The following is a 230,686-nucleotide window of genomic DNA, read 5'->3' as shown; positions in this document are numbered from 1 at the left end:
CTTCAACCTGCTCGAGGGCAGCTTCGAGGTGCTGCTCGCCAACGCGCGGCACATCAAGGCCGTCCCGGGCCGGAAGACCGACGTCAAGGACTGCGAGTGGATCGCCGACCTGCTCGCGCACGGACTCATCCGGGCGAGCTTCATCCCGCCCGCCCCGATCCGGGAGCTGCGGGACATCACACGGCATCGCAAGAGCCTGATCCGTGACAAGGCCACCCTGGCCAACCGCGTGGGCAAGCTGCTGGAGACCGCCAACATCAAGCTGAGCAACGTCGTCTCCGACGTGCTTGGCGTGTCCGGCCGCGCGATGCTCGCGGCGCTCATCGCCGGCGAGCGCGATCCGAAGAAGCTTGCGGCGCTCGCCCGGGGCCGGCTCATCCCCAAGGCCGAGCAGCTTGCCGAGGCGCTGCGCGGTGGATTCTCGAGCCATCACGCGTTCTTGCTGGAGCAGCTCTTGAAGCAGATCGACCATCTCGCCGAGCTGATCGCCGCATGCGACGCCAGGGTCGTCGACCTGTGCCAAGCGCACCGCGAGCCGCTGCAACGGCTCCGGACCATCCCCGGCGTCGCGCAGCGGACGGCCGAGGTCCTGCTGTCGGAGATCGGGCTCGACATGACGCGCTTCCCGACCGCGGGTCACCTCGCCTCCTGGGCGCGGATGTGCCCAGGCAACAACGAGAGCGCGGGGAAACGACGCAGTGGCGCGACCGGCACCGGCAACAACTGGCTGCGCACCACGCTGCTGGAGTCGGCGTGGGCTGCCTCACGATCACGCAAGACGTACCTCGGCGCGCAGTACCGCCGGATCGCGCGCCGCCGTGGGCCCAAACGAGCGGCGACCGCGGTGGCGCACAGCATCCTGGTCATCGCGTTTTACGTTCTGCGCGACGGCGTGGAGTACCGGGATCTCGGGCCAGACTATTTCGACCGCGCCAATGCGGCCAAGCTCACCAAGTACCACCTCCGGCGCCTGGCCGAGCTGGGGTACGAGCTGCCCCAGCCTCGTGCCCAGCCCGGAGCGTAGGCTTTCTAGGTAAAGCGGCGGCCTTCTTCGCGAAGGAAAACGAGTGAGGTTCGAGTTCATCGACGCGGAGAAGGCGCACTACCCGGTGCTGGTACTGTGCGCGGTGCTGCTCGTCTCGCGCAGCGGCTACTACGGGTGGGCCAAGCGCTCGGAGTCCGCGCGGGCCAAGTCCGACGCTCAACTGAGCGCACAGATCAGGGCCGTGCACCACAAGAGCCGTGGCCGCTACGGCAGTCCGCGCATCCACGCGGAACTTCGTGCTCGCGGCATGCGTGTCGGCAAGAAACGGGTCGAGCGGCTGATGCGAGCTCAACGACTCGCGGCTCGGAGGAAGCGGCGCTTCCGCCGCACCACCAACTCGCGGCACAACGGCCCGATCGCCCCGAATGTGATCGAGCGGCAATTCGATGCTCGAGCGCCCAACCAGGTCTGGGTGACGGACGTGACGTACATTCCCACCGGCGAGGGCTGGCTGTACTTGGCCGTGATCCTGGACCTGTTCTCGCGCCGCGTGGTCGGCTGGGCCGCGAGCGCGTTCAACGATCGCGCCCTGGCGCTCACCGCGCTCGCGTTCGCCTTGGGAACGCGGCGGCCGGCGCCTGGGCTGGTGCACCACTCGGATCGTGGCAGCCCCTACGCCAGCGACGACTACCGGCTCGTGCTCGGGACCCACGGGCTCATCCCGAGCATGAGCCGCGCCGGCGACTGCTGGGACAACGCCGTGGCCGAGAGCTTCTTCGCGACGCTGAAGGCGGAGCTGGTCGAGCACGAGCGCTACCCGACGCGAGCGGCCGCCATCGCATCGATCGGAGACTACATCGAGAACTTCTACAACCTGAAACGACGGCACTCACGGCTCGCCTACATGAGCCCGATCGAGTTCGAATTGAAGACCTACGTGACCGCGCGCGCGGCATAGTGAGACTGTCCGCGGAACCGGGGGAGGACCAGATCACCACCGTGTCCTCCGCATCGCTGCGGTAGTCCTCGTGCACACGCCACAGGCGCTCCCAGTACCGAGCAGGCGTTCCCGTGAAGACCTCCAGCTGCCGCGCGAGGCCGGGCGTGATGGGGAGGTCGCTGTTCAGCAGCCGCTCCACGTCCCTTGGCGCGAGCCCCGTGTTCTCGGCCAGCCTTCTCTGCCACGCAGGGATCGTCGCACAGAACGCTTCCAGGACCCTCCCAGGCCACGGGACGGGGCGCGCTCGGACGCCCGTCATCGCTGCGATCAGCGCATCGACGTGGCAGTCCAGCAGGCGCTTGTGTCGCCCCAGCTCCTGCTCGGCCTTTTCCTTCGCATCGATGAGGGCGGATTCGTCTTCCTCGTGGCTCCGCTCGCCAGCCTCGCGCAGCCCGCGTTCGCGGCCCAGCGCTTCGCGCGCCGTGACCGCGAAGCCGATGGCAACACAGGCCATCATCGCCAGACCTATCGGCGAGATGAGCCACATCGCGCTCAGAATGTCCTCCACAGTATCCATCGTGGTTCGCCTCCTGGACGTGACCGTTCTTGTCTGGACGCAAGGCAGATCTCGGCCTTGTGCTGAAGACAGCACCGGCGTCACCGCCTGCTAGCTAGCTGTCGATCGACAGCCGATGAGTCAGCGAATCTGCCTGAGTAGCGCTTCGCGCTCCCTGGCAAGCCGCCCTCGAGGGAATTCTCGCGCGTGAGCCTCGAGCAACTGGCGCGCCTCGACGTCGCCAAGGGCGGTGTGGGTCTCGATCGCCATTCGGGCCTCCTCGATCAGGCTCCGCTCGCGCTGGTTTACGGTGGGGCGCACGGCACTCCCGCGCGTCGTGGCCCGAGGGACGGTCGTCGCCGCCGGAGCGGGCGCGCTACCCGCCGTCGCCCCAGGGCGGGCGCTCCCTTGTAGTGTCGCCGTCGAGCCCTCGTGCGCGGCGGCGTCCGCACCGGCTCGTGCGGCGCGTACCACGTCGCCCTGTGCGGCGGGCGCCGTGCCAGGCGTGCCCACCGCGGCCGCCTGCGTCCACGATTCCGGGCTGGGCAGGCGCGGCACCCCGGAGAAGAGAGCACCAGTCAGCACGACGAACGCGCCCTGGACGAGGATCCTCAGGCCCAGACGGCGCAGCGAGGCCCTCCAGGACCTGCGACCGTGAAACCCGAAGGCGAGCGGCACGCAGGCTTCCCCGTCCCGCCCCTGCGAACGCTCTTGCGCCGTCCACCGTTGCCTCTGCGCCTTCAGCTCCTCTCGCGCCCGTCGGTGTTGCGTCTTCACCGCCTCCACGTGGAGCCCGAGCTCGGCGGCGATCTCGACGAGCGGCGTCCCCTCGAGATCGTGCCTGATCAACAGGTCTCGGTACTTGGGGTCAACCCGGGCGACCAGCTGCCGCGCGCGCGCTTCCCGCTCCCGCAACCGGAGCAAGTCTTCCGGCGTCGGACACGCACCGGGGAATTCCCGCTCGTCGAAGGACGTGAGGACCTCACCCCGGCGGCGCGAGTCTCGGACGTGGTTGCGCGCCTGGTTCAGGGCAATCGTGACATGGTAGGCCAGCGGATCCCGACGCGGCTCGATCCGCTCGTCCGCTTCCAGGCACCGCAGCAACGCCTCTTGCGCGACGTCCTCCGCATGGCGTGCCGGGACTCCGTGACGCCTGACCAGGCGCCGGAAGAGCTCGAAGCAGCCGGAGAGGCTCGATGGCTTGCCCACACCGGTAGCACACCTGAGCGGCCCCCTCGGGGTCAGCAAAGTGAACGGATCCGATCACTTCAGTGGGACAATGTGGCATACTGCGCCACATCTGATCCGATTTGGCCACGTAGCTGCTGGCGTACCGCGTGGACGAAAACCTTCCGCCGTCCAGTCGCGCATTCTCGCCTTAACGGCTGTTTCTCGGCGAATATGTGCCGGTTGACGCCGAACGACCGGCGTAAGTACCGTCCCTCCATGCGACGCGGTCTGCACCTGCTGTTCGCCTTGCTGACGCTTGGCACTTCGACGGGCCTGGTTAATCCGGCTGGCGCGGAAAAACGTTCCTCGACCCTGAGAAGAAGCGACAGGCTGACGGTGCAGAACTACGTTCGCCGTGCTCAGAAGGCTCGCGCTGCGAAGCAGTGGACCGTGGCGGTTGATGCCTACAAGGCGGCTCTCGACGCGGCAACCACGGCGCCCGTCTCTGCGGCAGAGAGCGCGGAGATTGCCGGGGAGCTCGGGCTGTGTGAGCTTGAGCTGCACAACTACCGCGATGCGGCAGAGCACCTGACCCAGAGCCTTGAGCGGCGCGAGCTGCTGCCGGTCCGGCACCAGCAACGGTTCGAGGCTGGACTAACGAAGGCAGCATTTTATGTGGGAACGCTCCTGATATCCGTCGATCCACCGGATGCCGCGGTGGACATCGATGGTAAGACGATCGACCGGACCGCGCGGACCTACAAGCTGTTCGTCACTCCTGGCCAACACATGGTGCGGGGCCGGGCGCCCGGCCGTACGGAAGCGTTGCACTCATTCACTGCCGTCGCCGGACAGGAGTACAAGATTTCGATGCAGTTGCCATCCGCGGCGGTGAGCAGCCCCAAGGAGAGCGCACCGGCATCGCCGAAGACCGTGATCGCTTCGCCTGCCACCCGCACGCAGAATCCCGGACCGTGGGCTTCCTGGCCAGGCACGCTGCGCATCACCGGGATGGCCGTTGCGACCGCGGGTGTGTCGGTGGGCACCATCCTCATCATGCATGCGGGTAAGCTCAATGACGACCTGAGCGCCCGGCGCGACCGGCTCTTGAGCGAGCCGGCCTCGGGCTCGTCGATGTGCTGGCAAGCGCCTCAGAACTCGCCGTGTGGCGAGCTGCGGCGCCTACGCGACGCGCGCAACCTGTCCGGCCGCGCGGGAGTGGCCACGGTCATCGCAGGTGGTGTGATCGGTGCGGTGACCGCCGCGTCCTTCTTCACGGACTTCTCCTTCCTGGGGTTCACGCCGGCTCGGGAGCGGGTCCATGTCTCGCCCGTGGCGAACGGGAACGAAATCGGCGCACAAATTGAGGGGATGTGGTGAGCACACCGGGACCCGCGGGGAGGAATTCGCTGGTACGCCGAGGCGCTGTGACGTCGGTCGTCGCTGTCGCAGTCTGCGCATGGGGAGCTAGCACGCTGACAGCTTGCACCTCCTACTCTGATGATTGCTGGGAAATGCTAGCGTGTCCTTCCAATCCGGAACCTCCGCCCGACCCGTGCGAGGGAGAGCCCGGCACGGCGCCAGCGCTCGATCAATGCGGGGTGTTCGTCAGCGAGCAGGGAGACGACAAGAACCCCGGCACGAAAAGTGCGCCGGTCAAGACCTTGGAACACGCTGTCGGGCTCGCCGCTAGCGGACGAGGCGGCGGCGAGGCGCCGACCCGGCGCGTGTACGCCTGCGGCGGGACTTTCGAGGAGGCGATCACGCTACCCTCTGGGGTCGACCTCTGGGGCGGGCGTCGGTGCGACGGCGGGGATTGGTCGTATCAGGGGTCATTCGGCGGGCCAGATCACCCCACGATCATCGCTCCGCTGGGGGGGATCCCGCTGCGGGTCCTCGGTGCGGAGGAGACGGCGCTCGCGGGCGACAACGCGACGTCGGTGATCGCTGGCGTGCGCGTCGTCGCGGCGGACGCCTCGGCGCCCGATGGTAAGTCGTCGATCGCGGTGATTCTGAGCACAGGGGCCAGGGCGATCGTGCAGGACAGCGTCATCGTCGCGGGCGATGGCAAGGACGGGGAGCCAGGCCAGGACGCGCCGAGCTTCCGCGCGAAGGACGGCCTCGTAGGTAACAACGGCGAGAACGCATGTACCGTGGACGCCGCCGTAGGCGCCCCTCCGGTGGTCACCGTGTGCGACGACGGCGTCGAGTCGACGGGCGGCTACGGCGGCGACGGCGGGCTTGACGCCGGCGGCGATGGCACTTCGGGGCAGCCGGAGCCGGCGGAGAATCCGGAAGGCAAAGGCCTTGGAGGAGTCGGCGCGGACCTCACGATGTGCAGCGACGGGAAATTGGGCGCAGACGGAGCCGACGCCGGTCGCGCGGGTGGGGCGGTTGGCGAAGGCCACCTCGGCATCAGCGGATGGCTTGGCATACGGGGCGAGGACGGGCAGCAAGGCGGCACCGGCCAGGCGGGCGGCGGCGGTGGCGGTAGCAAGTCGCGTGGCCACATGGTCGCTTGCCGGGCAGGGCTGCCCCAGGGGGGCGCCGCCGGCGGCTCGGGAGGGAGCGGCGGCTGTGGCGGTCGGGGCGGCTATGGCGGCGGCTATGGCGGGGCGAGCATCGGAATCGTTGCGCTCGACGGCACGGATCTGACGATCGGGGCCAGCGACGTGATCACGGGCAAAGGCGGCCGTGGCGGCGTGGGTGGGAGGGGCCAACTGGGCGGCATAGGCAAGCCTGGTGGCCAAGGGGGCTTAGGTTCTGGTGGTGGGATTTGGCCTGCGTGCAGCGGCGGCGCTGGAGGCAACGGTGGTCGCGGAGGCGATGCCGGCGGCGGGCTCGGAGGCGCATCTGTTGGCATCGCCTACGTCGTGCCCAACTTCGCCATTCGACCCGGGACCACCATTGTTCCCGGACCCGCCGGGAATGGTGGCCTCGCGGGGAACGCCGGCCCGGAGGACGATGTGGGCGAAGGGGCGGACGGCCCGTGGGGGGAGCTCTATCGTTTCGGTGCGGCGAGCGAGCCGCCCCATTGACTCGCGCTTCGCGAGACGCTGCCAGCGAGGGATGCCGATGCGCCTGAATTCCGCGATCCTCTTGGTCTCTCTTCTGCCGCTCGCCGCGGCCGGTTGCGGCACGGCGCCCGGGGCGAACGACCCTGACGGCGCGCCGCCGTGCGATGGTGCATCGACGTGTGCAGGTGATCCGATCCCCGAGTCGGTCTGCCTGGAGCATCTCGCGGCGGGGCGGGCGATGGACGGCTGCGGCGTGTTCGTCAACGATCCGGTTCTCGGCGGTGACGACGCGAACCCGGGCACGAAGGACAGGCCGGTTACTTCCCTGCCGCGTGGCATCGAGCTGGCGCGCACCGAGCGCGGTCGGGTGTTCCTCACCCGCAATGCTTTCGTGGAGCCCATCATGCTGCCCTCCGGAGTGGATATCTATGGAGGCTTCGACTTCTTGGAATGGGAACGGCTGCGGGAGGTTGAAGAGCCGGTGTACGGCATGGCCAAGCTCACTGCACCGGTTGGGCAAATCCCGCTGACCCTGGAGCCGGCACGGGCCGGCGACACGGGGGCTGCGGACGGGGTCTCGATCATCGATCACGTGTTCGTCCGCAGCCCGATGCATATCGGGATGCTCGTTCGGTCCGGCGCCGCGGTGGAGATCATCGGAAGCTGGATCGAAGCAGGCTATGCATCGGGGGGCGGCGATGGGGAGAAATGGCCCTGGCCGAATCAGGCAGCGAGGGGTCCTGACGGGCAGTATGGGGGAGACGCGTGCTCCGCAGCGACGGTCCCGGGTGGGGCTCGGGCGGTGAACTCCTGCGAGGGAGGGATCCCGAGCATCGGTGGCCGTGGGGGAGACGGGCTTCCGGACGGGGCGAGCGCCGGCGAGGACGGGCAACCAGTCTCGCTGGCACAGCCGACGTACGGACGGGGGGGAGACGGGGACGTGCCAGGCGTCCATTGCGAACGAGGTCAGGTGGCGCTCCACGGCGATCCGGGCGCCGTCGGCGCATCGGGCAAGGGCCGCGGGCGGATCGATGAGACCGGATGGCACGGCGACAGGGCCGGCGACGGAGGCAGGGGGACGCCGGGCCAGGGCGGCGGCGGAGGCGGCGGCCGCAGGGGCGGGCTAGCCGTGTGCGGCGTGGCCTCCAAGGGGGGCGCCGGCGGCGGCTCCGGAGGTGCCGGCGGATGCGGCGGTCGAGGCGGCCAAGGAGGCGAGAACGGCCAGCCGAGCATCGGGATCGTGGCGCTCCACGCCACGGTGACGGTGCGCGACAGCACCATCACCAGCTACGATGGGGGCCCAGGCGGCGACGGCGGGGAGCCGGAGCACGGCGGCAAAGGCGGCCGAGGCGCGTCAGGAGGCGCCGTGGGGGACGGCACGTGGTCCTGCGGCGGCAGCGACGGCGGCCTCGGAGGCGACGGCGGCTACGGTGGCCCCGGGCGCGGCGGCGACTCGATCGGCATCGCCTACCTCGACGAGGAGCGGCTCACGCTGGAGGGGGTCACCTTCGAGCTGGGGCTGCCGGGCCCAGGCGGCAACAGTTGGGAATGGTCTGGCAACGTGATCACAGGGGAGGACGGCATCGCCGTCGAGACGCTTCGCTTCCCTGAATAGGAGCAGCGCCCATCGCATCCGGTGGCATCGCCCAGATGCGCCCGCCCGCCGATCCGCTGTCACTACGGGAAGGAGTGTCGGAATGTCAGAATATAGTCGCTCTTAGATTGGGCTGTTCTCCCCCTGCTCCTAAAATGCCGATGTTCCAACAGGTCACCGTCCGGCGCAAAAGTGAACCAGGTGCTGAGTGAGATGTCAGTGTCCGCGAACCGGGTCGGACCATCCCTGGTCGGCAGGCGCTTGCTATCGTACATTCGACGAAGCACTTCGCCTGAATACATCTGCCGCTGAACAATGAGCAATTCTGGGAAGCCGAGGCTAATTATGGGAGCGACGAGCAGGCCGGCAATGGCTCCGATGAGGGCACCCACCACGCCGCCGCCTACAGTGCCCACAAGGACGCCGTTGATAAAAAACGCCACGGAGCCCCCGGTCGCAGCGCCAATCAGGGCGCCCAGGCCAACTCCTCCAGCCGTGGTGGCCGCACTCGTTAGTGCAGGTCCGCGAACCAAATTGACGTCGGCGACACTCGCCTTTCGTTCGAACTCTTTGAGTCGTTTCCTCGCGCGCCGCGCGAATAGATCTACCTCAAGGCCGATCAAACTGACGATCATCACATCAGGAAGCAGTCCGTCAACTAGCGTGATGCCGATTTTCTTTACTTCTCCTGAGTCGACGTCGTTGTGTCCCCAGCGAATCGGCGGCAGCAGATTGGGTGCTCGCGAGTGCACGCTTGTGGTACGGACGATGGAGAGCCGGATCTCGTCGCTGCCTCTCCGCCTGCCTACCGGACGGCCCGACTCACGGACACAAACTAGCTCGTCAAGGATCAGCTTGTAGGGTCGGCGAGGCAGCGAATAGCCGGCGCTTGAGACGGCTGCAGCAGGCGGAGTTTTGCCAGCGATGACTTTTCCGTTTCTGAATAGTTGATAGCGTATTTCGGGATGGTGAGGGTCAACCGATTCATCGCCAATCGGATACGAAAGCTCCCCGGTTTCGCGGCCCAGCTCCGACCATTTTTCGTAAATGGTCCCGAATAATACTACGTAAGCTCCCCCTCTCGGATGCCAGTAGATGTACCCCCTCTCGTATCGTCGCCGCCGCCCGGCTCCGTCTTGGTTGCTTGTCTCGGGTTCGATGGGATTGCCCAATGGTCCATTTGTCCCGCCGGTTAGTTCGTACTTTCTATCAATTGCAGTCATTGGGCCCTCCTGGTCGAATTCTGCTACTGAGCGGCGCTAGCGTGCTTATGCTGAGTATTGCGGGTATGCGGCATGGTTCTACGTTCGTGCGCATGCGCGAGTAAGCGTGAGCGCGGTGGTGTGTCTCCTCTCGCGAGCCGCCACCGTTGCATCGACGCTTGATGCTCCTTTGACTTTGAACCTGCTGCTGTCGAGCTCGACGTCAATTACGATGCCGGCCTGGATCTCTGCCCCGCATTTCGTGAAGTTACACGCAGGTGTGCTCATGGATCATGCGAATGCCGATCTAGTCGGTGAACTGCATAAACTTGAACAACCTGGAGCCATCCCAGGCAGCGTGCATTCACCGCGCGTCATCTTTCCGCCTTTTCCGTTGGCGCGGCTACCGAGAACCGGACCAGCCCAATTGCATGGGTCGTCTCGACGCCCTCGCCCCGCTGCCGCACGATCCCACTGCTCCCACGATGCGATCGCCTCTCCGGGGCGGGCTATATTCGCCTCGAGATGCAACCACGCCTTATAGCCACCGCCCAGAGAGGCAAGCCTCCAGCCAGCGTCTCCTCCCCGGGAGTGCGGGGGGCTGCTGGCTCTCCGGGCGGCCTCGCGGGAGGCTCCGACGGCTGGTGAGCCTCCCCGTCAAGTTCGAGCGCCTCGTCGCCTTGGTCCGTCGCTGCCCCGCCCGTCAGATCATGATCCACGTCGCGCCCTCGCTGACCAGCCGGATCGTCGCGTCGGGGGACCCGTCCCGTGCGACCTGCTGACCGGCGCTCGCGAGGACCTTGACGGCCTCCTCGCCCGCGATCTCCGTGGTGACGACCTCGGCGCCGTCGAGGCTGGGCGCCGAGGAAACTTGAAGAGATATCAGCGCGCGTGGAGGAGATCTGGGTCTCGCAGCTCGCCGGGCGACTACTCGTCGCGCCGCACGAAGTGCCGCTCGATAGCATCGAGCACCTGGATGGCGCCGCGCGCCTCGGCGACGGCCTCGCGCTCGGCGTGGGTCCTCGCCTCCATCTGGGCGGCGAGCACGGATGCCCAGAGCCGGTCGCGCTCCCACGGGCTGACGGCGTGGGCCTCAAGGGCGCAAGCCCGCTCGGCAAGGTAGGTCAGGTCCTCCTCGGTGAGGACACGGCGCGTCTCGCGGTCGTTCATCGGAGCCTCCGCGGCCGCACGGCGAGGGCTTCGCGAGCGGCTTCGCGAGCGAGGCGGAGCCTTGACGCCGCCGTGCCCGGAGGCATCCCGCGGTCCTTCGCGTACTGGACGAGCGAGTCCGGGCAGTCGAGGGCTAGCAGGATCTCGCGCTGCCAGTCCTTGAGCTCGGCCAGAGCCTCCAGCATCTCACGGGCCGCAACCTGTGCTTCCAAGCTCGGACCGATCGGCTCGGGGAGCCTTCCGAGCGGCTGCTCGGTGAGCACCGCCCGCCGCACCCACGCGCTACCGAGGTAGTGCCCCGTCTTGCGCCACGCGATGCCGTAGAGCCACTTCCGGAGCGCCTTGCGAGCGTCCTCCGTAGGGTCGGGCCGGTACATGCCGCGCCGGACCGACTGCCAGGCGCCGACGAGGATGCCCTGTTCCACGTCAGCGCGGTCCCGCGCTGGCACGCCGCTGGCGACGAGCACGGCCACGATGAGCGAGCGCTCGGCCATGATCGTCCGGATGCTCGGACCGGCCTCGGGATGCCGCCCCGCACCTCGCTCGTGCTCGGCGCGCGTGCTGCGGCGGGTTTCGGTGCTGGACCGCCGTGCTCGGCGGCGAAGGAAGCGATCGGGCTGAGACTTAGGACTGTCGACGGACGGATCGATCTGTTGGCCCTCTTCGGGCCGCGGGCGTAGCTTCGCCATGTCGGACCTCGTTCCTCGGGGTTCCGGCCACGCTCCCCGGTCGGTTGCCGCCGACGCGGGGAGCACTTTTTGTGGTCCTTGCAGGCTACGCACAGGCCCAGCAGGTCGTCAACGAAATACAGACCAGCAGTCTGTTAATTCCGGCGCGCAGCGCGGCTACGCACACCCGGTGCAGAGCCCGAGCGTCGAGACGATCATGGGGTACGTCGGAGCCAACGTCCGACGACTTCGGATGAAGCGCGGCATGACCCAGGAGGGCCTCGCGGAAGCGGTGGACCTTCACTTGACCTTCATCCAGAGAATCGAGGCCGGCCGCGCTAACCTGACACTCACGACGGTCGTGGCGCTCGCAAGCGCCCTCGAGGTTGCGCCCGCCAGGTTGCTGCGTCCCGCTAAACTTCCTGAGGTCAAACGCGGTCGTCCGCGGAAGGCGCCGAAGTGACAGGCGCCTTCCCATCACGGTCCTTGCTGGTACCCCCGAGCTTCGCTCTCCGCTGCGGACGGGAAGAGCCCTGCAACGGCGGCGCCGTTGGCAGTGCACGACTGCCCCGAGATGCCGCGGTCGCTCCTCTCGCTCGGTTGAGTTCGGCGAACGGTGCCGCCCCGTTCCTGTCAGGTCAGTGTGTGCGTCCGTTCTGTCAGCCGGCGTCGCGATCGAGGCGGGAGTGGGCGCCAACCTCATGCGGCGCTGCCAGCGACCGCAGCCGATGCCTCGGAGGCGCCGGGCGAAGCGGTCGCTCCATCGCCTTCAGCGCGCGCCAGGCCGCCAAGGTCCACGGTACCTCGCGGCGGAGCGCCTCGCACGCGGCGCGGTAGCGGCGCTCGCGCTCCTCGACGTCCCTCAGCCCGGGGCCGGCGACCCATCGGACCAGGTAGTACGGCCCGCCGAGGGCATCGAGAGTGCCCCCCCAGGTGTCGCCAAGCGCAGCAATCCGCCGGTAATCGCTCCTGAGGGAGCGGCTGAGCGGGGCCCGTACGCGCGGATCCGACCGTACCCAGGCGACCGCCACAGAGTACATTTTGTCTCGACGGCTGGGCATAAGCAGAGCCAAGTATAGCACAGCGATTTTCTTCGGGAAGCAGCCGCGGACCAGGACGTGTACTCCACGGTAGAGTACACGTCCCGTGGAGTACAAAACGCGGGAGGCCTCCGCAGGACCGCTAAACTTCGCATCGGTTGTTCGGACACCGAACGTTACCGAAGGAGGTTGTTTATGGCCGGTACTCTTGCGCTCCCGGTGGATGCCGCCCTTTCAAGCGCGTCCAAAGCGGATCTCGTCGTCGCCCTGGAAGAGGCGCAGGCGAACGAGGCCCTTCCGCTCGCCATCGAAGCGCCGCTCACCAACGTCGTGGCGGGCGGCGTGTCGTACGCCGACGCGCGCCACAACGACGGCGACACGGTCAAGGTCGCGGTGGCCGCGGTGAGCGGCCTCGGCGCCGTGCTCGCGGGCGATGCCAACCCGAGCTTGCGTTCGCTCTGCCGTGCGGCGGCGATCGGGTCCACGAACGCGATCAGCGCGAACGCGGGCCGTTCGCTCGGTCTGAAGCACAAGGCTGAAGCTGAACGCCAGCGCGCCCAGCAGCGTGCGGCGACGGCGGAAGACCCGAAGCGCGGACGTAGCGGCGACAAGGCGTAGTCGTGAGCGGTAAGGCGCGCAGCTCGTCGTCCGTCGTCACGCAGCAGTCGTTGAACGTCGACGTTCACCTCCTGACGGGCGAGCTCGCGCAAGCGTACAGCCGCGGCGCGTCGGATGCGCGCGCGCAGATCGACGCGCTTGAGCGGACGGTTCAGGCGCGCGAGGCGGCGATCAAGGAGAGGGACGAGAGGATCGCCGCACTCTACGACCGACTGGAGTCGGCCAACGAGCTTCTCACGAAGTCGGCAGCGACGAACGCCTCGCTCGCCATCGTACAGGGGCAGAAGGAGATCGCGATCGAGCGGCTCAAGGCGGCTCGGGACCGCGAAGTCGAGATGTACAAGGTACTCCAGGTGCCGCTTGAACGGGTCGCCTCGATGCTCCCGGGAGGGACCGCCGATCCGAAGCTCGCGCCCGTCAAGCGGGCGCTCGACAAGGTGCTGGAAGACGAAGAGCTGTGTGCGCGCCTCCAGGCGCGCGTGGGGACAGAGGACTGGCTCGCGGTGATCGACTGGGCCGCGGGCCTCGGAGGCACGCCATGAGAGATCGGGATCTGGAAGAGACGTACGAGGCGATTGGCGTGAGGTTCGACGACGCGGTGGAAGGCATCGCGGAGGCTCTCGACGACGAGGATGACGACGAGGTGGAAGGGCTCCTCCTGGCCGACGAGGACGAGGTCGGGGCGTACATCCAGAAAAAAGGGGGCATCAGCAGGGAAGCGGCGCAGGCCGTCGCCCGGAAGCTCGCGAAGACCAACGCGGCGCTCGAGAAGGCGTACGCGACGGTGGGCGCGTCCCGGCTCGTGGCGGCCGAGCAGCGGCCGAACAGTTCGGTCACGCTCTACGCGACGGACCGCGGTACGCCGTGCCAAGGGGGACAGGTCTACGACCTCCGGCCGCGGGTCAACGGCGCACGTGCGGCGACGCAGTTCAAGTTCACGAAGACGATGACGTTCTTCGGCGTGCGCACCGACCCTGTCGACTGCGCGCAGCGCTTCTGCATCGTGGGCGGCTCGCTCGGCTTCAGCGACGACCGGGCGAAGGCCTACCCGCAGGACATCTCGCTGACGCAGTTCCGCACGGAGCTCGTGACCAAGGACACACCCCTTGCGTCGCTGATCGGCAAGGCCTTCGGCGACGACACGGAGTTCACCTGCTCCGTCTATCTCGACGCGCCGCCCAACGCGCCGGCGGTGCCGTTCTACGGGATCACGCTGCTCTACTTCGAGCGGCAATGTGCGACGGGTCGGATCTTCCTGCCCGGCGTGGGAGAGCTCGACTTTCGGGGGCTCACGCGCGAGCTGCTCAACGCAGCGAAGCGCCGCCGGGCGCTCGCGCCGAAGGCGCGGACGCGATTCAAGCTGTTCAAGTGAGGGGCTGAGGGGCGCGAACGGAGGGCAACAGCGATGCTGCAACAGGACGAGCACGACGAGGATACCGCGCCCTTGCCGGATGACGTGAGCGGAGGGACAGCAGCGGACGCGAACGAACGCGCCCTCAGGCTGGAGGAGGTCCGGCGCGCCGCGGGCATTCGGCCCACGGTCTCTATCCCGCGTGACCCGCAGGCGATCGCCGAGGTCCTGGCGGCGCTCGTCCGCGCGGACATCCGGCGCGGCATCAAGGTCTCGCTCAAGGGTCTGCGGTATGTGCCCGACCAGGGCGGCGACTACTTCGCGGCGCCGGAGGAGGTGCGGCACAAAGGCGGAGACGACTGCGACGGGCTGACGCGCGCTGCTGGTGGGCATCGTGGCCGCTGGGTAGGGTGCGTCCGCGCGCCCAACGGCCGCGGCTTTCACGTCTTCCTCATCGACGACGCGGGCCGAGTCGACGACCCGAGCGTGACGGGCGGCATGCCGAAGCCGCCGGCGACGGCGTACGAGGGCGCGGCGCGAGCCCAGATCCGGCCGCCGGGCGCGGAGCGCCTCAAGGCGGCGCTGCGTCGCGTCGCCGGCCGAGGTGGTGACGCCGCGCGCCTGGCCCTGCGCAGCGCCGACGTGCCGGTGGCGGCGCTCGCACGCAGCGAGCAAGAGGCCCTCCGCCGGGAGGTGCTCGCGGACGTCGAGCGCGTGTCGGCAACGCTCCCGGCTGCCGAGGCGGAGGAGCTGCGGCAGGCGGCGCTGGACGAGCTCGCCGCTGCCGAGCGGAGCGAGGGCGCAGTGGCGGGCACGGGCGACGAGGGCGACGTCGAGCTCGAGCAGACCGGCAGCGTCACGCCGCCTGATGAGGCCGAGGAAGTGGGCCTGTGGGACGACGTCGTGCGCGCGGTGGGTGCCGTCGCGTCGGTCGTGGTGGGGGCGGTCGCGACGCCCGCGGCCGGTGCTGGCGTGGCGGTCGCCACAGGCGCTGTTGCAGTGGCGGTCGGAGAGGCCGAGAAGACGGCCAAGAAGGCCAAGCGCCCTCATCCGCAAGACCCGAAGCGGAGCGACGCGGCGGCGGTGCACGCGGCCGCGCAGCAGGCGATGAAGGCGGCGCCGCCGGCCTCGGAGCAGGCCAAGGCGCACGCGGCACTCGCCGCGGTGTCGAGTCCCGACCCGAAGGTGCAGCACGCGGTCCGGCGTCGGCTCGCGACCCCCGCAGCCAAGGATCCGGCTCCGGCGGATCGCGCTCGGCTGCTCGCGGCGGCCGTGGCGCTGCGCAAGCTCAACTACCGGCTGCCGCTGGAGGACATGCGTCCGGGGGCAGCTCCGACGGCACCGGCGCCGCCTGCACCGACGTCGCCGACGCGGGCCGCGCCTCAGGAGAGCTCTCCCGCGCCCGAGCGCGCGCCGCGGCGTCGCGTCCGGGCCGAGCGCGAGGAGCGGGCGTTCGACGAGGAGTTCGACCTGTTCGACTTCGAGGGGTGGGACGAAGACGTCGAGGGGCTCGCCGAGCGCGTCGGCTGCCCGGGTACGTGCGCGGTCAGGTGAGCCATGGGCCCGCTCGTCATCGAAGACGCCGCGCTGGACCGGAGCCCGCTCTTCGTCGCGTCGTGGTGCGTCCCCGTGCGCGTTTGGGTACGGGCGAGGAGGACGGGCCGAGGCGACGCCTACGACGGCCAGGGGCATGCACTGCACTGTCGGTGGGTGCTCCCGCGCACGGGGTCGCTCGCAGTCAGGGCGAACGCGGCGCCTGCAGAGCGGGTCGAGCTGTGGAGCGACTGCGGCGCTTACTACCTCCGCACCGGCGGGGATCTGTTTCTTAAGGGTGGAGCTGGTCGATGGGAAGTCGAGGTGTGGTCGGCAGAAGACGAGGCAGGCGCGTCTGAGCCGCAGGCCTTCTGGCTGACGCACTTTTACGAGAAGGATCAGGAGGTGCACTTCCCGCCGTTCGCCAGCCGGTTTCGGCTGATCACCGGCGAGATGACCGTCGGTGACTACGCTCTGACGCCGAACGTGATTTACCCCGTCGGCCTCGCACCGGAATCCGAGATCGAAGCGCAGGGATACTGGCAGTCTGGGACGATGCTTTGAGGCGGTCGAAGAGACGACCGAAAGAGGGTGATTCCATGATGTGTCCTGTGTGCAGTGGTCCGCAGACGTTCGTGAACGGGCACCGCGTGTGTGCGAGCTGCGGCTCGGTGGAGGAAACGAACAGGCAAGGCGCGAGCAACAACCCTGCGGAGGTGCAGGAGGCAGCCAAGCCGTCTCCTGGAGAGCAGGAGGCCCGCGAGCCGCAGACGATCGGGGATGTGGGCAAGGAGAAGGGGCGCGAGGAGCGCGCCCGTGCGCCCGAGGCGCCGGCGTTCTGTGCAGGGCTGCCGGCGGTTCACCTCGATCCTGAGGCCGCGGCCTTGGTCGCGGATCTCGAGCAGTTCGGGCGAGAGGTGGCGCCGCGGGTACGCGAGCTCTGGACGCGGGTACGGGCGCTGTGGAACCGCTGACGATCCTCGCCGGCCTGGGCTACGTGGCCACCGCGGGGCTCCCCGCGGGGCTGGCGTACGTCCGGCACCGGGCGCGGCGCGCTCTCGGCGCAGGCACGCCGGACGAAGCGGCCGGCGAGGATACGCCCGTCGCGCCGGCCTTCGCCGGGCTCGTGAGCGCAACGCCCGCGGTGCGCAGGACGCTCGTGGAGGTCGCCTCCGAGCTCGACCTGGCGCCGGCTGCGCTGGCGACCGTGATCGAGCTCGAGAGCGGCTGGGATCCCGGAGCGCCGCGCAAAGCCATGGGGACGCCGCGCGGGGGGCTGAACCAGGTGACGGTGGGCGCGAAGCTGCCGGGACTCGACACGCCCGAGCGCGTGTGGGCTGTGCGCACGTGGAGCGCCGAGCGGCAGCTGCGCGAGCTCGTGCGTCCCTTCTTTGCGCGCCTTGCGGGGCGCTCACTGGGGTGGACCGCGTTCGACCTGTACAAGCGCAACTTCCTGCCCGCCGCTGCCCGCCTGCCGCTCGACGCGCAGATCGCGGTGCGGGACAGCAAAGAGTCCGTGGTGCCTGGCGCGACCCTGACCAAGGGCGCTGTCTACGCCGCAAATCCCGGCTTCGACTGCGAGAAGAAAGGCCACTTCACGTGGGCCGACGTTGAGCGCGTCGTGCGCGAGGTCGAGGGCCGCGCCAAGGGTAAGTGGGTCACGATCGGGGGGCAGCTGGTCGACGCTCCGCCGCCCGCAGCGCAGACGACGCGCCCCGCGCCCCAGGCCGCCGGGTCGTCAGCGGCACCGCCGGCGCAGGTAGCCCCGGCGCTGCGGGTCCTCGTGCGCCAGCTCAACGAGCGGTGGCCTGGCCGGAGCCGTGCGAGCGACGGCCTCCTGGGCGACGCCGCGCACCAGGCGAGGAAGAGCGACCACAACGAGGGCAACGCCCTCGACGTGACGCACGACCCCGAGCGCGGCCCCGACCTCGACGCGCTCGCCGAGCGACTGCTCGCTGACCCGCGCGTCACGTACGTGATCTGGAACAAGCGCATCGCGAACCGCCAGATCCAGGGTGGCGCGTGGCGTCCGTACGACGGGACGAACCCGCACACGCGGCACCTCCATGTCTCGGTTCGTGCCGAGGCCCGGAACGATGAGCACCCGTGGTCGCTGCCCGATCAGGGCGCCGCGGTGGCCGGAGCGCCGGGCGTCCCGCCGCTGCCCGGCGTGGTGAAGGGGTGGAACGACGGGCTCGTGGACAACGTGTACTGGTCCGAGTTGGAGGTTGGCCCGTATCGACTCCGCGTGGCGACCGATGCCCTGAGCGTGCGAGGCGTGCGGCTGCCGGTCGCGTTCCGCGAGGCGCTCGAGCTCTGTCGGATCTCGCACTACCTCCCGCCGACGCGCGTGATCTGCGACGCCCGCTGGCGGGCCGCGGCGCGCCGGGTGGTGCTCGCGCCGCTCGCCCCCCCTGGCCTACCTGCGCTGCTCGATCGCTACCCGATGCTCGAGGCGCAGGCGCGCGAGTGGAGCAAGCGGATCGGGCCGAAGTCCGCCGCGCTGCTCGACGGCCCCTGGAAGGAGTGGACCCTCGAGCCGGGGCTCAGGGAGCGCCAGGCGGTGAGCTACGGCCTGCGGCGAGGTGACGGCGCCGTGTGGCAGCTGCCGGGCCGCGTGCACGACGACGCGCACAAGGACTGGTCGCAGCTGTGGGCGCCGGTGCACCGCAAAGCGACGCGGGACGGCGAGGAGGTCGACTTGGTGGACGAGCTCGCGCGGGGCTCGGAACTGCTTCTCGGCGGCGCGTTGCCGCCGTGGCTTCTGGAGGTGCTTCGATGAGCGAAGACGACGACATTGACGTTGGCGCGTGGTGGGTCTCGCAGAAGGCGAAGGAGACCTACGCCGAGCTGCGACGGCGCTGGGACGCGCTCCTCGCCTGGGGCGTGGGGGACAAGCTCCCGAACGTGCGCCGCCAGCTCGACGTGTGGCGGGAGTTCTCGGCGAAGTGGGAGGCCGGCGACGAGGACACGAGCGCGCTGTCGGCCATGTCGGCCGACCTCCAGGTGGCCGAGAGCTACGCGCGCGAGAAGGGCTACGCGGGCGGCGGGCCGCAGGTGCGCCCCCCGGACATCGAGGAGGCGACGGGGCTGCTGAAAAGCGCCGCGGCGGTCGACCGCGCCGCAACGGCCGTGGGGCTGCCGGCGTCGGTCATCGGTGCGAACACCCTCCCCGAGATGGCGCAGGGGGCGGTCCGGGCCTTCCAGGGGCTGCCGCGAGCCGTGCAGCTCGGCGCCGGGGCGGCAGCCGGCGGGCTCGTCCTCTACGGGGTGCACCGGCTGGCCGAGTCCACGCGGAGCAAGCGGAGGCCGCGGTGACGCGCTTCGCACCGCTGTCTCCGCCGCGGGCGCCGCGCGAGGCGCGGGCGATCGAGACCTGGGCACGTCGCTTCCGGGGCCTGGGCGTCTCGCCCGCGACGGCGCACAAGCTCGCGCGCCACCGGGTCGCGCTCGCCGTGGGCGGGGTCGCGTTCGCGACGGGCGTGATCGGGGCGGTCATCGCGACGCGCCGGGGTCAGGACGCGCCGCGCGCAGCCGAGCCGTTCGGCCGGACGAGCTCTGTCCGCGTACGGCCGCGCCCGGTCGCTGTCGCATGGCTCGGCCCCGTGAGCGCGGCTCAGGTCTCGAGCGCCGAGCTCGCGGGCGTGCCCGTGGTGCACCGGACGTGTACGGGCGACGGGTCGCCTTCGTGCAGCCAGATCGCGGACAGCTGGCTCGATGGCGACGGGAGGCGCCTTCCGGGCTGCCGGCGTGCGCTCGGGCTGCCGGCGGGGCCGCTCGTGCTCGCGGCCTTCTCGGCCGGGGGGCACATCGTCAAGCGCCTGCTCGCCGACCCGCGCGACCGGGCCGAGGTCGCGGCCGTGGTGCTCGCGGACGCGACCTACACGACGGAGTGGACCGACCGCGCGCAGGCGCTCGCGGCGCCGATCGGGTCGCTCGTCGACTACGCGGCCGAGGCGGCAGGCGGCGGCCGGCTGTTCGTCGCCTCGGCGAGTAGCGCGCCGAACAAGCAGCACCCGACCGGGGCGCAGACCCTGGCCGCGGTCGCGCGCGAGCTCGGGAGCCGGGTGCACGCCGAGGAGGGCACCCTGGCGGGCCTGCCCGCGCCCGAGCGCTGCTGGGAGGGCGGCGGGGTGCACCTGCTCGACTACGGCGCCCGCTACAGCCACGCGGCGCACGCCACCGAGCTCGCGCCGAAGGTGTGGGCCGCCCTCGTGCGGCCCTGGTTCGAAGGGGTCAGCTGAGCCGAGGAGGCGTCATGAGGGACCAGCTATCGATGTTCGACGTAGGTGGCGGCAAGAAACGCCGCCGCAAGGGCAAAGGCAAGGGAGGGCGCGGGCGCACGATCGTGGTGCAGGCCGAGGTGAACGAGCTCCCGGCGCGACCGTTCCGCTTGCCGCCAGGACGCCCGACGCCGCTGCTCCTGCCGGCGGGCACGCCTGGGGCGCCGGGCCTTGGGCTGGTGCGCGTGGGGAGTAGGCCGCTTGCCGGGCGGCCGGAGGCGCCGAGGCGCACGACCGAGCGACCGACGACCAAGACCGTGCGGCCGAGGCGCGCGCCCAAGCGAAGCTCGCGGCGGAAGAGGACCGCCGCGCCGAAGGCGACCACGCGGAGGCCTACCGATGTCACGCCGGTGGCGCGCGTCTCGCGGGGGCCCACACGGACTGCACGTGCGGCCGCTGCGACGCCGAGGCCGGCGAAGAAGCGCGCCCCGCAGCAGACGCGCGCGGCGGCTCCCAAGCGTGGGAGGCGCCTGGGGCGCGGCGTCGCGTACGTCTGCCGCCCGGCGAAGGCGGAGTCCGGCCTGGAGCGCGAGGTGCGGGAGATGAAGCGCCTCCTCACGGCGAGGAAGCCCAAGAAGGCGCGGAAGAAGCGCGCAACGTCGCGCCGCAGGAGGTGACCGATGGCCCCGGTTAGAATGCGGCTGATGTTCGACGCGCTGATCCCTCCGACGCGGCTGGACCGGGTGCTCAGGGCTGCGTCGAGGAGGATCAAGGAGCGGGTGCGGGTGCACAAGAAGCCGCAGAAGCCGCGGAAGCGGAAAGCAGACCGGAAGCAGCGGGCACCGGCGCGGCGCCGTAGGGCGGGTGCCAACCTGCCAGGTGTCTCGCGTGCAGCCCGACAAGCGAGCGGCGCCGACCACCCTGCGATCGCCCACACGGCGCCGGGATGCGCTACACTTCTAGTGTGGACTCGCGCCTCGATCGCTTCCGGACGTACTTCGAGCGCCTCGACCCCGAGTCGAGGCCGTCGACCCTGCTCAGCGAAGACCGGTACGCCGAGCCGCCCGGGCGAGCGACGGGAGAACAGCTCGCGTCGAGACTGCAGCTGGCACCATGGTCGAACCATCTGGTCACCGGACCTATCGGTACGGGGAAGACGACCCAGCTGCACCGGGCCGCCAAGACTCTCAACGCGGGGGGAGACACAAAAGCCGTCTACATCGACGTGAGCCAGCACCACGACCTAGATCGGAATCTCGCTGGCGTAATGGTCGTCCTCGCGGGCCTAGCACTCGCGAAGGCTGTTGGCAAGAACCCGGACGATGATGTGCGGGCCGCACACGAGAGCTTTCGGCGCTGGGCTCACGGGCATCGCGAGTTCATCCCTTACGATCCCCGCGACGACGAGGACGACTACGGGCCCGACGAAGAGCCTGGACACTGGGAACACCATCCGGGCGTCATCGCTCCACCGCTCCCTCCGCTAACGCTAGACAGCAAAGAGAGGGTCAATGCGCTTAAGACGCTGAAGAAAGCTCTTCCAGACGGCGTTAGTCACTTTGTCGTCCTGTTTGACTCCCTCGATCGCCTTGACGATGTTGAGGCGTTTCGGCGGGCCGTCACCGACGACATCCGAGCGCTGAAGCAGGCTGGAATCGGCGTCGTCGTCGTGAGCCCGATGCGCCTACTCTATGGATCCAACCGACCGATCATCGATATTTTTGACCAGGTCCACATCGTTCCCGCGTTGGACGTCACGCAACCGAAGGAGCGCGACTTCCTCCTTCGTGTACTCGCGAAACGAACCGACGAGAGCGTTGTCGGTCCCGAGGTGAGAGAACAGCTCATCGATGTGTCCGGCGGTCTCTTGCGCGACCTACTCCAGCTCACACGGAGCTCGGTCGAGGAGGCATTCGTCGTAGGAGCCGACGCGGTCGCGCCAGACCACGTCGCGCGTGCTGTCGACGAGTTCGGCCGCACCATGATCTTCGGGCTCCGGATGAACGAGATCGACACCCTTGATGGACTGCGTCGCTTCCGCGCCTTCGTGCCCACCAGTGACGACGACATCGCGCTACTCGCGAGCCGGAGAGTCATCGAGTATCACGGCATCGTGAAGCGTTACGCCGTTCATCCCGCGATCGAACCGCTGCTCGCGTCGCTCCGGAGGATAAAGTGAACGTGGGTCTGTCCGAGGCTTCGCCGGCGACCTTCGCACAACGGGCGATTGTCCCGAAGAAAAGGCGCATGGCCGCGCTAGTCGCGCCTCTTGATGAGCTTGATCAGGTCACGGCGGAGGTGCGCACCACGCTCACCGCCCTCTCTATTAGCGTCGCGGATGCGGAGCTCGATCACGCGCTAAACTCGCGGTCGGCGGTGGGTAGTCGGAACGAAGCGGTGCTCGTCGCGACCACGTCGGAGGACGAGGGCCTATGGCGCGCCGTAGATCGCCACCGATCACGGCTCGATGACGGCGCGACGACGCTGTTTGTCCTATCAGAGGGAGCCGCGACGATTCTGCTGCACACCGCTCCGAACCTCATGAGCTGGATCGGTCCGATGTGGGCGGCCGAGCGGCGCGTCGATCCTCGCCTTAAAACGGCGATTGATGCGGCTCGCGCAGGCCGCTACTCGGAGCTCTATGAGCCGGTTGACGGGAGGGAGGCGAGGGACATCGACGAAGCGACGAGCGACGTCCTCGCCGCCCTTGGCGACCCCCGTGTCGACGATCGAGCGTGGCGGCGCCTCGGGTTCATGGGACGCGCGGCGCTCATCGAGGTGATGCCGACAATTTCAGCGCACTGGCGGCCTGGTCTCGCGTCGGCTAATGCCGTCTGCGCGGCGCTGGACGCCTGGCTCTCGTCTGCGTCGGCGCCTGCAGGCGTCAAGAGACTTCCGGCCGCACCGCTCGCGCCGCAAGCACTCGGCGAATCGATGGGAGTCGTCGAGAGCGCGGCGAACCTCCTGAATCGTGTGCAGGCGCGAGCCGCGATGTCGGAGATCCTCGACTTGATCTTTCAAGGGTACGCCGTTTTCCCCGGAAGCGAGGGCCGGCGCGCCCTCTTCGACTGGTGGCTCGACGACGTCGTACCCGCGGCGGCGGCGCTCCGCACTCCGCCGCGCTTCAATCGCCACGTGAAATCAGGCTCACCCCGCAGCTGATGCCGGTGGGGTTCGCATCCGCATTTGTCCGCGGCGTCTTACGCCTCGGTGGACGCCTTTCAGGCCTTGAGCACGCGTCGTTCGTAGGGCTGCGCGCGAAGGCGGGCGACGTTCGAACGGTGTGCATCGGTAAGCCGGTCCGTAAGGGCAATGTCGCAGCGCTGAAATACATCTCGCTCGCCCCAAAAAAGCCGATCGAAGTCGAAGCGACGAGCCGCGCGAAGAGCCCTTCGCCGTTGCCGCTGCCGCGCTCGCAAGGCGGTTTTTTCGAGCCTGCGATCGATCCTAGAGCACCGATCAGGTTGATTTTGTGACAATCCCCGGCGCTTCGATGGAAGGCTCGACCGTCTCGCCGGGCCATGATCTCGTCCGCGGCCGGAGGTTCACGGATGGAACGATGGTCGCCGCCGGTGGAGCTGTCGCGGCAGGAGCAGTCGCTGATGAAGCGGCTGACACGCGTGAGAGCCCTGTTCGGCTTTCTCAGGCTGCACCGGCACGAGCTGTTTGATGAGACGTTCCAGGAGCAGCTGGAGGGCATGTACCGGATGACGGGGGCAGGCGAGCCGCCGCATCCGCCGGCGCTGATGTGCATGGTCACGCTGCTCCAGGGCTACGTCGGCGCATCCGATGCCGAGGCGGTGGAGCTGTCCGTCGTCGACCTGCGCTGGCAGATGGTGCTCGGCTGTCTGGGTGCGGCCACGCCTCCGTTCTCGCAGGGCGCGCTGCAGGCGTTCCGGGAGCGGATGGTAGCGCACGAGATGGACCGAGTGCTGCTGGAGCGGACCGTGGCGCTCGTTCGGTCCGGCGCGATGACGGAGGGCGAGAGGCGTGCGGTGTCCAAAGCGCTGCGCGTGGCCATCGACAGCCGCCCTTTAGCGGGGGCCGGGCGGGTTGAGGACACGATCAACCTGCTCGGCCATGCTGCGCGCAGCATCGTCGGCGTCGTGTCGAAGATCACCGGGCGTCCTGCCGAGGAGATCTGCCGCAAGGCGGGCATCCCGCTGCTTCTGGCGCCCAGCATCAAGGCCGGGCTCGACCTCGACTGGAGCGACCCGAAGCAGAAAGCGGCGGCGGTCCAGATCCTGGAGCGGCAGGTCTCGTCGCTGCAGCAGTGGGTGGACCGGCATCTGGACGACGTCGTCGAGCAGCCACTTCGCACCTATCTTGATGCGCTCACACAGGTTCGAAACCAGGACCTGGAAACAGCCGAGGATGGCACGATTCGCATCCGGCAAGGCGTTGCGCCCGACCGCCGTGTCTCCATTGAGGATGTCGAGATGCGCCACGGCCGCAAAAGCCGCTCGAAGCGGTTCGACGGCTACAAGGAACACATCGCACGCGACCTTGACCTTCCCGTCATCGTCGCCTGCGCCGTCACACCAGCGAATCGGCCTGAAGAAGAGGGCGCCGCGCCGCTCGCCGAGGACGTCCAGCATCAGGGGCTACGTCTGGTCGAGCTTCACATCGATCGCGCCTACGTGAACAGCCCGGTCGTTGACGACGTGCTCCGCGCGGGCGGCCAGGTGTTCTCGAAACCTTGGGGCCAGCGGGCTCGCAGCCCCGGTTTGTTCAGCAAGCGCGACTTCAAGATCGACCTGCGCGCCAAGACGATCACGTGTCCGGCAGGACAGGTCGAGGTATTCGAACCGGGCGACACGGTCGAGTTTGATCCTGAGGAGTGCGGCGCGTGCCCTCTGCGAGCTAAGTGCACCCAGGCCGCTTCCGGACGAGGTCGGACGGTATCGATCGCCAAGGACGAAGCCCTGCAGCGCAAGTTCCGGAAGCTGCAGCAGACCGGGCCGGGGCGCGAGGTGCTCCGGCAGCGGACAGCTGTGGAGCATGCGCTCGCCCACATCGCAGCGCGGAAAGGACACAGCGCGCGCTACATCGGCGCCAGGAGAAACCTGTTCGACCTCCGCCGCGCAGCGGCGATCCAAAACCTCGAAGCGGCCCAGCGGCTGATGCAGGAGGCGGCGTAAACCATTGGAATTAGATGGTTTTCAACATGTTCGGCGCTCTAGCACGAAGCGGTCGATGGATACCGATGCCGAGTACAAGGCATTGTCAGAGCTCGCGCGACAACTCGATGCAGTACCGATGCTGCAGAGAGTGGGCGTGGTATACCTCTTCACCGAACTTCAGCCGTGCGCTAGCTGCGGGAGCGTAATCGCGCAATTCCAGGAACGGTTTCCGCTGGTGTCGATTATCGTGCAATTTGACCATCCGTTCCCGTAGCTCCAAGAGCAACTTGTTCTCTAGAGCGGTTTTCTGTCGGATTTGGTACAAACCTGTCCCCTCGGGTTCATTGAGCATCCGTGCCGGGCAGACTGCGGGAGCTACGATCGGACGGAGCACGGCGCCGCGGCGTCCCGCCGCGCGCGGATGAGATGTGCACGGTGGTGTGGTGCAACCCGAGCTGGCCGGCGATGGTGCCGATGGGCCACTTCTCGCCGTGGTAGAGGCGCAGGAGCTCCGCCTCCTTCTCTTTGGTGATCACCGCCCCCTCCCGTCACGGCGCAGGCCCTCGTGGGACGCGGGGAGCGCGTCGGTGAACAGCTGGCCGAGCACGTCGCTCGCGCAGGGCCTAGGGCGGGAGCCGCGCTCCGCAGAGCGAGCAGCGGCCGACATCTTGGATTCGATCGTCATCGTTGTCCTTTCGGCCGGAGGAGATCTCCGGCGCGACCTGGGCCGTCGACGCGGCCGCGGCTTCCGTCACCATGTGATGCGTCACTTTCTGCGCGGAGAACTTGTCCCGCTGCCGGTCGCGGTACCGAGCCTGACGAGCGGCTTGGAGGCGGCGAGCGCGAGGCCGGGTGCGGTAGGCGGCGGCGGCGCGGCGGAGCGACTCACGACGCCGGAGCGGGCGGCAGTCGATGCAGAGGTGCTGGCCGCGGTCGCAGCGCCGGCAGAGTCGAAGCTGGACGCGGCAGCGGGTGCAGAGGGCGAGGCGGTAGGCGGACGAAGGCAACGGGCTCCATGCCGCCGCTTTCGTACGCGTTCTGCGGACCCCATCCTGTCTTCGAGCCTCTGCGCCGCTTAGAAACCGGCGCTGGAGGTGTCGATGGACGAGAGCACACGCACCTGGCGCGACCGCGTGGCGCGCTGGCACAAGAGCGGGCACTCCGCCCGCGTGTTCGCGGAGCAGGAGGGGGTCAACGCCGGCACGCTGTACTCCTGGAGCCGCCGGCTGGGCATGAAGCGGAGCGAGTACCGGCAGCGCTCGGAGAAGGCGGCGCTGCCCGCGCTGCTGCCCGTGGTCGTCGCCCCGGCAGGAGCCAGGACGCCCTCGTCGAGCGCGGCGCTGGAGATCGTCTTTCCGGATGGTGCGGTCATCCGAGTCCCGCCGTCGTTTGACGAGGACACGCTGGCACGCGTTGTTCGTGCGCTCGGGGGGGCACGATGATCCCGGGCCGCGTCGCAATCTACGTGGCCACCGAGCCGCTCGACTTGCGCCGGTCCTTCGATGGTCTTGCTGCCGTCGTGCGCGAGGTGCTGCGGCAGGACCCGCTCTCCGGAGCGTTGTTCCTCTTTTTCAACCGGGCAGCCGACCGTGTGAAGGCCCTGTGGTGGGACCGCAGCGGATACTGCCTTCTCTACAAAAGGCTGGAGCGCGGGACGTTTCGCGCTCCGCGTGCGGTCACGCCGGGAGCCACGAGCGTCGTCATCGACGCGGCGGAGCTGGCGAAGATCCTCGAAGGCATCGCCCTTCCACCTTCGAAGCTGCGGCGAGAGGTTCGCCTCGCCGCGGCTTCATCGCCTCCGGCCCCCTGATCGGACACGACAGCCTCGCGCTCTCACGCGCAGCGCCCATCGCCGCATTCCCGCCAGAGCCCATCATTTTCCTGCAACAACCCCTTCAAAAAGCGGCGATCCACAAGGTATCACCGCGTCGTGAGCATGTCGGTCGAAGAGCAGATCCACGAGCTGAAGGACAAGCTCGCGCGCGCCGCCCACGAGCGGGACGAGTACCGTAAGCTCTACGAGCTCGCCAGTATCGAGCTGGAGCGGCTTCGCCGACACATCTTCGGCCAGAAGGCCGAGCACGTCGACCCCGGGCAGATGCAGCTCGCCTTCGACGCGATCCTACAGATGCTCGCGGGCGCAGGTGCGCCGCCCGACGCGGGCCCAGCCAGCTCGCCGCAGGGCGGTGGCGCAGCACCAAGCGGCTCATCCGGAGGCGGCGACAAGGGGCGCATCGTCCGCCCGCACGGACGGCAAAAGCTGCCCGAGCATCTGCCGGTCGAGCGCATCGAGCTGTTGCCGCCGGAGGTGCAGGATGAGCGCGCAACCGCACTTGTCCGCATCGGCGAGGAGGTGTCGGAGACGCTGGAGTGGCGGCCCGCGAGCTTCGTACGGCTGCAGATCGTCAGGCCGAAGTTCGCGGTCAAGGGCGAGCCCGAGCAAGGCATCACCATCGCAGACGTTCCCGACAGCCCTATCCCACGCTGTCTCGCCGGCCCGGGCTTGCTCGCCCACGTGCTCGTGAGCAAGTACGCCGACCACCTGCCGCTTCACCGGCTGGAGAAGATGTTCGAGCGGTGGGGCCTTCACCTCTCGCGCTCGACGCTGTGCGGCTGGGTCGCCTCGTGCGCCGACAAGCTCAAGCTCATCGTCGCGGCCATGGCCGACGACGCCCTGAGCGCGCATTGCATCGCCATCGATGCCACGGGCGTGCTCGTTCAGGCGAAGGACAAGTGCCGGCGGGGCCACTTCTGGGTCCTGGTGGCGGACCGAGATCACGTCCTGTTCCGCTTCACGCCGCACCACAATCAGGGTGGTCCCAAAGCGTTCCTGCGCGGCTACAAGGGCTATGTCCAGGCGGACGCATCGAATGTGTACGATTTGCTCTTCCGCACCGAGCAGGTGACCGAGGTCGGTTGCTGGGCTCATTGCCGCAGGCACTTCTTCGAGGCGATGAGCTCCGACCGGGAGCGGGCGACGACGGCCATCGGCTTCATTCACCAGCTCTACACCATCGACAAGGCGACCAAGGAACAGCCTCCGAGCCGTCGAACGGAGCAGCGTCGGAAGGCCGCCGAGCCCGTGCTCGATGCGTTCCGCGGGTGGCTGCAGGCGCAGGACCTGCTCGTGCTGCCGAAGAGCCCCATCGCCATCGCCGTCGGCTACGCGCTCAACCAGTGGGCCGCGCTCACCCGCTTCCTCGACGATGGTCGGCTCCGTCTGGACAACAACCGGAGCGAGCTCGAGCTTCGCAGAGAGGCCGTCGGCAGAAAGAACTGGATTTTCGTCGGCAGCAACGACGGCGCCGAGTGGAACGCCACCATCGTCTCGCTCATCGCCTCCTGTGCGCTGCACGGCATCGAGCCCTGGGCTTACTTGCGCGACGTGCTCATCCTGCTGCCCACTTGGCCGCCCGAGCGTTTCATTGAGCTCGCTCCCAAGTCCTGGAAGCAGACCCTCGAGCACGCCGATGCTCGGCAGCGGCTCGCGGCCAGTCCGTGGCCCCGCGCGCCGGCTGCGACGCCCAGCTGATCGCGGCTCCCCCTCGTCGGCCACCGCCGCCTCCTTGCCGGCCGCCGGGCGTGCTGCTCGCCGGCCTGGGCGTGCTGGCGCGACCTCGTCGACGACGCTCGCCCTGTCGGCGCGTGGCGTCCGGCACCTTCTCGGCAACGCCGGCTCCGGAGCAGCATCGGCCGCTCTCGGCTTCGTCGTGCGCCGGCGGACGACCACGCTGGCCGCGGCGCCGGGGGCCATCGGGCCTTCCGCTCGCTGCCGGTCACCGCCACGCTTTTCCGTAGGCCGCTCTCGCTCTCGCATCGCACCGCGAATCTACGGCGCCTGCCCGCACCCCGCGAGAATGGGGTCTACAGCACGGATACCCGCTTTCTGGACCTGGAGCCCGGCTTGTGGTGAAGGAGGGGGACTCCGAAGGCGGAGCTCCAGAAGGCTCGAGGGTGGCAGCCCTCGGGCCTTCAACTTTTCGGCGGGCGCAACGTCTACGCCGCGGAGGCGAACGCGGCCCAGATCGGCGCGGGGGTCGGCGGTGAACGGTGAACGCCGGCGATCACGTGGCCGCGGTCTTCACCGATCGGACGCGGGACGCGAGGATCACTGACAGTTGTAGAGCAAGCAATATCCGCTGCGGTCCCACCACAGGGCCTTGCAGCGGTCGGCTGCCCGGTTGAAAAAGAGGAACAGCGCTCCGGAGAGGGGATCCTGCCGCAGCACCTCGCGCACGACGGCGGCGAGACCATCAAAGGACCGACGCAGATCGAGCGGCTCGGTGGCGACGTAGATCGAGACACGACCCGGGATCATCGCATGCCCCCGAGCGCACGAACGACGCGCGCCAGCGTGTCCTCGTCGAACGTAGGTGGTACGCGCACGACCGCACCGTCCGGAAGGACGATCTCCAGCGCCGCGCCCGGCGAGGGCGCCGTCGCGCCCGATGCGGCGACCACCACCGGGAGCAACGCGGGCACCGTCGCCTTCTCCGAGCTCTGCCGGTACGCGCTCCGCTTCATCCCCAGTCGGCGGCTCCAGGAGTACAGCGTACCGGCGTTGACCCCCTCCTGCTCCGCGAACACCCGGGCGGAGTGCCCGCTCTTGTGCCAGCGCGCCACGCGGTCGCGCCAGATGCGTGTGCTCTCGTCCATCCACACCTCCGGCGCGGATCTCTACGCAGCGCAGGCGCTCCTGGACAGCATGCTGGTCGCCGAACGGATACTCCGCCAGGTCGAGCTCGCGGAGCCCGGCGTCCCACAGGTCGAGCTCGCGGAGCTTGCCGTCCGCCAGGTCCAGCTCGCGGAACTCGGGCTCGGCTTGGTCGAACTCGCGGAGCTTGGCGCCGGCCAAGTCGAGCCTACGGAGGTCGGCGGGGGCAGCAGCGTTGCCGTCAGCCCCCCCGTTCGGTAGTATGGCGAGCCGATGGTGAATCATAGTGAACGCACCTCCGATGTGATGCTGTGGCTGCGCGCTGACGGCGACGGCGTAGGCGACCGGCTAGAGCTTGCGCTGCTGGACAACGAAGCGGTGCAGGCGTCCCAGCTGAGCCACCTCCTTCAAGAGGCCGTGGAGGAGCTAGCTCGCACGATTCGTTCATGGCAAGGGGCAGAGGTTCTCTTCGCTGCGGGTGACGAGGTGCTTGCGTGTGTGCCACGGGACTCGCTTGGCGATCGCCTGCTCGAGGACCTCAGAACGTCCTTCAAAGTTCGGACCGGCTGTAGCCTGAGCGTAGGCGTCGGCTCGGATCCGCGTTCGGCCACGTTGGCACTCCGTCGCGCGAAACTCCTTGGGAAGGATCGCGTCAGCTTTGAGGAAGCACGGTGAGAGCTCCTGGCAAGGCCAAAACACTGGTCGTCTTTGTTACATCGGACAGGGCAGATCCTTACGTCAATTGCATAACTTACGCAGTTGAGCGTCTTCGCATCGGACGAATTGAAATGGTCCGAATTGCCGAACACGGCTACGTAGGGGAGATTGGAGACGCTGGGTACCTTTCTGATGTCTTGCGCCGTGTTACGGGACAGCTTCGCTCCCTAAGAGACGGGCACTACCTAAAGCACAACGACAGAAGTGGTCAGGAGGTGCAAAGTTTGCTTGTTGCCGACACGAGAAAGTCGTACGATAGGGCGTTTGGTGTTGTCGAGACGGCTACTGCTGCGGCCACGATAAAGCTGTCGGATCTTCGCGAGGAGTTGCGTGCTCGAGCGAAGGCGGGCTGCGTGTTTGACGTTACTGCGCTGAAGAATAATCTGCTGGTGGACGTCGTGCTGACGCTCGTGGCTCTGCATAGTAGCGAAATCTACTCGTTTGAGCTGAGAAAGAGGCCTGTTTACGATCAGCAGGATCTCTATCACGCGCTCTCGGGTGACGACTATACGTACCGGAACTTGACCGAGAGCGATCCTGTGTCGGCGGCCGTTCAGAGAATTCGTAGATGGACGATTGGTGGGCAATTCTACCTGGTCCTTGTAGTTGTGGTGCTACTTGTTGCTGTCGCTTCCGGCTTTGTCGTGGACTCGCCCGAGACGGCGGCGGTGATCAGTAAAGTGGCCGACGTTGTGAGTATATTGGCGCTCTTAATCCCGATCGTCAGGCAATACGGAGACTGACCGCCCTTGCCGGAAGCATCGCCTCATCGTGTTCGAGACCGCGGAGCTCGGCGCCCCCAGGGTCGAGGCCGCGGAGCGCGGCGTCCCCTCAGGGCCGAGCTTGCGGAGCGCGGCGTCCCCCAGGGTCGAGCTCGGGACGTCAGCATCCCCAAGCGGCTGGCATGCGTCCTGCCCTACCGCGCAGGCCGTCGGGAGGGCTGCCCCCCGCGTACGCGTTACCATCGGACCAGTCCGCGAGAACCCATTCCATCAGTCCCTCGACGCTCGCGCCTGAGCGTCCGACCCGTTTAGGACCGACCACTGGACGACCGGACGTCGCCCCCGCCACTCTCGGCGCTGGACCGGTTCCGCCGCTGCTATCCATTCTCGATGTCCCCCGGCTCGATCGTCTTCTTCCTGAGAGCCCGGATGAGCTTCTGCAGCCCGGCCTGGAACTTCGCCTCGTCCTCGTTTGCTCCTTCGAAGTCTGCCACGACGCGGTCGCGCACGGCCTGGGCGACGTCTGCGTTCTTCGGCTTCCAACCGGTGAACACGTAGTCGTCAAGCCGGATCGGGATCAGGTACGAGGCGCCGCCATCCCGCGCCTCACGGGTGAGGATCTCCTCAAGCTCGTTCAGCACGCCCTTGCGGTCGAGCGAATCCTTCGAGCAGATGAGGATCACGCGGTCGTGCTCGTTCACGCCCTCTCGCATCATGCGGTGGAGTTTCTCTCCTGGCTCCGCGTGCTCGGGGAAGAAGAACGTCGTGACCCCGTTGCGGTGTAGTGCCTCGTAGAGCTTGCGCGCAAAACGTTCGTCCGGTGCACCGTAGCTAATAAAGGTGGATTGTAGCATCTTGAACACGTCCGTCTTGAGCGAGAGGGCACAGTCAACCATGTACTCGACGAAGACCTCCGGCATTCCCGTTCTGGTTAGGAATTCTTTGAGGTTCGGCGCGCGGAGAGAGCGAAGGATGGCCTTGTGATCGACGTAACTTGGACCACTATGACCGGCTGGTGGGTCGGCAGTGCATAGCGCGGTGAGATCGACATTCAGCAGCAACGTGCCATGTAGGCGCGCGTGCCGAAGGTCCGCTCCTCGGAGGTCTGCCCCCTGTAGATTTGCGTCCTCGAGGTTCGTGCCGAGGAATTTCGCGCCCCGGAGGTTCGCGCCCTGGAGGTTCGCGCTCTGGAGCTGCGCGCTAGACAGATCCGCGTCCTGGAAATTCGCGCGCTGTAGGCGCGCATACCGAAGGTCCGCTCCTTGAAGGTTCGCTCCCTGAAGGTTCGCGTCCCACAGTCCGATGCCCAGAAGCAACGCGCCCCGGAGGTCCGCGCCGTGAAGGCTGGAGTGATTGAGGGCCGCCCTGCAGAGGTTCGCGCGCGATAGGTTCGCGCCCTGGAGGTTTGCCTTCTGGAAGTTGAGGTCCTCGAGCCGCTTACCTTGGAGGTTCGCGCCCTGGAAGTGCGCCTCTTGGAGGTCCCCCTCCTGGAGGTTTGCGGGGTAGAAAAACCTTTCACCTGCCTCGTAGCGCAAGAGTAGCTGCTCCACGCTCGCGACCGGCGGCCCCAACGTTATGCTGCGCTGCGTCCCCACAGCGCGCCAGGATCGCCGAACGCCTGGCCCTTGTCCACAGCGCAGAGATCGTCGCGCCGGGCCGCTGAGTATGCTCGTCGAGGCCCGAGCACCGCGAAATAGATCGAGCGCGCCCGAGGTTCGGACCCTGCTCGGGACGAGCACAGGGCACCGGGAGATCGCCCCTGCCGCCACGGGCGGGCGTAGGCGCGCTCAGCAGTAACGTCCGCGTAGGCGCCGCTACCCCTTCCCGACGTCCGCGCCCTCGACGGTCTTCTTCCTGAGAGCCCGGATGAGCTTCTGCAGGCCGGCCTGGAACTTCGCGTCGTCCGTCTCGGCCCCCTCGAAGTCGGCCACCACGCGGTCGCGCACGGCCTGGGCGACGTCCGCGTTCGGCGGCTTCCAGCCGGTGAACACGTAGTCGTCGAGCCGGATCGGGATGAGGTACGAGGCGCCCCCGTCTCGCGCCTCTCGGGTGAGGATCTCCTCGAGCTCGTTCAGCACGCCCTTGCGGTCGAGCGAGCTGCGGGAGCAGATGAGGATCACGCGGTCGTACTCGTTCACGCCCTTCCGCATCGTGCGGTGGAGCTTCTCCCCGGGTTCCGCGTGCTCGGGGAAGAAGAAGGTCGTTACCCCATTGCGATGCAGAGCTTCGTAGAGCTTCCGTGCAAAGGGTTCGTCCGGTGCGCCGTAACTGATGAAGGTGGATTGAAGTATCTTGAACATGTCCGTCTTTATAGCGAGGGCACAGGCTACATCGTATTCAACAAAGACCTCCGGCATGCCAGTGCGGACCAGGAAGTCCTTGAGATTCGGTACGCGGATAGAGCGGAGGATGCTTTTATAGTCGACATGGCTCGGGCCTTCATGGCGAACTGATGGGGCGGCAGCAGATAGCTGAGTGAGGTCCACGTCCAGTAACAGCGTGTCGAAAAGGATCGCATCGCAAAACTTCGCCGTGCTGAGGATTGCGCTCGTGAAGATCGCGCCGGAGAGGTCCGCGTCGGAGAGATTCGCCTCGGTGAGGTTCGCCTCGGTGAGGTTCCCTTTGAAGACGATCGCGCCGGTGAGCTTCGCGCCGGAGAGGTCCGCGTCGGAGAAATTCGCCTCGGTGAGGTTCGCGTCGGTGAGGTTCGCCTCAGTGAGGTTCGCCTCAGTGAGGTTCGCGCCGCGGAGTTTCGCGCTGGTGAGGTTCGCGCCGCGAAGGTCCGCACCGCAGACGTTCGCGCCGCGGAGGTTCGCGCTGGTGAGATTCGCGCCGGTGAGGTGCGCGCCGTGGAGGTTCGCGCCGGAGAGGTCCACACCGGAGAGGTCCGCCCTGGTGAGGTTCGCGCTCGTGAGATTCGCGCCGCGGAGGTTCGCGCCGGAGAGGGCCATGCCGGAGAGGTCCGCGCCGGAGAGGTCCGCGCCGAAGAGGTCCACGCCCGGAAACGCCCATTCTCCCGCTGCCTGGCGCGTGAACAGATCCTGCACGCTTACCAGCCGCTTACCCCCGCCGTTGGTGCGCCGAGTTCCCACGGCTTGCCAAGATCGCAGCACGCCCGGCCCTCCGTCCACTATCGCGGAGGTCGTCGCGCCGGGCTGCTGGAGCGATGCCCGCGCCCCTCGCGCTCAAGGCGGCGTCAGCCGGAGCGCAGGGGCGCGCTTGGGGATCGCGGCCAGACGAGATCGGCCACGCCCGGACTCCGCCCCCGGCGAGAGCGCGTCCAGCAGCCCCGAGGAAAGGCCGCTCTCCTGCCGGACGACCAGAGCCGTCGGCGCCCTCGCCAGACTCAGGACGGCGGCCCTGCGAGGCGGGACGGGGCGTCGCCTCCGCGGCCGGGGAGCCGGGGCGCGCCCCGCCGGCCGAGGGGTGGTCGGAAAACCCCCTGGAGCCGACCGGCCCGGAACCGGGCACCGAAATGTCCGATCGGACAGCGAGCTGGCCGCAGATGGTCGGAAAACCCCCTGGGGCCGAACCCATCCAGGAATGCTGCAACCGTGCAGCCTGGTTGCGTAGGTGGTCGGAAAACCTCCTGGATCATGATCTATGATCCAGGAGGTTTCCCGACCACGCTGGGCAGCGGGCGGCCGATGTCGGCGGCGAGCTTCCGGAGCTCGGCCACGAGCGCGCCCGGGGCGCCGCGCTTGCCGGTCAGGTAGTCGGTCAGGGTGGCCCGCCCGATGTCGAGTGCCTTGGCCGCGGAGTTCCGGCCGCCGGCCTCCTGGACCAGGCGGCGCAGCTCCTCGACGGAAACGCCGCGCTCGTTCGTCGGCCGGCCTCCGGCATCCTCGACGATGGTGAAGTCCTGCCAGCCGCTCGGAACCACCGACCCCACGTGGAGGGCCCGCGCTGGGCGCGTCCGGTGGACCGTCCGGAGACGGCCGTGCGCCTGCTCCAGCTCCGCCGCGCAGAGCGCCTCGTATCGAGCGTCCCAGTCCGGCAGCCCCAGGAACTCGGCCTCCCACCGGGCATCCGTGAGCTGCGGCCACGGATCCCCGAGCGTCACGAGCGCGTCGTGGTCGCGCCAGTGATCGAGCCCCTCGATCGCGCCGTAGTGCCCGAGGTCGGGCGACTCCGGCAACCGGGCCAGCTCCGCCCCGAGTGCATCGCGAAGCGCATCGAGCTCGGGGCGGCTCTGCCCTGCCTCGACCCACCGCTGCGACACGTCCTGCCCGAGGGCGGCCCGCAACACGAGCTCCACGAGCCGCAGGGTCACGAGCGCGACGCGGCGGGTGGACTCGTCCCGCAGAACCCAACGGACAACGGCGCGGACGGCACGCACCAGGCTTGCCCCGCCCTCGATGCGACCACGTGGAGCCCAGGCGTTCCGGGTGGCGCGCGTGCGCAGCATCTCGCGGCGGACGGGAGCACCATCCTGTGCATGCGCTTCGGTGACTGGCGGCCTGTACCCGACAACGTGCTCGTAGATCGGGAGGTGCAGCCGAGCGTTCGCATCCGCGATCACGACGGCGCCGGACCGGCGGAGCGCCTCGAGGAGCTGGACGTCGGGCAGCGTCAGGACGAGCACGCGGCGGTCGCGGCGCTGCTCCAGGCGTGCGATCACCTGCTTCGGTTCGGATGTCAGGCCGAGCCAGACCAGGCGGAGCACGCGCGACGCTGCCCCGATCTGCTGGGCGAGGGCCAGGCTCCGTCGAGCCGCGAAGACATGCGCCCGTCGCACAGGCGGAGCGGTGCCCCGGTGACCCTCGTCGAACGCCGCGCGCGCCGCTTCTAACGCGTCCGTCGCTCCGGTCGCCTCGTAGGCGTCGGTCAACAGGTCCTGGTCGACGCGCTCGACAGCGCGCGCGAGCGGCCCGGGCTGGTCCAGGGGCCCCGCGTCGATCCACGCCGCAACGGCGCGCAGCGAGACGCGCATCGCCGCTGCATAGCGCGCCTCGAAGGCGCCGAGCCCGCGCTCGGCCGCGAAGAACTCCTCGACCGTGAGGACCTCATGGACGAGCACCGCGGGTGGTTCGTCGATGACGAGCTCGCCGGTTGCCCCGGCGGCCGCCGAGAGCTGCCCGAGCAACGCATGGGGACCGACGATCACCCGGGCATCGTCCGGTCCCTCGACGCCGCCGCGGGCACGGCACGCCGAGGCGAACTCGCAGGGCTCACGCCCCCGTCCCTCGCAGAGCTCCCAGGGGATCGACTGACCACCGCGGGCGAGCGCAACGCCCTGGTCGTGGAAGCGGCACTCCGGGCTGCCGTCCTCACGCCGGACGGAGAGCGGCCCGAAGAGGCGCCGGACTGCGACGCCTCGCGCCTGGAGCCGGCCCGCGACCTCGATGGCGAGCCGCTGCGTCGGGACGGAGATCGCCGTCTTGCTGTGCGCCGGGGCGCGCTTGCCCTGCACAGCCTGGGACGCGTAGGCCTTTCTGGCGCGCTCGCAGGCGACGACGATCGCCGCCTCGGTCTTGCCGGTGCCGCAGCCGGCCACGACGACCGAAAGCCCGTCGGGCGCTTTCTGGAAGGCACCCTCGAGCCGCCGGCGTGCCTCGTCGGCCGGGACGATTTCGCGCCGCAGTCCGACCGGCGACGAGCTCGCTCGCAGGAGCGCCCGCGCAGCGGGAGGCAAAGCGCGCAGCACGTCGGCCTGCGTGCGCCCAGCGCAATGCCCGTGCGAGCAATGCCACCATCCGAGCGGCCGGCCCGGGCCTGGTCCGAAGAGCACGGTGCTGGAATCGAAGTCCCGCCCGACGGTGTGCTCCGTGCGCCAGGGGCAGAGCACGGCGCGCTTGCCGGCGCCCAGAGATGGCCCAAGCCACCCCGTCGCCTCGAAGGCGCGTGCGAGCGGCGAGCCGTCGACGTCGCCGGACGGGCCGAGGGCACCGGTGCTCCGCCGACGACCCCGGGCGCGGGTCCAGTCCGGCGCGGGGGGCGCAACCGGGCGCATGCGCTCCAGGTGCACGATCGGCGAGCGGTAGTCGCGTTTCCCGCGCCGCACGTGCGGCAGGCGAAAGTGCCGTGTCCAGTCGCGGCAGGCCGGGTCGGGATGAAGCCCAAGGCGTTCGAGCTGCCCGAGCCACGCGGCGAGGACGCCCTCGGCTTGGTCGATCGGGACGGGGCGCGCCAGAGGCTGGACGATCCGGCGGCCGTGCGCCGTGTAGTAGACCCCCGCAGTTTCGAGCCGTTCGTCCTGCTCCGCGGCGAGCGCGAGGAGCTCCGGCGTCCACTCGCAGTGTCCCGGGTTGTCCACGTCGGCGAGGAGCGCCTCGAGCGCTAGCGTGAAGCCAAGCCGGCGAACGAAGTCCAAGCCGGCCTTGTTCACCCGGGGCTGCCTGACGAGCGGTGCACCGTGCTCGTCGCGGAGCACGTAAGGGACGAGATGCGCGTCGGTGTTGTACGTCTCCACGAGCGCGTTACCGAGGTCCATGACGCGGTAGGCCGCCTCGACGCCGACGCTTCCGTTGCGGTGCTCGCGGCAGTTGGCGGCGCTTCCCCGAGGCGCCCGCCAGTCGTCGGCGTCGCACTCGACGCCGTACGCGTGCCGCGTGGGGGCGACCGCGACGAGGGGCACTCAGACCCCCTGAGCGGGCGCGGAGAGCTCCAGGCGTGTCGAGCAGGCCCCGCCGCTTGAGCGCCTACGAAGCCCGCACCATGCACAGGGCGCCACGGCGGTGCCGCACCGGAGCCAACGAGCACCAACCTCGCCGGCGGGGCTCCACGTGACGATCTCGGCGCAGCGTGCCGGCCCCGCGGGCGGCTCGAGTTCTGCCAGCGCCAGTCCGCACAGCGGGCAGGCGATGGCGATCCGGCTCATGGTCGCTGCCTTCGCGCCGCGATCGCTGCGTCGACCAGCTCCACGGCGCACTCGACGGCGGCCTCGAGATCGTCCTCGCGCTCCGGTCCGTGGACGAGGACGTAGACCGCGCCGGCCCGAGCGAGCGCCGCCGCGCGCCGTTGCTGCGCCGCCGAAGGGCGCCCGCGTGCCGCCTTGGCCTCGACCTCCAGATGCAGACCATCCGGGGCGACGTAGCCCACGAGATCGCCCGTCCCAGCGGCCGCGCCGCGCATGACCCGGCGACCACGCGGCCCATCGATGACCGCGGTGCCCGAGTTCATCCGGCGCACGCGCGTCAGGCGCTCGGGGGCGTTGAGCGCGATCTCCAGGGCGCGCTGAAAGATGCCCTCAGGGATCATCTCCCCTCCCGGCCCGCAACACCTTCTGTCGCGCGAGCGCGCACAGATCGCACATGCCGCCGAATGTGAAGCGGCAAAGCCGTTTCCCCGTCGTCGGGCTCGTCATGCCACAAAGCACGCAGCACCCCTTGAGATCATGCCCTATCTGATCGCCGCACACGTCGCAGCAGTGGGGCTTCCGGACCCATCGGATCCGGTCTCCCTGGACCAGCTCGATGCGCGTTGCGATCTCGAAGCGGAGCTGGTCGAGCAGGTCGGCTCGACCGGCTGGCCCCTTCACATGAAGGCCGTCGCCGTCGCGCTCGAAGGCCACACCGGCAGCGATGAACTCAAGCCCAGTCACAGCTCCCAGGTCTCCAGAGGGCCGTGCGCCGGAAGCAGCGACGAGTGAGCAACGTGCACGTCCGCGACAACGGGCTGCCGGCGCCTCGCCGTGCGCCGTTCCTCGCTACGTGCCTTCTCCTCCGGCGTGAGCTTCGGAATCTTTGAGCCTTTCGGAGCGCGGTCGAGACCGGTCGTCCTCCGCCATTGGTAGAGGATCCAGCCGTGCTCACGCAGTGGCTCTCCGTTTGCGTCACGCTCCCTGTTCTCGACGCGCCACTTCTCCACCAGAGCGCTCCATTCCTTCAGGCGCTTGATCTCCGCGTGCGTGAGCTCTGCCAGCGCACGCCCATTCACCGCGCCGCCGGCGACGAGCAGCTCGAGCTCGCCGTTCTTCTCCTTGGGCGTCTCCTTGCCCAGCTCGGCAGCAGGCCATGTGTATCCGCAACCGGGGCACGTGCGCTGCGCGCTCGGCACGAGCGCGTAGCACGTCGGACATTCCTTCCGCGGCGGTAGCGTGACGGTGGTCTTGTCGCGCTTCCTGCGGCCCTCGAGCGTGTACTCGCGCGGCTCTTGGGGTGCCCCGAACTCCGTCACGCAGCCCGCGTGATCGAGCAGCACGAAGGGCGGCGAGCCGGGGTGAGGGCGCGCGCCGCGTCCGGCCTGCTGGAGGTAGAGCCCTTCCGATAGCGTCGGGCGCGCAAGGATGATCGTCTTGACCTGGGGCACGTCCGTGCCCTCGGTGAACACGTTGCAGTTGCAGAGGACTCGGACCCGACCGTCCCGGAGCGCCGCGGTTGCGTCGTCGCGCTCGCTGGTCTCCGTGTTGCCGTCAACGTGCCGCGCGGCGATGCCGGCCTCGATGAACCGCGCGGCGAGCGTGCGGGAGTGCTCCACGTTGACCGCGAAGCAGAACGCCGGCGCGTCGTTCCCCCGGCGCACGTAGTGGTCCACGATGTCGCCGATCAGCTCCGATCTGTTGACGGCGCGCGCGAGCTCGTCGGCGTTGTAGTCGCCCCTCGTGCGCTTCACGCCCTTCAGGTTCGCCTTGAGCTTGGAGCCCCAGCACGAGGGGGCCACGAGGAAGCCTTGCTCGACGAGCTCCGCGAACGTCGCAGCAACGATGAGGTCGTCGTATGCATCCCCGAGCCCCTTTCCGTCGGCGCGAAACGGCGTCGCCGTTAGCCCGAGATGCCAGGCCGCTGGGTAGGCCCGCTGCACGTCGACGTAGCTCTTCGCGAGCGCGCGGTGGGCCTCGTCCACGATGATCACCTCGGCCTCGGGGCGCGCGTGGTTCCGGAAGGTGTCGATCGAGGCGACCTTGACAGGCGCCTGCGGGCGCCGTCGCGCCCACAGACGCCACAGCGCATCGTCGGAGAGCGCCTCCGGCCTCGGCGCGATGCTGTCGACGCAGCGCCCTTCGACGCCTGCCATCACGATGCCGACGAGCTCGGGCGGGATCCCGAGGCGCACGAGCTTTGCGAACGTCTGCTTGATGAGCTCGCGGCGGTGGGCGAAGAAGATTACCCGCCGCCCCATCTTCAACAGGCGCAGGATCAACGCGGCCGAGATGAGGGTCTTTCCCCCGCCGGTCGGAAGCACGAGCAGCACGCGCAGCACAGCGCGTAGCCATCGCCCGAAAACATCGTCAATCGCCTTCGTCTGGTAGGGCCGCAGCGTGATCACAGCCGCCCCCGTGCCCGCTCGATACGTTCGAAGTCGTCGAACGTGAGCGGCTCGGTCGATGACTCCGGGATCCCTCGCTTGGCTCGGTACCGAGCGCGAGCTTGCTCCTTCTTCTGTTCGCAAGGCGGGCAGCGATACGTTGCCTTCCAGCGGGCGCCGCAGTCGGCGCACTGGCCGTTGTGGCGCCGCTGTGCGCGGAGCTCTTGTCGTTTCATCGCGTCTCCTGAGCCGCCCTGATGGCGGCGAAGAAGTTCATCGACAGCTCGATGGAACCCTCGCGGCGGCGCCGGTCGACGTCGCGCCGGCGCTCATGCCGCGGGCCGAGAGCGGCTGTTCGTCGGGAAGTTGATAACGTTCAGCGTCGAGGCGCACAACTTTCGAAAACTGGCGCACACGACGAGAGCACGAGAAGAGAGCCCGTAAAATGGCCGGTGTCTTTCTCTTCGCGCTCGTAATCCTCGGTCAATGAAGTTCCTAGGTGGCCGGGCCGTCACGGTCGATCGATTGACCGACCCTGCGCAAAGAACTAAACCGCACCAAGCTCGTGAGGGCGCGCGGCTCTGCGCCCCGAGAAAGGAGAAGGACGGATGGAATCCAACGAGGCTTGGCCGCCGAAGCTCGCCGCCGCGCTGGTGTCGGCACGACGTGACGTGCGCGCCCTACCCAAGGATGGGACCAACGACCATCACAAGTACGACTACACGAGAGCAGAGACCATCATCGACGAGGGGCGACTGGTCTTGAACCGTGCGGGCCTGGTCTTCTCCCAAACGGCAGCGACCCTGGACGCAACAGCGGGTACCGATGGGAGGCAGGTGCCGATCTACCGGTGCACGTACGTGCTCTGCCACGAGAGCGGCGAGTCGAGGTCGTGGGTGCGCGAGTGGCCGATCGTGGAAGCCAAGGGGAGGCCGCTCGACAAGGCGGGCGGCGGCGCGCTGACGACGGCGTACTCGTACGCGATCCGCGATCTGCTCGGCCTGCCTCGCGATGACGAGCTCGCCGCGATGGATCGGCGCGACGACCGCGACCACGATCCCGACCGTACCGCGGACCGCGACGATGGCGATGCGAAGCGCTCCGACTCACGCGAGCCCTCACGGGCACAGGAGCAACACGAGAGCGACGACCCGTACAGCGACATTCTCGAGGCGATTCGGGGTGGCGCCCGCGGGGCCGAGCTCGAACGTCAGATCGCCGCAGCGCAGCTTCCCGAGGACAGCCGCAGGTCGCTCCGTTTCGTGCTGCGCGCCTACGAGGCAAGAGACACCTCCGAATTCGGCCGTGTTGGCGCGGACATCCGGGCCAGCGACATACCACGGCCCTGGATCGAGCAGACCCTCGCGGTCATCCGCCCGGCCTGGGATGCTCTTCAACGGAAGGCAGCGGCGTGAGGCGGCACCGCATCACGGCCAGCCGGATCGCGCTCGCGCGGCGCTGCTCCTGGTGGGCGCGCCCCGATGTAGACCTGCCCGAAGGCGAGTCTAGCCCCGCGACCGACCTCGGCACGGCGCTGCACGCCCTGGCGGAGCAGGAGAGCGCGGCGGCTGCGGGCGATGACGACCTCGACGAGGCAGCCGTCGAGGGGCGTTTCCGCCAGCTCGTCTGCGGCGAAGCGGAGGAGCAGGCCGGCGCCGGCCTCGCGCCGACGGAGCGGGCCGCGCTGGGCGAACTCGCCGCGGCATGGCGCGCCTGGTGGGGAGCCTGGCCGCACAGCGGCGCGCCGGCGGAGCGCGAGCGCGCCCTCGCGCTCGATGTGGCAACCGGCGCGGCCCGGCCCCTCGTCGGTGCCGCTCACCGCGACTACGCGGACGCCACGCCGGACGAGGTACCAGGAACCCTGGACCTCCAGGTCGACGCCCTGGAGCAACCGATCGTCGTCGACTACAAGACGGGCCGGGGCCCTCACGAAGTCGACGACCACGTCGACCAGCTCACGCACGGCGCGGCGTGCGTTGCGCGCATCACGGGCGCGCAGCGGGTCATCGTGGCGATCGCCTGGGTGACCCCCGAAGGCGTCCGCTGGTCGGAGCGCAAGCTCGACGCCTTCGACGTCGCGGTCTTCGTCGAGGAGCTGCGCCGCATGATCGCAGGCCTCCCGAAGGCACGGCCGCGCCCGGGGCTCCACTGCGACGCCCTCTACTGCCCGGCGCGCTCCGTCTGCCCGGCCACGCGGGCACTGCTCCTCGAGGCGCAGGTGCCGCTCGAGGCGCGCCGGCGCCTGCCCCTGGTCGGGCCCGTGAAGACTGAGGAGCAGGCGTTCGCGATCCTGGTTGCTGCGCCGCTCCTGCAGTCGTGGATCGGGGAGCGGATCAAGGCGGCGAAGACCTTCGCGGACGAGCACGACGGAGTGCGAGATCCGGGTTCGGGCAAGGTCTACAAGGGTCGCCCGCAGAAACGCGAGACGCCGCGACTCGACGTGCAGGGCGCGTTCGAGGCGCTGCGCGGCGTGCTTCCGCCTGAGGTCGTCCACGCGGCGGTCAAGACGACCAGCAAGACGAGCTTCGACGCGCTCGGGAAGGCGCTGCGCGCGGCGAAGGTCCAGGGCGCCAAGGACCTGGAGCAGCAGGTGCGCGAGGCGCTCCGAAGAGCGGGAGCGCTGAAGGTGACCGAGTTCAAACAGTACGAGTGGAAGAAGGAGAGCGCCACATGAGCGACGGGATGAACAAGGTGTTCCTGCTGGGCAACCTGGGAGAGGACTCGGAGCTTCGCTTTACCCAGGGTGGACAGGCCGTGCTGAACTTTCGGATGGCGACTACGGAATCGTGGGCCGACAAGGACGGCGAGCGCAAGGAGCGCACGGAATGGCATAGCGTCGTGGTCTGGGGAAAGCGCGCGGAGGCGCTTGAAAGATACCTTCTCAAGGGCTCCAAGGTGCTCGTCGAGGGAAAGCTCCGCACCTCCAGCTACGAGGACAAGGAAGGGGTCCAGCGGTACAAGACCGAGATCCACGCCGACGAGCTCAAGCTGTGCGGCGGGCCCCGCGTCGAGCGGCGCGACAATGAGGGGGCTGATAGGCGCCCGCGTGACGATCGCGATGGCGGCGGCAAGGCCAGGGGGCGCGACGGCCACGAGGGCCGCCGCGAGCGGGACGTCGACCGTCGACGGGACGACCGCGACCGCGGCCGAGGGAGGGGCGACGACGGCCGAGAGCGCTCCGTGGGGCGGCCGGTTGATGACCTTCCCTACTAAGGTGGCCACGCGTCTTCCCCGGGCGCCGCGGACGCACCACGACGAGATCCTGCTGCTCGTGGTGGGGCTCGGCGCGGGCGTGCGGAGGACGCCTAGCACACGCCGCGCCGACCGCGGCGCCGCCCTCGGCGTCGCTGCCGCGGGCGGCGCCGAGGGGGCGCTCAGAGATACAAAATCGCCCCCTTCGCTCCCCGCGTTTTCAGCCCTTCTGCAGCGCCTCCCAGAACACCTAACCCCGCGACACGACATCGGTTTGCCTCACGAGCGTACAAAGGTATCTCGTGCAGAGATACCTTTGTCTCCGAGATACCTTTTCGGGCCCCTTCCGGCGGCGTCGGTCACGGTTGCTCGCAAACCCAACATTGACGGAGGTACGGCATGGCACGAGCGGATCTCGCCCGTGTATCGGCGCCCCTTGTTCTTCGTAAGGCAGAAAACATCACGCGCGCGGTCGAGAGGAAGTTGCCGGAGGCGCCCGCCGCTGGATCGTCTAGCCCCAGGGGGCTCGACCAGTCCGCGACTGCGACAGCAACGGCGACGCTCGCGATCCCGCTGGACGGGCTCACGATCACTGCGCCGCCTCCGGAGATGCTCTCGCAGAAGAACGTCGAGGCGGTCACCGGCATCCCGGCGCGCATCTTCCTCGACACGATCCGCGCGCCAGGCTTCCCCCTGCCGGTCACGAAGCTCGGCAAGCTGCGCTTGGTCGAGCGTGAGGCGTTCGTTGCCTACTTGCGGACCCTGGCCGGTGAGCCGGAGTTACGCCGTAACGCCGAGGCGGATGAGCGCACGCGGGTTGCGGCAGTGCTGGCCGCTGCCGGCCTTGAATCTGTCCCGCGTGCACGTACCGACCCCGCGAGCGCTCATGCCGAAAGCTCGAGCCGTGGTAGGCTGCCGCCGAAGCAGAGCGGGCCCGCTCGGCGCTAGCAACGCCGGGCGAGCCCTTGATCGACCCCCGCGCGAACGGAGACCGATCCATGACCGACGTACCCCAGCGGCGGGCGCGCGCCAAGCGCTCGCCGGCCCTCCCTTCGTCGTCCCTTCCCGCATCCACATCGACCGACCGGCGTACGCGAGCGAGCCGCTCCGGCGGGCGTCCCTCCCTGCCGGCGGAACCTGCCGCGCCCGACGCGGGTCTGCCGGGCTCGGCCAGCTCGACGGAGCGCCCGAAGCCGGCCGCCCGCGCAGGCGGCAGGTCCGCAGGAGAGAAGCGCGCCAATGGCTCCGGCTCCGTCCGGCTGCGCGGCAAGACGTGGACTGCACGCCTCAGCCTCGGCGAGGCCGGTCGCCCTACGTTCACCCTGCCGACGTGCCGCACAGAGCAAGAAGCCAACGCGCGGCTGCAGGTGCTGTCCGAGCTTGCGGGGCGACTACTCGCCGCCGGGCAGATCGTGCTCGGCGTGCCGCTGCTGGAGCAGGCTGCCGCGCGCGAGGGAAACGCCCTCCGGGACGTCCGGCTCGCCATCGAGCAGCTCTGCAGGGGCGAAGCACGTGCCCGCGCGTCCGGGGAAACCACCTTCGCAGAGTTCGCCGAGTTAGTCGTTTCTGGAGGGCTCGCCGAACAGTACCCGCTGCATGTGAAACCGCTTCGACATCCGGAACAATACCGGCATAAACTGAATCATGTTCTGGGAGTGCTCGGCCCGGTCCCTCTCGCTCGTTTGACACTCGATCACGCGGACCGCGCGATCTCCATGCTGCCGGGGCATCTTGAAGCTTCTTCGCGTCAAGGCATCGCAAAGGTCATTCACCGCATACTTGCGCTCGCGACCTATCCGGCGCGTATCATCGCCAACAATCCATTGCCACGCGGTTGGATCCCCAAGGCGGACGACAATAAGGCCAAGAGCTCCCTCTACCCCGACGAGGATAGACGCCTCATGGCGGCGACGGAGATCCCGTTGTGCTATCGGATTTACTATGGCTTTCTGATCCGTGAGGGAATGCGGGCAGACGAGGCTGGCAGGCTGGAGCCGTCCGACCTCGATCTCGAGCGGGGCGCTGTCGTGCTCGATGAGAACAAGACGGATGATCCACGCGCTTGGGCGCTCTCACCCGACGTTGTGCGCGCGCTTCGGGCCTACTTCGCTATGTGTCCACCGAAGCAGCGTGTCTTCAGTGGGCCGAGCGGCCCTCTGCCGGGGCGCAGCGGAGCGCACAATTTCCGAAACCACTTGCGCCGTGCCGGCATCAATCGGCCGGAGCTGTTCGAGACCACGCATTCGAGGCTGAACATACGGCTGCACGACACCCGTGCTACATTCATCACGATCAAGCTCGCGAACGGCCGCACCGAGACGTGGATCTCCGATCGGACCGGGCACAAGTCGAGCCGTCAAATCCACCACTACAAGCGCGCTGCGCGCAAGGTCGCTGAGCTCGGCTTGGGGGACTTCGCTCCTCTGGATGAGGCGATCCCCGAGCTGGCCGGCAAGGCCACCTCTGCAGGGGGAGGAGCTCCCGTGTCTGTGGAAGTTGAGGCGTGCTCGCCGAGCGAGGACGTGTACCTCGTCTCCGCGCCGCCCGCCCAGGCGCCGGACGCGATCGATGACGCCGCCGGCTCGTCCGCCGCGGGCGACGCGGCGGCTACAGGCGGCTCGTTGGGCCCGCGTTGGGCCAAGGCCGAGCCCCGCGCGGCGGAAAATCAGACGGAACTTGTTGGATTTGCTGAGCTTTCGCCTGGACCCTTCTCGCTGCCGGAGAAATCCTGGCGGGATTCCTGACCCGCGGCGCTAGCTAGACCGGCTCACCGAGCTCGCCATCGGGGGCGCTCGCAGGGTCAGCGTCGGCTGGCTCCGCCGCGCCAGCGGGCGCCGCGGCGCCCGCGAGCGCCTGGACGACGGCATTCAAGGCGAGCTGCATCTGCCCGGGGTCGACCTGCTCGGCGGATTGCGCCTCGAGCCAGCGGCGGAACAGGCGGGCCTCGCCCGGAGGGAAGAAGGCCGTGGGCGGCACCTCGGCGTGGTAGCGCCGGAACGCGGCGCTGAACTCCGCAGCGTCGCGGTCGAACCACGCCTCGGCCTCGGGCGATCCACGCAGGAGCCGCTCGAAGCGGAGCCGCGCCACGAGCAGCGCCGACATCCGCACGCCGTCCTCGTCCGCGCCGATCAGCGCCCGCCGGAGCGCGGGCGGGAGCGCCGGATCTCGCGCCGCGGCGCGCAGCGCGGCCACGGGATCCTCGGCGGTCATCGCGCGGGCCACGAGCTCCTCGTAGCGCGCGTGCGCCTGCGCCCCGGTCCGCCGCGCCGGCGCGCGCTCCCCTGCCCTCCCGCCGGCCGCGCGCCCCGCCGCGCTGCCGCGGGCCGCGCTGCCGTGACCCGCGCGCTCCCCTGCCCTCCCGCCGGCCGCGCGCCCCGTCACCTGCGCCTCCCGCGCCCGCCGAGCACGCGCCGCGCGCGGCGCAGCTCCTCCCGCACGGCGGCCGCGTCGGCCGCGCCCTGCACCGTGCCCTCCATGCGCTCCAGCGTCACCCCGCGCAGGTTCGGACACCGCGGCGCGACCTCTTCCAGGAGGCGCCACACCGGCTCCGGCACGGCATCGTCGTGGCCGTCGAGCCGCATCACCCGGCCGGAAGGCAGCCAGCCCGGATCGCTCGGGCCGCCGCCGGACAGGTGAATCTCGATCACCCGCGCAAGCTCGATCCGGGCCACGTACTCCGCCGGATCGAAGCCGAAGTTCTGCGCCATGGTGTAGACGTTGTGCAGATCGAGCAGCAGGTGCGTCCGCGGCGCCCTCAGGATGCGCCCGAGGAAGCGCGGCTCATCCAGCGGATCGCCGAGCACGAAGTAGCTGACGCTGTTCTCGACGCCGACGTCCTCCACGACGGCCTGCATCTCCCGGAGCGCGCGGCGGGCGACGGCCGCGCTGTGCGCGCTCATCGGCAGCGGGAGCGGCAGCCCGGCCGAGAGCCCGGCCGGCGCGCTGACCCCGAGATGATCGGTGTACCAGCGGAAGCGGAAGATCGCGTGATCGCGCCGGAGGGCCGCGCGCCAGCGGGCGCGCCGCCCCGTGTCCGCGGCCGAAGCGCCGCCGATCGAGAAGCCCACGCCGTGCGCGACGAACGGCCGATCCGACCGGCGCGCGAGCTCGGCGAAGCGGCGGTGAAAGCCGTTCTCCTGGAGATCGGCCTCGGCGGCGTCCGGCGCGCGCCAGAGCGTCTCGGGCGCCACCTCGTAGTAGTCGGCGTCGCGCAGGATCACCTCGCCGAGCAGATCGAGGAACGCCGCGTCGGGCTGGAGCGTGAGGCCGACCGGGATCAACGCGGGGATGCCCCTCGCCGCTCGACCGCGAAGAAGTAGAGGAAACGCCTGGACTTGGAGGGCACATGCCCCATGCCGCAGGCCATGAGCCCGGTCTCGTCGACCCCCTCGACCTCGGTCCCGCATCCGCTGGCGACCGCCCAGTGCGCGCCCGCCGGCGGCGCCTTCACGAGCCGCGCCCGCACGCTCGCGGCCCGGGTCTCGAGGTTCTCCGCGCCGGCGCCGAGGCCCTTGCGGAGCAGCGCCCCGAGCGCGCCGATCCGCCGCGCCGCCGTCGTGTCGTCGCGCTTCAGCAGCTCCTCCCGGTTCCCGGTCATGAGGCGCATCCCGTCGTAGCTCGGGAGCGCGACGTCGAGCTGCGTCGCGGCGACGGGCACCTTGTCGGTCCTGACCACCACGAGGAGCGGCTCCCCGTCGCCGGCGCTCGGCACGAGCTTCTTCAGATCGGCCATGGTCGCGCAGACGACCTCGACGCCGGCGAGCGGGGCGAGATCCCTGTCCGCGCCGAAGTTGAGCAGCTCGCCGAACGCGTGGCCGCGCTCCCACTTGGCACCGTCGTCGGCAGGGATGACGAAGACGAGCAGCGCTCGTTTCGACTGCCGGGCGCGGCGGAACGCGGCCGAGACCTGGACCAGCGACCCCGCGGCGGCCGCCGGCTTGCCCGTCTCGTCGCACGCGGCGCCGTCGCCGAACGCCTCGCGGAGGAACGCGGGCCACGCGGTGGCCGCGAGCCCCGCTGCAGTCGCTCCCAGCAAATGCCTGCGCTTCATGGTCACTCCTCGCCGGCGCCCGCGCCGGCACGCTCGATCAACTCGCTCTCAGGCTCGGCGCGCCGCGAGGGCTCGGGCGCGAGCGGCGCGAACTCCGCCAGGTCCGGGTGGAGCAGCCGCTCCCGATCCCGGCCCAGCACGATCGGCGCCGCCCCGGGGGACCGCAGCATCACGCGATCGCCCGCGGCCGAGTACGCGCCGGTCGCGATCACCGCGCCGGTGCAGCGGTCCTCGATCGTGAAGCCGCCGGAGGCGTCCAAGAGGAGCGTCCGCAGCCCCGCGGCGTAGAGGCCGACCAGCTCCGCCTCCGCGCTGCCAGGCTCCTGCGTCCCGGCCGCGCGGCCGGCGGCGGCCGCGGCCGGCGCGGCGAGCGCGTCGAGGGCATCCTGCGAGGCCGAGGGCGTGAACGCCGCGCGATCGCGCCGCGTGTCGGGCAGGGCCTCGATCACGCCCGCGGGCGGCTCGAGGAAGGAGCCGCGCTCGAGCAGGTCCGGCGCGGCGAGCGTCCACAGGCCGTCGCGCCGCGCGGTGATCTCCCCGTCGACGAGGGCCGCGAGCGCCGCCGCGGCCGCTTCGCTGGCGCGCACGGTCAGGCGGTCGTCGCGCGCCTCCTCGCCCACCGCGAGCCAGCGGACCTCGCCGCCTCCGCCGCGCACGTGCGCGAGCATGCCCCCGCGCAGCTCGAGCACCTCCGCGCCCCCCGGGCCGCGCAGCAGGGCCGGCTCCGCGGCGTCGAGGGCGACCGGCAGGACCGGCGCGCCGCGCCAGCCGTCGCTCTCCACGGTCCAGCGAGCGCGCGCCGCGGGATCGAGCAGCACGTACGCGGTGCCGTCCGGGGCATCGATCGGCCGGGCGCACCCGGCGGAGAGCGGCGCCGGGCCAAGAAGGGACAACACGAGGAAGAGACCTCGACGTCGGGGCATCGGGCGGAACCTCCGGCGAGCTGAGACGCGCCACGGCAGCGAAAGTTCCATCGCGCTTATGGACATCATCGTCGGATCGAACACGCGCGCGGCGGCGCGGACGCCGGGCCGCCGGCGGCGCTGCTGGACCGGGCCGGCCTCTTCACCTCGACGCGGGGCACCGGTATAACGAGGAGGCCATGAGCGCCGATTCGTCAGGCCTGAAGCGGCCCAGGTACCCGATGCCGGATTCCATCAAGAACGCGCTGGACGAGCGTGGCTTGATGGAGGCTTACAAGCAGCGCCCTGCCTACCAGCAGAACGACTATATCGGGTGGATCAACCAGGCCAAGCGCCAGGAGACCAAGGAAAAGCGGCTTCTCCAGATGCTGGATGAGCTCCAAGCGGGCGGCGTTTACATGAACATGAAGCACCCAGCCTCGGAAAAGGGGTGAGATGCTGGCCTACGTGTTCTGGCACTGGAAGCAGCCACAGACCGCCGCGAAGGACTACGAGCGCCGGCAGCGCGCCTTTCATGCGGCGCTCGCCGCGGCGCCGTCGCCAGGTTTTCTCCGGTCGTTCAGCGTCGGGCTCTCCGGGGCTCCCTGGGCGGCCGGCGGCGGCGACGCCTACGAGGACTGGTACCTCGTGCAAGATTTCGGTGCGCTCGGCGCATTGAACGAGGCCGCGGTCTCGGCCAGCCGCTCGGCGCCGCACGACGCCGCCGCCGCCGTGGCCAGCGGCGGGGCCGGGGGGCTGTACCGCCTGCGGGGCGGAGCGGCGCTGCGCGCGCCCGGCTACGCCCACTGGTTCGGCAAGCCCGACGGCATGTCCTACGGTGAGCTCTTCGCCCAGCTCGCGCCGGTCCTGGACCAGTCGGGCGCCGGCCTGTGGATGCGCCAGATGGTGCTCGGGCCTGGCCGGGAGCTCTGCGTGCACGCGAGGGCCCCCGTGTCCCTGCCCGCTCCGTTCGATGCGCTCGTCGTCCCGCTCCGGCCGGCGTGGCCGGCGCTCGACGACGGGGACACGGAGCCGGCGCGCTGAGGCGCGCCTCGCAGGAAGGCGCCGGCCGGACGGCGCCCACGTTCCGTGTACAATGCGCGCAATGAACCGCTTCCTCATACTCAGCATGTTGCCCCTGGCCGTCGCGTGTGCCCCCGAGCCTCGGGAATTCACGCCGGATAGCTCCTCTGCCACGAGCGCGGGGACCTCCGGCGGGGGAGGGAGCGGCGGGGTCGACCTGCCCGGCTGCGACGAGGGCGAGGTCTCCTGCTCCGGTCTCTGCGTGGACTTGCGCTCCGATCCGGAGCACTGCGGCGCTTGCGACCATTACTGCCTCGGAGAGGCGTGCGCGCAGGGGCGCTGCGAGCCGCTCCTCCTGGCGTCGGGCGGGACCGAGCCGGTGGACATCGCGGTCGACGACACAAACGCTTACTGGGCCGATGCCGTCACTCGCCAGATGATGATGGTGCCGGCCGGCGGCGGCAATGCCTCCGTCTTCATCGAGGGAGATCCCCCCTTCTCCCCCCGGAGCGTCGCGCTCCACGACGGTATGGTGTATTTCACCGACTCCGGCACCGAGCTCGTCATGAAGGCGTCGATCGAGGGCGATTTCGAGATCCTCGCCGATGGGCAGACGTATCCCATGGACATCGCGGCCGACGCCGCGAACGTCTACTGGACGAGCGCCGACCAGGGCACCGTCATGAAGGTGCCGGTCCAGGGCGGCGACGCCGTCGCGCTCGCGACAGCGCAAGAGTCGCCCCTCGGCATCGCGGTGGACGCGACCCACGTCTACTGGGTGAACGAAGGGGGCACCGTGATGAAGGTGCCGATCGAGGGCGGCGACGTCGTCACGCTGGCAGAAGGGCAGACGAAGCCCAAGGACATCGCCGTGGACGCCGCCTTCGTCTACTGGACCAACGACGGAGGCACCGTCATGAAGGCCACGCTCGATGGCGGCGGCCCCTTCACGCTCGCGGAGGGGCAGCGCAACCCGCGGAAGCTCGCGATCGACGCCGAGAGCGTCTACTGGACGAACGATGATGGGACCGTGAAGAAGGTGCCTGTCGGAGGCGGCGACATCACGACGCTCGCGACAGGGCAAGATCATCCGCTCGGCATCGCGGTGGACGCCACGAGCGTCTACTGGACGAACAGCGCCGCCGGCACGGTGATGAAGCTCCCGAAATGAGCCCCGCGGGCCGTCAGGAGCCTGCTTTTGCCGAGGCCGCTTGCCACGCGGGCCGTTCGGGCGCGACGATCCGGCTCTCCATGAAACGCGCCGCCCTCCTGCTGCCGATCGCCCTCCTGGCCGCGTGCGCCGGCGCTCCGGCCCCCCAGCGCGGCCCCGTCGCGACGTTGCCTCCGGCGCCGCCCCCGGCGCGCGCCGCGCCCGCCGTTGCTGCGGCGCAGCCCGCGACCGCGCCGGAGGGGCTCTCCTCCGTGCTGCGGATCGCCGACCCGCAGCGGACCTGGAACCACCTCACGCGGTTTCTGGCGAGCACGCCGCTCGGCCCGCTCCTGTGGAGCGCGCGCTCGATGAGGCCCGAGATGCTGCTCGAGCAGGCGCTGGGTCCGGCGCTCGCCGGGGTGCTCGATCTGGGCAGGCCGATCGACGTCGCCTGGTTCGGCATCACGGAGGCGGAGTCGCGCGTCGTGGTCTCCCTGCCGGTCGCGGAGCAGGAGGTGCCCCGGCTGCACGAGCGCTTCGTGCTCAAGGAGCACCGGGGCATGCTGCGCGTCGAGCGCGCGCGCGACGCCGACCCCGACGAGGAGACGCCGCCCCGGATCTGCGCCTTCGAGCCAGGCGCGCGCCGGGGCAGCGCGCGCCTGCTCTGCGCCGAGGACGCGAAGGACATCGACGCGGTCGCGCCTTACCTCGTGGAGGTCGTGGGCCCGCAGCCGATCGACGCCGACGCGCGGATCGAGGTCCTGGAGTGGGCGATCCGCGAGCTGATGAAGAGCGAGGACGGCGCCGGCGGCGACGGCAACACCGGGGCGCTGGGGCGGGAGCTCGGCGACGCGTTCATGCGCGAGCTCGAGAGCATGAGCATGGACCTCCGGTGGGGCCACGCGGAGGTCGACGTCGGCGTCAGCCTGCGCTTCGCGAGCCGGCGCTCGCCGTTCACGCTGGCCTTCGCGCCGGCCGTGGCGCCGGACGCCGCGCCCCCGCCGGCCTTCCTGCGCCTGCCGAGCGACACGGCCGTCGCCTTCTACACCCAGGGCGCGTCGCGCGCGGAGCTCGCCCCGCTGCGCGAGGCCCTCTTCCGGGCGCTGCGCGACGACTGGGTGGACGACGGCTACGACGCGGCGGTGCTCGACCGGCTGCTCCAGCGCCTCGACGCGCTGGCGCTCACGGGCGGCTCCTTGGTGATGGGCGCGGGCGGGGATCGCGCGGCGGCGGAGCGGGCGATCGCGGCGTACCAGAGCGGCAAGGGCGCGGCGCGCTCGCAGAAGGCCGCGCGCCGCGCGCTGCAGCCCTGGATCCTGATCGCGGTCGAAGAGCCGGCCCAGACCTGGATCCCGGGGATGAAGGAGCTGCTCCTGCTCGGCGAGGAGCTGGACAGGCTCAAGGCGAGCGCGAAGGCAGCGGGCGGCGCGGAGGGCCGCGCGAGCAAGGACGAGGACAAGGAGCGCACCACCTCCGTGATCGTCCGAGCGCCCGCCACGCTGCCCGCGGGGACGCTGCACGTCGAGCTGCGCTCGACGCCGCTCACGAAGGACGCCCCGCCCGCGCGCGCCCCGCACACGACCCACCTTTACGTCGTGCCCGCCGGCCAGCGGACGTGGTTCGGGATCGGCGATGACGACGCCGCCGTGGTGGCCCGGCTGCGCGCCGCGACCGACACGGGGCGCGACGAACGCACGCTCGGCGCGGCGCCGGGCCTCGAGGCGCTGCGACAGCCCGGGACGCTGGCCGGCGGGCTGTTCTCGCTGGCGGGCCTCACCTTGCTGGGGGCGACCGGCGACACGAAGGAGGCGCTGGACGAAGCCGCCAAGGATCTCGCCGGGCTCGCGACGCTGCCGGCGCGCGGCGAGGTCGCGATCCCGGTCGCGGTCACCTCCGAGGTGCTCGGCTCCGGCGCGGCCCGCGTCACCGCCCGCGTGCGGCTGCCCGTGGCGGCGATCCAGGACGTGATCGCGCTCGGCTCGCGCTGACGCCGAGCCACCTCCGGCGAAGCCCGGGCAGCGCTCGACGCAGGCTCACCTCGAGATGTCGATCGTGGGCGTCTGGTCTGTCGTCCAGGTCGTCTCGCTCGGGAAATAGGCCGTGTCGTCGTTGCCATTCCTGGTCGTGTGGATCTGGTACCGGCGATTCGCTCCGCAGTTGAAGAGCGCCCCGTAAACGATCGATTTCGTCTGACCGGCGCCGACCACCTCGGACGAGTTCTTCGCGAGCTTGTCCCACGTGCCGCCGGACACCTTCACCTTGCTCTCGTCCCAGTTGACCGTGAACGCCTGGCTGCCGGAGTTGTGCACGCGCACCGTGATCTGGCACCCGGCCACGGCGTCGTTCGGCACGCCCACGGCGACCGCGGCGCCGATGGGCACCACGGCGGCGGCGGCGATCGAGATCCGGCGGACGAGCACACGTCGATCGAGCTTCATAGCGAGTCCTCCTCGGGTTATGCGGCCTTCGATTCACCGCGACGGCGCGCTCTCGCAGGCACGCTCAGCAACCGGCAGGCCAGGCGAGAGATCGCGCCGATCCCCGGAGATCGAGCCCGCTCGCGGCCGCGCGCCTCCTGCCTCGGAGGCGCCGAGACGCCCGCGCTCCGCGCGGTCGGCTCGCCGATGCGCCCGCTCCGCGGATCTCTGCGCGGTGACACACTGTCACAGGGGTGTCCGGTGACACCCTGTGACAGGAGACGCTACGCCCGCTTCGGCGGGATCGGGTACATCGCGGCGAGGTCGTCGTTCCGCCGGAACCCGAGCGCCTCCCGGTGCACGCGCAGCTCCCAGAGCGCCTGCGCGGCCACCTCCCGCTGCCGGTTGTAGGCCGCGATCATCGCCGCCCGCTCCCGCGCATCGGCGCCCTGGCCGCGGGCGAGCGCATCGAGCGCCTTACCGTGCAGCTCGAGCTCGAGCAACGCGACGTTGATCTTGTCCTCGGATCGCCCGAGCGCCGAGGCCATCTCCCTGAGGATCTCGCCGGCGAGATCCGACGGGGCGGCCGCGGGCAGGCGCTGCCGGAGGCGGTCGAGGTACGGGCTCTTGTGCCCCTGGTCCTTGAGCTGATCGACGAGCTTCTTCCACGCGGGCTCGGACATGCTCCTTCAGCGTAGCAGCGCCCCGGGATCGCACCGCCTCGCCGCGGGCGCGCGGCGTCGCCGGGGCCGGCCGAGCTTGCCCGGCCCGCGCCCTCGGCCGCGCGCGCGGCCCGGCGCGCCGCGCGGTCAGCCCCACCCCTCCAGCACGATCTTCCCCACGGTCTGCCCCGACTCCAGGCGCGCGTGCGCGGCGCGCAGGTTCGCCGCGTCGATCCGGCCGAGGTGCTCGCGGCGCGTCGAGCGGAGGCGCTTCGCGTCCACCCACGCCGCCACGCGCGTGAGGATCTCCCGCTGCGCGACCATATCCGGGGTCCCGTGGAGCGACCGCGTGAACATCAGCTCCCACGAGAAGCTCGCGCTCTTCGACATGAGCTTGCCGAGGTCGACCGGCCCCGACGTCTCGACGATGCCCACGATGCGCCCGAGCGGCGCCACGACGTCGGCCATCGTGTCCCACCACGCCTCGGTGCTCTGCGTGTTGAAGATCAGCTCCACGCTCGGCATGCCCGCGGCCTCGAGCTGCGGGCGGAGCGGCGCGCGGTGGTCGACGAGGACGTCGGCGCCGAGGAGCGCCGCCCACGCCCGGCTCTCCTCGCGCGACGCGGTGGCGACGACGCGCAGCCCGGCGGCCTTCGCGAGCTGCACCACCATCGAGCCCACGCCGCCGGCGCCGCCGATGACGAGCACCGTACGCCCGGCGTCGCGGCCGTCGGGCTCGACGCCGAGGCGCTCGAACAGCCCCTCCCACGCGGTCAGCGCGGTGAGCGGCAGCGCCGCCGCGTCGGCGAACCCGAGCGTCCGCGGCATCGGCCCGGCGATGCGCTCGTCGACGAGGTGCACCTCGGCGTTGCTGCCGGGCCGCGCGATGCTCCCCGCGTAGTACACGCGGTCCCCCGGGCGGAAGGCGGTGACCTCCGCGCCGACCGCCTCGACGACGCCGGCGGCGTCCCAGCCGAGCACGCGCGGCGCGTCCTCGACCCGGGGCTTCGGCGAGCGGACCTTCACGTCGACCGGGTTCACGGCGACCGCGCGCACCCGCACGCGCAGGTCGCGCGGCCCCGGCTCCGGCTCCGGAAGCTCGACGTCGAGCAGGCTCTCGGGGTGATCGATCGGGAGGTAACGGTGGAGTCCTACGGCGCGCATGGCGTTCTCCTCTCCGGGGCCGGCAGAAGGCCCCGTCGCGCGTCGAAAGGTGCACCCGGCGTCCGCAGCGCACAATCGGCCCGCGAAGACGAAGATCTGTGAATGCGGTTCATCAATGACGCCGACGCGACGGCCGAGCTCACCCCGTCGCCAGGCCGTCCGCGGCCGTCAGCGCGCCCGGAGCGCCTCGTCGAGATCGGTCCAGAGATCGTCGAGCGACTCGAGGCCGATCGAGAGCCGGAGCAGGTTCGGGGGCGCCAGCGTCCGCGGGCCCTCCACGGTCGCCCGGTGCTCGATCAGGCTCTCGACGCCGCCGAGGGAGGTCGCGCGGAGAAAGACCTTCGCGCGGCCGGCGACGCGGAGCGCGTCCTCGGCGCCGCCGCGCACGAGGATGGAGAGCATCGACCCGAAGCCGCCCTGCATCTGCCGCGCTGCCGCCGCGTGACCAGGGTGGGACTCGAGCCCTGGGTACAGCACCCGCTCGACGCCGGCGTGGGCCGCGAGGCGGCGGGCGAGCGCGTGGGCGGTGGCGCTCGCCCGGCCGACGCGCACGAAGAGCGTCCGCATGCCCCGGAGGAGGAGCCACGCCTCGAACGGGCCGGGGACCGCGCCCTGCACGTGGCGGAGGTGGCGGACGCGCTGCCACGCCTCGTCGTCGCGCGCGGCCACGAGCGCGCCCGCGAGGACGTCGCTGTGGCCGTTGAGCGCCTTGGTGGCGGCGTGCATCACGAGGTCGGCGCCGAGGGCGAGCGGCTGCGTGTGGACGGGCGTGGCGACGGTCGAGTCGACGGCGAGCAGCGCGCCGCGCGCGCGGGCGATGTCGGCCGCGGCCGCGATGTCGACGACGTCCCAGGTGGGGTTCGCGGGCGTCTCGATCCAGACGAGGGACGTCGGGCCGCGCTGCACGGCACCGCGGAGCGCGTCGAGGTCGGTCGCGTCGACGAGCTCGAGATCGACGTTCCACGTCGCGCACCACTCGGTCATCCAGAGGCGGAGGCCGTGGTACATCGCGCGCGAGGCGACGAGGCGCGCGCCCGGCCGCACGAGCGCCTGCACGGCCGTGGTCGCGGCGGCCATGCCCGACGCGAACAGGCGCGCGTCGGCGCCGCGCTCGAGGGCGGCGAGCAGCTCCTCGGGCGCGCGGTACGTCGGGTTGTCGTCGCGCGTGTACTCGTGGGCGGCGGGCAGGCGATAGCCCTCGTCGCGCGCGTACGTCGTGCTCGCGTGGAGCGGCGGCACGACCGCGCCGGTCGTGTCGTCGATGAAGTGGCGCGCCTGCGCGGCGAGCGTCTCGGGAGAGGCCATGGGCCGGAGGATAGCGCGGCGGCCGGCGCTCGCGCCCGCCCCGGTCGATGGCCTCGTGGCTCATCGCCGCGGCGGCGAGGGACTGCGAGGAGATTCGACTCAATCCACGCGGACGACGGCGACCTGCGCGATCGTGCCCGGGGGCTCGACGTCGACCGTGACGAAGTGTCGCCCGATGCCGTCGAGCCGCTCGGGGATCGCGCCGCCGCCGCCCGAGATGTACGCCGGGATCCCCGCGTTCTCGAACGCATAGAACGAGTGGATGTGGCCGTAGAACGTGAGATCCACGCGCCCGTCCGCGAGCATCGTGAGCAGCTTGTTCGCCTCGGCGCGGCTCGCGAACGCGCCGTTGCGCGAGCCCACGGGGTCGAGGGGCGCGAGGTGCATCGTGACCACGTGCAAGCGCTCCCGCCCCTCGGCGAGCCAGCCGTCGAGCCACCCGTACGCGAGCGGATCGATCGTCGCGCTCGCCGAGTCGAGCATCGTGAACTGCACGCCCCGGAACGCGAAGCTGAAGTTCCCCCGGCCGAACCACTCGTGATACAGGTCGTCCCGCGTGCCGAGCTCGTGGTTGCCGAGCGTCGCATAGCACGGGAAACGGAGCGTCTTCATCTCGCGCTGGAACCGCTCGAGCTGCTCGGTCGAGCCGCGCGAGGTGAGATCGCCGCTGATGAGCGCGAAGCGGACGCCCTCCGCCTCGTTCATCTTCGCGTAGATGTCCTGAACGCTGTCGATCTTCTCCTGGACATCGGCGAACACCGCGAACCGCCACGGCTCGAGCCGCGCCTCGTCCGGCGGGCGCAGCGAGAGCGCCGCCTCGGCGCCGGGCGGCAGGGAGAGGCGGAAGGTGCGCTGGGTCGGGAACGGCGCCTCGACGAGCTCCACCGGCACGCGCTCGTCGCCGACGCGGGCCGAGAGCTCGGCGTCGGCGAGCATGTTCTCGATCGTGATCGTCCACGGCCCGCCCGCCTCGTCGGTGAGGCGGATCGAGAGCGCGGGCGCGCTCGCCCAGAGCGAGAGCGCGCCGGGCTCGAGGCGGCGGACCGCCGCGAGCCCCTCGTCCACGGCGACGCGCGCCTGGCCCCGGGAGGCCTTCCCCACCTCCAGGTCGCGGCGCGCGCGGCCCTCGGCGACGTCGAGGCAAGACAGGGTGAGCGGCGCGGTGAGGGCGAGCAGCGCGAGGAGAGCGAGTCTCGGGATCATGGCGAGCCTCCAGGGCGGAAGAGCAGCGACAGGCGCCCGACGTACGCGGAGCCGGCCTCCACGTCGGCGAGCAGGCCCCAGCGCGGCGAGGCGTAGAGCCGGCCCTCGAGGCCGAGGTGGCCCGGGACGCCGCTGCCGAGGCCGGGGATCTTCGCGCCGCCGGCATACCCGTCGTGCCGGTGGTCGTAAACCACCTTGGCCTCGCCGCGCGGATATCCGGCGTGCCCGAGGTACATGCCGAAGGCGAAGTGGGGAATCAAGAGCTCGTTCCCCTCGAACGGGCGTCGGCCGTAGCGGTAGCCCTCGACCGCGATCCCCCACCCCATCTCCGCGAACGAGCCCCGCAGCGTGCGCCCGATGTGGGCGAGATCGAGCCGGCCCTGGAGGGTGACCTCGCCGGTGGTGATCGAGAAGTCGTCGGAGGTGAAGCGATGATGGGTGATCGCGCCCTCGAGCTCGAGGAACGAGCCGTCGGCCGCGCGCGGGCTGTCCGGCGTGCGGGGGCCGAGGAAGCGGTATGCGGCCTCGGCGCGGAGGCGCGCGTTGTCGTCGTTCAGGGAAAACCAGCCTGAGCCCGAGAGGCGGAGCGAGCTCAGGCGCAGATCCATGCCCGGCACGAGGAACGTGCGGTAGGCGAACGTGGGGTCGTACACGTAGGCCATGCCGAGCTGCGTCTCGACCCAGGGCAGCGACCGAGGAGGGCTGCCGGTGCCGCCCTCCGGGGCGAGCACGCCATAGAGGTCCGCGAGGAGGGAGATCCCGAACAGGCCTGCGCCCGTCACGGTGGTGAGCACGATGGGGGCGATGACGCGCCGCGAGGCGCCGGAGACCGCGGCGCCCGCGAGGCCGCCCACGGCGAGCCCGGCGCCCGCGCCCTCGATCCCCAGGAGGATCCAGCCCGTGCGCGCCTCGCCCAGGAGGAAGTGCCCGGTGCCGTGCGCGACGACCCCGGGGACCACCGCGCCGGCCGCGGCGAGGGCGCGCCGCCCGGTGGAGACGCCCTCCTTTGGCGGCGCGGCGGACGCAGGCGCTGCGCTCGATGCGGCGGACGCAGGCGCTGCGCTCGATGCGGCGGACGCAGGCGCTGCGCTCGGCGCGGGCATGGCCGGGGAGCCCGGCGCGCCCTTGCCCTCCCCGGCCTGGGCCGGCGCGGCGACGAGGAGGAGCAGCAGGGCGAGGAGGTGGCCTGTCGTACGCGGGGTCCTCAGCATCGAGCTCTGCGCGGCGGACACCTACCGTGACACGGTCTCGCGGGCTTTGCACGCGTCGAGCGACCGTCTTGCTGGTGCTGGGCCTCGCCGGGCTCCCGCGCGAGCGCGACCTGCGCGGCGCGGCTGCTCCTGGTGAAGGGAAAGCTCGAGCAGGGAGAGGTGATTCACGTGTTCGCGCTCGAGCTCGAGCTGGAGCGGTTCAGCCTGCCAGCGGACGAGGAGCTGCCGGTGCCAGGTCCTTGCGGATCGCCTTGCCCTTGAACGTCAGTCCATCGGGCACCCGGAGGACGGTGCTCAGTGACACCAGCCCGCCCGCGGCGCTATCGCGGCGGGCATTCCTTTCCGGCTCCTCACGGCCGCGCGCTTTTCACCACGACCAGGGCAGCAGGCTCGTGTAGTTCGACATAATGGCTTGGCACGTCGGCCAACTGCGGTATGAGGCCGCGGAAGTCTTGATAGATCGCGCTGGCGCCGTGCCGCAGCAGGGTCGGATCGCCGCCGATGCCGACGCACAGGGCGCCGCTCTGGACCGCCGCCTTAACCCCGCTCTCGGAATCCTCGAACACCAGACATTCTACGATCGGTACCTCCAGCCGCCTGGCCGCCAGCAAGTAGCTGTCCGGGTGCGGCTTACCGAGCGCCACGTCGTCACGGCTGATCACGGTGGCAAAGGCGCTCCTCAGATCGTGCTGTCGTAATACGTAGCCGATCCGTGCCGGCCAGCTGCTCGTCACCAGCGCGAGCGGCACCCGGGCATGGCGCAAGGCGTCCAGCAGCTCGGCGACGCCCGGCACCAGAGCACAAGGGGCGGTTTCCTCCTCCGCGTCGACACGTTGCTTGATCGCCTGGCGCTCGGCCTCGGAGACCCTGCCAAACAGCGCGTCTAGCGTGTAACTGCCCGGTCGCCCGTGGATGTGCGCCTGTATGCAGGCCTCGGTCAGGGTAATGCCGTAAGCGCGCGCCACGCTGGTCCAAGCGCGTTCGATCACCTGACGAGATTGGATCAACACGCCGTCCATGTCAAAAAGGACGGCGGAGAACTGCGCGCGCGTCATCCTTTGCTCCTGTTCGCTGGTTGGCCAAATAGGCTGTGACGGTGCCGCCGAGAGCGATCAGCGCCATACATAGATAGGCCCGGCTCGGGCTGATGTCGAACAGCCAGCCGGCGAGCGGGGTTACGATGCCCATTGGCAACGCCACTGCTAGAGAGTAGTAGAGTCCTTGAATTAGCGTGCGCACGCCCTCGGGAGAGTGGTCGCGAAGATAGCGCATCAGCGCAGAGTGATAAGCGGCAAAGCTGGCGGCGTGAAGCAGCTGACCCGCCAGGATTGACACCAGTCCGCCGCCCAGCGCGGCGAGCAGCCAGCGTAGCACGGCGCACAGCCCGGACAGCACGATCACTTGCAGCGGGGCGATGCTCCGCATCACCCGCGCCGACAGGGCGAAATAGCTAATTTCGGCTATCACTGCCACTGCCCAGAACGCGCCGATCAGCGGAGGGGAGTAGCCAGCGGCGCTCCACATATTGGATGCTGTCGAGAAGTACAGGCAGTGACTGAGCTGGATCAGGCCTGCGGCGGCCAAGGCTAGCAGCAGCGGCGCGTTGCGCAGCTGCCGCCAGTCAGGGGCTGGCCGCTTGGCGACCGGACACACCGACCCACTCACGCGGCGTTGTGCGGCTACGCTGAAACAGGTCTTCGCGGTCAGCAGCATGCAGGCCGCCACCAGGCCGGGCACCAGGCCTTGGCCAAAGCGCTCGAGCAAGCTGCCTGCACCGATGCTCGCCAGCACGAATGCCATCGAGCCCGCGGCGCGGATAAGGCCGTAGTCGTGAAGCGCCTGCTTGTCGAGCTCCAGTAAATATGATTCACCCAGCGGCAGCACCGCTGTCCACAGTCCCCCGTAAAGGATGGTGAGCAGCAGATATAGGCCGACATGGTGCGGCAGATAAAATAGCAGCATGCACAGCGTCGCCAGCAGCGCCGCTGCCGCCGCGAGGCGCATCTGGCCAAAGCGCCAGTCGGCGAGGTAGGCGAGCGAGAAGCCGACCAGGACCTGCGGCCAGTAGGCGGCGGCGATGAACAGACCGATATCGCTGTTGCGATAACCGAGCGACCTGAGCCATGTCGGCCAGAAAGGATAGAGAATGCCTTCTGCCGCGAAGTAGTACAGGTAGATTCGGTACATCGGGTGGGGTCGATGGCGGGCGGACGGATGGCGGTGGCACCCGCCCGCGCCGCTGAGGGCCTATTCGAAATACTGCCTGGCGAAGCGGTTGCGGCCTCTCTTCCACACCAGGATCTGCTCGTTCATCACCACGAAGTCGACCATGCCAGCTCGCAGCGCATCAAACGCGTCGCGAGCGCTGCTGATAATCGGCTCCTCATGCTTGTTGAACGAGGTGTTGATCAGCGCCAGCTGGGCCGTACGGGCATGCCAGGCGGCGAGCAACCGGTGCATGAACGGGTCGCTCTGCGGGTAGACGATTTGCGGACGGGCGGTGCCGTCGATGTGCACCGCTGCCGGGCAGGCTCGGCAGAACTCAGGGTGGCACTCGTAGGTCATGGTCATGAAGTCGGCCGCTACCTGGTCGGGCTTCCAGCCGATATAGCTTTGGGCGGCATGCTCGACGGCGCTGACCGGTGCGAACGGCATGAACTCGGTGCGGTGCATCCGAGCGTTCAGCCAGTCGTTCACGCTCTTGTCGGCGGCGTGATAGATGATACTCCGGTTGCAGAGCGCGCGCGGCCCGAACTCCATCCGCCCCTTGACCATGCCGAGCACCTGGTCATGGGCCAGCGCCTCGACGAGGCTGGAGATGATGTTGTCGGGGCGGTGATAGCTCAGCTCCGGATAATCGCCCGACAGCAGAGCCAGGGCGGCTCGCGTGTCGCCGGAATCGGGGCCCAGCGCCATCGACGGGGTGGAGAATCGGCTACCGCGCTTGAGGTAGGCAGCGCCGACCGCGGCCGCCAGTGCCAGGCCGCCATCACCCATGCACGGCAGCACGTAGACATTCTCAACTCCGCGAATTTCACGCAGGCGTTGGTTGATCTTGACATTGCCAAACACTCCGCCAGCGAGGCACAGGTTTTCATCCCCGTCGCAATCGAGGTGATGACGAACCGTATCGACCAGCAGGTTTTCGGTATGACGCTGCGCCGCAGCCGCGATGTCCTCCGGCTTTTCCTGGGCCAGCAGCGCTCTGAGCCGGTCGCTATAGCCGTCGTAGGATGGCTGATACAATTCGCCGCAGCGGGCGCGGATCCTGCCGTCCGCGAAGTCGATCATCTGTTGCATCAATGGCAGCAGCTTCTCCGGGTCGCCGTGGGCGGCCAGTCCGGTGATCTTGCCCTCGTGGCGGTTCGGCGTGTAGCCGAGCAGCCGGGTGATGCGGCCATAGAAGTAACCCAGGCTGTCGATGCTGGTTTCGCGCTGTAGCACCGTACTGCCGTTTGGGCCGTAGCGGCTGACGGTCAGCGACTGGTAATCGCCACGGCCGTCGCAGGTGAGCACGAGCGCCCGCTCGAACGGTGAGCACACAAAGGCGCCCAGAGCATGGCACTCGTGATGGTCGAGGTAGATCGCCTTGTCGCGCAAGCCGCGCTCAGCCAAGAAGGTATCGAACTCCAGGCGCTTGGCCTTGTCGTTGTAGATCTCGTCGGTGATGCGCCGGCGGACATGCACCAACCCGGCCGGATTCTGGGTGGCCTCTTCGACGATGCGGTCGAAGTACAGCGGCAGGTGCTTATCGGCGTTGAAGCCGGCATTCCAGCCGTATGCAATGTAGTCTACCTGCTCCAGGCGGAGCCCGGCAGCGCCCAGCACATAGGCGATCGAGCGCGCCGGCCAGACCTTGTCGTCCTTCCTGCGAGTAAACCGCTCCTCGCTGACCGCCGCAACGATATTGTTATCCCTGACCAGGCAGGCGCCAGCCAGATCGTTATTGCTGATTCCAACCACAATCATATCGATCCATCCACATCTCACGAGCCGTTCAATCGCTGCGCTTGCCGTCGAACGCCGGCGGTTTCGCCGGCCGGCGGCTTCACCGCTCGAGGTCTCCGCGCACCGGCTAAATCACCCCCGGCGGGCGCCCTGTGCGGTCCACGTTGATCGGCCCACGTTTTACCGCGCTCGCTTGGTCGAGCGCCGCATCTGCACCGACTTGTGCAGTTGCCGTGCCACCCTCGCCAACAGGGCGAGGCCGCCTTTCCACGGCCGACGGCGCGATAACCAAAGGCGACCGAGCGCCCTCGGGTTGCGATGGAAGCGGCGTGTTGGCGAGCAAGAATTTGCGTGCGCGCGCAAACTCGTCTCGCGCGTCGCCTACGGCGAGGGCTGTCTGGTCGGCGCGATGTCTGACGCGCGGAGCTAGGCCCCTCGCTGCCGCTCGAGCCGCTCCCGCATGACGTTGGGGATCCTCCCCGCCGCCTCGATCGCCCTCTCGAGCGCCGCCTTCGCCTGCTCGTGGAGGCCGCGCCGCGAGCGCGCCCGCGCCCGCGCCTCGATGACCTCGATCTGCTCCTGCCCCACCGAGTGGCGCGCCGACCGCTCCTCGAGCTCGTCCCACGCCTCGTCGCTCGCGTCCTGCGTCGCCAGGTCGATCATCGACCACAGCACCTCTTCGGCGGGGGCCATCGCCGCGTCCTCGCGCCCCGCCGCCGCGGCCTTCGCCTGCTGCGCCCGGATCCCCTCGATGATCTCCCGCGCCCGGCCCTCCTCGCCGCGGTAAAGGAGCAGCCTCGCCTGGAGGAGGTGCACCACCGCCCGCGCCTCCTCCCCGCGCTGCTGGCGCTCCAGCGCCACGGTCCGCTCCACGTGGGGCGTGGCCGCGTCCAGGTCGCCCATCAGGTAAAGGTACTCGCCCAGGTTGAACTCGCTCACGAGCTCCAGCATCCCGAGGCCCAGCTGGCGCGCGATGGTGAGCAGGCGGCACAGGTCCGCGATCATCGCCGCGCTGTCCCCCTGGCAGGCCCTGAGCAGCGCCCGGCCGTTGATCGCCGGCCCGAGGTGCAGCAGATCGCCGCGCTCCTCGCACATGCGGATCGCCCGCTCCAGCGCCGCGCCCGCCTCGTCCAGCTTCCCCAGCCCCGGATAGATGAAGCCGAGGAGGAGCAAGGACACCACCAGCGTCTCGTACCCCTCGTCGCCCAGCCCTTCGGCCTGCGCCGCCGCGCGCTCGAACTGCTGCGCCGACTCCTCCTCCCGGCTCTCGCGGTGGAGCGAGCGCGCCACCGCCATCGACAGGCGCGCCGCGAGCGCCGGCGGCAGATCGCCCGGCGCGAGCGCCCCCGCCTCCTCCACCCGCTGCTTCGACCGCCCGTAGTCGTCCATCCAGTCGAGCGCCGTGGCCTCGTCGAGCAGGATCTCGATCTGCTCGGTCACGTCGCCCTCCTCGACCGCCATCGCGCGCGCGCGATCGAGATCCCCGAGCGCGTCGTGGTAGCGGCCCAGCCGGTAGCGCATGAGCCCGCGGCCCCGGTACGCCGCCCTCCGCCGCGCCCCGCGCTCCGGGGCCGGCTGCGCGAGCGCCCGGCTGTAGTAGAGCTCCGCCTCCACGTAGGCGTGGCGCGCCCGCGCCCGCTCGGCGAGCTCCAGGTAGGCCTCCTCCGCGACCGTCGCGAGCCCCGCCTCGGCCGCGTGGTGCGCGATCTTGAACCGCCGCTGCTCCCGGCCCTCGTGCGCCGCCTCGCGGTGGTGCTCGTACGCGGCCAGGTGGATCCGCCGCCGCTCGGCCTCGGCGACGTCCTGCGCGACGGCCTCCCGCACCAGCGCGTGCCGGAAGCGCAGCCGGCCCTTCCGCTCGTCGACCAGCACGCCCGCCCTCAGCAGCCGCTCGGTCCCGACGCGCGCGTCGAGCGGGAACGCCGCGCCGTCGCCGCGGAGATCCAGCTGGCGCAGCACGCCCGCGATCTCGTCGATCGACACGTCGGCGCCCAGCAGCGAGACGAGCCGCGCGTGCGCCCCGAGCGCCGGCCCGAGCGCCTCGATCTCCGCCTGCGCCAGCGGATCGAGCTCCGGCAAGGCAGGGAGGCTGTCGAGCTCGTCCGTCGCCAGGTACCACGCGTCGCCCCGCCGGTGCCGGCGCAGGATCCCCCCGCGCTTGAGCCCGTGCACGAGCTCCACGAGGATGAGCGGCACCCGCTGGGAGCGCTCGAGCAGGCGGTCGATCGCCGGCTCCGGCACGTCCCGCGCGGGCAGGAGCAGCCGCCGGCACAGCGCCCGCGCGCTCTCGTCGTCCAGCGGCTCGAGCCGCAGCGCCTCGCGCCGGGCGGCGCGCTCGCCCCAGGAAGGGTTCGCCTCGGCGAACGCCGGGCGCCCCATCGCGCAGACCCACAGCGGCGTGGCCTCGTCCGCGAGCGCCGCGTACTCGAGCGCCGCGAGCGTCGCGTCGCGGGCGTAGTGCGCGTCGTCGAGGACGACGATCACGGGCGCCGCGGCCGCGCTCCGGCGCAGGCACTCGCCCGCGGCCCGCACGCGCGCCGAATGCAGCGCGCCGGGCGCGGCCCGGAGCGCCTCGAGCTCGGGGAAGATCTCGACGCCGGTCTGCTCGTCCACCCACCCGAGCGCCATCGCGAGCCCCGAGCAGAGCTCCTCGCCGACCGCGGGGCCGAGCCGCTCGGCGAGCGCCGCGCGGACGCCGCTCTCCGGGGGCTCCTCGGGCACGCCCAGCGCCTCGCGCACGAGCTCGTGAAGCGTCGCGTCCGAGGCGGCGCTCGTCGGCTCGTGCCCGCGGAGATCGATGATGTGGGCGCGCGGCAGGCGCTCCCGGAGCTGCCTGACGAGCTCGACGAAGAGGCTGCTCTTGCCGTGGCCGGGCCCGCCCGTCACGGCGACGACCGTGGGCTGCTTCCGGCGGAGCGCCTCCTCGGCGCTCTGCAGGAGCTGATCGAGGATGTCGCGGCGGCCGACGAACGCGTCGGGGCGCGTCGCGTCCCGCGACTGGTCCTCGATGCCCGGCGGCAGCTCGTCGGCCGCCGGGGCGTGCGACGCCTCCGCGAGCGCTGCCGACGCCTCGGGCGTGAGGAACGGCCCGGGCGGCCCGGAGGCGGAGGGCCACCGCTCGGCGCGCGAGAAGAGCGGGCTGAGGAGACGCCGCGTCCCGTCCGCGCGCCCCTGGATCGACACCGGCGCGAGATCGACGAGGACCCGCGCGCACACCCCGCGCCGCAGCAGCTCGTCGGCCGCGCGCCGCGCGCGGCGGGCGGGGCTGGCCGCGCCCTCCTGGGCGAAGACGCCCACGTAACGCGCGCCCGAGGCGTGCGCGAGCTCGCCGCCGAGCGCCCGGAGCCTGCGCTGCACGGCGATGCGATCGGACGCGCTCTCGAAGAACAGGAGCCCCATCACGCGGCGCTCGATGCCGGCCACGGAGCGCGGCGCCTCGCGCTCGCCCGGCGCGCGCTCGTCCCGGAGCGCGCGCTCCAGCGCCGCGCGGAGCTCGGTCGCGCTCGCGAACCGCTCGCTCCGCTCCTTGGCCATGCAGCGGTGCACCACCTCCTCGACCGCCCGCGGCACGGCCGCGCTGGCCGACAGGCGCGGCGGCCTGCGGCTCCGGTGGTCCTCCAGCACCGCCGCGCGCGGCCCCCAGAACGGGGGCCGGCCCGCGAAGAGCTCGTAGAGGATGACGCCCATCGCGTAGATGTCGGCGCGCGCGTCGAGATCGACCCACCCGGCGGACTGCTCCGGCGCCATGTACTCGGCCGTGCCGACGGCCAGGTCCTCGTCCTGCCCGTCGTAGCGCCGCCCCACGACGCGGGCGATGCCGAGGTCGATGAGGGTCGCCTTGTCCTGATCGACGAGGATGTTCTCGGGCTTGAGGTCGCAGTGCACGTAGCCGCGCGCGTGCACGGCCTCGAGGGTCGCGAGGATCGCGAGCCCGAGCCGGGCGGCCTCCTCGAGCTGCGGCGCGGGGCGCGCCGCGAGCCGGGCGGCGAGCGTGGGCGCGGCGATGTGCTCGATCACCGCGTAGGGCGAGCCGTCGTCCAGCGCCCCCCACGCGTACACGGCGGGCACGTGGGGGGCGCCGATCGACGAGAGCGCCGCGATCTCACCCCGGAGGCGCTGGCCTGCGCCGCGCCGGTCCGCGCGCGCGAGCTTGATGGCCACGCGCGCCCCGCCGCCCTCGGGCTCGGCCTCGACGACGAGGCCGAAGCCGCCCTGCCCCAGCGTCCTCCGGGTCCAGAAGCCGGGGAAGCGAGGCAAGGAGACGGGGACGACCTCCGTGATGTCCGGGGGGACGATCGACTGGCCGGTCGGCGGCCGCTCGGACTGAGCGCACTCGGGGCAGGCGCCCTGGTTCCGGCGCCCGCAGGCCGGACAGCGCCCCGCCTCACGGACCGGGCGTTCCTGCTCCTCGCCTCGCAGCGCTTCCGAGCGCATTCACGCTCCTAGGGGCCGGCCGTCAAGAACGTGGTGATCACCTCGTCCGTGCGCTCCCACGGCGAGGCCAAAGGGCTGCTCCTGAGACACCCCCTGTAGAAGCCGCTCGTGTAGTCCGTCCCGTTGCACACCGTGTCGCAGGATCCCACGATCTGCATGGAACCACACTGCTGAACGGTTGTGGTGTTGGTCACCGGGTCCACGCTGAGGTGACCTGCCGCACAGTCTCGCTGCAGCTGGCGCGCGCGCGTGAGGCCTCCTGGTGAGTAGCAGGCCCGCAGGTAGGGCGACTGCGTCGTGGAGAACACGTTGCCCCAGAACGCGCCCTCCCTCACCGGAAAGGCCGCGCGCTCCTCCGACGTCGAGGCCATCTCGTTGTTGCGCAGGGAGATCCTCACCGAGACACCGTACCAGTTCATCCGCGCGGCGAGGCAGGCGGTGATCTGGCCCTGAACATAGGTGTTGTTGGAGGTGGCGGTGCCGAGGGGGGTGGTCGTCCACCAGGCCGCGTACCCGAGGTCGCCGCGGTAGACCTCCGGGTGGACGACCCCGTTGGCGTCGGTCCATGAGAACGAGAACGTCTGGTCGGGGCGCAGCGCACAGCTCACGATGTAGCGCAGGAGCTCCCGCGACATGGCGCCGCCCGCCCCCGGATTCTTGATGGCTGACAGCGCGTTCGGGCTCAGCGCGTTCGGGCTCAGCGCGTTCGGGCTCAGCGCGTTCGGGCTCAGCGCGTTCGGGCTCAGCGCGTTTGGGCTCAGCGCGTTCGGCAGGTAGCCGTTGTCCGTCTCGAGCGCGCTCTCGCTCTCTGCGAGGAGCTCTTCGGACTCAGCATCGAGCTCGGCGCCGATGCAGGCGGTGGTAACCAGAGGTACGATGACGAGCAGTGCAGCGAGACGCGAGCAGGAAAGTTCCATGGCCGTCTCCACCTTTCATCGCAAGGTTTTCGAAGCGAGGTCGAGCTATGGGAAAGTTTAAGTTACCATTTGGAAACGCTCCTGTATATGACTTCGTAAAACTTAATCAAAGAAGGTATCACTCGATCAAAAAACTATCGCTCAGCTGAACGAGCGGTCCGCGAACGGCCCGCGAACGGTCCGCGAACGCAGCGCTGGCGGCTCGACGCACGCAACGCACGCGCAGGTGGTAAGATATCGACGCACCAAGCGAAGAGGCGACATGACCGAGGAAGATGACGAAACCAGGACGTTGCTGTATGCTGAAAGGCTTATCGCGCACAGCGAGCTCCCGCCAGGCACGATGGCCGGCGAGTATATCCTCGAGGAGTTCATCGCCAAGGGCGGCTGCGGGGCCGTGTTCTCGGCGCGGCACATCCACACGGGGAAGCGGGCCGCTGTCAAGGTGCTGAACGAGGCGGTGGCCCACTCCACCCGCGTGCTCGATCGGTTCGCGCGCGAGATCGAGGCCCTGCGCAGCATTTCCCACCCGAGCATCGTCGAGATCTACGAGGTCGGCGAGCTCGACGATCACCAGCCCTTCTACGCGATGGAGCACCTCGAGGGCCAGACGCTCGACGCGCTCATCAAGGCCGAGAAGCGGCTCGGGCTCCGCGACGTGCTGGAGCTGATGGAGCCCGTCTGCGCGGCGCTGGGGGCGGCGCACGCGGCAGGGATCATCCACCGGGATGTCAAGGCGAGCAACATCTTCATCTGCTCGGGCCAGCCGCGCACCGTGAAGCTGCTCGATTTCGGTATCGCCAAGATGATGGCGCCCGAGCAGACCTCGACCTGGTTCACCACCGCCGGACGTATGCCCGGGACACCATCGATCATGGCCCCGGAGCAGATCCTGGGCGGCGCCATCGACGCACGGGTCGATATCTACGCGCTCGGAGTACTTCTCCATCGTATGCTGGTGGGCAGATTACCATTCCACACAACTAACACGGACGAGATGGTGCGGAAGCACCTGGAGGAGACGCCGCTGCCCCCGAGCGTGCGGGTCCCGCTGCCTCCAGAGCTCGACGCGGTGGTGCTGCGGTGCATGGAGAAGCAGCGGGAGCGGCGCTACGGGTCGGTCGAGGAGCTGATCCGCGCGCTCAGGGAGGCCATCGGCGGGCCCTCGTCGGTCTCGCCGGGCGGCCCTGATCCGACGCACCCGGCGGTGGCGGTCTACCTGGAGGTGCGCACGCGCGGCGGCGCCGACGAGCTCGACGAGGCGCTGACCCTCGATATCGGGCAGGTGCTCGACACGGCCGAGGCGCAGCTCTCGCGGGCGGGCTTCGTCCTGGCGTCGCTCACCAGCAACGAGGTGCTCGGGGTGCGCCTCCTCCCGGGCGACGCGACCGAGGAGCTGCGGGAGCGGCGCGCGGCGCTCGGCACCGCCGCGGCGCTCCACGAGGCGCTGGCCCAGCGCCCCGACGCGGACCCGCGCGTGCACGTCAACGTGTGCGTCCACGCGGACGAGGTGCAGGCGCGCCCCGGGCCGCAGCCCGAGATCACGGGCGGCGCGCTGATGAACGCGGGGCGATGGGCGCCGACGGGCGAGGTGCACGGGGTGTCCGCGACGCCGAGCGCGACCGCGGGCATGACGAGCAACGACCCGGCGGAGCCCACGCCGGTGCGATGACGGCGCGATGACCGCGCGGTGGACGGCGTCGCGCTTGCGTCTCCGGCCCGGTCCTCTGTACCTCTCCATCCGAGGAGGGTTCCATGACAAAGGCCGCTGTTCTCCAGTTTCTCCCCGACTGGCTCCACGCGCAGCAGGGCGGGATCGAGCGCCGGGAAACGCTCAGGATCGAATACGACATGAGCCGCCTATCGCGCTGCTTCACCACCTGGCGCGGCGCGAAGATCGGCGACATCGTCGCCTACGTCCGCTTCCACCCGCGCGGCGAGATCGTGCAGGGGAGCGTCGTCGAGGAGGTGCGGGCCGAGGGGAGGCCGCCGGGGCCCGTGGTCGCGCACAGGGCCGCGCCGCTGGAGCTCGCCGTGCCCGACGACGCCACGCGGGTGGAGATGTGGTTTCACCATTTCTCCCAGACCAGCCGCCGCTGCGACGCGTGGGACAGCCGCTTCGGGGAGAACTACTGGTTCGACGTCGGCGGCCCGCCGCCGCGGAGCCCGGCGCAGCCGGTCGTCTACCGCGCGGGGGCGCAGGCGCGGGCCGACGTCACGAACGTGCAGACCGCCCGGGTCTCGAAGATCGACGCGTTCCCGAGGCCGGCCAGCGGGCCGAGCGTCGGGAAGGACATCCAGACGCACCTCGACCTCGTCGCGTGGGTCAGCCACACGGCGTGGGGCGCCAACGCATGGATCGATGTTCACGTGTTCGACGGCGGCGACGCGCTCGTCCACGCCGAGACGCTCCCGCTGGCCTATGCCGGGTTCGGCCCGGTCCAGCAGTATATCTTCACCGGCAAGATTTTCCAGGGATCCACGGCGACGCCAGGGTCGGTGTCGCCGCGGCCGGACGCGCGCAAGGTGCAGTTTCGCTTGTACTATGAGCTCGACGGCCAGGTGTTCACCGACGGCATCCTGCACCAGGCGGAGCTCCCCGAAGACGCGCTGATCTGAAAGGCGCCCTGCGCGCGCGCGCCGGGAGCGCGCCGCGTCGCGGCGCAGGCCGCCGACGGGCCCTCCCGCGCCTCGAAGCGGGGCCCTCTTGCTCCTCGAAGCCCCCCGCCCCCGGGCGCGCCGGAGGCCGCCGGGCGTGCCGCCCCTTCGAGGGGCCGCGCGCCCCAGACCTCCGCGCCGCGGCGCGCCGCGCGCCGCCTCGCCGCGGGAGAGCGCCCCATGGTAAGAGAGCGCTCCCATGGCGAGCCGCTTCTACGTCACGACGCCCATCTATTACATCAACGACGTCCCGCACCTCGGCACCGCCTACACGACGATCGCCGCGGACGTGCTGTGCCGTTATCACCGGGTGCGCGGCCACGAGAGCCGCATGCTCACCGGCACGGACGAGCACGGCCTCAAGATCCAGCGCGCCGCCGAGGCGCGCGGCGTCGCGCCGGGCGTCCACGCCGACGAGATCGCCGCGGCCTTCCGCGCCACGTGGCCGAAGCTCGGCTGCGCTCCGGACGACTTCATCCGCACGAGCGAGCCTCGCCACAAGAAGGCCGTGCAGGAGCTGTGGCGCCGCATCCAGGCGCGCGGGGACATCTACCTCGGCCACTACGAGGGGCTCTACTGCGTCGGGTGCGAGGCCTATTATACCGAGAAGGACCTGAAGCAGCCCGGCAACGTCTGCCCGCTGCACCACCGGCCCGCCGAGAGCGTCAAGGAAGAGAGCTACTTCTTCCGCCTCTCCAAGTATGGAGACGCGCTGCTCGACTACTACCGGCGCAACCCCACCTTCGTGCAGCCGGCGAGCCGCCTGAACGAGGTGACGAGCTTCGTGCGCGAGGGGCTCCAGGATCTGTCGGTCTCCCGCACCACGTTCCAGTGGGGCATCCCCGTCCCCGGCGACCCGAAGCACGTCATGTACGTCTGGTTCGACGCGCTGGCGAACTACCTCACCGCGCTCCAGGAGCCCGAGGACAACACGCGCTTCTGGCCGGCGGACGTGCACCTCGTCGGCAAGGACATCCTCCGCTTCCACGCCGTCTACTGGCCCGCATTCCTGCTCTCGGCCGGCTACGGCGAGGCCGAGCTGCCGCGCCAGGTGTTCGCCCACGGGTTCCTCACGTACAGCGGCCAGAAGATGTCGAAGACGCTCCGCAACACCATCAGCCCCGTCGAGGTGGCGGAGGCCCTCTCCGAGGCGGCGGCGGCGGCCCTCCCCGGCGGCGCGGGCGCCGCGGCCGGCGCGCCGCCGGTCGGGGTGGACGTGGTGCGCTATTGCCTCATGCGCGCGATCTCGTTCGGTCAGGACGGCGATTTCAGCATCCAGGACCTCTTGGCCCGGTACGGCTCGGAGCTCGGCAACGCGCTCGGCAACCTGCTGAACCGGGTGCTCCCGTTCGCCGACGAGGTCCCCGAGAAGGGGGAGCTCGGCCCGCTCGAGGAGGAGCTCCTGGCCGCGCAGCGGCAGGCCTCGGCGGCCGCGGCGGCGGCGTTCGACGCGCACCAGCCGACGCGCGCGCTCGACGCGATCTGGACGGTGATCGCGGCGGCGAACCTCTACGTCGACAAGGCCGCCCCGTGGGTGGCCAAGAAGACCGATCCGATGCGCCTCGGGACGATCGTCGCGACCCTGATCGAGCAGCTCGGCGCGATCAGCGTGATGATCTCCCCCGTGATGCCGGAGGTGGCGAGCAGGATGCGGGATCAGCTCGGGCTGTCGCCGCTCGCGCCCGAGCCGGGCAACGACCAGTGGCCGGTGCTCCCCGCGGCCCGCGCGCCCGGTGAGAAGCTCCGCAAGGGCGCGCCGATCTTCCCGCGCCTCGAGAAGGAGAAAGAGGCCGAGCTGCTCGCCCGGTTCGCCCCGCCGCCGGCGGACGCCGGGGCGACCAAGGCCGCGCCCGAGGCGAAGGCCGCGCCCGAGGCGAAGGCCGCGCCCGAGGCGAACGGCGGCGCCGGGGCGGCCGCCCAGCCGGCGCGCCAGGGCAAGAGCCCCGTGCCGTTCGACGACTTCGCCCGGCTGGACCTCCGGATCGGCGTGGTCACGAGCGCCGAGCGCGTGAAGAAGAAGGACCGATTGCTCGATCTGCGGGTCGATACCGGCGACGGCGCGCCCCGGCGCATCATCTCGGGCATCGCCGCGAGCTACGCCCCGGAAGAGCTGGTCGGCAAGCGTGTCGTCGTCCTCTGCAACCTGCCGCCGCGCGACTTCGGCAAAGGCCTCGTGTCCGAGGGCATGCTGCTCACCGCCGACGTCGAGGGTCGAGTCCGCACCATCACGGTCGAGGACGCCGCGCCCGGCACGCCGGTGCTCTGACGTCACGCCCCGTTCTGTAACTCAAATTACGTTTCCAACCCCGATCGATCTCCGGCGGCGGCGCGTCCTCTCCGGCGCGCTCTCCGCGGGAGAGCCGCCGGCAGCGCCGCAATTGTGCTTTTCGTGACGGCGGGTGGGGGACGACCGGGGGAGCCGGTCCGCGCGCCGGGGGGCATGCTAGCCTTGCTCGATGCGTAGTCGCCTTGGCTCGAGGAGGCGGTGAGCATCTCGTTGCGGGGACGCGAGGCCGTGGCCCTGGCCATGGCGGTCGCGGCGCACCTCGCGATCCTCGCGGCGCCGACGCCCGAGCGACCCCCCGAGGCTGCGGCCGGACCGCCGGCGCTCGTGGACGGCATCGACATCGAGCTCGAATCGCCGTCCCCCCGGGGCGCCGCGGCGGCGCCGGCCGGAGGCGAGGCGGTCGCGAGCGCGCCGGAAGAGGCCGGCGAGGTCGGCAAGGCCACGCTGGCCGAGAAGACGCAGGCGCCCGCGCCGGGCGCCGCGGCCGCCAAGGTCGCCTCGACCGAGCGCGCGAGGCCGGTGCCGGCCGCGCCCGCGGCGCCCGCCGCCGAGCCGAAGGAGGCGCCGGAGGCCGCGGCGCCGGAGGCCGCGGCGCCGGAGGCCGCAGCGCCCGCAGCCGAGGCCGCAGCGCCTGCGGCTGGGACGCCCGGCGACGAGTACGGCGGACCGCCCCCCGCGGCGGGCGCGCCCCCCGCGGCCACGGGCGGCGGCGTCGCGCTCGCGCCCGGGATCGGGACGCCCCTCTGGAGCGTGCCCGGCCTGCTCCCCGGCCCCGACGCGCCGCGCGCGGCCCCGACGGCCGCCCCGCGCGCCCAGCCCATGGATCCGGCGATCGCGGGCAAGGTGCTGAACGAGACGCTGCACGGCAAGGACAAGAGCGTGGGGATCAGCGTCCCGGCCGCGGGCGCGGTGGCGAGCACCCTGGCGGACACGGTGCGCTCCTCGACCGCGCCCCTCGACGCGCGCGCGACGTTCGAGGTCAAGCTCGGCGCCGACGGCCAGGTCCTCGGCGTCCGGCTGGTGAGCGCGACGGCCGGAGACGGCCCCACGTGGGATCGCATCGTGGACGCGGCCAAGGGCGCGCTCGCCGGGAGCGCGCTGCAGATGGGGCCCGATCGGCAGCCGGTGACCGTGACGGTCAAGGTCCAGTCCAAGGTGCAGTATCCGTCCGGCGCCAGGAAGAAGCCCAAGCCGGAGCTCGTGTGCGCCGAGGAGGTGCTCGAGCAGCTCCAGCAAGCGATGGAGAACCCGAACATGCTCGGCGATCGGCGCGGCCTGGGCGACGGGGCGGCGGCCGCCGCCGACATGGATGAGGAAGAGAGAAAGCGGCTCTTCTGCATCCCCGTGGGGCTCCGCGCCGCGGGGGATCTGTCGGATATCGGGGCGCACAGGATCAACGTGGTCTCGGCGTCGTTCGCGGTGAAGCGCGAGGGCGAGCGCGCGCTGCCCCACGAGGACATCCTGCCGATCGACACGCGCGTGCCGTGGGCGCCCAAGGACCCGAAGAAGACGAAGCCGCCGCCGAAGCCGAAGAAGAAGTGGAAGAAGAAGCAGCAGCCTTGAGGCTTCGCGTCGAACGTGACCGTCTGCGCGGCACCCGTCACCAGCTCTCATCGCCGACGAGCGCCCGTGCCCGCTCCCGTGCCGCCTGCCCCGCCGCCGGAGGCATCTCCACCGGTCGCCCCGCCATGCCGGCCCCGCCGCCCGAGTCCGGTCCGTTCTCGAGCGGACGCTCCCGGGTGCACGCCGCGTTCACCGCCACCACCATTGCGAGCGCCGCGACGGCGCTCCGCGGCCTCGTGCAAACCTGGTTCATCTCGTTCAGGCTCATCTCGTTCATCCGCTCTGCGCGCGCTGCGGCGTGGGGGCTCGGCGACAGATGTGTCGGCGCGAGGTGAGCTCATGTCTCGGTGCAGCGGATGAGGACGGCGAGGAGGGGAGCGCAACGGCCTGTCATGAACCGCAACGGATTGCGGCGTTGCGCAAAGCTTCGGCGAGCGAGCGAGATCGCCGTGGGCGCCCTCGTCCAGCGCCGAGACGACGAGGCCGCGCACCGGCCGGGGCAGGTGCTCCCGCTGCCACTGGCGCTCACGTTCGGCTGCAGCTCGTGCGTCCCGCGCGGGGGCTGCGAGCTTGGCGGCTCTGACTGAATAGTACACTGACCCAGGAGAGCGATCAGCCATGTGGGCCGTGGAGACTGCCTGACCAGCGGCACGCGCGGCCGCCGCGCCGCGGTATTCGAGGAGGAATGAGCTTGACGTGGCTTCGTAGGTCACTATACATCGCCTGTAAGCAGATATCCTTGCTGCGAGCTCCTCCCGGATCGTCGGCTTGCTCCCATCGACGACGAGACCGGCGCCGCGGACGGTTCCTTCGCCGCACCAATTCCTGTTCCCGAAAGGGGGAATGAAGATGAGATCCATCCTCAAGGCTCAAGCTGTCGCTATCGCACTGCTGGCCGCGCGACCGGCCATGGCGAGGTGCCCGGAAGCTCCCGCGCCGGTCCGCGACGTCTACGTGGATTACGACGGCCTCACGTTCCATGCGACCTGCTGGAACTGCGATCGTCACGAGACCATCGTCTACCTGCCGGGGTTCGGGGACGCGGGCACGTCGGGCGATCCGATTCTCCACCGCGACGAGTTCAGGAAGTACGGCGTACTTTCCATCGATCCGCTGAACCAAGGCCAGTCGGACCACGACGTGGTCACCGACCTGGTGCCGTTCATGAACGAGGTGATCCGCCGGTTCATGGACCGCGAGCGGATCCACAAGGCATACTTCGTCGGCCACTCCGCGGGCGCTTTTCAGGTCCTCGCGTTCCAGGACGCCTACCCGCACCGGGTGAAGAACCGCGTGGTCCTCTTGGACGACGGACAGATCTCGTTCCAGGAGCTCCCCAGCCTCGTCTTCCCGGAAGGGAACGATTTCGGGCTCCCCGCGGGGGAATACAGCATCGGCGACCTGAACGCGATGTTCTGTGGGGCGCCCGAGATGGGGATGACGTACGACGAGTGCGTGGCCGGCATCGATGCGTACTCGGCCTTCCGGGTCGAGCCCACGTGGAGACACCTCCGGAAGGTCTTGCTGATCACCCGCGATTTCTCCATCCCCACGATCCCGGGAGTGTCGGAGGCCCTCGACTCGGCTTTCCGTGACGCCGCGCGCGCCTTCACCCGGAGCGTGCGCCACGCGGAATGGGTCCAGATCCCCGGCGCAGAGCACAACTTGTTCAGCAAGACCGAATGGGCGGACCCCACGGCAGAAGCCATCGCCCGGTTCCTGCCCTGACCGCCGGGATCACCCCCTGTGGAGCGCCGGTGAACGGCTGCTGTCGCTCGGCACCACCTCCTCGCGATCCGCGCGCTCCTCCGATCCCGGAGGCATAGAGCGGTTTTCGCCCGTCTCTGGTACATGCGTCACAGAGCGGCGTTCACCCGCACAGGAGACGGGTCCAGCTCGGCGTTTTCGGCGCGGAAGCGCACTCCGGTGCGCTGAGCACCGAAAACGTCGAGATGGACCCGTCTCCGAAGCGGGCGACCGCCGCTCTACTGGCCGCGGAGGCCCGCCTCGGTGACGGCCCGCTCCACGCGGTCGGGCGACCACGCGCCGGCGTGGCGCGTGAACAGCGTTCTCCCCTTGAACGCGCGGCCCGCGAGCGCCGCGGGCATGTCGGGCCAGCGCGCGACGAAGCTCCCCTTCGGCGCCCCCTTGCGCGCGGCGACCCAGGGAGGGGCCCCGCCCTCGATCGTGAACCAATCGATCACCCGTTCCACGTCCTGGGCCGCCTCGAGCCGCCCGATGAGCTTCGTGCTCGTGTTGCCGAACACGTTGTAATCCACCGAGCGAGGGCTCTGGGTGCATAGCAAACATCCAACGCCGTACTTCCGGCCCTGGGTGAAGAGCCGGATGAGCGGCTGCTTGGCGGGCGGCTTGCTGCCGCCGGCCGGGATCCAGTCGCGCGCCTCGTCGATGTAGAAGAGCAGGTTCACGCCGCCGGAGGTCGCGTCCACGGTCGTGATCATCCACCGGTACAGCTCCGTCGCGAGGGCCGCGAGGAAGAAGTGCTTCTCGTCGTCGTTGCTGAGCGCGTTCAGGTAAACGATGTTGAGCGGCACGCGACCCGGCCTCGAGGGCCGGAGCAGCTCGGTGAAGTCGAGGCGCGTCCCTCCCGAGAACAGCCTCGCGGACGGGCCCTGCACGAACGTGTTGAGCCGGCGCGCGAGCCGCTCGCGCTCGGACTTGCGGATCAGGCTGTCCACCTCGTCGAAGCCCAGGTCCTCGGGCGCGGTGACGGCGGCCACGATGTCCCTCAGCCGGACCGGCGCCGCGCGCGGCAGGCGCTGCAGCACCTGGTAGAGGAACGTGCGCTGCGACTCCTCCTCGCCGCCGCACGCGCACAGGCTGACGAGGTTGGCCGCCACCGCCACGAGCAACCCCTCCTCCTCCTCGGCGCGGAGCGCGGGGTTCGCAATGTGCGACAGCTCGCTCGCGCTCGGGAGCCGCAGGGGGTCGAGGCAGAGCCGCTGGCCGTGCGAGGACCCGGGGGTGAGGATGCGCGGCTCCATGCGCTCCTGGAGCTCCTCCCACGCGCGGAGCAGCGCCGGCGGCACGTCGGCGCGCGGGCGCGCTTCCATCATCTGGACGAGATCGCCCTGCGGATCGATCGCGAGGACGGGGACACCGGCCCGCAGCGCCTCCTCGGCGATGATCTTGGCCATCCACGTCTTGCCGCTGCCCGCCGCGCCGACCACCGAGACGTGCGTCCGCAGCACCGCGGGATCCATGCAGACGGGCGAGCCGCCGTCGTCGAATCCGAGGAGCATGCCGGCGAGATCCGCGGTCCGTGCCTCCGGCGGCCCTGCTCCCGCGTCGAGCGCCGTGGGCGTCGCGCGCGCACCGCCCGGCGGCGCCTTCGGCCCACGGCTCGGCGGCGCCTCCGCCGGCGTCGAGCGCGCGCCGCCCAGCGGCGCCTCCGCCGGCGCCTTTTTCCCTCGGCCCGACGCCGGCGCCGGCCTCGGGCGCTCGCCGGCCGGCTTCACGACCGCCAGCGCCTCTTCGAGCTCGGGGTCGTCCTCCACCATCGGCTCGTCCGCCGGCGGCTCGTCTGCCAGCGGCTCTCCGGCCGCCGGCGCGCTGGCCGCGGCGCGCACGCGCTCCTCCGGCGCCTCGCCGCGCGTCGCCTCGAGCGCCGTCCAGCGCCGATCCCACGAGCCCCTGTCCTTGTGGCCGAGCTCCGCGACGCAGGCCCCGGAGCGCTCGTGCTTGCAGCCGTCGCAGTACGTGCGGTCGCCCGGCGGCAGGAGCCCCCCGGCGCCCAGCGCGTGGTCGGACCAGGCCACCATGCTGGCGATGAGCTCGTGGATCTTGCCGCGCTTCGCCTCGACCTCCTCCCAGCGCGCCTCCCGCACGCTGCGGGTCGGGTGGAGGTAGAACACCGCCACGTCCGGCTTCGTGCCGTGCTGGTGGTGGTGCATCAGCGCGTACGTGAAGACCTGGAACAGATCGCTGTTGGGCGAGGTCGCCGGCGTGAGCTTGTAGTCCACGATGCGGTGCTTCCCGAGCCGCGGATCGAAGTACACGTAGTCGATCGCCCCGGTCACGTGGACGTGGACGTCCTCCCCCACGTGGAACGTCACGTCGACCCGCTTGCGCGAGTCGCCGAAGAGCTGGCCCCTGAGCTCCGCGGCGGGCAGGCCGGCCGCCCTGGCGTGCACCGCGAGGCGCGCGAGCTCTTCCATGTAGACCTGGACCGCGGAGATGAAGCCCAGCCGCAGCGGTACGGGGCGCGCCGCGAAGGCGTCCAGGTCGATGCAGCTCGCGTTGAACCAGCGCATCAGCGCCTGCTGGAGGTCCGCGGCGTCGCGGGCGCCCTCGAGCGCGGCCAGCACCTCGTCCGAGCTCGCGGCGGCGGCGTTGAAGCGCTCCACCGCGGTGTGGAACAGCGCGCCGCAGCCGGGCGCCTCCCCGCCCTTGCGCCAGATGCGGCTCACCACCTTCCGCCCGTCCTGCCGCTCGGCCGTGGCGCGCGCGTCGAACCAGTGGAGCCTCGGGCACGTCGCCGCGACGCGGAGCTGGGTCACGTTGACGTGGACGAGCCTCATTTCCTGCCCCGGAGCTGGACGAAGAGGTCGTCGTCGGTGGCCGTCGCGTGGACGTGCCCCTCGTCATGGAGCGCCTGCGCCGTCTTCTTGATGTGCGACCAGACCTCCGGGAAGCGCTTCTCCGAGAGCTTCTTTCGACTCGCGAAGATCTGCGCGAGCTCCTTGGCCATCAGGCCGAGGCGCCACGACAGCTCGGCCATGATGTGCTCGCGCGTCTGCTGCGGATCCCACGGCGGGGGCGGCACCGAGTCCGTGCCGCCCTTGACGATCTCCTCGGTGAGCAGCTCGCGCAGCAGCGGGTGCGCGAGCAGCAGGCTCTGGCGCTGGAAGGACGCGATCACCTCCTCCTCGGTCACCTTGCGGTACTGCCCGCGCGGGTGCTCGATCTCGAGGTCCTGGCTCTTCGCGGCGCCGAGGAGCCCCACCAGCGAGTCGAGCTCCGCGTGCCCGGCGAAGTCGAGGTGGAGGTGGAGGAAGCGCTGGCGGCCCAGCTTGCAGAGCGCGTCGTACGCGGCCTTGCCGGCGCCGCCGAGCCGCAGCGGCCGGCGCTCCTCGTCGGTGATCAGGATGCGCTTGTCCGTGTGCTTCGTGTCCTCGGCCATGCGCTGGAGCGGCATCCGCGCGCCGTGCCCGCTCGGCGCGCACAGGAACGTCACGCCCGTGGTCACGATCACGCCGTCCGCGCGCCGCTCCTTGGCCAGGAGGTGATACGCCGGGGCCTTGCCCCGCTTCTTCGCGGTGAGGTGCTCGATGCCGAGGAGCGTCGCGTTCGCCTTGCCGGCGCACCTGGAGAGCAGGCGGTGCGTCAGGCTCGCGAGGTTGTCCTCGTCGGGCGGCAGCGACGCTTGCTGCAGCCGGCGGCGGTTCTTGCCCTCCTCGAGCTTCTTTCGCACCTCGGCGTCGATGACGTCCTCGAGCTTCGGCGGCGGCGGCTTCGCTCCGCCGTCCTCGGGGCCGGGCCACTCCTTGAGCCAGCGCTTGCCGCCGACGGCCGCGAGCCGGTCCTGCTGCGCTTCCCAGCGGTCCCGCGCCCAGAGGATCGCGTCGCGCGGCCGGAGCTCCTGCACGCCGTCGAGGCGCCGCTCGAGCCACTCGCTGCCCAGCGGGAAGAGCCGGTCGCGCTTGCGGGCGGCGATGACCTCCTCGATCTCCTTCTCCTCGAAGCCGGAGAGCGCGGCGTCGAGCCGCCCCGCGAGGATGGCGCGGGCCTCCTCGGGCGAGATCATGTGCAGCTCGAGGATCCGCTCGGCGATCCGGTCCCACGCGGCGGCCGGGATCACCTCGCCGGTGCGCAGGGAGAGCATGGACTGCTTCACGCCGGAGACGATCACGACGAGGTGCTTGGCCCGGTCGAGCAGCGCGTGCGCGTACGACATCAGGGCGCGCACGGCGTCTGGATCGAGGTTGTCGACCTGGTCGAGGCAGAGCACGAGCGGGAGCTCGGCGAGCGCGCACAGGTGGGAGAGGACGTGGAGGACGCGCTCCACCGCGGCGTCGTCCGGGAGGGAGAGGCCTTCCTCGCCGGCCGCCTGGTCGAGCAGTCGCGCCTGGTCGAGCAGGCGCGCCTCGTCGGGCCCGAGCGTCTCGCCGGAGAGCCAGAGCACCGCGGCCTGGGCGCGCTTCTCGGCGCTCGCGTCGCCGAGGCTCGCGTGCGACGTCCCGGTGAGGAACGCGTTGAGCACGGGGATGACCGCGCTCTGGGGGTCGATCTTGGCGCCGAGCCGGGCGAGCGCCTCTTTGCGCGCCTCGATCTCCTTGGGGCCGGTCATCATTTTGCGGCCCTTGAACGCGCCGGTCCGGATGAGGGCGCGGTTGAGGATGGTGTAGAGGCGCGACTGCGTGTAGTCGCTCCCGCGGTGGCCCGCGAGGTCGCTGACGGTCGCGTTGAGCACGTACCGGAGCATCCGCTCGGGCGAGGCGAGGATGTTGTGCAGGTAGACGACGGTGGCCTTGTCTTCGCCGGCCCACTGGAAGAGCCGCGCGAGCAGGTGGCTCTTGCCGACGCCGGGCGCGCCGATGAGCAGCGCGCCGATGCTGGCCGGCTCCTTGGCGGCGTCCTGCACGACGCGCGTGAGCTTGGTGAAGGCGTTCTTGTGGATCGACTCGACCGTGGCCTCGCCGCCCCCGACGTCGGTGATGCGGTGGCTGCGGAACGGGTTTGTGCCTCGGAGCGCCTGGAGGAAGCGCTCGAAGGTGGGCTCCTCGGCGCTCATGCGTCGTGCCTCCGCGCGACGTAGACGAGCAGGTTGCCGGCTTCCTGGATGCCGGCCTCGCGCTCGGCCTCGGCCATCTGGTGGTGGCGGCCGTCGGAGGGATCGAGCGAGTAGCGGCGCTGGCGCCGGAGGGCGGCGAGCTCGGCGTCGAAGGTGGCGCGCGGGACGTCGGGGAGCGCGGCGCGGAGGGCGCGGAGGGTGACGTAGTTGTTGCCGCCGGAGTCGCGGTCGAGGGCGGTGAAGGCGGCGTCGAAGCGGTCGGCGAAGGGGGCGGAGGGGGTGGCGGGGGCGGGCGCGTCGTCGGGGGAGACGGTGGGGGCGCCGGCAAGGGAGGCGGCGGGGGCGCCGGCAAGGGAGGCGGCGGGGGCGCCGTTCGAGGGAGCTTCGGTGGGCGCCGCGTCGGCAGCGTCGGCAGGCGCTGTGCGGGCGCCGTCGGGGGCCGTGGGGCGGGGAACGGCGTCGGTCGAGGCTGTGGTCGCGGCGGGGCGCGCGGGCGCGCCGGCGGCCGGGAGGACGGCGTCGGCGAGGAAGAAGAACAGCGGCTTCTTGCCGGCCAAGGCGCCGATGGTCCGGGGAAGCCGGCGCTCGGCGAGGCGCTGCACGAGCGCCGCCTTGAACGCGCGGCCCAGGGCAGGCAGGAGGCCCTTGGGGAGCTGCGCCAGATCGACCGCGGGCGCGTCGGGCTGGCGCGCCGACTGGAGCTGCAGCTCCAGGAGCCGATCGGACTGCGCGACCGCCTGGAGGTCGTCCGCGAGCAGCACGAGCGTGGTGCCGGGCGCAGGCTTCGTCTTGCCTCCCGCGGCGCGGGAGAGCAGCACGCGCGCCTTCGCTTCCTTGGAGCTCAGCGCCTTGCTCGTCACCGCGGGCGTGTCACCGGTCAGCTCCGCGAGCCGCTCGAGCGTCGGCGGATACGACGCGCCGCCGAGCTGCCGCTGCGACTCGAGGACGCCGAGGAGCCTCGGCACCGGCGAGGGCGGCGCAGCCTTCTTGCGCCCCGTGCTCTTCTGCCGCGCAGGCGCCTTCTCCTTCGTCGCGGCGGCCTTTCGGGGCGCGGCAGCCTTCTTCGGCTTCTCGGCGCTGCTCTTCCTGGCTGCCGTGGACTTCGTGGTCGTCGCCCGCGCGCGCGGGCTCGATGCGCTGTTCGTGTTCGTGGCCCACCTCCCGAGTGTCCGAGATTACCCGGGCGTCCAGCCATGGGAAGAGGGTCCGCGCCACCGCGCCGCGGCGAGAGTCTCGCGGGTCGCTGGCTCGGGAGGGTCCGATCAGGGGTACGGCCCTGGCCCGCTCCGCGACCGAAGCGGGCTCATCTCACGCTCGGCGCTTCCACTCGCGGGGATGTCGGCGGCCGTGAATCACGCCAACGACCACGATCGCGTCGCGCAGAATCCGGTAGAAGACCGCGTAGGGGAACCGTTCGACGAGTACGCGCCGGAGATCTCGGTACAGCGGCGGGTACGCGAGCGGTGCGTTCCAGATGCGCTTGATAGCGTCGTCCAGCTCTCTTCGGAAGACGGCGCCGAGCCCAGACCGCTGCTCCTCGTACCAGTGAAAGGTCTCGAGGGCTTCGGCGCGAGCTTCGGCGAGGAAGACGACGACGCGGCTCACGACCCGCGGGTGGTCATCTCGGCTCGGACGTCCTCCCAGGGGACACCGATGGGGCCCTCGCGCTCGAGGCGGTCCAGGCGGCGATCGAGCTCAGCACGAAGCTCGGAGCTCAGGGGAAGGTCGTCCGAGGAAAGGCTTCGCCAGAGGTCGTCGATCAGATCGAGCTTCTCGTCGGCGGTGAGCTTGGACAGATCGAGCGCGGGCTTGCCCATGGGTGGATCCTGCACCAGCGGGGCCGACGGTGCCAGCACGCGCGAGCCTGGCCGGGGACGTCGATGGCCCCCCGCCGCATCGCGGGGGCTTGCACCAGAGCGCTGGCGGGAAGAGCTGGCCAGGATCGCGGGGTCGGAGGGAGGCTTCTCCAGCGCGGAGACGGGTGCCACCCGTCTTTTGTTGGAGGCACGGGTGGTGTCCTAATTAGGACAGAGGGCCCCTCGGCCTCTTGACCGCGCGAACGCCTGCGGCCCCGCGCAACCCCGCATCCACCTCCTTATATCACACCTGCCCTTACCACGCGATCTCGCCATCCGGCAGTCGTCCACGCGCCCCGTCAAGGCGTCGCGCTGCCTCTAGGACGGGCCATGTCACACGGCGCGGCCGTTCCCCTTGACTGAGCATAAAAGCCCGCGTTCGACGCTGGATCTGCGCAGATGGCTCGGACAACCGCTGTCCTAGCTGCGCTGGAGACGCAGGAAACAAGGGTTATACTCACTTGCACAGGCAAAGCGCCCCGTCTCGGCTGGTACCCGAGACGGGGCTGCGGAACGCCGGATGGTTGGGCCACCCGTCGCACATCGCACTGCGATCATGGGCTCGCCGCCGGAGAGGTGCAAGGCCCATGGCGAACGTGCTCCCAGCGGAGCGGCGGCTAGAGGTGTTGGCCGCGCTCGTGAACGGAACCAGCATCCGCGCAGCCGAGCGTATGACCGGCGTGCATCGGGACACGATCGGCCGCTTCGCGCAGGCGATGGGTGAGGGCTGCGCGCGGCTTCACGACCGCCTGGTACGTGACCTGACCTGCCCGCTCGTAGACCTCGACGAGCAGCACTCCTGGTGCAGGAAGCGCCAGGTGAAGGTGGACGCAGCGAAGGGCGACGGGGCCGACGTCGGCGAACAGTGGACGTGGGCTGCGATCTGCCGGACCAGCAAGCTCGTGATCGCCTGGCACGTGGGGAAGCGCGATCAGGAGAGCGCCGATGCGCTGGTGGAGGACGTGCGCGCGCGGCTCGCGGTGATGCCGCAGATCACCACCGACGGGCTCAGCCTCTACGCGCAGCCCATCGCGGCGAACTTCGGGCCGGCGGTGCCGTACATGCAGACCGTCAAGAACTTCAGCGCGCGCCCAGGCAAGCCCGGCGTCTCGGAGAAGTACGCGGTGCCGCGCGGCGTGGACTTCATCCAGAAGCGCGCGGTGCTCGGCACGCCAGACCCGGCGAAGGCGACGAACTACGCGATCGAGCGGAGCAACCTCACGGCGCGGCAGTGGAACGCGCGGCTGCGGCGCCGCACGCTCGCGTTCTCGAAGAAGCTCTCCCGGCACTGCGCCGCGGTCGCGCTGCACTACACGTACACGAACCTCTGCCACATCCCGCGGAACATGCGCGTCACCCCGGCGATGGCCGCGGGCGTCACCGACCACGTGTGGGCCCTAGAGGAGCTCATGGTCGCTACGCTGGCCGAGCCCGCGGGGGAGAAGCCGGAGCCGCAACCGCTCGCCATCCCGAAGCCGGAGGGGCCCGCTCGCGAGCTCCCCGCGGGGCGTGGCTGGCTTCGGGTCGTGGACGGCGGAAAGGGCTCATCGGCCCCTGCTCTGGCGCCAGAGCCGAGCCCGGCAACACCCGCAGCAGTTGGACAAGGTCAGATCCACGAGGTAGTGGATCGAGGTCCTGCCCAGTTAGACCTGCTCGCATGGCGACCGAAACCGCGGAAGCCGGAGCAACTGGAGCTGTTCGGCGAGCCGCCGGAGCGTGGGGAGCGCCCGTGACGCACCGCGTCACAAGCCGTGCGACGCCAGCAGCAGGCGGATTCAATGAATCCGGAACGGAGCCAGCTACCAGCGCCGCCCGCCCGCTTCGTGGCTGTTGCGTGGCCCGAAAATTGCTACTAGTGCGAGAGCCCGACTGTGCAGACAGTCGCATGCTCCGGCAGTGACACGCCGTGAAAAATGTGCTTCGTCGATGGCGCGGGCTCAGAGGTCCGTCCGTAGTCTGCCGAGCGCGCGAGGCGTAAATGCTCGATTTTGCTCACTTTACCAGCCGGCCACGGACCAAACGACGCCGCGCTCCTACCCCTTGCATTTGATCTAACCTCAACTATAGTATTAAAAATGGTTCCGGAGGGGTGCCGCGCTACAGCAGCACCATGGGAGGCATGGGACCTAAGAAGCTGCCGGATACTCCAGAGGAGGTCCTGGCATACGCGCAGGAAAAGTTGCGTGAGCCCGGAGGCTACACCTACGCGAATCATGCCATACATGAGCGCATGGACGAGCGCAACGCCACCGTGCGCGACGTCAAGCGCGCAATCCGCACTGCAACAACAGCGATCCGACAGCCGAACGGAACATGGCGGCTCGCTGGGGGGACGGATTCGGAAGGAGAACCACTCGTTCCAGTGGTCGATATCCGGCAGCAGACGATGATCATCGTCAACGTCCTATAACCAGGGCTAATTTATGAATAAGCTCATGACAGAAACGGAAGACCGCTGCCGCGCGTGTGGCGGTGAAGTATCGGCCCGTATCTACGAGCACAACCAGAAGGTGGGTCGCTGGAAGGTCACCGACCGCAGCGGTGTAGTGCCCCAGTGCAACGAATGCAATGAGCCGCAGCTGACCCTTGACGATCTGGAGGGATACCAACTGCGGGCGGTAAAGACTGCTATGTGCGATGGCCACGTAGAGGGGGAGGTCATCCGCTATGCACGCAAGGCTCTCGGCCTGACGCAGAAAGAGCTGGCCGCGATCCTTGGCTATGCGCACGAAACCGTGAGTCGTTGGGAAAACAACAAGGAGGAGCTGCCGCGCTCCGCCTCGCAGGCCCTGATCGGCATACTCATGCGTGCTATAGACGGCGAGGATCCACAGGACATCCTCGAGTCTGTCGAGCATCCATCGACGAGAAGCCCGTCAGAAGCAATAGAGGTCATTGTACCCCTTCGCAGGGCCTGCTGACTAGCTCAGATGTCCGCTGACCGAAATCGGCGAGAGTGATAGGCCGCTCGACGATGCACGCCGAGCGGCCTCGATTTATTGGCTACCGCACGCACTTCTAGTGCGGCTTAATAAAGAATCGCCAGTTCTGGCTGCGTCTGCTCATCGGCGCCACCTCCTCAGCTTCAGCGCCAGCGCCTCCCGGGCGATTCGGAGCCGGCTCGCCGCGGTGCCCTGGCTCATCCCGCGCTGCGCGGCGTACGCGGAGAGCGTCTCCGGGGCATCGACGGTCAGGAGGATCTCCTGATGGCGAGGCTCCAGTCGCTCGATCGCCCGGAGCAGGTCGCGCGCCTCCACCTGCGCGTCGAGGCTCGGACCGACGACGCCGCGAAGCAGGCCGAGCGGCTCAGCGTGGAGGATGGCGCGGCGCACCCATGCGCTCTCGAAGTACTTCCCGGCCTGTCGCCAGGCGATGCCGTGCAGCCACTTGCGGAGCGCAGCGCGGGGCTCGTCCTTCGGGTCCGGCCTGTACATGCCGCGCCGGATGGCGCTCCACGCGCCGATGAACACGGCCTGCTCGACGTCGGCGCGGTCGCGCTTCGGGATGCCGGCGAGCGTCGCGCGCACGATGTCGCGCTCGGCAAGGATCGCCTCCATCGTCAGCTTCTTCCGGGGATGTCGTGCGGCAGGCGGGCGGCGAGCCCCCTTCCGCGGGCCCTTCATCCGGACCTCCCGCAGGTTGGGCACCGGTCAGCGGCGACGAGCCCGCCGAGCAGCTGCTCGACGGTGACGCCCGCCGCCTTGGCGGCGCGCTGCGCGGTCCCTGGCGAGCCGCTGTCGCGGCCGTAGGCGATGCCTTTGAGGCTGTCGACCGCCATGCCCATGACGGCGGCGAGGCAGCTCCACGAGCCGTACGCATTGCGGAGGTTGCGCAGCGCGGCGCGGAGCCGCTTGCGCTGGATGGGGGTGAGGGAGAGGCACGGACGGGGACGGCGGCGCGCGGGCACACCGCTCCCTTGTCCACCGTCGGGTGGGATCAGGTATAGCTGCACTGTCGGACCTCGGGGTACGGGGTTCGGCCACGCAGCCCGGTCGGTTGGCGCCGACGCGGGCTGCACTACTTCCGGCCGAACTTAGCCCGTCAGGCGAGGTCCGTAGTCAAACTAGGACAAGAGTCCTCAAATTAGGACACCACCGAGGCACGTCCACCGGGAGACGGGTGCCACCCGTCTTTTGTTGGAGGCACGTCCACCGCGGAGATGGGTGCGACCCATCTTTTGCTGGAGGCACGTCCACCGGGAGACGGGTGCCACCCATCTCCCGCGTGGACGAGCCAGGTCACCCGGATGGGTTCACGGCGTGCCGCCCGCCTCGGGCGGGGGCGCCGGGACGGCTTCGGGCTTCCTGGCGGGGGCTCTTCGACGGGGCCTGGCGAGGTCGTCGACCATCTCGACGTAGGGCGCCAGCAGGAACGCGGCGAGGGCCTCGCTCCCCGGGATCTCCGGATCGGCGTGGCTCTCGATCTTCTGGATCAGGCTGCGCAGCGCATCCCGGGCGGCGCTCCACTGCGGCCGGCCGTCGGTCGGCGCTCCCTCGTTGGCGAGGACCACGTTCGTGAAGCCGTAGGCCTCGCCGAAGCGCGCGTGGGCGGCGATGAGCTGCCGGTAGTGACGGGTCCCGCCGAACCCCTCGATCACCGCCTGCGCGCGCTCCTCCTCCAGCGTCTTCATCCGCTGCACCATCGCGGCCCACTGGACCCGGGGCCGGCGTGTGATGAAGCGAAGCCCCTCGGGCGCCGGGAAGAGCTGCGCGTAGAGCCAGCGCGCCTCGGACGGCGCCGGCGTCTGCCCGTCGTCGGAGAGCCCGGCGGCCCCCGCGTTCCACTGCTCGAACGCGCGCCATCGGTCGTCGACGTCGGTGTTCGCCGCGCTCCGCTCGGCCTCGCTCGCCGCAAGGTGGCGCTGGTCGGCCTGCGCGCTCGCCCGCAGGCCGCGGAAGCCCTGGAGCTCCGTCGCGGCCGCGTCGAAGCGCCTCCACGGCCTGTCGATGTGCGGCGGCAGCGCCGCGAGGGGATCGAGCCCCTTGGGCAGCGGCGCGTCGGCCTCCTTGCGCTTGCCGCCCCTGGGCCGGAGCACCGCCGCGATGCGCGCGCTCAGCTGATCGCGGAGACCGATCACGTCGTCCGCGACGAGATCCGGAGGGAGGACCATGGTTGAAAACATCGGGGATTCACTCACGGGGGAAACCTCCTGTGATGTCATATGGGTCTGGCCTGCCGCCGTGGCGGCACGCCGTGGTTTCGTTGCGGCGTCGCGACACGGCAACAGATATGCCGGCGCGAGATGCGCCCATGTATCGGGTGCAGCGGATGATGATGGCGAGGAGGGAAGCGCAACGCTCTGCCATGGACCGCAACGGGTTGCGCCGTTGCGCAAGGCTCCCGCCGGTGAGCAGCCATGGGTCCCGGCATAGAATTGTGCCGCCACGTCAGAAGCAGCAGATGGGTACACCCGGATACCTGTCATTGCATACGGCACACCCATACTCGCGCTGGCACACCCGATGGACGGGGCAGAGCGCCAACTGCTTCGGACGGCCGCCGCAGGACCATACCGTCGCATCGGACCCACATGCATGCTCGACGACGAGCGCCTCGATCATCGCCCGGAACTGATCCAGGCAGGGCTGCAGCGACTCCTCGCGCGGCCCGTACCCCAGCCGGTCCCAGCCCGTCTTCGCCTTCGGCGCCTCAATCACCTGGAGGATGAGCTCGCGCTCGCGGATGAAGGTGCTCGGGGACCAGGGCAGCTCGCTGACGTCGAACCCCACGACCCCGAGCCCGAACACCCCCTAGTCGTGCGAGGCGAACTACGCGGCGAACTCGCGCTCCCGCTCAGTCTCGGCCAGCGCCGACGCGGCCGGGGAGAGCACGGAGATGAAGACTGAGGTCAGCCCGTTGCTCATGTGGATGCACCTGAGGTCGGGACCGGCTTCGTACGTTTGATGTCCGCCACACCTCCCCCTCCGCGAGCCTAACGCCATGGGGCACTGCCGCGAAGGGACGACCGAGCCACAGGGGAGGGAAGCCGATAGCCGGGCAGCAGCCCATGGTTGAACCGCTACGGCTCAATGATATCGTCTCGAAGCCCCACCGCTCGGTAACGATCAAACCGCTGCTCCCCTCTCGCATCACAACTCCACGGCAAAGGCATCGTGTCACGCAACGAGCCCTTAAACCTTGCATCTTCGTCTTTAGTAATAACGATCGCGAAGCAGAGGCGCTCGAGAAGCTCGAGCGTCTCTGGCTCGGCCCGAGGTTGCGGAGACTCCAACAAACAGCGAAGGATCTCCTTTCTAGGCACGGCGTGGTCGTGCCTAAGGCCAGTGGGCCGACGACCGTTGCTGGCCCACAGATTCTTCGCGGCCCGAGTGTGTCTTTGATGTTCAAAGCTATACTTTAGTTTGTCGCGCCCGGCGTCGCCAGAGTCGTCGATGCCATCTGCCGTCCAGCACCAGAGCAACGAGTCGATCAGAAACCTCGCGGTGCGCCGCGACGGATGCGCCGCGTCCCGCGCGATGCGGACCAGTCGGCAGATCTCGGCCGCGATGAACTCCTTGTGCACGGCACTCAGCGGTCTGTACTTGATGCCGCGAGCTCGTCGCCCGCGTGCGACCGATTTGTCTTGAATGTTTCCGGCGTCGACTTGAACGATGATGATGGTGTTCGGGGACTTCACGATGATCTGCAGCGACTGGCCGGCGTGCAAGCCGAGCGCGTCATGCAGACGACGAAGGCCTCCTACTCCGTGCCCGGCGTTGAGGCGGCCGATGAACGAGAGTTCGGGCGCGCCATCGACGAGCACAGTGATGGCCCCAGGCGTCATCGCGCCTACACGGACGATCTCAGGGCCGAGGTACAGTGCGCCAGATTTCACGTACGCGGGTGTAATCCTGATTTCGTGCATGACAGTCATAGCCTGCCTCCCTGTCGATCCAACGGTCGGCTCACCCGTCGGCAACGGAGGGGCGCCGTCAGGCGTCACTTCACTGACCGTCGGCCGCGGTCCCCTCGACGTCATCAGCCCCGTCGGCCACTGACCGCCGCCCCTGCGTGGAGCGCCTTGAACTCCGATCCCGCTCCGTCGCGCTGCCCCCACCCATCGTGGGAAGGTAGCGTATCCGACGCCTACCCCGTCCTGTCAAGGCGACCAACGCGGGAGCGCGCGGGCTCCACGCCGGACGAATGCGCGAGCGGGCCCTCGATGCCCTACCGCTCCGTCGAAAAAGTGGCCGAGCAGCGCTCGGCCGATCAGCGGCTGGGTTATTCCAGTTGCCGCGGCTTGCCCAGTCCTCCACCACGCGGGGCAGTATCCACAGGCGCAGCAAAGCATGCGTCGACTCTGAGCCCAGCGTGGATGGCCACGGGCTGTTGAGATGCGGACAGCGGCGAATGGCTGTCAAGTACCGGCGGGATGCTTGCGAGGCCGGCCGCGCTTGATCTCGGGCATCTCCGCGGGCCGGAGGAGCACCCCAGGCGACACGTCGAGCGCGTTCGCGAGCCGGACGAGCGTACCTAGGCTCACGCTCTGCCGCATGCCCTCGATGTCCTGCAGCGTCCGGAGGTCGAGTTCGGCGGCCTCCGCAAGGCCCTCCTGGGTCATGCCGCGTTTCTGGCGTAGACGCCGAAGGTTCGCGGCGATGTAGACCAGAACGGCTTCCAGGGTGAGCGTCCGCACCTGGTCGCCGTACACCCTTGCCCGGCTCAGAATAACGCGGCCCGACCGTGCTTTTCCTTGACGCTTCCGGCCGGCAGCCCGTAGGGTTGCGGGACCACGAATAAGTGCCGCCCGCGGGTGCTGGTAACACCCCGGGCGGCGTGGCCGAACCCCGCTCGAACGAGGTCCGACATGGGAACAGTACGTTCACGCCCTGAACAGGGCCAAGAGATCGATCCGCCCTCCCGCCGCCGCGTCCGCTCCGACGCTCCACGCCCGCTCCGGCCATGGCCTGGCAGCCGCCGGTCTACCGCCGTGAATCCCGCCGTCTACTTGGACGACGCCGCGATCCTCGAGCAAACCCCATTCATCCGCCGCACCCTCCGCGCCCGCGGCGTTCTCCCCGCCGATCTCGACGACCTCACGCAGGACACCGTCCTCGGCGCCTGGCGCAGCATGCGCGCCGGCCGCTTCCGCCCCTCCCCTTCCGCTGTTCCCGCCGACGCCCTCCGCGCCTGGCTCGCCGGGGTCGCCGCGCGACAGGCATCGCACTACCGCGACAAGGCCTACCGCCGGCACGAGGCGCCCCCGCTCGATCCTCACCGCCTCTCCACGCTCGCCGCCCCCTCTCCAGAGGCCCGCCTCGTCGCGCGCGGCCTCCTGCGCGCCTTCCACCGTCTCCGCCCCGAGCTGCGCGAGGTCCTGGCGCTCGCCGCCACCGGGGTTACGTCGCACGAGATCGCCGCCTCCCTCTCGCTCCCCCGCCCCACGGTCGCCACCCGCCTCCGCCTCGCGCGCCGCCTCTTCGCCCGCGCCCTCACCCGCTCCCGGAGGTGGCCGCGATGAGCCGCGCCGCGCAGCGCGCCTCCGCGATCGCGCTCGCCGACATCCCCGCGGCCGTCGCGCCACCGCCCATCGACATCGCCACGAGGGCGCCATGAGCGACGCGGCCGACAGCCTCCCCAGCGCCACCCCGCTCGTCGACGTGCTCACCGCCCCGGAGGCCACGCTCGTCGACCTGGTGCTCGGCATCCCCGGCGCCGCCTCGCGCGTGCTCGGCCTGCACGGCCTGCTCGAGCTCGGGCGCCTCTCGCCCCACGCGCTCGCGCAGCGCACCGAGCTCGGCCTCCACGACGCCCAGCGCCTGCTCGCCGCCCTCGAGCTCGGCCGGCGCGCGCACGCCGCGCGCTCCCGCCGCCCGAGGCGCCTGCGCTCGCCGCGCGACATCGCCCGCTTCTTCGAGCCCACGCTCGCGCCGCTCGTCCACGAGGAGCTCTGGATGGCCGCGCTCGACGCCCACCACGGCGTGCGCGGCGTCCGCATGCTCTCGCGCGGCGGCCTCACCGCCACCGCCGTCCAGCAGACCGACGTGCTGCGCGCTGCGCTCGAGATGGCCGCCACCTCGTTCGTGCTCTGCCACAACCATCCGAGCGGCGACCCCAAGCCCACCGACGAGGACGTCGAGCTGACCAACGCCGTCGAGCACGCCGCGCACCTCATCGGCGTACCCCTCGCCGATCACGTCATCGTCACCCCCGCCGGGCGCTTCTCCTCCGTGCTCCGCCGCTGACACCGGCCCGGACCTGCCGCTGGTTCTGCGCGACGCCAACCAAGGTCGGCCGCCGCCGCCGTTGCGAATATCTCCTTACCGATAGCAAAGCCACTGCATCACGGGAATTGACGTCCACGGCATCGGCGCGTCGCACATAGCCCCGCAGTCGCGGTGCCTTGCCCCGGCCTGGCACACCGCTCATTCCTTCCAGACCGCCGCAATTCTCACGCGACCGACAACGATTCCCAAACGATTGGCACCTCATGTCGGTAATCGGTTGCCGTTCGATGTCTCGATGCAGTGCAGCTCGATTGAGCACAGGGCGACGCGACGATGCCTCCATTCGAATCTTCTCGTCGATTCGAGATGGCACATGACGCGCTGATGGATTAGGGTCGTTCCCCGATGCACAACCGCTCTGACCAGTTCGCGAAGAGCTTGCTGCGCGACGGGCTGAGCCTCGTCTCGGCCGCGGAGACCGAGGTCGAGGTCCTGGCGGCGACCCAGAAGATCGACGTCTTCAGCGTGCCTGATCCAGCGCGCGACGCCGAGCGCGCCAGGATGGGCCTGCTCGGCGAGCTCGCGGCGGAGCCAAGCCTGTTCGAGCCGTTCCACGGTACGCCGAGCCTCCGTCAGGTTCGGCGGTGTCTGCGCAAGCAGCTCACGTGGCATCACGAGCTCGAACGCCGCGCCCGCGCCGCTGCCTGCGCCGTCGTGCCGGAGGAGGACGCCGACGCGCCGCCGCAGCCGCCGGTGGCGTTCCCTGCGCTGGTCGTCATCAGCCCGGGACGTCCTGAGACGGTGCTTGACGCCTACCGCTGCGAGCCGGCGCAACCAGGCGTCTACCACGCCGTGCCCGGCCTCGTGACGCGCGTGGTGGTGCTCGCGGAGCTGCCCCGGACGCGCGCGACGCTGATGCTGCGGCTGCTCGGCTCAGGCCGCGTCCTGCGCGAGGCGCTGGCCGATCTCGCGGCGCTGCCGGACGATGCCTGGGAGAAGAGCATCGCCACGCCGTTGCTGATACACTTCCGGCTCGGAACCAAGGAGCCGGCGATCGACGAGGAGGACGAGGTGAGCGCAGAGATCCGGGCATGGGTCAAGGAGTACGAGCAGAAGCTTCGGGCCGAGGCGCGAACGGAAGGCCACAGGGAAGGCCTCAACGAAGGGCGCGCCGAGGAGGCGGCACGTGCCGTGCTGACCGCGCTCCGGGTTCGCGGCATCGCTGTGCCGGACGTCGCGCGGGAGCGCATCCTGGCCGAGAAGGATCCGGAGACGCTGGAACGGTGGCATGAACGGGCCATCGTCGCCGCGTCGCTCGCCGAGGTGCTCGACGGGCTGAGCTGAGCGACGCTGCTGCGGCTGCTCGCCGCCCTCGAGCTCGGGCGGCGCGTCCACGCCGCGCGCTCCCGCCGCCCGAGGCGCCTGCGCTCGCCGCGCGACGTCGCCCGCTTCTTCGAGCCCACGCTCGCACCGCTCGTCCACGAGGAGCTCTGGATGGCCGCGCGCGACGTCCACCACGGCGTGCGCAGGCTGGCCACCGCCGCCGGTGCGGATACCATCCTTACCGATGGCAAAGCCATCGCATCACGGTAGTTGATGGCCATGGCAGCGGCCGGGCGCACACACCCCCGCAGTCTCGCTGCCTTGCCCCCCCGGCCTGGCGACTCCCTCGTCCCCCACGCAGCTAAAAAAAGCGTTCGGCAACGATTTTCACACGCCTGTCTCCCCATATCGGTAAGCGCTTGTCATTCGATGCGCGGCGGCGCGGCGACGCCTCAATCGCGTCTTCTCATCGATTCGAGATGGCGCATGATGCGGTGATGGATTAGGGTCGTTCCCCGATGCACAACCGCTCTGACCAGTTCGCGAAGAGCTTGCTGCGCGACGGGCTGAGCCTCGTCTCGGCGGCGGAGACCGAGGTCGAGGTCCTGGCGGCGACCCAGAAGATCGACGTCTTCAGCGTGCCTGATCCGGCGCGCGACGCCGAGCGCGCCAGGATGGGCCTGCTCGGCGAGCTCGCGGCGGAGCCAAGCCTGTTCGAGCCGTTCCACGGCACGCCGAGCCTCCGTCAGGTCCGGCGGTGCCTGCGCAAGCAGCTCACGTGGCATCACGAGCTCGAACGCCGCGCCCGCGCCGCTGCCGGCGCCGTCGTGCCGGAGGAGGACGCCGACGCGCCGCCGCAGCCGCCGGTGGCGTTCCCTGCGCTGGTTGTCATCAGCCCGGGGCGACCCGAGACGGTGCTTGACGCCTACCGCTGCGAGCCGGCGCAACCAGGCGTCTACCACGCCGTGCCCGGCCTCGTGACGCGCGTGGTGGTGCTCGCGGAGCTGCCCCGGACGCGCGCGACGCTGATGCTGCGGCTGCTCGGCTCAGGCCGCGTCCTGCGCGAGGCGCTGGCCGATCTCACGGCGCTGCCGGACGATGCCTGGGAGAAGAGCATCGCCACGCCGTTGCTGATACACTTCCGGCTCGGAACCCAGGAGCCGGCGATCGACGAGGAGGACGAGGTGAGCGCAGAAATCCGGGCGTGGGTCAAGGAGTACGAGCAGAAGCTTCGGGCCGAGGCGCGAACGGAAGGCCTCAACGAAGGGCGCGCCGCGGAGGCGGCACGTGCCGTTCTGACCGCGCTCCGGGTTCGCGGCATCGCCGTGCCGGACGTCGCGCGGGAGCGCATCCTGGCCGAAAAGGATCCGGAGATGCTGGAACGGTGGCATGAACGGGCCGTCGTCGCAGCGTCGCTCGCCGAGGTGCTCGACGGGCTGAGCTGAGCCCTGCCGGCCTAAGCCGTCGCGGCCGCGCCCAAGCGCCTCCACGCACGTCGACGTGGCGGCAGCAGCGCCGCCACGGACTCGACTCGTTGCACAACGCTCCGCCACCGCGGGGACGTCCTCGTGGGCTCCCTCATCGACTGGCCGCGTGCGCCCCCGCCCCGCGCCCCCCGGCGCGACTCCCCGGCTCGAAGCAGACCGGCAGGCGCGCCGGGCCGTGCACGATGAGCGCCTTGCGCGGCTCCCACGGCTCCTTGCTCGCCAGCTCCAGGCCCCTCAGCCGTGTGAGGAGATCCGGCAGCGCGATCCGGGCCTCCAGGCGCGCCAGCGACGCGCCGATGCAGAAGTGGATGCCGTGCCCGAACCCGACGTGCGGGTTGGGATCGCGCGCGACGTCGAACCGGCCAGGGTCTCGAAATTGCTGAGGATCTCGGTTCGCGGAGCCGATGACGGGCAGCACCAGCTTCCCGGCCGGGACCACCTGGCCATGCACCTCGACGGCGCGCCTCGTCTCGCGGAACACCATCTGGAGCGGCGAGCGATAACGCAGGACCTCCTCGATCGCCGATGACACGAGATCGGGCGCTGCCCGGACGCGGGCCAGCTCGGCAGGGCTCTCGAGCAAGCACAGGATCGCGTTGTCGATCAGGTTCGTGGTCGTCTCGGTGCCCGCCGCGAGCAGGAACTGGAAGAAGCTCAGGAGATCGTCCTCGCTCAGCCGCTCGCCGTCCACCTCGGCCTCGACGAGGCGGGTCAAGAGGTCGTCCTCCGGCGCCCTCCGGCGCGCCTCGAGCAGGTCCGCGACATAGGCCTTCATCTCCTCCTTGACCGCGGCGTGCTCGCTCACGACCCTGGCCGCCGCCTCGCCCCCCGAGAGGGTGTGGCTGAGGTTCACGATCGCCTCGCTCCAGCGCATGAAACGCGCCCGGTCCTCGGCGGGAATGCCGATCATCTCGGCGATCACCATCGTGGGCAGCGGGCCCGCGTAGTCCGCCGCGAGGTCCATCGTCCCGTGCTCGACCCGCTGATCCAGGAGCTCACGCGACAGCTCGCGGATGCGCGGCTCGAGGCCCGCGATGGATCGCGGCGTGAAGGCCCGCTGGACGATCCCGCGGAGCTTCGTGTGGCGCGGCGGGTCGGAGAAGACGATCCACTCCGGGGCCTTGCCGGTCGGAGGCGTCACGGCGGAGCTGAACGCGTCGTGGTCCGTCAGCGCCCGCTTCACCCCCTCGTAATCGAAGATCATCCAGAGATCGAACGGGGCGATGTGGAGCACGGGAGAGCTGCTCCGCATCCGCTCGTACAAGGGATAGGGATCGCGCCGCACCTCGTCCGGAAACAAGTTCATCGCCAGGACCTCCGTCGTGCAGGGCCGCCGGGAGCTGCCGCCCGCGGAGAGACGATGCTAGGCGATGTTGCGAGGGGATGGCGCGCTCGAAGACGCGTCGCCCGCGTCCTCGAGGCCCTGCGCGACCCGTCCGCCGACCCGCGCCCCGCCGCGCCGGCGAGGGGGGTCCCCGGCGCACCTGCGGGCGCTGTTCGTCCGCGACGTCGGGCTGCCGATCCGCACCTTCCGGCGCTGCTCTATTTGCGTTCGTAGAAGGTGAGGCTCACCCCACCCGCCGCCCCCCCCGGGTCGGAGCTCACGTACGACTTCGTGTTGAGGATCGCGTAAGGGCCGTCCGCACGCGTCTCGAAGACCGGCACGAGCGCGCCGAACGGTCCACAGTTCCTCACCACGATGACCTCGCCGTCCCTCGAGGACAGCGCGTACCTGGCGTCCAGGACCGTGCTCGATCCGATGAGCTGGTAATCCGCGCCTCCGGGGAGCACCGAGCCCGAGAGGCCGCTGAGCAGCATTCCACCGGTGACGGTGCCCCCGGTGATGGGAATGATGTTGCGCGTGCCACGCTTGCTCGCGCCGACGGAGATGGATGAGCCGAGCGTGACGGACTCGGTGAACACGCTCGAGCCCCTCGCCCCGGTCGCCGTCGAGCACTCCCACGATTGATGGGGGACGCCCTCGGGATCCTTGAGCTGGATCTTCGGCTCTGCGGCGGCCACCTCGGAGATGTCATAGACGTCGAGCTGGAGCGTGCCCGCCTCGGCGTCGACGGCACGGGTGCCCGCGAACTTCCCGGTGTTGAGCCACGCGAGCGCGCTCGACTGCGCCACCTCGAAATCGGGGACGATCCGGACGACCGAATCGCCGGCGGGGGCGACGCCGCAGCTCCGCAGATAGATGAGGGAACCGTCGCTCGCCTTCAGGATGTTGATCTCCTCGAGCTCGACGGATCCGTTCGACAGCGTGAGCTCGAGGTCCATGCCGCCCGTGAGGAACGTGGCCTGGATCTTGTCGCCCTCGAGCGTGCCCCCCTTCACGTCGAGGAGGCGACGGTGTCCGAACTGGGTGGTCCCGACATCGTGGGTCTCGCCGAGCTGGAGCGTCGCCCGAAAGACGAGCTTGCCGCGCGTGGGGAGCGGAATGCCGTCGGGCATACCGCATGTCCACGATGGATCGGGGACGATCGTCGCCTCACCGCCGCCGCCGCTGCCGCCGGCGCCGCCGCCGCCGTTGCCGACCATCCCGCCGGTGCCGCCGCTGCCAACGGTCTCCATGGATCCACCGGTCCCGGCGGTCCCGCCACCCGCGCCGCCCGTGCCGGCGCCGTCACCGGTGCCCGTCGTTCCTCCAGGACCGCCCGTCACCGCGCCGCCAGAGCCGCTGCTCGCCGCTCCTGCGCTGTCATCGTCGCTGGAGTCACCACACCCCCCAGCGCAGATGCCAAGGAGTCCAATCAGCAAGAGCTTCGTTGAAACGTTCGCGATCCTCATCATCGGATCCACCTGTCCAGGCAAAAGCATGTCGTTCGGGCGAGCGCTGGTTCAGAACTGAGAAAAGAAGTTCCAGATCGACTCACCGGAATTGTTCGGCATGGCGTGGCCGCCGCTGAACTCACACCAGACGACGGGGTAGCCCGCGTCGCAGCCCTCGTAGCTGACGCAGGGGCTCGGGTCGACCGGCTTGGTCTGCTGATCGCAGCCGTTTCGCTCGAGGAAGACGTCGCGAGCGGTCCGACCATTGTCGAGCGGAACCACGTTGTCGGCGTCGCCGTGGGAGCCCCACATGGCCACAGGGTGGTCGCCGTCGTCGCAACCGCTGTAGAGCGCGCCGGACATGGGGGCGATGGCACGGAAGACGTCGCCCATCGCGCAGCCGATCGCGTAGGACATCATGCCGCCGTAGCTGAACCCCGTCGAAAAGATCCTGCTCTCGTCGATGCAGAGCTCGGCGCGGAGGCGGTCGAGCATGGCGCGGAGGAACGCGATGTCGCGGCCCCCCGTGTTCGCCCAGCCCTGGTCGATGCCCTCGGGCGAGACGAAGATCGTCGAGCCGGCGGCGCGGCTCTGGAGGCCGTAGTAGCCGCCGCCGAACCCCGTCGCGACCTGCTCGGCCGACCCGCCGCGGGGGTGCCAGGTGAAGATCAGCCGGTAAGCACGGTTCGAATCGTAGCCGTCCGGTACGGCGAGGATGTACTCGCGCGTCGCGCCCCCGACATCGATGCTGAAGCGGCCGCTCTTCGGCGCCGTCGCGCTGCCGCAACCCGCGCTCTGCGTCTCGCCCCCGGAACCGCCGGAGCCAGAGCCGGCGCCCATGCCGCCCGCGCCAGCTTCCCCCGAGGAGGGGCGCCCGCCGCTGCCGCCGACGCCACCGGTCACCCCCGATGAGCCACCCGTCGCCGACGAGCCGCCCGTCGCCGACGAGCCCCCCGTGGCGCCGGAGCCGCTGGTGCCAGGCCCGGCGAGCCCTCCGGCGCTGCCGCCGGCCTCGGTCGTCCCATCTCCTTGGCTGGAGCAGGCCAGCGCCGCGAACGCCGCGAGCGCGACGAGCCCTGGAGCGATCGCGCCCCAATTACGAAGCGTTTCCATTCGCCCTCGCCTCCCTGTCCCGAGATCACCGTGCGCCGCCGCATCACCCGATGCGGGTGACCGCAACGACGTCGTACCCGAGCGCTCTCGCGCGAGGCATAGGCATACTCGCCTATGCTCCGATGCGAGGCGTCACGCTCGCATGCGTGGGCTGGGCGATCCGGGCGAGCGTCGGCTTCGAACGAGCCCCGCCGCGCGCGCGACGTCGATCTCCTCCGCCCGTCGCCCCCTCACCCGGTCCACGCCGCCGAGACCTCGTCGCGCTCCACGCGTGGGGCGCGCTCGACCGCCAGCCTGGCAAACACGGTCGGGCGCGGGACGCGGTCGAGGCGCACCGTCCGCCAGGGGTACACGGTCTGGCCTCGGGCGGCCCTGAGCGGCGTCGAGGTCCGGTCGAGCCACACGTCGTCCACGCCGTCGAACACCGTGACCGCACGGCCCGCCGGCGATCCACCACGATGCCGTGATCGTGAAGCGCGATCCGCAGGCCGCGGCGGCGCAGCGCCGAGGCCGCGAGCACGGAAGAGCCCGCCAGCCCGAACGGGAGCGACAGCAAGAAGCCTTGCCAGCCGGCCGCCAGTGCGGGCGACAGCGCGACCCGATGACGGCGTGGCTTCACGGCGCCCCCCCGATGCACCTGGGCCGCAGCGCTGATGTCTGTAGACCTCTATCGCCCCGCCGCGGAGCCGCCATGAGGCTCAAAGTCGCCGGAGCTCGCCGGCGCCGCGCGCGAAGAGGCGTGCACAACGCTTGCATAGGCTCGGCGGCGACGTCGCTGCGAAGCCCGGGTCGCAGCAGGAGCCGACCTGTCGAGGCCGATGCGAATTTGGCCGGCCGCCCATCGAAAAGTCCACCGATGGCGGCCGGCGGAGAATATAAGACGGCCCGGGATTCGAAGCAGCTGGCCGCTCCTCCTCGTCGGGGACGCGGTGTTTCCCCCAACGTGCCTGCGCGCCGGTGCAGTCGACGGCCGCTCGCCCCATGCACCCATAGGTGATCCTGCGCATGAGAGTCCATTTCCCCCCTCGATGGATCTGCGGCGCCGCCGCACTAGCGGCGGCGGCGTGGGCCGCGCCAGCGTCCGCTCAGGAGGCGGGACCGGCGCGCGGCCTCGCGCTGAACCGCTTCAACCCAGCGCCCGCCGGCGACCGGATGTTCAGCGTGTCGTCGCCGTACGCGGCCTCGCCGCGCCAGGACGGCAGCCCCACGCTCCACCTCGCCCTGCTCGGCGACTACGCCCACAACCCGCTCGTGCTCACGCGCGAGGGCAGCGACGACCACCTCGGCGCCATCGTGGGGCACCAGCTGTTCCTGCACCTGAACGGCTCGCTCTCGCTCTGGGACCGGCTGCACGTGAACGTCGACGTGCCGCTCGCCGTGCTGCAGGAGGGGGATAGCCCGGCAGCCGAGGGGCTCTCGTTCGCCTCGCCGAGCGGCGCGCAGATCGGCGACCTCCGGGTCGGGCTGCGCCTCCGCCTGCTCGGCGACTACTTCGACCCGTTCCAGCTCGCCGTCGGCGGCTTCATCTGGTTCCCGACCGGCGGCGGCGAAGGCTCGTTCGTGGGCGAGGATTCGGTGCGCGGCATGCCCCAGCTCATCGCCGGCGGCCGGGTCCCGGGCTTCGTCTGGTCGGCCGCGGCCGGCGTCGATCTGCGCCCGGCGCAGACGTTCGCGCAGGTGCGGCAGGGCCTGATGTTCAACGGCGGCGCGGGCGTCGGCCTGCTGCTGCTGCCCGAGGAGCAGCTCCAGATCGGGCCCGAGGTGACCGTGTCGACCGTGCTGGAGAAGCCGGAGGCGCGCAACACGAACGTCGAGGCGCTGCTCGGGGTGCGCTACCGCTTCGCGCCGGCGGTCCGCGACTTCGAGATCGGCGTCGCGGCCGGCCCCGGCTTCACGTCGGGCATCGGCACCCCGGACTTCCGCGCGGTCGCGATGCTCGCGTACTCGCCCGAGGTCCGGCGCGAGGACCCCGACCGCGACAAGGACGGCATCCTCAACGAGAACGACGCCTGCCCGGACGTGCCCGGCGTCGGCGACCCCGATCCCAAGAGGAACGGCTGCCCGCCGTCGGATCGCGACGAGGACGGCATCCTCGACCGCGTCGACGCGTGCCCGGACACGGCCGGCATCGCGAACGACGACCCGAAGAAGCACGGCTGCCCGCCGCCCGGGGACCGCGACAAGGACGGCATCACCGACGACGTCGACGCGTGCCCGGACGAGGCCGGCCCGAGCAACGAGGACCCGAAGAAGCACGGCTGCCCGCCGCCGCCCGACAAGGACGGCGACGGTGTGATCGACGCGGAGGACGCCTGCCCCGACATCCCCGGGCTCCGCACCTCGGATCCGGCGACGAACGGCTGCCCCGGCGATCGCGACGGCGACACGGTGCGCGACGACAAGGACGCCTGCCCGGACGAGAGGGGCAAGCCCGATCCGGATCCGGCGAAGAACGGCTGCCCCGTGGCGGTGCGCGTCACCGAGCAGGAGATCGTCATCCTGCAGCAGGTGCAGTTCGACACCGGCAAGGCGACCATCAAGAAGGCGAGCGACGAGCTCCTCGACGAGGTCGCGGGTGTGCTGAAGGAGCACCCGGAGATCACCAAGATCGAGGTGCAGGGGCACACAGATCCGCGCGGCGGACGCGCGTACAATATCCGGCTCAGCCAGGCGAGGGCCGAGTCGGTCACGAAGGCGCTGGTCCAGCGCGGCATCGAGGCCGAGCGGCTGGCGTCGAAGGGCTACGGGCCTGACGTCCCGATCGCGGAGAACGACACCGAAGAGGGACGCCAGAAGAACCGCCGCGTGCAGTTCAAGATCCTCGAGAAGAAGCCGAAGCAGCAGCAGGAGGCGCCGTGAAGCGACGTTATTTCATAGGTGGTCTTGTCGGGCTCGCCTGGATGGGCGGGCAGAGCGGCGCAGCGCACGCGGCGCCCGCGCTGCGCGTGCAGGTCGATCAGCGGGGCGACTTCGTCCTGATCGGGAACACGCTCGGCTACGAGTGCGGCGGCGACGGCATCGAGCCGCCCGTGCTGGGCGACGTCGGCCCCTGCGGGAGCAACACCGGCGACAGCGCGCCCGACATCTTCTGGCGCGCCGACTCGCCCGCGGAGGGCGGTGCGGAGGCGAGCAGCAGCATCACCGCCGCCCAGGCGCGCACCACGGCGGTGCTCCAGGTGCCGGCCGGCGCGACGGTCACCCACGCGTACCTGTACTGGTCCGCGCACCTCGGGCCCGTCGCGGGCGCCGGGACCGCGGACGAGGCCATCACCCTGGAGCGGCCCGGCGCGAGCGGCTTCTCCGAGGAGGTGACGGCCGATGACAGCGTCGAGAGAGTCAGCTCGAATCGCCTCTACTACCAGTCGGTCGCGGACATCACCCCGATCGTGCAGGCGCACGGGTCCGGCGCGTACCGGGTAAGCGGCGTCAATACCGCGAGCTTCACGAACAACCTCTTCGACAACCACTTCGCCGGGTGGTGGCTGGTCGTGTTCTACGAGCTCGCCTCCGACCCGCCGCGCAACCTCGCGCTCTTCGACGGGCTCGACACGGTGGCCAGCGGGTCGACCCAGTCCGCCACCTTGTCGGGGTTCGTGGTGCCGAACGCGGGCTATGACGCGAAGATCGGCATGGTCACGTTCGAGGGGGATCAGTCCATCCCCGGAGACGCGTTCCTCTTCAACGGGGTGGCGCTCGCCAACGATCAGAACCCCGTCGACAACTTCTTCAATGGCACGCGGTCCTACTTCGGCGTGCCGGTGTCGAACGAGGGCGACCTCCCCCGGCTGGCGGGGACCCCCGGGACCATGGCCGGCATGGACATCGACGTCTTCAACATCAGGGATATGGTGACCCCGGGCCTGACCTCGGCGCCCATCGAGGCGTCGAGCACCATGGACCTGTATTTCCTCGCCGGCTTCGTCACGTCGATCTCGACGTTCAAGCCGGACTTCACGTCCTCCACGAAGTCGGCCGTCGACGCGAACGGCGGACTGCTGCTCCCGGGTGACGTGATCCGGTACACGATCCAGGTCGTCAACACCGGCAACGACGCGTCGGTCAACACCGTGCTGACCGATCCGCTGCCCGCGGGCGTGACGTACGTGCCGGGGTCGCTCTCGGTCACGGCGGGCGCCAACATGGGCGCGAAGACGGACGCGGCCGGCGACGACCAGGGCGAGTACGACGCCGCGACGCGCACGGTCCGCGTGCGGCTCGGCACCGGCGCGAACGGCGCGACGGGGGGCTCGCTCCCCGCCGCCACCGGGTCGTCGACGGTCACCTTCCAGGTGAGGGTCGACGCCGGCGCCTCGGGCCTCATCCGCAACCAGGCGATCGTCAGCGCGGCCGGGCAGCAGGGCGCGCCGGCCGAGGAGACGCCGACCGACGGCAACGGGCCGACCGACGGCGTGCCGCCGACCGAGAGCGTCGTCGACGAGTGCGAGACGAACGCGCAGTGCGCCGCGCCGACGCCGTACTGCGAGACGGCGGGGACGCCCAACACGTGCGTCGAGTGCCTCACCGACGCGCACTGCGGGACGCTCACCCCGACGTGCGATCCCGAGGGCAACACCTGCGTCTGCGAGCCCACGGGCGCCGAGGTCTGCGGCGACTCGATCGACAACGACTGCGACGGCGTGCTCAACAACGGCTGCGACTCGGACAACGACGGGATCGATGATCCCGACGAGGTCGAGGCCGGCACCGACCCGAACGACGCCGACAGCGACGACGACGGCGTGCCCGACGGGCAGGAGCCGCGCTGGAACGAGGACACCGACGGCGACGGCCTCATCAACGCGCTCGACCCGGACAGCGACGACGACGGGCTCTACGACGGCACCGAGCTCGGCCTGCCCTGCGACAACCCGGCCACCAACGCGGCGGCTGGCCACTGCCGCGCCGACGGGGACGAGGGGGCGACGAAGACCGACCCGCTCGACGCCGACAGCGACGACGGCGGCGTGTCCGACGGGAACGAGGACGTCGACCTCGACGGCGTCGTCGACGAGGGCGAGACCGATCCGAACAACGGCGACGACGACGCGACCCCGCCGGTGGACTCGGACGGCGACGGGCTGAGCGACGCGCTGGAGGAGACGATCGGGACCGATCCGAACGACGCCGACAGCGACGACGACGGCGTGCTCGACGGCGACGAGCCGAACTTCGGCGACGACACCGACGGCGACGGCCTCATCAACGCGCTCGACGTCGACAGCGACAACGACGGGCTGTTCGACGGCACCGAGCTCGGGCTGGGCTGCGACAACCCGGCCACCAACACGGAAGCGGGCCACTGCATCCCCGACGCGGACGAGGGGGCGACCAAGACCTCGCCGATCGATGCGGACACCGACGACGGCGGCGTGACCGACGGCAACGAGGACATCAACCGCAACGGCGTGGTCGACGCGGACGAGACCGACCCGAACGACGGCCGCGACGACCTGCCGATGGTCGACACCGACGGCGACGGGCTGAGCGACGCGCTCGAGACCGAGATCGGCACCGACCCGAACGACGCGGACAGCGACGACGACGGCGTGATCGACGGCGACGAGCCGAACTTCCGCGACGATCACGACGGCGACGGGCTCATCAACGCGCTCGACCCCGACAGCGACGGCGACGGGCTGTTCGACGGCACCGAGCTCGGCCTGCCCTGCGGCCTTGAGGCCACCGACCCCGAGGCGGGCAACTGCATCGCGGACGCCGACCCGACGACGACCACGAACCCGCTCGATCCGGACACGGACGACGGCGGCGTGCCCGACGGCGTGGAGGACGCGAACCACAACGGCGCCATCGACGAGGGCGAGACCGATCCGAACAACGGCGACGACGACGCCGTGGCGGACGATCGCGACGGCGACGGGCTGCCCGACGCGGTGGAGGAGATGATCGGGAGCGATCCGGACGACGCCGACAGCGACGACGACGGCGTGCCCGACGGGCAGGAGCCGCGCCCCGGTGAGGACACCGACGGCGACGGGCTCATCAACGTGCTCGACGTGGACAGCGACAACGACGGGCTGTTCGACGGGACCGAGCTCGGGCTGGGCTGCGACGGCGAGGGCACGAACGCGGACGCGGGCCACTGCCGCCCCGACGCGGACAACGGCGCGACGAAGACCGACCCGCTCGACGCGGACACGGACGACGGCGGCGTGCCCGACGGCCAGGAGGACGTGAACCTCAACGGCGCCATCGACCCGGGCGAGACCGATCCCAACAACGGCGACGACGACGGGATGCCGGCGGACACCGACGGCGACGGGCTGATCGACGCGCTCGAGGAAGAGATCGGAACCGACCCGAACGACGCGGACAGCGACGACGACGGCGTGCTCGACGGCGCCGAGCCGAACTTCAGCGACGACCACGACGGCGACGGGCTGATCAACGCGCTCGACCCCGACAGCGACAACGACGGGCTGTTCGACGGCACCGAGCTCGGGCTCGACTGCTCCGACGCGGCGACCGACCCGGCCGCGGAGACCTGCATCCCGGACGCCGACCCGACGACGACCACGAACCCGCTCGATCCGGACACGGACGACGGCGGTGTGCTCGACGGCGTGGAGGACGCGAACCACAACGGCGCCATCGACCCGGGCGAGACCGACCCCAACAACGGGGACGACGATCAGGCCGAGACGTGCAGGCAGGACAGCGACTGCGGCGGCCCGACGAGCGGGTCGATCTGTGTGGATCATGCCTGCGTGGACGGCTGCCGCGGCGCCGACGGCAACAGCTGCCCGTCCGACGAGGTGTGCAGCTCGACCGACAGCGCGCCGGGCACCTGCGGGCCCGCCGAGGCGAACGATCCGACCGGCATCTTCGCCGAGGGCAACGGCCTCTGCACCGCGCGGCCCGGGCCCGCGGGCAACGCCCGGAGCGCGGCTGCGCTCCTGCCCATGCTCGCCGCCCTCGCCGGCCTGGCCCTGCGCCGGCGCCGCACGGGCCGCTAGCGACAACGAGGGGGCCCCGCCGCGGCGCGGGGCCCTCTCATCCCCGCCGCGGCGCGGGGCCCCCTCATCCCCGCCGCGGCGCGGGGCCCCCTCATGTAGTTTTCTTGCTCACCTGTAGCGTTCCTCCGTAGCGTACCGCGCTGAGGAGAACGACCATGGAGATGCTGCTCGCCAGCGAGCGCCGCGTCACGCGCCGCGCCGCGATCGTGGAGTGCCATGCCGTGCGCGAGCGGGGCTTCCGGCTGCTCGGGACTCGGGCGATCGACCTGTCCATCGACGGCATGCTCGTGCTGACGAGCGCCCGCGCGCTCACGGGCGAGCCGGTGATCGTCTCGTTCCGGATCCCGGACACGGACGTCTGGATCGACGCGACGGCGACGATCGCGCGCACCCTGCACGGCCGGCGCGAGGGGGACCCGGGCCGCGCCGTGGGCCTGCGCTTCGACCCGCTCGACGGCGCGTCGACCCGCCGCCTCCGCACGGCGCTCGAGCGCTTCCCGCCGACCTACCCGTACCGCGCGCAGCGCGTCGACTACGCGGCGACGGCCGCGATGATCGCGCTCAGCTGATCGGCGCGCAGGCGAGCGGGCCGGCATCGCCCCTCGCGCGACGGCCGCCTGCGGGGCGCTTGGGAGCACCTCGAGCGGCTGGCCGGCGCCCCCGCCGGCACGTGCGACGAGCGCGCCGCCCGGCGAGGTGTGTCACGACCCGTATTCCGCCGGGAACGGGCCATACCCTCGGTCGAATAGGCTTCTCGGCCTCGCTCCGCTCTCGAGCGACCACCACGCAACATGCCCGTCCTGCACTCACGACGGGCGGCGCGAGCGTTCACCACACAACTGCGCGGCAGGAGCGATAAGCCATCTTCAACGCGAGCACGCGAGCACGCGAGCGCGCGAGCATTGACTCGCTGGAGACCACGGCTACCATGGCCATCGCGCAACAGGCGAGCATCCGCACACCGCCGCGCGAGCCCCGCAGTCGAGCGGCGCAGCAACGGAGTCGACCATGCAAACGTTCCTTCGATTCGCGCGAGCGATCGCGGCGGCGGCGCTGCTCTGCGCCGTCGCCGCCCCGGCCGAGGCGCAGGTGCTGGGCCCGGCGCCCGAGGGCTGCACCGACGAGGTCCTCCCGAGCCGCGCGCGCATCCGCCTCTGCATTCCCCGTCGCGGATGGAACGGCGACCTCCTCGTGTGGGCGCACGGATATGTCTCCCCTCTCCAGCCCCTCGACTTCTACAGCTTCTCGTTCCCCGAGGGGTTCAACCCGCAGGAGGCCGCGCTGAGCCGCGGTTTCGCCTTCGCGACGACGAGCTATCGGCGAAACGGGCTCGCAATCCTCCCGGGGGTGGAGGACGTCCGGCAGCTCGTCGAGGCTTTCCGCGCGAGGGCGCTTCCGGCGCACACGTACCTGTTCGGCGTCTCCGAAGGCGGACTCGTCACGACGCTCTCGCTCGAGCGGTATCCGGAGCTGTACAGCGGCGGGCTGGCCATGTGCGGGCCCATCGGCAGCTTCCGGGAGCAGCTCAACTACTTCGGCGATTTCCGGGCGCTCTTCGACTACTTCTTTCCCGGCGTGATCCCCGGCAGCGCCATCGAGATTCCACCGGAGGTGATCGCCGGCTGGTTCACCGTCTACCTGCCGCGGGTGCAGGCCGCCATCGCCGCGAACCCCGGCGCGGCCAAGCAGCTCGTCCGCACCGCGAAGGCGGCCTTCGACCCGGGCGACCCGGAGACCATCGCGACGACCATCGTTAGCGTGCTCGAGTTCAACATCTTCGCCACAAACGACGCGGTCGAGCAGCTCGGGGGAAACCCCTACGACAACCGCGGGCGCCTCTACGTCGGCTCGCACAACGATCTCTTGCTCAACCTGCGGGTCGAGCGCTTCGCCGCCTCGCCGCGCGCGCTCCGGAACGTCGCCGAGCACGAGACCACCGGCGACGTGTCGCTCCCGCTGGTGACGCTCCACACCACCCTGGATCCGATCGTCCCCTATTGGCACGAGCCGCTTTACCTGCTCAAGGTCGACACCTCGGATCGCGGCGTCGTGGTCCCTATCCCGGTCCACCGCTACGGCCACTGCGCTCTGACCAACGAGGAAATCCTGGGCTCTCTGAAGCTCCTGCTCGCTCTCGGCCGTTGAGCGCGCGCGCCGGCCGGCCGGGGCGCGCGGCGCTCGTCCCTGCATTCATGCAGCCACACCTGGCTCGGAGCGCGGCCGCCCATGGGCGGAGGCCGCGACGATGCCGGTGTGGAACCCGACCCAGATCGGAGGTACCTCTCGGGCACCGCCGGTAAAGCCCGCCGCGCGGGCACCGAAGGAGCTCGAGCGATGATCAAGGTCTCCGGTCCGAACGCCGACGAGATCCGGTGCTGGAACGAGGTCGCCGGACCGAAGTGGGTGGCCCTCAACGACCTCATCTCGGCGCAGATGCGGCCGCTCGGCGCCCTCGCCATGGATCGCGCCGGCATCGCCGCGGGCGAGCGCGTCCTGGACGTCGGCTGCGGCATCGGCGAGACGACGCTCGAGCTCGGCCGCCGCGTCGGCCCTTCGGGCGCCGTGGTCGGCGTGGACGTCTCGGCGCCGATGCTGGACAGGGCGCGCGCGGCGGCGCTGGTGGCGGGCGCCGCGAACGTGGCCTTCGAGAACGCGGACGCGCAGACCGCGGCGCTGCCCGGGCCGTTCGATGTCCTCTACTCGCGCTTCGGGGTGATGTTCTTCGCCGACCCCGCGGCGGCCTTCGAGAACCTCCGGAAGGCGCTGCGGCGCGGCGCGCGGCTCGCCTTCGTCTGCTGGCGATCGCTCCAGGAGAACCCCTGGCTCTCGGTGCCGACCCAGATCTTGGGCAGGCACCTCCCGCTGGCGCAGGCCGACCCGCACGCGCCCGGCCCGTTCGCGTTCGCCGACGCAGCGCGTGTCGGCGACGTCCTCTCGCGCGCCGGGTTCGTCCGGGTGCAGTGCGAGCCGATCGACCAGGAGCTCTCGATCGCAGGCGGGAGAGCGCTCGACGAGACCGTCGATTTCCTCCTGAAGATGGGTCCGGCGGCCGCCGCGCTGCGCGAGGCGAACGCCGCGCCGGAGCTCGTCGATCGCGTGCGCGCCGACCTGCGCGAGGCCATCGCGCCCCACGCGGGCGCCGAGGGCGTGCGCATGGGGAGCGCCGTGTGGATCGTGATGGCGGCCGCGGAGTGACGGCGAGGCGAGGCGGCAAGCCCGGCGAGGTCGCCGGGCTCGCCGCCGGACAGCGGGGCGAGGGTGTCAGGCCGCGTCGGGGAGCTCGACGTCGGCCGCCGGGAACTCGGCCCGGAAGCCGGAGAGCCGGACGGCGAACACGACCCGCCCCGCGTCGATGGGCGGCATGCGCGCCGGATCGACACGCGCGTCGAGCAGGCGCGCGCGGCGGACGCGCCCGGCCGCGGTCGGCGTGCAGAAGTGATCGTGCCCGTCGCGGTGGTGCACGAGCCCGCGAAGGCGCGCGGGCACGAGCGCGCTCGAGGCGGGCAGGCTCGGGCCCGCGGCCGCGAAGCGCACGTCGGCGAAGACGTCGCCCCCCTGCGACGCCCGGAGCCGCTCGCTGCCGTCGGCCTCGCGCGCGAGATCGAAATCGGCGCGCTCCTTGGGGATACCCCAGTTGGCCTGGCCGCTCATCACGCTCTCCCACGAGCTGACGTAGATCTTGCTGATCGACCAGCGCAGGCCGCGGCGCGTGCGGTAGCGCCCTGGGATGAACAGGAGCTCGCGATAAGGCCCCACGTTCGAGGACGCGTAGTCGAGCGCCATGAGCAGGCTGTAGCGCCCGTCGAAGCGCGGGCGGAGCGCCTCCGGGATGAAGCACCGCTCCCGGAGCAGGCGCTCCGGGAGCTCGAGCATCGCGATGTAGGCGTCGCCGGTCAGCGTCCACGGCGCCGGAGCTATCTTGACGTCAGGAGGATGGCTTCCAGCGCTCTGACCCATTCCAGATCTCCGTGGGCTCGATAGAGCGAGGCGGCACGCTATCACGGTCGAGCAGCGTCAGGGGATGCATCGCTATCCATGCAAAGATCCAGTCCGTGCCGCTGACGCCCCATCTCGCGTTCGTATCCGACGATACCACGGGCGTCTCCGGAAGCGTGCGAGTCGCCGCCGCCGATCTCCTCTCCGAGCACCGCCGCTCGTCCGATGGCGGTCGGGGCTGCCGGGCGCGCCGGGCCCGCTACCCGAGCAGGTCGATGCCTCCCGGGGGCCGCGGGGCGACCGCGAGCTCGGACCGCTCGAGGTGGGCGAGGACGGCGAGGACCGCCGCCTCGTCCCACGCGTCGCCGATGATCTGCAGGCCGATGGGCAGGCGCTCGGCGTCGATGCCGACGGGCGCGGTGCCGGCGGGGAGGCCGGTGAGGTTGGCGAGGAAGGCGAAGCGGCACACCCCCTCGAGGGCAGCGGGGTCGAGGAAGGCGCGCCCCTCCTCGGCTTGCTGGTAGCGGGGCGCGGTGATCGCGGTCGTCGGGAGCGCGAGCACGTCGACGCCGGCGAGGGCCCGCGCCACCTCGCGCCGCATCCCGGCGCGCAGCCGCGCGGCGTCGCGCCGCTCGCGCGCGGTGACGCCCGAGAGCACGCTGAAGGTGACGCGCAGGTCCTCGCTGATGAGGTCGCGCTGCTCCCGAAAGGCGCGCTGGTGGGCCTCGAGCGACTCGGGGCCGATGACGAGGTAGCCGATCTGCGCGGCGTACCGGGCGATCGGGATCTGCACGTCCACGAGGACGGCCCCCTCGCGCTCGAGCGCGCGCAGCGCGCCCCGGCACGCGCTCGCGATCGGGACGCTGGCGTCGCGCCACTCGGCCTCGTCGACGCCGATGCGCAGGCCGCGCACGCCGGCGCCGAGGAGCGCGCCGAAGCCGCCGGGGGGCGGCGGAGGCGCCCACGCGGTGAGGTCGTCGTCGGGGTCGGGCTCGCTCGCGACGGCGTCGAGGAAGAGGGCGAGATCGGCCGCGCTGCAGGCGATCGGGCCGGCGTGGGCGACCGAGCCCTTGAAGCCGTCGCCGGCGCGGCTCACGCGGCCGAAGGTCGGCTTGAGGCCGAAGATGCCGTTCAGCGCGGCGGGCGTCCGGATCGAGCCGCCGCCGTCGCCGCCGGCCGCGAGCGGGGCGAGCCCGAGCGCGACGCCGACGGCGGAGCCGGTGGAGGAGCCGCCGGCCGCGCGCTCGCTGTGGTGCGGGTTGTGGGGCATGCGCTGGTGGACGTTGTTGCCGAGCGGCGACATCCCCCACTCGGTCAGCACCGTCTTGCAGAGGAGCACGGCGCCCGCCTGGCGGAGCCGGGCGACGACGGCGGCGTCGCGCGGCGCGGGCTCGAGCGGGCCGCAGCGCGAGCCGAGCGTGGTCGGGAGGCCCTCGACGTCGAACTCGTCCTTGACGAGGAAGGGCACGCCGTCGAGCGGGCCGCGCGCCCGGCCGGCGGCGTGGCGCGCGGCCGCCGCGTAGGCGTCGCGGAGCGCCGCCTCGCGCGCGGCGGCGACGGCGATGTTCATGCACGGGCGCTGCGCGGCGAGCGCGTCGATCTCGGACAGGGCGCGCTCGGCGACGCGGCGCGGGTCGACGGCGCCGTGGCGGTAGGCCGCCGCGTAGGCGAGCGAGGTCCTGGGCCAGTCGCGGCGCGGGAGCGCGCCGAGCGCGGCGTCGCCCCAGCGCCGCGGCGCCGCGGCCTGGATCGGCCGGGCCTGCGCGGGGATGTCGTCGCGCCATGCGTCCGGGAGCGACGAGAGGCGATCGATGCCCAGGGCGCGCTTCAGCACCTTCCTGAGCGCGGCGGACGATCCGGGCGCCTCGGCCGCGAGGCGCGCTGCGGTGAGCGCGCGGCCCGTGAGTCGGGGTACCTTCATGCGGCGCAGCTTACTCGACGGACCCCGTCGCGCGGCGGGCCGCGATCGCGGTGGGCGTCGAGATCGCGCCGTGGGGGCGCAGGGCGGGGGCGCGGCGGCGGGGGCGCGGCGGCGGGGGCGCGGCGGCGGGGCCCGGCGCGCGGGGGCGCGGCGGCGGGGCGCGGCGGCGGGGCCCGGCGCGCGGGGGCGCGGCGGCGGGGGCCCGGCGCGGGCGCGCGGCGGCGGGGGCGCGGGGCGGGCGCGCGGCGGCGGGGGCGCGGCGGCGGGGGCGCGGCGGCGGGGGCGCGGGGCGGGCGCGGGGCGGGGCGCGGCGGCGGGGCGCGGCGGCGGGGGCGCGGGGCGGGCGCGGGGCGGGGGCGCGGCGGCGCATGTGCGGCGGCGGGTCCGCGGCGGCGGGCTGGTTCGGCGCTGCTCGTGGCGGCGCGTGCACCCAGGTGCGAGGGGGACGTCGTGGGCGCCGGTCATCCGGGGGGTCCGCTACACTTGGAGCGAGGCGGCGTGGAATGCGGAACTGCCGCAACGGACGGCCTACCCCGCGGGGAGCTCGCACGCTCGTGCCTCGGCTTGCGGGGTGAAGCACTTCAAGAGCGCTCGCTCACGGAGCCGCTCTCGATCGCTGAGCGAGACACCTGGAAGGGCGGGGGAATCGCGTATCTGCATGTTCGACGAGGAGGCCACGGAGCGGGCGGTGCTTCAGGCAGGGGAGGTGAACTCGTCCCAGGCGAGCACCGCCTCGGGGCGCAGCTCGCGCAGCCATGTAACGGCGCGCCCCTCGGACAGCCTCCGCTCGAATACCATCGCCGCGTCGCCGGCGTACAAGGTGCCGGTGGAGTCGGTGGCATCTTCGACCTCCTCCAGGCCGAGCGCCTGGCCGAGCGCACGACCATGCGACGACCGCGAGACATGAATCGGCACTTCTTTGGGGTGTCCCCACAGCGCGACCCGGGTGACGAACACGCGCGCGGAGTCGCTCGTTCGCTCCCAATCGTCCCAGCCGAACCCATAGGCCCACATCCTGCCGTCCTCCGTCAAGCACACTAGGGTGTCGGGGTTGTCGATATCTCGTACGCTCACCAGGATCGCGGGGCCGTCCGGCGTCTGCTGAAGTGGCCACTCCGCCACGCTCCCTTCGGCGAGGGCTCGGTCGAGCATCTGAATCCCGCCGAAGCGCTGGACCCGGTCGACGCTGCGCAAACCGCCGAACGAGCGCTCCGCGTCTGCGGCCGTCCTGGCGAGTGCCTCGCTGCCGCCGTTCTCCAGCACCCATGAGGCGAGCCGCGAATGGTCGCCGGGATCGTGCAGCCGGCAGAGCCAGCGCGACGCCGCCTCTCTCGCGCGAGGCGACAGCGGAAGCGTCTTTGACGCTGGATCGACGGTTGCGCAGAGAAATCCGACCACGCTATGTCGAAGCCGCTCGTTCGCTTCTTCGAGCGGGAGATCTAGGTGCACGGCGTCGTTGTCCAGAGCCGCACGCCCTGTCGCGTCGACGTAGTCGTCGCGAAACTCGATCCAGCCAGACTTGGGAGCGACAAGCGACGGTCCGGCGGCTCGAACCACCGGAAAGATGCATTGCAAACGCAGCGCTGCGCACTCTTCAAGCCAGGGCCGCAGGCTGCTCGCCGTGGGCCCCAGGACTCGCAAGAACACGTCGTCGCGCAGGGCGAGCACGTCGTCGCAGACGTGCCACGAGAAGCTGTGCAGGTGAGACTGGCGACTCGCCTGGCCGACCCGGCGAGCAACGCCATTGACGAGAGCGTTCGTCTTGTCGAGCGCGGTGACCGGCCCCGTCTCCGGCTCGAAGGTGCCGAGATGGACGCGGGCCCGCAGTTCGAACCCCGGGGCACGCCACCGCTCGAGCCTCTCCGCCACCTCGTTCAACTGAGAGATGGATGCCGTGAGCTGTTTGGTTCCACAGATGGATCGGAGCTCGGGGTTGAACATGCCCTTCTCGATTGTACCGAGGAGGGGATGGCTGAATCGAGTCTTCACGTCGGACCCCAGTCGTTGTTCTGGCCGGTACCTTCGAAGACGCCCGGGGTCATTCCGGCCACGCGATTGGCGCGGCGCTCAATCTCCACATCCGAGTGATTGTTCCGCCCTGCCGCCCGATCCGCTTCGAGCTGCTGTCGGTACCGCGCCGCGTTCGCCCGGCGCGCGTCGTCCAGGGGCGCCGTGTTCCCCTGGGCGCCCTGTTGCCGCGCCCGGTCCAGCGGTGCGCCCGCGCCGGCAGGCCGGAAGTTGAGGGGCGGTCCGCCTCTAGGGGGCGACGCGGGAATCGTCTCGGGCTGCTGGCCCGTGCCTGCCAGGGCGTGCAAGCGAGCCAGCGTCTGTGAGCAGTTCGGGCACGGCGCGCACGCGGTTCCATTGACATCGGTGCTTCCGATCGGCCCCATGCGGCGCAGGGCGCGGCGGAGATGCCGCTGGCCTTCGGGTGTGCCCGGATCGCATCTCACGCCGTTTCGATCCTCGTAGTCGTGGAGATAATTGCTGATCGCATGGGGCTCGGAACACCAAGACGGATCCCTGCCCTGGCCGCGCCCGGAGTCCTGGGGGAGCGCGGCGGCGACTGCCGGGTGGAGATCGTACAGCGGCCCCCTGCCGCCGGCGTTGCGCTCGCTGGCTGACCGCCCCGTGAAGTCTCGTGTGCCGCCTCCTTGAGATCGGGGGAGGCGCCGGGAGCTGAGGGTGGAGCCCATCAAACCATCGAGGTCCACCAACGCGAGCGGCCGCCCGTTCACATACCCGTACGCTTCGAGCCCTCCCTCGAGCCCCAGCGGCTCCGGGCTCAGGTACGTCGCGCTCGCCGGATCGAAGTACCGCCACCGGTTGTAGTGGAGCCCCGTCTCCGGCTCGTACCAGTGCCCCGGGAATCGGCTCAGCGTGGCGGTGGCGTCGCCCGCGATGACCCGGCCGTACGCCCCGGTCTCGAAGACCTGGTCGACGGTCCCGTCGGCGTCCACGAGCGCTAGCGGCACAGGCGCCCCGTCCCGGTGCACGAGGTACTTCCACGCGCCCGGGCCGGCCTCGGTATCGATCGCCTGCGCGATCGGCGCCGGCGAGCCCGGCGCGCACGCGTAGCGCCTACGCTCTACCAGCGTGAACGGCGTGGTCGCGCCGGGGGTGCTCGCCGCGCGCTCCACCGTCTCTTCCAGGAGGTCCTCACCATCCCAGCGGTAGCGGTGCCTCACGAGCGCCGCGCCTCGCCGCACGACGCGCTTCTCCAGGCGCCGCGCGAACCCGTCGTACACGAACTCGAGCCGGGTGCCGTCGGGCAACGTCACGCCCGAGAGCAGGCCGAGCACGCTCCATGCGTAGGTGGTCACCGCGGCGCCCTCCACCTTCTTCACGAGCCGGCCGCGCGCGTCGTACGTGAGCGTCGCGCCGTTCGTGGTCACGAGCCGACCGCCGCCCAGGTGAAACTGCGCGCGGCCGTCGATCCAGCGGACGTCGCCGCGCGGCGAGAGCACGTAGTCCTCGGTCCCGGCCCGCCGCTCGTGCCGCTTCTGCGCGATGCGACCGCGCGCGTCATATGCGAACGACTGCGCCCCGCGATCGCGATCCGCAAGCACCAGGAGCTCGCTCGCGGGCGACCACCGGTAGTCGAACCGCAGGGTCTCCGGGCCCCCGAGCTTCCCGACCCAAGCGGGCTCACCCGGGCGGACGGCGGCGGCGGCGCCGCGGCCGACGACGGCCGAGCGGACGACGTTGCCGTGCGCGTCCCTCGTGAGCTCGAGCCCGCCCCCGCCCGCGAAGAGGCGCCCCGCCTCGGCGCCCGCCGGGTCGTACGCGAACGCCGCGATCGGCTGATGCGCGCCGCTGGCATCCGAAAAGAAGAGCGCGGAGCACCGCCCCGCGGCGTCGCGCGGCGTGGCGATCGAGAAGGCGCCGGGCACGCTCATCACCGTGCGATTCAGCCCGGCGTCGTAGAGGTGCCGGATGGACGTCGCGGACGATGGATCGCTCACCAGCTCCGTGTCCTCGCGGGTGCAACGCCCTCGCGCGTCGTACGTGTACCGCGTGCGGACCGCCTCCGTCTCGAAGAGCAGGACGCGCCCGCGTTCGTCGTACTCCAGCTTGTGGAACGTGTCGTCGGAGAAGGAGCGGCCGATGACCCGATCGAGCTCGTCGTAGGTGAGCTCGACGAACTCACCGTCGTCGAAGGTGATCCTCGACAGCCGCCCAGCCTGGTCGTTCCTGTACCGCAGCGTGCGGCCGTCGAAGGTGCGCTCGGAGAGGATCCGCCCCTCGAGATCCCGCTCGATGGTGTGCATGTCGCCCTCCTCGTTGACGATGCGCACCATGTCGAGCTCGCGATCGTAGGCGTACGACACGCGCGAGCCGTCGCTCCGCTCGACCGCGATCACCTCGCGGAGGCCCGCATAGACCAGCCGGAACCAGCGGCCGTCCGCGTCGCGCTCGCCGTTGAAGCGGCCGGCCTCGTCGTAGCTCATGAACGTGCGGGCGCCGAGCGGCGAGCAATGCTCCACCACGCGCCCCATCGCATCGTAGATCCACCGGTGGACCCCGCCCTTCTCGTCCCGCATCTCCACGAGCCGCCCGAGGAAGTCGTAGCGCAGCGCGCGCGTGCCGCCGTCCGGCTCGACGATCTCGACGCGGTTGCAGAGCGCGTCGTACCTCATCGACGTCTTGCCGCCGCCCTCGGTCTCTGCGTGGATCAGGCAGCCGCGCTCGTCATAGCGGAAGCTCGCGACCAGGCCCATCGCGTCCGAGAGGTAGATCTGGTTGCCGTTCGTATCGCGCGCGTGCTGCGTCTCGAGGCCATCCGGGCCGCGTGTGGTCACGACGTCCTCGCGATCGTCATACACGTAGTCCGTCGCACGCCCCAGCGGGTCGACCACGCGGTACACGCCGTCGGCCTCGCCCATCCTCCACGCGCGCCCGAGGCCGTCGCGGTATCCCACGAGCTCGCCCGACTCGTCGAACGCGTTGTCGTGCACCTGCCCCGCCCAGACGATCCGGTCGGCCTTGCCGAAGGCGTTCACCTCGACCCTCCGCAGCGCGCGCGAGGTGATGACGTTGTTCTCGCCCGCGCCGTACTCGACCTTCGCATGCAGGAATCCCTTCGCGCGGCTGCCGTCCGCGAGCACCTCGGGCACGCCCTCGACCAAGAGCGCGCGCTCGTTCGGATCGTTGCACCACGTCTCCACGCAGCGGCCGTGGTCGTCGTAGCGGTAGTGGACCTCGAGGCCCGTGGGCCAGCGCTCCAGCACGAGCCGGTGGTCTGCGTCGTACGCGAAGGTCATCGCGTGACCCAGGGCGTCGCGCGCGGCCACGAGATCTCCGCGCTCGTCGTATTCATACGTGCGGAAGGACGTCCAGGCGCCCCTCGCGGACGCGTTCTTCACCTCGAACGCGACGATGCGGCCGTCGCGGTGCCGGCGCACGCGGAGCAGCCGGCCCACGCTGTCGTTCACGAACTGGAGCGGACCGGTCCCGTTCTCGTAGAAGAGCCGGGCCTGGTTGCCGTTGCGATCCAGGAGCGCGCTGAGGCGGAACTCGTTGTCGATGGCAAAGGCATGCTCGAAGACCCGCGTGATCCCGTCGTCGGCCTTGAGGAAGTAGCCCTCGCGGGTTCGCGTCAGCAGCCCGACCGGGAGCTTCACGGTCTCGCCCTCGTCGGGGCAGCGGCCCTCGCACGCGAGCGCGGTGGCCGTGACGACGCGCGCCCGGCGGCGGCGGAGCTCGATGACGCGCCAGCCGAGCGAGTGGTTCCAGCCGTGGCCGAGGCCATCGTCGACGTCGCGCTGCGCGGAGCTGTAGGCGCGCTCGATCACGAGCGGAAACGCTCCCGGCAGCGCCATGTCGGTGACGGCGAGGGTGTAGACACGGCCCGTGACCGGATCGATGGGGTGTCCGGCCTGCGTTCCTCCCCCGCCCCCGTGCGCCGGGTTGGGGCAGCCGCCGCCGCTGCCCTGGCCGCAGCTACCAGCGTTGCGGCCGCCGCCATCGGCGCCGTTGCCGCCGTTCTTGCCCCCTGCGCCCTGATCTCCGCCGCGTCCGTTGCCGCCGCGCCCGCCGCGGCCCCCGCCGCCGGCGCCGCCGCCCATGATGAAGACACCGGGGTTCATTCCCGGAATGGCGGGGATGTTGGGGACCGGAGCCGTGCGCGCCATGAGGCGATGGTCGCGCATCGAGACGCGGTGTCAATAGCCACCGCGAGGATGGATGATGCTCCGAAGCGATCCTGGGGAACGCCCATGCCGGCCTCGGGGATCCCCTGCTGGCCATCCAGCATTACGACCGACAGATGGCGATCGCCTGTGAGATCGGCGATCGGGAGGCGGAAGCTGCGTCGAGCTGGAACATCGGTATCGTGCATGAGACGCTGGGCAACATCCCTCGAGCCGCCGGTGCAATGCGCAATTACGTGGAGTATCTCCGGTCGACTGGCCACGCGGACCTGCAGCATCATGAGGTTCACTTGAATCGTCTTCGCGCGAGGTTGGGCCACTGCGCACGGTGAGGGCGAGGCGATCGTCGCAGCATGAGGACGCGAGCGTTCGACGCGGTGGCCTGCGTGAAGCCGCCATCCACGTCGCGCGTCCATACGTTCACGCTGCGCGCTCGGTGTGTGCCCTCGCCTCGCCGTCTCCATGCGCGTACCCCGCGGCTCGCTCCTGGCACGGCACCCGCATACCTGACGCCCGTAACCGCGACGGGGGGACTACGCGGAGGAGACCCATGAGCCAGAGACCATCCGAGTCATCCATCCAGGTGAAGCCGCTCGCAGGGCACATCGGCGCCGAGATCCACGGCGTCGACATCTCCAGGCCGCTGCCCGACGAGTCCGTGGCGACCATCCGCGCGGCGCTGCTGAAGTGGAAGGTCGTCTTCTTCCGGAACCAGCCGCTCGGCCACGCCGAGCAGATCGCCTTCGCCGCTCGCTTCGGCGAGGTGACCTACGCGCACCCGCACGAGGACGAGCCGTTCGACGAGCACCCGGAGATCCTCGCCATCGACAGCCGCCGCTACGATCGCCGCTACGGCAAGCGCTTCAGCTACGAGAACCGCTGGCACACCGACGTCACCGCGGCCGTGAACCCGCCGGCGGCGTCGATCCTGCGGGCGCACATCCTGCCTCCCTACGGCGGCGACACGACCTGGACCAACCTCGTGGCGGCCTACGAGGGGCTGTCCGCGCCGCTGCGCGCGCTCGTCGACGGCCTGCGCGCCGAGCACCGCTTCGGGCTGAGGTTCGCCCCGCAGGACCAGGACAGCCCGTACCTGCGCAAGGTGCGGGAGAACCCGCTCATCTCGATCCACCCGGTGGTGCGCGTCCACCCCGAGACGGGCGAGCGCGCGCTGTTCGTCAGCCCCGGGTTCACCAGCCACATCGTCGGCCTGTCGCCGCGCGAGAGCAGCGCGATCCTCGACCTGCTCTTCGAGCAGATCAGCCGCCCGACGTACACCGTGCGGTTCCGGTGGGAGCCGGGCAGCGTCGCGTTCTGGGACAACCGGGCCACCGCGCACCTCGGCCCGCAGGACCTCGGGCACCTCGACGTCGAGCGCGTGCTCTACCGCGTGACGTTGACCGGGGACATCCCGGTCGGGGTCGACGGGGTGCGCTCCGAGATCGTGGCCGGCGAGCCGTTCGGCAAGCGGCCCCCGAGCAAGCTGAAGGCCGCCCGAAAGGACAAGGCGCCAGAGGCGGAGGTGCAGGCGTGACCGCCGCGAGCGCAGGCGTCGAGAGGACGTCGTTCCGAGGTCCTCATGGGACGGTCGAGGCGGTGCAGGTCCGCCCGTCGTCGGCCGGGCGCTCGCCGGCGCCGGCGGTGCTGATCCTCCATGAGGGGCTGGGGCTCACGGCCCACACGGTCGAGCTGGCGAGGCGCTTCGCGCAGGAGGGTTACCTCGCGTTCGCGCCGAACCTGTACTCGCACGACGCGGTTCACCGGACCTTCACCGAGGCGGAGGTGGCCCGCGGCGTCGGGCTGCTGCGCGCTCCGGACCGCGACGAGGCGGTCGCGCGGCTGCCGGCGGGCGAGCAGGAGCGGCTGAAGGCGGTGTTCGCCTGGTTCAGCGAGCGCGATACGTCGACGTACCTGCCGGACGCCAGGGCGGCGGCGGCGCACCTGGCTGGGCGGTTCGACGTGCGCCCGGGGGGCATCGCCGCGGTCGGCTTTTCGCTGGGCGGAGGGCTGGTGGGACAGCTCGCGGTTGCGGGCGTGGAGCTCGCGGCGGGCGCGGTCTTCTACGGGCAGGCGCCGCCGCTGGACCAGGCGACGAGTGTGCGATTTCCGCTGCAGGTGCACTATGCGGAGGAGGATCCGGCGATCACGCCGAAGGCGCGCGCGGTGCAGGAGGCGTTCCGGGCTGCGGGGCGGGAGCTGATCTCGTTCGTGTACCCGGGGACGCGGCACGGGTTCTTCAACGAGACGCGGCCCGCGTACCACGCCGATGCGGCGCAGCTCTCGTGGCGGCGCACGCGGGAGTTCTTCGCCGAGCGCATCGGCGGCGGCGTCGCCGCGCAGCCGCGGCCGCATGCGGTCGCCGGCGAGGGCGTGCGAACAGCGGGGTAGCCGCACAGGAGCACGGCCGCCCCGGACATAGGGCGGTTGAGGTAACCGCAACCTGGGTAGGTAACCGCAACCTGGGTCGGCTACCTCAACCTGGGTCGGCTACCTCAACCTCGGTCGGCTAACCTGGGCCGGCTGCCTGGTCGGGTACCTCAACCTGGGTCGGTCACCTCAACCTCGGTCGGCTACTTCAACCCAGGTCGGTCGCTCAACCCAACCTGGGTCGGTCACCTCAACCTCGGTCGGCTACTTCAACCCGGGTCGGTCGCTCCGGTCGGTCGCTCCCACCTCTGGCACGGCGGCTGCTCCGGCCCAGGCCATGACCGCCTCCACGCCCATCGCCGAGAGCAACGCTCCGAGCCCCATCCACACCGACGACGCCGGCCTCATCGCCGGCGCCGTCACCGTTCCCGCACCGGCCGGCGACCTCCCCGGCTACCGCGCCCACCCCGCCTCCGGCGGGCCGTTCCCGCTGGTGCTCGTCATCCAGGAAATCTTCGGCGTCCACGAGCACATCCGCGACGTCGTCCGCCGCTTCGCGAAGCTCGGCTACTACGCCCTCGCCCCGGATCTGTTCGTCCGCCAAGGCGACCCGAGCCGCCTCACCACCATCGACGAGTTCCGGGCGCTGGCCGGTCGCGTGCCCGACCGGCAGGTGCTCTCCGACCTCGACGCCAGCATCGCCTTCGCGCGCGCCTCCGGCAAGGCCGACGCCACCAAGGCCGCCGCGGTGGGCTTCTGCTGGGGCGGGCGCATCACGTGGCTCTATGCCGCCCACAACCCCGCGCTCAAGGCGGCGGTCGCCTGGTACGGACGCCTCACCGGCGACCGGACCGAGGCGCAGCCGAAGCACCCGATCGACGTGGTGGGCGCGCTGCAGGTCCCCGTCCTGGGCCTCTATGCCGGGCAGGACCAGGGCATCCCCCTGCCGACGGTCACCGAGCTCCAGCAAGCGCTCCGTACCGCCTCCGAAGCCGGCGGCGCGCCCGGCGCCGCGCGCTCCGACATCCGCGTCTACCCCGACGCCCCGCACGCCTTCTACGCCGACTACCGGCCGAGCTACCGTCCCGAGGCCGCGGCCGACGCCTGGGAGCGCCAGCTCGACTGGCTGACCCGACACGGCGTCGCCTGACCGCGCGCCGGACGCGACCTCGCCTCGGCGGCCGCTGCTGCCCCGGCACCACGCTGCGCCTCCGCTGTTCCTCCGCACGCACCCAAGCTCCCTCGCTCCGACGCTCCCGCGCCCCCGGCGCGCCGCCGATCGGCTACCCTGACGCCGTGCGCGCGCGGATCCGAGACACCGAGATCTACTTCGACGTCGAGGGAATGGGCCTCGTCCCCGACGGCCCCGAGATGCGCGAACGGCCGGTGATGTTCGTCGTGCACGGCGGGCCGGGCGCCGATCACTCCTCGCACAAGGGCGGGATGACGCCGCTCTCCGACCGCGCGCAGCTCGTCTACTTCGATCACCGCGGCCAGGGGCGCTCGGCGCGCGGCCCGAAGGAGACATATACCCTCGAGAACAACGTCGAGGACATGGAGGCGCTTCGCCAGCACCTCGGCCTCGATCGCATCGTGGTGATGGGCACCTCCTATGGCGGCATGGTGGCCATGGCCTATGCGCTCCGGTACCAGCAGCACATCTCGCATCTCATCCTCGTGGCCACGGCGGCGAGCCACCGCCTCATCGACCGATCCAAACAGATCGTGGCGAGCCGCGGCACCGACCAGCAGAAAGACGCATGCGAGCGCCTCTGGGCCGGCAAGCTCGAGAGCGACGAGCAGTTCGCCGAGTTCCTCCAGATCATGGGGCCGCTCTACTCGACCACGTTCGACCCGCAGAAGGCGGCCGAGGCCGGCGCGCGCGCCATCTACAACGTCGAGGCGTGGAACGTGGCCCTGGAGCGGTTCATGCGGACATTCGACTTCACGCCACGCCTGCCCGAGATCGAGGTCCCTACCCTCGTCATCGCCGGCCGGCACGACTGGATCTGCCCGCCCGATCTGTCGGCGGAGATCGCGCGCCTCATCCCGGGCGCCGATCTACGTGTCTTCGAGCGCAGCGGCCACTCTGTGCGCGCCGACGAGCCACGGGCGCTGCTCGACGCCATCGCCGGCTTCCTGGTCTACCGGCGGTAGCGCAGACGATGGCTCCGAGCGCGGCGCGCGCTACTGGATCCCGGCCTTCCTCATCGCCGCGGGCATCCGCTGCATGATGACCGACCCGACCTTCTTTCCCACCTCCCCGCTGATCTCGGGGAGGAGCTTCGCGGCCTTCTTGCCGACCGGCGTGCCGTAGAACTTGATGAGCTCCTTCAGCTCATCGGCGGTGAACTTCCCCGCGTAGATCTCGACATTCCACTGGACCAGCTCGTCGTACGGCAGGACCTCGGCGACGACCGCCTTCAGCTTGCCGGTGTCCTTGGCCGAGATCTTCGCGCCCGCTTGCTGCATCGACGCCCCCATGTTGGTCATCAGCTGATCGATGAGGGCGTTGTAGACCTCCTTCGGCATGACGAGGTGCGTGAGCTCCATGGCGAGCTTCTTCTCGGCCTCACCGGCGTGGGCGTCGCCGAGCGACACGAGGGAGAGCAGGGTCACGAAGGCGAGCGAGATGATCCAGAAACGAGGCGCGTGCTTTCTCATGATCCATGTTTATCACGGACGCGCCGCGGTCTGCGTCGCCCCCGCGATCCCGCCGCCTCCCGCCGCTCGATCCGCCGGGGCGCCCGTGGTGCGGGCGCGCGCGAGCCGCGCGGGCGGCCCACGCTCCCCGTCATACGACCGTCACCTCGTCCCCCACCCGCAAGGCGCCGGACTTCGTCTCGTGGATGTAGTTCTGACCGAAGTTCACGTCGCCGGGCTTCTGCGGATCGCGCCGGTACGTGGCGAGCGTGCGGAGCGGCTCCGGGCCGCGCTCCGCGGTGAGCTGATCGGTGGTGGTGACGACGCATCGGGCGCACGGGCCGCCGGCGCGGAGCACGAGCTCACCGACGCGGACGCGGCCCCACCGGTCCTCGTCGAAGGCTTCGCAGCCGCTCACGACGAGGCTGGGACGGAAGCGATCCATCGGCAACGCCGCGGCGCCCCGGTCCTTGAGGTGAGCATTCAGGTCGGCGAGGGAGGCCTCCGAGATCACGAGCAACGGGAACTCGTCGGCGAACGACACCACATCTTCCGGGCGTGCCACCGAATCCTTGAGGACGGGCCGCCGGAACGCCGCGCCGGCCCGGACGAGCCGCGCCGGGTGATCCAGGAAGTCGCTGAGCCACGCGGCGACGTCATCGCCGCAGTCCTCGGCCAGGAGGCCGGTGCTGCTCCAGACCTCGACGGTGAGCAGGCGCGCGCCTTGCGCCGACTGCGACGCGCGCGGCACGGAGATCGGCGAGCGGCCAGCGGCGCCGAGCGTGAGCTCGCCCTCGGAGAGCTGCGTCTCGATGAGCGCCATGCGCGGCAGCGGGCGCTGGGTGAGGGGTTTGCACTCGGGGTCGACGATCATGAACCGCCGGTCGCCGACGAGGCCGAGCTCGTCGACGGCCGCCGCGTCGAGCGCGACGCCACGGCAGCCTTTGACGGGATAGATGTGGATGGCGGAGAGTCGCATTCAGGGCTTATATCACTCCTCGGCTCCGCCGAGGGCTCCGGCGTCGCGCGCCCCGCGTCGGCGGGCGACGCCCTCCTCGACGGCGGCGTCGCTCGGCCGGCGCAGCGTTCGGTGGCGCTGGAAAGGGGCCTCCTCCGGCGGCGATCGCGCGTCGGGAGAGGCTCCCTCCGCCGCTCCCCTTCATGCCACGCCGCCGTCCTCCGGGATCCCGAGCACCTGCCGCAGGTCCATCCCCACGATGATCTCGGCGTTCTGCCGCACCCAGTCGACGAGCGCCGGGCGCAGGGCGCGCGCGATCTCTTCCTTGACGAGCCCTTCGACGGCGCTGGGGCCGAGGTGCTTCGGGTCGAGCGTGACGCCGCCGCCCGCGGCCAGGGCGCTGAACAGGCGGACGAGCGACTCGACGCCCGCGGCCTGGCCGGCTGCGCCGAGCGGCTCGACCCGCTCGACGGCGATCTCCCCGCCGCGGCTCACGACGAAGCGGCGGAGGTCGGCCTGCTCGACGCCGCGCTTGAGGAGCACCGCCGAGGAGCAGTCGACCTCGATGCGCTGCACGCGCGGCGCCGTCTCGATCTCCTGCCGGGTGCCCTCGACGTCGACGCTGGCCGCGATGGTGGCGCCCGCCGGGATGCGGAACCCGTCCGAGCCCACCGCGCCCGCGAGCGCCTCGCGCAGCGTCAGCCGCGCGGACACGCGGGCGCCGCGGACGGCGGGGCCGCCGCCGTCGGACTCGAGGTTCAGCAGCACCTGACGCACGGTCACGACGAGATCGGGATCGCTCGTCGGGTCGTATGGGGGTATGGCCATGGGCGTCGAGGTGACGAGTCCGCGCATGAAGGCGCGGGCCTCGTCCTCGGCCGAGTCCTTCCCGACCCGGACGAGCCCTCCCGTGTAGAAGACGTTGGGCGTCATGGCGCCTGTGCGGAGGTCGTACTCAACCTGCTGCAACCCCATGTCGCCGAGCGGCGGCGGCAGGTCGATGACGAGGTAGGGCTCGAAGGCGACACGCAGGAGCGTCGGCGCGAGCGTCAAGCGCAGCGCCGTGGCGCTCGACGTGGCGAGCGCGGCTATCCCGGTGCGCTTCAGGACGGTGCGCGCGGGGAGGTCGAACGAGATCGAGACCGACTCGAGATCGAGCCACGGGGGCAGGAAGCGCCAGGCCATTCGGGGAGGGTACACCCGTCTCGCCCCCGGGAGGGCGGCCTATTGACCCGCCGCCCGGGGCGCGCCCATCATGCTACCCATGAAGCCAGAGGAATTCCTGGGTGAGCTCGACCGTAGGGTGGGAGAGCGCCTCGCCCGCATCGGGGCCGCGGCCGGCGCGGCGGAGCCAGGGAGCGGGATCGGCATCCCGGAGCTGCTCGCGACCGCGCTCAAGAAGGAGCTCGAGGCGACCGAGGAGGCTGCGCTCTGGCTCACCACCGAGACCGACGTCGAGGTGAAGCTCGCCCTCGCCCGCCAGTGCGGCGATGAGGCGAGGCACTACCGGCTCATCGCCGAGCGCCTCCGCGCGCTCGGCGTCGATCCGGCGGCGATCCCGGCCAGGTTCGGGCCGCCCACGCCGATGTTCGGGTACCTGAAGGGGCTCGGCTCGACGGTCGAGCGCGTCGCAGCGGGCCAGTTCACGCGGGAGGCGCTCGCCAAGGTGCACAACCAGGCCTTCATCGAGTACTGCGAGTCGCAGGGGGACGCGGAGACGGCGCGCCTCTACCGCGACGTCATCCAGCCCGACGAGGGCCATCACCACGAGATGGGCCGGCGGCTCCTGGCGCGCCTCGCGACCACCGAGGAGGCCCAGGCGCTCGCGCGCGCCGCGGCGATGCGCACGCTCGAGATCGCCGAGGAACTCCAGGAGATCGCGCGTATCAAGATGGGTATCTGCCGCGCGCCCGGGTGCTAGCCGCCCAGCCCGCGACACGGCAGACGCGGGTGGCCTCCGCGCGGCTCTCGCCGCCCGCGGCGAACTCGCGAACGCGAGGCGGGCCCTGGCTCTCCCGGTCGACGCCTGGACGCCGTCCGCGCGCCGCCGCGTCCAGCCATCGCGCCGAGCGGGCGACCAGGGCGGGCGCGACCGTTCGATCGCGCGCTACAATGCGTCCCCGGGCGTCCGAGCCGTTCGCGCGACGCGTTCGGGACGCGAGGGCGAAAGCGCGTCGGCCGCTGTTCGGAGGCCTATATGCGGGATGGCCCGACGTGCGAAGATCGCTCAATCCATTCAACCTCTGGATACCAAGGTTGCCTCGTTGTCGCGAGATATCCTCGAGGCGAAGAGCGGCCCAGTTGATCGAGGGGATTGCCATGAGCAGGTTTCCGGGGGACAGATCGTTCCGGGAGGTGGCTCGGTTCACCCAGGATTGTGGTGCGATCTGCACCCATGCAAGCCAGTACTGCCTCGAGATGGGAGGCGCGCACGCCGACGCCACGCAGGTGCGGCTGCTCCAGGACTGCGCCGACATCTGCGAGGCGGCCTCGAAGCTCCTCCTGCGCAGCTCGCCGCAGCGCGCCCAGATCACGAGCGTGTGCGCGAGCCTCTGCGACCTGTGCGCGGCGAGCTGCGACAAGTTCACCGGCGACGCGCAGATGAAGACGTGCGCGGACGAGTGCCGCCGCTGCGCCGCTGCGTGCCGGCAGATCTGAGGTGTCGGGGCGTCGGCGCGCTCCGACCGCACGCGTCGCGCCTTCCGGCCCATGCGCGCTCGCGCGATGCTCTGTCGGGAACAGCGGGGCGGCCAGCGGATACCGTCGAGCTTCTTGGTGCTGTACCTGAATTGACTTACGGCTCTGGCCACCGGAGCGCTTCGACGAAGCACGTTGTTTGATGTTCTTTTCACCCTGGCGATCTTTCCTTTGAGCCGAGCAGCGTTGTAGCTTCCTGGCCTTCCTGCGGCCCCTGTCGTTCCGCATCGCCCCATCCCTTGCGCACGCGGCCTCTGCGCGCGGCGGCCGGACCGCGCTCGCGGCCGCGCGCGGTCCGGCCGGAGCGCGCGACGCATGTGGCGGCGATCATCGGCTGCCGTGGTACGCTCGCGCGCATGCGTTATCGAAGGACGACGGGGGCGGCCGGGGTCGCACTCCTGTGCGCCGGGTGCGGCGCGGACGCGCCCGAGGCTCGGGTGCGCGCGGTGCGCGACCTGGGCGCGCTGACGTTCGAGCCATCGATTCGAGGGCGGGACGGCGGGTACAGCGCGCGGTGGGGTGACCGCTCGGTGTGGGTGTTCGGCGATACGACCCTGGAGACGCCGGGGTCCGACGGATCGGGCTGGAGATCGAGCACGTTCTGCTCGACCGACGACCTGAACGCGTCGGACGGGCTCTCGTCGCTGACCGAGCCGCTCGACGCGGCCGGCGCGCCTGGGGAGTTCCTGCCGTTCACGGGGGAGGAGCTCGAGTTCAACGTCGCGCACTCTGGCCCTCAGGCGGAGGGGACGTGCAAGGAGGACTGTGGGGCGCGCTATGCGTTGTGGCCGGGGCCGATCGTCGTCGATGAAGCGACCGGCCGCGCGCTGGTCTTCTACAGCAAGCTGATGGGGCGTGCCGGGGGGTTCGACGTCGACGCGCTGGGCTCGTCCATCGCGGTCTGGGAGGGCCTTGACGCGCCGATCGTACGTCCGGCGGTGCGCCCGGACGCCGCGGATCCCACGCTGCTCTTCGGCGCGGACGAGCCGTCGTTCACGTCGGCGGCGCTCGTCCGCGAGGGGCTGCTTTACGCGTATGCCTGCGCGTGCTCGGGGCTCACGTGCCCGTGCCTCATCGCGCGCGTCCCGCTCGCGCAGGTGACGGAGCGCGGGGCGTGGAGGTTCTTCTCCGACGGCAGCTGGGTGGAGGGTTACGACGAGGCGGAGCCGGTCATGGCGGGAGCGCCGATGATGTCGGTGCACTGGAACGAGCACGCCGGCAGGTACGTCGCGATCTACAGCGAGCCGGTGTCGTCGGAGATCTCCGTGCGGACGGCCCCCGCACCGGAGGGCCCGTGGTCGGACAGTGCGGTGGCGTTCACCGCCGAGGCGCCGTCAACCCCGGAGGCATGGCCGTACGCCGGCCTGGGGCACGCGGAGCTCGCCCAGGAAGGAGGCCGGGTGGAGTATGTGACCTACTTCCGGGAGACGGGTTTCTTGGAAGGAGAGCTCCGACTCGTGGAGCTAGAGCTCGAGTGAGCCGGACGACCTGACCCGGGTTGACCGGGCTGACCCGACCTGACCCGGGTTGACTCGCTCCGCCATCTTCAGACGCACGTGCCCTCCGGCGACGTATCGCCCCCCGTCGCCTCTCCGTGCCCCGCCGGCGCAGCAACTACACCGTGAGCACGGCGTCCGCCACGGTGGCTCCGTGAAACGCGCGCATCCACCACGTCCCCGCGGGGAATACGGCGTTGCGCACACCGCTGCGCCACCGTTCGAGCGCCGCGCGATACGACGCACGAAACGTGCGCACGGCGGCAGCAGCGATTCGCCATGCATCGCCCTGCTCGCGGCCGACCGCAAACGTCGGACTGCAGTCGCGCAGCGGTTCGAAGCTCGTGACACGCTCATATGGGGACACCCGGCTGGCGCCCTCGGCGCCAAGGACGTGTTGCCCTCGCCGCTGCACCGCTTCACGGGCCTGCGCTTCCTGTCGCTCCAGCTCGGCGGCGACCTCGCAGCGAAAGCCGTCGCCGCCGTCCTGTTCTATGGCAGGCGGCAGCGCGAGCGCGAGCGTCACTTCTTCTGGCCACTGCGGATTCTTCGGATCGAGATATGCCGCGGGTCGCATCGCGCGCAGCACGCCGCAGCCGAGATCGTTCACATCCACCTTGGCGCCCGGCCACTCGTGCGCATGTCGGACCAAGCCGGCGGCCACAGGATTCGCGAGCACGTAGGCGATCTTCTCCACGACCGCCGCCCGCGTCAGCAGCCGCACCACGCTCGTAGCCTCGTGGTCCCACACTGGCCCTTCCCACGTGCGGAGCACCTTGGTCCCGAGCGCGACGATGCGATGGAAGAATTGCAAAAAGCGCGGCAGGACGCCCATCGTATCGGTCACGACGAGGTGCAGGTGCGTCGACATCGCGCAGAGCGCGTGGACCTCGATGCCGAAGCGGCGCGTCGAGACGGCGAGGATGTAGACCAAGAGCTGGGTGATGGCCGCATCCGGGCGGAAGAGCAGATGCCTGCGCAGGACGCGACGGGTGATGAGGTAGGTGGCGCCTGCGGCAATTTCGCGGGGCTGGCTCATGGCTGGCGTACAATGACAAACGCCGTGCCGTCGGCTGGTGCGAATGATTTCAAGGACTTGGCTCGCTTCTTTGGGTGGCGCCGCCAGGGCGCCAGGTGGTCCGCCACCTGGACAGTCCTTGCGGCTCGCCCAACCAGCGGCTGCTCCTCCGGCCTGGGCTAGTCCAAATCCGAAGTCCCAAAACTCACTCCAACCTGCGTCGGTTTCCCGGTTGATCCAATCCAATCCACCCCAACCTGGGTCGAGTCGCCGACCTGCGGGACTCCGAGCCGGATCGGGACGGGTAACTTGGATCGGGACGTCCAACCTGGGTGCGGTCGGCAGCGCGCCCAACCTGGGTCGGGTTGCCCCCAACCTGGATCGGGTCGCGGCGCGCCCAACCTGGGTCGGGTCGCCGGCGCCCAACCTGGGTCCGGTCGGCAGGGTGCGGTCGGCATCGGCGCGCCCAACCTGGGTCAGGTCGCCGCCGGGTCGCCGCCGGGGTCCAGTCGCGGCTTTTCTCAAACCAACCATCAGGTAACCTCCCCCTGTGGCGACCAGCGACAGGAGCCGAGCCGAGTACCAGAAGCGGGTCAACCGCGTCATCGACTACATCCAGGCCCACCGCGGCGAGGAGCTCTCCCTCGAGACGTTGGCCGCGGTGGCGGCGTTCTCGCCGTTTCACTTCCACCGCGTCTTCAAGTCCATGACCGGCGAGAACCTCCGCGAGTTCATCCAGCGGACACGCCTCGAGACCGCGGCCGGCCATCTCACGTTGCGGCCGCACGCCGACATCCTCGAGATCGCGCTCGAGAACGGCTTCAGCTCGGCGAGCGCCTTCGCCCGCGCCTTCAAGGAGCGCTTCGGCATGAGCGCCTCCGCCTGGCGCAACGGAGGCGCCGCGGCCGCGCGCAAGGCGCGGCAAGCGGATCGCAAGCCGGGTGAAGTCGACCGCAACCCCGGCCAAGCAGCGGCGTGCGCCGTCGCGCACGATGACGCCTCGTCGGGCACGGACGCCCGCCAAAACGAGGAGGAGATCATGAACGTGACGGTGAAGATGCTGCCGAGCTACCACGTGGCCTACGTCAGGGGCGTCGGCGCCTACGGCCCCGGAGGCAGCGTCACCGAGGCCTGGCAGCGCCTCATCCGCTGGGCGAGCGCGCGCGATCTGTGGACCCCGGACCGCATCTGCCTCGGCATCGCGCACGACAACCCCAAGATCACCGACCCGTCCAAGTGCCGCCACGACGCCTCGATCGTGATCCCGGACGGCTTCAAGGCGGACGGTGAGGTCAACGTGACCGACATCGCCGGCGGAAAGTACGCTGCGAGCCTGTTCGTCGGCGAGGCGCACACGATCGGCGCCGCGTGGGACCGGCTCTTCGGCGAGTGGCTCCCGCAGAGCGGTTATCAGCCTGACCACCGGCCCTGCTTCGAGCTCTACCAGGGCGAGTTCCACGATCCCAAGACCAACACCTACCGCTGCGAGATCTGCGTGCCCGTGCGCCCGCTCTAGCTGCGCTCGCCCGACGCCCGGCGCCCCTGGCCGGACCTCTGCGCCGCGCCAGCCGCGCCGGGCGCGGGCGCCCCCGGCTCTGCCCGGCCGGGGCCCCGCCGCCCCCTCCGCGCACCCATAAATACCCGATTTTGCTCACATTTCATCCGGTACCCGCCCCGGCCGCATTTGACAGCGCGAAACGCGTGCACTACGAGCCGACATGGCATTCATCTACGATGAGCCGAGCAGGACCTTTGGCGAGTACCTGCTCGTCCCGAATCTGACGACGAAGGACTGCGTCCCTGCGAACGTCGATCTCACGGCCCCCGTCGTCCGGTTCAAGGCCGATCCGGGCGCGGGGCCGCCGGACCCGAGGCTCGCGCCGCTCACGATCAACGTGCCCGTCACCAGCGCGATGATGCAGTCGGTCTCGGGCGCCGAGCTCGCGATCGCGCTCGCGCGCTGCGGCGGCCTGTCGTTCGTGTACGGCTCGCAGGGCATCGAGGAGGAAGCCGCCATGGTGCGGCGCGTGAAGAACTACAAGGCCGGGTTCGTCGTCAGCGACTCGAACCTGCGCCCCGAGGCCACGCTGGGCGACGTCCTCGCGCTGACCGATCGCACGGGCCACTCCACGATCGCGATCACCGAGGACGGCACCCCCACGGGCAGGTTCGTCGGCATCATCACGAGCCGCGATTACCGGCTCGGCAAGACGCCGCTCAGCACGCCGGTGCGCGAGATCATGACGCCGTTCAAGTCGATCCACTGCGGCAAGGTCGGCATCGATCTCCAGGAGGCGAACGAGCTCATCTGGCGCCACAAGCTCAACACCCTCCCGGTCATCGACGAGCGGCAGCACCTGCAGTACCTGGTGTTTCGGAAGGACTACGAGTCGCACCAGGCGCACCCGCTCGAGAACGTCGACCACGAGAAGCGGCTGATCGTCGGGGCCGGCATCAACTCGCGCGACTACCGGGAGCGCGTGCCGGCGCTGGCGGAGGCGGGCGCCGACGTGCTCTGCATCGACTCGTCGGACGGCTACTCGGAGTGGCAGCGCGACACCATCGCCTTCGTGAAGTCGCAGGGCAAGCCGATCTACATCGGCGCCGGCAACGTCGTCGATCGCGAGGGGTTCCTCTACCTCGTCGAGTCCGGCGCCGACTTCGTCAAGGTCGGCATCGGCGGCGGCTCGATCTGCATCACGCGCGAGCAGAAGGGGATCGGCCGAGGCCAGGCGTCGGCCGTGATCGAGGTGGCCAAGGCGCGCGACGAGTACTTCCAGCGCACCGGCGTCTACGTGCCGATCTGCTCCGACGGCGGCATCAGCCAGGACTACCACATCACGATCGCGCTCGCGATGGGCGCCGACTTCGTGATGATGGGCCGCTACTTCGCGCGCTTCGACGAGGCGCCCGGGCGCAAGGTCCGCGTGAACAACCAGTTCATGAAGGAGTACTGGGGCGAAGGGAGCAACCGCGCGCGCAACTGGCAACGCTACGATCACGGCGACACCAGCAAGAAGAAGGACCAGCTCGAGTTCGAGGAGGGGGTCGACAGCTACGTCCCCTATGCCGGCAAGCTCAAGGACAACCTCGACACCACGCTCGCCAAGGTGCGCTCGACGATGTGCAACTGCGGCGCCATCTCGCTGCGCGACCTGTACATGCGCGCGCGCCTGACCGTCGCCTCGGCGGTCAGCATCCACGAGGGCGGCGTCCACGACGTGATGCTGAAGGACACGCGCAGCAACCCGCGCGAGGCCTGAGCCCCGGAGGCCGGCCGCGCCGGCCTCTCCGATGAAGATACGAAGCTCGGGCTCGCCCAGCTGGCTCGTATCGATGGGGATCTCGACCTCCATCCTCTCGTCGACCTCCGGAACGTCGCTGAACCCGGCGGCGTTCGGCTGACGAGCTGTGCGCGCGGCGGGCCGCGGCGACGCTCGCCGCCGCCCCGCCGCGCGCTGCGATCTCGCTACGCCCGGAGGAGCGCCCGCGTCCGCTGCTCCGCGCGGCGCCCCTCGGCCGCCAGGCGCTCGATGAAGCGCTCGATGATCGGATTGCGTCGGAAGTTTTCACGCGTCATCAGCTCGACGGGCAGCGGCTCGACCTCCTCGGCGATCTCGACGTCCAGCCGCGAGCGCGCAACCTCGGTCAGCGCGAGCGCCGGCGCGAGGCCGATGCCGAGCCCACCCGAGACGTACGAGACGAGGAGCGACACGCTCGACACGTCGATCGTCGAGATCGGCCGGATCCGCTCGCGATCCAGGTAGGCGTCGAGCAGCCGCCGCCCCACGCTGCCGGGCGCCAGCCGGAGCAGCGGCTCGTGCCGGAGCCGGTCGCGCAGCGCCGGCGCCTTGCCCTTGAGCCGCGGCCCCACCCACAGGAACGGCTGCACGAACAGCGGCTGCTTCACGAGGTCGCCGCCCGCCGAGGACGCCGACGCGAGGCCGAGGTCCACCTCCCCGCGCTCGACCCACCGCGCGGCGTCGATCGAGTTCGCCGTCGTGATCGCGAACCGCACCGGCGCGCGCTGCTCGAGCATCTGGCGGATGACCGGCACGAGCAGCCCCTTGCCGAGGTAGTCGCTCGCCGCGAGGCGCAGCGTCGTCGACGGCTCCCCCGCCAGCTCCGAGAGCAGCTCGAACACCCCTTCCGCCTGATCGAACAGCCGCGTGATCGCGCCGAGCGCCGCCTCGCCGGCCGGGCTGAGCCGCACGCCGCGCCCGTCGCGCTCGAACAGCGCCACCCCGAAGTGCTCCTCCACCCGGCGCACCTGCTGGCTGATCGCCGACGGCGTCTTGTGCAGCCGCCGCGCCGCCTCGGCGACCGAGCCCGACCGGGCCACCAGGAGGACATCCTCGAGCGCGGGGAGGAGCGACGCATCCATGTAGCGTTACTTAACCCATCGTGAAAAAAGTTTCATTCGACTTAATGCTCGCGGGCCCGCATAGTCATGACGCCCGCCCGACGCCGGACCGCCGGATCGGGGGCGCGCCGGCCGCCTCCGCGGAGCCGGCTGGCGCGCCCCGGCGCTCGGGCCGGTCCGCTTCGTACGCCGTCCCCTTCAGCCGCGTTCAGCGTTCAGTTGCACCGCGAGAGGCCATCATGGGTAAGAGTCTCTATGACAAGGTTTGGGACCTCCACAAAGTCCGCACGTTGCCGAACGGCGAGGATCAGCTCTTCATCGGCCTTCACCTGATCCACGAGGTGACGAGCCCGCAGGCGTTCGGGATGCTCCGCGATCTCGGCCTGCGCGTGCGCATGCCCGATCGGACGTTCGCGACGCTCGATCACATCGTCCCCACCGACAACCGCAAGCGGCCGTTCAAGGATTCGCTGGCCGAGGGGATGGTCGACGCGCTCAAGAAGGCGTGCACCGAGCAGGGGGTCACCTTCTTCGATCTCGAGTCCGGTCGGCAGGGCATCGTGCACATCATCGGCCCCGAGCTCGGCCTGACGCAGCCTGGCATGACGATCGCGTGCGGCGACTCGCACACGTCGACGCACGGCGCGTTCGGCGCGATCGCGTTCGGCATCGGGACGACGCAGGTGCGCGACGTCCTCGCCACGCAGACGCTGAGCCTCCAGCGGCTCAAGGTCCGGCGCATCCAGGTCGAGGGCAAGCTCGGCCCGGGCGTCTACGCCAAGGACATCATCCTCGAGATCATCCGCCGGCTCGGCGTGTCGGGCGGCACGGGCTACGCGTACGAATACGGCGGCTCGACCATCGACGGGTTCTCGATGGAGGAGCGGATGACCCTGTGCAACATGTCGATCGAGGGCGGCGCCCGGGTCGGGTACGTCAACCCGGACCAGACGACGTTCGATTACATCAAGGGTCGTCCGTACGCCCCGAAGGGCGAGGCGTGGGAGAAGGCGCTCGAGTACTGGCGCTCGATCGCGTCGGACGAGGACGCGCGGTACGACGATGTCGTGCGGATCGACGCGAGCGCGATCGCGCCGACGGTCACGTGGGGCATCACGCCGGGCCAGGCGATCTCGGTGAAGGAGAAGGTGCCGGCGGCGGAGGACGTGGCGAACGAGTCCGAGCGGGCGCTGATCCGCGAGGCGCTCGAGTACATGCGGCTCGAGGGGGGCAAGCCGATCGAGGGGACGAAGATCAACGTGGCGTTCATCGGCAGCTGCACGAACGGCCGGCTCTCGGATTTCCGGGAGGTGGCGCAGCGCCTGAAGGGGCACAAGGTCGCGCCGCACGTGCGCGCGCTGGCGGTCCCCGGATCGATGGAGGTGGCGCGGGCGGCCGAGGCCGAGGGGCTGGATCGGGTGTTCCGCGAGGCGGGCTTCGAGTGGCGCGAGCCGGGCTGCTCGATGTGCCTGGCGATGAACCCGGACAAGCTCATCGGCGATGAGCTGTGCGCGTCCTCGTCGAACCGCAATTTCAAGGGCAGGCAGGGGAGCCCCACGGGGCGCACCGTGCTCATGAGCCCGGTGATGGTGGCCGCCGCCGCGGTCCGCGGCGAGATCGCCGATGCTCGTGACGTGTTCGGAATCTGACGACGCTCGCACCCGAGGGAGATTTCCATGGCACTCGACTTGATCCAAACCGTCACCGGTCGCGCCGCTCATGTTCCGGGGGACGACATCGATACGGACCGCATCATTCCGGCGCGCTTTCTCAAGTGCGTCACCTTCGACGGCATCGGCGAGCACCTCTTCCGGGACGTGCGCTTCGACGAGCGCGGCGAGAAGCGGGAGCACCCGCTGAATGACCCGCGGTTCGCGGGGGCCACGATCCTGATCGCCGACCGCAACTTCGGCTGCGGGTCGTCGCGCGAGCACGCGCCGCAGTCGATCGCCAAGGCGGGGTTCAAGGCGATCGTCGCCGAGAGCTTCGCCGAGATCTTCTTCGGCAACTCGACGACGCTGGGCATCCCCTGCGTGTCGGTGAGCCGCGAGCACCGCGCCGCGCTCGCGGCGCGCGTGAACGCCGATCCGTCGGCGCTCGTCACGGTGGACCTGCAGGAGCAGGTCGTGCGGGCGGGGAGCGATCTCGCGGTGCCGTTCACCATCAAGCCGGGGGCGCGCGAGTCGCTGCTCCGGGGCACGTGGGATCCGATCGCGCAGCTGCTCGAGGGAGCCGAGGAGGTCCAGAAGGTGGCGGCGCGGCTGCCGTACGTGCAGCGCGCCGCCGCGCAGTAGCCCCGCGCTCGACCGGTGCCGCCGCGCGGGGGCGGCTCGCCGGCAACGAGCAAGCACCTCAACCTGGGCGAGCACCTCAACCTGGGTCGAGCACCTCAACCTGGGTCGAGCACCTCAACCTGGGTCGAGCACCTCAACCTGGGTCGAGCACCTCAACCTGGGTCGAGCACGTGGCGAGCACCTTAACCTCGAGCACGAGCACCTCAACCTGGGTCGAGTACAACCCGGGTACCTCAACGCGGGTCGGCTCTCTGGGTGCCCCAGGTGCGGCAACTGGCTCAAATTGGCACACCGCCAGGGCCCCGTAACACTCCGACCTCATCGCCCTCCACTGTAGCTCGCAGAGATCGCTCTACCCTCACGTACGCCTCCAACCCGGGGCTCTCGCTGCTCTGCTTCCTCAACCTGGATCGGGCACCTCAACCCGGGCACCTCAACCTGGGTCGGATGCCCGTTCACCCCCGGGCACCCCCAACCTAGATCGGACGCCTCAATCTCGGTCAGGTCTGTTTCGCGTATCGGGTCGGACGCCTCTACTTCGGTCGGGTACGCGCGGTCCGCCGGGTCGCAGCCGCCCCCGTGCCCTCAACCTGGGTGGGGTCGCCGCTGTGCCCTCAACCTGGGTCGGGTCGCCCAACCTGGGTCGGGTCGCCCAACCCGGGTCGGGTCGCCGCTGCGCCCAACCTGGGTCGGGCCGTTCAGGGTCCCGCTGTGCCCTCAACCCGGGTCGGGTCGCCCCGGTCACCGGGTCGCCGCCGCAGAATGCCCGGCGGCGCACCTGGCCCAATCTGGCACTCAACCAGCTCCGTCCGTCACACTGTGGCCCTACCGCGCTCGGCGTTGACGCACAAGCCAGCCCACCCCTCTCGCAAACGCAGAAATCCCCCGCTTCACGCCGCGCTCTGGCCGGCGGGAGGCGTCGCCGAGCGGCCGAACGGGCATGGCATGTCCAGTGCTTTATCCCCCCACGAGCTCTCCGAGTGGCGCTGAGGAGCCGCGGAGCAGCAGCGCTCCGCATGCCGCGGCGCAGCGCCATCGTTCCTTGATCGCGTGTCTTTCACAGGCGCGCAGGACGGAGTACCCCCATGCGATTCGCATTCTTCTCCTCTCTTATTTCGCGTTCGTCGACCGCTCGCTCCTCGCTCCAGGGGCTCGTCGCGCTCTCCGCGCTCGTGGTGCTCACCGGCGCCAAGGGGCAGGGCTGTGGGTCCGTGGACGTGCCGACGACGCCGCCCGAGCCCGACTGCGGACCTGGCTTCCACTGGGAGACGGTCTGTTCGCCGTGCGAGATCGGCGAAATGTGCGAGGAGCAGTGTGTGCCCGATAACGTCTGCCCTCCTGGATGGAGCCAGCAGACCTTCTGCGGCGGCAGCAGCACCAGCGTCACCACCTCCGCGGGCCAGGGCGGCATGGCCGGCGGCGTCGCCATGCCGATGCCTCCCGATGAGTGCTGGACCGAGTGCGTGCCGCCGCAGCCGTTCTGCCCACCGGGCACCATCGAGCAGACCGTGTGCAGCGGTGGCGTCACCACCACGACCGCCACCGCCGGCTCCGGCGGCTGGACCGGCAGCAGCGTCGGTGTCGGCGGCGCCGGCGGTATGGACGGCGGCGTCGGCATGCCGATGCCTCCTGGCGATTGCTGGACCGAGTGCGTGCCCGTGGAGCCCTACTGCCCGCCGGGCACCAAGGCGCAGACCGTCTGCAGTGGCACCACCGTCGCTGTCAGCAGCAGCAGCGTCGGCGTCGGCGGCTCCGGCGGCTCCGGCGGCTCCGGCGGCTATGCTGGCACCGGCGTCGGCGGCTCCGGCGGCGCTGGAGCCTGGGAGGGCACCGGCGGGTCCGGCGGGGTCACAGCCCCGCCGTACCCCGGCGATTGCTGGACCGAGTGCGTGCCCCTGGAGCCCTACTGCCCGCCGGGAACGCAGGCGCAGACGGTCTGCGATGGCGGCCCCAACGTCGTCAGCAGCACCAGCGTCGGCGCCGGTGGCTACGGCGGTGCCGGCGGCAGCAGCGGCACCGGCTGGGGCGGCTGCTGGACCGATTGCGTGCCCGTGGAGCCCTACTGCCCGCCGGACACCATCCCGCAGACCGTCTGCGGCGGCAGCGCCGTCTCCGTCGGCAGCACCGGCACCGGCTCCGGCTCGGGCGGCGGCGTCCCGAGCCCCGGCAGCGAGTACTGCTGGACCGATTGCGTGCCCGTGGAGCCCTACTGCCCGCCGGGCACGCAGGCGCAGGAGATCTGCTACGACGGCATCCCCGAGACGACCGTCAGCGTCGGCACGGGTTACGGCAGCGGCGGCGGCTGGGGCGGCTGCTTCATCGAGTGCGTGCCTGTGGAGCCCTACTGCCCGCCGGGCACCCTCGAGCAGAAGGTCTGCTCCGGCGCGGGCAGCACCGGCACCGGCATGGACGACGCCGCGTACCCCGGCGAGTGCTGGATCGAGTGCGTGGAGGGCGCCATCTGCCCCCCCGAGGCGATCAAGCGGACCATCTGCGAGGAACCGGCCGGCGGCGGCTCACCCCCGGTCTGCCGGACCGAGTGTGTCCTGATGCTGCCGTGACGCGGCGGGCGCGAGCGCTCCCTCGCACGGGAGCCGTCGGGAACGCGTCAGCATCGCCCGCCCCCTACGCTGGAGCGTCACCGCGCCGATGAGACGAAAGCGCCGCGGGGGCTTCCAACCCCGCGGCGCTTTTGGCGTATCAGCGGTCCAAGAAGGCGCCGCGGCGGCCCGACGCGGCCGCGCACTCCTGGAATGACGCCGACCGGTACGATTTCGCGAAGGGCAACCAGGACCAAACGCATCCAGGGGAGCAGGAGGCGGCTCCATGAACCTGGCCCACCCAGAAGCATCTTTCTGCCCGGCCTTTCGACGGCCCCTGGCCCTGATGCTCCTCTCGTGCGCGGCGCTGCCGCTCGCGGGGTGCCCCGTCCAGACCGCCTCCATCGGCCGTCGCAACGAAGATGCCTCGCACGTCGAGATGCCCGATCCAGCGGACCAGGAGATCGGCAGCGAGACGCCGAACGTCGGCGGAGGTCCGCCCGAGGACGACGACGGCAGCGGAGGCGGCAGCGCCGGTGCCGACGCCTTCATCGACGACGGCGACGGCGGCAGCGCCTCGGCCAAACCTCCACCCCCCGACGCGAGCCTCTGCACGGCGAGCTTCCCCATGACCGTGCGCGACTTCTCCGAAAAGCATCAAGATTTCGGCCCGTCTCAGACCACCGGCGGGAAGAAATTCGAGCCCAAGACCGAGCTCCAGAACGGCAAGCCGGTCGTCGCGAACCCGCCCGAGGAAGGCGCCGTCGCGAGCGACAGCTTCGACAAATGGTTCCAGGACGATCCGGCCGTCAACAGGACGCTCCACCAGCTCATCCACCTCGATATCCGGAACGGCCGCGGACAGCTGGGCGACCGGAGCTTCTACTACGTCGACGGCCGCGGCTTCGGCAACGAGGGTTACGCGCACAACTTCGGCTTCACCGTCGAGTTCGAGGTGCCGTTCACCTACGCGCAGGGGAGCTCGTTCTCCTACGAATCGAGCGACGACGTCTGGATATCCATCGACGACACGATCGTGGCCGAGCACTCCGTGAGCGACGGGGTGAACGGGGGAATCGTCCGTCTGGACGCGTGGGCCGATGCGCTCCACCTGAAGACCGGGTCGTCCCACAAGCTCAAGGTCTTCTACGCCGAGCGAAACTTCGAGGCCTCGGTCTTCCTGCTGGAGACCGCGCTCAACGTCGAGTGCGTCGAAGCCATCGATTGAGCCGCCCGCGGCGCGGAGGGGCGCGTCCTCGGGTCAGCCCGCTCGTCGGTCGGCGCTCGGCGCCTTCGCGTACCTGAGCCCGAAGGCCCACGCCGGGAACACCGTGGCCGCGAGGCCCGCGCCGAGCCCGTAGAGGATCTCGTCGACCGGCACGCCGAGGAGCGTCCGGCCCGGCAGCAGCACGCTGGGCCGCCAGGTGCGCTCGAACACGCCGGGCACGAGCGCCGCGAAAACGAGGCACAGGCCGAGGTAGAGGGCCGCCGACAGGAGAGCTCCGAGCAAGCCCGGCACGAGCAGATCGCGGCGCGCCCCGACGAGCGCCGCGGTGACCGCGATCATCGCCACCACCGCGGCGTAGAGGACGGGCACCCCGGCCGCGAGCAGCGCGCCGGCCGTCGCGAGCGCGAGCGCGACCCCCGCCGCCGCCCGCAACCACGGTCGCGCCGCCGCCCGCAACCCCGGTCGGGCCCGCGCCGCCGCCGCCCGCAACCCCGGTCGGGTCCGCGCCCGCAACCCCGGTCGGGTCCGCGCCCGCAACCCCGGTCGGGTCCGCGCCGCCGCCGCCCGCAACCCCGGTCGGGTCCGCGCTGCCCGCAACCCCGGTCGGGTCCGCGGCGCGCCCGGCGCGGCGCAGGGCACCAGCGCGCGGCGGAACACCACGGCGTACGCGGTGGACGAAAACGCGCTGAGCCCGACGATGAACAGCAGGTCCTCGACGCCGAACCCGAACCGATCGGCCAGGTCGAACAGGAACTTGGGCGTCCAGTACGTCGGGTAGAACAGCCGCTCCGTCGCCGCGAACGGCAGCGAGGCGACCGCCGCGCGCTTCATCAGCGAGCGCAGATCCGGGCGCGCAACCCAGATGGCGATCCCCGGCAGGAGAAAGAGGACCGAGAGCAGCAGGAACTCGTACGTCACCTCCCCGCCCCCTCCTCAGCGCGCGGCGAGGGCGACGGCGGTGGCGGCCAAAAGCGACAGCGTCGCCGCCCCCGCGGCCGCGACCCGGACCAGGAGCAGGCGCGAGCCCGGCGGCGCTGGGCGGGCCAGCAGCACGACGACCGTCGCCGCCGCCGGCACGAGCAGCCCCGGCACCGGGCGCAGGCCCACCGAGCCCAGGCCGAGCGGCGCGAGCAGCAGCGAGAGCCCGTTCAGGAGCGCCACGCACAGCGCGGCCCGCTCTCCGCCCGCGCGCACGGGCAGCGTCCGCTTCTCGCTCTCCCGGTCCGAGGGCTCGTCGGGGAGCGCGGTGGCGATCGCGCAGCCGAGGTGGCTCGGCAGCAAGAACGCGAGCAGCGCGAAGGGGAACCGCGCGAGGTCGCCCCCCTGCGCCAGATACCCGTAGAGCGGCAGGACGGCGCCGACCCCGACCATCTGGAGCAGCTCCCCGCCCCCGCGGTACGAGAGGCGGAGCGGCGGGTAGCTGTAGGCCCAGAGGAGCACGAGCGCCGCGATCGCGAGGAGCACGAGGAGCGGCGCGCCGACCGCCGCGGCGAGCGCCGCCGAGACGGCCACGAGCGCCGCGGCGCAGGCCACGGCCGCGGCGCCGAGCGCGCCGGGCGAGAGGCGCCGCTCCACCAGCACGCGCGAGCCGCCCGAGAACGGCGTGGCGGTCCGGTTGCGGCGGTCGGTCTCCTGGTCGGCGACGTCGTTCGCGTAGACGATGAAGAGCTGGTCGAGGAGGCCGAAGAGCTGGACCGCCGCGAGCGTCCCGAGATCCAGCGGCCGGCCCGCCGCCCGCGCGCCGAGCAGCTGCCCGAGCAGCAGCGGGAGCGCGATGGTCGGCTGCGAGGCGAGCCGCGACGCCGCCAGCCAGGCCCGGAGCGCCCCCCGCCGGGCGCTCATCGCCCGCCGCCCCGCGACAGGCCGAGGCGCTCGGCCAGCTTGGCGCGCAGGTCGGTGAACGGGAGATCCCAGCGGCGCTCGCCGTCGAGGCGCCACGCCTTGAGCGGGATGAGATCCACCTGGGCGAGCAGGTAATGGAGCTGCGACTCCTCGCGCGGCTCGCGGATGAAGCTGAACGGGTTGCGGTACTCCCGGCCGTTCAGCTGCGAGTACTTGCGATCGTTGCTGGCCACGAGCTCGATGAGCGCCTTCTGCCGGCCGTCGAGGTAGTCGAAGAACGCGAGATCGAACGGCCCGACGCCCGCGCGCTCATCCGGCTTGCGCGTCACCCAGCGGGCCCAGTCGTAGCCGTAGAGGAAGTCGTGTGCGTAGCGGAAGCGCAGCTTCGACTTGTTGCCGAAGCCCACGCAGAGCGACACCACGCGGCCCGCGAAATCGCCGATCGCGGGCGCGCCCCCGGCCTGCCACAGGCAGCACGCCAGGTAATCGAGGTCCCAGAAGATGTTGTCGGGGAAGTTGTCGGCGATCGCGCGGATCACCTCGCCGAGCCCGCGGGCGAACGCCTGCGCGCGCTCGGCGTCCTCGCAGCCGCCCGCGATCTGCTCGACCAGCGCGACCGGCGCGGGCGCGCACGGCCGGCCCGGCGCGACCGAGGCGCGCGCGCCGAGCAGCGGCGTGAGCTGCGCGAGCTCGTCGCGCGCTTCGGCGGGGATCGCGGAGGTGGCCGGGGCGCCGGTCACCTCGGCCTCCCGCCGGCGCAGAGCCCGGCGGCGAGCACGCCCGCCGACAGGACGGCCGTCCCCCACCAGATCACGCGGTGCAGCTCGAGCTTGTAGGCCGCCTGCGCGGCGAACGCGTTCGTCACCGCGCCCGCGCTCCTCCCGACGAGCCGCGCCCGGAAATAGAGCGCGACGGCCGCCGCCGGCGCGACCGACCAGGTCGGCGGGGCGCCCGCGGCGAGGAGCGGCGCCGTGAGCCAGAGGAGCGGGCCGAGGCCGACGAGGGCCTCCGTGGCCCGACGCGTGATCGCGTTGCCGAGCAGCGCGGCCACGGTGCGCTTTCCGCCGGCGCGATCGCTCTGCTCGTCGGAGAGCCCGCTGGCCAGGGCGCTCGCCAGCGCGAGCGCGAGCAGGCCCGGCAGGAGCGCCGCGAGCCACGCCGGCGCCCACGCGCCGCACTGGGCATACGCGTGCAGCAGGGGGAGCACGCCGCCCACGCCGATCATCTCCAGGAGCTCGCCGCCGCCGCGGTAGTTCAGCCGGAGCGGCGGCAGCGTGTACGCGACGAAGACGAGCAGGCCGAGCGCGGCCAGGGGGAGCAGCAGTGGACGACCGAGCGCGCCGCCGGCCACCCAGGCGACGAGCAGCGCGGCGGCGCAGGCGCCGAGGCCGGCGAGGAGCAGGGCATGCGCCGGGAGGATGCCGTCCGGGATGGTCTTCGGCGAGCAGCCCTCCGGGAACATGCGCCGCTTGAGGGCGTCGACCTCGCGATCGCCCCAGTCGTTCAGGAGCACGACGAACGCGACGTCCGCGACCATCCACAGCGCGCCGAAGGCGAGCGCGCCCGCCGACAGCCGGCCCGCGACGGCCGCGCCCACGGCCTGCCCACATACGGCCGGGACGAGCACCTTGGGCCAGCTCGCGGGCTTGAGCGCGTACCACCACCGCGCTCCAGGGCTCATCGACTCGACGCGCATGGATCAGGTCTTTCTGCTGCTAGCACAAGAACCTGCGCGCTCATGGGCCCCACGAGACCGCCCGGGATCCGGGCGCTCGTCGCTCGGGCGCGCCGGGGCAACGCCGCGGCGTGTCGACCGCGCGCCGTGCGGCGTTTCCTTCCACGCCGATCTGAGCCACCTTATGCCCCGGCGGCCTCGCCGCGCGACCTCGCGCGGCGGGCGGCGAAGGTGCGGGCGCGAAGGCTGGAAGACACGAAGAAAGTCCAATGATTTTCATGCCTTCCCGCTTTCATGGGCGCTCTCTCCGGTCCGAGGGCGGCGCCGCCGTGCGGCGCGCCGTCTCCCCCTCGCCCTCGCCCTCGCCCCGCCCCTCCCCGGCCCCGGCCGGCGCGCCCCTCCGGCGCGGCCCCGGCGAGCGCCCGGCTCCCCGGCGGAGGCGCCCATGAGCGCCGACGCGGCCCGGGCGCGCGGCGCGCGGGAGCTCGCGGACGAGCCCGCCCGCCGCCGCATCCGCGAGGACCTCCGGACGACGCTCGTCGTCGAGGCGGCCGCGGGCACCGGCAAGACGACCGCGCTCGTGTCGCGGATCGTCGCCGTGCTGCGGAAGGCGCCCGAGGAGGGCGGCGGGACGCTCGATCGCATCGTCGCGGTGACCTTCACGGAGAAGGCGGCCGGCGAGATGAAGCTGCGCCTCCGCGCCGAGATCGAGCGGGCGCGCGGCGACGCGGCGTCCGGCCCGGCGGAGCGCGCGCGGCTCGACGAGGCGCTCGCTCACCTCGAGGCGGCGCGCATCGGCACCATCCACTCGTTCTGCGCCGACCTCCTGCGCGAGTGGCCGGTCGAGGCGCGCGTCGACCCGCTGTTCCAGGTCGCCGCCGCGGACCAGGCCGAGGCGCTCTTCGACCAGGCCTTCGACGCCTGGTTCCAGCGCACCCTGAACGACCCGCCCGAGGGCGTGCGCCGGATCCTCCGCCGGCGCCCGCGCGACGGCGCGCAGGGCCCGCGCGACCTGCTCCGGAGCGCGGCGTGGCGGCTCGCCGAGCACCGCGACTTCACGCGCCCCTGGCGCCGCGATCCGTTCGATCGCGAGCGCGCCATCGACGAGCTCCTGGACCGCCTCGCGGCCCTCGCGGACCTCGGCGCCGAGGCCGACCGGGAGGGCGACTACCTCGCGCAGAGCCTCCGGAACATCGACCGGTACCTCGCGGAGCTCCGCCGCCGCGAGGAGGTCACCGGCGGGCGCGATCACGACGGGCTCGAGGCCGAGCTCGGCGAGCTCGCGCGCTGGAAGGAGTGGCGCTGGAAGGGCTCGGGCAAGGCGTTCGGCGCGGACCTCTCGCGCGCCGAGGTGCTCGCGCAGCGCGACCGGGTGAAGGTCGAGCTCGACGCCGTGCTCACGGCCGCGAGCGCCGACCTCGCGGCCTGCCTCTCGCGCGAGCTCCGGCCGCCGATCGAGGCGTACGACGCGCTCAAGGCGCGCGCCGGCAAGCTCGACTTCCTCGACCTGCTCCTCTGCGCCCGGAACCTCCTCCGCTCGAGCCGCGCCGTCCGCGAGGAGCTGAACCTCCGCTTCTCGCACCTCTTCGTCGACGAGTTCCAGGACACCGACCCGCTCCAGGCGGAGCTCCTGCTCCTGCTCGCGGCCGACGACCCGGCCGAGACCGACTGGACGCGGGCGCGCCCGGTGCCCGGCAAGCTCTTCGTCGTCGGCGATCCGAAGCAGTCGATCTACCGCTTCCGCCGCGCCGAGGTCGCGCTCTACGAGGCGACGAAGGCCCGGCTCGTCGCGTGCGGCGCGAGCGTGCTGTACCTGTCGACGAGCTTCCGCAGCGCCCCGTCGATCCAGGAGGCCGTCAACGCGGCGTTCGCGCCGCTGATGCAGGGGGGGTCGGGCGAGGGCGCGGCGAGCCAGGCGCGGTACGTCGCGCTCGAGCCGTTCCGGGACGACCCCGTCGGGCAGCCGACGGTGATCGCGCTGCCGGTGCCGCGGCCTTACGGCGACTTCGGGAAGATCTCCGATTTCCGGGTGCGGCAGTCGATCCCGGACGCGGTGGGCGCCTTCGTCCACCACCTCATCCACGGCGGCCGGGGCGCGGCGGGCGGGCGGCGGTGGACGGTGACCGAGCGCGAGCGCCCGGGCCAGCGGGTGCCGCTCGAGGCGCGGCACATCTGCCTCTTGTTCAAGCGGTTCCAGACGTTCGGCGAGGACGCGACCCGCGCCTACGTGCGGGCGCTCGAGGCGCGGCGGATCCCACACGTGCTCGTGGGCGGGCGGTCGTTCCACGATCGCGAGGAGGTGATGGCGGTGCGGAGCGCGCTGCTCGCGATCGAGTGGCCGGACGACGAGCTCAGCGTGTACGCGACGCTGCGCGGGCCGCTCTTCGCGCTGACGGACGACGTGCTCCTCCTGTACCGCGACCGGTTCCAGCGCCTGCACCCGCTGGCTCAGCCCGACGACGGGGCGCTCGATCTGGCGGTCGAGGGCGGTGCGCGGCCGCTCTGGGAGGTCGCGGAGGCGCTCGCGGTGCTCGGGCGGCTGCACCGCGAGCGCAACCGGCGGCCGATCGCGGACACGGTCGGCGGGCTGCTCGACGAGACGCGCGCGCACGCGGGCATCGCGATCTGGCCGACGGGGGAGCAGGCGCTCGCGAACGTGCTGCGGGTGATGGATCTCGGGCGGCGGTTCGAGGCGGGCGGCGCGACGTCGTTCCGGGCGTTCGTGGAGCGGCTCGAGGCGGACGCGGAGCGGGGCGAGGTCGCGGAGGCGCCGGTCGTCGAGGAGGGGACAGAGGGGGTGCGGATCATGACGGTGCACCGGGCCAAGGGGCTCGAGTTCCCGGTGGTGATCCTGGCGGATCCGGCGTCGCCGGCGGTGCACCAGCACCCGTCGCGTCACGTGGATCCGGAGCTCGGGCTGTGGGCGGAGCCGCTCGCGGGCTGCGTGCCCGCGGAGCTCGTCGAGCGCCGCGACGAGGTGCTGCGCCGCGATCGCGAGGAGGCGGTGCGGCTCGCGTACGTGGCGGCGACGCGGGCGCGCGAGCTGCTCGTGGTGCCGGCGGTGGGCGACGCGCGCCCGGGGGACGGCTCGAGCGACGGCTGGCTGGACGTGCTGCACCCGGTGCTCTATCCGGCGCCGCGCGACCGGCGCAGCGCGCGGCGCTGCGAGGACCTCGGCTGCCCGCCGTTCGGGACCGACACGGTGCTGGAGCGCCCGGCGCGGTGCGAGGCCGACGAGCGCGACGCGGTGGCGCCCGGGGAGCACACGCCGATGGCGGGGTCGCACCGCGTGGTGTGGTGGGATCCGAGCACGCTCGACCTGGATCGCGAGCCGGAGGCGGGGCTCCGGCAGCAGCGGATCCTGCAGGCGGACGCGAGCGGGGCCGGCGTGATGGCGGGCGCAGGCGCCGCGGCGGGCGCGGGCGCCGCGGCGGGCGCGGGCGCGGGCGCCGCGGCGGCCGCAGGCGCCGCGGCGGGGGAGATCGGGCAGCGCGGGTACGAGGTGTGGCTGGAGGCGCGGCAGCGGGCGATCCGGGACGGCGCGGTGGCGGCGATCCGCGTGAAGACGGCGACGCAGATCAGCCATGAGGCGGCGACGGAAGCGGCGGCGGCGGCCGCCGGCGCGGCGGGATCGACCGCGCAGCGGAGCGGCGCGGCCGGCGCGCCGCGCGCGGACGCGTTGCCGGTGATCTCGTTCGAGCAGACCGCGATCGCGCGCGAGGGTCGGCCCTACGGCAAGCGGTTCGGGACGCTGGTGCACGCCGTGCTGGCCGAAGTGGATCTCCGGGCGGGCGAGGACGAGGTGAGGACGGTGGCGGCGGCGCAGGCGCGGCTCCTGGGAGCCCCGGCCGAGGAGGTCGACGCGGCGGTCGCGGCGGCGGTCGCGGCGCTCGAGCACCCGCTGCTCCGGCGCGCCGCGGAGAGCGCGGCGCGCGGCGCGTGCGAGCGGGAGACGCCGCTGCTCCTGCGGCTCGAGGACGGGACGATCGCCGAGGGCGTGGTCGATCTCTCGTTCCGGGAGAGCGTGGGCGACGTGGGCGTCTGGACCGTGGTCGACTTCAAGACCGGCTCGGACGCGGGCACGGCCCACGCGGCGCAGGAGGCGCAGGTGCGGCTCTACGTGCAGGCGATCGCCGAGGCGACGGGCGAGCGGGCGAGAGGGGTGGTGCTCCGGGTGTGAGGGGCGCCGGTGGGGCGTCGTGGAAAGGCCGTGGGTGGGGCGTCGCGGGAAGGCCGTGGGTGGTACGATAGGTGGCATGGGTTCGAGAGCGACAGCCGAGATCCTCCGACCTGAGCCGATGACGCTGGAGCAGTGGGCCGACCTGGAGGAGGACCAGCCGGGCGAGCTCCTGGATGGCCGTCTCGTGGAGGAAGAAGTGCCGACGACGCTGCACGAAGCGGTGGTCAGCTGGCTGATCGAGGTGCTCCGCGGATGGGCCCGACCGCGGGGCGGCTGGGTGTTTGGCTCGGAGTACAAGCTTGCCGTGTCGGCGCGCCGTGGGCGCAAGGCCGACGTGTGCATGTACGCCCCGGGCGCGGCCCTTCGCGGCCGCGACGCGCTCTCCCGGATCCCCCCGACCGTGGTGGTCGAGGTGCTCTCGCACCGACCGCGCGACGTGCGGCGCGACCGGATGGAGAAGGCCATCGAATACGCCCGCTTCGGGGTGCGCTGGTACTGGCTCGTGGATCCCGAGGCGCAGCTCTTCGAGCTGTGCGAGCTCGGGCCCGACGGGTATTACGTGCAGCGGCTGCCCGCCTCGGAAGGAAAGGTGCGCGTCCCGGGGCTGGACGGGCTGGAGCTCGATCTGGATGCGCTGTGGGCCGAGGTGGCGCCGCTCTCGGACGACGACGAGCCGGAGCGGGACGAGAGCGGCGACAGGTGAGGCGAGGGCATCAGGCCGGAGCGACCGATGGTGCCTCGCCGGCTTCGCCTTGGAGCGCGGCTTCTTCGGCGCCTTATGCGCCTACCGTGCGCACAGGGCCTCGATACGCGCGGAGCTTCATGGGGTTGCGAAGGGGAAACGGGTGGTTAGTTTCCGCCGCCCCATGGCAGTCTTTTTCATCGAGCATGTGCGCCCTCTCGACAGTGGAGGGCTCGGAACGGTCGACGTGGTGAGGGTCACCGGGGGAGATGGTTACCCCGTTGGCACGCTCTTCGCCCGGAAGCGGCTTGGCCCGCAGTGGGCGAACGACCCTGGAGCGCAAGCTCGATTCGACAGGGAGATCGAACTGCTTCGCACGATGGCTCACCCCAATATCGTGAGCTGCATGGGGCACCACTTGCCCGGACACGAGAAGCACTACCTGATGCCGCTTTACCCGCGAAGCCTGCGGAAGCTGCTCGTCGAACATGGCAGGGCGATCACGCGGGAGTGGGTGCTCAACTTCGGCATCAAGATCGCGAACGCGCTCCAATACGCGCACTCAATGAATTTCATCCACCGCGATCTCAAACCCGAGAACATCCTGTTGACCGACGCACACGAACCCGTCATCGCGGACTGGGGCCTCGGTCAGTTCATCCATCAGCATTCGAAGGTACTCGATCTGAAGACACTGGGAGCCGTGGGCACGCCCTACTACTGTCCAATGGAGCAGTGGAACACGGGAAGGTGCGAAGCGTCTGGCGATATCTACTCGCTGGGTCTGATCCTAGCGGAGATGGCCACCGGGCGGCGCTTGCCGATTGCTCCGCCCTTTAGCGGCATCCGGAACGACGTGATAACGAGCGACAGTCACGGCGCGAGGATGTTCAACTCAACGGTCAAGAAGATGACTCAGATGTTTCCCCAAAACCGACACACCTCGATGGCCGAGGTCACTCTCGACCTGATGAATTGCTATTGAGTATGGTCGGCATCGGGGGGATCGCCGCGGTGGGGCGCCACGTCTTCGAGGAGGTCGGTCCGATCGGGCTCGCGGTGGCGCTCGCCCTCGCCGCGGCTCAGCGGCCGCGGGGGATGCGCTGCTCGGCGCGGGCAAGGCGGCGGCCCTCGGCGACGACGCGCTGCTCGGCGCGGGCAAGGCGGCGGCCCTCGGCGACGACGCGCTGCTCGGCGCGGGCAAGGCGGCGGCCCTCGGCGATCCTGCGCGCGCCGCGGCGCACGCGGGCGATGGCGCGCACGCGCCGAAGGTGGTCGACGTGCAGCCCGGCAGCGCCATCGAAGACGTGGCCGGCAAGCTTGCAGAGCAGGGGCTGGGGCTGGGGGTGGAGATGCTCCCTGGCGCAACCGACGAGCAGGAAGCGGACGCGACGCAGCCTGCGCCGGAGGCGGCCGCCGCTCCCGGCGTGCAAGGAACGCGACAGGCGCCGACGCCGCCCGCCGCCGGCAGCGCCGATGCGGGCGCCGCCGCCACGGGCGCGCCGGCGCCCCGGACCGTGGAGCGCCGGTCCCCCGCAAGGTGACGCAGCGCGCGTACGTCAGCCTGCTCGGTCGATGCCGAGACGGGCGTCGAACAGGCTGTCGTCCACGTCATCTACGCCTGGCAGGACGGATGACGGTCAGCGGCTCGGCGCCGTAAGATGCTGCGGCTTCCGATGATCCATGCCCCCATGAACGCACCTGCCCTGCTCCTCTGCCCGCTGCTGCTCTTCGTGATGGGCTGCGTCGCCGGCGAGCCGGCCCCCGCGGCTCCCCCTCACGCGGGGGCCGACAACCCCTGCGCGCCGGGTGGAACGCCGCGGCCTCCCCGCCGGAACATCGTGGCCACGACGGTCACGCCGAGCGGACAGGTCATCGACTGGATCCCGATCGAATCGCAGACCCCCGACGGCAAGATCGCGTCCCCTCCTGCACCGCCGACGAGTCCGAGCGACGCCGCACCGGCGCCCCCGAGCGGCGCCGCGCCGGCGCGATCCCCGGTGGAGACCGGGGTCGAGCTCGGGCCGAGAGGTCCGGCCGGCACGGTGCCGGTGCTGCGCCCGCGACAGCCGCAGTGCGATTGCCTCCCTGGCTACGTCCAGCAAGCCGATGGCTCGTGCGCGGAGCTCGCCACGCACTGCTCGGGAGAGGGAGCGATGGCGTCCAGCAAGTCGTTCACCGTCTGCTGTCCGGAGCTCGCGCGCATTCCCCTGATGGAGCGCGTCGATGGCAAGTGCGTGACCACGGGGCACGGCGCGCACCTCTGCGCGAAGTGCGGCGACGGCGCCTGCGGCGCGGGCGAAAACGACTGCAACTGCCCGAACGACTGCCATGCAGCCCTCGGCGCCGCGCCGCCGAAAGGTGCCGCCGCGGAGGCGTCCACCCCGGCAGCCGCGGTAGGATCATCCGGCCCATGAGCGCCCTCCTTGCCGAGATCGAGCGGTTCTACGACGCCGTCCCTCGCCGTCGTGCCGACGCCGAGGACCATGGACCGCTGACCCTCTTCGTTCGCCGCGGCGACGGCTGGCCCTACTATGCTCGCCCCACCCTCGGTGTTCGAGGCGCCGTGTCGGCCGAGGACGTGGCCGCGGTGCGCACGCGTCAGCGGCAGCTCTCGATCCCGGAGGCGTTCGAGTGGGTGCTGGAGACGACCCCCGGGCTCGACGCCGCCGCCGAAGCGGCGGGCCTGCACGTCCGCCGCTGCCCGCTGCTCGTGCTCCACGGCGAGCCCGTCCAGGCCGCCCTGCCCGAGGACATCGCGCTCTCGATCATCACCGCGCACGACCCGGATCTCGCCGCCGTGCAGGCCGTCGCGCACGTCGCGTTCGGCGCGCTCAGCACTGCGGCGGGCCCTGCTGGGCCGGCCGAGCGCGACGCCGCCGCAGCGGCGCTCCCGGCCGGGCTCGCAGCGGCCTGGCACGCGTCGCTGATCGAGGGAACGATGGTGCACGCCGCTGCCCGGAGCCCCGGCGGCGCGCTCACCGGGCCGCTCTGCGTGGGCAGCTACCAGCACGCGCTGGACGTCGCCGAAATCGTGGGCGTCGGGACGCTGCCTGCGGCCCGGCGCCGGGGCCTCGCCGCCGCCGTCACCGCGGTCCTGGCCCGGCACGCCCTCGACGCCGGGATGCGCACCGTGTTCCTGTCTGCGCAGAACGACGACGTCGCGCGCGTCTACGAGCGGGTCGGATTCCGGCGCGTCGCCACCGCGTGCATCGCCGAGCCGCCCGAGCAGGCGGAGCGCGCCGAGGACCTCGCCACGTGACCGGTACGAGGCCGGCGAGATCGACCTACCGAGTCATCGACGGCACAGAGGGCTCAGCCGGAGACGGCGTGATAGTCCGGCCCCTCTTCCCCGCGCAGGATCTCGGTCCGAACGACCGATGCGTCCCGCAGGTGCGCCACCGCGCCGAGCTCACCGTCGCGACGGTACGCCGAGAAGGCGTGTTCGTCGGGAAAGGTGACGATGTGAATCTCCTTCAGGCTGAGCCCAGCGCTGTCGGGCGCCGTCACCACGGTGCGCTCGATCGCGCCGCCGTACCGGGCCATCACGGCCGCGGCCCTCCTCTCGTACGCGCGGAATGCGTCGAGCGCCTCGCATCGCACCGTGAGGATCACAACCAGCGTCACCGGAACGTCCCCTCGTTCACGTCACGCCCCCGCAGAAGCACAAAAAAAAGAGCGCCCATTCGACGGTGGGGGGGGGAAACCGTCACGGGCGCTCTGCCTCCAGCGTTTAGCAGGATGCGGACCAAGCGCTGCACCCTGGTTTTCCGCGCGTTTTCCTTAGGGAGACTGCGTACCCCTTTCGATCCTGAAACCGGCGCGTGCAATCCTGACATCCTCCGGTCGCTGCCGGCGACGGGCGGCCCGTCCGGCGGTGCGGCGCCACACCTGACGCCGACGCCCGCCGTCGTCGGCCGATGCGACACGCTCGACGGCGGCGGGGCTCCGCGCCCTCCTCGGGCGCGAGCACGTCGTCGCGCGCACACGGCTTGAGGCCGGCGGGGACCACGTTGCTTGGGCCGCCGGAACCACGTTGCTTGAGGCCGCGGGAACCACGGTCGCCGCCGCGCCAGGGAGCGCGGCCGCCGCGCGAAGCGGCCGCTCGACTCCGTCCGACGAGGCGCGCCGCGCCGGCCGACGGAGCGCGCCGCGCCGGCCTGCGCGCATCGTTGACATCGCCGCCAGGATTGCTCCAATGCGAGCGCCCGCTCCGCGCTGATCCAACGAGGAGGCATTCGATGCGGCACTTTCTGACCACGATGGACTATACCCGCGCCGAGATCGAGGGCCTCCTCGAGCGCGCGCAGCGCTTCAAGCGCCGGCCGATCGAGCCGCGCCTCAAGGATCGCACCATCGCCCTCGTGTTCTTCAACCCGTCGCTGCGCACGCGCACCTCCTTCGACGTCGGCATCCGGGAGCTCGGCGGGCACGCCGTGGTCCTGGAGCCCGGCCGGGGCGCCTGGCCCATCGAGTTCGAGGAAGGCGCCGTGATGGACGGCGAGCCGGAGGAGCACATCCAGGAGGTCGCTCGCGTGCTCTCGCGCTACGCCGACCTCATCGGCGTGCGCGCGTTCCCCAAGTTCCAGCGCTGGGAGGAGGATCGCCAGGACAAGGTGCTCCAGAGCTTCGCCCGCCACGCGACCGTGCCGGTGGTGAACCTCGAGACCATCACCCACCCTTGCCAGGAGCTCGCCCTCGCGCTCGCCATGAAGGAGCGCCTCGGCCGCCTCGACGGCAAGAAGTTCGTGCTCACCTGGACGTACCACCCGCGCCCGCTCAACACCGCAGTCGCCAACTCGGCCGTTCTCATCGCCTCCAAGCTCGGCATGGACGTCACCCTCCTCTGCCCCACCGAGGAGTACCACCTCGACGAGCGCTACCTCGACGCCGCCAGGCAGAGCGCGGCCGAGAACGGGCGGAAGCTCTCGATCACCTACGACATCGAGTCCGCCTACCGGGGCGCCCACGTCGTGTACGCGAAGAGCTGGGGCGCGATTCCCTACTTCGGGCGCTGGGAGCAGGAGAAGCCCCTCCGCGACCGGCACAAGCACTTCATCGTCGACGAGCAGAAGATGGCGCTCACCGCGGGTGGGCTCTTCTCCCACTGCCTGCCGGTCCGGCGCAACGTGAAGGTCACGGACGCCGTGATCGACTCGCCGGCCTCCATGGTCATCGACGAGGCCGAGAATCGGTTGCATGTTCAGAAGGCCGTGATGGACGTGCTGGCCAACGGGTGGTGACCGCGATGGGCTCGACACAAGACGTCATCGTCCGCCTGCTCAGGAACCTCGGCAGCCGCAAGGAGGTCGAGCAGTACCTGAAGCAGTACGCGGCCGTCGATCAGCAGAAGTTCGCCGTCATCAAGGTCGGCGGCGCCATCCTCGACGAGGACCTGGAGGCGCTCGCGACCTCGCTCGTGTTCCTGAACCAGGTCGGCCTGTATCCCATCGTGATCCACGGCGCCGGGCCGCAGCTCGATCGGGCGCTCGCCGAGGCGGGCATCCAGACCGAGCGCGTCAACGGGCTGCGCGTCACGACGCCCCGCGTCCTGGAGATCGCGCGCCGCGTCTTCCTGCGCGAGAACCTGCGGCTCGTCGAGGCGCTCGAGGAGATGGGCACGCGCACGCGGCCGATCACCGCGGGCGTCTTCGAGGCGTCGCTGATGGACGAGGGTCGCCTCGGGCTGGTCGGCAGGGTGGAGCGCGTCCACGTCGACGCGGTGAGGTCCAGCCTGCGCGCGGGGCACCTGCCGATCCTCGCCTGCCTCGGCGAGACGCCGGGCGGGCAGATCGTCAACATCAACGCCGACGTGGCCGCGCGCGAGCTCGCGCTCGCGACGCAGCCGTTCAAGATGATCTTCCTCACGAGCGCGGGCGGCCTCCTCGACGAGCACGGGCGCATCATCTCGGCCATCAACCTCGAGGAGGACTACGCGGGCCTCGTCGCCCAGCCCTGGGTGACCGGGGGCATGCGGCTCAAGCTGCAGGAGATCAAGCTCCTGCTCGACGGGCTGCCGCCGACCTCCTCGGTGTCGATCACGGCGCCGGATCACCTGGCGAAGGAGCTGTTCACGCACACGGGCTCCGGCACGCTCGTCCGCCGCGGCGAGCGGATCCTGCGGCACGACACGCTCGACGGCATCGATCGCGGCCGGCTGCGCGATCTGCTCGAGGCGTGCTTCCAGCGGCAGCTCGACGAGCACTACTTCGACAAGAAGCCGTTCTACCGCATCTACCTGTCCGACTCGTACCGGGCGACGGCGATCCTCACGCTCGACTCGGGCGACAAGGCGCCCCTGACTCCGTACCTCGACAAGTTCGCGGTGACCACGGAGGCGCAGGGCGTGGGTATCGGCGGCTCGCTCTGGACGCGGATGAAGAACGAGAACCCGAAGCTGTTCTGGCGCGCCCGGAACGGCAACGAGATCAACCCCTGGTATTTCCAGCAGGCCGAGGGCAGCTACCGCAACGAGAAGTGGACGGTGTTCTGGTACGGCCTGTCCAGCTTCGACGACATCCGGGCCTGCATCGATCACGCGCTGTCGTTGCCGGCGACCCTGCGCCAGCACGGCACGTCCGAGCGCTGACCCCGCGCCCCCGAGCCCGGGGCGCGCCCGCCACCGCGCCCCGGGCTCGCGGCGGGCCACGCCTCGGTCGGGCTCACAGCGGGTCGTCGTCGCCGTCGGCGTCCGCCCGTGCGAGGGGCTCGCGCCCCCGGTCGGCCGCAGCGTCCGGCAGGTGCGGCACCGGCGGCGGCGGGGCGCTCGTCCGCTTCTCGGCGGCGCGCGCCTTCGGCGATCGCCGCGAGCGCTTCGGCTTGGCGGACGCGCCGGACGCCTCCGGAGGGCGCGGCTTCTTGAGCGCCCGCGGCGGCAGGAGCTCCGAGTCGACAGCGACCTTCTTCGCCATGAAGATCGCGGCGTCGAGCCGGTAAAAGCTGCGCTTCCGGTAGAACTTGAGGGCGCCGATGTTGTTCTCGGCCACCTCCAGCACGAGGTGGGTGCAGCCGTGGATGCGCGCGAGGTGCTCGAGCTGCTCGAGCATGAAGGCGCCGACGCCGCGACCCTGGTAATCGGGGTGGACCGCGAGCTCCTCGACGAAGAGCGGGCGCATGTCGTGCTTCGTGAAGTACCGCTCGTTCATCCAGTTGTCGGTCCCGGTGATCTCGAACGCGCACTCCGCGTAGCCGACGATCTCCTGCCCATCGCCCTGGCGCACCTCGAAGAGGAGCTGCTCGACGCCTTCCTCTTCGTAGACCTCCAGGAACCGCTTCTTCGAGCGAGGACGCTGGTACTCGACCGTTTCCCGGTTCACGTCGCGGAACACCTTTTTGAGAAATTCCCAAACTCGGTTCAGGTCGCGGCGGTGGATCCGGCGGACGTAGATGAGGCTCTCCTCCCCGGCGCCGGTGGAGCTCGACTCGGCCTTGGTCATTGTCGCGCCCAGTCTACAGGACGAACGCGGAGCGGGCACATCGCGACGACCGCGAGGCTCGCCCCTCCAGGGGCGCAGGGCTCGTGAGGGCGTGAGCGCGAGTACGGAGGAAGGGAGGCTCGCGCCATCGAGGGCGCTCGCCTCAGGTAGGCATCACGCTACCGAGGGCGCTCGTCTCAGACGTCGACCAACGTCAGGCCCGAAGCGGCAGCACGCCCCAGGCGGCACAAATGGATCGCGGGGTGGTGGGGCCCCGCCGAGCTTCGCTCGGTGGGGCAGCGGGGGCGCGTGCCCCCGCCGTGGAACTGCGGCGCGTGCCCCCGCCGTGAGACTGCGAGACTACACCGCGGCCTGCGGGCCGATCTGCTGGAGGCGCGCGTTGATCACGTCCCAGTTCAGGCCGGAGAGCACGTTGGCCACGTAGTCCGCCTTCTTGGTCTGGTAGTCCGCGAAGTACGCGTGCTCCCAGGCGTCGATCGCGACCATGATATGCGTGTTCGCGAACAGGCCTACATCGTGCTCGGTCCGGATGAGGTTGTTGAAGAGCTTCTTCTCCTGGTAGTCGTACACGAGCACCGTCCAGCCGTGCGCGCTCAGGAGCGCCGCCTTGGCGTCCGCCAGCCAGTTGTCGAAGCTGCCGAAGGAGGCCTCGATGATCTTCTTCGACTGGGCGCTCGGCTGCGTCGAGCCATTGCCGATGTTCTCGAAGTACAGCTCGTGCAGCACCGTGCCGTTGAACGCGACAGGCTCGCGGCGCTTGAGCTCGCTGTACGCGTTGTACGAGTAGTTCGGCGCGCTGCGATCCGCCTTGCCGAGCTGCTCCCAGATCTCGTTGAGCTTCTTCACGTAGCCCTGGTACAGCGTGAAATGCGCCTTGAGCTGCAAATCACTCAAGCCCTTGGCGTTGCCGCCGAGGAGATGATCGAAGTTCTTCGGTTCGCGGGCCATGGTGCCTCCTAACGAGTGCCGCGGGCAACGCGTGCCGCGGGGGGTAGGCCGCCGCTCTACCGCTGCTGCCCTCCGGTAGCAACCCTGGCGTGCGAGGTGCCACGGCGCGCCCTCACGGCGCAAGCGGACCTGCCCCAGACCCGACCGCGCTTGCAGGAAACTCCGTAGGGAGCGCGAGGCGCACCGTGAATGCGCGTCGGAACCGCCGCGACCAGGGCCGCGCCGCCGCGCGCACAGCGCCTCCCTCGATCCGGGCCGATGGGCCGCCGCGCCGGGAAAAACCTCGTGAAACGTTGAACGCCGCGGGCGTTTCGGTCGATACTCCGGGGGCTTGCTGTTCCTTCGCGCAAGGAGGCGACCTCGTTCATGCCGGCTCGTACACAGGGGACCCATCCGACGGCCGCGCTCGCGGCGGCGCTGTGCCTGCTCGGGGCAGCGGCTCAGGCCGAAGCGCAGGAGCCCGCGAGACCCGAAGGCTTCGCGCTCGACAGGTTCCAGCCCGCGCCGGCCGGCGACCGCATGTTCGGTGTCCAGTCCGCCTACGCCGCGGGAGACACGTCGCCCCACATCATGATCCTCGGCGATTACGCCCAGGATCCGCTCGTGTTGCGGAGGCTCCGGGGGAACGAGGATATCGGCGACGGCAAGGTCGTCGGCAGCCAGCTCCTGCTCCACCTGAGCGCCTCGCTCTCCCTCTGGAAGCGCCTCACGGTGAACGTCGATCTGCCGCTCGCGTTCCAGTCCGGCGACGGCGGGGTCGCCTCGGGGGCCGTGCTCCCGCAGCCGGCCACGAGCGCGCTCGGGGACCTCCGGCTCGGCGCGCGCGCGACCCTCTACGGCGACTACTTCGATCCGTTCCAGATCGCCCTCGGCGGCTACGTGTGGCTGCCGACCGGCGACCCCGAGGCGTACTCCGGCGACGGCGACGTGCGCGGCAGCCCGCAGCTCGTCCTCGGCGGCCACCTGGATCGCGCGGTCTGGTCGCTCGCCGCGGGGCCGGAGTTCCGGTCGAGCAGGCAGTTCGCCAACGTCGAGCAGGGGATGATGGTGCACTGGGGCGCCGGCGTCGGCCTGCTGCTCGACGACGAGCGGCGGCTGCAGATCGGGCCGGAGATCACCGGCTCGATCACGATCTCCGACGTCCAGCCGCGCACGACCAACCTGGAGGCCCTGCTCGGCGGGCGCTATCGCTTCGCCAGCGACTTCGAGGCCGGGCTCGCCGTGGGCCCCGGCCTCACCGCCGGCGTCGGCACGCCCTCGTTCCGCGCGGTGGCCATGGTCGCCTACTCGCCCGAGGTGAAGCCGCCCGTGAAGGACCGGGACGGCGACGGCATCCCCGACGACGCCGACGCGTGCCCGGACGTCGCCGGCGTGGGGAGCGCGGACCGCGCAAAGAACGGGTGTCCGCCGCCCAAGGACGCGGATCGCGACGGCATCCTCGACGCGGCCGACGCCTGCCCCGCCGTGGCCGGCGTCGCCTCGCCGGACCCGAAGAAGAACGGCTGCCCCCCGCCCGGCGACCGCGACAAGGACGGCATCACCGACGACGTCGACGCGTGCCCGGACCAGGCCGGCCCGAGCGACGAGGACCCGAAGAAGCACGGCTGCCCGCCGCCGCCCGATCGCGACAGCGACAAGATCCCCGATCCCTCGGACGCGTGCCCGGATCTGCCCGGCATCGCCACGACCGACCCCGCCACGAACGGCTGCCCGGGCGACACCGACGGCGACGGCATCCGCGACGACCAGGACGCCTGCCCGAACGAGAAGGGCAAGCCGAACGAGGATCCGAAGCAGCACGGGTGCCCGGCCGCGGTCCGGGTGACCGAGACCGAGATCGTCATCCTGCAGCAGGTGCAGTTCGACATCGGCAAGGCGACCATCCGGCCGGTCAGCCACGAGCTGCTCGAGGAGGTCGCCGGCGTGCTCAAGGACCATCCGGAGATCCTCAAGATCGAGGTCCAGGGCCACACGGACGACCGCGGAGCGCGCCAGTTCAACACGAAGCTGAGCCAGGCGCGCGCGGAGTCGGTGCTGATGGCGCTCGTCGAGCGCGGCATCGCGCCCGAGCGCATGCAGGCGAAGGGCTACGGCCCCGACGTCCCGATCGCGGACAACAAGACCGAGGCGGGGCGCCAGAAGAACCGGCGCGTCCAGTTCAACATCATCGAGAAGGCAAAGAAGCAGCCATAGGGCTGGAGGCTTCGATGGCAAAGCGATTGGCAATCACGGCGCTGACCGGCGCCGCGCTGCTCGGGGCGCTCTCGGGGACCGCGGGCGCGGCGCCGGTGCGCCGGGTCCAGGTCGCGCAGCGCGGCGACTTCGTCCTCATCGGCAACACGCTCGCGCACGAGTGCGGGCCGTCCACGCCCGCGCCCCTGGTGGGCACGGTCGCCGCGAACTGCGGCGCGGACGCGACGCTCGGGGACTCGGCGCCCGACGTCTACTGGCGGGCCGACAGCCCGCTCGCGGGGCAGGCCGAGGCGAGCCCCACGGTAGCTCCCTCGGCGTCCCGAACCACCGCGGTCCTCAACCTCCCCGCGGGCGCGCGGGTGACCCACGCCTACCTCTACTGGGCCGCGAGCCGCGCCACGGGCTCGGCCGATCTCACCGTGACCCTGGATCGGCCCGGCACCTTCAGCAACAGCGTGACCGGCACGCTCTCCGGCGAGGTGTCCTCCAGCGACATCCACGCCCAGGCGGTGGCCGACGTCACCGAGATCGTGCGGGTGCGCGGCGCGGGCGCCTACCGCCTGGGCGGCATCTCCAACGCGATCGCCCTCAACGACGTGAACAAGTCCTTCGTGTTCGCCGGCTGGTGGATGGTCGTGCTCTACGAGCTGACCACCGCGCCCGCCCGTAACCTCGCCGTCTTCGACGGGCTCGACATGGTGTTCGACGGCGAGGCGGTGGGGTGGACGATCTCGGGGTTCGTCGTCCCCTCGGGCGCGGGCACGGCGAAGCTCGGTGTCATCGGCTACGACGGCGACAGCACGACCGGCGACGGCATCGAGTGGAACCGGACCGGGCTCTTCGACGCGGTGAACCCGGTGAACGACTTCTTCAACAGCTCCCGGTCGTTCCTCGGCGCGCCGGCGTCGGCGTCGGGCGATCTGCCGCGGCTCACCGGCGGGCCGCTGAGCATGAGCGGCATCGACATCGACGTGGTCCAGGTCCCGTCCAATCTGCTCAGACCGGGCGACACGTCGGCGGAGGTCCGGGCGGTGGTCCTGGGCAACGACAGCTACCTGCTCGGCGGCCTCATCACGTCGGTGCCGACGCGGCTGCCGGATCTGGCCAAGTCGACCAAGTCGGTCCTGGACCTCAACGGCGGCGGCGTCGCGCCGGGCGACACGCTCGAATACACGATCATCGTCGCGAACACCGGGGACGACAGCGCCGCGAGGGTCGTGCTGAACGATCCGCTGCCGCCCGGGGTCACCTACGTGCCGGGCTCGCTCGAGATCACCGCGGGCCCGAACATGGGCGGCGTGACCGACGCGGCCGGCGACGACGAGGGCGAGTACATCGCCGGCACGAGGACGGTCCGCATCCGGCTCGGCAACGACGCCGACGCGGCCCAGGGCGGGTCGCTCGGCGTCGACGAGACCACGACGGTGCGGTTCCGCGTCACCATCGACCCGGGCACGAACGGCGAGATCGCGAACCAGGCGATCGTCACCGGGCAGAGCCCGGCGGGCGGATCGGCCCAGGACTACCCGACGGACGGCAACGGCGCGGGTGCGGGCGCGCCGCCCACGACGATCCTGGTCGACAGCGACGGCGACGGGCTGAGCGACGGCGACGAGATCGCCGCCGGCACGGACCCGAACGACGCCGACACCGACGACGACGGGATCAGCGACGGCGACGAGGAGCTCTGGGATCGCGACACCGACGGCGACGGGCTCGTCAACGCGCGGGACGTCGACAGCGACAACGACGGCCTCTTCGACGGGACCGAGGTCGGGCTGACGGACTGCAACGGCCCGGGGACGAACGCGCTCGCGGGGCACTGCGTGCCCGACGGCGACGCCGGGGCGACCACGACCGATCCGCTGGACGCCGACACCGACAACGGCGGCGCGCTCGACGGCTCCGAGGATACGAACCTGAACGGCGTGCTCGACGAGGGCGAGACGGATCCGACGACGGGGCACGGCGCCGACGACCGCCAGGTCGCCGACAGCGATGGCGACGGGCTGAGCGACAAGCTCGAGGAGCACCTCGGCACGGACCCGAACGACGCCGACTCCGACGACGACGGCGTACGCGACGGGCGCGAGCCGAACCCGACGGATGATCACGACGGCGACGGGCTCATCAACGCGCTCGACGTCGACAGTGACAACGACGGCCTCTTCGACGGCACCGAGCTCGGCCTCGGCTGCAGCGGACCGGGCACCGATGCCGCGGCGGGCAACTGCAGGCCCGACGGCGACAGCGGGGCCACCACGACCTCGCCGATCGACCCGGACACCGACCGCGGCGGCGCGACCGACGGGTCGGAGGACGTCAACCTCAACGGCGTCATGGACGCAGGCGAGACCGACCCGACGTTGGGCCATGGGGCGGATGACGGGCAGAACGCCGACAGCGACGGCGACGGGCTGAGCGACAAGCTCGAGGCGACGCTGGGCACGGACCCCGACGACGCCGACTCCGACGACGACGGGGTGCGCGACGGGCTCGAGCCGAACCCGGCGGACGACACCGACGGCGACGGCCTCATCAACGCGCTCGACGTCGACAGCGACAACGACGGCCTCTTCGACGGGACCGAGCTCGGCCTCGCCTGCGACGGCCCCGGCACGGACGCGCCGGCGCGGCGCTGCACCCCGGACGCGGACGCCGGCGCCACGAAGACGTCGCCGCTCGACGCGGACACGGACAACGGCGGCGTGACCGATGGCTCCGAGGACGCCAACCTGAACGGGGTCGCGGACAACGGCGAGACCAACCCGACCCGCGGGCACGGCGACGACGACAGCGGAAACGCCGACGGCGACGGCGACGGGCTGAGCGACGATCTCGAGGAGACGCTGGGCACGGATCCTGGCGACGCGGACACGGACGACGACGGCGTGCAGGACGGGCAGGAGCCGAACCCTTCGGACGACACGGACGGCGACCGGCTGATCAACGTGCGCGACGTGGACAGCGACGACGACGGGCTCTTCGACGGCACGGAGCTCGGCCTCGCCTGCGACGGCCTCGGCACCGACGCGGACGCTGGGCACTGCAGGGAGGACGCCGACCGCGGGGCGACGAGGACGTCGGCGGTGCTCCGTGACAGCGATCGGGGTGGCGCGAGCGACGGCTCCGAGGACGCGAACCTGAACGGCGCGATCGAGGCCGGCGAGACCGACCCGACCGCCGGCCACGGCGACGACGACGACCAGAACGTCGACAGCGACGGCGACGGGCTGGGCGACGACCTCGAGGCGTACCTCGGATCGGATCCGGGAGATCGCGACAGCGACGACGACGGTCTGTTCGACGGCGATGAGCCGAACCCCAGCGACGACGGCGACGGCGACGGGCAGCCGGGCGTCCTGGATGCGGACAGCGACGGCGATGGGCTCTTCGACGGCACCGAGGCGGGGAAGGACTGCGCGGACGAAGACACCGCCGTCGACGCCGGGACTTGCACGCCGGACGCCGATGGTGGGGCCTCGACGACGAGCGTCGTGGACCCCGACACCGATCGGGGCGGCGCGAGCGACGGCGAGGAGGACCGGAACCACAACGGCATGGTCGACGAGGGGAGCGACGAGACCGATCCGAACGACCCCGGGGATGACCGCGGCGACCGTGACGGCGACGGCCTCTCGAACGCCGAGGAGACGGCGCTCGGCACCGATCCGGACGACGCGGACAGCGACGACGACGGGGTGCTCGACGGCGAGGAGCGCGAGCCCGGCGCCGACACGGACGACGACGGGAAGATCAACGCGCTCGATCCCGACAGCGACGGGGACGGGCTCTTTGACGGGACCGAGCTGGGCAAGGACTGCTCGCATGCGGACACCGACGCCGACGCGGGGACCTGCGTGCCCGACGGCGACAACGGGGCCACGACGACGGATCCGACGAAGGCCGACACCGACGGCGGCGGCGCCATCGACGGCGAGGAGGACGAGGATCACGACGGCGTGGTCGACGCGGGCGAGCGCGATCCGAACAATCCTGCGGACGACCGGCCCGTGACGTGCGCGCGGGACAGCGATTGCGACGCCGGCATGGTGTGCGACGAGGCGACGAAGCAGTGCGTCGCGGGTTGCCGCAACGAGGACAGCAGCATCGGTCCGTGCCCCACGGCGCCGCCCGGCGACGGGATCGTGGTGCAAGGCGGTGGCTGCGCCTGCACGGCGGGCGGGGACGGTCACGGCAGCCCCTCGGTGCCGTGGGCGTTGCTCGCGGTCGGCACCTGCGCCGCCGCGCTGCACCGACGCCGCCGGCGCGGCTGAGTCCTTCCGCGACGGCGCCCCCGCTCGGAGCAGGTGGGGCGCCGGGTTGTGATTCGCTGAAGAATTTCGGTTTGCCTGTCAGGCGAGCCCCCTGGGGCGGAGCAGCGGACCCGACCCCAGCGGACCCGACCCAGGTTGCGGGGAGCGGACCAGCGGACCCGACCCAGGTTGCGGAGGCTAGGCCAGCGGCCGACCTGACCCAGGTTATAACGACGGGCCCGGCCTATCCGCTCCGGCTGCGGGCCGCCGACCAGCCCGGGTTGGGCCTACCCGACCCAGGTTGCGGCCGCCCCGCCCCGCGCCGCCCCGCGGACCCGACCCAGGTTGCGGCCGCCCCGGCCGACCCGGGTTGCGGCCGCCCGCCCGACTCAGGTTGCGGCCGCCGACCCGGCCGCCCGCCCGCCCCGGATGCAGCCGCTGACCTGACCCAGGTTGCGGCCCCCCCGCCCCGCGGACCCGACCAGGTTGCGGCCGCCCCCCGCCCCGCGGACCCGACCAGGTTGCGGCCGCCCCCCCGCCCCGCGGACCCGACCCAGGTTGCGGCTGCCCCACCCAGGTTGCGGCCGCCCCCCCGCCTCGCGGACCCGACCCCGGTCGCGGCCACCCCGCCCTGCCCGCGGACTCGACCCCGCGCGGACCCGACCCAGGTTGCGCCGGACCCGCCCCAGCCCAGGATGCCGACGGGGCCAGCAGGTCCGAGCGCCGCCCCCCCGCCCGGGTCGCATCCGCCGCGGGTTGCCATCTGCCGTCCGTGGCTTAACGATATTTCTTCACGGGAGAGTGCATCTTGCTCCGACCTTCTGATTCCGTCGTCCGCGCCATCACGATGGATGGCGCTTTTCGCGTCATCACGGCGCTGACCACCGAGACCGTGCGCGGAGCCATCGCGGTGCAATCGGCCACCGGCGCGACCGCGCAGCGGCTGGGAGAGCTGATCACCGGCGCCATCCTCGTGCGCGAGGCGATGGCGCCCAACCTGCGCGTGCAGGCGATCGTCAAGGGCGCGACCGGCCACGGGACCCTCGTGGCCGACTCGCACCCGGACGGCACGAGCCGCGGCCTGGTCAACCTGGGCAAGGGCGCCGCCGAGAAGAGCGCGCTGGAGATCGGCGCAGGATCGCTGCTGCAGGTCATGCGCACGCTGCCGAGCGGCATGCTTCATCAAGGCGTCGTCGAGGTCCCGGCCGAGGGCGGCATCTCCGGCGGCTTGATGACGTACATGCAGGAGTCGGAGCAGGTCGTCTCGATGATCGCGGTGGCGACGCTGATCGGCGAGAACGGCGTCGGCGCCTCGGGCGGATATCTGGTGCAGCTCCTCCCGGAGGTCGAGCGCGGCCCGCTCATGGTGATGACCGAGCGGCTCAAGGATTTCGAGCGCCTCGACGACGTGCTCGCGCACGAAGGTGCCTCGGCGGACGTGCTGCTCGAGGAGCTGCTCTACGGCATGCCGTTCTCGCGGCTCGACGACTCGCCGCTCAGCTTCAGCTGTCGCTGCAGCGAGCTCCGGGTCATGACCACGCTGGCGAGCCTGCCGCGTACCGACATCGAGGAGATGGTCGAGGACGGGAAGGTCCTCGACATCCGCTGCGATTACTGCGGCAAGGACTACCAGGTATCGCCGTCGCAGCTCCGCTCGCTGCTGACGACGAGCTGATCGCCGCCCGCGGCGCGCGGCCTGTGCGCCGGGTCGCGCGAGGTCACGCTGGCTGACCGGGCGAGAGGCCGCGGAGCACGAAGGCGATGACCCGCTCGATCTCGGCCTCGTCATCCCACGCCGCGTCGGGGGCGATGAACACGCGGTGGAGGATGTACCCCGCGAACGTCGAGGCGATGCAGCGGAGGACGAGGGCGGGCGGCCAGCCGACGATCTGCCCCTCGCGCTGGAAGTGCTCGATCTGGGCGATCCCCTTCGCGAGGAACGGCGCGTACACCCGGCTGGCGATCCCGATCCGCAGCTCGGCGTCGAACGGCAGCTCCTGCGCGAGGATGCGCACGAGCTGCGGGTGCGCGCGCACGAACGCGGTGCGCTCGGCGAGGAGCGCCCGCAGGAAAGCCTCGACGGTCGGGTACGTCGCGTCGAAGAGCGGGTCCATGGAGCGCGCCAACGCGGGCCCCACGAGCTGCTCCATGACGGGACCGATCACCCCGAGGAGGAGGTCCCTCTTGGTGGGGAAGTACTTGAAGATCGTCGCCTCTGCGACCCCCGCGCGCCGGGCGATGTCCCTGGTCGCGGTCCCGCGGAACCCGTGCTCTGCGAACGCAGCCACCGCGGCCTCGACGATCTTTCGTTGCGCCTCGGTCAAGGTGTCGTTCGAGCGCGGTCGTCGGCTCATCGGCGTTCCCTTTGCTCACCTCTAGTACCGCCCGCCCGCGATCCGGACGCATTTCGACCGCCGCCGCGGGGCGGACCGCGAGCGGCGCCCGCCGTCGCGCGCGGGGCGCTGCGCTCTAGACTAGAGCGGCGCACGCTTCTCCCCCCGTCGTCCGGGCGCCCGACGCGCCTCCAGCGGCCGGCGCGCTAGGCGGCTTCGGGGCTGCGCGTGAAGAGCCGGCCGAGGGCCAGCCGGAGCTCGCCCTCGTCGAGCGGGTCGCTGCGCACGCCGACGTAACCGTCCGGCCGGACGAGGACGGCGGCCGAGGACGCGACGCCGTACGCCGCGTGGGCGTGCCCGTCGGGATCCGCGAAGCCTCCGCCGTCGAGCGCGCCGATGACCAGGACCTCGAGGTCCGGCCTGCCGAGCTGCGCTGCAAGCTTTCGGGCGTGCTCGCGCGCCCCGCCGTCCGCCTGCGTGCCGGTGAAGAGCAGCAGCGTGAGCTCGGCGTCGCGCATCAGGTCGAAGAGGTGGACCTGCTCTCCCGCCGCGCTGCGGACCACGGCGTCCGGCGCGCGATCCCCGGCGCGGGGCCCGTGAGCCGGTGGGCTCCCGATCTGCACCGACAGCGGGCTCTTCCGGTAGCGGATCTTGAGCTGCGAGACGAATCCCAGGATCCGGCGCTGCACGGCGGAGATGCCGAGGGCGCGGGACGCGAGGCGCGGCGCGATCGCGCGCAGGGTCCGGCCTACCGGACCGTGACCGGCCATGAGGCCGAAGAGGCGGTCTGTGAAGCCGATCAGCCTGCGCGCCACGGGGAGCCGCTCCACCTCGTAGGTGTCCAGCAGCCACGCGGGCATCCGGCCCTGCTCGACGGCCGCGAGCTTCCACGCCAGGTTGTAGGCGTCCTGGATCCCGGTGTTCATACCCTGCCCGCCGGCCGGGCTGTGGATATGCGCCGCATCGCCGGCGAGGAACACGCGCCCTTTGCGCAGGCGCGCGGCCACGCGGTGGTGGAGCCGGTAGCGCGAGAGGACGATCGCTTGCTGGACCTTGAAGGGAACCGGGATCATCTCGCGCATCGCGGCCTCGAACTCCTCGGGCGAGACCTGTGCGTCGTGCGTCGGCGGCGGTTCGGGCCGGATGAGGATGACCCGGAACCGGTGGCTGCCGGGCACAGGAAACGCTGCGGCGACGCCCCGGCGCGAGGGGCTGATGTAGATGTCGCCGTCGGGCAGCGGCCAGTCGATGATGAGGTCGCCGAGCATGCAGTGATCGTCGTAGGTATCGCCCTCGAAGGCGATGTCGGCGCCCTTGCGGACAGGGCTGTGCGCGCCGTCGCAGCCGAGCAGCCACCTGGCGCGCACCTCTTCGCTGCTCCCGTCGGCTCGGCGGAGCGTGCACGTGACGCCGGCGCTGTCCTGCGTGTAGGAGGCGAGCCCGACGCCGCGCTCGAGCGTCACGCCCAGCCCGGAGAGCCGGGAAGCCAGGACGCGCTCGGTATCGAACTGCTGGAGGATGAAGATGCCCGGGATCGGCGTGGACAGCTCCGGGAAGTCGAAGATCGACAGCCGGGCGCGTCGCTCGTTGGAGAGGAGGACGTTGATGCCGCCCACGCGCACGGCGCGCTCCATGGCGAGATCGACGATCCCCATTCTGCGGAAGAGCTCCATCGTCCGTGTCTGAACTGCGAGCGCTCTCGAGTGATCCGAGGGCGGCTCCGGTGCTTTGTCCACGATCCGCACCGTGAGCCCCCGCCGGGCGAGCTCCCCGGCCATCGTCAACCCCGTCGGCCCTCCGCCGACCACCAGCGCGTCCAGTGCTCCCGCCATGACCCGCCTCCAATTGGTGAGTGAGTACTCACTCACCTAAGGCAGAGCAAGCGTGTTGGCAAGGGGGCCGTCGCCACCGTCAACCGCAACGTGGTTGGGGTGGCATGGCTCCACCCCGTCGCCGGCCCCTCATCCGCCCCACCCAGGTTGAGGCAGCAGAGCAGGGCAGCCGCCTCGGGGGGCCGACCGACCCAGGTTGAGCTCTGCCTGCCGACCCAGGTTGAGCTCTGCCTGCCGACCCAGGTTGAGCTCTGCCCAGGTTGAGCTCTGCCTGCCGACCCAGGTTGAGCTCTGCCCAGATTGAGCTCCGCCGGCCGACCCAGGTTGAGCTCTGCCCAGGTTGAGCTCTGCCGACCGACCCAGGTTGAGCTCGTCCCACAAATCACGTCATGGACGGATCTTCCCCGCACCCCCTCTCTCCCCTCTCCCCCACCCCGCCCCGCGTGCTTGCTCCGCGGGATCCATGCGATGGTCGCCGCATGGCAGAGGTCCACGTCAACGTCTACATCCACGCCCCGGTCGAGCGCGTCTTCGACGCGGTGGCCGATCACGAAAGCTTTCTTCGCTCCGGGGACGGCACCCACACGAAGCTCATCCGGCCGGGGCTCACCGAGCGCAACGGCCTCGGCGCCCTCCGCGAGGTGCGTGTCGGGAAGCGGATCCGCTACGTCGAGGAGATCACGGCCTTCGAGCGCCCCTCCTCGTTCGACTACCAGATCCTCGAGAGCACCCAGCCGCTCCAGCACCACGGCTCGCGCCTCCGCTTCACCTCGCGCGGCGACGGCACGGAGGTCGACTGGACATCGCGCTTCGACGTCCCGGTGCCGCTCGTCGGCGACCTCCTCGGCTCGCTCGCCAGGCGCTTGTTCACCGCAGCGTTCACCGAGCTGCTGCTCGCCGAAAAGGCGCGCCTCGAGGCCTCGCCGCCCGAGCCCGCCGCATGACGCGCCCGCGGCCCCGCCGGCAAGCCGCCCTCAGGACCGCCCAGCCGGCTGCCGGCCGGACCTCGCGAGCGCCTCGATCGCCACGGCCGCGAGCAGCGCCGCGCCCGTCACCATGAACTTCACCGACGAGGGGAGCGCCGGCAGATCCATCCCGTTCGAGATCGACCCGATCAACAGCGCCCCCGTCAGCGCCGACCACACGGTGCCTCGTCCCCCGAACAGGCTCGTCCCCCCGATCACGACCGCGGCGATCGCGTCGAGCAGCACGTCCCCGCCGCCGGACGACTGATTGACCGCGAGCAGCCGCGAGGTCGCCAGGAATCGAGTGTTGTCGCACAGGGCGAGGTCCTGATACACGGTCGCGAGCCCGAGCCTCGACGCGTCCTTGGGCCCCCGCAGCGTGACCGGCTGCCCGCCGAACCGCATCTCGCCGCCGTCGGGCGGGAAGATGCCGGCGATGGTCTCGATCAGGGTCGACTTGCCGGCCCCGTTGTCCCCCACGAGCGCGAGGGGCGCGATCGGCGAGGCCGCTCCGGATCTCGCCGATCGCGTTGGGCGGCGAGCCTCCGAGCGGGAAGTCTCCGCGCGGCCGCGCTACCGTACGACGGCCCTCCGGGAGGCGAGCTCCTCGGGGCAAGAAAGCGTGGATGACCCCAATGCGAGAACCGAACTATCGACCGCACCATCTCCGGACCGTATCGCGCCTCGTCGAGCGGCTGAGCGCGGACCCGTGCTCCTTGGCCGTCATCATCGGCGGCTCCCAGGCGAAGGGGCTGGCGAAGGAGACGTCCGACATCGACTTCTTCTGGGTGGTCACCGAGGAGGAGCAGAGGCGGCGCCAGGCGACCGGCGAGCTCGTCTACGTCGCCTCGGACGAGGGCCTCGTGGACTATCCGGGCGGGTACGTCGACGGCAAGATCGTCAGCCTCGACCTCCTCCAGAAGACCCGCGAGCGCGGCAGCGAGCCGGCGCGCTCGGCGTTCCTTGGCGCGATGGTCGCCTGGTCGCGGCTCCCGGAGATCGACGGCCTGGTGCGCGCGATCTCGGCCTATCCCGAGCACGAGCGCGCGCACAAGATGCTGGGCTTCATCGCCCAGCTGGAGGCGATGCGGTATTACCTCGAGTCGGCGGAGCAGCACGACAACCGCTATCTCCTGACCTGGGCCGCGTCGCGCGCGGTGCTCTTCGGCTATCGGCTGATCCTGGCGCACAACCGCATCCTCTATCCCTACCACAAGTGGGTGAGGGCCTTCGTCGCGGACGCGCCCGAGAAGCCGGCGGATCTCCTGCGCCTCGCCGACGAGCTCATCCGCGCGCCGGGCAAGAGCACGGGCGAGGCGTTCTGCGGCGCGGTGCTCTCGTTTCGCGACTGGGAGAGACCCGCCCAGTGGCAGACGCGGTTCATGGAGGACTCCGAGCTCAACTGGCTCCACGCGCCGCCTCCGCTGGAGGACGCGTGAGGCGGCCCCGCGGGCCGGGACACAGGCGACGAGAACACAAGGGCTCCCCCTGCATCGGCCCGTGTTCGTCGCCTACCTGTGCGCATACCTGTGCACAGGAAAGCTCCACATAGCGACTGCGGCATCAGCAGAAAATTACCAAAACAACGCTGCTCCTGCGCCCAAACTTCTTGCTGGCGCCGAGGGGATCTGGTTAAGCTTCCGAGCTCAACTTCCTTCCGTTCGACCTTCGGACAGGGTCGGGCGCTCGCAGGAGTACTCAAGATGCGACCGATAGCGAGGTGTGCGTCGCTGCTCGGCCCGAGGACGTCCGAAGCAGCTTGTATCCCGGGTCTTCGGATGAAGATGTCGGCGAGGGCAGGAGCGCCGCTCCTGCCGGGCAGTTGCAACCATCGAGTTGGAGAATCGCGCTCCTGGCTGGAGGGCTCGAGGGCTCTCGCTGCCGCCTCCCTCCTGATGCTCGCGGCGTGCGCCGAAGGGTCCAGTCTGGGCGGCGACGGCGGGGGAGGCGGAGGCAGCCCCACCTCGACCTCGATCGGCGTGACCAGCTCGAGCGGCGCGGGGTCCTCGGTGTCGACCACGAGCAGCACGACCAGCTCCGCGACGAGCGGCACGTCCGGCTCCGGCGGCGGTGTCGCGAGCACGACGGTGAGCAGCTCGGCAGGCGGGGACGGCGGCGCCGGCGGGGCCGGCGGCGACGGCGGCGCTGGCGTGACGAGCACCACGGCGAGCAGCTCGGTCAGCTCCACCACGAGCAGCTCGGTCAGCTCCACCACGAGCAGCTCGGTCAGCTCCACCGCGAGCAGCACGACCAGCGCCACGACGGGCGTCGGCGGCGGCAGCGCCACGAGCTCCACCACCGCGACCTCCACCACCGGCGGCCCGACCACCCCGGCGCTCGAGCTGCAGTACGCGGCGAGGGAGACCGGCGCCGAGTCCCAGCAGCTGTCGTTCAAGGTCCGGGTCAAGAACACCAGCGCTGAGAGCGTCGCGCTCAGCGATCTGACGATTCGCTACTGGTTCACGGCCGATGTCGAGGTGGTGGATCTCAGGAGCGCATGCGACCATGCGGCGACCACCGGCGGGTGCGACAACACCGTCAGGACCTTCGGCGCAGCCTCTGGCACGGACGCCGATCGCTATTTCGAGCTCGGCTTCCTCGCCGCCGTTGGCAGCCTCGCCCCGGGCGCCACGTCCGGAGAGGTGCAGATCCGCATCTACAGCGCCGATTACGACCGCATGACGCAGACCGACGACTACTCCTTCGAGGCGACGACGGCCTGGACGCCCTCGATGCAGATCACCGTCTACCACGACGGCGAGCTCGCCTGGGGCGTAGAGCCCTAATCAGCCGAACACCCCCCGACGACCGGCCCGGGCGAAACGCCTCGCGAGCGCGCTTCACGCCCAGCGCGCAGCGTGCTCCGGGCACGGATCTCCTGGCAGAGCCCTCGCCGCTCAGACCACGATGGTCGTATTTCCAGACCGCGTCCGTCTCGAGGACACCCCTGCACGCCAATCGTTGCGCTGTGGCAGCCTGACACGCCGCGCGAGCACGCCACACCCAGCAACGCGCCTTCGCCCCTCCCGCGTTGCCGCGATGTAACCAAATTTCCAGGGAATTACGTCCTGCCGCCGATCCCGAGTGTTTCCGCTCCGTCTGGAGACGGACAGCGCTGACGGCACCATCCTTGAATAAGCGGCGTCCGGACTCTCAAATCTATGGACGCTACCGCGCTCGCCCCCCTTCCGCCCCCGTCATCCCACACCCGACCGTCGCAGGCCCCGAGCTCGCAGGCTCCGCCGCGGAGCGGGGCGCGGCTCGGCCTCGGCCGGTTCGAGACGCTGAAGCGGCGCGCCGCGGGCACGCCGGGCCTCATCAGCTTCGCGGGCGGGCTGCCGGCGCCGGGGGAGTTCCCGCGCACGAAGCTCGCGGCGTCGTTCGTCCGCGCGCTCCAGACCCCCAGCTGCCCGGCGCTCCAGTACGGCTGGCCCGAGGGCGACGAGGACCTCCGCTCCTGGATCGCCGGGCAGCTGCGGCGGCGCGGCGCCAGCGTCGCCGGCGACGACGTCATCGTGACGAGCGGCGCGCAGCAGGCCGTGTCGCTCGCCGCGCAGATGCTCCGCGGGCCGGGCGCCAGGATCGGCGTCGACCCCGAGAGCTACCCCGGGGCGCTCGAGCTGTTCCAGGCGCTCGGCGCGACCGTCGTCGACGACGGGCGCCACGTCGACGCCCACTACCTCATGCCCGCCGTCTCGAACCCGCGCGGCCGCAGGATGTCGCCCCGCGAGCGGGCCAAGGTCCTGTCGACCCTCCGGCCCATCATCGAGGACGACGCCTACGCGGATCTCAGCTTCCACGGCGCCGCCCCGCGGCCGCTCCTGGCCGAGGCGCCCGATCGCGTGTTCCACGTCGGGACGTTCTCGAAGACGCTGTGCCCGGGGCTCCGCGTCGGCTGGCTCGTGCCCCCGCGCGCGCTCCGGGCCGACGTCCTCAAGCTGAAGCAGGCCGCCGATCTGCAGGCGGCCAGCTTGCCGCAGGCGATCCTGGAAGACTACCTCCGCAACGAGGACTTCGATCAGCGGCTCGTGCGCCTGCGCGAGTTCTACGCCCGCCGCGCCGCCCGCCTGGAGCAAGCGCTCCGCCGGTACCTGCCCGGCTGGAGGTTCGAGCCGCCGGCCGGCGGCTTCGCGATCTGGGTCGAGCCCGACGCCGAGCCGAACGAGGCGTTCTTCCTGGCCGCCGCCATCGAGCACGGCGTCGCCTTCGATCCGGGGTCGCTGTTCCGCGCGAACGGCGCCGTGACCCCGTTCGCCCTCCGGCTGTGCTTCTCGTCCGTCGAGCGCGACGAGGACCTCGACGAGGGGATCCGCCGCCTCGCGCGGTGCTGGGCCGAGGTCGCGTAGCGCCGCACGCGCCCGCGAGCGCGGCCGGCGCCGCGCATCGCCCTCGTCCTCCCCTTCCCGGGCTTTCCCGGCGTCTTCCCCGCGACGGGCGATTTCCCGCCTCGCGGCGCGGCGCGTCCGGCGTCGACAGACCGATCTTCGGCCCCAGAGATCGCGTCGAGGGACATGATCATCCGGACCCGCCGCGCGACGCTCCGCGGGCGCCTCGAGCGCCTCGCCTTCCTGGCCGTCACGCTGGCGGCCCTGCTCGCGTCGGCGCCCCCTGCGCGCGCACGCGAGATCTTCTTCGATTACGGAGATCACTCGAGCGCCGAGGAGGCTCTCGAGTTCTCCGGGCTCCACCTTTCTCGCATCGTGTATTCGGAGCTCGGCTGTCCGAGCCGCCCGGTATGGCTGACGCTCGACGCGGCGCAGGGAGAGACGCTGCGCGTGCAGCTCGGCGTGCCGGAGATGGACGCGCTCCGCCGCGAGCGCCCCTCCCTCGCGCTGCTCGGCCCCGGCCTGCCGCGGGCCGCGGCGCTGCCCTTCAAGGCGCCCGCGGGGCTCGGCGCGCGGCTCTTCTCGACCCCGAGCGAGCACGCGCCGGAGGTGGTCCGCGAGCCCGTCACCGGCGCCCGCTCCTGGCTCCTGCTCGACCTGCAGATGGAGGTGCCGGAGACCGGGACTTATCACCTGGTCGCGTGGAGCCCGGAGGCGCGCCGCGTGCGGCTCTGGATCGCGCTCGGCGACGAGCCGAGCGAGGAGCTCAGCAACGTGGACGACCCCGAGGAGCGCGCGATGGCGTTCCACCAGCCCTGGACGGCGCCCGATCTCGGCGCGGCCTGCGCGCACGCGCGCCCCGCGCGGCCGGGGGACGGCGCGTCGGCGGCGGCCTGCGCGCACGCCGCCGGCCCTGCGCGCGGCGCCCTGCCCGGCCTCGCGACGGCGCTCGCCGTGGCCGCGGCGCGGCGCGCGCGCCGCCGCGACCGCGCGGGGCGCCGCGGCGGGCCGGAGCCGTGAGGGGCGCCGCGGCCGGGGCCGCCGCGGGGCCGCTCACTGCTCCAGCGCGCCGCCCGGCTTGTGCGGGACGGGCGGACGGCGCTCGAGCAGCTCCCGCGCCGCGGCGCGGACGACCGCGGGCACGTCCGCCGCCGCCGCGAGCTGCAGGAGCTCGGGCCGCAGGAGGAGGCGCACCATGGGCACCGCGATCTCCGGCGGCGCGCCCGGGTTCTGCACGATCGCCATGCGCACCCGCGCGCGCTGGGGCCACTCGGGGTGCCGCGCGATCTCCGTCATGACCTCCGGGCTCGCCGGGCGCCGCGCCGCGAGCCGGACGACGTCATCCTCGGTCAGGCGCGGGTTCGCGAGCAGGTTGCGGATGACGAGCGGGTGCGGGTCCCGCAGCAGGGCGTCGAAGGCGGCGCGCGTCGGCCGCCGCGCGAGCGCGCGCCGCTCGCCGAGCGTGAGCGCGCGGCCCGCGCCCGACGTGGCCACCTGGCGCTCGTCGGGCGCCGGCGAGGCCGGCTGCGCCTCGCGCCGCCGCGCCTTGCGGCGCAAGAGCCGCGAGAGCGACAGGAGCGCGAGGGAGGCGGCGAGCTCCCGGAGCAGCGCGACGCGCTCGGAGAGCGCCGGATCCGCGAGGACCGGCACGACGGCGCCGAGCACGTCGCGCGCGGCGGGGTCGGCCTGCTCGGCGTCGCGGCACAGGTCGTCGAGCGCGCGGGCGACGGCGGCGGGCTCGGCGCGCAGCATCTCGCTCCGCAGGAACGCGCCCCGCAGCCGGAGCTCTTTCACGGAAGAGACGGCCCGCCTCCATCGCTCCGCCAGCGGATCCACGCGTTGATGTTACTCCGCGCCGGCCCGGCGTGCAGCGCGCGCCCGGCGTCTCGCGATGCGCGATGCGCACGACGCGACGCGCGGTTATCCTGCGCCGCGCCCAAGGGGCCGGCGAAGGCCGTGCCCCACTCGTTCACACCGGGGCCGGCGAAGGCCGTGCCCCGCTCGTTCACACCGGGGCCGGCGAAGGCCGTGCCCCGCTCGTTCACACCGGGGCCGGCGAAGGCCGTGCCCTGCTCGCTCACTGGGGCCGGCGAAGGCCGTGCCCGCCTTGAAAGGGAGGAGTCGCATGTCCGAGAAGGTTTCATTCCCCGTGAAGGATGGGTCCTCGGCGACCGGCGAGATCGTCTGGCCGAAGCAGGGCGGCAAGGCGCCCGCCGTCGTGCTGATCCAGGAGTGGTGGGGCCTGAACGACCACGTCCGCTCGCTGCTCGATCGGCTCGCCGCCGCCGGGTTCGTCGCCCTCGCGCCCGACCTCTACCACGGCAAGACCACCAAGGACGCCGCCGAGGCCAACCGGCTCATGACCGAGCTCGACAAGCCGCGCGCCCTCGAGGAGATCGCCGGCGCGGTCCGCTTCCTGGCGGCGCACGAGCGGTCGAACGGCAAGGTCGGCGTCATGGGCTTCTGCATGGGCGGCGCGCTGAGCTTCGCCGCCGCGGCGACGATCCCGGAGCTCGCGGCCGTGGTGCCCTTCTACGGCATCCCGAGCCCCGCGCCCGACTACACGCGCGTCAAGGCGCCGATCCTCGCCCACTTCGCCGCGCGCGACGGGTGGGCGACGCCCGCCGCCGCCGAGGCGATCCGGAAAGAGCTCACCGCCCGCGGCCAGTCCATGGAGCTCCACGTCTACGACGCCGACCACGCGTTCGCGAACGACACGCGCCCCGAGGTCTACGACGCCGATGCGGCCAAGATCGCGTGGGAGCGGAGCATCGAGTTCCTGAAGCAGCACCTCGGCTGAGCGCTGCGCCCCGGCGCTGCCCGGAGATCCGCGCATCGCGCGGGGCGGCGGGCGCGCCGCCGCGAGCGCCGCCGCCCCGGAGAGGGCTCGCCGCGCTCCGCGCCCCGCGCTGGTCAGACACGGACCGCCGAGCCGCCGCATTGCGACCGGATCGGCCTTCTTTGCCGTCGCGCAACGAACCCTGATATAGACGCCTACATGGCCCTCCCCCCGGTGCTCCCGGGTTCGACCCACCAAGCGGAGTCGCCGATCGACCGAGCGCTCTCGCTCGCGCTCGCAGGAGAGCGCGACGCCGCGCTCCGTTGGGCCGCGGCGCTGGTCCGGCACGACCCGACCATGCCGTCCGCGCTCTGCCTCTGCGGCCGCCTCCTCGGCGAGCTGAACCGGCACGAGGCCGCGCGCGAGGCGTGCGCCACCGCGGTCGTCCGCGCGATCGACCTGGAGAACCTGCCGCTCGCCGTGGCCGCCGCGCGCGAGAGCGAGCGCTTCGGCGGCGACGCCGGCCCGGGCCTCGACCTCATCGCCGAGGCCTTTTGCCGCGACTCGCCGCGGCTCGGCGAGGGCGCGCCGCCGCCGCCGCCCCTGCCGACCGCCGAGGCGTTCCAGCCGCTCGCGTCCGTGCTCACCGGCGCGCTCCTGCTCAACAAGGCGACGGAGATCATCCACGACGCCACCCGCAGGCTCGCCGCCCAGAGCGACCACCCCGGGATCGCGCCCCAGCCGGTCTTCTCGTCGGTCGGGCGCGACGCGCTCCGCGCCCTGTGCGCCGCGTTCACGCCCATCTGGGTGGCGGCGGGGACGACCGTCATCGAGCAGGGCGCCGCGCGCAGCGAGGCCTACTTCGTCGCGCGCGGCGAGCTCGAGGCCCGGCGCCGGCGCGGCAGCGAGGAGATCGTCCTCGCGCGGCTCACGAACGGCGCCATGTTCGGCGAGATGGCGCTGCTCTCGCGGGCGCCGCGCACCGGCAGCGTCGTCGCCACGCGGCCGTCCATCGTGCTCGAGGTGAAGCGCGACGCGATCGACGAGATCGCCCAGCGCGAGCCCGAGGTCGGCCTGGAGCTCGCCGCCTACTGCCGCGACCGCATGGTGGAGAACCTCGTCCGGATGAGCGACGTGCTCCGCGTCGTCCCCGACGCCGACCGGCCCGCGTTCGTGAAGCGGTTCCGCACCCGCACGTTCGAGAAGAACGAGCGGCTCCTCGTCCAGGACGAGCGGCCCCCCGGCCTGTTCCTCATCGCCTCCGGCGAGGTCGCCGTGGTCCGGCGCGACACCGCCGACGACGCCCACCTCGAGCCGCTCGTGCTCACCACGCTCGGCCCGGGCGACGTCGTCGGCGAGATCGCGATGGTCCTCCGCCGCGCGGCGAACGCCGACGTGATCGCCGTCCACCCCACCGTGGCGCTGTACCTGCCGGCCACCGAGTTCATGGGTCTGGTCGAGGCTCACCCGGCCGTGCTGGCGCAACTCTACAAGCTCGCCGTCCAGCGCGACGAGGAGACCACGAGCATCATGGCCGAGGAGGTCTCCGTGGCCGAGGACTTCGTGCTGATCTAGGGCGCCGAACAGCTCGAGAGACGAAGAAATGCGCCATGGTTGGGCAGAGTTTTTGTTGTTGTTCCCTCTGTGCCTCTGTGGTTCAAACTCTCTGTTGCGCGGCGTTTCAACCTGTTCGGTGGTCTAGCAGCGTCCTGCGAGCCGAGGCGCGTGCGCCGATTGACGCTCCGCACCATGGCCCGTAGACTTTCAGTCTATCCGTTGTGCTTGTTGAACAGCACTGAACAATTACCGGCGTAGGGTAGGCCACGCGCGCACGACAGGTCCTGCGACAATGACGACGAAGGCGTTCGGGCTGGAGGGACAGGTGCTGGTCGGCCGGTATCGGCTGATCCGCCCGCTCAGCTCGGGCAGCATGGGCACCGTCTGGCGCGCGGACGATCTCACGCTCGGCTCGCCGGTCGCGATCAAGATGCTCGGCCCGCTGTATGCGAAGGACGAGACGGTGCGCGCGCGCTTCTACCAGGAGGCGCAGGCGGCGGCGGCGCTCCGCAGCCCGCACGTCGTGCAGATCCTCGATCACGGCGTCGACAACGACGTCCCCTTCATCGCGATGGAGCTGCTCGAGGGCGAGGATCTCGCGCACCGGCTCCAGCGCGTCGGCCCGCTCTCGCCGGCCGAGGCGGCGCGCATCTTCGCCGACGTCGCGCGCGCGGTCCGCAAGGCCCATGACGCCGGCATCGTCCATCGCGACCTCAAGCCCGACAACATCTTCCTCGCCCGCGACGACGACCGCGAGGTGGCCAAGGTCCTCGATTTCGGCGTCGCGAAGACGCGCTTGTACGGCAGCGAGGGCCTGGGGACGCAGGCCGGCGTGCTGATCGGGACGCTGCCGTACATGAGCCCTGAGCAGGCGCAGGGCGCGAACGTCGATTACCGATCGGACCTGTGGGCGCTCGGCGTCATCGCCTTCGAGTGCGTGTGCGGCCGGGCGGCGATCACGGCCGAGGCGCCCGGCGCGATGATCCTCGAGATATGCAGTGACCCGCTCCCCGTCCCCTCGAAGGTGGCGCGCGTGCCCGTGCCGCCGGCGTTCGACGAGTGGTTCCTGCACGCGTGCAGCCGCGATCCGAGCGCGCGGTTCCCCTCGGCGACGGCGATGGGCGAGGCGCTGCGCGAGGCGCTCCTGCCGGGCGGCGAGGCGCAGGAGGCCGGGAGGGCGTCGCTGATCTCCGCCCCCGCCCCGGCCCCCGCCGTCGCGGACGCCGGGCCGAGCTCCGTCCCGCCGGCGTCCGCTGCGCCGGCCTCTGCCGCCCTGGCATCTCCCGCGCCGGCATCCGCCGCGCCGGCATCTGCCGCCCCGGCGTCCGCCGCGCCGACGTCTGCCGCGCCGGCGTCCGCACCGCCGGTCTCCGTCTCGCCGGGCGGGGGCACGGCCTCGCCGCCGGTCGTCGACGAGGGCGCGGAGGCCGACTGGCCGCCTCGCCGCACCGCGCCCGTCACCGCCCTCGTGCTCGGCCTCGCGGCCTCGGTCCTCGGCGTGGCGCTCTTCGTGGGCTGGCGCGCGCTGGGCAGCGACCCGTCCGCGCGCCAGCTGCCGTCCGGCGCGGCGTCGTCGCCGACGCCGGCGCTCGAGGCGCGGGCGGCCGCCCCTCCGGCGAACGCGCCGCCGGCGGAGGCAGCTCCGGCCAGCGGAGCGCCCGAGATCGCGCCTTCCCGCGAGGCGACGGCCGCGTCCGCCGCGGCGCCCTCGGCCCCTGCCGACAGCGCCGCCCCCGCGCGGGCCTCCCGAGCGCCCGCCGCGGCCGCATCGTGGGCCGCGGCGGCGCCCGCTCGGCCGAGCAAGGCCGCCCCGTCCGCGCAGCGGACCAGGGCCCCGTCCGCGGCCGCGCCCTCGGCCTCCGGCGCGGCGCGGCCCTCGGCCTCCGGCGCGGCGCGGCCCTCGACCTCCAGCGAGCCGCGGACCAAGGCCGACCGCCTCGGCTTCTGAGGAGACGCATGCACCCGCGCTTGAGGGCCCTCGGCACCGCCACCGTCGCGTTCGCGCTCGCGCTCGCCGCCGCGCCCCCCGCGCGCGCGGCCGACGTCGATCCGGCCACCGTCAACGCTGCCCGGGCGCTCGCGGAGGAGGGCCTCGAGCTCTACGACCGCGGCGAGTACGCCGCGGCGCTCGACAAGCTCGGGCGCGCGGAAGAGCTGATCCAGGCCCCCACGATCGGCCTGTACGCGGCGCGGTGCCTCGAGCAGCTCGGCCGCCTCATCGAGGCCTCCGAGCGTTACCTGCAGGTGAGCCGCACCGCGCTCGAGGCCTCGGCGAGCGACGTCTTCAAGGCGGCCGTCGCCGACGCCGAGAAGGCGTATCGCGATCTCAAACCGCGCATCCCCAAGCTGGCAGTCGGGGTGCGCGGCGCCCCGGAGCGCGAGGTGCAGATCACCGTCGACGGCAAGGCCATGCCGCCCGCGCTCGTGGGGGTGAGCCGGCCTGTCGATCCCGGCAAGCACCTCGTCGAGGGCGCGTGGGCGGGCCGGGTCGTCCGGCAGGAGGTCACGCTGGCGGAGCGCCAGGAGGCGTCGATCGCGCTCGCGTTCCCCGAGGTCCGCCGGCCCGCCGTCCCCTCGCCCGCCGGCCCCGCGCCGCCGGGCGGCGCGCAGCGCGTGCTCGGCTGGTCTGCGCTGGGCACGGGCGCGGCGGCGCTCGCCATCGGCGGCGTCACGCTCGGCGTGACCCTCACCCTGCGCAGCGATCTCATCGACCTCGGGTGCACCGAGAAGGTCGTGTGCCCTGACACGCCGAAGACGCGCGACAAGCTGGGCTCGTACAACACCACGCGCCTCATCCCCGCGCCGGCGTTCATCGTGGGCGGGGCGCTCGCCGCGGGCGGCGTCGCGCTGCTCCTCACCACGCCGTCGGCGTCGAAGCCCAAGGACGCGGCGGTGCGTCCGTGGATATCGCCGTGGGGCGCTGGGATCGCAGGGGTGTTCTGATGAGACGCAGCGGCTTCTTGGTGCTCTTCGGCGCGCTCGGCGTGGCCGGCGCGCTCGGCGGATGCTTCGACAAGGGCGTGATCGCGATGAACGGCGGCGGCGCGGCCGGCGCCGGCGGGACGGGCGGCCTGGGCGGCCTGGGCGGCGCGGGCGGCGACGGCGGCGCGGGCGGCGGCGTCGGCGGGGCGACGTCGAGCGCCTCCACGGGCGGCGAGGAGCCCTGTGTGCCTTGTTATGACGGCCCCCCCTCCACCTTGGATTCCGGCGAGTGCAAGAGCGGCTGTCTGCGCGGCGGGGTGTGCGTCGGTCAGGTGGTCCCCACGGCCGAGGGTTGCGCGACGGAGGCCTTGGACGAGAGCTGCGATGGTGAGCCGAAGTGCACCGGAAAGCTCGAGTGGAGCACCAAGATCGGGGAGGGCGGCGAGCAGTACGGTCATGACATCGCCTTCGACAGGGAGGGAAACCTCCTGGTCGTGGGGCGGTTCACCGGGAACGTGGGCTTCGCCACCTCCCAGGGCTCGACCGACGCCTTCGTCGTCAAGCTCGGCCCGACCGGGGCCAGGATCTGGGGGAAGGCGTTCGGGGGGACGGGCTCGGATGTCTGCACCCGCGTGGCGTACACGAACGACGGCGTGATCGTGGCCGGGACCTACGACAACACCCTCCGTATCGACGGGTCCTCGCTCGGCAACGACGGCGGCACGGACGTGTTCGTGGCGAAGCTCGACGCGGAGGGCGGCCTCGACTGGATGAACAAGATCAGCGGTCCCGCGGCCGACACGGTCCATGGGCTCGCCGTGGATGCCGAGGGCAACATCTTCGTCGCTGGCAGCTTTACCGATCGGGCCGAGGTGTTCGGTGTGGAGGACCTGAACAGCGCCGGCGGAGAGGACATCTTCGTCTCCAAGATAGACGCGGCGGGGAACCACGTCTGGAGCTTCAACTTCGGCAATCGGAGCGAACAGGTCGCCCTCGACGCCGCGGCCACGCCCGACGGCGGCGTGGTCCTGGTCGGCAGCCTCGCGGGGGAAATGAATTTCGGGGATACGCCCATCATCCCCCGCGGCTACGACGCCTTCATGGTCAAGCTCGACAGGGACGGGGTGCCGCGCATCGCCAAGAGCTTCGGCGATGACATGGCGCAAGAGTTCGTGTCGGTCGCGGTGGACGCCCAGGGAGGCATCGTCGTCGCGGGGAGCACCCACGGAACGATGAACATCGACGGATCCACTCCACCGTATCGCGGAGGGGCCGACGCGGTGGTCGCCGCCTTCGACGCCGAGGGCAAGCCCGTCTGGAGCCGTCAATTCGGGAGTCAGGACGATCAGCGGGCGCTCGGGGTGGCGGTGGACCAGGCGGGCAACGTCGTCGTGGTCGGAGAATTCGCGCGCTCGATCGATCTCGATTCTCGGCACCTCGAGTCCCGCGGCGACAAGGACGCTTTCCTGGCGAAGTTCATGCCGGATGGCACGACGGCCTGGGCCATCTCGTTCGGCGATGCGATGACGCAGAGCGCAGCGGACGTCACGGTGGGCGCGCTGGGCGTCATCGCGCTGACGGGCGATTTCGACGGCAGCATCGATCTCGGGGGAGCCCCGCTGACGAGCGTCGGGGGCCGCGACGCGTTCGTCGCCAAGCTGCAGCCCTGACGTCCGCCCCGGGGCGACGCGCGCTTCGCCGCCCCGCTGGCGCCCTTCCTGCATTCCTGCAGATCGAGGTCGGCTCGCCGCCGCCACGCTCGTGCAGCCAAGCTCGAATCGCGCGATCCGTACGGAAAAGGGCATCGGGTGTCCAGCGCCTGCGCCGACCAGCGTTCCAGTGAAGATGCTCTGGTACACATCCATTGACATATCTCGGTCGATGACAAAACTTGCTCGAGGCCTCCTCGTGCTGCATTGAGCAACGACGGATCTACGTAGCTGCGAGCAGCAGCGAATCCGACGCGCTGGGGCAGGACGTCCGGTGGACCAGGGGGACACATGGAGGTCCGGTGAGAGCTCCATGTACCAGCACGATTGATCCACCGGATCGAGCGCGACCCGCCTCTGGATCACCTCGAGATCTCCTGCGCTGCCCGCATTCAGGCGCTTTTCGGGAGGCGCCGCGGCGCGGCGGGGAGCTCCTCGCACCGGGCATTACATTTGCCTGCCGAGGAACCGCTCACGGAGGAGGAGGTCTCGCGCGATGATCAACACTCAAGAGAGGCCGGGGTCGCTGCCCTATACCCCCGTCACACCAGGGGCGCTGCCCTATACCCCCGCCACGCATGCTCAGGGGACGAGGACGGGCGTCCACGCGGCGGTCCAGGTCAGCCCCAGCATCGCGCCGGTGGCGGCCAGCGTGCCGCCCATGTCGTCCTCCTCGGGGGACCTGGATCGCGAGCTCGAGGCGCTCGCCCAGGGCGTGCGGCAGAAGCGGCGGAGCCGGCTCGCGGTCGGCATGGGCCTGATCATCGCGGCCGCGGCTGCGGTCGCGGTCACGACCTTCGCCGGCAAGGTGAAGGAGGCCGAGGCGGCCCAGGCCGAGGCGGTGGCCGCGCGCATCGCCGAGCAGGACCGGATCGCGCAGCTCAACCTGGAGCTCGAGGCGCGCAACAAGAAGATCTCCGAGCTGACCCTCGCGCTCGATACGGCCAAGAGCGACGCCGAGAAGGCGCAGAAGGCGTTCGCCGCGTACAAGGCCGCGGAGGAGGCGAAGGCTGCGGCCGAGGACGAGGACGAGGCCGACGCGAAGACGTCGAAGCTCTCGCCCAAGGCGGCCGCGGCCAAGGGCGTCCGGTCGGCGCCGGCCAAGGCCGCGCGAGGCGCCCGCGCGGGGGTGGCGAAGAAGGGCGGCAAGTGCGTGTGCAAGCAGGGCGACCCGCTCTGCGGCTGCCTGTGAGCAACAGCGCGCCGCCTGTTCCGTGAGCAGCAGCTCGCGGCCTATCCCCCTCCAGACCCGCTGACAGGATGACGACACCGGCGGAGGCCGCGCGGCGCGGGCCGCGCGGTGGAACCGGGGTCATGGCGGCCGCCGAGGCGCGCTGCGCCGCGCGCAGCGGAGCGCCTCGGCCGAGGCTCGCTCACGGCACGTTCGCCGCGCCGGGCGTGATCGTCCCGGAGAACGCCCAGTCGGCGGCGGCCTGGTTCGTGTCCGTCCCGTCGGGCAGGCGGCAGAGCGAGCCCGGAGCATCGTTGAGGTCCGCCACGGAGGCCGGCAACGGCTCGCCCTCGACGAGGCTCACGCTGGCGCCCCCGATCGTGACGGCGGTGATGCTCCCCTCGTAGGAGAGCGCGTCGATCAAGGCGCCCGTCGTCGTGTTCACCAGCGCGATCCCGTCGGGCTGTCCGGTCGCTCCGCTCCCGCCATTCTGTATCCGGTTGGTCTGGCCGCCGGAGAACGCGATCGTCGGAGTACCCACCGGCACCATGGCCGGCACCTCGCTGGTGCCGACCACCACCGCCGCGCTGCCGAGCACGAGATACTGGCCCGCCGCGAGCGTCCCGGCAGGGCTCAGATCGAACGTCTGGTAAACGGAGGCAGGCGTTGTCGCGCCGTTGATCAACACGATCGCGTGGCCCGCGAGGTCCACCGGTGCGCCCGTGCCGTTGTAGATCTCGATGAACTCGGCAGCATCGGTGTCCTCCTGATCGTAATCCACCTCGTTGATCACGAGCGCTCCCGCCACCGTCACCACCTCGACGGTCGCGGTGAGCGACCTCTCCCCGAGCGTCGCGGTCACCGTGACGCCGGCGCTCGAGCCGCCGTCCACGTACTCGAACGTGGCGCCCTGCTGCCCGGCCGGGATCGTGACCGACGCCGGCAGGGTGCCAGCGTCCGGCGGATCGAGCGCGAGCGCCACGACCGCGCCGCCCGGCGGCGCCGGGATGTCGAGCGCCACGGTGAACGACACCGTGCGGCCCGGCGCCACCGTGGCCGACGCCGGGTCGAGCGCGGCCAGCGCCGGCGCCACCATCGGATCGAGGACGCGCACCGCCGCGGTGAGGCTCGCGTCGTCGAGGGCCGCGGTCAGGGTCACGGCCTCCACCGCGGCGATGGCGTCGAGCAGCACGGGGGCGCTCGTCGCGCCGGCGGGCACGGTCACGCCGCCGCCCACCACCGCGAGCGCCGCCGGATCGCCCGAGGTCACGGCCACGAACATGTCGGCCGGCGCCGGCCTGGAGAGCGTCACCTCGAGCGGCGCCGGCACGGTCTGCGCCCCGGTCTGCCCCACGTAGACGAACGACTCCGCCGGCCCGAACGCCGCGAGCCGCGGCGGGCCCGGCACGAGGTCCTCCGCGCTGCGCGGCTCGATCTTCGAGTCGTCGTTCCGGTAGTCGAGGATGCCGCGGATCCTCGAGAAGCGGTCGCCGACCACCGGGAACGGGTCGGCCAGGTACAGGAGGTCGTTCACGCGCAGATCGCCCGTGACGAAGAACTCGTTGTACATGGTCTCGAGCCCGGTCACCCTGACGTCCGCCACCTCGACGAGCACGCCCTCGAGCTCGGCGGCCCGCGGCCCGCCCGTGGCGATGTCGGCCGGCGCGACCGGCGCCGGCGCCGGCGCCGCCTCGCCGAGCGACGCGATCACCTCGACCACGGCGGATCCCAGCTGGATCTGGCCGTAGAAGCTCGTGACCACCGCGCGCGCGATCCGCACGCGATCGCCCGCCACCACGGCGTTGCCCGGGCTGTAGACGTAGAGGCCGGAGTACGCGGGCCCCGCGTACCCCGGGTCCCCGGGCTTGACCTGCACGAAGAACCCGCTCGCGTGCTTCCCCGTCACGAGCACGTTCTCCAGGGCCACCACCATCCCCTCGGCGACGGTGCCGTCCTTGATGTCGTAGATCGACACAGGGCAGCCCAGCGCTCCCGGGTTCGCGTCCGCCGGGCAGAGGTCGCACGGATCGCCCTTGCCGTCGCCATCCATGTCGGCCTGGTCGGGGTTCTCGAGGCTCGGGCAGTTGTCCGCGCCGCTCTCGACGCCGTCGCCGTCGGCGTCGTGCGGGTTCGGCGCCGAGCAGAGGGTGCTGCCCGCGTCGATCGGGCACGCGTCGCAGGCGTCGCCGTCGCCGTCGCCGTCGGCGTCGGCCTGCGCCCCGTCGTCGAGCGGCCGGACCGGGTTGAAGACGCTCGGGCAGTTGTCCGCGCCGTTCTCGATGCCGTCGCCGTCGACGTCCTCGTCCGTCGGCTGCCCCGTGTAGACGGTCGAGCCGTTCACCGAGGCGTTCACGGGCGCGGTCGCCGCGCGCGACGGGGTGCAGAGCGGCTCGCCCTCGGGCTCGTCGCAGAAGAACGGCGGGTAGATCTCGCCCGCCGCCCGCTCGAGCTCCTCCAGCCCCATCCCGATCTCGTCCTGCAGACAGACCTGCTTCGCGACGCCGCACACGTCGAGCTCGTCGCAGACCTCCGCGCCCCGGACCGCGGCCACCACGGCCGCGTCGCCGTAAAGGACCTTCCCGCCGCGCATCACGAGCACGACGTCCTCGGGCTCCGCGGCGACGATCGCGCGGTGATCGGCGCGCTCCGCGCCGTTGAAGATGGCGATGTCCGCGACCTTCCCCAGCGACAGCGCGCCGATGACCTCGTCGGTGGCGGTGACCGAGGCGGCGCTCCCGGTCACCATCCTCCACAGCTCCTCGTCGGTGAAGAAGCCGTCGTAATACACCTCGTTGAGCGTCGCCGCGCACCGGAGCTCGCGTAGGAGGTTCATCGATCCGGTCGCGATCCAGTCCGTGCCGAGGGCGATCTGCACCCCGAGGCGGGCCGCGGCGGTGACCACGGCCGTGTCGCCGTAGAGCGTGATGTTGGAGCGCGGAGACCAGATGAGCGCCGTCCCGTTCTCGGCCATGGCCGCGTAGTCGGGCGCGGTGAGGCCGATCCCGTGGATGAACGCGCTCTGCGGCTTCAGCACGTCGTTCGGCGCCTTCTGCAGACAGACGAACTCGTTGCGCGCCGACGCCTCGATCCCCTCGGCCACGTGCGGGCAATAGGCGTCCTCCCCCTCGATGTCCTCCCCTCTCACCATGTCGTCCGAGTAGCCGCAGCCGCTCACGAGCTCGCGGCCGTTCGAGTCGCGGAGCGGGAAGGTGTCGAAGACGACCGACTTCTGCCCCAGGCCTTCCTGGTCGCCCCGATCCAGGTTCCGGAGGAGCCCGGTCGCGCTCCCCGAGCCGACGATCGACGTCGCGCCGCCCATCAGGAAGCGGAGCTCGCCCCACCGGATCTGCGCCGGCGTGGCCGAGCCCGGCGTGTCGATCTTCGTGTGGCCGCTATCGCCGGTGCGCCAGTCGTGCCGGTGCTCGTAGCGCTCCTCGGTCGGGGTATACGGGTTGTTCTGCGTGAACGTGATGTGATCGTGCGTGTTGATCAGCGAGGGGGAGATGACGCCCTTCGGGCACGTGATCACCGTCGCGCCCGCCGCCTCGCAATCGCAGCCGACGCACGCGATCGTCCCCCGCTCGTCCACGAGCACCCGCCCGCCGCGGTACACCGCGCCCGGCGCCAGCACGACGCCCCGGATCAGCGTGGCGCCCGCGCCGGGGACCACCTCGCACGTCCCGTGCGCGACCGGCGGGATCTCCCCGCAGGCGATCTCCAGGATCCTCGACTTCGTGCAGTCGACCTCGCATCCGTCGCTTCCCGCGACGTTCCCGTCGTCGCATTGCTCGCCCGGATCCACGACGCCGTCGCCGCAGCGCGGCGGCACCTCGATCTCGCACTCCGACGAGCAGCCGTCGCCGCCGTCCGTGTTGCCGTCGTCGCACGCCTCGCCCGCGTCGAGCGCGCCGTCCCCGCAGCGGGGCCGCGGCGCGCCCTCGGGCTGGCACGTCGGCGAGCAGCCGTCGCCCTCCGCCGTGTTGCCGTCGTCGCACGCCTCGCCCACGTCGACCGCGCCGTCGCCGCACACGCCGGCGGGGGTGTCGCCCCCGTCGTCGTCCCCGCAGCCGTTCCAGAACAACAGGCCCACGAGCACGGCCATCAGCCGCGCGAAGTGCATCGATCGGTGAGGCATGGCGCTAGTGTAGGCGATGCCCGCACGCGCCAGTGTGGTCTTCCGATGACGCTTGTCTTCAGATGAGGCGGCGGGAACGTGCGATCGCCGCCCCCGCGAGCAACGCGAGCCAGCCCACATCTGGGAGCGCGCCGCGGCCCTGGGGCGCGCCGGCGGCATAGCTGCAGGAGCTCTCGCGCCGCTTTCCGTCGATCGGCCGCCCTCCCTGGCCGCTCGTGCCGGGCAACGGGGCGCCGCTGACGCCGCCGCTGCTCGAGCCGCTTCCGCCCCCGCCGCTCCCGGTCCCCCCGCCCTGCTCGGGCTCGCAGCCCGCGGCCTCCTCGCGGAGCGCGGCGAACGCGACCTTGGCGGCGCCGGCCTCGTCGACAAGACCGTAGAGCCGGTCGTCGCGCGGCCCGTCCTGGAAGCTGGCCCAGACCACGCCTGCGACGTCGTCCCGCTGCTGCGAGAGCAGATCGAGCGAGGTGGTCAGGTTCGCCGCCTGGAGCTCCTCGCCCACGAGCGCCGTCGACCACGCCATCCCGGTCACGAAGAACGGGCTCTCGTCCCCCTCCTGCTCGGCGAGCTCGCGCACCTCGTCGAGATAGCCGCCGAGCACCACCGGATCGACCTCGCCGAACTGGCTCATGAACAGCTGATGGCCGAGGTACGACCACGGGGTCCGCTCGCCGTAGCGCAGCGCCAGCTCCTCCAGCACGGGCTGCTCGTAGAGCTCGCGCAGGTAGTCGACCCCCGAGAACGGCGCCGCGGCGTCGTCCGAGGCGAGCAGGCCGCCCGCGATCAGCGACAGCTCGCCGACGTTGAAGAGCGCCTCGTTGCGGATGCGGATCTGGGCGAGGATCTGCGCGAGCACGCGCGGCAGGATGTAGGTGCAGCCGGCGTTCTCTGGATCGAGCGCGTAATCGGGGTCTTCGAAGCAGTTCGGCTGACTCCAGATCTCCCAGCGCACGACGTCCCCGGCGAACCTCGTCATGAGCGCTTCTGCCGTCTCGGCGAACGCCTCCACATAGGCGTTGTTGCCGTCCCCGTCCGGATCGTCGTTCCAGCGTGCCTGTCCTTCTGCGAGCGCGCGGTGGGACAGCAGCCCGAGCGGCTCGAGGCCGGCGCCGCGCACGGCGTCGATGACGGCCTCGTACTCGTCGAGCTTGTCCTCGTCCCACGCCTCGGCGCCGTCGAGCACGAACTCGACGCGCACGGCGCCGGCGCCCGCGCGCGCCAGCTGCTCTGCCCGCTCCTCGTCGAGGATCACCTTCCCTGCATCGACGGGCGCCCCCGGGTCGATTCCATAGAAGGCGCAAGGCACGTCCTGCGCGCCCAGCGCGGGCGGCGCGAGGGAAAGCGCGGAGGAGGCGGCAAGAGCGACAATGACTGCACGCATGTTTCGAGCATAGCTGGGATGACCGCCCCGACCAAGAAACGACCACGGCATGGACCATCCATGCTAGGGAGACGCATCACATGGCTTCCCTGGAACTGGACGAAGAGGTGCGCGGGCGCGCCGGGGTCGCGGCGGCGGGCGACGACGCCGACGGCGAGGTGGACGACGCGGCCGAAGGCGAGCGCGACGCGCCGCCTGCCCGGGGCTTGCGCGACTGGCTGCGCGGCGCGCCGCTCTCCGGTCGATTGCACCTCGCGCTCGGCCTCGTGCTGCCGGCGATCGTGCTCGTCGCGAACATGGTGCGGGTGCGCTCGTTCACGATCGACGACGCGTACATCTCCTACCGCTACGCGCGCAACTTCGCCCGGGGCCTCGGGCTCGTCTACAACGCCGGCGAGCGCATCGAGGGGTACACGAACTTCCTCTGGACCGTGCTGCTCGCCGCCTTCATCAAGGTCGGCCTCGACCCCGACGTCGTCGCCAAGGTGCTCGGCGGGCTCGCCGCCTGCGGCTCGCTCGGCGCGGTCTACCTCCTCTCGGCGCGGCTGCGCCCGCACGGCGCGATCCCGTGCATCGCCACGTGGCTGTTCGCGACCTCGATCGTGCAGAGCGGATATGCCGTCTTCGGCCTGGAGACGCCGCTCTTCGTCCTGCTCGTCCTCGCGGGCACGGAGATGATGTTCCGCGAGCGCGACCGGGGGACGGGCTTCCCGTACTCGGGCCTCGTCTTCGGGCTGGCCGGCCTGACGCGCCCCGAAGCGCCGATGTTCCTCGGCATCCCCATGCTGTTCCTCGGCCTGCGCTTCTTCGGGCGGCAGAACCTCCTCCGCGGGGTCGTCTTCGCCGCGCCGATCGCGTGCCACATGCTCTGGCGGCACAGCTACTACGGCACCTGGCTGCCGAACACGCTCAGCGCCAAGACCGGGAGCCTCGCCGACCAGCTCGCCGGCGGGCAGCGCTACCTCGCGGAGTACGCGGCGCACACCTCGCCGGTGCTCCTGCTCGCGCTCTTCGGCCTCTGCGTGGCGATCGTCGCGCGCCACCGCGACGCGCTGTGCGTCGCGGTCCTAGCGCTCGCGGTGGGCGGCTACGTGCTCCTCGTCGGCGGCGACTGGATGCCGTTCTACCGCTTCATGAGCCCGTTCGAGCCGTTCTGCTTCCTCCTCGCCGGCCTCGGCGCCCGCTCGCTGCTCGAGCCGCTGCTCACCGCGCTCTCGGCCCGCGCCGCGGCGTCGCGCGAGGGCAGCGCGATCGCCCTCGCCGCGGGCGCCGGCGCGCTCGCCGTCGGCTGCATCGTCGCGCTGGGCGTCTTCCGGGCGCAGAAGCTCGATCGCGCCCAGTTCCGGATCCTCGACGACGACAAGCGGTTCTGGGACAGCGCCGCCGGCGGCACGGCCGCGTGGTTCCAGGAGCACGGCAAGCCCGGCGAGGTCGCGGTGGGCGACATCGGGTACATCGGGTACGCGACCGACTATCCGGTGCTCGACCTCCTCGGCCTCGTCGATCCGGTGATCTCCAAGCTCCCGGGCGGCTACACGCGCAAGACGGGCCCCGGCTACGTGCAGCGCGTGTTCGACAAGTCGCCGCGCTACTTCGTGTTCGTCGGCGGCGCCGACACGTGCGACAAGCTCCCGTTCCCGGCGCAGGAGAAGCTCCGCAAGGACCGGCGCTTCCGGGGCATCTACGAGGTGGCCGGGATGATCCGCCACAGCAAGAACGGCTACTGGTGCATCTTCGAGCGGCGGGACGACGCGCCGCCGCCCGCGGCCGCCGCGCCCTGAGCGCCGCCGCCCGCGGGCGCGCGCTCCCCCGCGGCGAAGGCCCGCAATCCCACCTCGGATGCGCGCGACCCCACCTCGGATGCGCGCGACCCCACCTCGGATGCGCGCGACCCCACCGCGGCTCCGCGAGGTTTGCTAGCATCGCCGCCCCATGCCCTGGCTCTGGTACGTAGGTCCCCTCGCGTTGCTCGTCGTCTGGTACCTGACCGGCTTGCGCGGCCGGCACGAGGCGCGGCGCGACGCCGAGCTCGTGCGCTGGCGCGTGCTGATGACCCCGAAGGCGGCCTCGCGCCGGTCCGGGGCGCAGCGCGACACCCGGAAGACCGTCGCCGACATCGACGGCCCTCGCCCGGTGCGCTCGATGCCGGGCAGCCTCGAGCGGATGCTGGACGACGCGGGCGGCGGCGCGGTCGTCTCCCGCTACGAGCTCGTCCCGAAGCTCGCCTACGTCGCGATCGTCGGGCCGGACGCGAAGAACGGCAGCGAGCACCAGGTGGTGGTCGCGAAGCTGGCCAAGGCAGCGCCCCGGCTCACCGTGTGCCCGCTGCCGATCGTCGACGGCAGGCGCGCCCCCAACACCGGCGTCCAGTTCAAGAAGGACCCGGATTTCATGGAGCAGTTCCTGGTCGAGGGGCCGGAGGCGAAGCCGATCGGCCGGTGGCTCTCGGCGCGCGTCCGCGACGCCCTGCGCGACTTCCCCGACGCGTGGCTGTTCGTGCAGGACCGCGTCATGGCGATCGCGGTGTACGGCCCTGTGGACGCGGAGCGCCTCCAGGAGCTCGTTGTCGCCGCCGACGCGATCTTCGCGGAGCACGGCGCCGGCGGCGCCCCCTCGCTCCTCTTCGAGGACAGCGAGGCGGACGAGGACGACGAGGGCGAGGACGACAGCGAGGCGGACGACGAGGACGACGAGGACGACAGCGAGGACGAGGACGAGGAGGCTGCCGGCGCCGAGCGCGCCGTTCGGTGACCACGGGCGAGCCGGACCGTGTTAGTCATCGCAGCTGGGACCGCTTGAACGCGAAACCGCTGCTCTCCGCCGCCGTCCTCCTCTCCCTCGCCCTCGCGGCCCGGACCGCCGCATCGGCGGAGAATACCAGCTGGATCCGATCCCAGGGCTCCCGCGCGGCGCTCGAGCTCGACGTCCTGAGCAAGTCGGCCGGGTGGTCGATGGCCGACGTCGAGTCCGAGGTGAGCACGTTCGGCCTGAGCTTCGCCCTCGTCGGTCAGCTGGCGTGGCGCAAGCGGCTCCTCCTCGATGCGGAGCTCCCGCTCGCCTACGGCAGCGTCTCCGCCACGTTCCGGTCGTCCCGGCTCGACGTCGACGAGAGCAGCAGCGCCGGCAGCTTCCTCTTCGGCAACCCCACGGTCGGCGCCCACTACGCGCGCGCGATGTCCAAGAAGCTCGCCGTCTTCGGCGGCGGCGCGCTCTCGATCCCCGTCATCACCGACCCCAACGCGGACGCGCGCGCCGCGCTGCAGGCGACCCTCCCGGCGCGCGCCTACGCCGATCTGCACCGGTTCATCCCCAAGCACTTCCCCGTGCGGGCCCGCGGCGGCGTCGAGGCGGAGATCGCCACGCGGCTCGTCTTCCGCGCGGACACCGCGGTGATGGTCGCCTTCCCGACCGGCGGGGGCGACGTCGACCTCGTGATCGAGCAGGGGAGCGAGCTCGAGCTGCGCGGCAAGGGCGCGTTCGGCGGCGGGCTGCGGCTCCAGGCCGCGCTGACGCTCGCGCACGAGGACCTGGCGCAGCTCGCGCTGGAGCCGTTCGTCGGCTACACGCCGGCGGAGCCCGGCTTCTACGGCCGGGCGGGGCTGCTCGTGGCGCTCGACGCGCCGCTCGGGTTCGGCCTCGCCGAGGACAAGGTCGCCACGCTGCGGCTCGCGGTCGGCTACCGGTTCTGACGCCCGCCGGCGCGCCGCCGGGAACGGTGCGCGCGCGCCGCCGCCCGTCGTAGGCTTCGGCGGAGCGGGAGCGGATCGGGCGAAAGGGCGGGTGGGTCACGATGGGCGAGCATCACGTCTGGGAGCGGGCGAACGAGGAGCAGCTCCAGGCCTTCATGCGGGCGCTGCTCGACGACGTCGCGGCGCTCGAGCGCCTCCTCGAGGAGGATCGCATCGAGTCGGGCGTGCGCCGGATCGGCGCCGAGCAGGAGATGTTCCTGGTCGACCGCGCGCTCCGGCCCGCGCCGGTCGCGCTGGAGGTGCTCGAGCGGGCCGCCGACGCCCGGCTCACGACCGAGCTCGCCCGCTTCAACCTCGAGGCGAACCTCACCCCCCTGCCCTTCGGCGGCGACTGCCTGCGGCGCCTCGAGGCCGAGCTCGCCGACGTCGTCGGCCGGGCCGCCGAGGCGGCGCGCGCCGTCGGCGCCGAGGTGCTGCTCACGGGCATCCTCCCCACGCTGCGCGCCGGCGATCTCCGGCTGGAGAGCCTCACGCCGGCGCCGCGCTACCACGAGCTCAACCGCGCGCTCCGGGAGCTGCGCCAGGGCGACTTCCGCGTGTCGATCCACGGGCTCGACGAGCTCGAGATGACCCACGACAACATCCTGCTCGAGTCGTGCAACACGAGCTTCCAGGTCCACCTCCAGGTCGGGGCGCGGGAGTTCGCGCCGCTCTACAACCTGGCGCAGGCGGTGACCGCGCCGGTCCTCGCCGCCGCGGTCAACTCGCCGTTGCTCCTCGGGCAGCGGCTCTGGCACGAGACGCGGATCGCCCTGTTCGAGACCTCGGTCGACACCCGCCCGAGCGCCCTCGAGGGCCGGCAGCACAAGCCCCGCGTCCACTTCGGCGACGGGTGGGTGCGCGACGGCGCGCTCGAGATCTTCCGCGAGGACATCGCGCGCTTCCGGGTGATCATGACCGCCGAGACCGGCGAGCCGCCGCTCGCGGCCCTCGCGCGCGGCGAGGCGCCGGATCTCCGGGCCCTGCGCGTCCACAACGGCACCGTCTACCGCTGGAACCGCCCCTGCTACGGCGTCGCGGACGGCGTCGCGCACCTGCGCATCGAGAGCCGCGCGCTGCCCGCGGGGCCCACCCTCCTCGACGAGGTCGCGAACGCCGCCTTCTTCTTCGGCCTCATGTCCGGCCTCGCCGAGCGGCACCCGCGCATCGACCTGGAGATGCCGTTCGAGGACGCCAAGGCGAATTTCTTCGCGGCGGCGCGCCACGGCCTCAAGGCGCAGCTCGCGTGGACCGGCGGGCGGAGCCTCCCCGCGCCGGAGCTCATCCTCGCGCACCTCCTCCCGGCGGCCCGGGAGGGCCTCGCGGCCGCTGGCATCGACGCCGCCGACATCGACCGCTACCTCGGCGTCGTCGAGGAGCGGGTGCGCCGCGGCCAGACCGGCGCCCAGTGGGCGCTCGGCTCGCTCGCGTCGATGGCCGGGCAGGGCACCCCGGAGCTGCAGTGTCGCGCGCTCTCGGCCGCGATGCTCGCCCGCCAGCAGGAGGAGGCCCGGAGCGGCGGGGCTGGCCGCCCGGTGCACACCTGGGAGCCGGCGGCGCTCGAGGCGGATCGGGATCTCCTGCGCGATAGCTACCGGACCGTGGGCCAGTTCATGTCGACGGATCTCTTCACGGTGCGCCCCGGCGACATCGTCGACTTCGCCGCGAGCGTGATGGACTGGCGGCACGTGCGCCACGTGCCGGTCGAGGACGAGCGGGGCCGGCTGGTCGGCGTCGTCTCGCATCGCGCGCTGCTCCGGCTCGTCGCCCGCGGCGCCGCGGCGTCGAACGGGTCCGCGCCGCCCACGGTCGCGTCCATCATGCGGGCCGATCCCGTGACGATCACGCCGGAGACGCCGACCTTGGAGGCGATGCGGATCATGCGCGAGCAGCGCGTGGGCTGCCTGCCCGTGGTCGCGGGCGAGCGGCTCGTGGGCATCGTGACCGAGCGCGATCTCCTCGACGTGGCGGCGACCTTGCTGGAGGCGTTCCTGCGCGAGGGGTGAGCGGGGGTCGCTGCCGCGAGGAGGATGAAGAAGAAAAAACGCAAAGGCGCAAAGGCGCAAAGGAAGGAGAGAGAAAAAAATCTTCTTATCTCTTCTTGCGCCTTTGCGCCTTTGCGTTTTTTTCTCTGTCTCATTCTTGGACTGGCTGCGTTCTAGACACGCTGCGCGGAGCAGCGCTCCTGCGCAGGGCTCATAGATCGTTGAGCTCGACGCACGTCATCGCGTCGCCCGGCGACGCCGGCGCCGAGCTGGCCGCGAGCGTCGACCCCCCAAAGGCCACCGGCGCTGCGCACAGCAGCGCAGCGAACCGAATCCGTCTCCCCTAGCCAACCACGCTATCGAGAAGATCCAGTGTGGGCCCAATTAGCATTCAGGGCCGCTCCACAGATCTTCCACCCTCCTCGCCCCCCTCGCCCAGCGCGCCCCACCGAGCGAGGTTGACACGTCGCGTCAGCACACCTAAGGGATCCCTCCAACCGGCGAGCCGGGATCCGGGGGGGCTGCGCGGGGCGCGCGGGGCGGGCCCGCGGCGGTTCCTCCGGCAGCAGAGGAGTCGACATGGCTTCAGGCAAGAATGGGAAGAGCGGCAAGGACCGGGTGGCGGTCGTTGCCGGGCTGCGCACGCCGTTCACCAAGGCGGGGACGGCGCTCAAGGCGATGCGCACCGTCGATCTGGCCGCCACGGTGGTCAAGGAGCTCCTCCAGAGGAGCGAGGTGAGCCCGCGCGACGTCACGCTGGTCGTCTACGGCCAGGTGGTGCCGACGCTCGACTGGCTCAACATCGCGCGCGAGGTGGTGCTGCGCACGGGCCTGCCCAAGGACATCGACGCCTTCAGCGTCTCGCGCGCCTGCGCGACGTCGCTCCAGGCCATGACGAGCGCCGCCGAGGCGATGCTCGCCGGCCAGCACGACGTCGCCGTCGTCGGCGGCGCCGACAGCATGAGCGACGTGCCGCTCGGCGTCTCCCGCAAGCTCGCCTCCGCGCTGACCGACCTCCAGAAGGCCAAGACGCTCGGCGCCCGGCTGGAGATCCTCTCCCGCCTCTCGCTGAAGGACGTCGTGCCCCCGATCCCGGGCTTCTCGCGCGAGCCGACCACGGGCGAGCAGATGGGCGAGGCCGCCGAGAAGATGGCGAAGCAGAACGGCATCTCGCGCGCCGAGCAGGACGCCATCGCCCACCGCTCGCACACGAACGCCGCGCGCGCCTGGCGCGACGGCACGTACGCGGCCGAGGTCATGCACGTGATCCCCCCGCCGTACGACAAGCCGGTCGAGCGCGACAACGTGGTCCGGGACGACTCGACCCTCGAGGCCTACGCCAAGCTGTCGCCCGCGTTCGATCGCCGCCACGGCACCATCACCGCGGGCAACGCCTCGCCGCTCACCGACGGGGCGAGCGCCCTGCTCCTGATGCGCGAGAGCAAGGCCAAGGCGCTCGGCTACCAGCCGCTCGGGTACGTGAAGTCGTGGGCCTACGCGGCGGTCGACCCGGGCTGGCAGCTCCTCATGGCCCCGGTGCTCGCCGCGCCGCGGGCGCTCGATCGCGCCGGCCTCTCGCTGGATCGCATGGACCTCGTCGACATGCACGAGGCCTTCGCCGCGCAGGTCGCGTCGAACCTGAAGGCGCTCGCGTCGCCGTCGTTCGCCGCGGACAAGCTCGGCCGGTCCGCCGCCGTCGGCGAGGTCGACCCCGAGAAGCTCAACGTGAACGGCGGCTCGATCGCGCTCGGCCACCCGTTCGCGGCCACGGGGGGGCGCATGGTGCTCTCCACGCTCCGCGAGCTCAAGAAGCGCGGCGGCCAGCACGCGCTCCTCACCGTCTGCGCGGCGGGCGGCCTCGGCGCCGCCGTGGTCCTGGAGGCAGCATGACGACGATCGAGAGCACCGTGACGCAGGCCCCCGCGGCCAAGAGCCCCGTCTCCCTCGAGGTGCGCCCCGACGGCGTCGCCGTCGTCACGTACGACGTCCCGGGCGAGGCGGTCAACACGCTGAAGCCCACGTTCGCCGGCGATCTCGAGCGGATCATGGGCCAGATCGCGAGCAACCCGCTCATCAAGGCCGCGATCCTCGTGTCCGGCAAGGCCGACACCTGGATCGCGGGCGCCGACATCGACATGCTGAAGAGCGTCACCACGGCGGCCCAGGCCGAGGCGATGTGCCGGGCCGGCCACGAGGCGGTCCTGCGGATCGTGCGCTCGCCCAAGCCGATCGTGGCCGCGATCCACGGCGCCGCGCTCGGCGGCGGCTTCGAGGTGGCGCTCGCCTGCCACGCCCGGGTGCTGAGCGACGACAAGAAGACGGTGCTCGGCCTGCCCGAGGTGCAGCTCGGCCTGCTCCCCGGGATCAACGGGCTGCAGCGGCTCGCGGAGCGCGCCGGCCTCCAGGCGGCGCTCGACCACGGCCTCACCGGCAAGAACATGCGCCCCTCCAAGGCGCGGCAGCTCGGCGTCGCCGACGACGTGGTCCCCGCGCCCATCCTGAAGGAGACGGCCGCGGCGCTCGCGCTGAAGCTCGCGCGCGTCGAAGGCGGCCCGCCGTTCCGGCCCGAGCGCGCCGGGAAGAAGGGCCCGAAGCTCGACGCCGCCGCGCTCACCCGGGCCGCCCTCGAGCGGAACCCGATCGGCAGGGCCCTGCTCTTCCAGCAGGCCCAGAAGCAGACGCGCGAGAAGACCGGCGGGCACTACCCGGCGCCCGAGCGGATCATCGAGGTGCTGCGGGCCTACGCGGAGCGGGGGTTCGACGCGTCGAGGGAGGTCGAGGCGCGGGCGTTCGGCGAGCTCGTCGTGTCGAGCACGGCGCACCGGCTGATGGAGCTCTTCTTCGCGACGAACGCGATGAAGAAGGACACCGGCGTGGACGACCCGTCGGTGCAGCCGAGGAAGGTCGAGAAGATCGCGATGATCGGCGCCGGCCTGATGGGCGCGGGCATCGCCTACGTGAGCCTGAACGCCGGCATCGCCGTGCGCCTCCGGGATCGCGACGACGCGTCGCTCGGCCGCGGGCTCAAGTACGTGACCGACATCCTCGGCGACCGGGTGAAGAAGAAGCAGCTCACGCCGCTCGAGCGGGACCAGAAGCTCGCGCTGCTCACGGCGACGACGGACAGCTCGGGCCTGAAGAGCGCCGATCTCGTGATCGAGGCGGTCTTCGAGGATCTCGCGGTGAAGCACGCGGTCTTGCGGGACGTCGAGGCGAACGGCAAGGACGGCGTGATCGTCGCGTCGAACACGTCCTCGATCCCGATCTCCCGGATCGCGGCCGCGTCGAGGCGGCCGGAGAACGTGGTCGGGATGCATTACTTCAGCCCGGTGCACAAGATGCCGTTGCTCGAGGTCATCCGGACGGAGGCGACGTCTCCCGAGGTGGTCGCGACGGCGGTGGCGGTCGGCAAGCGGCAGGGCAAGACGGTGATCGTCGTGAACGATGGAGTCGGCTTCTACACGAGCCGGATCCTCGGGCCGTACATGAACGAGGCGAGCTGGCTGCTGGCGGAGGGGGTGTCGATCGAGCAGGTCGACCGGGCGCTCGTCGCGTGGGGCTGGCCGGTGGGCCCGCTGGCGCTGCTCGACGAGGTGGGCATCGACGTGGCGGCGCACATCGGTCCGATCATGATCGAGGCGTTCGGCGAGCGCATGTCCCCGCCGCCCACGATGGCCAAGCTGGTCGCAGGCGACCGCAAGGGCCGCAAGAACGAGCGCGGGATGTACCTGTACGGCGCGGCGGCGAAGAAGAAGGGCAAGGGGAAGCACCCGGACGAGAGCGTGTACGCCGTGCTGGGGCTGCCGGTGCCGAAGGCGAAGGACAAGCCGCCGGTGGCGATCGAGGAGATCCAGATGCGGTGCTCGCTCCAGCTCGTGAACGAGGCGCTGTATTGCCTCGGCGAGGGCATCCTGCGGAGCCCGCGCGACGGCGACATCGGCGCGATCTTCGGCCTCGGGTTCCCGCCCTTCCGCGGCGGCCCGTTCCGCTACGTCGACGCCCTCGGCCCTGCGGAGGTGCTCCGCCGCATCGAGGTGTACGAGCGCCGCTTCGGCAAGCGCTGGACACCAGCCCCGGCCCTCGTCGAGGCGGCCAGGACGGGCAAGCGGTTCTACGACTGACGCGCCGGGGCGCGGCGGCGCTGGGACGTTATCGTCCATGTCGTCGCTCACGGGGCCTGCGCGACGCGGGCCCTGCTCTGGCCTGCCCTCCGTTCCGTGGCTCGCGAAGACCCCGGTCTCCCTTGGATACGTGGACTCACCACCATCCACCTCGCGACGAAGCTCACCAGCGAGGTGAGAAACCCGCCCACCGCCGCCCCTCCATCAACGGCTGCGCGCGCCGCGCGGGCTGCACAAGCCACGACGCCATCGAACGATGGTTCGTCAAGATGTGGTTGAGCGGCTGCCAGTAGAGCGGAGCTCCACACATGTACGCTACAGCACAAACCGTTGATTGTCCCTCATCGGTGGTTTAGCCTCACTCGCAACTAGGCAAGCTGGACGCAGCATCGGATGCGCCTGGAGGACAAGCTCAGGAGAGGAACGCGCGCATGCGACCAGAGGGGACAGCCCCCTTGCTCGTCGTGCGTCCGTGGTCGCGGATCCAGCGGATGGGGCCGGTCCAGGCAACCGTCTGAAGCTTCGTGCCGTAGCCACCAGGAGAAGTTGACATGAAACCGGCCCGTCAAAACGAAGGAAAGACTCGATTGCCCAAACCTTCTCTCCCGTCGAACGAGACCAAGAAGCGAGAGCGCGCCAGCGCGGCGGACGCGAGGCGAAAGAGGAGCAGCCAGAGCGCCGGCGGAGGCGAGCGCGGCTCGTCGGCGCCTCGCGCCGACAAGATCGAAGAGCTAGAGAGCCGCGTGCGGGCGCAGCAGATGATACTGGACAACATCGTTGACGGCGTGGTGGTCAGCGATCGCGAGGGCAAGATCCTCTATTCCAACCCGGCGGCCGAGGCGCTCCTCAAGGCCACGGTGGACAGCGTGTCACCCGACGAGTGGAGCAGGCGGTACGGATTCTACCGCACCGACGAGCAGACGCCGTTCCCGGCGAACGAGCTGCCGGTCGCTCGCGCGCTCAAGGGCGAGGTCGTCGCGGCGGAGGAGATATTCTTCCGGCACGGCAGCAAGCCGGCGGGCGCCTGGCTGGTCGTGAGCGCTCGCCCCGTCATGGCCAACGATGGCTCGTTCTTCGGCGCCGTGGGTGTGTTCCGCGACGTCAGCGAGCGCAAGCGGTGGGAAAAGGAGCTCGAGCAGCAGCTCACCCGTGAGAAGGATAGGAACGACGCGCTCGAGCGCCTGCGGCTCACCGTGCAGCAGCTCTCGACCCCGATCCTCGAGGTCTGGGATGAGATCCTCGTCCTGCCCATCATCGGCGTCCTCGACTCCCGGCGCAGCGGCGAGATGACGGACCAGCTCCTCCAGGAGATCACGCGGAAGCAGTGCCGCTTCGTCATCGTCGACGTGACGGGCGTCGAGATCGTGGACTCCTCGACGGCGGATCAGCTCCTCAGATTGGTGACCGCCGTGGAGCTGCTCGGCGCCAGGTGCATGTTGACCGGAGTCCGACCTGCGGTGGCGCAGACGCTCACCATGCTGCGCGTGGATCTCGGCCCCATGCTCACCCTCCGCAACCTCAGGCACGGCCTACAGACCTGCCTGCGCATGATGCAGACAGAGGCGAACGTGGCTCACTCCATCGCGTCGCGGCTCGACGTCGCCGCCCGGCGCTGAGGCACGCCAGCGCGCCATCGGCTCCGGCGCACCGGGCCGACAGGCTCCTACGACGCCGGACGGCGGCACGGATTCGCCCGTGCACAGGCGGGCACGATCCATCAAGGCCTGCCTGCCTTCCGCTCCGCAACACAAATATGTCCAGAGTGAACCAGACCACGGCTCGAAGCCGCAAACGCGGTGTGCCATCCGGGTGAGCAACATCGCGCGAGCGTTCCCGGGAGAGATGCGCGACCCGCGCGCGAGCTCAGGCCAGGACGCTCTGCTGTCCAGGACGCCGTGATGTCCTGTATCGAGCCATCGCCCAAACGCGCGTTATCATAACACAATTTACGACGGCGCAGCCATTGGCCCCTTCGCTGATTTGCGCCGGGTGCTCGCCTGTAAGGATAGGCACCAGGTCCGTGCGCGAGCGTTGACATCGGTTCATCGTTCCGCGATTGTGTCAAGGACTGAATGGATCCGCCAGTGCCAGCAGCATGCAGAAGGAGGTCCATCGATGCTCAGCAATCGCGCGTCCCACACCGACGGGCAGTCAACCTTTGGCGCCAGCTCGACACAACACGACATGTTGAGCCTGCGAGAGGGCGAGGCAGGGATACTGGAGCGGCTCAGCTCCCTGAGGAGGATTGAAGAGAGCCCCATCGACAGGGGCTATCGATACCTAGGCCGGGCCTTCGACGTCGACCGCTGCTACCAGGCCACGCTGAGCCGGACACCGGACTTCAGGTCGCGCATCGAGATGCCGGATGAGATCTTCAGCTCCGCGGTCATCTTGGATCTGCTGATGAACAGCAGGCTGAGCTCGAGGATAAAACACCGGATCATAGAGTTTCTCGGCGAGCGCCACGAGCACGGTCTCTTCTCGTACTTCGTGGACACGAGCCTGCTCCCCTGCGACGTGGACGTCACGGGGCTCGTCTTGTCGGTCCTCGTCAAGCTCGGCGCCATTCCCACGGGCGTCGCTCGTTCGGCTGCCTCGAAGGTGCTGCAGAACGTGAACGACGCCGGGATCATCCACGTTTACTTGCCGCCGAGGGGCGAAAGGGAAGGCCGCTACAGGATCGACCCGGTCCCCTGCGCCAACGCGCTGTACCTGGCCTACCTCCTGGGGAGGGAGGGCGAAGCCCGGCCCACGGAAGAGTACCTGATCGACTCCCTGCGCGCACAGGAGGCCGCGCGTACGAACGCCTACTATTACTATCTGACCCCGGACGTGTGCCTCTACTGGGCGTCGAGGTTGCTGGAGTTCGAGAGGTTCAGGAAGAAGTACGCTCACGTCGTCGAGGAGGCGCTGAGGGCGCGCGTTGGGAGCAGCGATGTCCCTCTGGAGCTCGCGTACAGGGTCATCACGGCCAATCGCCTGCGCATCGACAACTCGTCCGAGCGAGAGGCTTTACGCAGAGCACAGGCTTCAGACGGCTCATGGCCCAACTCGCCCATGTACAAGCTGGGTCGCTCCGATGTCTACGTCGGCTCGGAGGCCCTGGTCACCGCCTTCGCCCTGAAAGCGCTGGACGACCAGTGAACATCATTACACATTTGAGCCGGCGGGCTCGCGCGTCGAGCATCGCCGAGGAGAGGGCGATATGAACCCGCGATCGGGCTTCGGGGCGAGCCAAGGTTCCGGAAGCGCCGAGGGCTTCGGCGAGCGCCTGAAGGGCATGGAGCTCGATTTCCCGGGCTTCGAGGGGGTCAGGATCCCGGCTCTCCTCGTCCCGCTGGAGCGCAGGGTCAGCGAGCACCTGGAGCAGATTCGGTCTCCTTACGTCGACTGGGTCGTGGACGCGAAGCTCGTCGAGCCAGGGACGCGCGGACATGACGTCCTGATGCGCATCAAGCTGGACGACTGCGCTGCGCTGATCTTCCCGGAGCATCCGAGAGAGCTCGTGATGTATGGAGCGATATCCTTGGCGCTCTTCTTCGCGCTCGACGACGTGGTCGACGACGTGAACGCCGACCGGTCGAAGAAGCTCACCTACATCAGGAGGGTGGAGCAGATCGCCAGCGGAGATGCGCCGACGTCGCGAGACGACCACATCGTCAGGGCATGGCACCGGTGGTTCGCGGAGATCGAGGCGCTCGCCTCGCCGCGGGCCTTCGAGGGTTTCGCCGGGGCCCTGCGGTTCCACCTCCGGGCGCTGAGGGCCCAGACGCTGAACCAGCAGAGCGCCGCCCCGTGCCCCACGACGCACCTGATGCGGAGGCGAGACAACGTCGGCAGCAGCTACTTCATGCCGCTCGCCGCCATCTTCCTGGAGCGCGAGCACGGGCTGGGCATGCAGGAGGTGCTGGAAGACCAGCACGTCAAGAGCATCACCGACCTCGCGGCCTTCGTCATCGTGCTCCACAACGAGCTACTCGGCCTGTACAAGGACATGAGGAGCGGTGAAGCCAACTTCGTCGGGCTCCTCCGACGTGAGCACGGCATCGAGCTGCAGAGCGCCTGCGACCTGGCGGGCAAGCTCGCCGACGACATGGTGAAGGCCATGGTCCAGATGGCGGCGGATCTCCCTGCTCTCGTGGACGGGTACGAGGAGAAGGCGGAAGCGATCACGCGGTGCGTGCGCACGGCCTACTCGCTCATCCGTGGCACCTTCGATTGGTACATGATCACTCGCCGCTATTACGACGAGAAATATTTTTCGATGTGACGCGCACGCCGGCCCTCGGCTCACGCCGCGGTTCCGGCGGAGGAGAGGGCCCGGAAGGAGGAGGGGTGGCGTTGAACACCGAGATCGATCCTGCGACGTTCCCAGGCAGCCAGGCGCCCGTTTACGCACGCATGCCGCCCCTCGCGGAGGGCGGGCTGCCGCTGCTCGGGTCGCTCCCGGCGCTGCTCAGCCAGCAGGCCGAGTTCTTCCCGAGGGCCCGCATGCGACACGGGGACGTGTACAGGCTGCGGCTCGGCCCCTTGAGCATGATCGTCGTGAATCACCCGAGGCACGTCCAGCATGTCCTCCGGGACCACAGCTCGAAGTACGGGAAGGGCGGCGCGCTGTGGGACTCGCTCAGGACCCTGCTGGGCAACGGCCTGGGCGTGAGCGAAGGGGACTACTGGCTGCGCCAGCGCCGCATGATGCAGCCGCACTTCCACCGCGAGCGGGTCGACCAGCTCGCCGGCGTGATGGTCGACGCGATCGACGACGAGCTGGAGATCTGGGACGTCGCGGCGAGGACGGGCTCGCCGCTCGATCCGATGCGCGCCGTCAGCCCGCTCGTGATGAAGCTGATCGCGAGAGCGCTGTTCGGGGGCGACATCAACCGCGAGGAGATCGAGCTCGTCACCGCGCGCGTGACGTTCGCCATCAACTACGTCTTCCGCGGCATCGTCGCGCAGGAGCTGCCTGCGTGGCTCCCCGTCCCGGGGAGGCGCCGCTACCAGCAGGCGATCCGCGACATGGACGCGGTGCTGCTCAAGATCATCGAGCGCAGCCAGCGGCGGCAGCAGCGCGCCGGGGACCGCGGGGGCTTGCTCGCGATGCTCGTCAGCGGGGTCGATCCCGAGACCGGCCGGCGGATGACCGCCAGCGAGCTCCGCGACGAGGTCGTGAACCTGTTCCTGGCTGGCTACGAGACCACCGCGGTTGCGCTCGCGTGGACACTGCAGTTGCTGCTGCACGAGCCCGCCGTCATGGCGGAGCTGCGCGCCGAGGTCGACAGCGTGGTCGGCCGGGACCGACCGGATGCCTCCCACCTCGCCAAACTGTCCTATACCCGCATGGTCTTCCAGGAGTCGCTGCGCGTGCGCCCGCCGCTCTGGTGGCTGGTGCGGGTCGCCGTCGTCGATGACGAGATCGACGGCTTTCACGTCCCGGCGGGCACGCTCGTGCTCGCCCCGACCTACGCCATCCATCGTCATCCGGAGCTCTGGGAGGATCCCGATCGCTTCGATCCGGGGCGCTTCACGCCGGAGCGCGCGGCGTCACGGCACAAGCTGGCCTGGATCCCTTTCGGAACCGGCCAGCGCCAGTGCATCGGCAGCACCTTCGCTCTGGCGGAAGCGCAGCTCATCCTGGCGCGCCTCGTTCAGCGCTATACGTTCGCCGCCGGCTTGCCGCGCCGGAAGGTCGTGCCGGCGCTGTCGATGGCCTTGCACATGAAGAACGGGACGCCGTTCCGGGTGACGCGGCGCAGCCCGGCCTGAGCGGGCGGCGGCCTTCGTCAAAAGGTACCTTTCGCGCCGAGGACCGCCCCCGCCGGCCCCGCCTCCAGCACCCCCGCGCTGAGCCACCTCGGGCTCGCGCCGGTCGTTGCGCCGGCGTGCGCCGGCTCAGTCCACAGCAGCACCGCCGCCGCTCCGAGCCCGGCCAGCCCCACCCCGAAGCCGATCGTGCTCACCACGGCCATCGCGTTCGCGCTGTTCGCGGCGTCGAGCCCTGTCGCGTCACAGGCCTTCTCGTCGCTGGCCTGGATGGCGGTGCCGCAGTGCTGGTCGATGACGCCCTTCCTGCCGAGGACGAGCGCGCCCATGATCCCGCCTAGCGCGAGCCCCGTGGCGCCGACCCCGCCCGCGACGTAGAGCGCCGTGCGACGGCCCGCCGGGGCCTCCCGCGCGCCGGAGGCCGGCGGCGGCGCTCCTTTCTTGATGTCCAGCACCATCTCCTTCGACTCGCCTTCGGCGATCGTGATGCGCTGTTCCTGGACAGCCCCTCCCGGCATCTCGATCGCTATCCGGTGCTCACCTGGATCCACCGGCAACGCGACGCCGAGCGAGGCGTCACCCAGCTCGTGGCCGTCGCGCCTCACGACCGTTCCGGCCGGCGCGCCCGGCGGCAGGGAGAGCGCGAGCCGCGGGACACGCCGAGACAGCGCGTCGATCTCCTGGGCCGCGACCTCCGGCCGCCTGCCTTGCCGGGCCTTCTCGGCCCGCGTCATCCGATCGAACAACGCCATGTAGTCCTTGAAGCGCGCCACCGCGGTGGCGACCCGGCCCCACCTCGCCTCGCAGGAGGCCAGCGTGAAGAGCGTGCCCGGCTGAGGGTCGAGGCGCTCGCTCTCGGCGAGGGCCTTGCAGCCCGTCTCGTAGCGACCTGCCTTCATGTCGGCGAGCCCTCGGTCGAAGAGCGCCTCGGCGGCCGCGATGTCCTGGGCCGCGGCGGACGCGGAGAGCGAGAGCAGGCCGAGGGCGGCGAGGAGCTGCGTGGGCCGGCGGAACCAACGGATCATGATCTGGCGCTCAGCAGGCAAGGGAGCTCGGGATACGGGCCCATGTGGGGGACAGCGATGCGGAGCATGAAGGCCGGAGGGCAGGCAGGCGAGGTGAAACATCACCCCTCCAGTGAGCCTCGCCGGGGCGCATCGGGCCGGTCGCGGCGCGCGGGCAGCGAGGCGGCGTCGCGGCGGAGCTCCAGATATCAATGCCGCCCATACAGGTCGGGGGTCGAGGCGGGTTCGCGCGGCGGCGGCTTCTTGTTGGCGGACGACGCCGAAGGCGCCCTGGACCTCGAGGGCGCAGACGTGCTGGTGGGCGCCGGCGGATGTGCGCTCGGGCGGCGGGAGGCCGCGGCGGGCGCCGAGGAGGCCGGCACCGAGGCCGCAGGTACCGCTGGCCCAGGCGCGGCGCTGGGCTCGAGCAACGCGGCGCTGGGCTCGGGCGGCGCGGCGCTGGGCTCGGACGCTGTCGCGGCCGCTGCCGCGGCCAATCCGGGCGCTGCCGCGGTCGGCCCGGGCTCTGCCGACGCCTCGGAAACAGGGCCCGGAGCCGTCGCCTCCGGACCGCCTCCGCCGCGAGCGCCCAGCATGAGCCAGCTCCCGGCGCCGAGGACCCCGAGCCCGAGCACCGCCAATCCTGCGGCGATCGGCCATCGCATCGGCCTCGCCGCCCTGGTCGGCCCGGCCGACACCGCCGCCTCGGTCTGGGTCCTCGCGAGCGTCAGCCCGTGGGAGCGCGAGTCGCGCTCGTACTCCGGGATCGTCGCCGGCTCCGCCGCCTCGTGCGCCGGGGTCATCGCCGTGGCGGCGGCGACCATCCCGGGCCGGGACGGCGCCCCGGGGATCGACCACCGGTCGCCGCCCACCGGGACGCCGAGCACCTCGCCCAGGGCCTGCACCGCCTCCACCGCCCGGCCGAACCGCGCCGCCGGCACGACCGCAGTGGCCCGCGCAAACCACGCATCGAAGCCCGGCGGCAACATCACACCTTGCGCGCGCGCGCGCTGCACCGGCGGCTCCTGAGGACCACGGACGGCCAGCAGCGCGAACGCGACCATGTCGCCGGCGCTCCTCGCCTCCTGCCTCCAGTAGGGTACCCCCACGAGCAGCGTATAGGCGATCATGCCCAGAGCATAGATGTCCGCGGCCCCGGTGAGCCTCGCGCCGACCTGGAACTGCTCTGGCGCCATGTAGATCGGCGTGCCGAGGTTGCGCGTGGCGCCGGCCGCGGCCGTGCTTTCGGCGATGAGCTTCGCGATGCCGAAATCGAGGAGCTTCACGCGGACCGAGCCGTCCTCCCGCTCCGACAGGAAGATGTTTGCGGGCTTGAGGTCGCGGTGCACGATGGACGCGGCGTGGGTGCGGTCGAGCGCGAGCGCCGTCTGGTGGAGGTAGGTGATCACCTCGGCGGGCGGCAGGCGGCCGGCGCGCTTCAGGCGCTGGCCGAGCTCCTCGCCGCGAAGCAGCTCCATGACCAGGAAGGGCGTCCCGGTCGCCTCGTCGACGCCCGCGTCGAAGACGTCGACGATGTACTCGCTCTCGACGTCCGCCGCGATGCGGGCCTCGAGCTTGAAGCGCGCGCGCATCTCCTCGTCCGCGAAGATGTGCGGGTGCATGGCCTTGAGGGCCCGGCGGCGCGCCGTCTCCAGGTGCACCACCTCGTGGATGCTCCCCATTCCACCGGTAGCGATGAGGCGCACCACGCGATAGCGCCGCGCGAAGACGGTCCCCTCCGCGAGTGTGGCCGACACGGCGGGAGGCTCGCTTACCGGGCTGGCGGCGTCAAGGATCCCGGGAGCCGGCGGCCGGCCGCGAGCGAGCGCGGCGGCGGTCTCCCTCGATGCCCGCCGTCACCCCTCGCCGCGCCGCCGCGCAGCGAGCGGGGCCGGGCGCGCGGCGATCGCGCGGGTGGACGCCGGGGCGCCGGCATCGCGCTCGTCGAGGAGCTCCGGCGGCGCCGCTCTCCACTACAGGTCTCTCGCACACCGGACGCCGGCGTCATTCTCGCTGTCCGCCGGATCGTCATAGGTGCGGTACGAAGTGGGCAGGTACGAGGCGTCGTTGACGAACGCCCCGCCCCGGATCACCCGGTCCGAGGCAGCGGCCATGTTGGCGCAATCCTCGCACTCTTCCTCGGGATAGTCGGCGTACCAGTCCAGGGCCCACTCCCACAAGTTCCCCGCCAGGTCCGCCTGCCCCCATCGCCCATCGCCCTTCGGCCGGGACCCGACGGGCAGGATATCGCTGAACGCACAGTCGCTGGTCGGAGACCCATCTCCGGTACAGTCGTACGCCGCGTAGCTCTCATCGATGGTCGTGTCCCGGGGCTCCGACCACGGGTATTCTCGCTGCTGTTCACCGCCGGCCGCGGCGTAGTTCCACTCCACCTCCGTGGGCAGCCGGCCCCCGTCCCACGCGCAGAACGCGAACGCCAGGTACCAGGTCAGGCAGTTCACCGGTAGATGCTCGTGCGCTTCGGGCACGTCCGTCCATGTCGACAAGGTCGAGTCGCACTTCAGCGCTTCCTTCAGCGCCGCCGCGTTCGCCGGCAGCCAGCTGTTACTCCAGCCATCATCCCACCCGCTCCTGTCGACGAGCGGGTGCTTCCCCGCGCCCGCCTTTGGCTTGCTGCCGGGATACGCCTCCACGAACTTTCGAAACCGCCCCACCGTCACCTCGAACCGATCCAGCGAGAACCCGCTCACCGTCGCCGGATATCTCTCGTCGTTGTCTCGCTTGAAGCTCCCGCCGGCGACCTCCAGGCTCGCGCAGCAGCTCTCGTCGCCCCTCGGGCCGCATGTCTCGTCCAGCCCGGCGCAGCTCGGCGGAGCGGGGCACGCCCCTCCGCTGCAAGCCCCTCCAGCGCCGGTCCCGCCGCCCGCTCCAGCGCCGGTCCCGCTGGCTGCTCCAGAGCCGCTCCCGCCGCCCGCCCCTTCGTACAGGTAATAGCCGTCGTCCAGCCCCACGAGCGTCCCGCACCCGCCGGTCATGACGGCCCACGCCGCCCCCATCCATGCCGCGAGCTTGCTCATTGCGCAACTACGAGGCTCGGTCGCAGAGCTTCGTGCCTCTGGCCTCACGCCTGTCCCTCCGAGTCGGCAACGTCGACCCGGGAAAGCGCTGCCTGCGCCGCTGTTCGGACCTCCTCTGGCGCACCTTCGGATGCGAGCTCCTGGAAGCGACGAATGATCTTCGACCGCAAGCTCGGCTCTTTGAGCTCTCCGAAGAGCTGCTCGAGCTTGGAGACGGCCTCTGGTGTACCGATGTTCCGCAAGGCATGAATGGCCTTCGAGCGGAGCTCGAAGCTGTCGTCATAGTCCTCGAGGTAACGATGGTGCGAGCGCGCGGCCGCGTAGATCGCATCGACGCTCGTTGGCGACGCGAGCCTTCCGAGCGCAAATACTATATCCTCGTGCTTGCGATGCCAATCTTCACCCGCGAGCCGCTCGAGCACATCGACGTACTCCCTTCCCATTCCGTAGTAGTCCCCGAGAATGACCCCGACCTCGACGGCATCGCTCTCTCTCTCTGACAACGCGAACTGCAAGACTCTCCACCCCAGCGAGAGCTTCTCTTCGGCGGGCAGCGGGAATTGACGCAGAAAATCGTCCTCGCCGATCCTACCGAGCGCGAGCGACAGCACCAGCTTCCTTTGCCGTTCATTCACCAACACAATCAAATCCCTGAATATTATCGTTGAATATATCTAGCGCCTTGCCAGTGCCCAGCGCGATGTTTATCTGCTTTCCTTCGCCCTTGAAACGCGCGTGCTTCTTTCCCCATCCCTTTTCACCGATGGGCATATCCGGATAAGCCTCCGTGGTGAGGGCGGACACGTCTCGCACGCCGATCGCCTCCAGCGCCGCCCTGGTCCCCGGTTTCATCTTGAACTCCACCAGGACGCCGTTGTAGCTCTCCGAAAATGATTGCGTGGGGGAGATGGTGGTCTCGGTAGTCCCGGGCATCCTTCCGGTGGCTTTCAGGGTCTCATAGTGCTCCTTGCTCATGGTACGGTAGAATAGCTCCGACTCATCACCGGCACTCGCTCTACCCTTCGCACCACCCGTCTTGAGCCCCCACGGGTCCACCTCCATCGTGGGACACCCGTCGAACGCAAACAACCGTGCTCCACCATGGATCCCCAGCGGATCCGGGCTGCACCACCGCCCCACCTCCTGGTCGAAATACCGGAATCGCGTATAGCACAACCCGGTCTCCTCGTCCTCGTACTGCCCCAGCAGCCGGAACGGGCTCTCCACCGGCCGCGCGTGCTGCGCCGCCGGGTCCCTCCAGACCTCGACCACCCGCCCCCATACCGAGTGCGCCGCCGACCAGGCGACCCGCCCGTCTTGCCCCACGAGCTCCTTGGGCATCCCGAGGTGATCGCTCACTACCGCGAACACCTCCCCTTGCTCCGCGTGCAAGAGCGGCACGAACGTCCCCGGATCGTGCACGAACACTCGTGCTCCCCGCGTCCGCTCCAGGTCCGCTGCCAGCTCATCCCCGTCCCAGACGAACTCCACCACACGGTCCGGCGTCTCAGCGCCCGCCGGCACGACCTCCTTGCGCACCCGCCGTCCGAACGCGTCATAGGAAAACCGCACCCGTGTCCCGTCCGGCCGCCGCACCTCGCGCAAGCGATCTCGACAGTCCCACGCGTACTCGGTCGCTGCCCCTTGAGCGTTCGCCGCGCGCGCCCCGAGGTCGAGCTTGACGACGCGCCGGCCCCGCTTGTCATACGTGTACTTGGCCTTGCCTGTCTGCCGCAGCAGGTCCCCCGGCGCGAGCTCCCACTCCGCAGCCCCCGTCTGGGCCTCGAGCCCCTCGAGCATCTTCAGCAGCGAGCCCGCCGCATCGTACGCGAACACCTCGCGCAGCGAGCCGCGCCGCGCTTCGAGGAGCTGGTCGATCCGCTCGTACCGATACGTGGTCGCGCCCCATCGACCGTCCTCGATTCGTGTCACGCGTCCGAGCGCGTCATAGCTCCACTTCCGATCGACCAGGTCCTGGGTGATCGCTGCCCCGGGCGCGGACGCCGATACCCGCTGCTCGATCAGCCGATCCATCGCGTCGTACCCGCTCTGGATCGACACCTGCTCATCCGGACGACCGCGCCAGACCTCCCGTCCGAGCACGTCCCGCTCGATGTCCATCCGGTAGCCGTCGTGCTCCACGGCGACCAGCGCGCCCAGCGCGTCGTGCACGTACTTCGTCGTCGCGCCGTTCGGCAGCACCCGCTTGGTCCGCCGCCCGAGCGCGTCGTACTCGAACCGAAGCGCCTTGTCTCCCTGCCGCTCCGTCACGATCCGCCCGAGCCCGTCGCGCTCGAACATCGTGACGACCTTGCTCTCTCCCTCCTCCACGACCGCGGCGAGCAGCCGCCCGAGCGCGTCGCGCGGATAGGTCGCTATCCCGTCGGTCGACTGCTCGAAGACGACGTTGCCCAGCCGATCGTGGTTGAACGATCGGAAGCTCCCATCCGGGTAGTCGATCCGCGCCAGGTTGCCGGCCTTCGAATAGCCGTACTTCAGCACCCGCCCGTCGAACGTCAGCTCCTCGACGACGCGACCTGCGATATCGTACGTGAAAGCATACACCTCTCCACGCGGGTTCTCGATCTCCCGGAGGCGCTCCTTGGACGAATACCGGAAGGACCACGTGCGCCCATCGGGCTGGGTGACACGCGTGAGCACCCCTGTGCCGGCATACTCCATCACCGTCACATGCCCGAGGGCGTCCGCGATGCGTGCGACGTTGCCCTGCGCGTCGTAGGCTTGCCGGGCGATGGTTCCATCCGGACGATGGATCTCGATCGGCCTGCCCAGCCGATCGTACGTGAGCCGCGTAACCCTGCCGAGCGCGTCCGTCATCGACACGGGGCGCCCGAGCGTGTCGTACTCGAACGTGGTCCGTGCGCCGCGCGCGTCCGTCTCGGCGATCACATTGTGCCGCGCGTCGTATTCATACCGCACGACGAGCCCGTCGGGCCCCTCGATCGAGCACAGGCGCCCTCGGTCGTCGTGCGAGAGCTTGTAGGTGACGCCCGTCGGGTATTGAATTTCGACGAGATTCCCGCGCTCGTCGTGCGAGTAAAGCGTCTCCAGCCCGTCGTGCCCCGTGCGTTTGACGGGGAGATCCCCCTCGTACGCCCAGGTCGTCACATTGCCGGCCGCATCCACCACGCGCACGGGGTTGCCGCGCGCGTCGCGCTCGAGGCGCGTTGCGTCGCCCGCGCCGTTGCGCTCCTCGACGATGAAACCATCCTCGTCGTACTCGCGCTCCGCCAAGACGACGCCCGTCGTCGTCTCTTCGCGCGTGACGAGTCCATCGTCGTCCCATGTGTAGATCTTCGGCTCCTCGCTCTCCGCCCTCGTCGTCTGCGCCCGCTCGTCGATGTAGAGCTCCACCTCGTGCAGGCCGTCCGGCCCCCACGTCCGCACGCAGCGCCCGCTCTCGTCGTCGTAAGCGTACTGGAAGCGCGCGCCCCCCTTGAGCCGGGCGGCGATCATTCGATCTGCGCCGTCGTACTCGTACTCCTCGACGTTGCCGAGCGCATCGACCACGGCGGCGAGGTTCCGGGCCTTCGAATACCGGTACTCCACCGATCGCTCGACGCGGCCGTCGACGCGCACGTCGAGGCGCGCGAGCCGGCCGCGGTCCCACGTGAAGAGGACCTCACGCCCGGCCGTGTCGACCACGCGCGAGAGCAATCCTTCCTGATAGTCGAGCGTGATCGCGTTGCCGCTCGCGTCCTCGATCGAGCGGAGCAGCGCCTCGCGCCCCGGGCCGGCGAAGACGCGGGTGATGCGACTCTCTGGGTTGTAAACGCGATAGCTCCCATCGCGGCCGACGCGGAGCTCGAGCCGCTCGCCGCGGAGGAACGATGCCTCGCCGGCGCCTACCTTGTCGAAGTAGATCCATCGACCATCGCCATCGTGCAGGTCGATCGTCTCCTCGCCCTCCTCGATCCACTCCTCGAGGCTGTGGACCCATCCCGGCCCCAGCGCCGCGTCGCGGTCGCCGTGGCGTGAAGAGGCATAGCGACGTCCGATGACGAGCGGAATGGCGCCGGGCAGCGACAGATCGGTCGCCTCGTCGACGACCTCGCCCGTCACCACGTCGACGGGGTGCCCTTCGCGTTTCCGCTTGCGCGGCGGCTGCTCGGACGAGCTCTTGCGTTCCCGGGGGCGCTTCGGGTGCCCTTTCCCGCGACCCGCTTTGCTTCCCTTGCCGGGGGTCCCCTTGATCACGATCCCGTCTTTGCCCTGCTTTTTGGGCTTCTTCGCACCTCCGCCGGCGGCGTCGTCAGCGCCCTTCTTGCCCGCCTTCTCGGCGCCCTCTTTCCCTGCCTTTTCGGCGCCCTCTTTCCCTGCCTTTTCGGCGCCCTCTTTCCCTGCCTTTTCGGCGCCCTCTTTCCCCGCCTTTTCGGCGCCCTCTTTCCCCGCCTTCTCGGCGCCCTCTTTCCCCGCCTTCTCGGCGCCCTCTTTCCCCGCCTGCTCGGCCCCCTGCTTCCCCGCCTGCTCGGCCCCCTGCTTCCCCGCTTGCTCCGCGCCCTGCTTCCCCAACTGCTCCGCGCCCTGCTTCCCCAGCTGCTGCGCGGCCTCTTGCGCCCCCTCCTTGCCGACCGCTTCCGCGACGGCCTTGCCCGCCTTCACGGCCAGCCTCCCCCCCGTGGCCGCCGCGCCCGCGAAGGGGATCATCCCCGCCGCGGAGATGCCCGCGTTCAGATAGTCGCCTTCCGCGAGGTAGATGACCGCGTTGAGCCCATCGGCGATCTCCCCGAGGCCCGGGATGAAGCCGACGATATCGAGCCCGGTGTGGACCCAGTCCGAGGCCTTGTCCCACCAGCTCTTCTCGGCCTCCTCGCGCATCTTGTCGAGGTCCACGAGCGGCCCTGCATAGGGCGCCGACCCGTGGGCCATGAACACCGCCTTGCCGATCGTGTTCTCTGGCCCGTCCGGGCCCGCGCAGTTCATCGCGTACAGCGATGTGTGATAGATGATGTTGTTCCCCTGCGCCTGGACCGTCGTGCTGTGCGAGATCGGCCGGCAGTACCCCAGGTTCACCCCGCTCTTGACGCCGCCGCCCGTCCCCGGCTCGTCGCCCTCGACGGTGGTGATCCGGCTCGCCATCGTCGTGGTGTCGAACGTCCCGAGCTTCACCGTGCTCGCCTCGTCCACGCCGGCGGCCAGGCAGGCGCGGATCTGGTACGGCACCGGCTTCATCTCGTCGCCGATGGGCGTGTTGCAGACATCCGGCTCGATACAGACGACCCACGCGTTGCCCGTCTTGCGGAGCCCTTCATTCTCGGCCACGAGTCGTCCCTCCCGGCGCCGCCATGCACGCCTCGAGCGCCTCAATCCTGCGTCTCTTGCTGTACGCGCCGCGCCACGTCATGAAGAGGCGCCCCTCCGGCACGTCGATCATCAGCGTGTCGAGGAGCATCGGGACCACCGCGCGCGAGCCCGTCTCGAGCAGCGCCAGCAACCCGAGCTCATACCCCGGGAGCCGGAGCTCGAGCGCCCCGTCCGGGTGCAGGTTCTCGAGGACGATCTCCTCGTTGCCGCGAAGATAACCCGGATAGACGAGATCCGGATGAGCGCTGTTGTAGAACCGGTAATCGAAATCGAGCGGCGCGTGCGGCCAGCGCTCCGCTCGCCACGCCTCGTCGTAGGTCCCCGCGTACGCGCGCCGCGGGAGCCAGACGCCCGGGATCGGGCCGAGCCCCTCCGGCTTGTGGGGCCGGCCGAGCTCGGTGACAGGGTCGTCGGGCGACTCGATCTGCGGCGCCTCGAACGTGACGTCGCTCGGCGTCTTCCCCTCGGGGAGATAGCCCTTCCCGACGGGGTTTTGCTCGAACGCGTGGCGGGCCCCCCACGCGTCCTTGAAGGTCCCGCCGAACGCGTGCTCGTACCGGATGGGCACCTCGCGGCAAGGCTCCGGCTCGGTCAGGCGGAACTCGCCGCCGTCGCGCACCCAGCGCCGCGGCCCCGTCACGCGGAGCGTCTTGTCCACCTTGCCGACGCGCGCGCGGACGAACCACGCCGGCGCGGGCCAGCCCCCCGGCGCGTGCGCCGTCGCGTTGATGTGGATGTCGCTCCGCTGCTTGAACGGCGCGAGATCGCCCTCCATGCGCAGGCTCGACGAGCCCGCGTCCCCGTGGAACACGTCCCCTCCGGACACCTCGGGTTGCTCCGGATCGAGCTGCGCGACGCCTCCAGGGACGATGCGGAAAGCGCCGCGCAGCACGAACACGCCGAACTCGCGCCCCTGCGGATCGACGCTGTCGAAGTAAAAAGGCCAGAAACGAGTATAGTTCCGAACGATCATGGCAGCGCCCGTCCAGCGGCTGATCAGTTGAGATCGATGTACTCGCCGTCGATGTCCACCACCCCCGACGCCGCGATCAGGACCGTATCCCCGTTGACCTCCACCGCCGCGGCGTCCACGGTCGCGCGCTGGCCCGCCTTCACCTCCACGACGGCGCCCGCCGTGGTCGTGATCGTCACGCCCGCCGCGTTCGCGATCGTCACGCCCGCCGACGTCTGGATCGTCGAGCCGGCGGTGATCTGGATGTTCGCGCCCGCGCTCATGCTGATGTTCGCGCCGGCGCTGATCGACACGCTCCCCTCGGCCGTCAGGCTCACGTCCGGCCCTTTCATCGTGAGCGTGGACCGCCCCGTCGTCTGCGAGATGAACTGATCCGTCATCACCGTCCCGGTGGGCGGGATCTTCGGCGGCGGCTCGGCGGGTTGCTCGATCGTGACCGTGTGCTTCTTGCCCACGAGCGTCGAGTCCTGGACGCCGATCGCCGCGGCCCGATCCTTCCCGACCGTGATCGTCTGATTGTTCCCAACCGCGATCGTCTGATTGTTCCCCACCGTGATCGCCTCGTCGTGCCCGACCGTGATCGTCCGATCGACGCCCGTCGTCTCCGTCTCGTTGTTCTTGACGAGTTTGTTCAGGTCCTTCTGCGCCTGGACATTGACGAGCTCCCTCCCCGCCGCGTCCTCGAACATGATCTCGTTGTAGCCGCCCGCCCCGCCCGTGGAGTTGCTCCTCCACCCGCTCTGCGTCTTGTTGTCGGGCAGCTTGTACGGCACCTTCTGCAGGTTCGTGTACACCCGTCCCACGATGACCGGCCGGTCCGGGTCCCCGCTCAGGAAGTCCACCAGCACCTCCTGCCCGACGCGCGGCAAGGTCACCCCGCCGTACCCGGCGCCTCCCCACGACTGGCTCACGTGGATCCAGCACGAGCTGCTGTCGTCCATCTGGCTCTCGCGGTCCCAGTGGAAATGCACCCGGACCCGCCCGAACTCGTCCGTGTGGATCTCCTCCCCGGGCGGCCCCACCACGGTCGCGCTCTCGACCCCGTTCACCTTCGGCTTCGGCGTCACGAGCTCCGGCCGGAAGGGGATGTCCGTCCCCCGCGCCTTGCACCGATGCGCCCACTCGCCGTGATGGGTCCCGCTCATCGACGACTCGACGACGAGCAGCGTCCGGCTCTCGGCGAGCGCCTCGTGCGGATGCCCCGCGATGCTCACCACGCTCCCTGGCGCAAGGTCATGGGCGTTCGTCTCGAAGGTGCAGACCTTGGCGCTGCCGCGCTTCGCGTCGAGCCGCCGCTGCGCCAGGCTCGCCGCCTCCTTCTCGTCGGTGCGCGCCTTGCCCTTGTCGTCGGCGCTCGGCGTCGCGTCCCCCTGATCCGTGCCGAAGAGGAACGCGCCCGGCGTGTACTGGTAGCGCTCGAGCTTCGCCTCGAGCCCCTGCCCGCCCGACGCGCTGCCCACCAGCTTGTAGCCCGGCGGCCGGCGATAGTCGTGGTCCCGCAGCGTGTATTTCCCCGGCCGCACGCGCTTGCCCATCCGGACGTCGGTCACGAACGAGATGCCGTGGCTGCGCACAAGGCTCGCGTCGTCCAGGAACATCAGCGGCGCCCCGCGCTTCACGTTCGCGTGCGGCGCGTCCGACAGGACGAGCTTCGTCTCGCCCCCGCTCTGCTCGAACGCGTACGAGATCCCCGCGTCCTCGAGCATCCGGCTCACGAAGGCGAAGTCCGACTCCCCGTATTGCACGCGGTATTTCCGCTTCTTGTAGGCGCCGCCGTCGATCCGCACCTCGGGCGCGATGCCCCACTCCTCGAGCACCTTGAGCGCGATGTCCGGCTCGGAGGTGTGCTGGAACATGCGGTAGTTCTTCCGCTGCGTGAGGAGCCACATCGTCGGCACGACGGTGAGCTGGTACGTCGAGAGCCCGCCCGGCTCGACCCGCACCTGCTCGAGGTGGTTGCAGAGGCCCGACCAGGACCTGTCGTGCGCGCCCGCGCGCAGCGTGAAGCGCGCCGGCTGGCCCACGACGGCGTCGAAGTCGATGCTGGCGTTGTCCGAGACCGCGACCAGGTTGACCTCGAACAGGGACGAGAGCCGCTCTTGTACGGAGAAGTTGCGCACGTCGAGCGCGTCGCCCGAGGCGACCTCGACCTCGAGGTTCTTCCCGCCGATGCGGCTCGCGGCGGCGCCGGCCGCGTTGCCGAGGCCCTTGACCGAACCACCAGCGGTCGCCTGCGAGGGATCCTCACCATGGCTTTTAACGAACGTCATCCTCGCGCCCTCCTGCGCTCCGGCCCGCGCCGTCTGCTCGCGAGCGTCCAAGGCTCCTGTCGAACCAGGCTAGTCGAATCATGGCTGGGAATGCGCCGGGGAGCGTCTCACGAGATCTGGTGTACTGTCCAGGGCCTGCCGCCCAGGCGAACGGCGCTGGATGGCCGTGCGCGCGCCGTTCGGCGTAGAGGGTCGTTGGACGCGGGGCTATGCCAGGGTGTGCGCACTGCGCCGCCCCGTGGACGATGGCGGGGCGGAAGCACTCCATTGCTGAACCTGTAAAATTACACCATTTCTCGAACAGAATCGCGCGCGGCAGCGCGAATGGCGCTCTGCGACCACGATGCCACACCCGCCGCGTCCCCTCCAGGGGACGACGCACGAGGAGGCGACGTGTAGAATTTCAAGTCTTAAAGTTACGGGTCGACCCTCGTACGCTCGCGTCCGATGAACGTGGTGTCGCTGTGCCCGCTGCCGGCGTCGGGGTTCGTCTGGCAGTCGCAGGACGGGAGAACTGCGCAGACCGTCGTCGTGAAAGCGACGTTCGTGCTCGTGCCTGGGAAGTCGTATCTCGCGGCGGAGCAGCAGGCGCCGAACGAGGAGGACAAGCACTGGAACGACGATCCGGCGCGCAGCGTCGTCGCGCCGAGCGACAGGGTGCCCTACAAACCGCGCGCCGACGTGGTGCTCGTCGGGCACGCGTACGCGCCGGGCAAGCGCCCCATGCGATCGATGATGGTCCGTGTGGCGGTCGGAGACATCGACAAGTCGATCGAGGTGTGGTGCGACCGGGCCTTCCGGGTGCGAGATGGCCAGCTCCTCGAGGGACAGGGCTTCACGAAGATGCCTCTCTGCTGGGAGCGCGCCGCCGGCGGCCCCGACACGAGCAACCCGGTCGGCGTGCGGTTCGACGCGCCCCCGGACATGTATGGCAGGGTCACGGTCCCGAACCTCCAGCCGCCCGGGATGCATGTGGTCACGCCGTCGGACACGTTCGCTCCGGTGTGCTTCGCCCCGATCGGGCGGAGCTGGCCAGGGCGAACATCGTGGCTCGGACCTCTGGCCGGGAAGTTCCCGCAGCCCGGGTGGGAGGAGCGGCCGCTGCCGGAGGGGCTCGATCCCGTGTACTTCCTGGCGGCGCCCCCGGACCAGCAGGTGGAGCAGATCCGACCCAACGAGCACATCATCCTCGAGAACCTGAGCCCCGATCACGCCCGCCTCGTGACGAACCTGCCGGGCGTCCGGCCGAGGGCGGTCGCGCACCGGGCCACGGGGGAGCACGAGGAGGTGGCGCTCGTCGCGGACACGCTGTGGATCGACACCGATCGTGGGCTGTGCACGGTGGTCTGGCGGGGAAGGATCGGGCTCAGGCATCCGAACGAGGCGGGGCGCATCACGGTGACGCTCGAGGGCGACGCCGGCGGCCGCGTCTCCAGCGACGGGGCGAAGCCGTCCCCGCCGGAGGCCACGGACGCGGCGGAGAAGCGCGGGGTGGAAGAGGACGCGGAGGGGACGCTCCAGCTGGGGGACAAGGTCAGCGCGGCGGTGGCGCCGGTGATGCCGTTCCAGGGCGGGGGCGAGCCGCGGCAGGCGCCCGCGCCGCCGACGTCGAGGCCAGGGGACGCCGCATTGCCGTTCAGGCCGGGTGGTCACCCGCCGCACAACGCCGAGCCGGCGGCGCCGCCGCTTGCGCCGCCCGCCGTGAGCCCGGCGCCCCCGCCGCTCGTGGTGCTGCCGCCGCCGGCGGAGCCGATCGCCAGGCCTGCGACGGCGGCGCCGTGGAGCCGGCTGGAGGCGGGCGGGAGGCCTTCCATCGGACAGTCCGTCGTGGAATCCATGGTGGGACCGAGCCCTGGCTCGAGGAGCCCCGCGTCGCCGCCGGCGGAGCCGACCCCCGCGGCGCCCGCGCCCGCGCCCGCGCCGAGGCGCGGCGGGCGTGAGATCGTCGATCTGCTCTGGTTCAGCCCCGCGGCGATGCCGCGAATCCGGAAGCACGCGGCGTGGAAGGAGATCCTCGCGGACGTGAAGCCGCGGGCCGACGACGAGGAGCTCGACGACGACATGCCGCCGGGCAAGCGGCCGTCGGCGAAGGATCGCCGGGACGTGCTGGCGATCCTCGCGCGCGGGCAGCCGATGCGGGTGGAGGACCTAGAGCAGGCGATGATGGAGGCCGTGGGCGAGGACGGGGCGTTCGTGCCGCCGCTCGTGCTCGTCGCCGGGGAGCTGGAGCTCCCGTTCGATGAGGTGGAGACGCTGAAGGCGCTGGTGGCCGCGGCGAGCCCGCTCGTGATGGCGGACAAGAAGCTGAAGGAAACGGTGGAGGCGATCCACGACGTCTTCAAGATGCCCTGGGTGCAGGGGGCGACGAGCGTGGTGGAAGGGCTGACGGGGCAGCTGCGCGAGGCGCTGGGCCAGAATCGCGTGGTACCGGCGAGGACGATCGAGGCGCATGCGGAGAGGGCGCTGCTCGAGCACAGGCATTTCCAGAAAAGGCTGGTGATGGGGCAGATGAGATTGCGGGCGCTGCTCTCTTCCTCCGGAGGTCACGCGAAGGTGCCTGTATACTGGCCTGAGGCGGTGGGGAAGGAATTGCCGGGTCTCCAAAGAATGCAAGTGAGAATGATCGCCGCGCTCGGAATGCGCACCGAGCACCAAGAGAGCGCTGGCATCGCGCTGCGAGCTTGCGCGCTCGCGAGACGCGGAGCTCTTTAGAGTCGCGCGCGTGAGAAGGCCGGCGCGGCGCGCGCCCCGTTGCGGCGCGCCCGGCGCCGCGCGCCGGCCCCGGAATCCCTGGACGCGCCCCGGGCCAAGATGGCCCGCGGGTTGCTCCCCTCCCGGTGCGGGACAGACCGCGCGGGAGGTTGTCAGTCATGCGGAAGTGCGTGCGCGATTCGGTGGTCGTCATCACCGGGGCTTCGTCGGGGATCGGCAGGGCGGCGGCGATCGCGTTCGCGCGGCGCGGCGCGCGGGTGGTCGTCGCCGCGCGGAACGCGTCGGCCCTCGAGAAAGTCGCCGCCGAGTGCGCCAGCGCCGGGGCGCGGGCGCTCGCCGTCCCGACCGACGTGCGGGACGAGTGCGCCGTCAGGGCCCTCGCCCGCGCCGCGATCGAGGTGTTCGGCAGGATCGACGTCTGGGTGAACAACGCCGCGGTGTTCCTCTACGCGCGCGCCGACGAGGCGCCTTACGAGACCTACCGCCAGGTCATCGAGACGAACCTGCTCGGCTACGTGCACGGAGCGCGGGCGGCGCTGCCCTATTTCCGCGCGCAAGGCGCGGGCGTGCTCGTCAACAACGTCTCCGCGCTCGGCAAGTTCGGCGGGCCGACGATGAGCGCCTACGTGAGCTCCAAATTCGGGATCCTCGGCCTCTCGTCCTGCCTGAGGCAGGAGCTCGTCGGCACCCCGGACATCCACGTCTGCACGCTCCTGCCCGCGGCGGTCGACACCCCGATCTACCAGCACGCCGGCAACTACACCGGCCGCGCCGTCCAGCCGATCCGGCCGGTCCTCGACCCCGCGCGGGTCGCGGCCGCGATGGTCTCCCTCGCCGAGCGGCCGCGGCGCGAGGTGTACGTCGGCGCCGGCGGCCGCGTCACCGCCGCGGCGTACGCCGTCTTCCCGGGCCTCACCGAGCGGGTGCTGGCGGCGTACATCCCGAGCGCGACCTTCCTGGATCGCGCCGCGCCGCACACCGACGGCAACATCTTCTCGCCGATGAAGCGCTGGACCGGCGTGACCGGCGGGTGGCGCCGGGGCTCGGGCCTCGCCACGCTCCTCGACGCGGTGAGGACCGCCGCCCGGCTCGCGCTCGAGATCCCGTCCGCGGCGCTCGAGCGCCTCAAGCCACGGTGAGCTCGCCGTTCTGGCACCCTCCGTACGCGATCTCCCAGCCGTCCTGACGCGCCGCCGTGCCCGGGGTGCCTCCCAACCTCGGGGATTCTGTGACGCGTTCTCCACCGATGCTCGGCATGCTGCGCGCCGACCAACGATTTGATGAGAATCAAGGAGGCGCAACGATGAGCCGTTATGTGGCGCGCACGCTCCGAAGCGATGACTTTTCGACGCTGATGGACCTCGAGGCGGCGCTCTTCGGAAGCGCGGGCGAGGGCGAGCTCGGGCGGTATTACATCCGTCTTTGCTGCGATTTCTTCAAGGACTCTTGCTTCATGGTCGAGGCCGCGGGCAAGCCCGCGGGCTACCTGCTCTCCTTCGCGCGCGGCAAGGAGGTCTATTGCACGACCCTCGCCGTCCTGCCCGAGTACCAGGGCTCCCGCGCCACGCACACGCTGCTCCGGGCGTTCGTCGGGTCGATCCTCGGGTGGGCGGAGTCGTGCTGGTTCACCGTCGAGGAGGACAACCACGCCGCGCGGGCGCTCCACGCCATGCTCGGCGCCAAGGAGATCGAGGTCCGCCCCGACTTCTACGGCACCGGACACCCGCGCATCATCTCGCGCATCGATCGCGACGCGTTCATGGCGCTCCGGGCCCGCTTCGAGCGGGTCGGGCTCGTCGATCGCGCCGCCGAGGCGAAGGAGCCGCGCGCGGCGGACGGCGCCATCGCCGCGGTGGCCTGAGGCGGACGGACCTCATGACGACCACCGCTCCGCTGGACGCCGCCCGCCGCCCCGGGGCGGCGGGCGTCTGGCCGTGGACCGAGGCGCGCTCCGTCGTCAGCCGGGTCTCCGGCGTGATGGGGCTCGCGCTCGACACCGTGTTCCGGACCAACCTCTTGCCCGAGCTGCCCGCCTCGCGCGACCGCGAGCGGGCGCGCCTCCTGCACGCGATCGCCGGGGAGCTCTGCGCGCTGCACGCCCTGCGCGTCCGCGTGACCGGCGCGCTCCCTGCGCCGCCGTTCGTGATCGTGGCCAACCACGTCAGCTACCTCGATCCGATCGCCCTCGCCTCGCTCACCCCCTGCACCGCCATCGCCAAGCAGGAGATCGGCGGCTGGCCGATCGTCGGCGAGCGCGCGCGCGATCTCGGCGTGCTGCTCGTCGACCGGCAGCGCCCGGCGAGCGGGGCGCGCGTGCTCCGGTCGGCGCTCCGCGCCCTGCGCCACGGCGTCCCGGTGCTGAACTTCCCGGAGGGCTCCACGACGCGCGGGGAGAAGGTCCTCCCCTTTCGCAAGGGCATCTTCGGCCTCGCCCGGATCGCAGGCGTCCCCGTCGTGCCTGCGGCGGTCACCTACGATGCCCCGGAGCTCTGCTGGGCGGGCGACGACACCTTCGTCCCCCATTATCTCCGCTTCTCCAGCCGCCGCGAGGCGAGCGCTCGCATCACCTTCGGCCCCCCGCTCGGCGATCACGGCGGCGCGGCCGATCTCGCGGAGCGCGCCCGCGCCGTGATCCTGGACCTCTTGAGCCTTTAGGAGATCTCATGTCGCAACAACGAGCCGCCGCGTACCTGCGGCACGGGCAGACTCCCTTCTTCCGCCTCCCGACCGCGAGCTTCCAGGAGGCCGGCGCGTCGGCCTACGCCGGCGCCGACGCCGTGCTCCTCGGCGTCCCGTGGGACGGGAGCGTCACCTACCGCCCGGGCACCCGGTTCGCGCCCTACGAGCTGCGCCGCGTGAGCGCCCTCGTGCAGTCCTATCACCCCGGCCACGGCATCGACGTGTTCCGCGCGCTCCGCGTGCTCGACGGCGGCAACGTGCCGTTTCCCCCGTTCCACGCCGAGTCCGTGCGCGAGCTGGTCCAGGCCTCGGTCGACGAGGTGCTCGCGGCCGGCGCGGTGCCGTTCGTCGTGGGCGGCGACCACTCCATCGCGCTCCCGGTGCTCCGCGCGCTCGCGCGACGACACGGCCCCGTCACGGTCGTCCACGTGGACGCCCACCTCGACACGAGCACGGCGGAGGTGTGGGGCGAGCCGTTCCACCACGGCACGCCGTTCCGCAACGCCATCGACGAGGGGCTGATCGGCCGGGGCGCGCTCCACCAGATCGGCGTCCGCGCGACCTGGGGCCACCCGGAGGAGGGCGCCTTCGCGGCGCACGCCGGGGCGACCCTGTACGGCATGGACCGGATCGACTGGGACGGCGCCTCCACGATCGCGGCCGCCATCCGCCTCGCCGCCGGCGACGCGCCCGTCTACATCTCGTTCGACATCGACGGCATCGACCCCGCCTACGCCCCGGGCACCGGCACGCCCGTGCCCGGCGGGCTCACCTCGCGCGACGCGATCCAGCTGCTCCGCGGCCTCGCGGGGATCAACCTCGTCGGCATGGATCTCGTCGAGGTGTGCCCCGCGCTCGACCACGCCGACATCACCCTTCACCTCGGCGCGCACCTCCTGTTCGAGGGCCTCGCCCTGCTCGCGACGAGGAAGGTCGACAATCGGCCGCTCGGGTGACGCACCCCCGATCTCGGCGTCGGCGATCGCGAGCGTGAGTGAAGTGAAGAAGTGAAGGCGACGAGAGAAAACGCGCTCCGCCGCGCCGCGCGGCGCCTCAATCCGCTGGCGCCCCTCGCCATTCCGGTGTCACATAAGAGACACTGGGATGACACGCTCGCCCGATCTATCCGGCCGTTACGCCGATCTCCCGCAGCTCGACGCCGCCTGGGCGCGCCTCGCGCGCGCACACGGCGGACATGAAATCACGGTCGGGACGTCCACCCATGGACGACCGTTACGGCGGTATGACTTCGGCAACCCGCTGGGCCCGACGTTCCTGCTGACGTCGCTGATGCACGGGGTCGAGGTGATCGGCGGGCTCGCGCTGCTCGATGCGGTCCGGTCGCTCCTGTCGGGCGGCCGGGGCGGCATCGCCGCGCACGCGCGGCTGGTCGTGATGCCGGTGGTCAACCCCGACGCGTTCGCCGACAACCTGGAGCGCCTCCGCGGCGAGCGATGGGCGTCGCAGCGGTGCAATGCCCGCGGCGTGGATCTGAACCGGAACTTCGCGCCGCTGTCCGCGTCGCGGCCGCTGCACCCGTTCGCGGGGTCGCGGCTCCGGTGGTCGCCGCATTACACCGGGCCGCACGCGTTCTCGGAGCCCGAGTCGCGCGCGCTGCGCGACGTCGCGCTGGAGACGCGGCCCGCGCTCGCGCTCGGCTTTCACAGCTGCGGCAACCTCCTACTCTACCCCTGGGCGCACACCGGCGCGCCCAACCCGCGCGCCTCGCTGTACCGCGCGCTCGGCGACGCCTTCTGCCGAGCGCTGCCGCGCGAGCGGTACGAGCTCCGGCAGGCGGCGCACTGGTACCCCACGGTCGGCGACATGGACGACTGGCTCGACGCGAACCTGGGGACGCTCGCCTTCACCGTGGAGGTCAGCCGCCCCGCGCGCTCGTTCCGCGATTTCCGCCGGCTGCTCAATCCGTTCTGGTGGCTCAACCCGCGCGAGGCCGACGCGGCGATCGAGAACGTCGTGCCCGGCGTGGGCGCGCTCCTCGGCGACGCGCTCGACCGCGGCGTGGGCCAGACGGCCCCGCACGCGCCGCCGCGCCTCGAGGAGCCGCCGGCGGAGCTGTTCGCCGACGCCGCCGAGTGACGCGCCCGCGCGCGCGGCCTCCGCCCGGCTGACCGCTGCCGCCGTCCCACACCGGCCGGGCACAGGCGGACAAAAAGTGCCAGTCCCGCACGCGGCATCCACTATCCTTCGCGTGTGGACGCTGACTCGCCCCGCCTGCCGACGACCGTCAGGGTCAGCCCCAGCGCGGCGGAGCGCTCGGCGGGCGCGGACGAGTCCGACGTCTGGCAGCACGAGGCCGACGAGATCGTCGACGGCAAGTACCGTCTGGTCCGGCCGCTCGGGCGCGGGGGCATGGCCGAGGTCTGGCTCGCGGTCCACGTCACGCTCAAGACCGAGCTCGCCATCAAGTTCCTCAGCGTCTCGCTGACCGGCGACCCCACGCGGAGCCGGACCGTCCTGGAGAGGTTCCGGTTCGAGGCCCAGATCTCGGCCCGCCTGGGCGCGCGCACGCGGCACATCGTCGCCGTCCACGACGCGGGCGTGCACGACGACATCCCTTATCTCGTGATGGAGTACATCCGGGGCCGGACGCTGTTCGCCGAGGTGCACGAGAAGGGGCCGATCGATCCGAGGCGCTTCGCGGACATGCTCGATCAGATCGCGGACGCGCTCACCGTCGCGCACGACATGGGCATCGTGCACCGCGACCTGAAGCCCTCCAACGTGATGCTCCTCGACGATCCCGGCGCGGAGCTGACGGTGAAGGTCGCCGATTTCGGCATCGCCAAGGCGCTGCACGGCGATCTCGGCCTCGATCGGCCGCGCGAGACGGAGGCCGACGTCATGCTGGGCTCGCCGAACTACATGAGCCCGGAGCAGCTCTCCTCGCCGCTCGCGGTCGACGCGCGGGCCGACGTGTGGGCGCTCGGCGTCCTCGCCTATGAGGTGCTGACCGACTGGCCGCCGTTCCAGGGCAACACCATCGCCGAGCTCATCGTGGCGGTCAGCACCCGCGATTTCGAGCCGGCCACGGAGATCCGGCGGTCGCTCCCCCGGGGGCTCGACGGCTGGTTCTCGCGCGCCCTCGCGAAGGAGCCGGCGCGGCGGTTCACCTCGATCCGCGAGATGGTCCGGGCCTACCGCGACGCGCTCGCGGCGCCGCCGCCCGCGCCCGCGGCGGCCCCGCCGGCGCGGCGGCCGGCGGCGCTCGTCGCCGTGGCGGTCGCCTGCCTGGGCACGCTCGCGGGCGCCACCGCGCTCGCGTGGCGCCTGCTCGATGGGCCGCGCGCCGAGCCGGAGGCGGCGCGGCGCCTGTCCCCCGGCGTGCGCGGCGCGCTCCAGGAGCTCGCGGTGCGCCCGCCGCCGCCCGCCGCGACGGCGCCGCCGCCCGCCGTCGCCCCGGCGGACGAGCCCGCTCCCTCCGCCGCGGCGACCGCGTCCGCGCGGCCGCGCTCGAGCCAGCCTCGCCCTGGGGCGGACGGGGGCGCTCCCCGCGCCACGGCGACCGCCAAGCCCGCGCCGCCCACCGTGCCCCGGCGCCGCAAGGAGATCGACAAGAGTGAGATCCTTTGAGCGACAGCTCATCACGCTGTGCGGCGCCGCCTTGCTCGCGGCGGCGCCGGCGCCGGCGCTCGCCGTCGGGGCCGAGGAGGACGCGAAGACGCTGTTCGCGCGCGGGCGCGAGCTGCGGAGCGCCGGCCAGTGCGAGCAGGCGGTCATCGCCTTCCGGAGCGCGCTCGAGATCTACCCCGAGGGGCTCGGCGCGCTGCGGAACATCGCCGAGTGCGAGGAGGAGATGGGCCGCTACGCCTCGGCGCGGCGGGACTGGTGGGATCTCCGGCGCGCCGCGCTCCAGTCCAACGAGGCGAAGTACGCCGGGTGGAGCGAGGACGCCGAGCTCCGGTACCGGGCGCTCGGCAACAAGGTCGGGACGCTGACCGTCCGCCTGCAGGGCGCCGAGGGGCGGCCGCCGGTGCAGGTGGTGCTGGACGGCAAGCCGCTCGATCCGAGGCTCCTCGGCGTCGCGCTCGAGCGCGATCTCGGCGCGCACACGGTCGAGCTCTTCTACGGCGGCGCCGCGCCGATCCTGGAGCGCGTCGAGCTCACGCCGGGCGCGAGCCGGGACGTGACGCTCACCGTGCCCGCGCCGCTCCCGGCGCGCGACGCGCGCGCCCCGGACGCCGCGCCCGCGCCGCCATCGTCCAGCGGCGTCCGCACGGGCGGCTACATCGCGCTCGGCGTGGGCGGCGCGGGCGCGATCGCGACCGCGGTGGCGCTCGCCGTGCGCGCCAGCGCGCTGTCCAGGGTCGAGGACGGGTGCTCCCCTGCCGGCGGCGGGGGCTACGTGTGCCCGCGCTCGCTGCAGGGGGACTACGACACCGGGAAGACCGCCACGACGCTCGCGGGCGTCTTCGCCAGCGTCGGGCTGGTCGGCATCGGCGCCGGCGTCACGCTGCTCCTGCTGAGCCCCTCCGAGGCCGCCTCGCCGGCGCCTGGCAAGCCGCCGGTGGCGGAGCTCTCGCTCACCCCGTCGCTGGCCGGCCTCGGCTCCCGCCTCCTCGTGCGCTTCTGATCGGGCCAGGCGCGCGCCTTGCCTGATCTCGCCGCGAACCCGGGCTGCGACCCAGGTTGCGAGGAGTGGTGTCATGACGATGCTCGAACCGATCTCCGAGGTGCCGCCGCTGGTCGAGCGCGACCAGGCGGGGGCGGGCAGAACAGCGGGCAGGGCGGAGCGCCTGGCCTCCACGATCGGCGGCAGCGCCCTCGTGGCGTACGGGCTCGCGCGCCGCAGCGTGCCCGGCCTGGTCCTCGCGCTCGCGGGCGGGGCGCTGATCCAGCACGGCGTCTCGGGCCGCCGCGGCGCCGCGGGCGCGCCCGGCGATCGCGCCGCGCCGCGCGCGCCGCTCCTGCGCGCCGGCCAGCGCGTGGGCCGCCTGTTCGGCGCGCTGGCCCCGGCGGCGACGCGCGTCGCGCGCGCCGTGACCGTCGCGAAGCCCGCGGACGAGCTCTACAAATTCTGGCGCAATTTCGAGAACTTACCGCGCTTCATGGAGCACCTCGCCGAGGTCGAGGTCATCGACGATCGCCGCTCGCGGTGGGCGGCGAGGGCGCCCGGCGGCGGCTCGGTGTCGTGGCGGGCCGAGATCATCGAGGACCGGGAGAACGAGCTCATCGCGTGGCGCTCGCGCGAGCCGGCGGACATCGAGAACGCGGGCTCGGTCCGGTTCGTCCCTGCGCCGGGCGGCCGCGGCACCGAGGTCCGCGTGACGATCGACTACAAGGCGCCGGCCGGCGCGCTCGGCCGGGTGATCGCGAAGGTCTTCGGCGAGGACCCGGATCAGCAGCTCAGGGACGACCTCCGCCACTTCAAGCAGCTGATGGAGGCGGGGGAGATCCCGACGATCGACGGACAGCCCAGCGGCCGGAGATCGGCCGCGCTGGGCGGGGCCGTGCTGGGGAGGTGAGGCCCATGCGCGCGCTCTGCTGGAACGGGGTGAACGATCTCCGCGTCGAGACGGTGCCGGATCCGCGGATCCTCGCCCCGCACGATGCCATCGTCCGCGTGCGGATGTCGTCCGTATGCGGCTCGGATCTGCACCTGATCGACGGCTATGTGCCCACGATGAAGAAGGGGGACATCCTCGGGCACGAGTTCGTCGGCGAGGTCGTCGACGTCGGCCCGGACGTGAGCAAGCTGAAGAGGGGCGACCGCGTCGTCGTCTGCTCGATCGTCGGCTGCGGGCATTGTTATTATTGCGAGCACGCGCTCTGGTCGCTCTGCGACAACTCGAACCCGAGCCACGCCGTGCTCGACGAGGCCTTCGGCGACACGACCGCCGCCATCTTCGGCTACAGCCACGCCTTTGGCGGCATCGCCGGCAGCCATGCCGAGTACGTGCGCGTCCCGTTCGCCGATCAGGGCGCCTTCCAGGTCCCCGAGGCGGTCCCGGACGATCGCGCGGTGTTCGCGGCCGACGCCTTGCCGACGGGCTACATGGCCGCGGACATGTGCGGGATCCGCCCCGGCGACGTGATCGCGGTGTGGGGGGCCGGCGGCGTGGGACAGATGGCGATCCTCAGCGCGTACCTGCTCGGCGCGGAGCGGGTCATCGCCATCGACCGGCTCCCCGAGCGCCTCCGGCTGGCCAGCGAGCGCGGCCGCGCCGAGGTGCTCAATTACGAGGAGGTGGACGTCCGCGAGGCGCTCCGCGACATGACGGGCGGCCGCGGCCCCGACGCGTGCATCGACGCGGTCGGCATGGAGGCGCACGGGCGAGGCCTCGAGTACGCCTACGACCGCGCCAAGCAGGCGATGCGGCTCGAGACCGATCGCCCGATCGCGCTGCGCCAGGCGATCATGGCGTGCCGCAAGGGCGGCACGGTGTCGATCGTCGGCGTCTACGGCGGGCTCATCGACAAGTTCCCGATGGGCGCTGCGATGAACAAGGGCCTGGTCTTCCGGATGGGACAGCAGCACGGCCAGCGCTACATCCCGCGCTTGCTCGAGCACCTCGAGCGCGGCGAGATCGATCCCTCGTTCCTCGTGACGCACCCGATGAGCCTCGAGGAGGGGCCGCGCGGATACCAGCTCTTCAAGAAGAAGCAGGATGGCTGTGTGCGCGTCGTCTTCACGCCGGCGGCGAGCGCCTGAGTCGGCGCTGCCGTCCCGCGGCGAGGGCGCGATCGGCGCCGCGACGGTGGGCTTGCGGGCCGGCGAGCGCGGCCTCTGCGCGCCGCCGGCCGAGCGCATCTTCAGCAGGGGCGCCGGGGCGGATCTCGCTCGTGGCGACGGACGGAGCGCGCGGCGCTGAGCTTGTCTTTCCGCCCCAGGGCGCTACCCCTTGACGAGGCGGGGGCGCGCGCAGACGGCGAGGTCGAGATGAGCTCACGGCGAAACAAGATCCTTGGTTCGGTGGCAGGGAGCGGCGCGGTCGCCGTCCGCGGGGCGGCCGAGGCGCTGTTCTCGGTGGCGGGCAAGGGGCTGCTCGACGAGGGCGCGCGGGAGGGCCTGCGGCGCGCGATGGTCGAGAACACCACGGCGGTCGTGGACGCGTTCGCGCCGGGGCTCTCGCTGGGGGCGCAGGCGACGGCGAAGATCATCGTGGATCACGGCGGGAAGCAGGCGGGGGCGCTCGTCGCTCAGGAGGCGGCGCGGCAGGCGGGCCAGGCGGCGCTCACCGACGGCGCGTCGGCCGCGGTGGCCAAGACGCTGACCCGCGAGGTGATGAAGACCGCGGGCCGGGAGATCCTGAAGGGCGCCGGCAAGGCCGCCGGGATCGGGTTCGTCATCGACGGCGCCTTCGGCGCGTACGAGGGGGTCACGGCCTACCAGCGCGGTGAGATGACGAGGCAGGAGGCGATGGTGCACGCGGCCCAGGAGGCCTCGACGGGCGCGGTGGCGACCGGCGCCGGCGTGCTGCTCGCGGCGGGCCTCGTCGCGGTCACCGGCGGCGCTGCGGCGCCGCTCGTCTTCGCGGTGGGCGCCGGCGGCGCGATCGGCGCGAAGCAGGCCCTGCGGCGGCTCGTGGGCCGCGTGTCGTCGAAGATCCTGGTTCGTGCGGTCCCCGACGGAAGCCAGGCGGGGTGACGCCGCGCCGCGGCATGCGCGCCGGCGAGCTTGTCGCGGCCTCGAGGCGTCCACCCGCGCGCACCGGCATTCGTCCCGCGCATCGGCCGAGCGGCGGCCTCGCGGCGCTCGTGCCCGACGGCTTTCGGGCGGTGGTCGATCGACGTAGATCATCGTCATGAAACGACGCGTCCCGAGGCGATCGTTCTTGCGCGTCGGCGGGGCTGCAGCCGCGGCGCTGGCCCTGCCGTTTTCCCTGATCTTCGCGCGGAGGCCGGCGACGAAGAACGCGACCGGCCGGTTCGGGCCGCTCCTGCCCGATCCCGCGGGCATCCTCGATCTCCCTGCGGGCTTCGCCTACCGGATCCTGGAGCGCGCCGGCGGCGCCATGGAGGACGGCTACCGGGTGCCCGGCCGGCCGGACGGGATGGGATGCTTTCCTGGGCCGGACAACACGTGGATCTTGCTCAGGAATCATGAGAATGGGCCGGCCGACCGGAAGATCGGGCCTTACCGGGCCGGGCAGAGCGCGCCGGCGGAGGCGTACGACGCGGCGAGCATGGGCGGCGTC

The 230,686-nt window shown here is 71.1% G+C and carries 186 protein-coding genes and 1 pseudogene (2 of these 187 only partly in view); 113 read left to right on the top strand and 74 right to left on the bottom strand.

Annotation, left to right across the window (positions count from 1 at the left end; all coding sequences use genetic code 11):
- Both NQZ70_RS01135 and NQZ70_RS01130 read left to right on the top strand, forming a co-directional pair.
- Window positions 1-1,024, top strand: partial view of an IS110 family transposase gene (locus tag NQZ70_RS01135; protein WP_129572563.1) — the 3' portion only. Its footprint begins 215 nt before the window's first position; 1,024 of the gene's 1,239 nt are visible here — the last part of the coding sequence; the start codon falls outside the window, past its left edge; it ends in the stop codon at window positions 1,022-1,024.
- 43 nt (window positions 1,025-1,067) lie between these two features.
- A complete protein-coding gene (locus tag NQZ70_RS01130) occupies window positions 1,068-1,943 on the top strand; it encodes an IS3 family transposase (protein WP_129572562.1) in 876 nt (291 codons plus the stop codon).
- Between the two features lie 679 nt (window positions 1,944-2,622).
- Here NQZ70_RS01130 and NQZ70_RS01125 read toward each other — a convergent pair.
- Entirely contained in the window at window positions 2,623-3,690 is a 1,068-nt protein-coding gene (locus NQZ70_RS01125) for an RNA polymerase sigma factor (protein ID WP_129572561.1), read from the bottom strand.
- A gap of 201 nt (window positions 3,691-3,891) precedes the next feature.
- Here NQZ70_RS01125 and NQZ70_RS01120 point away from each other — a divergent pair, with 201 nt between their 5' ends.
- The 3 genes from NQZ70_RS01120 (at window position 3,892) to NQZ70_RS01110 (ending at window position 8,283) form a co-directional block, all read left to right on the top strand.
- Window positions 3,892-5,031: a hypothetical protein gene (locus tag NQZ70_RS01120; protein WP_324293043.1), complete on the top strand. Its 1,140-nt coding sequence runs from the start codon at window positions 3,892-3,894 to the stop codon at window positions 5,029-5,031.
- A 221-nt stretch (window positions 5,032-5,252) separates the two neighbouring features.
- Window positions 5,253-6,689, top strand: a complete 1,437-nt coding sequence (locus tag NQZ70_RS01115; protein WP_165373739.1) for a hypothetical protein — start codon at window positions 5,253-5,255, stop codon at window positions 6,687-6,689.
- A gap of 37 nt (window positions 6,690-6,726) precedes the next feature.
- Entirely contained in the window at window positions 6,727-8,283 is a 1,557-nt protein-coding gene (locus NQZ70_RS01110; RefSeq protein ID WP_129572559.1) for a hypothetical protein, read from the top strand.
- A 62-nt stretch (window positions 8,284-8,345) separates the two neighbouring features.
- On the opposite strand, the gene NQZ70_RS01105 is transcribed toward NQZ70_RS01110, so the two are convergent.
- Window positions 8,346-9,485 (bottom strand): LGFP repeat-containing protein, encoded by a 1,140-nt coding sequence (locus NQZ70_RS01105; protein ID WP_129572558.1) that lies wholly within the window; start codon window positions 9,483-9,485, stop codon window positions 8,346-8,348.
- A 623-nt stretch (window positions 9,486-10,108) separates the two neighbouring features.
- Between NQZ70_RS01105 and NQZ70_RS01100 the strand changes: the two genes are divergently transcribed.
- Window positions 10,109-10,246 carry a hypothetical protein gene (locus NQZ70_RS01100; RefSeq protein ID WP_165373738.1) on the top strand — a complete coding sequence of 46 codons (138 nt, stop codon included), beginning with the start codon at window positions 10,109-10,111 and terminating at the stop codon, window positions 10,244-10,246.
- Window positions 10,247-10,391: 145 nt separating this feature from the next.
- Here the strand turns inward: NQZ70_RS01100 and NQZ70_RS01095 are convergent, their stop codons facing one another.
- On the bottom strand, window positions 10,392-10,634 hold the full coding sequence (locus tag NQZ70_RS01095; protein WP_129572557.1) for a hypothetical protein: 243 nt from the start codon (window positions 10,632-10,634) through the stop codon (window positions 10,392-10,394).
- A complete protein-coding gene (locus tag NQZ70_RS01090) occupies window positions 10,631-11,128 on the bottom strand; it encodes a sigma-70 family RNA polymerase sigma factor (protein WP_129572556.1) in 498 nt (165 codons plus the stop codon). Before NQZ70_RS01090 ends, NQZ70_RS01095 begins: the two co-directional genes overlap by 4 nt.
- A 193-nt stretch (window positions 11,129-11,321) precedes the next feature.
- Here NQZ70_RS01090 and NQZ70_RS53095 point away from each other — a divergent pair, with 193 nt between their 5' ends.
- The 16 genes from NQZ70_RS53095 (at window position 11,322) to NQZ70_RS01010 (ending at window position 25,464) form a co-directional block, all read left to right on the top strand.
- Window positions 11,322-11,765: a helix-turn-helix transcriptional regulator gene (locus NQZ70_RS53095; RefSeq protein ID WP_324293042.1), complete on the top strand. Its 444-nt coding sequence runs from the start codon at window positions 11,322-11,324 to the stop codon at window positions 11,763-11,765.
- 772 nt (window positions 11,766-12,537) lie between these two features.
- Window positions 12,538-12,960, top strand: a complete 423-nt coding sequence (locus NQZ70_RS01080; protein ID WP_129572555.1) for a hypothetical protein — start codon at window positions 12,538-12,540, stop codon at window positions 12,958-12,960.
- A gap of 2 nt (window positions 12,961-12,962) precedes the next feature.
- Window positions 12,963-13,502, top strand: coding sequence for a hypothetical protein (locus tag NQZ70_RS01075; protein ID WP_129572554.1), 540 nt, complete (start codon window positions 12,963-12,965; stop codon window positions 13,500-13,502).
- Window positions 13,499-14,332 (top strand): hypothetical protein, encoded by an 834-nt coding sequence (locus NQZ70_RS01070; protein ID WP_129572553.1) that lies wholly within the window; start codon window positions 13,499-13,501, stop codon window positions 14,330-14,332. Before NQZ70_RS01075 ends, NQZ70_RS01070 begins: the two co-directional genes overlap by 4 nt.
- Window positions 14,333-14,365: 33 nt before the next feature.
- Window positions 14,366-15,865, top strand: a complete 1,500-nt coding sequence (locus NQZ70_RS01065) for a hypothetical protein (RefSeq protein ID WP_129572552.1) — start codon at window positions 14,366-14,368, stop codon at window positions 15,863-15,865.
- A gap of 3 nt (window positions 15,866-15,868) precedes the next feature.
- Window positions 15,869-16,408: a hypothetical protein gene (locus NQZ70_RS01060; protein ID WP_129572551.1), complete on the top strand. Its 540-nt coding sequence runs from the start codon at window positions 15,869-15,871 to the stop codon at window positions 16,406-16,408.
- 35 nt (window positions 16,409-16,443) lie between these two features.
- Complete coding sequence (locus tag NQZ70_RS01055) at window positions 16,444-16,818, top strand: TFIIB-type zinc ribbon-containing protein (RefSeq protein ID WP_129572550.1); 375 nt, start codon at window positions 16,444-16,446, stop codon at window positions 16,816-16,818.
- Window positions 16,806-18,626 (top strand): hypothetical protein, encoded by a 1,821-nt coding sequence (locus NQZ70_RS01050; protein WP_129572549.1) that lies wholly within the window; start codon window positions 16,806-16,808, stop codon window positions 18,624-18,626. Before NQZ70_RS01055 ends, NQZ70_RS01050 begins: the two co-directional genes overlap by 13 nt.
- Window positions 18,623-19,162: a hypothetical protein gene (locus tag NQZ70_RS01045; protein ID WP_129572548.1), complete on the top strand. Its 540-nt coding sequence runs from the start codon at window positions 18,623-18,625 to the stop codon at window positions 19,160-19,162. The genes NQZ70_RS01050 and NQZ70_RS01045 overlap by 4 nt, the downstream gene beginning before the upstream one ends.
- Window positions 19,159-20,088, top strand: coding sequence for a hypothetical protein (locus NQZ70_RS01040; RefSeq protein ID WP_129572547.1), 930 nt, complete (start codon window positions 19,159-19,161; stop codon window positions 20,086-20,088). Before NQZ70_RS01045 ends, NQZ70_RS01040 begins: the two co-directional genes overlap by 4 nt.
- A 14-nt stretch (window positions 20,089-20,102) precedes the next feature.
- A complete protein-coding gene (locus tag NQZ70_RS01035) occupies window positions 20,103-20,744 on the top strand; it encodes a hypothetical protein (protein WP_129572546.1) in 642 nt (213 codons plus the stop codon).
- A gap of 287 nt (window positions 20,745-21,031) precedes the next feature.
- Window positions 21,032-22,246, top strand: coding sequence for an ATP-binding protein (locus tag NQZ70_RS01030; RefSeq protein WP_129572545.1), 1,215 nt, complete (start codon window positions 21,032-21,034; stop codon window positions 22,244-22,246).
- Window positions 22,247-22,248: 2 nt separating this feature from the next.
- Window positions 22,249-23,229: a hypothetical protein gene (locus tag NQZ70_RS01025; RefSeq protein WP_129572544.1), complete on the top strand. Its 981-nt coding sequence runs from the start codon at window positions 22,249-22,251 to the stop codon at window positions 23,227-23,229.
- A gap of 5 nt (window positions 23,230-23,234) precedes the next feature.
- On the top strand, window positions 23,235-23,543 hold the full coding sequence (locus NQZ70_RS01020) for a hypothetical protein (protein ID WP_272827546.1): 309 nt from the start codon (window positions 23,235-23,237) through the stop codon (window positions 23,541-23,543).
- Between the two features lie 75 nt (window positions 23,544-23,618).
- Window positions 23,619-25,208 (top strand): IS1182 family transposase, encoded by a 1,590-nt coding sequence (locus NQZ70_RS01015; protein ID WP_129572542.1) that lies wholly within the window; start codon window positions 23,619-23,621, stop codon window positions 25,206-25,208.
- Between the two features lie 4 nt (window positions 25,209-25,212).
- The gene (locus NQZ70_RS01010) at window positions 25,213-25,464 is read left to right on the top strand and encodes a deaminase domain-containing protein (protein ID WP_257792761.1); all 252 of its coding nucleotides are present in this window, start codon (window positions 25,213-25,215) and stop codon (window positions 25,462-25,464) included.
- Window positions 25,465-25,531: 67 nt separating this feature from the next.
- Here the strand turns inward: NQZ70_RS01010 and NQZ70_RS01005 are convergent, their stop codons facing one another.
- Window positions 25,532-25,726 carry a hypothetical protein gene (locus NQZ70_RS01005; protein ID WP_129572540.1) on the bottom strand — a complete coding sequence of 65 codons (195 nt, stop codon included), beginning with the start codon at window positions 25,724-25,726 and terminating at the stop codon, window positions 25,532-25,534.
- 564 nt (window positions 25,727-26,290) lie between these two features.
- Here NQZ70_RS01005 and tnpA (NQZ70_RS01000) point away from each other — a divergent pair.
- From tnpA (NQZ70_RS01000) to tnpC, 3 genes are all read left to right on the top strand, one after another.
- Window positions 26,291-26,632: an IS66 family insertion sequence element accessory protein TnpA gene (tnpA, locus tag NQZ70_RS01000; RefSeq protein WP_129572539.1), complete on the top strand. Its 342-nt coding sequence runs from the start codon at window positions 26,291-26,293 to the stop codon at window positions 26,630-26,632.
- Entirely contained in the window at window positions 26,629-27,000 is a 372-nt protein-coding gene (gene tnpB / locus NQZ70_RS00995; RefSeq protein WP_129572538.1) for an IS66 family insertion sequence element accessory protein TnpB, read from the top strand. Before tnpA (NQZ70_RS01000) ends, tnpB (NQZ70_RS00995) begins: the two co-directional genes overlap by 4 nt.
- 126 nt (window positions 27,001-27,126) lie before the next feature.
- Window positions 27,127-28,722, top strand: coding sequence for an IS66 family transposase (gene tnpC, locus NQZ70_RS00990; RefSeq protein WP_237245644.1), 1,596 nt, complete (start codon window positions 27,127-27,129; stop codon window positions 28,720-28,722).
- A 576-nt stretch (window positions 28,723-29,298) separates the two neighbouring features.
- Here the strand turns inward: tnpC and tnpB (NQZ70_RS00985) are convergent.
- Window positions 29,299-29,508 (bottom strand): IS66 family insertion sequence element accessory protein TnpB, encoded by a 210-nt coding sequence (gene tnpB, locus NQZ70_RS00985; protein ID WP_129572536.1) that lies wholly within the window; start codon window positions 29,506-29,508, stop codon window positions 29,299-29,301.
- A complete protein-coding gene (gene tnpA / locus NQZ70_RS00980; protein ID WP_129572535.1) occupies window positions 29,505-29,846 on the bottom strand; it encodes an IS66 family insertion sequence element accessory protein TnpA in 342 nt (113 codons plus the stop codon). The genes tnpB (NQZ70_RS00985) and tnpA (NQZ70_RS00980) overlap by 4 nt, the downstream gene beginning before the upstream one ends.
- Between tnpA (NQZ70_RS00980) and NQZ70_RS00975 the strand changes: the two genes are divergently transcribed.
- From NQZ70_RS00975 to NQZ70_RS00965, 3 genes are read left to right on the top strand one after another with little or no spacing between them, the layout of a single operon-like run.
- The gene (locus tag NQZ70_RS00975) at window positions 29,833-30,105 is read left to right on the top strand and encodes a hypothetical protein (protein WP_165373736.1); all 273 of its coding nucleotides are present in this window, start codon (window positions 29,833-29,835) and stop codon (window positions 30,103-30,105) included. The genes tnpA (NQZ70_RS00980) and NQZ70_RS00975 overlap by 14 nt on opposite strands.
- A gap of 12 nt (window positions 30,106-30,117) precedes the next feature.
- Entirely contained in the window at window positions 30,118-30,519 is a 402-nt protein-coding gene (locus NQZ70_RS00970) for a mCpol domain-containing protein (protein WP_129572533.1), read from the top strand.
- On the top strand, window positions 30,516-31,304 hold the full coding sequence (locus NQZ70_RS00965; protein ID WP_129572532.1) for a hypothetical protein: 789 nt from the start codon (window positions 30,516-30,518) through the stop codon (window positions 31,302-31,304). The genes NQZ70_RS00970 and NQZ70_RS00965 overlap by 4 nt, the downstream gene beginning before the upstream one ends.
- Before the next feature lie 356 nt (window positions 31,305-31,660).
- On the opposite strand, the gene NQZ70_RS00960 is transcribed toward NQZ70_RS00965, so the two are convergent.
- The 4 genes from NQZ70_RS00960 to NQZ70_RS00945 form a co-directional block, all read right to left on the bottom strand.
- Window positions 31,661-32,818, bottom strand: a complete 1,158-nt coding sequence (locus tag NQZ70_RS00960; protein ID WP_165373735.1) for a toll/interleukin-1 receptor domain-containing protein — start codon at window positions 32,816-32,818, stop codon at window positions 31,661-31,663.
- 279 nt (window positions 32,819-33,097) lie between these two features.
- Window positions 33,098-34,330, bottom strand: a complete 1,233-nt coding sequence (locus NQZ70_RS00955; RefSeq protein WP_129572530.1) for a toll/interleukin-1 receptor domain-containing protein — start codon at window positions 34,328-34,330, stop codon at window positions 33,098-33,100.
- Window positions 34,331-34,884: 554 nt separating this feature from the next.
- Window positions 34,885-37,860: a hypothetical protein gene (locus NQZ70_RS00950; protein ID WP_129572529.1), complete on the bottom strand. Its 2,976-nt coding sequence runs from the start codon at window positions 37,858-37,860 to the stop codon at window positions 34,885-34,887.
- Between the two features lie 239 nt (window positions 37,861-38,099).
- Entirely contained in the window at window positions 38,100-38,483 is a 384-nt protein-coding gene (locus tag NQZ70_RS00945; RefSeq protein WP_129572528.1) for a hypothetical protein, read from the bottom strand.
- 136 nt (window positions 38,484-38,619) lie between these two features.
- Here NQZ70_RS00945 and NQZ70_RS00940 point away from each other — a divergent pair, with 136 nt between their 5' ends.
- Window positions 38,620-38,874 carry a hypothetical protein gene (locus NQZ70_RS00940; RefSeq protein ID WP_129572527.1) on the top strand — a complete coding sequence of 85 codons (255 nt, stop codon included), beginning with the start codon at window positions 38,620-38,622 and terminating at the stop codon, window positions 38,872-38,874.
- On the opposite strand, the gene NQZ70_RS00935 is transcribed toward NQZ70_RS00940, so the two are convergent.
- Window positions 38,823-40,490 (bottom strand): DEAD/DEAH box helicase, encoded by a 1,668-nt coding sequence (locus tag NQZ70_RS00935; protein ID WP_165373733.1) that lies wholly within the window; start codon window positions 40,488-40,490, stop codon window positions 38,823-38,825. The two genes, NQZ70_RS00940 and NQZ70_RS00935, sit on opposite strands and share 52 nt — an antisense overlap.
- Before the next feature lie 587 nt (window positions 40,491-41,077).
- Between NQZ70_RS00935 and NQZ70_RS00930 the strand changes: the two genes are divergently transcribed.
- From NQZ70_RS00930 to NQZ70_RS00910, 5 genes are all read left to right on the top strand, one after another.
- Complete coding sequence (locus NQZ70_RS00930) at window positions 41,078-41,884, top strand: ERF family protein (protein WP_129572525.1); 807 nt, start codon at window positions 41,078-41,080, stop codon at window positions 41,882-41,884.
- Window positions 41,881-43,143, top strand: coding sequence for a PD-(D/E)XK nuclease family protein (locus tag NQZ70_RS00925; RefSeq protein WP_165373732.1), 1,263 nt, complete (start codon window positions 41,881-41,883; stop codon window positions 43,141-43,143). Before NQZ70_RS00930 ends, NQZ70_RS00925 begins: the two co-directional genes overlap by 4 nt.
- Window positions 43,140-43,682 (top strand): single-stranded DNA-binding protein, encoded by a 543-nt coding sequence (locus tag NQZ70_RS00920; RefSeq protein ID WP_129572523.1) that lies wholly within the window; start codon window positions 43,140-43,142, stop codon window positions 43,680-43,682. The genes NQZ70_RS00925 and NQZ70_RS00920 overlap by 4 nt, the downstream gene beginning before the upstream one ends.
- A 378-nt stretch (window positions 43,683-44,060) precedes the next feature.
- The gene (locus tag NQZ70_RS00915; RefSeq protein ID WP_237244905.1) at window positions 44,061-44,609 is read left to right on the top strand and encodes a hypothetical protein; all 549 of its coding nucleotides are present in this window, start codon (window positions 44,061-44,063) and stop codon (window positions 44,607-44,609) included.
- 50 nt (window positions 44,610-44,659) lie between these two features.
- Window positions 44,660-46,405 (top strand): tyrosine-type recombinase/integrase, encoded by a 1,746-nt coding sequence (locus NQZ70_RS00910; RefSeq protein ID WP_237244904.1) that lies wholly within the window; start codon window positions 44,660-44,662, stop codon window positions 46,403-46,405.
- Between the two features lie 13 nt (window positions 46,406-46,418).
- On the opposite strand, the gene NQZ70_RS00905 is transcribed toward NQZ70_RS00910, so the two are convergent.
- The 4 genes from NQZ70_RS00905 to NQZ70_RS00890 are packed head-to-tail and all read right to left on the bottom strand — an operon-like array spanning window position 46,419 to window position 49,634.
- Window positions 46,419-47,042, bottom strand: coding sequence for a hypothetical protein (locus tag NQZ70_RS00905; protein WP_237244903.1), 624 nt, complete (start codon window positions 47,040-47,042; stop codon window positions 46,419-46,421).
- Window positions 47,039-47,941 carry a DUF692 family multinuclear iron-containing protein gene (locus NQZ70_RS00900; RefSeq protein WP_129572522.1) on the bottom strand — a complete coding sequence of 301 codons (903 nt, stop codon included), beginning with the start codon at window positions 47,939-47,941 and terminating at the stop codon, window positions 47,039-47,041. The genes NQZ70_RS00905 and NQZ70_RS00900 overlap by 4 nt, the downstream gene beginning before the upstream one ends.
- On the bottom strand, window positions 47,938-48,711 hold the full coding sequence (locus NQZ70_RS00895) for a hypothetical protein (protein ID WP_129572521.1): 774 nt from the start codon (window positions 48,709-48,711) through the stop codon (window positions 47,938-47,940). The genes NQZ70_RS00900 and NQZ70_RS00895 overlap by 4 nt, the downstream gene beginning before the upstream one ends.
- Before the next feature lie 2 nt (window positions 48,712-48,713).
- A complete protein-coding gene (locus NQZ70_RS00890) occupies window positions 48,714-49,634 on the bottom strand; it encodes a hypothetical protein (protein WP_207217707.1) in 921 nt (306 codons plus the stop codon).
- Window positions 49,635-49,813: 179 nt separating this feature from the next.
- Between NQZ70_RS00890 and NQZ70_RS00885 the strand changes: the two genes are divergently transcribed.
- The 4 genes from NQZ70_RS00885 (at window position 49,814) to NQZ70_RS00870 (ending at window position 53,774) form a co-directional block, all read left to right on the top strand.
- Window positions 49,814-50,068: a YdeI/OmpD-associated family protein gene (locus NQZ70_RS00885; RefSeq protein ID WP_129572519.1), complete on the top strand. Its 255-nt coding sequence runs from the start codon at window positions 49,814-49,816 to the stop codon at window positions 50,066-50,068.
- Between the two features lies 1 nt (window position 50,069).
- Window positions 50,070-50,657, top strand: coding sequence for a hypothetical protein (locus tag NQZ70_RS00880; RefSeq protein ID WP_129572518.1), 588 nt, complete (start codon window positions 50,070-50,072; stop codon window positions 50,655-50,657).
- Between the two features lie 61 nt (window positions 50,658-50,718).
- The gene (locus tag NQZ70_RS00875) at window positions 50,719-51,807 is read left to right on the top strand and encodes a hypothetical protein (RefSeq protein ID WP_129572517.1); all 1,089 of its coding nucleotides are present in this window, start codon (window positions 50,719-50,721) and stop codon (window positions 51,805-51,807) included.
- 80 nt (window positions 51,808-51,887) lie between these two features.
- Window positions 51,888-53,774: a hypothetical protein gene (locus NQZ70_RS00870; RefSeq protein WP_129572516.1), complete on the top strand. Its 1,887-nt coding sequence runs from the start codon at window positions 51,888-51,890 to the stop codon at window positions 53,772-53,774.
- Window positions 53,775-53,819: 45 nt separating this feature from the next.
- On the opposite strand, the gene NQZ70_RS00865 is transcribed toward NQZ70_RS00870, so the two are convergent.
- The 6 genes from NQZ70_RS00865 to NQZ70_RS00840 all read right to left on the bottom strand — a co-directional run bounded on the left by NQZ70_RS00865 (window position 53,820) and on the right by NQZ70_RS00840 (window position 59,748).
- Window positions 53,820-54,224 (bottom strand): hypothetical protein, encoded by a 405-nt coding sequence (locus NQZ70_RS00865; protein WP_129572515.1) that lies wholly within the window; start codon window positions 54,222-54,224, stop codon window positions 53,820-53,822.
- A 263-nt stretch (window positions 54,225-54,487) separates the two neighbouring features.
- Complete coding sequence (locus tag NQZ70_RS00860) at window positions 54,488-54,886, bottom strand: hypothetical protein (RefSeq protein ID WP_129572514.1); 399 nt, start codon at window positions 54,884-54,886, stop codon at window positions 54,488-54,490.
- 126 nt (window positions 54,887-55,012) lie between these two features.
- The gene (locus tag NQZ70_RS00855; RefSeq protein ID WP_129572513.1) at window positions 55,013-56,029 is read right to left on the bottom strand and encodes a zinc-binding alcohol dehydrogenase family protein; all 1,017 of its coding nucleotides are present in this window, start codon (window positions 56,027-56,029) and stop codon (window positions 55,013-55,015) included.
- Between the two features lie 168 nt (window positions 56,030-56,197).
- Window positions 56,198-57,334, bottom strand: coding sequence for a PLP-dependent aspartate aminotransferase family protein (locus tag NQZ70_RS00850; RefSeq protein ID WP_129572512.1), 1,137 nt, complete (start codon window positions 57,332-57,334; stop codon window positions 56,198-56,200).
- Window positions 57,335-57,433: 99 nt separating this feature from the next.
- The gene (locus tag NQZ70_RS00845; RefSeq protein WP_129572511.1) at window positions 57,434-58,537 is read right to left on the bottom strand and encodes a metallophosphoesterase; all 1,104 of its coding nucleotides are present in this window, start codon (window positions 58,535-58,537) and stop codon (window positions 57,434-57,436) included.
- A complete protein-coding gene (locus NQZ70_RS00840; RefSeq protein WP_129572510.1) occupies window positions 58,534-59,748 on the bottom strand; it encodes a hypothetical protein in 1,215 nt (404 codons plus the stop codon). Before NQZ70_RS00840 ends, NQZ70_RS00845 begins: the two co-directional genes overlap by 4 nt.
- A 132-nt stretch (window positions 59,749-59,880) precedes the next feature.
- Here NQZ70_RS00840 and NQZ70_RS00835 point away from each other — a divergent pair, with 132 nt between their 5' ends.
- Window positions 59,881-60,009 carry a hypothetical protein gene (locus tag NQZ70_RS00835; RefSeq protein ID WP_257792760.1) on the top strand — a complete coding sequence of 43 codons (129 nt, stop codon included), beginning with the start codon at window positions 59,881-59,883 and terminating at the stop codon, window positions 60,007-60,009.
- A gap of 89 nt (window positions 60,010-60,098) precedes the next feature.
- Here NQZ70_RS00835 and NQZ70_RS00830 read toward each other — a convergent pair whose 3' ends face one another.
- The 5 genes from NQZ70_RS00830 to NQZ70_RS00810 form a co-directional block, all read right to left on the bottom strand.
- Window positions 60,099-60,803 (bottom strand): HAD family phosphatase, encoded by a 705-nt coding sequence (locus tag NQZ70_RS00830; protein ID WP_207217706.1) that lies wholly within the window; start codon window positions 60,801-60,803, stop codon window positions 60,099-60,101.
- Entirely contained in the window at window positions 60,769-61,935 is a 1,167-nt protein-coding gene (locus NQZ70_RS00825) for an MFS transporter (protein ID WP_129572509.1), read from the bottom strand. The genes NQZ70_RS00830 and NQZ70_RS00825 overlap by 35 nt, the downstream gene beginning before the upstream one ends.
- Before the next feature lie 60 nt (window positions 61,936-61,995).
- Window positions 61,996-63,717, bottom strand: a complete 1,722-nt coding sequence (locus tag NQZ70_RS00820) for a carbamoyltransferase C-terminal domain-containing protein (RefSeq protein WP_129572508.1) — start codon at window positions 63,715-63,717, stop codon at window positions 61,996-61,998.
- Between the two features lie 405 nt (window positions 63,718-64,122).
- Entirely contained in the window at window positions 64,123-68,130 is a 4,008-nt protein-coding gene (locus NQZ70_RS00815) for a serine/threonine-protein kinase PknK (protein WP_129572507.1), read from the bottom strand.
- Between the two features lie 8 nt (window positions 68,131-68,138).
- Entirely contained in the window at window positions 68,139-69,047 is a 909-nt protein-coding gene (locus NQZ70_RS00810; protein WP_165373731.1) for a hypothetical protein, read from the bottom strand.
- A gap of 262 nt (window positions 69,048-69,309) precedes the next feature.
- Here NQZ70_RS00810 and NQZ70_RS00805 point away from each other — a divergent pair, with 262 nt between their 5' ends.
- The 4 genes from NQZ70_RS00805 to NQZ70_RS00790 all read left to right on the top strand — a co-directional run bounded on the left by NQZ70_RS00805 (window position 69,310) and on the right by NQZ70_RS00790 (window position 75,555).
- The gene (locus NQZ70_RS00805; protein ID WP_129572506.1) at window positions 69,310-70,719 is read left to right on the top strand and encodes a serine/threonine-protein kinase; all 1,410 of its coding nucleotides are present in this window, start codon (window positions 69,310-69,312) and stop codon (window positions 70,717-70,719) included.
- Between the two features lie 83 nt (window positions 70,720-70,802).
- The gene (locus tag NQZ70_RS00800) at window positions 70,803-71,666 is read left to right on the top strand and encodes a DUF6209 family protein (RefSeq protein WP_129572505.1); all 864 of its coding nucleotides are present in this window, start codon (window positions 70,803-70,805) and stop codon (window positions 71,664-71,666) included.
- A gap of 238 nt (window positions 71,667-71,904) precedes the next feature.
- Window positions 71,905-73,971, top strand: a complete 2,067-nt coding sequence (gene metG, locus NQZ70_RS00795; protein WP_129572504.1) for a methionine--tRNA ligase — start codon at window positions 71,905-71,907, stop codon at window positions 73,969-73,971.
- 219 nt (window positions 73,972-74,190) lie between these two features.
- Window positions 74,191-75,555, top strand: coding sequence for a hypothetical protein (locus NQZ70_RS00790; protein ID WP_129572503.1), 1,365 nt, complete (start codon window positions 74,191-74,193; stop codon window positions 75,553-75,555).
- Window positions 75,556-75,592: 37 nt separating this feature from the next.
- Here the strand turns inward: NQZ70_RS00790 and NQZ70_RS00785 are convergent, their stop codons facing one another.
- Window positions 75,593-75,823 carry a hypothetical protein gene (locus NQZ70_RS00785; RefSeq protein ID WP_129572502.1) on the bottom strand — a complete coding sequence of 77 codons (231 nt, stop codon included), beginning with the start codon at window positions 75,821-75,823 and terminating at the stop codon, window positions 75,593-75,595.
- A gap of 241 nt (window positions 75,824-76,064) precedes the next feature.
- Window positions 76,065-76,415 (bottom strand): annotated as a pseudogene (locus NQZ70_RS53215) (putative immunity protein); the annotation flags it as partial.
- Window positions 76,416-76,464: 49 nt separating this feature from the next.
- Between NQZ70_RS53215 and NQZ70_RS00780 the strand changes: the two are divergent.
- A complete protein-coding gene (locus NQZ70_RS00780; protein WP_165373730.1) occupies window positions 76,465-77,283 on the top strand; it encodes an alpha/beta fold hydrolase in 819 nt (272 codons plus the stop codon).
- 257 nt (window positions 77,284-77,540) lie between these two features.
- On the opposite strand, the gene NQZ70_RS00775 is transcribed toward NQZ70_RS00780, so the two are convergent.
- From NQZ70_RS00775 to NQZ70_RS00755, 5 genes are all read right to left on the bottom strand, one after another.
- Window positions 77,541-80,096, bottom strand: a complete 2,556-nt coding sequence (locus tag NQZ70_RS00775) for a helicase HerA-like domain-containing protein (protein ID WP_129572500.1) — start codon at window positions 80,094-80,096, stop codon at window positions 77,541-77,543.
- Complete coding sequence (locus tag NQZ70_RS00770) at window positions 80,093-82,309, bottom strand: ATP-binding protein (RefSeq protein ID WP_129572499.1); 2,217 nt, start codon at window positions 82,307-82,309, stop codon at window positions 80,093-80,095. The genes NQZ70_RS00775 and NQZ70_RS00770 overlap by 4 nt, the downstream gene beginning before the upstream one ends.
- A complete protein-coding gene (locus tag NQZ70_RS00765) occupies window positions 82,306-83,274 on the bottom strand; it encodes a hypothetical protein (protein WP_129572498.1) in 969 nt (322 codons plus the stop codon). The genes NQZ70_RS00770 and NQZ70_RS00765 overlap by 4 nt, the downstream gene beginning before the upstream one ends.
- Window positions 83,275-83,617: 343 nt before the next feature.
- A complete protein-coding gene (locus tag NQZ70_RS00760; RefSeq protein ID WP_165373729.1) occupies window positions 83,618-83,914 on the bottom strand; it encodes a type II toxin-antitoxin system RelE/ParE family toxin in 297 nt (98 codons plus the stop codon).
- A complete protein-coding gene (locus NQZ70_RS00755) occupies window positions 83,911-84,126 on the bottom strand; it encodes an addiction module protein (RefSeq protein ID WP_020464846.1) in 216 nt (71 codons plus the stop codon). The genes NQZ70_RS00760 and NQZ70_RS00755 overlap by 4 nt, the downstream gene beginning before the upstream one ends.
- Window positions 84,127-84,752: 626 nt before the next feature.
- Here NQZ70_RS00755 and NQZ70_RS00750 point away from each other — a divergent pair.
- The 3 genes from NQZ70_RS00750 (at window position 84,753) to NQZ70_RS00740 (ending at window position 87,086) form a co-directional block, all read left to right on the top strand.
- Window positions 84,753-85,898: an IS1 family transposase gene (locus NQZ70_RS00750; protein WP_129572496.1), complete on the top strand. Its 1,146-nt coding sequence runs from the start codon at window positions 84,753-84,755 to the stop codon at window positions 85,896-85,898.
- A 386-nt stretch (window positions 85,899-86,284) separates the two neighbouring features.
- Window positions 86,285-86,575 (top strand): DUF4258 domain-containing protein, encoded by a 291-nt coding sequence (locus tag NQZ70_RS00745; RefSeq protein ID WP_129572495.1) that lies wholly within the window; start codon window positions 86,285-86,287, stop codon window positions 86,573-86,575.
- 25 nt (window positions 86,576-86,600) lie between these two features.
- Complete coding sequence (locus NQZ70_RS00740) at window positions 86,601-87,086, top strand: helix-turn-helix domain-containing protein (protein ID WP_207217705.1); 486 nt, start codon at window positions 86,601-86,603, stop codon at window positions 87,084-87,086.
- Window positions 87,087-87,227: 141 nt separating this feature from the next.
- Here the strand turns inward: NQZ70_RS00740 and NQZ70_RS00735 are convergent, their stop codons facing one another.
- The 6 genes from NQZ70_RS00735 to NQZ70_RS00710 all read right to left on the bottom strand — a co-directional run bounded on the left by NQZ70_RS00735 (window position 87,228) and on the right by NQZ70_RS00710 (window position 91,816).
- Complete coding sequence (locus NQZ70_RS00735) at window positions 87,228-87,722, bottom strand: RNA polymerase sigma factor (protein ID WP_129572493.1); 495 nt, start codon at window positions 87,720-87,722, stop codon at window positions 87,228-87,230.
- Window positions 87,723-87,784: 62 nt separating this feature from the next.
- Complete coding sequence (locus NQZ70_RS00730) at window positions 87,785-88,072, bottom strand: transcriptional regulator (protein WP_237244902.1); 288 nt, start codon at window positions 88,070-88,072, stop codon at window positions 87,785-87,787.
- Window positions 88,073-88,417: 345 nt separating this feature from the next.
- A complete protein-coding gene (locus NQZ70_RS00725) occupies window positions 88,418-89,275 on the bottom strand; it encodes a hypothetical protein (protein WP_237244901.1) in 858 nt (285 codons plus the stop codon).
- 277 nt (window positions 89,276-89,552) lie between these two features.
- Window positions 89,553-89,912, bottom strand: coding sequence for a hypothetical protein (locus NQZ70_RS00720; RefSeq protein ID WP_129572491.1), 360 nt, complete (start codon window positions 89,910-89,912; stop codon window positions 89,553-89,555).
- A gap of 272 nt (window positions 89,913-90,184) precedes the next feature.
- A complete protein-coding gene (locus NQZ70_RS00715; protein WP_129572490.1) occupies window positions 90,185-91,039 on the bottom strand; it encodes a hypothetical protein in 855 nt (284 codons plus the stop codon).
- A 483-nt stretch (window positions 91,040-91,522) separates the two neighbouring features.
- A complete protein-coding gene (locus tag NQZ70_RS00710) occupies window positions 91,523-91,816 on the bottom strand; it encodes a helix-turn-helix domain-containing protein (protein ID WP_129572489.1) in 294 nt (97 codons plus the stop codon).
- 279 nt (window positions 91,817-92,095) lie between these two features.
- Between NQZ70_RS00710 and NQZ70_RS00705 the strand changes: the two genes are divergently transcribed.
- From NQZ70_RS00705 to NQZ70_RS00685, 4 genes are all read left to right on the top strand, one after another.
- Window positions 92,096-92,626 carry a sigma-70 family RNA polymerase sigma factor gene (locus NQZ70_RS00705; protein ID WP_237244900.1) on the top strand — a complete coding sequence of 177 codons (531 nt, stop codon included), beginning with the start codon at window positions 92,096-92,098 and terminating at the stop codon, window positions 92,624-92,626.
- 91 nt (window positions 92,627-92,717) lie between these two features.
- A complete protein-coding gene (locus tag NQZ70_RS00700) occupies window positions 92,718-93,350 on the top strand; it encodes a JAB domain-containing protein (protein WP_129572487.1) in 633 nt (210 codons plus the stop codon).
- 387 nt (window positions 93,351-93,737) lie between these two features.
- Entirely contained in the window at window positions 93,738-94,676 is a 939-nt protein-coding gene (locus tag NQZ70_RS00695; protein WP_129572486.1) for a hypothetical protein, read from the top strand.
- A 497-nt stretch (window positions 94,677-95,173) separates the two neighbouring features.
- On the top strand, window positions 95,174-96,100 hold the full coding sequence (locus NQZ70_RS00685; RefSeq protein WP_129572485.1) for a hypothetical protein: 927 nt from the start codon (window positions 95,174-95,176) through the stop codon (window positions 96,098-96,100).
- A 133-nt stretch (window positions 96,101-96,233) separates the two neighbouring features.
- Here the strand turns inward: NQZ70_RS00685 and NQZ70_RS00680 are convergent, their stop codons facing one another.
- The 4 genes from NQZ70_RS00680 to NQZ70_RS00665 all read right to left on the bottom strand — a co-directional run bounded on the left by NQZ70_RS00680 (window position 96,234) and on the right by NQZ70_RS00665 (window position 100,443).
- Entirely contained in the window at window positions 96,234-97,448 is a 1,215-nt protein-coding gene (locus NQZ70_RS00680; protein ID WP_129572484.1) for a cytochrome P450, read from the bottom strand.
- Window positions 97,449-97,684: 236 nt separating this feature from the next.
- Complete coding sequence (locus NQZ70_RS00675) at window positions 97,685-98,719, bottom strand: DUF3237 domain-containing protein (RefSeq protein WP_237244899.1); 1,035 nt, start codon at window positions 98,717-98,719, stop codon at window positions 97,685-97,687.
- A gap of 267 nt (window positions 98,720-98,986) precedes the next feature.
- Window positions 98,987-100,030 carry a PHB depolymerase family esterase gene (locus tag NQZ70_RS00670; RefSeq protein ID WP_129572483.1) on the bottom strand — a complete coding sequence of 348 codons (1,044 nt, stop codon included), beginning with the start codon at window positions 100,028-100,030 and terminating at the stop codon, window positions 98,987-98,989.
- A gap of 230 nt (window positions 100,031-100,260) precedes the next feature.
- Entirely contained in the window at window positions 100,261-100,443 is a 183-nt protein-coding gene (locus tag NQZ70_RS00665; RefSeq protein WP_272827520.1) for a hypothetical protein, read from the bottom strand.
- 592 nt (window positions 100,444-101,035) lie between these two features.
- On the opposite strand from NQZ70_RS00665, the gene NQZ70_RS00660 reads away from it, so the two are divergent.
- From NQZ70_RS00660 to NQZ70_RS00640, 5 genes are all read left to right on the top strand, one after another.
- Window positions 101,036-102,889, top strand: a complete 1,854-nt coding sequence (locus tag NQZ70_RS00660) for an OmpA family protein (RefSeq protein WP_165373728.1) — start codon at window positions 101,036-101,038, stop codon at window positions 102,887-102,889.
- Window positions 102,886-107,004, top strand: coding sequence for a DUF3344 domain-containing protein (locus tag NQZ70_RS00655; protein WP_129572481.1), 4,119 nt, complete (start codon window positions 102,886-102,888; stop codon window positions 107,002-107,004). Before NQZ70_RS00660 ends, NQZ70_RS00655 begins: the two co-directional genes overlap by 4 nt.
- A 155-nt stretch (window positions 107,005-107,159) precedes the next feature.
- On the top strand, window positions 107,160-107,573 hold the full coding sequence (locus tag NQZ70_RS00650) for a PilZ domain-containing protein (RefSeq protein ID WP_129572480.1): 414 nt from the start codon (window positions 107,160-107,162) through the stop codon (window positions 107,571-107,573).
- 439 nt (window positions 107,574-108,012) lie between these two features.
- Complete coding sequence (locus NQZ70_RS00645; RefSeq protein ID WP_129572479.1) at window positions 108,013-109,149, top strand: hypothetical protein; 1,137 nt, start codon at window positions 108,013-108,015, stop codon at window positions 109,147-109,149.
- Between the two features lie 189 nt (window positions 109,150-109,338).
- Window positions 109,339-110,199, top strand: coding sequence for a class I SAM-dependent methyltransferase (locus NQZ70_RS00640; RefSeq protein WP_165373727.1), 861 nt, complete (start codon window positions 109,339-109,341; stop codon window positions 110,197-110,199).
- Window positions 110,200-110,265: 66 nt separating this feature from the next.
- Here the strand turns inward: NQZ70_RS00640 and NQZ70_RS00635 are convergent, their stop codons facing one another.
- The 4 genes from NQZ70_RS00635 to NQZ70_RS00620 all read right to left on the bottom strand — a co-directional run bounded on the left by NQZ70_RS00635 (window position 110,266) and on the right by NQZ70_RS00620 (window position 118,995).
- A complete protein-coding gene (locus NQZ70_RS00635) occupies window positions 110,266-110,961 on the bottom strand; it encodes an acetoacetate decarboxylase family protein (protein WP_129572477.1) in 696 nt (231 codons plus the stop codon).
- A 238-nt stretch (window positions 110,962-111,199) separates the two neighbouring features.
- Entirely contained in the window at window positions 111,200-112,861 is a 1,662-nt protein-coding gene (locus NQZ70_RS00630) for an amidase (protein ID WP_129572476.1), read from the bottom strand.
- 693 nt (window positions 112,862-113,554) lie between these two features.
- Window positions 113,555-114,850 (bottom strand): hypothetical protein, encoded by a 1,296-nt coding sequence (locus tag NQZ70_RS00625; protein WP_129572475.1) that lies wholly within the window; start codon window positions 114,848-114,850, stop codon window positions 113,555-113,557.
- Window positions 114,847-118,995 carry a YwqJ-related putative deaminase gene (locus tag NQZ70_RS00620; protein WP_165373726.1) on the bottom strand — a complete coding sequence of 1,383 codons (4,149 nt, stop codon included), beginning with the start codon at window positions 118,993-118,995 and terminating at the stop codon, window positions 114,847-114,849. The genes NQZ70_RS00625 and NQZ70_RS00620 overlap by 4 nt, the downstream gene beginning before the upstream one ends.
- Window positions 118,996-119,563: 568 nt before the next feature.
- Here NQZ70_RS00620 and NQZ70_RS00615 point away from each other — a divergent pair.
- From NQZ70_RS00615 to NQZ70_RS00600, 4 genes are all read left to right on the top strand, one after another.
- Window positions 119,564-120,547 carry a TauD/TfdA family dioxygenase gene (locus tag NQZ70_RS00615; RefSeq protein WP_129572473.1) on the top strand — a complete coding sequence of 328 codons (984 nt, stop codon included), beginning with the start codon at window positions 119,564-119,566 and terminating at the stop codon, window positions 120,545-120,547.
- A complete protein-coding gene (locus NQZ70_RS00610; RefSeq protein ID WP_129572472.1) occupies window positions 120,544-121,401 on the top strand; it encodes a dienelactone hydrolase family protein in 858 nt (285 codons plus the stop codon). Before NQZ70_RS00615 ends, NQZ70_RS00610 begins: the two co-directional genes overlap by 4 nt.
- A 316-nt stretch (window positions 121,402-121,717) precedes the next feature.
- Entirely contained in the window at window positions 121,718-122,530 is an 813-nt protein-coding gene (locus NQZ70_RS00605; RefSeq protein ID WP_129572471.1) for a dienelactone hydrolase family protein, read from the top strand.
- 146 nt (window positions 122,531-122,676) lie between these two features.
- Window positions 122,677-123,537 (top strand): alpha/beta fold hydrolase, encoded by an 861-nt coding sequence (locus NQZ70_RS00600; RefSeq protein WP_129572470.1) that lies wholly within the window; start codon window positions 122,677-122,679, stop codon window positions 123,535-123,537.
- A 30-nt stretch (window positions 123,538-123,567) separates the two neighbouring features.
- On the opposite strand, the gene NQZ70_RS00595 is transcribed toward NQZ70_RS00600, so the two are convergent.
- The 3 genes from NQZ70_RS00595 to NQZ70_RS00585 form a co-directional block, all read right to left on the bottom strand.
- The gene (locus tag NQZ70_RS00595; protein WP_129572469.1) at window positions 123,568-124,044 is read right to left on the bottom strand and encodes a DUF2059 domain-containing protein; all 477 of its coding nucleotides are present in this window, start codon (window positions 124,042-124,044) and stop codon (window positions 123,568-123,570) included.
- A 130-nt stretch (window positions 124,045-124,174) separates the two neighbouring features.
- Window positions 124,175-125,002 (bottom strand): MOSC domain-containing protein, encoded by an 828-nt coding sequence (locus NQZ70_RS00590; RefSeq protein ID WP_129572468.1) that lies wholly within the window; start codon window positions 125,000-125,002, stop codon window positions 124,175-124,177.
- 180 nt (window positions 125,003-125,182) lie between these two features.
- Window positions 125,183-126,166 (bottom strand): hypothetical protein, encoded by a 984-nt coding sequence (locus NQZ70_RS00585; RefSeq protein WP_129572467.1) that lies wholly within the window; start codon window positions 126,164-126,166, stop codon window positions 125,183-125,185.
- A 79-nt stretch (window positions 126,167-126,245) separates the two neighbouring features.
- Between NQZ70_RS00585 and NQZ70_RS00580 the strand changes: the two genes are divergently transcribed.
- From NQZ70_RS00580 to NQZ70_RS00570, 3 genes are all read left to right on the top strand, one after another.
- Window positions 126,246-126,902, top strand: a complete 657-nt coding sequence (locus NQZ70_RS00580; RefSeq protein WP_129572466.1) for a ferritin-like domain-containing protein — start codon at window positions 126,246-126,248, stop codon at window positions 126,900-126,902.
- Window positions 126,903-127,300: 398 nt separating this feature from the next.
- Window positions 127,301-127,639, top strand: coding sequence for a four-helix bundle copper-binding protein (locus NQZ70_RS00575; RefSeq protein WP_237244898.1), 339 nt, complete (start codon window positions 127,301-127,303; stop codon window positions 127,637-127,639).
- Between the two features lie 395 nt (window positions 127,640-128,034).
- Window positions 128,035-129,156: a DUF4185 domain-containing protein gene (locus tag NQZ70_RS00570; protein WP_129572464.1), complete on the top strand. Its 1,122-nt coding sequence runs from the start codon at window positions 128,035-128,037 to the stop codon at window positions 129,154-129,156.
- Between the two features lie 136 nt (window positions 129,157-129,292).
- On the opposite strand, the gene NQZ70_RS00565 is transcribed toward NQZ70_RS00570, so the two are convergent.
- Window positions 129,293-130,213, bottom strand: coding sequence for a transposase (locus tag NQZ70_RS00565; protein ID WP_129572463.1), 921 nt, complete (start codon window positions 130,211-130,213; stop codon window positions 129,293-129,295).
- Window positions 130,214-130,742: 529 nt separating this feature from the next.
- Here NQZ70_RS00565 and NQZ70_RS00560 point away from each other — a divergent pair.
- Both NQZ70_RS00560 and NQZ70_RS00555 read left to right on the top strand, forming a co-directional pair.
- Window positions 130,743-131,708, top strand: coding sequence for a GyrI-like domain-containing protein (locus NQZ70_RS00560; RefSeq protein WP_129572462.1), 966 nt, complete (start codon window positions 130,743-130,745; stop codon window positions 131,706-131,708).
- A gap of 202 nt (window positions 131,709-131,910) precedes the next feature.
- On the top strand, window positions 131,911-133,455 hold the full coding sequence (locus NQZ70_RS00555; RefSeq protein ID WP_129572461.1) for an IMP dehydrogenase: 1,545 nt from the start codon (window positions 131,911-131,913) through the stop codon (window positions 133,453-133,455).
- 206 nt (window positions 133,456-133,661) lie between these two features.
- On the opposite strand, the gene NQZ70_RS00550 is transcribed toward NQZ70_RS00555, so the two are convergent.
- Window positions 133,662-134,576 carry a LysR family transcriptional regulator gene (locus tag NQZ70_RS00550; RefSeq protein ID WP_129572460.1) on the bottom strand — a complete coding sequence of 305 codons (915 nt, stop codon included), beginning with the start codon at window positions 134,574-134,576 and terminating at the stop codon, window positions 133,662-133,664.
- A 218-nt stretch (window positions 134,577-134,794) separates the two neighbouring features.
- Here NQZ70_RS00550 and leuC point away from each other — a divergent pair, with 218 nt between their 5' ends.
- From leuC to NQZ70_RS00530, 4 genes are all read left to right on the top strand, one after another.
- Window positions 134,795-136,204: a 3-isopropylmalate dehydratase large subunit gene (gene leuC / locus NQZ70_RS00545; protein ID WP_129572459.1), complete on the top strand. Its 1,410-nt coding sequence runs from the start codon at window positions 134,795-134,797 to the stop codon at window positions 136,202-136,204.
- Between the two features lie 27 nt (window positions 136,205-136,231).
- The gene (gene leuD / locus NQZ70_RS00540; RefSeq protein WP_129572458.1) at window positions 136,232-136,849 is read left to right on the top strand and encodes a 3-isopropylmalate dehydratase small subunit; all 618 of its coding nucleotides are present in this window, start codon (window positions 136,232-136,234) and stop codon (window positions 136,847-136,849) included.
- 1,316 nt (window positions 136,850-138,165) lie between these two features.
- The gene (locus NQZ70_RS00535) at window positions 138,166-139,410 is read left to right on the top strand and encodes a hypothetical protein (protein WP_207217703.1); all 1,245 of its coding nucleotides are present in this window, start codon (window positions 138,166-138,168) and stop codon (window positions 139,408-139,410) included.
- Window positions 139,411-139,675: 265 nt separating this feature from the next.
- Window positions 139,676-140,617: a fibro-slime domain-containing protein gene (locus tag NQZ70_RS00530; protein WP_207217702.1), complete on the top strand. Its 942-nt coding sequence runs from the start codon at window positions 139,676-139,678 to the stop codon at window positions 140,615-140,617.
- Between the two features lie 33 nt (window positions 140,618-140,650).
- Here the strand turns inward: NQZ70_RS00530 and NQZ70_RS00525 are convergent, their stop codons facing one another.
- The 4 genes from NQZ70_RS00525 to NQZ70_RS00510 are packed head-to-tail and all read right to left on the bottom strand — an operon-like array spanning window position 140,651 to window position 144,155.
- Window positions 140,651-141,535: a lycopene cyclase domain-containing protein gene (locus NQZ70_RS00525; RefSeq protein WP_237244897.1), complete on the bottom strand. Its 885-nt coding sequence runs from the start codon at window positions 141,533-141,535 to the stop codon at window positions 140,651-140,653.
- Window positions 141,536-141,550: 15 nt separating this feature from the next.
- The gene (locus tag NQZ70_RS00520; protein WP_129572455.1) at window positions 141,551-142,459 is read right to left on the bottom strand and encodes a prenyltransferase; all 909 of its coding nucleotides are present in this window, start codon (window positions 142,457-142,459) and stop codon (window positions 141,551-141,553) included.
- Window positions 142,456-143,199, bottom strand: coding sequence for a ferrochelatase (locus tag NQZ70_RS00515; protein ID WP_237244896.1), 744 nt, complete (start codon window positions 143,197-143,199; stop codon window positions 142,456-142,458). Before NQZ70_RS00515 ends, NQZ70_RS00520 begins: the two co-directional genes overlap by 4 nt.
- Window positions 143,196-144,155 (bottom strand): UbiA family prenyltransferase, encoded by a 960-nt coding sequence (locus NQZ70_RS00510; RefSeq protein ID WP_129572454.1) that lies wholly within the window; start codon window positions 144,153-144,155, stop codon window positions 143,196-143,198. The genes NQZ70_RS00515 and NQZ70_RS00510 overlap by 4 nt, the downstream gene beginning before the upstream one ends.
- Before the next feature lie 424 nt (window positions 144,156-144,579).
- Between NQZ70_RS00510 and NQZ70_RS00505 the strand changes: the two genes are divergently transcribed.
- From NQZ70_RS00505 to NQZ70_RS00495, 3 genes are all read left to right on the top strand, one after another.
- Window positions 144,580-148,314 carry an exodeoxyribonuclease V subunit beta gene (locus tag NQZ70_RS00505; RefSeq protein WP_129572453.1) on the top strand — a complete coding sequence of 1,245 codons (3,735 nt, stop codon included), beginning with the start codon at window positions 144,580-144,582 and terminating at the stop codon, window positions 148,312-148,314.
- A gap of 76 nt (window positions 148,315-148,390) precedes the next feature.
- Window positions 148,391-149,017 (top strand): Uma2 family endonuclease, encoded by a 627-nt coding sequence (locus NQZ70_RS00500; protein ID WP_129572452.1) that lies wholly within the window; start codon window positions 148,391-148,393, stop codon window positions 149,015-149,017.
- Window positions 149,018-149,180: 163 nt separating this feature from the next.
- Window positions 149,181-149,981: a serine/threonine-protein kinase gene (locus NQZ70_RS00495; protein WP_165373724.1), complete on the top strand. Its 801-nt coding sequence runs from the start codon at window positions 149,181-149,183 to the stop codon at window positions 149,979-149,981.
- A gap of 97 nt (window positions 149,982-150,078) precedes the next feature.
- Here the strand turns inward: NQZ70_RS00495 and NQZ70_RS00490 are convergent, their stop codons facing one another.
- Window positions 150,079-150,258: a hypothetical protein gene (locus NQZ70_RS00490; protein ID WP_129572450.1), complete on the bottom strand. Its 180-nt coding sequence runs from the start codon at window positions 150,256-150,258 to the stop codon at window positions 150,079-150,081.
- An 18-nt stretch (window positions 150,259-150,276) separates the two neighbouring features.
- On the opposite strand from NQZ70_RS00490, the gene NQZ70_RS00485 reads away from it, so the two are divergent.
- From NQZ70_RS00485 to NQZ70_RS00475, 3 genes are all read left to right on the top strand, one after another.
- The gene (locus tag NQZ70_RS00485) at window positions 150,277-150,540 is read left to right on the top strand and encodes a hypothetical protein (RefSeq protein ID WP_272827487.1); all 264 of its coding nucleotides are present in this window, start codon (window positions 150,277-150,279) and stop codon (window positions 150,538-150,540) included.
- 147 nt (window positions 150,541-150,687) lie between these two features.
- Window positions 150,688-151,413, top strand: a complete 726-nt coding sequence (locus NQZ70_RS00480; RefSeq protein WP_129572448.1) for a hypothetical protein — start codon at window positions 150,688-150,690, stop codon at window positions 151,411-151,413.
- Window positions 151,410-152,258, top strand: coding sequence for a GNAT family N-acetyltransferase (locus tag NQZ70_RS00475; RefSeq protein WP_129572447.1), 849 nt, complete (start codon window positions 151,410-151,412; stop codon window positions 152,256-152,258). Before NQZ70_RS00480 ends, NQZ70_RS00475 begins: the two co-directional genes overlap by 4 nt.
- 53 nt (window positions 152,259-152,311) lie before the next feature.
- Here the strand turns inward: NQZ70_RS00475 and NQZ70_RS00470 are convergent, their stop codons facing one another.
- Window positions 152,312-152,623 carry a hypothetical protein gene (locus NQZ70_RS00470; protein ID WP_129572446.1) on the bottom strand — a complete coding sequence of 104 codons (312 nt, stop codon included), beginning with the start codon at window positions 152,621-152,623 and terminating at the stop codon, window positions 152,312-152,314.
- 614 nt (window positions 152,624-153,237) lie between these two features.
- On the opposite strand from NQZ70_RS00470, the gene NQZ70_RS00465 reads away from it, so the two are divergent.
- Window positions 153,238-154,239, top strand: a complete 1,002-nt coding sequence (locus NQZ70_RS00465) for an N-acetylornithine carbamoyltransferase (protein WP_129572445.1) — start codon at window positions 153,238-153,240, stop codon at window positions 154,237-154,239.
- A 5-nt stretch (window positions 154,240-154,244) separates the two neighbouring features.
- Window positions 154,245-155,585: an acetylglutamate kinase gene (locus NQZ70_RS00460; protein WP_129572444.1), complete on the top strand. Its 1,341-nt coding sequence runs from the start codon at window positions 154,245-154,247 to the stop codon at window positions 155,583-155,585.
- A 73-nt stretch (window positions 155,586-155,658) separates the two neighbouring features.
- On the opposite strand, the gene NQZ70_RS00455 is transcribed toward NQZ70_RS00460, so the two are convergent.
- Window positions 155,659-156,432: a GNAT family N-acetyltransferase gene (locus NQZ70_RS00455; protein ID WP_129572443.1), complete on the bottom strand. Its 774-nt coding sequence runs from the start codon at window positions 156,430-156,432 to the stop codon at window positions 155,659-155,661.
- A 339-nt stretch (window positions 156,433-156,771) separates the two neighbouring features.
- A complete protein-coding gene (locus NQZ70_RS00450; RefSeq protein WP_129572442.1) occupies window positions 156,772-157,380 on the bottom strand; it encodes a superoxide dismutase in 609 nt (202 codons plus the stop codon).
- A gap of 366 nt (window positions 157,381-157,746) precedes the next feature.
- Between NQZ70_RS00450 and NQZ70_RS00445 the strand changes: the two genes are divergently transcribed.
- The 3 genes from NQZ70_RS00445 (at window position 157,747) to NQZ70_RS00435 (ending at window position 165,504) form a co-directional block, all read left to right on the top strand.
- Window positions 157,747-159,573 (top strand): OmpA family protein, encoded by a 1,827-nt coding sequence (locus tag NQZ70_RS00445; protein WP_129572441.1) that lies wholly within the window; start codon window positions 157,747-157,749, stop codon window positions 159,571-159,573.
- A 14-nt stretch (window positions 159,574-159,587) separates the two neighbouring features.
- On the top strand, window positions 159,588-163,850 hold the full coding sequence (locus tag NQZ70_RS00440) for a DUF11 domain-containing protein (protein ID WP_129572440.1): 4,263 nt from the start codon (window positions 159,588-159,590) through the stop codon (window positions 163,848-163,850).
- 787 nt (window positions 163,851-164,637) lie between these two features.
- Entirely contained in the window at window positions 164,638-165,504 is an 867-nt protein-coding gene (locus NQZ70_RS00435; protein WP_129572439.1) for an Hsp33 family molecular chaperone HslO, read from the top strand.
- 43 nt (window positions 165,505-165,547) lie between these two features.
- On the opposite strand, the gene NQZ70_RS00430 is transcribed toward NQZ70_RS00435, so the two are convergent.
- Complete coding sequence (locus NQZ70_RS00430) at window positions 165,548-166,183, bottom strand: TetR/AcrR family transcriptional regulator (protein WP_129572438.1); 636 nt, start codon at window positions 166,181-166,183, stop codon at window positions 165,548-165,550.
- 185 nt (window positions 166,184-166,368) lie between these two features.
- Window positions 166,369-167,994: an FAD-dependent monooxygenase gene (locus tag NQZ70_RS00425; RefSeq protein WP_129572437.1), complete on the bottom strand. Its 1,626-nt coding sequence runs from the start codon at window positions 167,992-167,994 to the stop codon at window positions 166,369-166,371.
- Window positions 167,995-168,473: 479 nt separating this feature from the next.
- On the opposite strand from NQZ70_RS00425, the gene NQZ70_RS00420 reads away from it, so the two are divergent.
- Window positions 168,474-168,938, top strand: coding sequence for an SRPBCC family protein (locus NQZ70_RS00420; protein WP_165373723.1), 465 nt, complete (start codon window positions 168,474-168,476; stop codon window positions 168,936-168,938).
- A gap of 30 nt (window positions 168,939-168,968) precedes the next feature.
- Here NQZ70_RS00420 and NQZ70_RS00415 read toward each other — a convergent pair whose 3' ends face one another.
- Window positions 168,969-169,439, bottom strand: a complete 471-nt coding sequence (locus NQZ70_RS00415; RefSeq protein ID WP_237244895.1) for an ATP-binding cassette domain-containing protein — start codon at window positions 169,437-169,439, stop codon at window positions 168,969-168,971.
- A 155-nt stretch (window positions 169,440-169,594) separates the two neighbouring features.
- Between NQZ70_RS00415 and NQZ70_RS00410 the strand changes: the two genes are divergently transcribed.
- The 4 genes from NQZ70_RS00410 (at window position 169,595) to NQZ70_RS00395 (ending at window position 174,304) form a co-directional block, all read left to right on the top strand.
- Entirely contained in the window at window positions 169,595-170,398 is an 804-nt protein-coding gene (locus NQZ70_RS00410; protein ID WP_165373722.1) for a nucleotidyltransferase domain-containing protein, read from the top strand.
- A gap of 540 nt (window positions 170,399-170,938) precedes the next feature.
- On the top strand, window positions 170,939-171,745 hold the full coding sequence (locus tag NQZ70_RS00405) for a cellulose binding domain-containing protein (RefSeq protein WP_129572434.1): 807 nt from the start codon (window positions 170,939-170,941) through the stop codon (window positions 171,743-171,745).
- Window positions 171,746-172,120: 375 nt separating this feature from the next.
- Window positions 172,121-173,305: a PLP-dependent aminotransferase family protein gene (locus tag NQZ70_RS00400; protein ID WP_129572433.1), complete on the top strand. Its 1,185-nt coding sequence runs from the start codon at window positions 172,121-172,123 to the stop codon at window positions 173,303-173,305.
- A gap of 165 nt (window positions 173,306-173,470) precedes the next feature.
- Complete coding sequence (locus NQZ70_RS00395; RefSeq protein ID WP_129572432.1) at window positions 173,471-174,304, top strand: hypothetical protein; 834 nt, start codon at window positions 173,471-173,473, stop codon at window positions 174,302-174,304.
- A 33-nt stretch (window positions 174,305-174,337) separates the two neighbouring features.
- Here NQZ70_RS00395 and NQZ70_RS00390 read toward each other — a convergent pair whose 3' ends face one another.
- The gene (locus tag NQZ70_RS00390) at window positions 174,338-175,078 is read right to left on the bottom strand and encodes a hypothetical protein (RefSeq protein WP_165373721.1); all 741 of its coding nucleotides are present in this window, start codon (window positions 175,076-175,078) and stop codon (window positions 174,338-174,340) included.
- A gap of 331 nt (window positions 175,079-175,409) precedes the next feature.
- Here NQZ70_RS00390 and NQZ70_RS00385 point away from each other — a divergent pair, with 331 nt between their 5' ends.
- The 6 genes from NQZ70_RS00385 to NQZ70_RS00360 all read left to right on the top strand — a co-directional run bounded on the left by NQZ70_RS00385 (window position 175,410) and on the right by NQZ70_RS00360 (window position 183,443).
- On the top strand, window positions 175,410-176,084 hold the full coding sequence (locus NQZ70_RS00385; protein WP_129572431.1) for a dienelactone hydrolase family protein: 675 nt from the start codon (window positions 175,410-175,412) through the stop codon (window positions 176,082-176,084).
- Between the two features lie 198 nt (window positions 176,085-176,282).
- Window positions 176,283-177,638 (top strand): cyclic nucleotide-binding domain-containing protein, encoded by a 1,356-nt coding sequence (locus NQZ70_RS00380; protein WP_129572430.1) that lies wholly within the window; start codon window positions 176,283-176,285, stop codon window positions 177,636-177,638.
- Between the two features lie 274 nt (window positions 177,639-177,912).
- A complete protein-coding gene (locus NQZ70_RS00375; protein ID WP_129572429.1) occupies window positions 177,913-179,568 on the top strand; it encodes a serine/threonine-protein kinase in 1,656 nt (551 codons plus the stop codon).
- Window positions 179,569-179,576: 8 nt separating this feature from the next.
- Window positions 179,577-180,563: a tetratricopeptide repeat protein gene (locus NQZ70_RS00370; protein WP_129572428.1), complete on the top strand. Its 987-nt coding sequence runs from the start codon at window positions 179,577-179,579 to the stop codon at window positions 180,561-180,563.
- A complete protein-coding gene (locus NQZ70_RS00365; protein ID WP_237244894.1) occupies window positions 180,563-182,212 on the top strand; it encodes an SBBP repeat-containing protein in 1,650 nt (549 codons plus the stop codon). Before NQZ70_RS00370 ends, NQZ70_RS00365 begins: the two co-directional genes overlap by 1 nt.
- A gap of 535 nt (window positions 182,213-182,747) precedes the next feature.
- A complete protein-coding gene (locus NQZ70_RS00360; protein WP_237244893.1) occupies window positions 182,748-183,443 on the top strand; it encodes a hypothetical protein in 696 nt (231 codons plus the stop codon).
- A 181-nt stretch (window positions 183,444-183,624) separates the two neighbouring features.
- Here NQZ70_RS00360 and NQZ70_RS00355 read toward each other — a convergent pair whose 3' ends face one another.
- Both NQZ70_RS00355 and NQZ70_RS00350 read right to left on the bottom strand, forming a co-directional pair.
- Entirely contained in the window at window positions 183,625-187,557 is a 3,933-nt protein-coding gene (locus tag NQZ70_RS00355) for a lamin tail domain-containing protein (RefSeq protein WP_237244892.1), read from the bottom strand.
- Between the two features lie 58 nt (window positions 187,558-187,615).
- Window positions 187,616-188,935 carry a hypothetical protein gene (locus NQZ70_RS00350; RefSeq protein ID WP_237244891.1) on the bottom strand — a complete coding sequence of 440 codons (1,320 nt, stop codon included), beginning with the start codon at window positions 188,933-188,935 and terminating at the stop codon, window positions 187,616-187,618.
- Window positions 188,936-189,015: 80 nt separating this feature from the next.
- Between NQZ70_RS00350 and NQZ70_RS00345 the strand changes: the two genes are divergently transcribed.
- The 10 genes from NQZ70_RS00345 to NQZ70_RS00300 all read left to right on the top strand — a co-directional run bounded on the left by NQZ70_RS00345 (window position 189,016) and on the right by NQZ70_RS00300 (window position 204,532).
- Window positions 189,016-190,716, top strand: coding sequence for a hypothetical protein (locus NQZ70_RS00345; RefSeq protein ID WP_129572427.1), 1,701 nt, complete (start codon window positions 189,016-189,018; stop codon window positions 190,714-190,716).
- A 151-nt stretch (window positions 190,717-190,867) separates the two neighbouring features.
- The gene (locus NQZ70_RS00340; RefSeq protein ID WP_207217701.1) at window positions 190,868-191,686 is read left to right on the top strand and encodes a hypothetical protein; all 819 of its coding nucleotides are present in this window, start codon (window positions 190,868-190,870) and stop codon (window positions 191,684-191,686) included.
- Window positions 191,687-191,730: 44 nt separating this feature from the next.
- Window positions 191,731-192,624, top strand: a complete 894-nt coding sequence (locus tag NQZ70_RS00335; RefSeq protein ID WP_129572426.1) for a hypothetical protein — start codon at window positions 191,731-191,733, stop codon at window positions 192,622-192,624.
- A gap of 101 nt (window positions 192,625-192,725) precedes the next feature.
- Window positions 192,726-194,669 (top strand): CBS domain-containing protein, encoded by a 1,944-nt coding sequence (locus tag NQZ70_RS00330; RefSeq protein ID WP_129572425.1) that lies wholly within the window; start codon window positions 192,726-192,728, stop codon window positions 194,667-194,669.
- A 558-nt stretch (window positions 194,670-195,227) separates the two neighbouring features.
- Window positions 195,228-196,538: an acetyl-CoA C-acyltransferase FadI gene (fadI, locus tag NQZ70_RS00325; protein WP_129572424.1), complete on the top strand. Its 1,311-nt coding sequence runs from the start codon at window positions 195,228-195,230 to the stop codon at window positions 196,536-196,538.
- Window positions 196,535-198,769, top strand: a complete 2,235-nt coding sequence (fadJ, locus tag NQZ70_RS00320; protein WP_129572423.1) for a fatty acid oxidation complex subunit alpha FadJ — start codon at window positions 196,535-196,537, stop codon at window positions 198,767-198,769. Before fadI ends, fadJ begins: the two co-directional genes overlap by 4 nt.
- A gap of 587 nt (window positions 198,770-199,356) precedes the next feature.
- The gene (locus tag NQZ70_RS00315) at window positions 199,357-200,385 is read left to right on the top strand and encodes an STAS domain-containing protein (protein WP_165373720.1); all 1,029 of its coding nucleotides are present in this window, start codon (window positions 199,357-199,359) and stop codon (window positions 200,383-200,385) included.
- Window positions 200,386-200,884: 499 nt separating this feature from the next.
- The gene (locus NQZ70_RS00310) at window positions 200,885-201,913 is read left to right on the top strand and encodes a hypothetical protein (protein WP_129572421.1); all 1,029 of its coding nucleotides are present in this window, start codon (window positions 200,885-200,887) and stop codon (window positions 201,911-201,913) included.
- A 61-nt stretch (window positions 201,914-201,974) separates the two neighbouring features.
- A complete protein-coding gene (locus tag NQZ70_RS00305) occupies window positions 201,975-203,039 on the top strand; it encodes a terpene synthase family protein (protein ID WP_129572420.1) in 1,065 nt (354 codons plus the stop codon).
- 65 nt (window positions 203,040-203,104) lie between these two features.
- Window positions 203,105-204,532, top strand: a complete 1,428-nt coding sequence (locus NQZ70_RS00300; protein ID WP_207217700.1) for a cytochrome P450 — start codon at window positions 203,105-203,107, stop codon at window positions 204,530-204,532.
- A 17-nt stretch (window positions 204,533-204,549) separates the two neighbouring features.
- Here the strand turns inward: NQZ70_RS00300 and NQZ70_RS00295 are convergent, their stop codons facing one another.
- The 7 genes from NQZ70_RS00295 to NQZ70_RS00265 all read right to left on the bottom strand — a co-directional run bounded on the left by NQZ70_RS00295 (window position 204,550) and on the right by NQZ70_RS00265 (window position 217,139).
- Window positions 204,550-205,554, bottom strand: a complete 1,005-nt coding sequence (locus tag NQZ70_RS00295) for a hypothetical protein (RefSeq protein WP_129572418.1) — start codon at window positions 205,552-205,554, stop codon at window positions 204,550-204,552.
- A 188-nt stretch (window positions 205,555-205,742) separates the two neighbouring features.
- Complete coding sequence (locus NQZ70_RS00290) at window positions 205,743-207,290, bottom strand: serine/threonine-protein kinase (RefSeq protein WP_129572417.1); 1,548 nt, start codon at window positions 207,288-207,290, stop codon at window positions 205,743-205,745.
- A 216-nt stretch (window positions 207,291-207,506) separates the two neighbouring features.
- Window positions 207,507-208,571, bottom strand: a complete 1,065-nt coding sequence (locus NQZ70_RS00285; protein ID WP_237244890.1) for a formylglycine-generating enzyme family protein — start codon at window positions 208,569-208,571, stop codon at window positions 207,507-207,509.
- 44 nt (window positions 208,572-208,615) lie between these two features.
- The gene (locus NQZ70_RS00280) at window positions 208,616-209,206 is read right to left on the bottom strand and encodes a HEAT repeat domain-containing protein (protein ID WP_129572416.1); all 591 of its coding nucleotides are present in this window, start codon (window positions 209,204-209,206) and stop codon (window positions 208,616-208,618) included.
- A complete protein-coding gene (locus NQZ70_RS00275) occupies window positions 209,199-213,854 on the bottom strand; it encodes a PAAR-like domain-containing protein (protein WP_165373719.1) in 4,656 nt (1,551 codons plus the stop codon). The genes NQZ70_RS00280 and NQZ70_RS00275 overlap by 8 nt, the downstream gene beginning before the upstream one ends.
- Window positions 213,841-214,869 carry a DUF2169 domain-containing protein gene (locus tag NQZ70_RS00270; RefSeq protein WP_129572414.1) on the bottom strand — a complete coding sequence of 343 codons (1,029 nt, stop codon included), beginning with the start codon at window positions 214,867-214,869 and terminating at the stop codon, window positions 213,841-213,843. Before NQZ70_RS00270 ends, NQZ70_RS00275 begins: the two co-directional genes overlap by 14 nt.
- Before the next feature lie 23 nt (window positions 214,870-214,892).
- On the bottom strand, window positions 214,893-217,139 hold the full coding sequence (locus NQZ70_RS00265; protein ID WP_237244889.1) for a type VI secretion system Vgr family protein: 2,247 nt from the start codon (window positions 217,137-217,139) through the stop codon (window positions 214,893-214,895).
- Window positions 217,140-217,586: 447 nt separating this feature from the next.
- Between NQZ70_RS00265 and NQZ70_RS00260 the strand changes: the two genes are divergently transcribed.
- The 12 genes from NQZ70_RS00260 to NQZ70_RS00205 all read left to right on the top strand — a co-directional run.
- Window positions 217,587-219,851 (top strand): DUF2169 domain-containing protein, encoded by a 2,265-nt coding sequence (locus NQZ70_RS00260; RefSeq protein WP_129572412.1) that lies wholly within the window; start codon window positions 217,587-217,589, stop codon window positions 219,849-219,851.
- Window positions 219,852-220,009: 158 nt separating this feature from the next.
- Window positions 220,010-220,990 carry an SDR family oxidoreductase gene (locus tag NQZ70_RS00255; RefSeq protein WP_129572411.1) on the top strand — a complete coding sequence of 327 codons (981 nt, stop codon included), beginning with the start codon at window positions 220,010-220,012 and terminating at the stop codon, window positions 220,988-220,990.
- A 164-nt stretch (window positions 220,991-221,154) separates the two neighbouring features.
- Entirely contained in the window at window positions 221,155-221,712 is a 558-nt protein-coding gene (locus NQZ70_RS00250; protein WP_129572410.1) for a GNAT family N-acetyltransferase, read from the top strand.
- A gap of 14 nt (window positions 221,713-221,726) precedes the next feature.
- Entirely contained in the window at window positions 221,727-222,506 is a 780-nt protein-coding gene (locus NQZ70_RS00245) for a 1-acyl-sn-glycerol-3-phosphate acyltransferase (protein WP_129572409.1), read from the top strand.
- Between the two features lie 8 nt (window positions 222,507-222,514).
- A complete protein-coding gene (speB, locus tag NQZ70_RS00240) occupies window positions 222,515-223,486 on the top strand; it encodes an agmatinase (RefSeq protein ID WP_129572408.1) in 972 nt (323 codons plus the stop codon).
- A gap of 148 nt (window positions 223,487-223,634) precedes the next feature.
- Entirely contained in the window at window positions 223,635-224,627 is a 993-nt protein-coding gene (locus tag NQZ70_RS00235; protein ID WP_129572407.1) for a M14 family metallopeptidase, read from the top strand.
- A gap of 114 nt (window positions 224,628-224,741) precedes the next feature.
- A complete protein-coding gene (locus NQZ70_RS00230; RefSeq protein ID WP_129572406.1) occupies window positions 224,742-226,121 on the top strand; it encodes a serine/threonine-protein kinase in 1,380 nt (459 codons plus the stop codon).
- Entirely contained in the window at window positions 226,108-227,121 is a 1,014-nt protein-coding gene (locus NQZ70_RS00225; protein ID WP_129572405.1) for a tetratricopeptide repeat protein, read from the top strand. Before NQZ70_RS00230 ends, NQZ70_RS00225 begins: the two co-directional genes overlap by 14 nt.
- 73 nt (window positions 227,122-227,194) lie before the next feature.
- Window positions 227,195-228,013, top strand: a complete 819-nt coding sequence (locus NQZ70_RS00220) for an SRPBCC family protein (protein WP_207217699.1) — start codon at window positions 227,195-227,197, stop codon at window positions 228,011-228,013.
- A gap of 5 nt (window positions 228,014-228,018) precedes the next feature.
- Window positions 228,019-229,200: a zinc-dependent alcohol dehydrogenase gene (locus NQZ70_RS00215; protein ID WP_129572404.1), complete on the top strand. Its 1,182-nt coding sequence runs from the start codon at window positions 228,019-228,021 to the stop codon at window positions 229,198-229,200.
- Between the two features lie 228 nt (window positions 229,201-229,428).
- Window positions 229,429-230,136 carry a hypothetical protein gene (locus NQZ70_RS00210; protein ID WP_129572403.1) on the top strand — a complete coding sequence of 236 codons (708 nt, stop codon included), beginning with the start codon at window positions 229,429-229,431 and terminating at the stop codon, window positions 230,134-230,136.
- Window positions 230,137-230,293: 157 nt separating this feature from the next.
- Window positions 230,294-230,686 carry the beginning of an alkaline phosphatase PhoX gene (locus tag NQZ70_RS00205; protein WP_129572402.1) on the top strand. It continues 930 nt past the right edge of the window, so only the first 393 of its 1,323 coding nucleotides appear in the window; its start codon is at window positions 230,294-230,296; the stop codon falls past the right edge of the window.

It is taken from the genome of Sorangium sp. So ce836 (assembly GCF_028553905.1).
Lineage (GTDB): Bacteria > Myxococcota_A > Polyangia > Polyangiales > Polyangiaceae > Sorangium > Sorangium cellulosum_D.
This window is presented reverse-complemented; position numbering and strand designations above follow the sequence as displayed.

What these genes read in the sequence shown, in the direction of transcription:
- NQZ70_RS01110 (WP_129572559.1), top strand. Translation starts at nt 6,727, where the DNA reads ATGCGCCTGAATTCCGCGATCCTCTTGGTCTCTCTTCTGCCGCTCGCC.
- NQZ70_RS01105 (WP_129572558.1), bottom strand. Translation starts at nt 9,485, where the DNA reads ATGACTGCAATTGATAGAAAGTACGAACTAACCGGCGGGACAAATGGA.
- NQZ70_RS01095 (WP_129572557.1), bottom strand. Translation starts at nt 10,634, where the DNA reads ATGAACGACCGCGAGACGCGCCGTGTCCTCACCGAGGAGGACCTGACC.
- NQZ70_RS01090 (WP_129572556.1), bottom strand. Translation starts at nt 11,128, where the DNA reads ATGGCCGAGCGCTCGCTCATCGTGGCCGTGCTCGTCGCCAGCGGCGTG.
- NQZ70_RS53095 (WP_324293042.1), top strand. Translation starts at nt 11,322, where the DNA reads ATGTCGGACCTCGTTCCTCGGGGTTCCGGCCACGCTCCCCGGTCGGTT.
- NQZ70_RS01080 (WP_129572555.1), top strand. Translation starts at nt 12,538, where the DNA reads ATGGCCGGTACTCTTGCGCTCCCGGTGGATGCCGCCCTTTCAAGCGCG.
- NQZ70_RS01070 (WP_129572553.1), top strand. Translation starts at nt 13,499, where the DNA reads ATGAGAGATCGGGATCTGGAAGAGACGTACGAGGCGATTGGCGTGAGG.
- NQZ70_RS01065 (WP_129572552.1), top strand. Translation starts at nt 14,366, where the DNA reads ATGCTGCAACAGGACGAGCACGACGAGGATACCGCGCCCTTGCCGGAT.
- NQZ70_RS01060 (WP_129572551.1), top strand. Translation starts at nt 15,869, where the DNA reads ATGGGCCCGCTCGTCATCGAAGACGCCGCGCTGGACCGGAGCCCGCTC.
- NQZ70_RS01055 (WP_129572550.1), top strand. Translation starts at nt 16,444, where the DNA reads ATGATGTGTCCTGTGTGCAGTGGTCCGCAGACGTTCGTGAACGGGCAC.
- NQZ70_RS01045 (WP_129572548.1), top strand. Translation starts at nt 18,623, where the DNA reads ATGAGCGAAGACGACGACATTGACGTTGGCGCGTGGTGGGTCTCGCAG.
- NQZ70_RS01035 (WP_129572546.1), top strand. Translation starts at nt 20,103, where the DNA reads ATGAGGGACCAGCTATCGATGTTCGACGTAGGTGGCGGCAAGAAACGC.
- NQZ70_RS01015 (WP_129572542.1), top strand. Translation starts at nt 23,619, where the DNA reads ATGGAACGATGGTCGCCGCCGGTGGAGCTGTCGCGGCAGGAGCAGTCG.
- tnpA (WP_129572539.1), top strand. Translation starts at nt 26,291, where the DNA reads ATGGACGAGAGCACACGCACCTGGCGCGACCGCGTGGCGCGCTGGCAC.
- tnpB (WP_129572538.1), top strand. Translation starts at nt 26,629, where the DNA reads ATGATCCCGGGCCGCGTCGCAATCTACGTGGCCACCGAGCCGCTCGAC.
- tnpC (WP_237245644.1), top strand. Translation starts at nt 27,127, where the DNA reads ATGTCGGTCGAAGAGCAGATCCACGAGCTGAAGGACAAGCTCGCGCGC.
- tnpB (WP_129572536.1), bottom strand. Translation starts at nt 29,508, where the DNA reads ATGATCCCGGGTCGTGTCTCGATCTACGTCGCCACCGAGCCGCTCGAT.
- tnpA (WP_129572535.1), bottom strand. Translation starts at nt 29,846, where the DNA reads ATGGACGAGAGCACACGCATCTGGCGCGACCGCGTGGCGCGCTGGCAC.
- NQZ70_RS00970 (WP_129572533.1), top strand. Translation starts at nt 30,118, where the DNA reads ATGGTGAATCATAGTGAACGCACCTCCGATGTGATGCTGTGGCTGCGC.
- NQZ70_RS00945 (WP_129572528.1), bottom strand. Translation starts at nt 38,483, where the DNA reads ATGATCCCTGAGGGCATCTTTCAGCGCGCCCTGGAGATCGCGCTCAAC.
- NQZ70_RS00940 (WP_129572527.1), top strand. Translation starts at nt 38,620, where the DNA reads ATGCCCTATCTGATCGCCGCACACGTCGCAGCAGTGGGGCTTCCGGAC.
- NQZ70_RS00930 (WP_129572525.1), top strand. Translation starts at nt 41,078, where the DNA reads ATGGAATCCAACGAGGCTTGGCCGCCGAAGCTCGCCGCCGCGCTGGTG.
- NQZ70_RS00920 (WP_129572523.1), top strand. Translation starts at nt 43,140, where the DNA reads ATGAGCGACGGGATGAACAAGGTGTTCCTGCTGGGCAACCTGGGAGAG.
- NQZ70_RS00915 (WP_237244905.1), top strand. Translation starts at nt 44,061, where the DNA reads ATGGCACGAGCGGATCTCGCCCGTGTATCGGCGCCCCTTGTTCTTCGT.
- NQZ70_RS00910 (WP_237244904.1), top strand. Translation starts at nt 44,660, where the DNA reads ATGACCGACGTACCCCAGCGGCGGGCGCGCGCCAAGCGCTCGCCGGCC.
- NQZ70_RS00895 (WP_129572521.1), bottom strand. Translation starts at nt 48,711, where the DNA reads ATGAAGCGCAGGCATTTGCTGGGAGCGACTGCAGCGGGGCTCGCGGCC.
- NQZ70_RS00890 (WP_207217707.1), bottom strand. Translation starts at nt 49,634, where the DNA reads ATGCCCCGACGTCGAGGTCTCTTCCTCGTGTTGTCCCTTCTTGGCCCG.
- NQZ70_RS00885 (WP_129572519.1), top strand. Translation starts at nt 49,814, where the DNA reads ATGAGCGCCGATTCGTCAGGCCTGAAGCGGCCCAGGTACCCGATGCCG.
- NQZ70_RS00880 (WP_129572518.1), top strand. Translation starts at nt 50,070, where the DNA reads ATGCTGGCCTACGTGTTCTGGCACTGGAAGCAGCCACAGACCGCCGCG.
- NQZ70_RS00875 (WP_129572517.1), top strand. Translation starts at nt 50,719, where the DNA reads ATGAACCGCTTCCTCATACTCAGCATGTTGCCCCTGGCCGTCGCGTGT.
- NQZ70_RS00870 (WP_129572516.1), top strand. Translation starts at nt 51,888, where the DNA reads ATGAAACGCGCCGCCCTCCTGCTGCCGATCGCCCTCCTGGCCGCGTGC.
- NQZ70_RS00865 (WP_129572515.1), bottom strand. Translation starts at nt 54,224, where the DNA reads ATGAAGCTCGATCGACGTGTGCTCGTCCGCCGGATCTCGATCGCCGCC.
- NQZ70_RS00860 (WP_129572514.1), bottom strand. Translation starts at nt 54,886, where the DNA reads ATGTCCGAGCCCGCGTGGAAGAAGCTCGTCGATCAGCTCAAGGACCAG.
- NQZ70_RS00855 (WP_129572513.1), bottom strand. Translation starts at nt 56,029, where the DNA reads ATGCGCGCCGTAGGACTCCACCGTTACCTCCCGATCGATCACCCCGAG.
- NQZ70_RS00850 (WP_129572512.1), bottom strand. Translation starts at nt 57,334, where the DNA reads ATGGCCTCTCCCGAGACGCTCGCCGCGCAGGCGCGCCACTTCATCGAC.
- NQZ70_RS00845 (WP_129572511.1), bottom strand. Translation starts at nt 58,537, where the DNA reads ATGATCCCGAGACTCGCTCTCCTCGCGCTGCTCGCCCTCACCGCGCCG.
- NQZ70_RS00840 (WP_129572510.1), bottom strand. Translation starts at nt 59,748, where the DNA reads ATGCTGAGGACCCCGCGTACGACAGGCCACCTCCTCGCCCTGCTGCTC.
- NQZ70_RS00830 (WP_207217706.1), bottom strand. Translation starts at nt 60,803, where the DNA reads ATGACGCGCGCGCAGTTCTCCGCCGTCCTTTTTGACATGGACGGCGTG.
- NQZ70_RS00825 (WP_129572509.1), bottom strand. Translation starts at nt 61,935, where the DNA reads ATGTACCGAATCTACCTGTACTACTTCGCGGCAGAAGGCATTCTCTAT.
- NQZ70_RS00820 (WP_129572508.1), bottom strand. Translation starts at nt 63,717, where the DNA reads ATGATTGTGGTTGGAATCAGCAATAACGATCTGGCTGGCGCCTGCCTG.
- NQZ70_RS00815 (WP_129572507.1), bottom strand. Translation starts at nt 68,130, where the DNA reads ATGCGCTCGGAAGCGCTGCGAGGCGAGGAGCAGGAACGCCCGGTCCGT.
- NQZ70_RS00810 (WP_165373731.1), bottom strand. Translation starts at nt 69,047, where the DNA reads ATGGAACTTTCCTGCTCGCGTCTCGCTGCACTGCTCGTCATCGTACCT.
- NQZ70_RS00805 (WP_129572506.1), top strand. Translation starts at nt 69,310, where the DNA reads ATGACCGAGGAAGATGACGAAACCAGGACGTTGCTGTATGCTGAAAGG.
- NQZ70_RS00800 (WP_129572505.1), top strand. Translation starts at nt 70,803, where the DNA reads ATGACAAAGGCCGCTGTTCTCCAGTTTCTCCCCGACTGGCTCCACGCG.
- metG (WP_129572504.1), top strand. Translation starts at nt 71,905, where the DNA reads ATGGCGAGCCGCTTCTACGTCACGACGCCCATCTATTACATCAACGAC.
- NQZ70_RS00785 (WP_129572502.1), bottom strand. Translation starts at nt 75,823, where the DNA reads ATGAGCCTGAACGAGATGAACCAGGTTTGCACGAGGCCGCGGAGCGCC.
- NQZ70_RS00780 (WP_165373730.1), top strand. Translation starts at nt 76,465, where the DNA reads ATGGCGAGGTGCCCGGAAGCTCCCGCGCCGGTCCGCGACGTCTACGTG.
- NQZ70_RS00775 (WP_129572500.1), bottom strand. Translation starts at nt 80,096, where the DNA reads ATGAGGCTCGTCCACGTCAACGTGACCCAGCTCCGCGTCGCGGCGACG.
- NQZ70_RS00770 (WP_129572499.1), bottom strand. Translation starts at nt 82,309, where the DNA reads ATGAGCGCCGAGGAGCCCACCTTCGAGCGCTTCCTCCAGGCGCTCCGA.
- NQZ70_RS00755 (WP_020464846.1), bottom strand. Translation starts at nt 84,126, where the DNA reads ATGGGCAAGCCCGCGCTCGATCTGTCCAAGCTCACCGCCGACGAGAAG.
- NQZ70_RS00750 (WP_129572496.1), top strand. Translation starts at nt 84,753, where the DNA reads ATGGCGAACGTGCTCCCAGCGGAGCGGCGGCTAGAGGTGTTGGCCGCG.
- NQZ70_RS00745 (WP_129572495.1), top strand. Translation starts at nt 86,285, where the DNA reads ATGGGACCTAAGAAGCTGCCGGATACTCCAGAGGAGGTCCTGGCATAC.
- NQZ70_RS00740 (WP_207217705.1), top strand. Translation starts at nt 86,601, where the DNA reads ATGACAGAAACGGAAGACCGCTGCCGCGCGTGTGGCGGTGAAGTATCG.
- NQZ70_RS00735 (WP_129572493.1), bottom strand. Translation starts at nt 87,722, where the DNA reads ATGGAGGCGATCCTTGCCGAGCGCGACATCGTGCGCGCGACGCTCGCC.
- NQZ70_RS00725 (WP_237244901.1), bottom strand. Translation starts at nt 89,275, where the DNA reads ATGGTCCTCCCTCCGGATCTCGTCGCGGACGACGTGATCGGTCTCCGC.
- NQZ70_RS00715 (WP_129572490.1), bottom strand. Translation starts at nt 91,039, where the DNA reads ATGACTGTCATGCACGAAATCAGGATTACACCCGCGTACGTGAAATCT.
- NQZ70_RS00700 (WP_129572487.1), top strand. Translation starts at nt 92,718, where the DNA reads ATGAGCGACGCGGCCGACAGCCTCCCCAGCGCCACCCCGCTCGTCGAC.
- NQZ70_RS00695 (WP_129572486.1), top strand. Translation starts at nt 93,738, where the DNA reads ATGCACAACCGCTCTGACCAGTTCGCGAAGAGCTTGCTGCGCGACGGG.
- NQZ70_RS00685 (WP_129572485.1), top strand. Translation starts at nt 95,174, where the DNA reads ATGCACAACCGCTCTGACCAGTTCGCGAAGAGCTTGCTGCGCGACGGG.
- NQZ70_RS00680 (WP_129572484.1), bottom strand. Translation starts at nt 97,448, where the DNA reads ATGAACTTGTTTCCGGACGAGGTGCGGCGCGATCCCTATCCCTTGTAC.
- NQZ70_RS00675 (WP_237244899.1), bottom strand. Translation starts at nt 98,719, where the DNA reads ATGGAGACCGTTGGCAGCGGCGGCACCGGCGGGATGGTCGGCAACGGC.
- NQZ70_RS00670 (WP_129572483.1), bottom strand. Translation starts at nt 100,030, where the DNA reads ATGGAAACGCTTCGTAATTGGGGCGCGATCGCTCCAGGGCTCGTCGCG.
- NQZ70_RS00660 (WP_165373728.1), top strand. Translation starts at nt 101,036, where the DNA reads ATGAGAGTCCATTTCCCCCCTCGATGGATCTGCGGCGCCGCCGCACTA.
- NQZ70_RS00650 (WP_129572480.1), top strand. Translation starts at nt 107,160, where the DNA reads ATGGAGATGCTGCTCGCCAGCGAGCGCCGCGTCACGCGCCGCGCCGCG.
- NQZ70_RS00645 (WP_129572479.1), top strand. Translation starts at nt 108,013, where the DNA reads ATGCAAACGTTCCTTCGATTCGCGCGAGCGATCGCGGCGGCGGCGCTG.
- NQZ70_RS00640 (WP_165373727.1), top strand. Translation starts at nt 109,339, where the DNA reads ATGATCAAGGTCTCCGGTCCGAACGCCGACGAGATCCGGTGCTGGAAC.
- NQZ70_RS00635 (WP_129572477.1), bottom strand. Translation starts at nt 110,961, where the DNA reads ATGGGTCAGAGCGCTGGAAGCCATCCTCCTGACGTCAAGATAGCTCCG.
- NQZ70_RS00630 (WP_129572476.1), bottom strand. Translation starts at nt 112,861, where the DNA reads ATGAAGGTACCCCGACTCACGGGCCGCGCGCTCACCGCAGCGCGCCTC.
- NQZ70_RS00620 (WP_165373726.1), bottom strand. Translation starts at nt 118,995, where the DNA reads ATGGCGCGCACGGCTCCGGTCCCCAACATCCCCGCCATTCCGGGAATG.
- NQZ70_RS00615 (WP_129572473.1), top strand. Translation starts at nt 119,564, where the DNA reads ATGAGCCAGAGACCATCCGAGTCATCCATCCAGGTGAAGCCGCTCGCA.
- NQZ70_RS00605 (WP_129572471.1), top strand. Translation starts at nt 121,718, where the DNA reads ATGACCGCCTCCACGCCCATCGCCGAGAGCAACGCTCCGAGCCCCATC.
- NQZ70_RS00595 (WP_129572469.1), bottom strand. Translation starts at nt 124,044, where the DNA reads ATGAGAAAGCACGCGCCTCGTTTCTGGATCATCTCGCTCGCCTTCGTG.
- NQZ70_RS00590 (WP_129572468.1), bottom strand. Translation starts at nt 125,002, where the DNA reads ATGCGACTCTCCGCCATCCACATCTATCCCGTCAAAGGCTGCCGTGGC.
- NQZ70_RS00585 (WP_129572467.1), bottom strand. Translation starts at nt 126,166, where the DNA reads ATGGCCTGGCGCTTCCTGCCCCCGTGGCTCGATCTCGAGTCGGTCTCG.
- NQZ70_RS00580 (WP_129572466.1), top strand. Translation starts at nt 126,246, where the DNA reads ATGAAGCCAGAGGAATTCCTGGGTGAGCTCGACCGTAGGGTGGGAGAG.
- NQZ70_RS00575 (WP_237244898.1), top strand. Translation starts at nt 127,301, where the DNA reads ATGAGCAGGTTTCCGGGGGACAGATCGTTCCGGGAGGTGGCTCGGTTC.
- NQZ70_RS00570 (WP_129572464.1), top strand. Translation starts at nt 128,035, where the DNA reads ATGCGTTATCGAAGGACGACGGGGGCGGCCGGGGTCGCACTCCTGTGC.
- NQZ70_RS00565 (WP_129572463.1), bottom strand. Translation starts at nt 130,213, where the DNA reads ATGAGCCAGCCCCGCGAAATTGCCGCAGGCGCCACCTACCTCATCACC.
- NQZ70_RS00555 (WP_129572461.1), top strand. Translation starts at nt 131,911, where the DNA reads ATGGCATTCATCTACGATGAGCCGAGCAGGACCTTTGGCGAGTACCTG.
- NQZ70_RS00550 (WP_129572460.1), bottom strand. Translation starts at nt 134,576, where the DNA reads ATGGATGCGTCGCTCCTCCCCGCGCTCGAGGATGTCCTCCTGGTGGCC.
- leuC (WP_129572459.1), top strand. Translation starts at nt 134,795, where the DNA reads ATGGGTAAGAGTCTCTATGACAAGGTTTGGGACCTCCACAAAGTCCGC.
- leuD (WP_129572458.1), top strand. Translation starts at nt 136,232, where the DNA reads ATGGCACTCGACTTGATCCAAACCGTCACCGGTCGCGCCGCTCATGTT.
- NQZ70_RS00530 (WP_207217702.1), top strand. Translation starts at nt 139,676, where the DNA reads ATGAACCTGGCCCACCCAGAAGCATCTTTCTGCCCGGCCTTTCGACGG.
- NQZ70_RS00520 (WP_129572455.1), bottom strand. Translation starts at nt 142,459, where the DNA reads ATGAGCGCCCGGCGGGGGGCGCTCCGGGCCTGGCTGGCGGCGTCGCGG.
- NQZ70_RS00510 (WP_129572454.1), bottom strand. Translation starts at nt 144,155, where the DNA reads ATGCGCGTCGAGTCGATGAGCCCTGGAGCGCGGTGGTGGTACGCGCTC.
- NQZ70_RS00505 (WP_129572453.1), top strand. Translation starts at nt 144,580, where the DNA reads ATGAGCGCCGACGCGGCCCGGGCGCGCGGCGCGCGGGAGCTCGCGGAC.
- NQZ70_RS00500 (WP_129572452.1), top strand. Translation starts at nt 148,391, where the DNA reads ATGGGTTCGAGAGCGACAGCCGAGATCCTCCGACCTGAGCCGATGACG.
- NQZ70_RS00495 (WP_165373724.1), top strand. Translation starts at nt 149,181, where the DNA reads ATGGCAGTCTTTTTCATCGAGCATGTGCGCCCTCTCGACAGTGGAGGG.
- NQZ70_RS00480 (WP_129572448.1), top strand. Translation starts at nt 150,688, where the DNA reads ATGAACGCACCTGCCCTGCTCCTCTGCCCGCTGCTGCTCTTCGTGATG.
- NQZ70_RS00475 (WP_129572447.1), top strand. Translation starts at nt 151,410, where the DNA reads ATGAGCGCCCTCCTTGCCGAGATCGAGCGGTTCTACGACGCCGTCCCT.
- NQZ70_RS00465 (WP_129572445.1), top strand. Translation starts at nt 153,238, where the DNA reads ATGCGGCACTTTCTGACCACGATGGACTATACCCGCGCCGAGATCGAG.
- NQZ70_RS00460 (WP_129572444.1), top strand. Translation starts at nt 154,245, where the DNA reads ATGGGCTCGACACAAGACGTCATCGTCCGCCTGCTCAGGAACCTCGGC.
- NQZ70_RS00455 (WP_129572443.1), bottom strand. Translation starts at nt 156,432, where the DNA reads ATGACCAAGGCCGAGTCGAGCTCCACCGGCGCCGGGGAGGAGAGCCTC.
- NQZ70_RS00450 (WP_129572442.1), bottom strand. Translation starts at nt 157,380, where the DNA reads ATGGCCCGCGAACCGAAGAACTTCGATCATCTCCTCGGCGGCAACGCC.
- NQZ70_RS00445 (WP_129572441.1), top strand. Translation starts at nt 157,747, where the DNA reads ATGCCGGCTCGTACACAGGGGACCCATCCGACGGCCGCGCTCGCGGCG.
- NQZ70_RS00440 (WP_129572440.1), top strand. Translation starts at nt 159,588, where the DNA reads ATGGCAAAGCGATTGGCAATCACGGCGCTGACCGGCGCCGCGCTGCTC.
- NQZ70_RS00430 (WP_129572438.1), bottom strand. Translation starts at nt 166,183, where the DNA reads ATGAGCCGACGACCGCGCTCGAACGACACCTTGACCGAGGCGCAACGA.
- NQZ70_RS00425 (WP_129572437.1), bottom strand. Translation starts at nt 167,994, where the DNA reads ATGGCGGGAGCACTGGACGCGCTGGTGGTCGGCGGAGGGCCGACGGGG.
- NQZ70_RS00420 (WP_165373723.1), top strand. Translation starts at nt 168,474, where the DNA reads ATGGCAGAGGTCCACGTCAACGTCTACATCCACGCCCCGGTCGAGCGC.
- NQZ70_RS00410 (WP_165373722.1), top strand. Translation starts at nt 169,595, where the DNA reads ATGCGAGAACCGAACTATCGACCGCACCATCTCCGGACCGTATCGCGC.
- NQZ70_RS00400 (WP_129572433.1), top strand. Translation starts at nt 172,121, where the DNA reads ATGGACGCTACCGCGCTCGCCCCCCTTCCGCCCCCGTCATCCCACACC.
- NQZ70_RS00395 (WP_129572432.1), top strand. Translation starts at nt 173,471, where the DNA reads ATGATCATCCGGACCCGCCGCGCGACGCTCCGCGGGCGCCTCGAGCGC.
- NQZ70_RS00385 (WP_129572431.1), top strand. Translation starts at nt 175,410, where the DNA reads ATGTCCGAGAAGGTTTCATTCCCCGTGAAGGATGGGTCCTCGGCGACC.
- NQZ70_RS00380 (WP_129572430.1), top strand. Translation starts at nt 176,283, where the DNA reads ATGGCCCTCCCCCCGGTGCTCCCGGGTTCGACCCACCAAGCGGAGTCG.
- NQZ70_RS00375 (WP_129572429.1), top strand. Translation starts at nt 177,913, where the DNA reads ATGACGACGAAGGCGTTCGGGCTGGAGGGACAGGTGCTGGTCGGCCGG.
- NQZ70_RS00370 (WP_129572428.1), top strand. Translation starts at nt 179,577, where the DNA reads ATGCACCCGCGCTTGAGGGCCCTCGGCACCGCCACCGTCGCGTTCGCG.
- NQZ70_RS00365 (WP_237244894.1), top strand. Translation starts at nt 180,563, where the DNA reads ATGAGACGCAGCGGCTTCTTGGTGCTCTTCGGCGCGCTCGGCGTGGCC.
- NQZ70_RS00360 (WP_237244893.1), top strand. Translation starts at nt 182,748, where the DNA reads ATGATCAACACTCAAGAGAGGCCGGGGTCGCTGCCCTATACCCCCGTC.
- NQZ70_RS00355 (WP_237244892.1), bottom strand. Translation starts at nt 187,557, where the DNA reads ATGCCTCACCGATCGATGCACTTCGCGCGGCTGATGGCCGTGCTCGTG.
- NQZ70_RS00350 (WP_237244891.1), bottom strand. Translation starts at nt 188,935, where the DNA reads ATGCGTGCAGTCATTGTCGCTCTTGCCGCCTCCTCCGCGCTTTCCCTC.
- NQZ70_RS00345 (WP_129572427.1), top strand. Translation starts at nt 189,016, where the DNA reads ATGGCTTCCCTGGAACTGGACGAAGAGGTGCGCGGGCGCGCCGGGGTC.
- NQZ70_RS00340 (WP_207217701.1), top strand. Translation starts at nt 190,868, where the DNA reads ATGCCCTGGCTCTGGTACGTAGGTCCCCTCGCGTTGCTCGTCGTCTGG.
- NQZ70_RS00330 (WP_129572425.1), top strand. Translation starts at nt 192,726, where the DNA reads ATGGGCGAGCATCACGTCTGGGAGCGGGCGAACGAGGAGCAGCTCCAG.
- fadI (WP_129572424.1), top strand. Translation starts at nt 195,228, where the DNA reads ATGGCTTCAGGCAAGAATGGGAAGAGCGGCAAGGACCGGGTGGCGGTC.
- fadJ (WP_129572423.1), top strand. Translation starts at nt 196,535, where the DNA reads ATGACGACGATCGAGAGCACCGTGACGCAGGCCCCCGCGGCCAAGAGC.
- NQZ70_RS00310 (WP_129572421.1), top strand. Translation starts at nt 200,885, where the DNA reads ATGCTCAGCAATCGCGCGTCCCACACCGACGGGCAGTCAACCTTTGGC.
- NQZ70_RS00305 (WP_129572420.1), top strand. Translation starts at nt 201,975, where the DNA reads ATGAACCCGCGATCGGGCTTCGGGGCGAGCCAAGGTTCCGGAAGCGCC.
- NQZ70_RS00295 (WP_129572418.1), bottom strand. Translation starts at nt 205,554, where the DNA reads ATGATCCGTTGGTTCCGCCGGCCCACGCAGCTCCTCGCCGCCCTCGGC.
- NQZ70_RS00285 (WP_237244890.1), bottom strand. Translation starts at nt 208,571, where the DNA reads ATGAGCAAGCTCGCGGCATGGATGGGGGCGGCGTGGGCCGTCATGACC.
- NQZ70_RS00270 (WP_129572414.1), bottom strand. Translation starts at nt 214,869, where the DNA reads ATGATCGTTCGGAACTATACTCGTTTCTGGCCTTTTTACTTCGACAGC.
- NQZ70_RS00265 (WP_237244889.1), bottom strand. Translation starts at nt 217,139, where the DNA reads ATGACGTTCGTTAAAAGCCATGGTGAGGATCCCTCGCAGGCGACCGCT.
- NQZ70_RS00260 (WP_129572412.1), top strand. Translation starts at nt 217,587, where the DNA reads ATGAACGTGGTGTCGCTGTGCCCGCTGCCGGCGTCGGGGTTCGTCTGG.
- NQZ70_RS00255 (WP_129572411.1), top strand. Translation starts at nt 220,010, where the DNA reads ATGCGGAAGTGCGTGCGCGATTCGGTGGTCGTCATCACCGGGGCTTCG.
- NQZ70_RS00250 (WP_129572410.1), top strand. Translation starts at nt 221,155, where the DNA reads ATGAGCCGTTATGTGGCGCGCACGCTCCGAAGCGATGACTTTTCGACG.
- NQZ70_RS00245 (WP_129572409.1), top strand. Translation starts at nt 221,727, where the DNA reads ATGACGACCACCGCTCCGCTGGACGCCGCCCGCCGCCCCGGGGCGGCG.
- speB (WP_129572408.1), top strand. Translation starts at nt 222,515, where the DNA reads ATGTCGCAACAACGAGCCGCCGCGTACCTGCGGCACGGGCAGACTCCC.
- NQZ70_RS00235 (WP_129572407.1), top strand. Translation starts at nt 223,635, where the DNA reads ATGACACGCTCGCCCGATCTATCCGGCCGTTACGCCGATCTCCCGCAG.
- NQZ70_RS00220 (WP_207217699.1), top strand. Translation starts at nt 227,195, where the DNA reads ATGACGATGCTCGAACCGATCTCCGAGGTGCCGCCGCTGGTCGAGCGC.
- NQZ70_RS00215 (WP_129572404.1), top strand. Translation starts at nt 228,019, where the DNA reads ATGCGCGCGCTCTGCTGGAACGGGGTGAACGATCTCCGCGTCGAGACG.
- NQZ70_RS00210 (WP_129572403.1), top strand. Translation starts at nt 229,429, where the DNA reads ATGAGCTCACGGCGAAACAAGATCCTTGGTTCGGTGGCAGGGAGCGGC.